The 230,686-nt window shown below is 50.0% G+C and carries 196 protein-coding genes, 1 other RNA gene and 1 pseudogene (2 of these 198 cut by a window edge); 107 read left to right on the plus strand and 91 right to left on the minus strand.

Translation table 11 applies throughout. The features are described 5' to 3' along the window. Positions 1-467 carry the 5' portion of a phosphoglycerate dehydrogenase gene (serA, locus tag ACJJIC_RS04640; protein ID WP_444887428.1) on the minus strand. It extends 781 nt beyond the left edge of the window, so 467 of the gene's 1,248 nt are visible here — the first part of the coding sequence; the start codon lies at positions 465-467; the stop codon falls past the left edge of the window. A gap of 150 nt (positions 468-617) precedes the next feature. On the opposite strand from serA, the gene ACJJIC_RS04645 reads away from it, so the two are divergent. The 6 genes from ACJJIC_RS04645 (at position 618) to ACJJIC_RS04670 (ending at position 5,427) form a co-directional block, all read left to right on the plus strand. Further along, the gene (locus ACJJIC_RS04645; protein ID WP_445356531.1) at positions 618-1,280 is read left to right on the plus strand and encodes a fumarylacetoacetate hydrolase family protein; all 663 of its coding nucleotides are present in this window, start codon (positions 618-620) and stop codon (positions 1,278-1,280) included. A 140-nt stretch (positions 1,281-1,420) separates the two neighbouring features. Then, positions 1,421-2,929, plus strand: coding sequence for an aldehyde dehydrogenase (locus ACJJIC_RS04650; protein WP_444910703.1), 1,509 nt, complete (start codon positions 1,421-1,423; stop codon positions 2,927-2,929). Positions 2,930-3,168: 239 nt separating this feature from the next. Beyond that, on the plus strand, positions 3,169-3,567 hold the full coding sequence (locus tag ACJJIC_RS04655) for a biotin/lipoyl attachment domain-containing protein (protein ID WP_252083642.1): 399 nt from the start codon (positions 3,169-3,171) through the stop codon (positions 3,565-3,567). A gap of 69 nt (positions 3,568-3,636) precedes the next feature. Next, positions 3,637-3,951 carry a putative signal transducing protein gene (locus tag ACJJIC_RS04660; RefSeq protein ID WP_252083641.1) on the plus strand — a complete coding sequence of 105 codons (315 nt, stop codon included), beginning with the start codon at positions 3,637-3,639 and terminating at the stop codon, positions 3,949-3,951. A gap of 164 nt (positions 3,952-4,115) precedes the next feature. Next, on the plus strand, positions 4,116-4,502 hold the full coding sequence (locus ACJJIC_RS04665) for a SpoIIAA family protein (RefSeq protein ID WP_444899614.1): 387 nt from the start codon (positions 4,116-4,118) through the stop codon (positions 4,500-4,502). Positions 4,503-4,665: 163 nt separating this feature from the next. Then, the gene (locus tag ACJJIC_RS04670; RefSeq protein WP_444887426.1) at positions 4,666-5,427 is read left to right on the plus strand and encodes a TerC family protein; all 762 of its coding nucleotides are present in this window, start codon (positions 4,666-4,668) and stop codon (positions 5,425-5,427) included. 78 nt (positions 5,428-5,505) lie between these two features. Here ACJJIC_RS04670 and ACJJIC_RS04675 read toward each other — a convergent pair whose 3' ends face one another. Together ACJJIC_RS04675 and ACJJIC_RS04680 are read right to left on the minus strand one after the other, a co-directional pair. Then, positions 5,506-5,961, minus strand: a complete 456-nt coding sequence (locus ACJJIC_RS04675) for a phosphate-starvation-inducible PsiE family protein (RefSeq protein ID WP_444883029.1) — start codon at positions 5,959-5,961, stop codon at positions 5,506-5,508. Positions 5,962-6,037: 76 nt separating this feature from the next. Continuing rightward, the gene (locus tag ACJJIC_RS04680; RefSeq protein WP_252083637.1) at positions 6,038-6,634 is read right to left on the minus strand and encodes an esterase/lipase family protein; all 597 of its coding nucleotides are present in this window, start codon (positions 6,632-6,634) and stop codon (positions 6,038-6,040) included. 268 nt (positions 6,635-6,902) lie between these two features. Between ACJJIC_RS04680 and ACJJIC_RS04685 the strand changes: the two genes are divergently transcribed. Continuing rightward, positions 6,903-7,850, plus strand: a complete 948-nt coding sequence (locus ACJJIC_RS04685; protein WP_444899615.1) for a DUF5996 family protein — start codon at positions 6,903-6,905, stop codon at positions 7,848-7,850. A 250-nt stretch (positions 7,851-8,100) separates the two neighbouring features. Here ACJJIC_RS04685 and ACJJIC_RS04690 read toward each other — a convergent pair whose 3' ends face one another. From ACJJIC_RS04690 to ACJJIC_RS04715, 6 genes are all read right to left on the minus strand, one after another. Then, positions 8,101-8,928: a DUF5694 domain-containing protein gene (locus tag ACJJIC_RS04690; RefSeq protein WP_444910700.1), complete on the minus strand. Its 828-nt coding sequence runs from the start codon at positions 8,926-8,928 to the stop codon at positions 8,101-8,103. A 204-nt stretch (positions 8,929-9,132) separates the two neighbouring features. Continuing rightward, complete coding sequence (locus tag ACJJIC_RS04695) at positions 9,133-9,594, minus strand: YccF domain-containing protein (protein ID WP_444910699.1); 462 nt, start codon at positions 9,592-9,594, stop codon at positions 9,133-9,135. Between the two features lie 288 nt (positions 9,595-9,882). Continuing rightward, positions 9,883-10,401, minus strand: coding sequence for a nuclear transport factor 2 family protein (locus ACJJIC_RS04700; RefSeq protein WP_444910698.1), 519 nt, complete (start codon positions 10,399-10,401; stop codon positions 9,883-9,885). Positions 10,402-10,733: 332 nt separating this feature from the next. After that, positions 10,734-10,964: a hexameric tyrosine-coordinated heme protein gene (locus tag ACJJIC_RS04705; protein ID WP_152455425.1), complete on the minus strand. Its 231-nt coding sequence runs from the start codon at positions 10,962-10,964 to the stop codon at positions 10,734-10,736. A gap of 96 nt (positions 10,965-11,060) precedes the next feature. Then, positions 11,061-11,438 carry a PH domain-containing protein gene (locus ACJJIC_RS04710; protein ID WP_444910697.1) on the minus strand — a complete coding sequence of 126 codons (378 nt, stop codon included), beginning with the start codon at positions 11,436-11,438 and terminating at the stop codon, positions 11,061-11,063. A 165-nt stretch (positions 11,439-11,603) separates the two neighbouring features. Further along, positions 11,604-12,524 carry a LysR family transcriptional regulator gene (locus ACJJIC_RS04715; RefSeq protein WP_252083631.1) on the minus strand — a complete coding sequence of 307 codons (921 nt, stop codon included), beginning with the start codon at positions 12,522-12,524 and terminating at the stop codon, positions 11,604-11,606. A 206-nt stretch (positions 12,525-12,730) separates the two neighbouring features. Here ACJJIC_RS04715 and ACJJIC_RS04720 point away from each other — a divergent pair, with 206 nt between their 5' ends. From ACJJIC_RS04720 to ACJJIC_RS04730, 3 genes are all read left to right on the plus strand, one after another. After that, positions 12,731-14,176 (plus strand): NAD-dependent succinate-semialdehyde dehydrogenase, encoded by a 1,446-nt coding sequence (locus ACJJIC_RS04720; RefSeq protein WP_445356532.1) that lies wholly within the window; start codon positions 12,731-12,733, stop codon positions 14,174-14,176. Between the two features lie 130 nt (positions 14,177-14,306). Beyond that, positions 14,307-15,620: an omega-aminotransferase AptA gene (gene aptA / locus ACJJIC_RS04725; RefSeq protein ID WP_444887420.1), complete on the plus strand. Its 1,314-nt coding sequence runs from the start codon at positions 14,307-14,309 to the stop codon at positions 15,618-15,620. 339 nt (positions 15,621-15,959) lie between these two features. Continuing rightward, positions 15,960-16,541: an HdeD family acid-resistance protein gene (locus tag ACJJIC_RS04730; protein ID WP_445356533.1), complete on the plus strand. Its 582-nt coding sequence runs from the start codon at positions 15,960-15,962 to the stop codon at positions 16,539-16,541. A 129-nt stretch (positions 16,542-16,670) separates the two neighbouring features. Here the strand turns inward: ACJJIC_RS04730 and ACJJIC_RS04735 are convergent, their stop codons facing one another. Together ACJJIC_RS04735 and ACJJIC_RS04740 are read right to left on the minus strand one after the other, a co-directional pair. Next, complete coding sequence (locus tag ACJJIC_RS04735) at positions 16,671-19,406, minus strand: M1 family metallopeptidase (RefSeq protein ID WP_445356534.1); 2,736 nt, start codon at positions 19,404-19,406, stop codon at positions 16,671-16,673. A 142-nt stretch (positions 19,407-19,548) separates the two neighbouring features. Continuing rightward, positions 19,549-21,099 carry a CocE/NonD family hydrolase gene (locus tag ACJJIC_RS04740; RefSeq protein WP_445356535.1) on the minus strand — a complete coding sequence of 517 codons (1,551 nt, stop codon included), beginning with the start codon at positions 21,097-21,099 and terminating at the stop codon, positions 19,549-19,551. A gap of 327 nt (positions 21,100-21,426) precedes the next feature. Between ACJJIC_RS04740 and ACJJIC_RS04745 the strand changes: the two genes are divergently transcribed. Next, positions 21,427-22,929, plus strand: coding sequence for a hypothetical protein (locus ACJJIC_RS04745; RefSeq protein WP_445356536.1), 1,503 nt, complete (start codon positions 21,427-21,429; stop codon positions 22,927-22,929). 395 nt (positions 22,930-23,324) lie between these two features. Further along, on the plus strand, positions 23,325-25,490 hold the full coding sequence (locus tag ACJJIC_RS04750) for an MltF family protein (RefSeq protein WP_444887417.1): 2,166 nt from the start codon (positions 23,325-23,327) through the stop codon (positions 25,488-25,490). A gap of 17 nt (positions 25,491-25,507) precedes the next feature. Here the strand turns inward: ACJJIC_RS04750 and ACJJIC_RS04755 are convergent, their stop codons facing one another. The 8 genes from ACJJIC_RS04755 to ACJJIC_RS04790 all read right to left on the minus strand — a co-directional run bounded on the left by ACJJIC_RS04755 (position 25,508) and on the right by ACJJIC_RS04790 (position 35,062). Beyond that, a complete protein-coding gene (locus ACJJIC_RS04755; RefSeq protein ID WP_444887416.1) occupies positions 25,508-25,882 on the minus strand; it encodes a RidA family protein in 375 nt (124 codons plus the stop codon). A gap of 40 nt (positions 25,883-25,922) precedes the next feature. Beyond that, positions 25,923-26,975, minus strand: a complete 1,053-nt coding sequence (locus ACJJIC_RS04760; protein ID WP_444887415.1) for a Kelch repeat-containing protein — start codon at positions 26,973-26,975, stop codon at positions 25,923-25,925. A gap of 39 nt (positions 26,976-27,014) precedes the next feature. Then, a complete protein-coding gene (locus ACJJIC_RS04765) occupies positions 27,015-27,482 on the minus strand; it encodes a GNAT family N-acetyltransferase (RefSeq protein ID WP_252083613.1) in 468 nt (155 codons plus the stop codon). Positions 27,483-27,704: 222 nt separating this feature from the next. Then, positions 27,705-30,398, minus strand: coding sequence for an aminopeptidase N (gene pepN / locus ACJJIC_RS04770; RefSeq protein ID WP_445356537.1), 2,694 nt, complete (start codon positions 30,396-30,398; stop codon positions 27,705-27,707). A gap of 264 nt (positions 30,399-30,662) precedes the next feature. Next, positions 30,663-32,003 (minus strand): omega-aminotransferase AptA, encoded by a 1,341-nt coding sequence (gene aptA, locus ACJJIC_RS04775; protein WP_444887413.1) that lies wholly within the window; start codon positions 32,001-32,003, stop codon positions 30,663-30,665. A 335-nt stretch (positions 32,004-32,338) separates the two neighbouring features. Then, positions 32,339-32,902, minus strand: a complete 564-nt coding sequence (locus tag ACJJIC_RS04780) for a phosphoribosyltransferase (RefSeq protein WP_252083610.1) — start codon at positions 32,900-32,902, stop codon at positions 32,339-32,341. Between the two features lie 11 nt (positions 32,903-32,913). Then, positions 32,914-34,275 (minus strand): NCS2 family permease, encoded by a 1,362-nt coding sequence (locus ACJJIC_RS04785; RefSeq protein ID WP_444910690.1) that lies wholly within the window; start codon positions 34,273-34,275, stop codon positions 32,914-32,916. A gap of 1 nt (position 34,276) precedes the next feature. Continuing rightward, on the minus strand, positions 34,277-35,062 hold the full coding sequence (locus ACJJIC_RS04790; RefSeq protein WP_444887412.1) for an outer membrane protein OmpK: 786 nt from the start codon (positions 35,060-35,062) through the stop codon (positions 34,277-34,279). A gap of 927 nt (positions 35,063-35,989) precedes the next feature. Between ACJJIC_RS04790 and ACJJIC_RS04795 the strand changes: the two genes are divergently transcribed. Further along, the gene (locus ACJJIC_RS04795) at positions 35,990-36,406 is read left to right on the plus strand and encodes a VOC family protein (protein WP_226642070.1); all 417 of its coding nucleotides are present in this window, start codon (positions 35,990-35,992) and stop codon (positions 36,404-36,406) included. 242 nt (positions 36,407-36,648) lie between these two features. Here ACJJIC_RS04795 and ACJJIC_RS04800 read toward each other — a convergent pair whose 3' ends face one another. The 5 genes from ACJJIC_RS04800 to ACJJIC_RS04820 form a co-directional block, all read right to left on the minus strand. Then, entirely contained in the window at positions 36,649-38,184 is a 1,536-nt protein-coding gene (locus ACJJIC_RS04800) for a cryptochrome/photolyase family protein (RefSeq protein WP_444910689.1), read from the minus strand. 429 nt (positions 38,185-38,613) lie between these two features. Further along, the gene (locus tag ACJJIC_RS04805; RefSeq protein ID WP_445356538.1) at positions 38,614-39,807 is read right to left on the minus strand and encodes a CaiB/BaiF CoA transferase family protein; all 1,194 of its coding nucleotides are present in this window, start codon (positions 39,805-39,807) and stop codon (positions 38,614-38,616) included. 242 nt (positions 39,808-40,049) lie between these two features. After that, a complete protein-coding gene (locus ACJJIC_RS04810; RefSeq protein ID WP_444883005.1) occupies positions 40,050-41,198 on the minus strand; it encodes an acyl-CoA dehydrogenase family protein in 1,149 nt (382 codons plus the stop codon). Positions 41,199-41,339: 141 nt separating this feature from the next. After that, positions 41,340-43,496 (minus strand): 3-hydroxyacyl-CoA dehydrogenase NAD-binding domain-containing protein, encoded by a 2,157-nt coding sequence (locus tag ACJJIC_RS04815; protein ID WP_445356539.1) that lies wholly within the window; start codon positions 43,494-43,496, stop codon positions 41,340-41,342. 9 nt (positions 43,497-43,505) lie between these two features. Continuing rightward, on the minus strand, positions 43,506-44,714 hold the full coding sequence (locus ACJJIC_RS04820) for an acetyl-CoA C-acetyltransferase (RefSeq protein WP_444889201.1): 1,209 nt from the start codon (positions 44,712-44,714) through the stop codon (positions 43,506-43,508). Between the two features lie 377 nt (positions 44,715-45,091). On the opposite strand from ACJJIC_RS04820, the gene ACJJIC_RS04825 reads away from it, so the two are divergent. Next, positions 45,092-46,333: an OmpA family protein gene (locus tag ACJJIC_RS04825; protein WP_444883002.1), complete on the plus strand. Its 1,242-nt coding sequence runs from the start codon at positions 45,092-45,094 to the stop codon at positions 46,331-46,333. A gap of 107 nt (positions 46,334-46,440) precedes the next feature. Here the strand turns inward: ACJJIC_RS04825 and ACJJIC_RS04830 are convergent, their stop codons facing one another. After that, a complete protein-coding gene (locus ACJJIC_RS04830; RefSeq protein WP_444887405.1) occupies positions 46,441-47,475 on the minus strand; it encodes an AraC family transcriptional regulator in 1,035 nt (344 codons plus the stop codon). Positions 47,476-47,927: 452 nt separating this feature from the next. Between ACJJIC_RS04830 and ACJJIC_RS04835 the strand changes: the two genes are divergently transcribed. Further along, positions 47,928-48,242 carry a helix-turn-helix domain-containing protein gene (locus tag ACJJIC_RS04835; protein WP_444883000.1) on the plus strand — a complete coding sequence of 105 codons (315 nt, stop codon included), beginning with the start codon at positions 47,928-47,930 and terminating at the stop codon, positions 48,240-48,242. A 178-nt stretch (positions 48,243-48,420) separates the two neighbouring features. Here ACJJIC_RS04835 and ACJJIC_RS04840 read toward each other — a convergent pair whose 3' ends face one another. From ACJJIC_RS04840 to rpiA, 3 genes are all read right to left on the minus strand, one after another. Then, positions 48,421-48,801 carry a DUF4168 domain-containing protein gene (locus ACJJIC_RS04840; protein ID WP_252083599.1) on the minus strand — a complete coding sequence of 127 codons (381 nt, stop codon included), beginning with the start codon at positions 48,799-48,801 and terminating at the stop codon, positions 48,421-48,423. 212 nt (positions 48,802-49,013) lie between these two features. Further along, on the minus strand, positions 49,014-49,637 hold the full coding sequence (locus tag ACJJIC_RS04845; protein WP_444899631.1) for a transglycosylase SLT domain-containing protein: 624 nt from the start codon (positions 49,635-49,637) through the stop codon (positions 49,014-49,016). Positions 49,638-49,649: 12 nt separating this feature from the next. Beyond that, positions 49,650-50,324, minus strand: a complete 675-nt coding sequence (gene rpiA / locus ACJJIC_RS04850) for a ribose-5-phosphate isomerase RpiA (RefSeq protein WP_252083597.1) — start codon at positions 50,322-50,324, stop codon at positions 49,650-49,652. Between the two features lie 216 nt (positions 50,325-50,540). Here rpiA and ilvA point away from each other — a divergent pair, with 216 nt between their 5' ends. Then, on the plus strand, positions 50,541-52,055 hold the full coding sequence (ilvA, locus tag ACJJIC_RS04855) for a threonine ammonia-lyase, biosynthetic (RefSeq protein WP_252083596.1): 1,515 nt from the start codon (positions 50,541-50,543) through the stop codon (positions 52,053-52,055). Positions 52,056-52,300: 245 nt separating this feature from the next. After that, a complete protein-coding gene (locus tag ACJJIC_RS04860; RefSeq protein WP_252083595.1) occupies positions 52,301-52,438 on the plus strand; it encodes a hypothetical protein in 138 nt (45 codons plus the stop codon). 168 nt (positions 52,439-52,606) lie between these two features. On the opposite strand, the gene ACJJIC_RS04865 is transcribed toward ACJJIC_RS04860, so the two are convergent. The 4 genes from ACJJIC_RS04865 to ACJJIC_RS04880 all read right to left on the minus strand — a co-directional run bounded on the left by ACJJIC_RS04865 (position 52,607) and on the right by ACJJIC_RS04880 (position 53,999). Beyond that, positions 52,607-53,185 (minus strand): 5-formyltetrahydrofolate cyclo-ligase, encoded by a 579-nt coding sequence (locus ACJJIC_RS04865; protein WP_444882996.1) that lies wholly within the window; start codon positions 53,183-53,185, stop codon positions 52,607-52,609. A 28-nt stretch (positions 53,186-53,213) separates the two neighbouring features. After that, a non-coding RNA gene (gene ssrS / locus ACJJIC_RS04870) (6S RNA) lies at positions 53,214-53,394 on the minus strand. 72 nt (positions 53,395-53,466) lie between these two features. Beyond that, positions 53,467-53,796 carry a cell division protein ZapA gene (locus ACJJIC_RS04875; protein WP_252083593.1) on the minus strand — a complete coding sequence of 110 codons (330 nt, stop codon included), beginning with the start codon at positions 53,794-53,796 and terminating at the stop codon, positions 53,467-53,469. Beyond that, the gene (locus tag ACJJIC_RS04880) at positions 53,796-53,999 is read right to left on the minus strand and encodes a TIGR02449 family protein (RefSeq protein WP_152455364.1); all 204 of its coding nucleotides are present in this window, start codon (positions 53,997-53,999) and stop codon (positions 53,796-53,798) included. Before ACJJIC_RS04880 ends, ACJJIC_RS04875 begins: the two co-directional genes overlap by 1 nt. A gap of 120 nt (positions 54,000-54,119) precedes the next feature. On the opposite strand from ACJJIC_RS04880, the gene ACJJIC_RS04885 reads away from it, so the two are divergent. The 9 genes from ACJJIC_RS04885 to gcvH all read left to right on the plus strand — a co-directional run bounded on the left by ACJJIC_RS04885 (position 54,120) and on the right by gcvH (position 65,449). After that, on the plus strand, positions 54,120-54,761 hold the full coding sequence (locus ACJJIC_RS04885) for a UPF0149 family protein (protein ID WP_444882995.1): 642 nt from the start codon (positions 54,120-54,122) through the stop codon (positions 54,759-54,761). Beyond that, entirely contained in the window at positions 54,761-56,116 is a 1,356-nt protein-coding gene (locus ACJJIC_RS04890) for an aminopeptidase P N-terminal domain-containing protein (RefSeq protein WP_445356540.1), read from the plus strand. The genes ACJJIC_RS04885 and ACJJIC_RS04890 overlap by 1 nt, the downstream gene beginning before the upstream one ends. A 66-nt stretch (positions 56,117-56,182) precedes the next feature. Beyond that, the gene (locus ACJJIC_RS04895) at positions 56,183-57,424 is read left to right on the plus strand and encodes an FAD-dependent monooxygenase (protein ID WP_445356541.1); all 1,242 of its coding nucleotides are present in this window, start codon (positions 56,183-56,185) and stop codon (positions 57,422-57,424) included. 80 nt (positions 57,425-57,504) lie between these two features. Further along, positions 57,505-58,743 carry a UbiH/UbiF/VisC/COQ6 family ubiquinone biosynthesis hydroxylase gene (locus tag ACJJIC_RS04900; RefSeq protein ID WP_445356542.1) on the plus strand — a complete coding sequence of 413 codons (1,239 nt, stop codon included), beginning with the start codon at positions 57,505-57,507 and terminating at the stop codon, positions 58,741-58,743. A gap of 136 nt (positions 58,744-58,879) precedes the next feature. Beyond that, positions 58,880-59,845: a rhomboid family intramembrane serine protease gene (locus ACJJIC_RS04905; RefSeq protein ID WP_445356543.1), complete on the plus strand. Its 966-nt coding sequence runs from the start codon at positions 58,880-58,882 to the stop codon at positions 59,843-59,845. A gap of 428 nt (positions 59,846-60,273) precedes the next feature. Continuing rightward, complete coding sequence (locus ACJJIC_RS04910) at positions 60,274-62,325, plus strand: alpha/beta hydrolase family protein (RefSeq protein WP_445356544.1); 2,052 nt, start codon at positions 60,274-60,276, stop codon at positions 62,323-62,325. Between the two features lie 254 nt (positions 62,326-62,579). Further along, complete coding sequence (locus ACJJIC_RS04915; RefSeq protein ID WP_252083587.1) at positions 62,580-63,704, plus strand: CNNM domain-containing protein; 1,125 nt, start codon at positions 62,580-62,582, stop codon at positions 63,702-63,704. A 202-nt stretch (positions 63,705-63,906) separates the two neighbouring features. Next, positions 63,907-64,995 (plus strand): glycine cleavage system aminomethyltransferase GcvT, encoded by a 1,089-nt coding sequence (gene gcvT / locus ACJJIC_RS04920; RefSeq protein ID WP_252083586.1) that lies wholly within the window; start codon positions 63,907-63,909, stop codon positions 64,993-64,995. A 67-nt stretch (positions 64,996-65,062) separates the two neighbouring features. Next, the gene (gene gcvH / locus ACJJIC_RS04925; protein ID WP_252083585.1) at positions 65,063-65,449 is read left to right on the plus strand and encodes a glycine cleavage system protein GcvH; all 387 of its coding nucleotides are present in this window, start codon (positions 65,063-65,065) and stop codon (positions 65,447-65,449) included. Between the two features lie 66 nt (positions 65,450-65,515). Here gcvH and ptsP read toward each other — a convergent pair whose 3' ends face one another. Both ptsP and ACJJIC_RS04935 read right to left on the minus strand, forming a co-directional pair. Next, positions 65,516-67,780 (minus strand): phosphoenolpyruvate--protein phosphotransferase, encoded by a 2,265-nt coding sequence (gene ptsP / locus ACJJIC_RS04930; RefSeq protein WP_444882988.1) that lies wholly within the window; start codon positions 67,778-67,780, stop codon positions 65,516-65,518. Positions 67,781-67,868: 88 nt separating this feature from the next. Beyond that, complete coding sequence (locus tag ACJJIC_RS04935; protein ID WP_252086035.1) at positions 67,869-68,375, minus strand: RNA pyrophosphohydrolase; 507 nt, start codon at positions 68,373-68,375, stop codon at positions 67,869-67,871. Positions 68,376-68,714: 339 nt separating this feature from the next. On the opposite strand from ACJJIC_RS04935, the gene ACJJIC_RS04940 reads away from it, so the two are divergent. Then, entirely contained in the window at positions 68,715-69,380 is a 666-nt protein-coding gene (locus ACJJIC_RS04940) for a histidinol-phosphatase (RefSeq protein ID WP_445356545.1), read from the plus strand. Positions 69,381-69,438: 58 nt separating this feature from the next. Continuing rightward, the gene (locus ACJJIC_RS04945) at positions 69,439-70,620 is read left to right on the plus strand and encodes an imelysin family protein (protein ID WP_445356546.1); all 1,182 of its coding nucleotides are present in this window, start codon (positions 69,439-69,441) and stop codon (positions 70,618-70,620) included. A gap of 54 nt (positions 70,621-70,674) precedes the next feature. Here ACJJIC_RS04945 and mepK read toward each other — a convergent pair whose 3' ends face one another. The 5 genes from mepK to ACJJIC_RS04970 form a co-directional block, all read right to left on the minus strand. Further along, the gene (gene mepK, locus ACJJIC_RS04950) at positions 70,675-71,208 is read right to left on the minus strand and encodes a peptidoglycan L,D-endopeptidase MepK (RefSeq protein WP_252083581.1); all 534 of its coding nucleotides are present in this window, start codon (positions 71,206-71,208) and stop codon (positions 70,675-70,677) included. 319 nt (positions 71,209-71,527) lie between these two features. Further along, complete coding sequence (locus tag ACJJIC_RS04955; RefSeq protein WP_445356547.1) at positions 71,528-72,688, minus strand: L,D-transpeptidase family protein; 1,161 nt, start codon at positions 72,686-72,688, stop codon at positions 71,528-71,530. A gap of 27 nt (positions 72,689-72,715) precedes the next feature. After that, positions 72,716-73,954 (minus strand): L,D-transpeptidase family protein, encoded by a 1,239-nt coding sequence (locus ACJJIC_RS04960; RefSeq protein ID WP_445356548.1) that lies wholly within the window; start codon positions 73,952-73,954, stop codon positions 72,716-72,718. 183 nt (positions 73,955-74,137) lie between these two features. Beyond that, on the minus strand, positions 74,138-76,093 hold the full coding sequence (locus ACJJIC_RS04965) for a L,D-transpeptidase family protein (RefSeq protein ID WP_444887395.1): 1,956 nt from the start codon (positions 76,091-76,093) through the stop codon (positions 74,138-74,140). Between the two features lie 447 nt (positions 76,094-76,540). Next, positions 76,541-77,377, minus strand: coding sequence for an NRDE family protein (locus ACJJIC_RS04970; protein ID WP_445356549.1), 837 nt, complete (start codon positions 77,375-77,377; stop codon positions 76,541-76,543). A 95-nt stretch (positions 77,378-77,472) separates the two neighbouring features. Here ACJJIC_RS04970 and lgt point away from each other — a divergent pair, with 95 nt between their 5' ends. From lgt to ACJJIC_RS05020, 10 genes are all read left to right on the plus strand, one after another. Continuing rightward, positions 77,473-78,321 (plus strand): prolipoprotein diacylglyceryl transferase, encoded by an 849-nt coding sequence (gene lgt / locus ACJJIC_RS04975; RefSeq protein ID WP_252083576.1) that lies wholly within the window; start codon positions 77,473-77,475, stop codon positions 78,319-78,321. A 6-nt stretch (positions 78,322-78,327) separates the two neighbouring features. Then, on the plus strand, positions 78,328-79,161 hold the full coding sequence (locus tag ACJJIC_RS04980; RefSeq protein ID WP_444882983.1) for a thymidylate synthase: 834 nt from the start codon (positions 78,328-78,330) through the stop codon (positions 79,159-79,161). Positions 79,162-79,175: 14 nt separating this feature from the next. Beyond that, complete coding sequence (locus tag ACJJIC_RS04985; protein ID WP_444899642.1) at positions 79,176-79,685, plus strand: dihydrofolate reductase; 510 nt, start codon at positions 79,176-79,178, stop codon at positions 79,683-79,685. A 287-nt stretch (positions 79,686-79,972) separates the two neighbouring features. Beyond that, entirely contained in the window at positions 79,973-80,755 is a 783-nt protein-coding gene (locus ACJJIC_RS04990) for a DUF3450 domain-containing protein (RefSeq protein WP_252083573.1), read from the plus strand. Next, a complete protein-coding gene (locus ACJJIC_RS04995; RefSeq protein ID WP_444882981.1) occupies positions 80,752-82,122 on the plus strand; it encodes a MotA/TolQ/ExbB proton channel family protein in 1,371 nt (456 codons plus the stop codon). The genes ACJJIC_RS04990 and ACJJIC_RS04995 overlap by 4 nt, the downstream gene beginning before the upstream one ends. Positions 82,123-82,136: 14 nt before the next feature. Further along, positions 82,137-82,664, plus strand: coding sequence for a MotA/TolQ/ExbB proton channel family protein (locus tag ACJJIC_RS05000; RefSeq protein WP_152455321.1), 528 nt, complete (start codon positions 82,137-82,139; stop codon positions 82,662-82,664). A 116-nt stretch (positions 82,665-82,780) separates the two neighbouring features. Further along, positions 82,781-83,182: an ExbD/TolR family protein gene (locus tag ACJJIC_RS05005; RefSeq protein ID WP_444887391.1), complete on the plus strand. Its 402-nt coding sequence runs from the start codon at positions 82,781-82,783 to the stop codon at positions 83,180-83,182. Positions 83,183-83,187: 5 nt separating this feature from the next. Further along, positions 83,188-83,805 carry an energy transducer TonB gene (locus ACJJIC_RS05010; protein WP_444910674.1) on the plus strand — a complete coding sequence of 206 codons (618 nt, stop codon included), beginning with the start codon at positions 83,188-83,190 and terminating at the stop codon, positions 83,803-83,805. A gap of 12 nt (positions 83,806-83,817) precedes the next feature. After that, the gene (locus ACJJIC_RS05015) at positions 83,818-85,170 is read left to right on the plus strand and encodes a tetratricopeptide repeat protein (RefSeq protein ID WP_444910673.1); all 1,353 of its coding nucleotides are present in this window, start codon (positions 83,818-83,820) and stop codon (positions 85,168-85,170) included. Positions 85,171-85,401: 231 nt separating this feature from the next. Continuing rightward, positions 85,402-86,052 (plus strand): TonB family protein, encoded by a 651-nt coding sequence (locus tag ACJJIC_RS05020; protein ID WP_444910672.1) that lies wholly within the window; start codon positions 85,402-85,404, stop codon positions 86,050-86,052. Between the two features lie 44 nt (positions 86,053-86,096). Here the strand turns inward: ACJJIC_RS05020 and ilvD are convergent, their stop codons facing one another. The 7 genes from ilvD to ACJJIC_RS05055 all read right to left on the minus strand — a co-directional run bounded on the left by ilvD (position 86,097) and on the right by ACJJIC_RS05055 (position 95,532). Next, a complete protein-coding gene (ilvD, locus tag ACJJIC_RS05025) occupies positions 86,097-87,932 on the minus strand; it encodes a dihydroxy-acid dehydratase (protein ID WP_444910671.1) in 1,836 nt (611 codons plus the stop codon). A gap of 126 nt (positions 87,933-88,058) precedes the next feature. Further along, the gene (gene argA / locus ACJJIC_RS05030; RefSeq protein ID WP_444899645.1) at positions 88,059-89,381 is read right to left on the minus strand and encodes an amino-acid N-acetyltransferase; all 1,323 of its coding nucleotides are present in this window, start codon (positions 89,379-89,381) and stop codon (positions 88,059-88,061) included. Between the two features lie 82 nt (positions 89,382-89,463). Beyond that, positions 89,464-90,627, minus strand: coding sequence for an acetylornithine deacetylase (gene argE / locus ACJJIC_RS05035; RefSeq protein ID WP_445356550.1), 1,164 nt, complete (start codon positions 90,625-90,627; stop codon positions 89,464-89,466). Then, the gene (locus ACJJIC_RS05040; RefSeq protein WP_445356551.1) at positions 90,605-91,483 is read right to left on the minus strand and encodes a carboxylate/amino acid/amine transporter; all 879 of its coding nucleotides are present in this window, start codon (positions 91,481-91,483) and stop codon (positions 90,605-90,607) included. Before ACJJIC_RS05040 ends, argE begins: the two co-directional genes overlap by 23 nt. Positions 91,484-91,659: 176 nt before the next feature. After that, positions 91,660-93,360 (minus strand): thiamine pyrophosphate-binding protein, encoded by a 1,701-nt coding sequence (locus ACJJIC_RS05045; protein ID WP_445356552.1) that lies wholly within the window; start codon positions 93,358-93,360, stop codon positions 91,660-91,662. 209 nt (positions 93,361-93,569) lie between these two features. Continuing rightward, a complete protein-coding gene (locus ACJJIC_RS05050; RefSeq protein ID WP_252083562.1) occupies positions 93,570-94,844 on the minus strand; it encodes an inorganic phosphate transporter in 1,275 nt (424 codons plus the stop codon). A 10-nt stretch (positions 94,845-94,854) separates the two neighbouring features. Then, complete coding sequence (locus tag ACJJIC_RS05055; RefSeq protein ID WP_252083561.1) at positions 94,855-95,532, minus strand: TIGR00153 family protein; 678 nt, start codon at positions 95,530-95,532, stop codon at positions 94,855-94,857. Positions 95,533-95,676: 144 nt separating this feature from the next. Here ACJJIC_RS05055 and tfpB point away from each other — a divergent pair, with 144 nt between their 5' ends. The 4 genes from tfpB to ACJJIC_RS05075 all read left to right on the plus strand — a co-directional run bounded on the left by tfpB (position 95,677) and on the right by ACJJIC_RS05075 (position 103,057). Then, positions 95,677-97,452, plus strand: a complete 1,776-nt coding sequence (gene tfpB / locus ACJJIC_RS05060) for a type IV pilus assembly ATPase TfpB (RefSeq protein WP_444887383.1) — start codon at positions 95,677-95,679, stop codon at positions 97,450-97,452. Positions 97,453-97,551: 99 nt separating this feature from the next. Then, a complete protein-coding gene (gene glnE, locus ACJJIC_RS05065; RefSeq protein WP_445356553.1) occupies positions 97,552-100,395 on the plus strand; it encodes a bifunctional [glutamate--ammonia ligase]-adenylyl-L-tyrosine phosphorylase/[glutamate--ammonia-ligase] adenylyltransferase in 2,844 nt (947 codons plus the stop codon). A 59-nt stretch (positions 100,396-100,454) separates the two neighbouring features. Beyond that, complete coding sequence (locus ACJJIC_RS05070; protein ID WP_444899651.1) at positions 100,455-101,417, plus strand: branched-chain amino acid transaminase; 963 nt, start codon at positions 100,455-100,457, stop codon at positions 101,415-101,417. A 266-nt stretch (positions 101,418-101,683) separates the two neighbouring features. After that, entirely contained in the window at positions 101,684-103,057 is a 1,374-nt protein-coding gene (locus ACJJIC_RS05075) for an O-antigen ligase family protein (RefSeq protein WP_445356554.1), read from the plus strand. A 47-nt stretch (positions 103,058-103,104) separates the two neighbouring features. Here the strand turns inward: ACJJIC_RS05075 and ACJJIC_RS05080 are convergent, their stop codons facing one another. Continuing rightward, positions 103,105-104,436: a UDP-glucose dehydrogenase family protein gene (locus tag ACJJIC_RS05080; RefSeq protein ID WP_444910667.1), complete on the minus strand. Its 1,332-nt coding sequence runs from the start codon at positions 104,434-104,436 to the stop codon at positions 103,105-103,107. A gap of 178 nt (positions 104,437-104,614) precedes the next feature. Here ACJJIC_RS05080 and ACJJIC_RS05085 point away from each other — a divergent pair, with 178 nt between their 5' ends. Continuing rightward, positions 104,615-105,505: an ELM1/GtrOC1 family putative glycosyltransferase gene (locus ACJJIC_RS05085; protein WP_445356555.1), complete on the plus strand. Its 891-nt coding sequence runs from the start codon at positions 104,615-104,617 to the stop codon at positions 105,503-105,505. On the opposite strand, the gene ACJJIC_RS05090 is transcribed toward ACJJIC_RS05085, so the two are convergent. Beyond that, on the minus strand, positions 105,502-106,167 hold the full coding sequence (locus ACJJIC_RS05090) for a YrbL family protein (protein ID WP_252083554.1): 666 nt from the start codon (positions 106,165-106,167) through the stop codon (positions 105,502-105,504). The genes ACJJIC_RS05085 and ACJJIC_RS05090 overlap by 4 nt on opposite strands. Continuing rightward, the gene (locus ACJJIC_RS05095) at positions 106,164-107,282 is read right to left on the minus strand and encodes a glycosyltransferase family 4 protein (protein WP_445357879.1); all 1,119 of its coding nucleotides are present in this window, start codon (positions 107,280-107,282) and stop codon (positions 106,164-106,166) included. The genes ACJJIC_RS05090 and ACJJIC_RS05095 overlap by 4 nt, the downstream gene beginning before the upstream one ends. 174 nt (positions 107,283-107,456) lie before the next feature. Between ACJJIC_RS05095 and waaA the strand changes: the two genes are divergently transcribed. Next, positions 107,457-108,755 (plus strand): lipid IV(A) 3-deoxy-D-manno-octulosonic acid transferase, encoded by a 1,299-nt coding sequence (gene waaA, locus ACJJIC_RS05100; protein WP_444910977.1) that lies wholly within the window; start codon positions 107,457-107,459, stop codon positions 108,753-108,755. Positions 108,756-108,801: 46 nt separating this feature from the next. Here waaA and ACJJIC_RS05105 read toward each other — a convergent pair whose 3' ends face one another. Beyond that, positions 108,802-110,334 carry a TolC family outer membrane protein gene (locus tag ACJJIC_RS05105; protein ID WP_444910665.1) on the minus strand — a complete coding sequence of 511 codons (1,533 nt, stop codon included), beginning with the start codon at positions 110,332-110,334 and terminating at the stop codon, positions 108,802-108,804. Positions 110,335-110,689: 355 nt separating this feature from the next. Between ACJJIC_RS05105 and ACJJIC_RS05110 the strand changes: the two genes are divergently transcribed. Genes ACJJIC_RS05110 through ACJJIC_RS05125 form a run of 4 tightly spaced genes read left to right on the plus strand, consistent with a single transcriptional unit; the run spans position 110,690 to position 114,964 of the window. After that, complete coding sequence (locus ACJJIC_RS05110; protein WP_444899656.1) at positions 110,690-111,340, plus strand: paraquat-inducible protein A; 651 nt, start codon at positions 110,690-110,692, stop codon at positions 111,338-111,340. After that, complete coding sequence (locus tag ACJJIC_RS05115; RefSeq protein ID WP_445356556.1) at positions 111,337-112,017, plus strand: paraquat-inducible protein A; 681 nt, start codon at positions 111,337-111,339, stop codon at positions 112,015-112,017. The genes ACJJIC_RS05110 and ACJJIC_RS05115 overlap by 4 nt, the downstream gene beginning before the upstream one ends. Next, positions 112,010-114,394 (plus strand): PqiB family protein, encoded by a 2,385-nt coding sequence (locus ACJJIC_RS05120; protein WP_444882965.1) that lies wholly within the window; start codon positions 112,010-112,012, stop codon positions 114,392-114,394. Before ACJJIC_RS05115 ends, ACJJIC_RS05120 begins: the two co-directional genes overlap by 8 nt. A gap of 21 nt (positions 114,395-114,415) precedes the next feature. Then, the gene (locus ACJJIC_RS05125) at positions 114,416-114,964 is read left to right on the plus strand and encodes a DUF4136 domain-containing protein (protein ID WP_252083548.1); all 549 of its coding nucleotides are present in this window, start codon (positions 114,416-114,418) and stop codon (positions 114,962-114,964) included. A 187-nt stretch (positions 114,965-115,151) separates the two neighbouring features. Here ACJJIC_RS05125 and ACJJIC_RS05130 read toward each other — a convergent pair whose 3' ends face one another. Next, positions 115,152-116,207, minus strand: coding sequence for a glycosyltransferase (locus ACJJIC_RS05130; protein WP_444910664.1), 1,056 nt, complete (start codon positions 116,205-116,207; stop codon positions 115,152-115,154). A gap of 38 nt (positions 116,208-116,245) precedes the next feature. Further along, positions 116,246-117,286 (minus strand): glycosyltransferase family protein, encoded by a 1,041-nt coding sequence (locus tag ACJJIC_RS05135; protein ID WP_444910663.1) that lies wholly within the window; start codon positions 117,284-117,286, stop codon positions 116,246-116,248. A gap of 116 nt (positions 117,287-117,402) precedes the next feature. Between ACJJIC_RS05135 and ACJJIC_RS05140 the strand changes: the two genes are divergently transcribed. From ACJJIC_RS05140 to ACJJIC_RS05185, 10 genes are all read left to right on the plus strand, one after another. After that, positions 117,403-118,101, plus strand: coding sequence for an NUDIX domain-containing protein (locus ACJJIC_RS05140; protein WP_444882961.1), 699 nt, complete (start codon positions 117,403-117,405; stop codon positions 118,099-118,101). 85 nt (positions 118,102-118,186) lie between these two features. Then, the gene (locus ACJJIC_RS05145; protein WP_444910662.1) at positions 118,187-118,708 is read left to right on the plus strand and encodes a DUF1249 domain-containing protein; all 522 of its coding nucleotides are present in this window, start codon (positions 118,187-118,189) and stop codon (positions 118,706-118,708) included. A gap of 41 nt (positions 118,709-118,749) precedes the next feature. Continuing rightward, positions 118,750-119,574 (plus strand): phosphodiesterase, encoded by an 825-nt coding sequence (locus ACJJIC_RS05150; RefSeq protein WP_252083544.1) that lies wholly within the window; start codon positions 118,750-118,752, stop codon positions 119,572-119,574. A gap of 438 nt (positions 119,575-120,012) precedes the next feature. Continuing rightward, complete coding sequence (locus ACJJIC_RS05155; RefSeq protein ID WP_444889227.1) at positions 120,013-120,663, plus strand: hypothetical protein; 651 nt, start codon at positions 120,013-120,015, stop codon at positions 120,661-120,663. A gap of 73 nt (positions 120,664-120,736) precedes the next feature. Further along, a complete protein-coding gene (locus ACJJIC_RS05160; RefSeq protein WP_252083542.1) occupies positions 120,737-121,360 on the plus strand; it encodes a YqiA/YcfP family alpha/beta fold hydrolase in 624 nt (207 codons plus the stop codon). Between the two features lie 12 nt (positions 121,361-121,372). Next, a complete protein-coding gene (gene parE / locus ACJJIC_RS05165; protein WP_286036993.1) occupies positions 121,373-123,259 on the plus strand; it encodes a DNA topoisomerase IV subunit B in 1,887 nt (628 codons plus the stop codon). 83 nt (positions 123,260-123,342) lie between these two features. Continuing rightward, the gene (locus tag ACJJIC_RS05170; protein ID WP_252083528.1) at positions 123,343-124,113 is read left to right on the plus strand and encodes a hypothetical protein; all 771 of its coding nucleotides are present in this window, start codon (positions 123,343-123,345) and stop codon (positions 124,111-124,113) included. A 529-nt stretch (positions 124,114-124,642) separates the two neighbouring features. Continuing rightward, positions 124,643-125,131, plus strand: coding sequence for a hypothetical protein (locus ACJJIC_RS05175; protein ID WP_445356557.1), 489 nt, complete (start codon positions 124,643-124,645; stop codon positions 125,129-125,131). Next, a complete protein-coding gene (locus tag ACJJIC_RS05180; protein WP_444910661.1) occupies positions 125,128-125,502 on the plus strand; it encodes an FAD-binding oxidoreductase in 375 nt (124 codons plus the stop codon). The genes ACJJIC_RS05175 and ACJJIC_RS05180 overlap by 4 nt, the downstream gene beginning before the upstream one ends. Before the next feature lie 125 nt (positions 125,503-125,627). Then, entirely contained in the window at positions 125,628-126,101 is a 474-nt protein-coding gene (locus ACJJIC_RS05185; RefSeq protein ID WP_444889230.1) for a hypothetical protein, read from the plus strand. Positions 126,102-126,147: 46 nt separating this feature from the next. On the opposite strand, the gene ACJJIC_RS05190 is transcribed toward ACJJIC_RS05185, so the two are convergent. Then, positions 126,148-127,065, minus strand: a complete 918-nt coding sequence (locus tag ACJJIC_RS05190; RefSeq protein WP_444889231.1) for a LysR family transcriptional regulator — start codon at positions 127,063-127,065, stop codon at positions 126,148-126,150. A gap of 121 nt (positions 127,066-127,186) precedes the next feature. On the opposite strand from ACJJIC_RS05190, the gene ACJJIC_RS05195 reads away from it, so the two are divergent. After that, positions 127,187-127,909 carry an SDR family oxidoreductase gene (locus ACJJIC_RS05195; protein ID WP_252083523.1) on the plus strand — a complete coding sequence of 241 codons (723 nt, stop codon included), beginning with the start codon at positions 127,187-127,189 and terminating at the stop codon, positions 127,907-127,909. A 35-nt stretch (positions 127,910-127,944) separates the two neighbouring features. On the opposite strand, the gene mmsB is transcribed toward ACJJIC_RS05195, so the two are convergent. Beyond that, positions 127,945-128,844 (minus strand): 3-hydroxyisobutyrate dehydrogenase, encoded by a 900-nt coding sequence (gene mmsB / locus ACJJIC_RS05200; RefSeq protein ID WP_252083522.1) that lies wholly within the window; start codon positions 128,842-128,844, stop codon positions 127,945-127,947. 39 nt (positions 128,845-128,883) lie between these two features. Continuing rightward, a complete protein-coding gene (locus ACJJIC_RS05205; protein ID WP_444910660.1) occupies positions 128,884-130,395 on the minus strand; it encodes a CoA-acylating methylmalonate-semialdehyde dehydrogenase in 1,512 nt (503 codons plus the stop codon). 299 nt (positions 130,396-130,694) lie between these two features. Between ACJJIC_RS05205 and ACJJIC_RS05210 the strand changes: the two genes are divergently transcribed. Further along, entirely contained in the window at positions 130,695-131,750 is a 1,056-nt protein-coding gene (locus ACJJIC_RS05210; protein ID WP_444910659.1) for a hypothetical protein, read from the plus strand. A gap of 95 nt (positions 131,751-131,845) precedes the next feature. Here ACJJIC_RS05210 and ACJJIC_RS05215 read toward each other — a convergent pair whose 3' ends face one another. Both ACJJIC_RS05215 and ACJJIC_RS05220 read right to left on the minus strand, forming a co-directional pair. Next, complete coding sequence (locus ACJJIC_RS05215; protein WP_444910658.1) at positions 131,846-132,850, minus strand: alpha/beta hydrolase; 1,005 nt, start codon at positions 132,848-132,850, stop codon at positions 131,846-131,848. A 384-nt stretch (positions 132,851-133,234) separates the two neighbouring features. Continuing rightward, complete coding sequence (locus tag ACJJIC_RS05220) at positions 133,235-133,837, minus strand: GNAT family N-acetyltransferase (protein ID WP_444882947.1); 603 nt, start codon at positions 133,835-133,837, stop codon at positions 133,235-133,237. A 446-nt stretch (positions 133,838-134,283) separates the two neighbouring features. Here ACJJIC_RS05220 and ACJJIC_RS05225 point away from each other — a divergent pair, with 446 nt between their 5' ends. Then, positions 134,284-135,750, plus strand: coding sequence for a DEAD/DEAH box helicase (locus tag ACJJIC_RS05225; RefSeq protein ID WP_444910657.1), 1,467 nt, complete (start codon positions 134,284-134,286; stop codon positions 135,748-135,750). Positions 135,751-136,079: 329 nt separating this feature from the next. Continuing rightward, a complete protein-coding gene (locus ACJJIC_RS05230) occupies positions 136,080-138,980 on the plus strand; it encodes a PKD domain-containing protein (RefSeq protein WP_444910656.1) in 2,901 nt (966 codons plus the stop codon). Positions 138,981-139,021: 41 nt separating this feature from the next. Here the strand turns inward: ACJJIC_RS05230 and ACJJIC_RS05235 are convergent, their stop codons facing one another. Further along, complete coding sequence (locus tag ACJJIC_RS05235) at positions 139,022-140,323, minus strand: amidohydrolase (protein WP_444887357.1); 1,302 nt, start codon at positions 140,321-140,323, stop codon at positions 139,022-139,024. A gap of 836 nt (positions 140,324-141,159) precedes the next feature. Here ACJJIC_RS05235 and ACJJIC_RS05240 point away from each other — a divergent pair. The 3 genes from ACJJIC_RS05240 to ACJJIC_RS05250 are packed head-to-tail and all read left to right on the plus strand — an operon-like array spanning position 141,160 to position 145,509. Further along, a complete protein-coding gene (locus ACJJIC_RS05240) occupies positions 141,160-143,517 on the plus strand; it encodes an efflux RND transporter permease subunit (RefSeq protein ID WP_444910655.1) in 2,358 nt (785 codons plus the stop codon). Beyond that, complete coding sequence (locus ACJJIC_RS05245) at positions 143,498-144,313, plus strand: outer membrane lipoprotein-sorting protein (protein WP_444887356.1); 816 nt, start codon at positions 143,498-143,500, stop codon at positions 144,311-144,313. Before ACJJIC_RS05240 ends, ACJJIC_RS05245 begins: the two co-directional genes overlap by 20 nt. A gap of 11 nt (positions 144,314-144,324) precedes the next feature. Further along, the gene (locus tag ACJJIC_RS05250) at positions 144,325-145,509 is read left to right on the plus strand and encodes a hypothetical protein (protein ID WP_444889241.1); all 1,185 of its coding nucleotides are present in this window, start codon (positions 144,325-144,327) and stop codon (positions 145,507-145,509) included. 69 nt (positions 145,510-145,578) lie between these two features. On the opposite strand, the gene ACJJIC_RS05255 is transcribed toward ACJJIC_RS05250, so the two are convergent. Then, positions 145,579-146,172, minus strand: a complete 594-nt coding sequence (locus ACJJIC_RS05255; protein WP_445356558.1) for a TetR/AcrR family transcriptional regulator — start codon at positions 146,170-146,172, stop codon at positions 145,579-145,581. A 340-nt stretch (positions 146,173-146,512) separates the two neighbouring features. Here ACJJIC_RS05255 and ACJJIC_RS05260 point away from each other — a divergent pair, with 340 nt between their 5' ends. The 6 genes from ACJJIC_RS05260 to ACJJIC_RS05285 all read left to right on the plus strand — a co-directional run bounded on the left by ACJJIC_RS05260 (position 146,513) and on the right by ACJJIC_RS05285 (position 153,903). Further along, positions 146,513-146,809 carry a hypothetical protein gene (locus tag ACJJIC_RS05260; RefSeq protein WP_445356559.1) on the plus strand — a complete coding sequence of 99 codons (297 nt, stop codon included), beginning with the start codon at positions 146,513-146,515 and terminating at the stop codon, positions 146,807-146,809. 60 nt (positions 146,810-146,869) lie between these two features. Continuing rightward, on the plus strand, positions 146,870-147,181 hold the full coding sequence (locus ACJJIC_RS05265; RefSeq protein ID WP_444910653.1) for a cupin domain-containing protein: 312 nt from the start codon (positions 146,870-146,872) through the stop codon (positions 147,179-147,181). Between the two features lie 412 nt (positions 147,182-147,593). Further along, positions 147,594-147,902, plus strand: a complete 309-nt coding sequence (locus tag ACJJIC_RS05270; RefSeq protein ID WP_444887351.1) for a DUF1272 domain-containing protein — start codon at positions 147,594-147,596, stop codon at positions 147,900-147,902. Between the two features lie 228 nt (positions 147,903-148,130). Continuing rightward, complete coding sequence (glk, locus tag ACJJIC_RS05275) at positions 148,131-149,093, plus strand: glucokinase (protein ID WP_252083507.1); 963 nt, start codon at positions 148,131-148,133, stop codon at positions 149,091-149,093. A 314-nt stretch (positions 149,094-149,407) separates the two neighbouring features. After that, a complete protein-coding gene (locus ACJJIC_RS05280) occupies positions 149,408-152,248 on the plus strand; it encodes a TonB-dependent receptor (protein WP_444910652.1) in 2,841 nt (946 codons plus the stop codon). A 134-nt stretch (positions 152,249-152,382) separates the two neighbouring features. Continuing rightward, the gene (locus ACJJIC_RS05285) at positions 152,383-153,903 is read left to right on the plus strand and encodes a tryptophan halogenase family protein (protein WP_444910651.1); all 1,521 of its coding nucleotides are present in this window, start codon (positions 152,383-152,385) and stop codon (positions 153,901-153,903) included. A gap of 151 nt (positions 153,904-154,054) precedes the next feature. On the opposite strand, the gene ACJJIC_RS05290 is transcribed toward ACJJIC_RS05285, so the two are convergent. The 5 genes from ACJJIC_RS05290 to ACJJIC_RS05310 form a co-directional block, all read right to left on the minus strand. Next, entirely contained in the window at positions 154,055-154,354 is a 300-nt protein-coding gene (locus ACJJIC_RS05290) for a hypothetical protein (RefSeq protein ID WP_444910650.1), read from the minus strand. A gap of 55 nt (positions 154,355-154,409) precedes the next feature. After that, positions 154,410-156,344: a VCBS domain-containing protein gene (locus ACJJIC_RS05295; RefSeq protein ID WP_445356560.1), complete on the minus strand. Its 1,935-nt coding sequence runs from the start codon at positions 156,342-156,344 to the stop codon at positions 154,410-154,412. A 323-nt stretch (positions 156,345-156,667) separates the two neighbouring features. After that, positions 156,668-158,851: a hypothetical protein gene (locus tag ACJJIC_RS05300; protein ID WP_444910648.1), complete on the minus strand. Its 2,184-nt coding sequence runs from the start codon at positions 158,849-158,851 to the stop codon at positions 156,668-156,670. A 3-nt stretch (positions 158,852-158,854) separates the two neighbouring features. Continuing rightward, the gene (locus ACJJIC_RS05305; RefSeq protein WP_444910647.1) at positions 158,855-160,852 is read right to left on the minus strand and encodes a DUF3857 domain-containing transglutaminase family protein; all 1,998 of its coding nucleotides are present in this window, start codon (positions 160,850-160,852) and stop codon (positions 158,855-158,857) included. 323 nt (positions 160,853-161,175) lie between these two features. Then, positions 161,176-162,030 (minus strand): DUF3014 domain-containing protein, encoded by an 855-nt coding sequence (locus tag ACJJIC_RS05310; protein WP_444882929.1) that lies wholly within the window; start codon positions 162,028-162,030, stop codon positions 161,176-161,178. Positions 162,031-162,310: 280 nt separating this feature from the next. Between ACJJIC_RS05310 and ACJJIC_RS05315 the strand changes: the two genes are divergently transcribed. Further along, complete coding sequence (locus ACJJIC_RS05315) at positions 162,311-163,957, plus strand: alpha-amylase family glycosyl hydrolase (RefSeq protein ID WP_444910646.1); 1,647 nt, start codon at positions 162,311-162,313, stop codon at positions 163,955-163,957. Positions 163,958-164,036: 79 nt separating this feature from the next. Here ACJJIC_RS05315 and ACJJIC_RS05320 read toward each other — a convergent pair whose 3' ends face one another. Next, on the minus strand, positions 164,037-164,879 hold the full coding sequence (locus tag ACJJIC_RS05320) for a universal stress protein (protein WP_252083498.1): 843 nt from the start codon (positions 164,877-164,879) through the stop codon (positions 164,037-164,039). A 315-nt stretch (positions 164,880-165,194) separates the two neighbouring features. Here ACJJIC_RS05320 and ACJJIC_RS05325 point away from each other — a divergent pair, with 315 nt between their 5' ends. The 8 genes from ACJJIC_RS05325 to ACJJIC_RS05360 all read left to right on the plus strand — a co-directional run bounded on the left by ACJJIC_RS05325 (position 165,195) and on the right by ACJJIC_RS05360 (position 172,229). After that, entirely contained in the window at positions 165,195-165,917 is a 723-nt protein-coding gene (locus ACJJIC_RS05325) for a thermostable hemolysin (RefSeq protein ID WP_444882927.1), read from the plus strand. Then, positions 165,908-167,386, plus strand: a complete 1,479-nt coding sequence (locus tag ACJJIC_RS05330; protein ID WP_445356561.1) for an AMP-binding protein — start codon at positions 165,908-165,910, stop codon at positions 167,384-167,386. The genes ACJJIC_RS05325 and ACJJIC_RS05330 overlap by 10 nt, the downstream gene beginning before the upstream one ends. Beyond that, on the plus strand, positions 167,383-168,054 hold the full coding sequence (locus tag ACJJIC_RS05335; RefSeq protein WP_444910644.1) for an iron-containing redox enzyme family protein: 672 nt from the start codon (positions 167,383-167,385) through the stop codon (positions 168,052-168,054). Before ACJJIC_RS05330 ends, ACJJIC_RS05335 begins: the two co-directional genes overlap by 4 nt. A gap of 1 nt (position 168,055) precedes the next feature. Next, a complete protein-coding gene (locus tag ACJJIC_RS05340) occupies positions 168,056-168,901 on the plus strand; it encodes an SDR family oxidoreductase (RefSeq protein WP_444910643.1) in 846 nt (281 codons plus the stop codon). A 147-nt stretch (positions 168,902-169,048) separates the two neighbouring features. Continuing rightward, positions 169,049-169,717, plus strand: a complete 669-nt coding sequence (locus tag ACJJIC_RS05345) for a response regulator (RefSeq protein ID WP_444910642.1) — start codon at positions 169,049-169,051, stop codon at positions 169,715-169,717. Further along, positions 169,714-171,057, plus strand: a complete 1,344-nt coding sequence (locus ACJJIC_RS05350) for an ATP-binding protein (protein ID WP_444910641.1) — start codon at positions 169,714-169,716, stop codon at positions 171,055-171,057. Before ACJJIC_RS05345 ends, ACJJIC_RS05350 begins: the two co-directional genes overlap by 4 nt. Then, positions 171,050-171,436, plus strand: a complete 387-nt coding sequence (locus ACJJIC_RS05355) for a cupredoxin domain-containing protein (protein WP_444910640.1) — start codon at positions 171,050-171,052, stop codon at positions 171,434-171,436. Before ACJJIC_RS05350 ends, ACJJIC_RS05355 begins: the two co-directional genes overlap by 8 nt. Before the next feature lie 10 nt (positions 171,437-171,446). Next, positions 171,447-172,229 carry an FTR1 family protein gene (locus ACJJIC_RS05360; protein ID WP_444910639.1) on the plus strand — a complete coding sequence of 261 codons (783 nt, stop codon included), beginning with the start codon at positions 171,447-171,449 and terminating at the stop codon, positions 172,227-172,229. Between the two features lie 718 nt (positions 172,230-172,947). On the opposite strand, the gene ACJJIC_RS05365 is transcribed toward ACJJIC_RS05360, so the two are convergent. The 6 genes from ACJJIC_RS05365 to ACJJIC_RS05390 all read right to left on the minus strand — a co-directional run bounded on the left by ACJJIC_RS05365 (position 172,948) and on the right by ACJJIC_RS05390 (position 176,308). Next, entirely contained in the window at positions 172,948-173,397 is a 450-nt protein-coding gene (locus ACJJIC_RS05365; protein ID WP_444910638.1) for a GNAT family N-acetyltransferase, read from the minus strand. 444 nt (positions 173,398-173,841) lie between these two features. Further along, positions 173,842-174,150 carry a hypothetical protein gene (locus ACJJIC_RS05370; protein ID WP_252083487.1) on the minus strand — a complete coding sequence of 103 codons (309 nt, stop codon included), beginning with the start codon at positions 174,148-174,150 and terminating at the stop codon, positions 173,842-173,844. Between the two features lie 95 nt (positions 174,151-174,245). Continuing rightward, on the minus strand, positions 174,246-174,632 hold the full coding sequence (locus ACJJIC_RS05375; RefSeq protein WP_444910637.1) for a Rid family hydrolase: 387 nt from the start codon (positions 174,630-174,632) through the stop codon (positions 174,246-174,248). 75 nt (positions 174,633-174,707) lie between these two features. Further along, positions 174,708-175,007: a hypothetical protein gene (locus ACJJIC_RS05380; protein ID WP_444910636.1), complete on the minus strand. Its 300-nt coding sequence runs from the start codon at positions 175,005-175,007 to the stop codon at positions 174,708-174,710. Positions 175,008-175,089: 82 nt separating this feature from the next. Continuing rightward, positions 175,090-175,608 (minus strand): hypothetical protein, encoded by a 519-nt coding sequence (locus tag ACJJIC_RS05385; RefSeq protein ID WP_445356562.1) that lies wholly within the window; start codon positions 175,606-175,608, stop codon positions 175,090-175,092. Between the two features lie 460 nt (positions 175,609-176,068). Continuing rightward, on the minus strand, positions 176,069-176,308 hold the full coding sequence (locus ACJJIC_RS05390) for a hypothetical protein (RefSeq protein WP_445356563.1): 240 nt from the start codon (positions 176,306-176,308) through the stop codon (positions 176,069-176,071). A gap of 495 nt (positions 176,309-176,803) precedes the next feature. On the opposite strand from ACJJIC_RS05390, the pseudogene ACJJIC_RS05395 reads away from it, so the two are divergent. Then, positions 176,804-177,115, plus strand: a pseudogene (locus ACJJIC_RS05395) (transposase); the annotation flags it as partial. A gap of 98 nt (positions 177,116-177,213) precedes the next feature. Here the strand turns inward: ACJJIC_RS05395 and ACJJIC_RS05400 are convergent. Then, positions 177,214-178,734, minus strand: a complete 1,521-nt coding sequence (locus ACJJIC_RS05400) for a hypothetical protein (protein WP_445356564.1) — start codon at positions 178,732-178,734, stop codon at positions 177,214-177,216. 51 nt (positions 178,735-178,785) lie between these two features. Beyond that, positions 178,786-180,336, minus strand: coding sequence for a hypothetical protein (locus ACJJIC_RS05405; protein WP_445356565.1), 1,551 nt, complete (start codon positions 180,334-180,336; stop codon positions 178,786-178,788). A 1,476-nt stretch (positions 180,337-181,812) separates the two neighbouring features. Between ACJJIC_RS05405 and ACJJIC_RS05410 the strand changes: the two genes are divergently transcribed. Then, entirely contained in the window at positions 181,813-184,359 is a 2,547-nt protein-coding gene (locus ACJJIC_RS05410; protein WP_445356566.1) for an alpha amylase C-terminal domain-containing protein, read from the plus strand. Between the two features lie 73 nt (positions 184,360-184,432). Here ACJJIC_RS05410 and ACJJIC_RS05415 read toward each other — a convergent pair whose 3' ends face one another. Then, positions 184,433-186,334 (minus strand): alpha-amylase family protein, encoded by a 1,902-nt coding sequence (locus tag ACJJIC_RS05415; protein WP_445356567.1) that lies wholly within the window; start codon positions 186,332-186,334, stop codon positions 184,433-184,435. 51 nt (positions 186,335-186,385) lie between these two features. After that, positions 186,386-188,827, minus strand: a complete 2,442-nt coding sequence (locus ACJJIC_RS05420) for a glycoside hydrolase family 31 protein (protein WP_445356568.1) — start codon at positions 188,825-188,827, stop codon at positions 186,386-186,388. Positions 188,828-189,012: 185 nt separating this feature from the next. Between ACJJIC_RS05420 and ACJJIC_RS05425 the strand changes: the two genes are divergently transcribed. Both ACJJIC_RS05425 and ACJJIC_RS05430 read left to right on the plus strand, forming a co-directional pair. Beyond that, a complete protein-coding gene (locus ACJJIC_RS05425) occupies positions 189,013-190,518 on the plus strand; it encodes an MFS transporter (RefSeq protein ID WP_444910628.1) in 1,506 nt (501 codons plus the stop codon). Positions 190,519-190,695: 177 nt separating this feature from the next. Beyond that, entirely contained in the window at positions 190,696-192,102 is a 1,407-nt protein-coding gene (locus tag ACJJIC_RS05430; protein WP_445356569.1) for an alanine/glycine:cation symporter family protein, read from the plus strand. A gap of 84 nt (positions 192,103-192,186) precedes the next feature. Here ACJJIC_RS05430 and ACJJIC_RS05435 read toward each other — a convergent pair whose 3' ends face one another. Together ACJJIC_RS05435 and ACJJIC_RS05440 are read right to left on the minus strand one after the other, a co-directional pair. Continuing rightward, the gene (locus ACJJIC_RS05435) at positions 192,187-192,594 is read right to left on the minus strand and encodes a L,D-transpeptidase family protein (protein WP_252083479.1); all 408 of its coding nucleotides are present in this window, start codon (positions 192,592-192,594) and stop codon (positions 192,187-192,189) included. Continuing rightward, complete coding sequence (locus ACJJIC_RS05440) at positions 192,591-192,830, minus strand: hypothetical protein (protein WP_444910626.1); 240 nt, start codon at positions 192,828-192,830, stop codon at positions 192,591-192,593. Before ACJJIC_RS05440 ends, ACJJIC_RS05435 begins: the two co-directional genes overlap by 4 nt. A gap of 627 nt (positions 192,831-193,457) precedes the next feature. On the opposite strand from ACJJIC_RS05440, the gene ACJJIC_RS05445 reads away from it, so the two are divergent. The 3 genes from ACJJIC_RS05445 to ACJJIC_RS05455 all read left to right on the plus strand — a co-directional run bounded on the left by ACJJIC_RS05445 (position 193,458) and on the right by ACJJIC_RS05455 (position 194,831). Beyond that, complete coding sequence (locus tag ACJJIC_RS05445) at positions 193,458-193,793, plus strand: gamma-glutamylcyclotransferase family protein (protein WP_444910625.1); 336 nt, start codon at positions 193,458-193,460, stop codon at positions 193,791-193,793. A 135-nt stretch (positions 193,794-193,928) separates the two neighbouring features. After that, on the plus strand, positions 193,929-194,465 hold the full coding sequence (locus tag ACJJIC_RS05450) for a hypothetical protein (RefSeq protein ID WP_444910624.1): 537 nt from the start codon (positions 193,929-193,931) through the stop codon (positions 194,463-194,465). 51 nt (positions 194,466-194,516) lie between these two features. Further along, positions 194,517-194,831 (plus strand): hypothetical protein, encoded by a 315-nt coding sequence (locus ACJJIC_RS05455; protein WP_444910623.1) that lies wholly within the window; start codon positions 194,517-194,519, stop codon positions 194,829-194,831. A gap of 65 nt (positions 194,832-194,896) precedes the next feature. Here the strand turns inward: ACJJIC_RS05455 and ACJJIC_RS05460 are convergent, their stop codons facing one another. After that, positions 194,897-195,562 (minus strand): outer membrane beta-barrel protein, encoded by a 666-nt coding sequence (locus ACJJIC_RS05460; protein WP_444910622.1) that lies wholly within the window; start codon positions 195,560-195,562, stop codon positions 194,897-194,899. Between the two features lie 296 nt (positions 195,563-195,858). On the opposite strand from ACJJIC_RS05460, the gene ACJJIC_RS05465 reads away from it, so the two are divergent. Continuing rightward, a complete protein-coding gene (locus tag ACJJIC_RS05465; protein ID WP_444910621.1) occupies positions 195,859-197,310 on the plus strand; it encodes an aryl-sulfate sulfotransferase in 1,452 nt (483 codons plus the stop codon). 204 nt (positions 197,311-197,514) lie between these two features. Here the strand turns inward: ACJJIC_RS05465 and ACJJIC_RS05470 are convergent, their stop codons facing one another. The 3 genes from ACJJIC_RS05470 to ACJJIC_RS05480 form a co-directional block, all read right to left on the minus strand. Next, on the minus strand, positions 197,515-197,811 hold the full coding sequence (locus ACJJIC_RS05470) for a putative quinol monooxygenase (protein WP_444910620.1): 297 nt from the start codon (positions 197,809-197,811) through the stop codon (positions 197,515-197,517). Positions 197,812-197,831: 20 nt separating this feature from the next. Beyond that, the gene (locus tag ACJJIC_RS05475) at positions 197,832-198,284 is read right to left on the minus strand and encodes a DMT family transporter (RefSeq protein WP_252083467.1); all 453 of its coding nucleotides are present in this window, start codon (positions 198,282-198,284) and stop codon (positions 197,832-197,834) included. A gap of 144 nt (positions 198,285-198,428) precedes the next feature. Then, positions 198,429-199,103, minus strand: a complete 675-nt coding sequence (locus ACJJIC_RS05480) for a type 1 glutamine amidotransferase domain-containing protein (RefSeq protein ID WP_444910619.1) — start codon at positions 199,101-199,103, stop codon at positions 198,429-198,431. A gap of 114 nt (positions 199,104-199,217) precedes the next feature. Between ACJJIC_RS05480 and ACJJIC_RS05485 the strand changes: the two genes are divergently transcribed. Both ACJJIC_RS05485 and ACJJIC_RS05490 read left to right on the plus strand, forming a co-directional pair. Then, positions 199,218-200,099 carry a LysR family transcriptional regulator gene (locus tag ACJJIC_RS05485; protein ID WP_252083465.1) on the plus strand — a complete coding sequence of 294 codons (882 nt, stop codon included), beginning with the start codon at positions 199,218-199,220 and terminating at the stop codon, positions 200,097-200,099. A gap of 2 nt (positions 200,100-200,101) precedes the next feature. Further along, positions 200,102-200,419: a cupin domain-containing protein gene (locus ACJJIC_RS05490; RefSeq protein ID WP_252083464.1), complete on the plus strand. Its 318-nt coding sequence runs from the start codon at positions 200,102-200,104 to the stop codon at positions 200,417-200,419. 54 nt (positions 200,420-200,473) lie between these two features. Here ACJJIC_RS05490 and ACJJIC_RS05495 read toward each other — a convergent pair whose 3' ends face one another. Then, entirely contained in the window at positions 200,474-201,334 is an 861-nt protein-coding gene (locus ACJJIC_RS05495; RefSeq protein WP_444887317.1) for a LysR family transcriptional regulator, read from the minus strand. Between the two features lie 179 nt (positions 201,335-201,513). Between ACJJIC_RS05495 and ACJJIC_RS05500 the strand changes: the two genes are divergently transcribed. From ACJJIC_RS05500 to ACJJIC_RS05515, 4 genes are all read left to right on the plus strand, one after another. Continuing rightward, entirely contained in the window at positions 201,514-202,935 is a 1,422-nt protein-coding gene (locus tag ACJJIC_RS05500; protein ID WP_444910618.1) for an aromatic amino acid ammonia-lyase, read from the plus strand. Then, entirely contained in the window at positions 202,932-203,792 is an 861-nt protein-coding gene (locus ACJJIC_RS05505) for a TauD/TfdA dioxygenase family protein (RefSeq protein ID WP_444910617.1), read from the plus strand. The genes ACJJIC_RS05500 and ACJJIC_RS05505 overlap by 4 nt, the downstream gene beginning before the upstream one ends. A 16-nt stretch (positions 203,793-203,808) precedes the next feature. Beyond that, positions 203,809-205,131, plus strand: coding sequence for a phenylacetate--CoA ligase family protein (locus ACJJIC_RS05510; protein WP_445356570.1), 1,323 nt, complete (start codon positions 203,809-203,811; stop codon positions 205,129-205,131). Positions 205,132-205,315: 184 nt separating this feature from the next. Further along, the gene (locus ACJJIC_RS05515; protein WP_444910615.1) at positions 205,316-206,140 is read left to right on the plus strand and encodes an alpha/beta hydrolase; all 825 of its coding nucleotides are present in this window, start codon (positions 205,316-205,318) and stop codon (positions 206,138-206,140) included. Between the two features lie 65 nt (positions 206,141-206,205). Here ACJJIC_RS05515 and ACJJIC_RS05520 read toward each other — a convergent pair whose 3' ends face one another. The 3 genes from ACJJIC_RS05520 to ACJJIC_RS05530 all read right to left on the minus strand — a co-directional run bounded on the left by ACJJIC_RS05520 (position 206,206) and on the right by ACJJIC_RS05530 (position 210,712). Next, the gene (locus ACJJIC_RS05520) at positions 206,206-207,081 is read right to left on the minus strand and encodes a polyphosphate kinase 2 family protein (protein WP_444889277.1); all 876 of its coding nucleotides are present in this window, start codon (positions 207,079-207,081) and stop codon (positions 206,206-206,208) included. Positions 207,082-207,130: 49 nt separating this feature from the next. Further along, positions 207,131-209,668, minus strand: a complete 2,538-nt coding sequence (locus tag ACJJIC_RS05525; protein WP_445356571.1) for a plasma-membrane proton-efflux P-type ATPase — start codon at positions 209,666-209,668, stop codon at positions 207,131-207,133. 177 nt (positions 209,669-209,845) lie between these two features. Beyond that, positions 209,846-210,712: a LysR family transcriptional regulator gene (locus ACJJIC_RS05530; RefSeq protein WP_444910613.1), complete on the minus strand. Its 867-nt coding sequence runs from the start codon at positions 210,710-210,712 to the stop codon at positions 209,846-209,848. A gap of 102 nt (positions 210,713-210,814) precedes the next feature. Between ACJJIC_RS05530 and ACJJIC_RS05535 the strand changes: the two genes are divergently transcribed. Continuing rightward, positions 210,815-211,402 carry an FMN-dependent NADH-azoreductase gene (locus tag ACJJIC_RS05535; RefSeq protein ID WP_444910612.1) on the plus strand — a complete coding sequence of 196 codons (588 nt, stop codon included), beginning with the start codon at positions 210,815-210,817 and terminating at the stop codon, positions 211,400-211,402. Between the two features lie 217 nt (positions 211,403-211,619). Here ACJJIC_RS05535 and ACJJIC_RS05540 read toward each other — a convergent pair whose 3' ends face one another. Further along, positions 211,620-213,257 carry an alpha-amylase family glycosyl hydrolase gene (locus ACJJIC_RS05540; RefSeq protein ID WP_444910611.1) on the minus strand — a complete coding sequence of 546 codons (1,638 nt, stop codon included), beginning with the start codon at positions 213,255-213,257 and terminating at the stop codon, positions 211,620-211,622. A gap of 234 nt (positions 213,258-213,491) precedes the next feature. Next, complete coding sequence (gene malT, locus ACJJIC_RS05545) at positions 213,492-216,206, minus strand: HTH-type transcriptional regulator MalT (protein ID WP_445356572.1); 2,715 nt, start codon at positions 216,204-216,206, stop codon at positions 213,492-213,494. Positions 216,207-216,691: 485 nt separating this feature from the next. Between malT and ACJJIC_RS05550 the strand changes: the two genes are divergently transcribed. The 9 genes from ACJJIC_RS05550 (at position 216,692) to ACJJIC_RS05590 (ending at position 223,531) form a co-directional block, all read left to right on the plus strand. Then, positions 216,692-217,585 carry a hypothetical protein gene (locus ACJJIC_RS05550; protein WP_445356573.1) on the plus strand — a complete coding sequence of 298 codons (894 nt, stop codon included), beginning with the start codon at positions 216,692-216,694 and terminating at the stop codon, positions 217,583-217,585. A gap of 62 nt (positions 217,586-217,647) precedes the next feature. Then, positions 217,648-218,298 carry an MBL fold metallo-hydrolase gene (locus tag ACJJIC_RS05555; RefSeq protein WP_445356574.1) on the plus strand — a complete coding sequence of 217 codons (651 nt, stop codon included), beginning with the start codon at positions 217,648-217,650 and terminating at the stop codon, positions 218,296-218,298. A gap of 44 nt (positions 218,299-218,342) precedes the next feature. Beyond that, on the plus strand, positions 218,343-218,954 hold the full coding sequence (locus ACJJIC_RS05560) for a DUF2799 domain-containing protein (RefSeq protein ID WP_445356575.1): 612 nt from the start codon (positions 218,343-218,345) through the stop codon (positions 218,952-218,954). Positions 218,955-219,031: 77 nt separating this feature from the next. Continuing rightward, positions 219,032-219,463 (plus strand): hotdog fold thioesterase, encoded by a 432-nt coding sequence (locus tag ACJJIC_RS05565; RefSeq protein WP_152455066.1) that lies wholly within the window; start codon positions 219,032-219,034, stop codon positions 219,461-219,463. A gap of 30 nt (positions 219,464-219,493) precedes the next feature. Beyond that, complete coding sequence (locus ACJJIC_RS05570; protein ID WP_444882887.1) at positions 219,494-220,201, plus strand: M48 family metallopeptidase; 708 nt, start codon at positions 219,494-219,496, stop codon at positions 220,199-220,201. 55 nt (positions 220,202-220,256) lie between these two features. Beyond that, complete coding sequence (gene rlmD, locus ACJJIC_RS05575; RefSeq protein WP_445356576.1) at positions 220,257-221,621, plus strand: 23S rRNA (uracil(1939)-C(5))-methyltransferase RlmD; 1,365 nt, start codon at positions 220,257-220,259, stop codon at positions 221,619-221,621. 72 nt (positions 221,622-221,693) lie between these two features. After that, a complete protein-coding gene (locus ACJJIC_RS05580) occupies positions 221,694-222,149 on the plus strand; it encodes a DUF2750 domain-containing protein (protein WP_444910605.1) in 456 nt (151 codons plus the stop codon). Positions 222,150-222,203: 54 nt separating this feature from the next. Continuing rightward, positions 222,204-222,587, plus strand: coding sequence for a VOC family protein (locus ACJJIC_RS05585; RefSeq protein WP_444887301.1), 384 nt, complete (start codon positions 222,204-222,206; stop codon positions 222,585-222,587). Positions 222,588-222,601: 14 nt separating this feature from the next. Beyond that, positions 222,602-223,531, plus strand: coding sequence for an SDR family oxidoreductase (locus ACJJIC_RS05590; protein WP_444882884.1), 930 nt, complete (start codon positions 222,602-222,604; stop codon positions 223,529-223,531). 105 nt (positions 223,532-223,636) lie between these two features. On the opposite strand, the gene mnmH is transcribed toward ACJJIC_RS05590, so the two are convergent. After that, positions 223,637-224,725, minus strand: a complete 1,089-nt coding sequence (gene mnmH, locus ACJJIC_RS05595) for a tRNA 2-selenouridine(34) synthase MnmH (RefSeq protein WP_444887299.1) — start codon at positions 224,723-224,725, stop codon at positions 223,637-223,639. Positions 224,726-225,465: 740 nt separating this feature from the next. On the opposite strand from mnmH, the gene ACJJIC_RS05600 reads away from it, so the two are divergent. After that, positions 225,466-227,316: an SLC13 family permease gene (locus tag ACJJIC_RS05600; protein WP_444903251.1), complete on the plus strand. Its 1,851-nt coding sequence runs from the start codon at positions 225,466-225,468 to the stop codon at positions 227,314-227,316. A 2-nt stretch (positions 227,317-227,318) separates the two neighbouring features. Here ACJJIC_RS05600 and ACJJIC_RS05605 read toward each other — a convergent pair whose 3' ends face one another. Next, a complete protein-coding gene (locus ACJJIC_RS05605; RefSeq protein WP_252083444.1) occupies positions 227,319-227,765 on the minus strand; it encodes a CBS domain-containing protein in 447 nt (148 codons plus the stop codon). Positions 227,766-228,310: 545 nt separating this feature from the next. Between ACJJIC_RS05605 and ACJJIC_RS05610 the strand changes: the two genes are divergently transcribed. Both ACJJIC_RS05610 and ACJJIC_RS05615 read left to right on the plus strand, forming a co-directional pair. Then, positions 228,311-228,790: a DNA binding protein gene (locus ACJJIC_RS05610; RefSeq protein WP_252083443.1), complete on the plus strand. Its 480-nt coding sequence runs from the start codon at positions 228,311-228,313 to the stop codon at positions 228,788-228,790. Between the two features lie 179 nt (positions 228,791-228,969). Further along, positions 228,970-229,551, plus strand: a complete 582-nt coding sequence (locus ACJJIC_RS05615; protein ID WP_444889293.1) for a SixA phosphatase family protein — start codon at positions 228,970-228,972, stop codon at positions 229,549-229,551. A gap of 19 nt (positions 229,552-229,570) precedes the next feature. Here ACJJIC_RS05615 and cobB read toward each other — a convergent pair whose 3' ends face one another. Continuing rightward, entirely contained in the window at positions 229,571-230,275 is a 705-nt protein-coding gene (cobB, locus tag ACJJIC_RS05620; protein ID WP_445356577.1) for a Sir2 family NAD+-dependent deacetylase, read from the minus strand. Between the two features lie 204 nt (positions 230,276-230,479). Continuing rightward, positions 230,480-230,686 carry the end of an NAD(P)/FAD-dependent oxidoreductase gene (locus tag ACJJIC_RS05625; protein ID WP_444889295.1) on the minus strand. The gene runs 1,101 nt beyond the window's last position, so 207 of the gene's 1,308 nt are visible here — the last part of the coding sequence; the start codon falls outside the window, past its right edge; it ends in the stop codon at positions 230,480-230,482.

The raw sequence follows: 230,686 nt of genomic DNA on the forward strand, positions 1-230,686 counted from the left end.
CGGGCTTCGAAGGAGCCCACTGCGGATTTGAGCCAGCCACCGCGATGGCACACGGCATTTTTCTCTGGGATACCGCGCAGCATGAAGATGGTCTCGGCGATAATCAGCTCCGCCACGCTGCGGGTATTGGAATAAGGCGCGTTAAATACGGCAACACCGAGCTCAGTGGCCGCTTGCAGGTCCACTTGGTTGGTTCCGATACAGAAACAGCCAACGGCAACCAGTTTTGGGGCATTTTCTAGCACCTTGCGGGTCAGCTGGGTGCGGGAGCGAATACCGATAAAATGGGCATCCGCGATCTTCTCGATCAACTGATCTTCGGGCAGGGAAGTTTTTAGAAACTCTACGTTGGTGTAGCCACGGGAGGCCAACAGATCAATAGCCGACTGGTGTACACCTTCCAGCAGCAGGATGCGAATCTTGTCTTTTTGCAGGGACTTTCTTTGATCGGAATTGTGCGGAGCCATAAACTATCTCTTCACTGAGTGCGGGTAACGCGATGTAAAAAGTGCTTTGCCACTTCTAAGAGGTGCCGAAGTCAGGCGAAGGCGCGATCATAGCACATGCTGGTTATATCGCTTTATTCGAAATTCCTATCCTAACTATCTTATTTATTTATGTACCAACACCAATTTACCTGTGGCAGTGAAGTTCCTTACAAGCTGGGCAAGATTATCTGTGTGGGGCGCAACTATGCCGACCACGCCGCCGAGTTGAATAATCCGGTACCTGAGGAGCCGTTGCTGTTTATCAAACCGGCTACTGCGGCAGTAGAAATGGCCAAACCTATTCACCTGCCCACGGGACGTGGCAGCTGTCACTTCGAGGGTGAGTTGGCACTGCTGATCGGTAAGAAATTGACCGACGCCAATGCGACAGAAGTTCCCCCGGCAATTGCTGGGCTGGGTCTCTCGCTGGATCTCACTTTGCGTGATTTACAGGCACAACTGAAGCAAGCCGGGCACCCCTGGGAAAAGGCCAAGGGCTTTGATAATTCCTGCCCCCTTTCTTCTTTCGTCAAATTGGACTGGTTGCCGGATTGGGACAAGCTTAGTTATTCGCTGTGGCTAAACGGCGAGCAACGTCAGTGTGGTAAAACTGAGCATATGCTCACCCCGATACTCGATTTGGTGGCCTATATCAGCAGTTACTTTACTCTTGAACCCGGCGACGTGGTGTTGACTGGCACCCCAGCGGGCGTCGGTGAGCTGCATCACGGCGACAAGCTGATGATGCAGTTACAGGATGATTGGTTACAGGTGGAGACTGAGGTCGTGTAATTCTACTTAGGGGCCTGCCTCTTAGGGCCCCTTAATGTACTTGCCAAGCCACAATAAGCCGGATGCCAGCAACCCCTTTGATTTGTGATCACATTTTCGATATAACCTGAAAAAACTAATAGTCTCAGACGAGGTGTGCCATGAAAGAAGAAAATAATATCCCGCAAAACCTGCAGGAGTGGCAGGCTCTGGCGGCCTCACTCAAGATTGAAGGCCGAGCCTTTATCAATGGCGAGTATGTAGATGCTCTATCTGGGGAAACTCGTGCCACCTATAACCCCGCCAATGGTGAAGAGTTGGCGCAGATCGCCAGCTGCGGTCCACAGGATGCCGATCTGGCAGTCAATGTGGCACGCGAGACTTTTGAGTCCGGTGTCTGGTCGAAAATGCCGCCGATGCAGCGCAAAAAAATTCTGGTGCGATTTGCCGAAGCGATCGAAGAACACTTAGTGGAAATTGCCCTGTTGGAGAGCCTGGATGCGGGTAAGCCCATTGGCGATACCATGGCCGTGGATGTTCCCGGGGCAGCCACCACTATTCGTTGGAGTGGTGAGGCCATCGACAAGATCTACGATGAAGTTGCTCCTACAGGCCCGGGTGAGCTTGGTCTGGTAACCCGCATGCCGCTGGGGGTGGTGGCGGCAATCGTGCCCTGGAATTTCCCATTGTCCACCACCGCTTGGAAGTTGGGGCCGGCGTTGGCCACTGGCAATAGTGTGATTCTGAAGCCGGCCTCCAATACCCCGCTGACAGCGATTAAATTGGCTGGTTTGGCCAAGAAAGCAGGTCTGCCCGATGGCGTACTGAATGTATTACCGGGACCAGGTAGTAGCTTGGGTAAGGCGCTGGGCCTGCATATGGATATCGACTGCCTCACCTTCACCGGTTCCACCGAAGTAGGCAAGACCCTCACCGAGTATTCCGGTCAGTCAAACTTGAAGCGTACTTTCCTGGAGTTGGGTGGAAAGAGCCCGAATATTGTCTTTGCTGATGCCGACTTGGATAAGGCCGCCGATGCAGCAGCACTGGCCATTTTCTATAACCAGGGGGAAACTTGTACTGCGGGTTCACGCCTGCTGGTAGAAAAGAGCATCGCCGATGAGTTTATTCAAAAGGTAAGCAAGGCTGCTGAGCGCTTTAAGCCCGGCCACCCACAAGATCCCAATACCGCAATGGGTGCGCTGATCGATCGCAGTCAGTTCGATACGGTTGAATTCTATGTGGCCAAGGGCCTGGAGCAGGGCGCGCAACTGGTATGTGGTGGTCAGCCGGTGGATGAGGTGGCCGGTGGCTACTATTACGAGCCTACCGTATTTCGCAATGTGACTGGCGAAATGACCATCGCCCGCGAAGAGATTTTCGGCCCGGTACTGTCGGTGATCGAATTTGAAACAGAGGAGGAGGCGCTCGCCATAGCCAATGATTCCATCTACGGGCTGGCGGCGGGTATCTGGACCAACAACTTGGGCCGCGCCCATCGTATGGCCCGCGATATCTATGCGGGCTCTGTGTGGGTCAATAACTACTTTGGCGGGGATATCACTGTCCCATTTGGTGGCTTTAAACAGTCGGGCAACGGCCGGGATAAGTCCCTGCACGCCTTGGATAAGTACTGTGAATTAAAATCCACCTGGATAGATCTCAGCTAGATTCACTCTTCCTGCATCTTAGTAGCATAAATTTACAAAAGGGCCACAAATAGTGGCTCTTTCTTTGCCTCGCTAGTTTATTTATCACTCCTTTTATTTTCCTGTCACCTAGCTATTCAATCTGGCGTGAATTATTTAGTCAGCTATACCTAAGTTATCGCCTTTTAAAAATGCCTTCGGCGACATGGCCCATAAACTGGGCTGGAGTCTGTGGAAAAACCAGCTTGAGGAGAATTGGCTTGAGAAAAATCTGCCTGTTTGTCGTTATCCTGGCTGTCAGCGGAATAACACCTCTACGGGCAGCGGAGGCCCCCAGGTTTGGAGAAATTGCGGGGCTAGTCAGTGTGGAGCGAATATATGCCCAGGCAATGCGCACCACACAGGTCCACAGTTTGATTGGCAATTGGATGGAAGTATTTGTCCGGCATGGCGATGCGGTGGAAAAGGGGCAACTTTTGGCGGTTTACAAAAGTACTAGGGGGAGGGCTGTGTTGGAATATATTGCCAGTCGTTCCGGGCGGGTACTTATTAATAGCCGGGCAGCACTGAATACCGTAGAAAGTGTTCTGGAAATCATCACGGTCCCCCATGAAGAATATTGTCGACATGTAGATTGCACAGCTGCGACAGAGGAATAGAGCTGATCTATTGGGTTCATCTACTGGTTGTGGGTATTCTGGGGGTTCTGGAGCAGGGCCTCTTACCTCATGAAACTCATTTATACCCATGAAAACCGCCTCCTGGTGGAGCTGGTTAAAAGTCGCCTGGAAGTTGCCGGTATAGCGGTCAAACTGAAAAATGAATTTGCCCAGGGTGCATCTGGAGAGCTGGCCCCGAACCAAGCTTGGGCGGAACTTTGGTTGGAGCGAGACCGAGATTATGAGCGGGCCTGTCAGCTATTACAGGATGCCGAAGCTGAACAGAGAGGCTGGACCTGCCCCAGCTGTGGTGAAGAGAACGGGGCGGCCTTTGACTATTGTTGGCAATGCGGAAAATCACGGCCGGTAGCCTGTGAAGAATAGCTATTTTCATGTGTCCAAATTGTATTCCTTCAAGCAGAAGTAATGTTCTTAGCCTGATAAAAATAAAGCATTAATTTTTGGCGCAACGACTTCTAAGTGTTTATTTAGAGTGTGTATTGAAAGCTAACTTATCCTGTGTAGAAAACGTCAGTTAAGGGTGACCTATGAGCGATCAACCTCACGGTGTTTCTATCGGTTTGGAGCAACAAGGCAATCACTTCTTTTTGACTCTGCGAGCTCGCGGAAAACTGACGCATGAGGATTACCAGACCATGGTACCCATGCTCAACTCTGCTATTGCCGGTGTAGAAAACCCCAAGATTGATTGTCTAATGGATGCCAAGGAGTTACAGGGTTGGGAGCCGCGCGCTGCTTGGGACGATTTAAAGTTAGGGTTATCTCATGGCCGTGAGTTTAATCGGATTGCGGTAATCTCTGAGAAGCGCTGGATGAAAATAGCTAGTAAAGTGGGGAGCTGGTTTATCAGCGGTGAGTATAAGGTATTTGATTCTGAAGATAAGGCCATGATCTGGTTGCGTCAAGGCGAATAGAGTAGCTTAATATGGCCTACTCCCTGACACTCTCTTCTGAACACTGAGTTAGTAGAGAAGTCAGGTGACTACAAAAGATAAAGTTTGGCGCTGACTGTGCCATATTGGCCTCCCCTAGTTACGGGAAGAACATTTCAGAATAATTAATGGATAAGGAATTTTTATGTTCGAGTGGATAGCCAGCCCGGAAGCCTGGGTTGCTCTGGCTACATTGGCAGCGCTGGAAATAGTTCTGGGTATCGATAATATTATTTTTATTTCTATTCTCGTTGGGCGCCTTCCGCCCCATCAGCGCGAACCGGCTCGTTTTATTGGCCTGACCCTTGCTATGGTAATGCGCTTAGCATTATTGTTTTCCATCGTCTGGATTATGGGGCTGGTAGAGCCGCTGTTTAGTATTTTTTCAATGGAGATATCTGGTCGCGATATCATTTTAGTGGGAGGCGGCTTGTTCCTGATCGCTAAAGCCACACATGAAATACACAACAGCTTGGAGGGTGCTGAGACTGATTCGGCCTCACTGGGGACCGCCGGCTTTGGCATGGTGCTTCTGCAAATTGCCATTCTCGACATCGTATTTTCACTCGATTCTGTGATTACTGCCGTAGGTCTGGTGGATGAAATCTCCATTATGGCTGTCGCCATTGTTCTTGCGGTAATGGTTATGCTGGTAGCCGCTAAACCAATAGGTGACTTCGTCGATCGTCATCCCACGGTTAAAATTCTCGCGCTGGCGTTTTTGATTATGGTTGGACTTACCCTGGTGGTAGAAGGTTTTGATGTGCATGTACCCAAGGGGTATATCTATTTTGCCATGGCATTCTCGATGGCAGTGGAGATGCTTAATTTGCGCCTACGTAGTAAGAAAGAGCGCAAAACAAAGCCGGTGCGGTTACATCATGCATTACGTGAGAGTGATAACTAGTATATAAATCCAGTCTTAATTGGGCGAATGGTGAATCAGCACTTCGCCCAATTTAAAGTGACTAATATACTGTAAAAATTAGTAATTACTTCTTTTGTTTTTCAGTATTAGGTAGGTTAATCCTAGTGCTAGAGTTGCAGCTGCCAGCCCGATTAATTCTCCCGCACTGACTTTATCCAGATCCAGAATTATAAACTTACGCGCAAGCGCCAGTATAGCAATTAAGACTACAACGGTAGTTTGAATAATACTCTGCTGCTTGGTTACCACATATTGCAGGGTGTGGCTGAACTCCAGTGCAATCAGTAAGGTAATAATCTCACCGAAAATAGTCTGGAATACTTTGTGATCAAGAGGATCTTTCATGCCGATCAATAGCATGGAGTATACAGAATAGGCAAGACGACTAATGGCGATAATAACAATTACAATAATGATAAAGGTGAGAAGTAGTGCAATAAAGCTTTCGAATTTACGGTAATAATTCTGGATGGCACTTTCTGGCTTGGCGGTCTCTTTATCTGAATTACTCATAGTTAATTGCCTGTGAAAGTAGGCTAGGCATATTAAGCATTTAGAATTTCTTAATGAGGCTATTCATAAAATATATTTACTCCATACCTGTTATGACTTCATTTTTCATCAATGAAATAACTTTAGTACTCATTGGCATTAATCTGTGTAAGATAACCGGAACCTCATAAGATACACCAATTCCCAGCTGGGCACTGCTGTGTGGCATTATGGTGATGTCGTATTTAGTCCAAATTGAGACAGGTTGGGTTTGTTCCAAGAGGTGTATTGACTTGTTTAAAGATTTTAAGAAGTCACTACCCACGCGTAGCTGTTTCCCTCCTTTATATGGCAGAAAATTTGCCCAATAGCTACCATGGTGTGGAGAGGCAATAGAGATAAATTTATGCACCTTATCAATACCGCTCATGGCTTGTAGGTAATAGCGCGCGACAATTCCCCCCATGCTAAATCCTATCAACGTACAAGTCTCCTCTCCCTTAAGTATATTCTCCATCTTTGCCATTAATTGAGCGGATAAATGCTCCATACCGTGCCAACCTGAGTTGTAACGCAAGTGAATGTAATGTGTGTTATAGCCTGCTTCAGAAAGTATACGTTGCATTTTTAACAGAGAGGTACCCCGGTCAAAAATCCCGGGGACTAATAGAACAGTATGGCTTTTGCGGCTCATGCGTGACAGGTATTCAGTTGTTTAGAGTTGGTATGTTTGGGGTAACGCGATTAACTTATTAGTTTCTCGACTGAAGAGTGTAGTTTGCAAGTCAAAGGCGTGGGAATTTGCTTGGTGACACTAATAATGTATTTGTAAGTTATGTTGGCATGTAGAGAATCATTTGGTGTCGATAATGTTACTGTTGTGGATTTTTCCGAATGCTGCTTATTTTTTTGCTGAGGCAGTAGCCTTTTATTTTATTTGTTGTGAGTGATCGGAGTGAAATATGAAGATGCCTTCAAATCGTTCTAAGAATTCAGATTGGCCTGAACTTCACTTTCAAGATTGGTCAGACACAGTGGCCACATTACATCTGTGGACACAGATCATTGGTAAGATTCGCTTGGTTCAGACACCTTGGACAAATCACTCCTGGCATGTGCCTTTTTATATATCAGCAAGGGGATTGAATACCTCTCTGATCCCCTATGATGGAAGAGCTTTTTCTATTGAATTTGATCTTCTTGAGCATCAACTTTCAATATTGGTCAGTGATGGTGGCAGGCGTATCATACCGTTAACGCCAATGTGCGTTGCCGATTTCTATATGGCGGTTATAAATGTAATGAGGGATCTTGGTCTTTCAGTTGAAATCTATACCACACCTAGTGAGATTGCCAATGGTATCCCCTTTGAAGAGGATAGGAATCATTGTCATTATGACTCAAGGTTTGCAACCCGTTTTTGGCAGGCGCTAGTGCAAATAGATAGAGTTTTTAAAGAGTTTCGTTCCCGTTTTATAGGGAAATGCAGTCCTGTACATTTTTTCTGGGGAAGTTTTGATTTAGCGGTTACACGTTTCTCTGGCAGAGAGGCACCTCTGCATCCTGGAGGCGTTCCAAATTTCCCTGACTGGGCTGCTCAAGAGGCATACTCTCATGAAGTCAGTAGTGCTGGGTTTTGGCCCGGCGGAGGAGGTTATAAAGATGCTGCATTTTATTCTTATACGTATCCTGCATCTGATAAATTTTCGGGTCAAGAGGTTAGTCCGGATTCTGCGTTTTATTCAAAGGAGCTGTCTGAATTTATCCTTCCTTATGATGAGGTGAGGAAGTCTACTGCACCAGATGAAACATTATTGGCTTTTCTGCAGAGTACCTATGAAGCTGCAGCGAGCACTGGAGGGTGGGATCGGAGTGCTCTAGAGAAAGAATTTATTCCAAAAGCTAGATAGAAATATTGATAGCAAAATCATAGGTATGATTATTAAGGTGGATGTAATCTTGTTTTTGTATGGTAATTCCTGAGCTGAAAATAAACTATCTTACACGTAGTTAGGGAGGGAAAACTAAAGTTAAAATTTCTTGTGTGTTTATTTTTTGCTAAGCTTGGATATCGCACTATATGTAGTGTGATATCCAAGGGTATGGATTGGAATGAGTATTACTCTCAATTGTTAGTGATAAATAAGCCAGGTAGGAATTCTAGAGGTAATTATTGATATCCCACGCCCGGCGACTTTTGTCAACCTCTAGAAGGGTCTTTAGGATAGCAGTATGACCTGAGCCACCGATAGCAATTACTTTAGTTCCTGGCTGGGCTTTGGCCTGTATATTAGCGTACATACGAAAATTACGGTGCCACCAGCTTGCTGCTGCATCGGCCCCAATAAAACCTTTACCTGCACCTATATCATTTTCCATAATATAGAGATTCATATTATCTTGATCTTCCTTTGAGCTATTATGGAATTGCAGTAATTGACCTAAAGATAAAGTGCTGTGCCTGAGAGACGTATCCTTGCCGATTTTCTCTATGAGTTTGTCATGAGTTCTTTTTCTCTCCGGTGTTTCTTTGGTCATATAATCTCTTAGTTCAGCACCTTTCCAATGAACATTTCTTTCGTCATAACAAAGTACCTTGTCCAGTCCCGCTTTTTCCGCTATACGAAATCCCAGTTGTTGATTCTCATTTACGCTGAGGTCATGGTTGCCATTTTTATAAGAATTGAACTTGCGATTTATTGTTTTTTGATATGTCGGCGGGCATTCAATTAATACATGGGTGGGCCCCTCATCTGCAAGCTTGTTAGTAAGTTGCTCCAAATAGCGCTGGTTATTGGGGGTCAGTACGTTGATTACCTCTGACTTTACTGAATCCAATCCAGGATTATGAAAATGAAAAACACCAAATAGCATTACTTGGGCTGCTGGTGTGTCCTGCTCTGGTATTATGGGATTTTCAGCGGCGTAGCCAATAGAGTTGACAGCTAAAGCAAATGTACCAGCTAAAATTAAGGTAAGTTTTCTCATTGTTATACTCCCTGTGTTCATTAAAATGAGTGACGATTGTTATGTCACTCACTGTAAGACGCTGTAGAATCACAGGGAGATGCAGTATCAATAAATTTATTGTCTGCTATTTAAATAAAGCTATCTGGTACTAATGGCTTAAAGGTTCATTGATCACCTTGTCTCATTGAAACCATTTATCAGAAAGGCCTTACTCTTAAATGGCTAGATGTTTCCTCTCATTCTTGAAACTATCGTCTCAGCATTTTTCATCCTTGCAGCTTGGGCTACTTCTGTCACTACAATCGTTTTTCCAATTGGTGATAAGGATATACCTGCAAGCTTTAAGTGTTGAATGGCGAAAGGGATACCAATGATGGTTACAAAGCAGGCAATAGCATGTACCAAATGACCAATCGCCAGCCAAATTCCGGCAAATAGGAACCAGATGATATTGCCGATCAAGCCAAGTCCACTGGTCCCAATATCTTCGTTTAGGGTCAGCTCCTTGCGTGAAATAGCCTCACGTCCAAAGGGAAAGAATGAGAACATGCCCATTACAAAGCAGGCCCTACCCCAGGGAATACCGATAATGCTGACAAAGGCGATTAGTGCAAAAAACCACCAGCAAAGTCCCATAAAGACTCCGCCAAGAATAAACCATAAGAAATTGCCCAGGGTTCGCACACTTACTTCCTCGAGAGTTATTGTGGGGACTTAATGCAGTTGCTGTTCAGGTACCAGGGCTAAAACCTTGCCAGGCGGCACCCAGAAAGGCGATATCTTTCCCCTTTTGATATGCCCATACCACTCTGACGCGGTAGAGAGCTTCTATAGATGCATTAGGGCAAAAATTTGAATGAAGCACAATGGCTGGCATAGAGTGGTCAATCTCACCGGCTGGCGAAAGAGAGGTGAGCGCACTAGAAGAAAGCCCAATACTGCTAAGGATTACCGTTTATTAGCTTTTATACTTTATGGGATGAGCTCGTTAGCTTGGGCATTGGCATTCAGTAGCCGCTCGCATTGACTCTTGCCAATAATTGGCAGTTGGTTATCCAAAAATCCCATTTGTTTAAGTACAGTGGCTTGATCCCAATAGATATGTTCTGAGCTGATCTTATCGCCGTCAAAGTCAATTACTGCAACATGGGGAACAGACAGTTTCCTTCCCGTGGCTTCGATACCTGGAGCGAACCAATCCATACGCAGGGAGTGTGTCAAATGCAGGATAAACTCATCGATAACTCTGTGTTTTCCTACTGTGCGAGTCAGTAGCTCCAGGCTAACATCGGCCGGCATCTGCGGTATAAAAATATCCCTATAGAAGTTCCTCAGGGGTTCCTTTCCGGTTGCACCTGTGTTTACCGGGACGTGAATTAAAACAGGGTTGTCGGTCATAGTGGCGATAGCAGCATCAGCATCCTTTAGCTCAAACTCGGCTGCTGTATGGGTTTCCCAGACCGTAACAAGTCGTTCTTCTTGCTCACTCATGTCTATTACCACTCCATATTCCAAAAGGAGATAGGTACCAATGGCAATGTGATCCGCTCAATTGAGCCTTACCTTTATCGATATCTATACCAATGTCTAGATCAAGGTTTCTCTGCCACGGGCATCCAAAAGAAAGAATAGTTGCAATATAGATTGAAGAATTGGGGATGCTGGTGTTTCTTGATGTTTATAGTGAATTCTGTTGAATATCAGCCAGGGGACTGGTTTTATTTAGGTAAAGCTTGACTGGATATTTATGGTGAGGAAAGGGGAGAGGCGCTTTACAGAACTTTTAGCTAATTTTCAAATTCAATGTAAAGCGCTGAAATCTCTTAACCGCGCCAGTAGTTATTGGCGGCCGCTACTGTCTGAAAGTTGATGGCAACTACCTGGGATGAGGCGATCAAGCTATCTGCGTTTTCCTCGTAGGAAGCTCTCAACTTGCCTCTGACCTCATCCGAAGGTTGGGTGTATTTCACTCCCATTCTGGATAGTTTCATGGCCAATTCAAACCCTTGCTGTGCATTCTCGGTAATCAAACTTTCTAACCACATGTGTGACATGAACTTCCCTCTCTTGTGTATAAAATCTGTGGTGGCATAAATATACCGACTTAACATTAAAATTGAAGGCCTAAATTGTGACGTCCTTCAATATTGTTAAGCCAGTACATACATACTGATATATTGATTAAATTGGATAAGATCAAAAGACCCTTTGATTTCAAATTTGACCTTTCCCACCTCGCTGAGATACACCACGATTTCACAGTCCAGGTCAAAGGTGCCAGAGCTTTCTACAGAAAACGCCTGTATTTTACTGTAGGGCAGTGATGTGTAGTCGACCTTGGAGCCGGTAATTCCCTGGACGTTGGCTGCGATAATTCTTTTGTTGGTAAAAACCACCTGATCGCGAATGGTTTTGAACCCTGCGAAGATAGATTCACCTTCAATTAAAAATTTATTGAAATCATCTCTAGCCTCGGAGATATCAATAGGCTTCAGTTTGAATATGGGTGAACTTTCAAAGTCGATCATAAAGCTTCCATGTGATTCATTTTGACACGCAGTTATTGTATATATGCTGCATTTTTATAACAGTGCAAACCTTTGGGTTTATTGCCAGTCATTAATGGCTTATAGGTCTTTCGTCTGGGCAGCAGTAACCTAGACCAATTTAGGCTACTGTGGCTTTGCCGATAGTTAGTTTTTAATTACTAAAGCCCGCAAAAATAGCTGCACAGCCGGGTGGTCTGCTGCATTTTTTTTAAAAGTTGCAGCATTCTGAATGCGGTAGTGAAAACGCTCGGCCAATAGCGGCTTCAGCTTGCCGCACGCCACATATTTTTGTGCGAGATAATCCGGTAGAAAGCCCACAAAACAGCCGGATAGAATCATCGCTAGCCTTGCGGCCATATGGTTAGCGGTGGAACGGTTGGGAAATAATCGGTAAAGGTGAGCCGCGCCAGAGAGCACGGCATGACTGGGGGCTGCCAGTTCCTGCTGGGTAAGTAATTCCTCGCTGACCTGATCCGCTTGGGCACATGGGTGTTGGGCGCCACAGTAGAGTGTGGATTGGTGGTGGAATAGCGGCTGGTATTCCAAGCCTGGTCGACGTGTGTGCAAGGGGTTAATCCCCACATCGGCGCGGCCGGCGAGTATCTCCAGCTCCAGTTCCTGGGGTGCGGCAAGTTGTACCTCCAGGTGTAGCTGGGGGGCCTGTTGGCGAAGGTGGGCAATGGTTGCCGGCAAATCCAGTTGTGGTATCTCCAGCACATCGTCTGGCATCACCAGACGCAGATTTCCGGTGAGGTGAGACTGAATGGCATTCACCTGGCTTTTAAAGGCCTCCAGATGGCCATCCAATTCGAGGATGGCCTCGAAGAGTGACTCCCCCTCAGGTGTCAGTTTGAAGTCGGCACGACCGCGGGAGCGCAGGCACAATTGCATACCCAGGCGGGCTTCCAGGTCGGAAATATGTACGCTAATGGTGGAGCGGCCGATATTGAGCGCCACCTCTGCAGGCGCCAGGCCACCGGCGCGCACCACTTCACGGAAAACTCGTAACAGGCGAAGGTCTATATCGCTGAGGCGCCCGCCCAAGGCGCTTTTTGTCTTGCCCATCTGCCGATTTATCCCGTGTTATTTGAGTTAGTTTGCCGTAGCTTAGGCACTGCCCGCGGAGTGGGGATTGGAGTGGACAAGCCACTTCACCCTTAAGTTTGATAAATATAAACTTTAGTTCGAAAAATACTACTATTCTCCCTGGGCTGCTGCGGCCAGAATCGCCGCAATACCATTAATAACAGTAAATTATCAGGAGTTTTCCGGTGGAACTGGCGAATCCAAACCTGTTGAAGTCTCAGAACTATATCGATGGAGAGTGGCGGGATGCTGCGGGCACCGCAGAGGTGCGCGATCCGGCCAATGGCGAAGTACTGGGCTTAGTGGCCGATGGTTCAGCGGAGGATGCAGAGGCGGCGGTAGCAGCTGCGAGCGCCGCCTTCCCGGAGTGGAGCCGACGCACCGCCGGTGAACGTGCTGCCATCCTCAAGCGCTGGTACCAGCTGATTATGGATAACAGCGATGATTTAGCGCGTCTCCTCACTTTCGAGCAGGGCAAGCCGCTGGCGGAGGCCAAAGGGGAAATAATTTATGGCGCCTCTTTTATCGAGTGGTTTGCTGAAGAGTGTCGCCGAGCCTACGGCCAGACGATCCCCACACACAATCCGGCGATGCGCCTGAGCACCATCCGCCAGCCGGTGGGTGTGGTGACCTGCATCACCCCCTGGAACTTCCCCAACGCCATGATTACCCGCAAGGCGGCACCGGCGCTGGCAGCCGGCTGTACTGTGGTGATCAAGCCGGCACTAGAGACTCCACTGTCCGCATTGGCGTTGTGCCAGCTGGCAGAGGAGGCGGGTCTTCCCAAGGGCACCATCAATGTGGTGACCGGCAGCGATTCACCGGGCATCGGCAAGGTACTGACCCAGGACCCGCGCGTGGCTAAATTTACCTTCACCGGCTCCACCGCCGTGGGCAAGCTGCTGATGGCGCAGTGCGCCAGTACCGTGAAGAAGATGTCCATGGAACTAGGCGGCAATGCGCCCTTTATCGTATTCGACGATGCGGATATGGAGACGGCGGTGCAGGCCTGCGTGGCGACCAAATTCCGCAACGCCGGCCAGGTGTGTGTGGCCACCAATCGCATTTATGTGCACGAGTCGGTACACGATGAGTTTGTGGAAAAGCTGCGTGCCGAAGTGGCCGCACTGAAAATCGGCCATGGCTCTGAAGATGGTGTCAGCATGGGGCCGATGATTTATCGCCGCGCGGTGGATCGGGTACAGGACCTGGTACAGGGTGCGGTAGAAGCCGGGGCGAAAATTGAGATTGGCGGTGAGCAGCTGCCCAATGGAGAAAACTATTTCGCGCCCACCCTGCTGACCGGTGTCACAGATGCTATGCGGGTGGCTCAGGAGGAGAACTTTGGTCCCATCGCCGCAGTACAGAAGTTTACCGATGAAGCCGATGTGATCCGCCGTGCCAACGATACCCCTTACGGTTTGGCTGCCTATGTGATGAGCGAGAACATTCGCCGCGCGAACCGTGTGGTGGAAGCGCTGGATTACGGCATGATCGCCTGTAACACTGGGGTTTTCTCCACTACCGTAGCGCCTTTTGGCGGCAACAAAGAATCCGGTATCGGCCGCGAGGGCGGTGTCGAAGGCATGGCCGAATTCTACGAAACCAAATACTGCTGCTTCGGCGCCTGATTTTTAGTTTCGAACGGCAGTGCCGTGCGCTTGTCTGAAATTGCACAAGCGCCTGAAAAAATTCGTGGGAGTCGCTGGCTCCCCAACGTAAATATTTTGAAGTTTCAGGGAACTTGCGGAGATATAGTTTATGTCTGAAATGCCAACCAACGCTTTCTGGATGCCCTTTACCCCCAACCGCACCTTTAAATCTGCCCCGCGGATTGTTGAGCGCGCCGAGGGTATCTACCTCACCGAAAAAGGTGGTCGCCAGATTATTGATGCCACCGCCGGTCTCTGGTGCAGTAATGCCGGTCACGGCCGCACAGAAATTGCCGAAGCTATTTATCACCAGGCGAAAACCCTGGACTACAGCTCCATCTTCAATTTTGGTCACGAGTTGGGCTTTGAATACTCCGAGCGCTTGGTGAAGCACACTCCCGATGGCCTGGATCATGTATTTTTCGGTAACTCCGGTTCCGAGGCCGTAGAGACCGCGCTGAAAATTGCTCTGCAATACCAGCGTGCGCGTGGCAAGGGCACTCGCACCATGTTTATCGGTCGCGAAAAGGGCTACCACGGGGTGAATTTCGGCGGTATTTCCGTGGGCGGTATCGCTCCCAATTACCAGGGCTTTGGCCAGCCGGTGAAAGCGAACCATATGCGTCACACTCTGGATATTGAGCGCAACGCCTTTAGTCGCGGTTTGCCGGAGCATGGTATAGAGCTGGCGGAAGACCTGGAGCGCCTAGTGGCTTTCCACGGTGCGGATCAAATTGCTGCGGTCATTGTCGAGCCGTTTGCTGGTGCCGGTGGTGTAGTACTGCCACCCAAAGGTTACCTGAAGCGCCTGCGCGAGATCTGTGACAAGCACGATCTGCTGCTGATTTTCGATGAGGTGATTTCCGGTTGGGGCCGCACCGGTTCCGCTTTTGCTTCTATCGAGTTCGATGTGACTCCGGATATGATCACCTCCGCAAAAGGTATTACCAATGCGGCGGTGCCTTTGAGTGCGGTGTTTGTAAAAGACGAAATTCATAACACTGTTATGAATGCAGCCGCCGAAGGTATGGTGGAATTTTTCCACGGTTACACCTATTCCGCACATCCAGTGGCCTGCGCTGCGGGTATGGCGACTCTGGATATTTACGAGCGTGAAGGTCTGCTCACGCGCGCGTCTGGTGAAATCGGGCAGCACTGGGAAAATGCCCTGCACAGCTTGGCGGATATGGACAATGTGATCGATGTGCGTAACTACGGTCTGGTTGGTGCTATCGAGCTACGTGCCCCTGAAAACCTTAAAGGTAAGTTCGGAGGCAAGGCTTCCCTTAAGGCCTGGGAATCTGGGGTAATGGCGCGTGGTATCGGCGATGCCCTGTGTATGTCCCCACCGCTGATTATCGAAAAACACGAGATCGATGCGATTGTGGATAAACTGCGCGGTGTGATCGGCGAGTTGGCCTGACCCATACCCTCCGCTGGCAGCCTTAGGGCTGCCGGTTGTCTCCTTTTCCGCTCCTTTTTTCTCCCGCTAAAACCCATCCATGCTAAGCACCCGCTCTCTAACTATTCGCTTGCCTGATTTTTCCGTTCACAAGATTTCTGCGCCTGCTTGTCGTTAAGGGCTACACTGAAATTAGCGGCCTGCGGCGCGATCATAGTCTTTGCAGAGTCGACTATTTGGTCGCGGCCGTGGGCCGCCGCTCTCTTATTTTTGCTGGTTCCAGGGAAAATATGTTCGGCTCTGCAAGGCTTCACAGCCTGGCGCTTCACTCAATGCTGATCTGTAACCCGGGGACTGCTTATGTCCACTGATACTTCTCCTATCCCCGCCGGCCCCATATTGAAGGTGCTCTCCGCCAACTGGTGGTTACTGCTGTTGCGCGGTGTTATCGCGGTAATCTTCGGTGTGCTGACATTTATCTGGCCGGGGTTGTCACTACTCACCCTGGTATTGCTCTTTGGTATCTATGCCCTGCTCGATGGTATTTTTTCTTTGGTGGCGGCAGTTATGGGGCGGCATGCGAGCACTCCTCTTTGGTGGCTGATTGTGTCTGGCCTGATCAGCCTGGCTGCGGGTATTGTGACTTTTATGTTTCCCCAGGTAACCGCTTTGGTACTGGTGATTTTTATCGGTGCTTGGGCATTGGTGCGGGGAATATTTGAAATTGTTGGAGCGATCCGACTGCGCAAGGAAATCGACAACGAGTGGTTGTTGATTGCGATCGGTGTGCTCTCAGTAATTTTTGGCCTGGCAATTTTGGTCAGCCCTGGAGCCGGAGCCCTGGCACTGGTATGGGTAATCGGGGCCTATGCCATTATCTTTGGCCTGCCCATGATCTGGCTGGCATTCCGCCTGCGCAAGCACAGCAAAAGCGAGAACTAAAAAAAAGCTATCGAAGGGTATCGGTGCAATATTCGGGTGTCTGCACCGGTTATTGGTTGGAAGGCTTAGCGTGTACAGGGTGGGGAAATCTCCTCACCCTGTACGGGATAAATAACAAAAAATAGCGGTTTATTTATTTGCCAGCTCTACCGATTTTGGTAGAGCCTCCATCAGCGACTGGCCTTTTTCCTGCAATGCCATACACAACTGAATACGCTCTTCAGTCTGCGCCAGGCTGCGCTGGTAGCCGGGCGTCAGCTTGCCGTGCTGGGCGAATAGCTGCTGCAATTCATCCAATTGTTTTTTATCGCAGAAGGCATTGGCAAATGCGGGTGTATGGCGGCGGATCTGCGCGGGGATTTTATCCACAACCTGAACAAAGTTATTGCGCAGCCAAGCCCAGTGTTGCTCCTGCACCAGCGGCTGCGCCAGGGCGTAGCGAATCAGTGCAAAAGACTCCCGCGGACCCATCTGTTCGCTGAGTGCTAACTTCTGGATAGTCTCTATTTGCTTGGGGCTATTACTGCTGCCGATGGCGTTGGCACTGGCGTTTTCAAAGCGCGGATCATCCAGCTCGGTGCGCACTTGAATCAGGTGTGTGAGGAAGTCCTCTCCGGCATCCTGGATAGCCACGGTCAGGGCGGCTTCGTACAGGTCGGAGTTCAATGCCTGGGGATCGCGCTCGGTGTTAAAGCCGGTAAAGGCTGTAGCCTTTTCCATTAACTGTTTGCGGGTATCCGGGTCTTCTGCTACCAGTGCCATAAAACCGAGCAGGGCGCTGTGCAGCATTTGCTGGTCGGCATCTTCGCTGCTCGCGCTGTTGCTCAATAGTGGCAGATACAGGTTCTGGGCAAAGTTTAGGAAAGCCAAGCGCTCGGCATCGTCGAGATAATTATCGCGGTACTTACGCAGGTAGCGCAGAGGCATGGTAATTACCTGGCGCTTGTCTGCTTTCGCTGACTGGCGCACAACGTCGAGCAAGCGGGGAGCAGGTAGCTTACCGGCTTCGAAGGCAGCGAAGGCGCTGTCGATAATTGAAAGTTGCTCCGTAGGGGCGAACTGGGTGAAGTGCTCGGTAAGGGCCTGCCACTGGGGCTCGGGCAGGTTCCAGCGGTAGTAGCCGCTGCCCTGTGCGTTGGGCATTACCCAGCTGGGGCAGCTGCCTGCAGCGAGTTCCAGGGTCTCTTCTTTACCGGTCAGTATCTGACACTGCTGGGTGCCGCTGTCGCTGCTAAAGCAGAAGGGGATACTCCACTGTTGTGCGGTTGTAGCAATAGGTGAGCCAAGGGGTTTGTAGCGGCTCTGGGTGACATGCAGTTTGGCTTGGGCCGGATTGCTGCAGTCCAGGGCCAGCTCCAGTTGCGGTACACCTTTTTGTTCGACAAAACTACGGAAAGTCTCTGTCAGTTCCGGGGTATTGGTTTCCTTCCCGATCACTTTGTAGAAAGAAGGGGAGTCTGCCTCACCACCGTTAAAAGCTTCCAGATAGCGGCCCAGGGCCGGACGGAATTTCTCCGCGCCGAAGTAGTTATCCACCATATTGATAACGCCCAGGCTCTTGGAATAGGTGATGGAGTCGTAGGCGTTGCGGATATTGTTGTTGTCGCTAACAGGCTCGCGAATGGCGCGGGTGCTGGCAAGGGAGTCCAACTGCATAGCGCCGATTGCGTAGGTGGCGGCGTTCAGGTCGTGGCCGCCCTCGGGTTCCATAATACGCAGGGCCAGTGGTTCGCCCCAGGTGGCGAAGCCCTCTTTTAGCCATAGGTCGTCCCACCAGGGGGGAGTCACCTGATTGCCAAACCACATATGCGCGATTTCATGGGCGTGTACCTCTACCAGAGCCAGGCGTGCGCCGGGAGCGGGGTTATCGCCCACCAGAATGCGTTGCTCGCGATAAGTGATGGCTGCAGACAACTCGGTGGCGCCACTGGGCCACTGGGGCGCGGCGATAATATCGAGCTTTTTAAAGGGGTAGGGGCGCTGCAGTTGATTCTCGAAGGTCTCCACCATTTTGGGGGTGATATCGAGGATGTAATTCATATCGCCACCGCGGCCCTGACGCGCAAAACCGCGCAGGGGGATAGGGTTCTTGCGGTACTTACTCGGTGGAATAGCTGCGCGCTCAACCACATCGAAGGGACCTACCGAGAGGGACAGCAGATAAGTGGACATAGGGGGAGTGGTGGCAAAAGTCACTTTCTCCATGCCGCCCGGCACAGTCTCGCGTTTTAATTCCGGCCCATTACTGATAGCGGCGTAGCCCTCGGGCACAGTGAGGCTGATGGAGAAGGGCGCCTTTAGGCCGGGTTCGTCGAAACCGGGCAGATATTTGCGCGCCTGGATGGACTCAGACTTGGCCAGGGCATAGGCATTGCCCTGCTCTTCCACTTTAAACAGGCCGGCCAGATTGCGATCAAAGTCCGCGGCATAATCCAGCTGCAGGGTGAAGCTGCCGGCCGGCAGTTGCTCGGAGAATTCAACCGTGGCGACGCCGCTGTCGAGGACCTCGCGGTAGCTGGCTTGCACCTCACGCCCGTCTGCCAGTTGCGCAGTGGCTTTGGTTACCGACAGGTTCTTGCCGTGCAACCAGATATGGTTGCCGGCCTGGTCCAGCTGAATGTCGATAGCGACACGGCCACTGAAAGTATCTTTGCGAGGATCGAGAGTCAGGTCCAGGTGGTAGGCGCTGGGCTTTACCCCTTGGGGAAGCTTGCCCTCAGGGGCTTCTCTGATGTCCAGGGCTGTCATTTGAGCGCTGGATTCCTGGTCGATTTTCTGCGGGGCCTTTTCCGCCGGGTTACACCCGGCGACTGTTACTGATAACAGCGCCGCGCTCAGCAGGGCGAGCGGTATCTTCTTGTTCATAGAGCGATGGGGTACTTGGCCAAAAAAAGGCCATTGTACCGCTTTGGTGGAAAATTACGTGGGGCTGTGGGCGTTGAGATAGATCCAGGGGGAATGCCATGCCCGGCGATCAAGCACCGGGCATGGTGATGGCTGTAAAAGTTTACAGGTGTGGGACAGTTAAACTGGAAACCTTGCTGCTGCTATAGGGCACAGTGATGGTGTAGTTGGTGTCTTGTGGCTTCTTGTAAATAGGGCCTTGAGTATCAATAGCCATAACTACTCGGTGACCGGCAGGCACATCGTAGCTGGTGGTGAACAGTTCAACCTCCACTTTTTGCTTCTTACCTGGCTGATCAGTGCGCACAGTAATTGGTGCGTGGGTGATCAGGCGGCCAAGGCCAAAGAAATTGACATCGTAGAGGTGTACATTCATTTGGACCTCGCTCTTACTGGGCTCGATCCACATCTCTAACTTTGGTGCGCCGCGGACTTTCAGGGTCTCAGACTGCCTTGGTGACTTGTATTCGATGGCATAGTAACCGTTGATTGCCATCATAGGTGCGTACACCGGAATGCCGAAACCTTCTAAGGCATCGGAAACCAATGGGATACCGGTACCAGCAAAGGTATCCCAGCCCCCGTGGAATTCATTACTCCAGCTCCAGCCATCATATTTACCGCTCTCCATACTGCCGCTATTGAACATGGTAAAGCGCGGTTGTAGATACCAGGTGGTGCTCTCTTGGGTTACTGGGTAGTCCTCATAGTGCTCCAGCTTGTTGCTGATACGCACGGTCATGTCCACTTTAGGTTCGCGGTTGATTCCGTTGTCTTTGCCCTTCAGGTGGTGATCGAACCAGCGGAAGCTGGTAGACCAAATGTGTCCATCGTTGCCAGAGAGTGTCTCGGTAATGGCGTGGGTACCAGGGTTTAGCATCAGTTTCTTGGGCCCCTCAAGTAGGGAGAAGAAGTCTGTCATGCTGTTTGGCTTGAAAAGATAATCGGCAAAGTTATTTGATACTAGTACTGCTGTACCATTTTCATTTAGTTGATCGACATAGCTTATTGCCGAGCGTTTGGCGCCGAACTCTATAACTTGCTCCATGTTCTGGCCGCTGCGCAGGTCATCCCAGACTTGCTCAAGTTCAGCTTCTTTATCGAAGGCGGTAGTGACAAGTAAGCTACCCCAGACCAAGTTAACGGTTTCATTGGGGTAAAGCGCTTCAACTACATCGGCCCAGCCGGACAGCGCAGCAACCGCATCAATACGGGAGTCTTGCGCGGCGCTTAGTAGGGAAATACCGCCACCATAAGAAATACCAGCCATTCCCAGTTTGCCCACGGAGTAATTGGATTCGAGCCAATCAATCAGCACACCCACATCGGCAATGCTGTTCTCTCCGGCCACGTCCACCAGTCCACCGGAGTGGCCAAAGCCACGGGTGGAGTAGCTTAAAACCAGGTATCCATTTTCAGCCAGCTCCTTGGCCTGGAAGTGGTATTGGCGTTTTTCCAAGCCCCAGCTGTTGGTGAAGATCACGGTAGGGTAGCCCTCCGCTGGTGCCGGGGTTTCCGGCACAAACAGGTTGGCATCGAGTACCGTTCCGTCGAAAGAGGTAATATCCAGGTCGGAAATATATTCAGGGGCCGACCAGGCATGCGCTGACATCATAGCGCCGCCAAGCAGCGCCAGTAGTGGTGTAGTTTTCATTTTTTTCTCTCGTCAAAGTAAATTATTTTTATTTTTTGACCATGATTAATACATTGGTCAGAAGCGCAATATATAGAACCCGGCCGCGTATTTGTATGCTGTTTGATTAAAAAATGAGACGCTTGTCTCGTAGTTTGTCGCTGCCCCCATTAGGTTTTTATATCGACTTTTTTAAATTCACTTTGTCCAGGTGGTCACATAAAAATCGCCTAAAAAGTTCATTTCTTATTCATATTGATCTTTTTTTGATCAATAAAAACCGGTAATGTGTGCTTCTACGATTTGGCCACGGAGGGCTTCGGCAACAATGACTCGGTGGCCTGAACTATGGTTTCTCGCTCAGCTGTTTTCTTAGTACTTTTTTTCGTTTTCTCACTGTCTGCCAATGCTGCATCCCGCTACCTCGGCGAGGAGATCTGGTATCAGGTAGACAGTAAAAACTTTCGGGTTATTACCGATGGCGACCCCAAAGCGGTAAAAACCCTGGTGGCCGATCTGGAGCGCTATCGCGCCGTGGCCATAGAGCTGTTGGAGGTAGACCCTAGCGTCCCTAAGCTCACAATTTATGCAGCCGGGGACCGCAAAACCTATGCGGGTCTGGTTGGGGCTGAGTTGGCGGAGATGACCAACGGCCTGTTTGATACCTCCGCCGAGGGCAGTTATGCCCTGGTGAACCTGGATGGCCGCAGTGTAAAAAAACAGCTTAAGGCCCGTGAATTTCTCTTTCACGAATATACCCATTTCCTTAGCTATAACGGCAATACCACGCATTTCCCCTACTGGTATAGCGAGGGCTTTGCCGAATTTATGGCGACTATGTCCTTCCCTAAAAAGGGGCGTTATGAACTGGGCGAAATTCCCCAGGAGCGCGCTCAGACTCTGATGTATGCCGGCTTGATGCCGCTCGACCGGCTGCTGCGTGCAACGGTGTACGATACCGACCCCGAGGAGAAAGCCGATATCTATGCCAGCGGTTGGTTGCTGTCCCACTGGTTAATGATGGAGGGCGATAAGGCGGAAGAATTTAAGCAGTTTGTCAAAGACTACAACGATGGTGCAGATCCGGTGAAATCACTGGAGAAAGCCCTGGGAATGTCGGTAAAAGAGCTTGAAAAAGTGTATGTAGCCGCATTTGACTCAGGGGAATATGAGGTGGTCAGTGGTGATATCCCTGCTGATTTTAAAGAGGTGACACCTCGAGTGAAGCGCCTGCAAAAGCGGGAAGCAGTAAATGTACTGGCGAACTTTATTGCCCAGTCTGGTTACAACCTACAAGCCCTCGACGATCTGATTACCTATTCCTACCACACAGGCATCTACAGCACTGAGCTGGCTGCCATTAAGGCGAGTGCGGATCTGCGTATAGGGAATTTTCCGCAGGCCAGTCATTTGCTTGCCAGTGTGCCAAAAAAGGATCGCCGGCAACCCTGGTACCTGAGTGCCCACGCCTGGCTGACGGTGAATCAACAGGCCACGGTGCCCAACGATGCCCGCGATTTACGCAGCCTGAAAAAGGCCCGTGAAGAGTTCGACTACCTGGTGAATAAAGAGCCTCAGAATGCTTCTCACTGGTTTGGTCTGGCCATGGCTATGGAAATGTTGAGTTATCCCCGTGAGGAATATCTATCCAAGCTTGAAGAAGCTTATAAGCGCGCACCGCGGGAGCTCCATATTGCTCAGTGGCTGGCAGAAGAACTCTATCAACAGAAAAATGCGGAATACTTTGCCCGGGTGGCAAAGCCGCTGATGTTCGAACTCCCGGATGAGGAGGAGAACCGACAAATAAAAATGAGATTGGCGGAGCTACAGGGCAAGCCTAAATCCAGCTAATAACAATAAGATGCTCACAGAATAATAGAGGGGCTGTCACTTGATGTAAGAGACAACCCATAGTCGCCAACGTATATTTGCCCGGCAATTTGGTTTGCCGGGTTTTTTTTATTGAGGCTGCGGAAAACTGGTACGATTTGGCTTATTGTTACTGATGTTGGGTTTCTTCCTGATAAAGGGGGAGTACTACTTAACTACTAACATTATAACGATGACGCCTTACCCGGTGCTTTTTAACTATTGAAAGACATCGAACAGAAGTCAGAATTTGTTTTTAAATACCTATAGACGCCGACGCCTTGCGGCGAGAGTAATACTCTACGCCGCACTAATTCGCTAATTAGTCCAAAAGTGGATAGATAACAATAACAATTTCGCTGAAATAAGGTTGAACTGTGCATAAAAAAATAGTCGCGATAACTTTTCTGATCGTCGCTCTTATGTGTTCAGTAAGCTGTGAAAAGCGCTCTTCTCAACAAGTAGAATCACAGCAGGTTGAACCCCAACAGGTCGTCGCTGAACCCACTAAAGAACCTGAAATTGTTTTTGCGAACTACCCGGAACTCGGAGACCTACCCGCCTTACAGGAACGAGGCATCTTGCGCTTACTTGCCACCCGAGGCCCTGAAGAGGATGCCCTGCCGCGTTCTGGCTTGCCGCAGGGAGAGTGGCGGGAGCTTGCAGAGAAATTTGCCTACAGCCGCAACCTAAGGCCCCAGTGGGTTTATGTAGATAACTTTTCCGGTTTGGTCCCCGCTTTGGCAGAAGGCCGAGGTGATGTGATCGCCACTAATTTTTCCCGCACGGCCAAAAGACGCTCGCAGGTGGCGTTCACACGGCCGCTACAAACGGTGAATGAACTAGTAATTACACTTCGCGATTTGAATAGCCCGCTACAGGAGGTAGCCGTACGCCGTGGCAGTGCCTATGCCGAAACCTTGAGTGAAGATACAGATCAGGCCTATAAGGTCACGCTCCTGGATGGTGCGGTGGCAAACAGCGCATTGTTAGATGCTGTTGTCGCAGGTAAGTATCAGGCAACCGTGATGGACAGTAATTTGGCCGATGCGCTTTTGCCCGATTATCCGCAGCTCGCTGCCAGTGATCAGCTGGAATCCAGCAGAGATATTGCCTGGGCAGTGCGTCTCAATGCCATAGAGCTACGACGTGAGCTCAATGAATTCCTGACTGCAGAACTGGTATTGGCCGGGCAAAACTCCAATAAAATGATGCGGGATTGGGAGGGTATTTTAGCGGATGGCACTCTGCGAGTACTGACCCGTAATCATCCAGCTTCTTACTTTATTTGGCGTGGGGAATTGATGGGGTTCGACTATGACCTGCTGAAAAAATTTGCTCGTGACCATAAGCTTCGCCTCAGTATGGTTGTGCCCGATGCGGATATGGATTTAGCAGATGCCCTGCAGGCAGGTATGGGCGATATGATCGCCTCGTCACTGACGATTACCGAGATGCGCCGTAAGCAGGGGCTCGTTTTTACGCGCCCCTACCTTGAGGTGACTGAACAGCTGATTGCTCCAAGCAAAGATATCTCCCTGCAAGGAGATGTGCCTTTAGAGCAAATGCTGTCGGGAAAGATGGTGGCTGTAAACCCGCAAACCAGCTACCGTGAGAGTCTCTCAGAGATGGTGGTATTGCAGCAGGAGCAGGGAATCGCCCCACTTCAGATATCTGAGCAGCTAGGTGCAACAACCGAATATTTAATCGATGCCGTTGCTCAGGGGTTATTTCCCTATACGATTGCAGATTCTCATCTGGTTGCGATCGAGAGCACTTATCGCGATGATTTTAGGGTGGTGGCTGAATTGCCCAGTGTCAGAGAAATAGCCTGGGCTGTGCGTGCAGATCAAAGCCAACTGCTGGGAAAATTAAATAACTTTTTAAATAAACACGATCGCGATTTGTTTTTTAATGTTACTTACAATAAGTACTTTAAAGAGAAAAAGCGTATTCTTCGCCATCAGGAAAATCGCCTGCGCAGTAGTAGTGGTTCACTTTCACCCTACGATCCTATAGTCCATAAATATACGGATAAAACGGATCGTGACTGGCGCATGGTGGTTGCTCAGATGTACCAAGAAAGCCAGTTCAATCCCCGCGCCCGTTCCTTTGCCGGGGCTCAAGGTCTGATGCAGGTGCTCCCGCGTACTGCTCGCCAATTAGGGGTTGATAATCTTTATGAGCCTGAGAATGGCATCCGTGCGGGAGTCTCCTATCTAGATTGGCTGGATCAACGCTTCCCACAGATGCTTTCGCAGGAGCAAAAAATATACTTTACTTTGGCTGCTTATAATGCCGGCCATGGCCATGTACGTGATGCTATAGCCCTTGCCCAGCGCATGGAATTAGATCCCAATCAATGGTTTGGCCATGTAGAACAGGCCATGCTGTTGTTATCCAAGCCTGAATACTATCGTCAGAGTCGCTTTGGCTATGTACGGGGTCGGGAGCCGGTTAAGTATGTGCGGGAGATACGGGATAGATATATAGGCTATCTCGGTGTAGAGCGTAATGGGCCTCCTCGGGGAGGCGAATGGTGATTCTAGCCTTGATGGCCTTATACCATAGCCGCTATTGCCTCAATCTCTAGTTTTAGGTCAGGGTGAATCAGATTAGAAACTTCTACTAGTGAACAGGCTGGCAAGTTTCCGTCATAAAACTGAAATAACGCTTTGCGCAGGTTACTGGTCTGTTCGATGTCCTTTATGAAGATTGTTAACTTAATGAGATCAGACTTGTTCCGCCCCTCGTATTCCAGGATATTATCTATCTGAGAGAGTACCTCTTGGGCTTGATCTAAAAATTCTTTTTTCTGAGAAGTGGTTCCCTGTGCGGTCAAGCCCGAAATGTAGAGCGTATTTTCATGGATAACAGAATGTACATAAGGGCCTTTTTGTGACGGTAGAAAGGGATATTCTCTTTTTTTAAGCATAATTAATCCAAGCTTATACGGAAAATTACAAATCTAGGGGTTATGGTTTCCAGTTCATTTTTATAGTCGACGCTAAGGTCTCTTGTGGACCAACTTTAGCGGCTCCGCCAATAATATAAATGGCATCGTTAATTGTAACAGCACCGTGTCCATGGCGAGCCATAGGGAGAGAGATTTCTTTTCTCCACTGATCACTAATTGGGTTGTATGACCAGATCGAGTTAAATGCAGAGCCTGTTTTCCAGTAACCGTTGGGGCCAAAGGCTTCTCCACCGGTAACTATTATCTTTCCCTTTAATGGTGTGGCAGTTAGCCCGGCAAGTGATTGGGGTAGCGGTCGTATTTTATTCCACTTGTCCAAGCTGGGATCATAGACTTCCGCGTAGGAGAGATTCCTAGCCTTATTATTTCCATTGCTAGCTTGGCGCCCACCAATAGCATAGATTCTATTGTTTAATGCCGCACCTGCTGCGGAATTTCGGCTGATAGTCGCCGGAGCTGCAGTTTCCCAGTTGGCATTGTCTATCAATATATAATGATTTTTCGTATCGCTATTTTTAAGTTGGTCGTTAGGTGTTTTTCCACCGATAACATGGATGCCTTTTGATGTGTTGGCATAGATGCTTTCGGCCATGGGAGCGGGCAAGCGGGGCCCAGAGGTCCAGATATCTTCACTGTTGGACAGCTTATAAACAGTAGCCTTGGCCTGCCAAGCATTGTTTTTTACTCCATTGAAACCTCCAATGCCATAAAGATATTTGGAGTTTGCAGCCATACCTAGATGGTGTATAGCTTCTGGAAGTGGTGGACCATCTCGCCAAGTTTTGGTTTGGGGTGAGAATATATAGGTGCGATCTGTAGGTGCTAGACCATAAAACATGGAATTAGATGATGGAATAAAACCACCTGAAATATAGATTTCTTCAAAGAATACAGAGGGGTATATTTCCTGAACGGCTGTTTTTAAGTCTGGTAGTTTAATGAATCGTAGTTTATGGGAAGATTGCCCTGTTCCAGCTTTCCCCTCCATTCCACCTAGTATAAATGGTGCCGCTCCGATAATTTTTAAAAAATCTCTTCTAAAGTAAGGCATATGTTTGTATCTTCCCTTAAATTAAATGGTAAAGCTTGCTTACAGCCTAAGTTTTTTTGTAAAAAATAGACTGTGTGGATCCTCTCTATAGTTGGAAAATGGCCCGCAGGATTTAAAGCCATTTTGATAGTAAAGTGCTATTGCTGGAGCAAAATTTAACCTGTTACCAGTTTCAAGCTTTACCTCACTGTAACCTCGTCTTCTGGCTTCATTTATTATCTCCTGTAATACAGCTTTAGCGACACCTTTGCGTAGGAAAGATTGGCTGGTTTTCATTGACTTGATTTCTCCCAGAGTAGAGGAGACTTCCTTGAGGGCGCCACAGCCTGCTAGAACGCCATTGATCTTTGCGCTCCAGAAGGTGATTTTGGGATCAACTAACTCTTCTGGTTTGAGGGCGTGCACACTTTCAGGGGGGGAGTGCTGTTGCATTTCTTTTAGGTGCTGCGCCAATAACTCTACGACGGTACCATCTGATAGATCGTCTTTTTGAACCGCTATATACATAGAGATGCCTTTGTTATTTTAAGTATAGATACCATTGATGTTTAATTTATGCAGGGCTAAATTATGTTGGGTAGTAATTGTTTTCATTGTTTTATAGGCATTTATCCATTGGAAGGCGAGTTCAATAAATAAGGGCCCAGAGGCCCTTAAATATTCTTATAGTATTGATTCTTTTATTTTTTTGTGCGCTCTACAGGGCATCTATAAAAATAGAATCCAATGTTATCCTTTATTCTTGATGAGTAAAGCTTGCCCCATTTTGATGCATCGTTCACTGGTGTAGAGATGATTTTTTAATGCTTTAACCAGTGTGGGCTTAAATTGAGGGTTTTCTTCAAGAGTGGTGCTTATTTTTTGAGCGCCCTTATCTGAGCACATTAGGGGAAAAATATTGGTATAGCTACTGATTAGCTCTGAGGAATCCTCATTATTAATTTGCTCCAGTGCGTAAAGGATTTTTTCGCTGTTATTATTAAATAGGGAGATTTGTTCATCTTTAAATAGAGAATAAGAGGCCTTGCGCAGTTCACTCAACTTGAAGTTATCCCTGTGCTGAATTAAGTTTTCTAACCATTTTTGTTTGATTTCTGGTAAAGGTCTTACTACTTCGGCAGCAATGGCATTCAGTTTTGATCTGTCTGAGCTATCTTTGCTTAGTTCACGGGCAATAGCTTGTTCATAATCAGAATATAAATAGCGATTTTGCAGGTGAATTAAATCCCAGCGCATATCCGGATCTAAGATCAGTCCTTTAACTGAGAGTTCACCCATCAGTAATAGTTTGGCATTGTTGAGCGCACTGTTCGAATGAGCTATTTCGGTAAATAGCTCAAACCAAGTCTTTTGTTGATCGCTGCCTGCAGGTGCCTGCTGTAGCCGCTCCCACACAAAATCCTCCATAGTTTTTAGAATTTTACTACGGCGCTGTTGATCAATAGGAACTTGGTTTAGATAACTATGGACATAATTTAAATAGCGCGCATTGAGTCGAATAGCACTGATATCTTGTTCGACGACACCATTATTAATAACAAAACTGATGTATTCATCAAGGGGGAGCTTTGCATCATAGGCGCTGTCGAATAGGCTTTGCCACAGCATAAGACGGGTGAAAGGATTTTCAATGGCATGGAGGTATTGAGCCATATTTTTCAGTGTGATTGAGTCAAGAGTTACCTTGGCAAAAGCCCAATCTTCCTCGTTAGGATAGAGAATTTGAGGGCAGGATAACCCTTTAGCACTCTCTACTTTGGTTAATGCGTCGCTGTACCTTACCGACAGGGTGGCATAGCGTTTCATAATCCCCTCATCCATACGATAGAAACCGAGCTGAGTGCGTTGTTCGCGTAGCGTCGGGTAATCATCTGGAGCTGTCTGTGTCAGACTAAGGTCGGTAATCCGATCATTTTCACATTCGAAACTTGCTTCAATAGTGTTAAGACCGGCTTGATAAAGCCATTGTTGTTGCCATTCCTCCAGATTGATGCTGGTGGCCTTGCCCAGATGATTAATAAAATCATCAAGTGTAGAATTTTTGTAAGAAAACTCTTTCAGGTAACTGCTAACGCCTTGACGAAATTTTTCTTTACCGAGGAAATAGGGTAATTGTTTGAGTATAGAGCCCCCTTTACCGTAGGTAATACCATCAAAATTGCTAAAAGCTTCTTCGGTATTTTTTACTGGTAGCTGGATGGCATGAGTAGTGGGCCTTTGATCGGAGTAATAAGCCCACTGTTTAGTACCAAGATAAAAATTTTCCCAGGCATTGGAAAATTCACTGTTCTCTGCTAAAGATAGGTTGGCCATATAAGTGGCAAAACTTTCATTTAGCCAAAGATCGTCCCACCAGTTCATGGTCACTAGATTGCCAAACCACTGATGTGCCAATTCGTGCGCAATAACATTGGCCAAGCGCATACGCTGGGCCTGGGTTTTTTCTCCACGAGATACGTAGGCATCATTAAAAGTGACTGCTCCCACATTTTCCATGGCACCCGCATTGAAGTCGGGTACCAGGATCTGATCATACTTATTAAAGGGGTAATCTATTCCAAAATAGGGTTGGAAAAATGCAAAGGACTGCTTAGTGAAGGTAAACCAGTCTTCGGTTTTAACATATTGTGCCAGGCTCTGACGGGCCATCAGGCGTAGAGGGATACCTTTGGCGTTATCCTCCCAAATATGGTAGGGCCCAGCGTGTAATGAGAATATGTAGGATGAGAACTTTGGAGTTTGTGGAAAAAACCAATGCTTTATTTCACCCTCGTGCTCTACTCTATGTTCCCGCTCCGCACTGATTACTATCCACTCTTTTGGCGCTGTGACATCTAGTGTATATCGAGCTTTAAGGTTCGGTTGGTCAAAATGTGGGAAAAGGCGATTGGCGTCATAGGGTTGAAAATCAGTGTATAAATAGACTCTACCATCTATAGCGTCTTTAAATCGGTATAGACCCGACCCATTATTTGAATAAGGATGTCGATAATTTATTGTAATTGTATGCTTCTTATTGGGCAGCTGTGTATTATCAATACGAATAAAATGTCCATTGTAACTGAAAGGAGTCTTTTGGTTATCCACCTGTACAGTTTCAACAGTACCTCCAGAGAAATCGACAGTTAGAGGCTGTTGTAAGGGTTTGTTGAATTCAATTTCAGTTACAACTGTGCCGGAAAAACTTTCTCCGTTGCGATCAAGATGAATACTCAGTTGGTAATCTACCTCTGCAATTTGCTGTTTTCTCAGCTTTGCATATTTCTCAGATAGCCCCGCGATCTCCGCTCTTGTTACAGGTTTTGTTGTAGAAGTTTGTGCGGCTTCTGTACTACCTGGCTTTTGCTCACAGGCAGCGAACATGATACTGCACAAGAGAGTGGTAATAAGTCTTAATCTTTTAATCTTGGTTTGATTGATCATGGTGGTCTCACCGATCGGTTAGTTGTTATTGCTATGATTCTATATTGGTCCGCAATTTATGCACCGAGAATCTTACTATTGGTGCTATACAATAAATAGATGAAATGGCCCAAATAAAAAGCGGTTAAAGTGGGTTAGTCTTCAAAATTATATCCCATGTAGATTCGGGATTATTTTATTAGCAGGGCTTGAGCGTTAAGGGGTTGTTCTTATGGGGTGAATTGCTGTTTAGCAAGGGGGGAAGCCGCTAACAGAATAAAAACGCTATTGACCGTTAGCAACTTCAAGAACAGACTCAGCGAGGGCGTTTACCAGTCCATCAATCTCTTCACGGCGTGTAATAAATGGCATGCCCAATTGAATGGTGTCTCCGCTATAGCGAACATAAAAGCCTTTCTCCCACATCTTTAAGGCAATGCGGAATGGGTGTAATAAGGGCTCCCCTGGGGCTCTCTCAATCGTTAGCGCGGCGGCTAGGCCACAGTTGCGGATATCGTAAACCAGAGGCAAGTTGCTCAGCTGATGTATATATTCTTCCAGAAGATAGGCAAGCTCTGCTGAGTGCTTGAAAAGGTTATCTCTCTCTAGAAGATCCAAGGTCGCAAGTGCTGCTGCACAGGCTACTGGGTGCGCTGAATAAGTGTATCCATGGGGCAGCTCCAACTGGTAGTCGGCTCCTCCTTGCTGCATAAACGTCTCATAGATCGTTTGCTGCACCACCGTGGCTCCCATGGGGATGACTCCGTTGGTGAGTTGCTTGGCGATATTGATAATATCTGGAACTATGCCAAAAAGCTCTGCACCTGTAGCAGTGCCCAGTCTGCCAAATGCGGTGATTACTTCGTCGAAAATCAGTAGGATTTGGTGTTGCTCGCAAATATCTCTAAGTCGCTGTAGGTAGCCTTCTGGTGGGGGTAAAATACCGGCAGAGCCAGCCATTGGCTCAACGATGACAGCGGCAATATTGCTAGCATCGTGTAGCTCAATAATTTCTAATAGTGATTCGGCAAGGTGTGCCCCATTTTCAGGCTGTCCGCGACTAAAGCGATTTTCCGGCAGTAGTGTATGGGGAAGGTGAGCGGTGGAGAGCGCCGGACCATAGATGGCTCGGTTGGCTCCGATGCCGCCGACACTAACTCCACCAAAATTCACTCCGTGATATCCCTTACTTCGACCAATCAGTTTGGTCTTGCTGGCCAGTCCTCTTTTGCGCCAATAGGCACGGGCAATCTTCAGCGAGGTCTCCACTGCTTCAGAGCCGGAATTGGTGAAAAATACCCGATTGAGGCCCTCCGGCATTAAGCGAGTGATTCGTTCCGCCAACTTGAAGGAGCCGGGGTGGCCAAACTGAAAGGAGGGGGCGAAGTCTAGAGTCTCCAACTGCTGGTTAATGGCTTTGGCGATTTCTTTTCGATTATGACCCGCGCCACAGGTCCACAGGCCTGAAAGGCCATCGAATATCTGGCGACCATCAGCACTGGTGAAATAGCACCCATCAGCGGCTGTAATCATTCGTGGGTCTCGTTTGAACTGCCGGTTACCGGTGTAGGGCATCCAGTGTGCATCGAGTTGTGTTTGGCTGAGCCCTGCAAGTTTGTCGTTCATTTTTATTTTCCGACAATTGGGACAGTTATCTTAGACAATCTTTAAATAGTTCGTTGTTACCACTTGAAGCCCTAAAGATACATTGTGAATTTATTCAAGGCCCTCTTAATTCTGGACCAACTTTTCTATTTAATAAATTGCCTAAAACTAACTTTAGTTGCATAAGTGGGGGCTTTTGAGAAAGGTTTGAAGTATGGGGCTTGATTGTAGCTTTTCGGTTCTAGCGTAGTTATTAGACCGGAAGAGGTGGAGAGAGAGGAGTCGTAAGGATACTGACAACTCAACGATAAAGAAGGGGAAGTACCGGGGACCTGAGTCCCCGGTAACAAAGAGGATCAGACTGCGGTAGCAATCCGGTCAACGTAAGGGGCGAGTTCGGGCTTGTTCTCCAGGATTTCTTCCCGGGTGAGGCCGTCGATCTCATGAGGGAATACCAGCCACTCTTCAGTCTTGTGGATAAAGTAATCCGGCTCGCGCTTCGCTTTGTTGTTTTTCGGCTTGTAGTAAGGCGTTGCAATACGAATCTCTGGCGTGTTCTTTTTACAGGCTGCGCGCAGGTCTTCAATTGTTTGTTCAATACTCAGGCCGGAATCGTGCACATCGTCAACGATCAGCAGGGAGTCGTGGGACTCAAGGCGCTTAATCAGGTAGTTCAGACCATGCACTCGGACTTTCTTGTCGCGCTCGCCGATACCGAGGTAGGAGGAAGTTCGGATTGCGATATGGTCCGCATCCACACCCATCACATGAAGCAATTCTTGTACCGCGATACCTACCGGAGCGCCGCCACGCCATACACCAACGATGTAATTAGGGCGGAAGCCGCTCTGATAGATTTGTTCGGCAAGCGCGTAGGAATCAATCAGCAGTTGCTGTGCGCTGATAAAATGCTTTTTCATCTGTGTACCCCTCAGAAAAAGGCGAACTTGGCAATAAAGAGAGCCGCTAACACGTAGACACTGATGCTGACGTCTTTACTGCGCCCGCTCAGTGTTTTGATGACTGCGTAGGCAATAAAGCCCAGAGCAATACCGTGAGCGATAGAGAATGATAACGGCATCATTACTGCCGCAATCACCGCCGGAGCGGCTTCGGTGATGTCATCCCAGTCGATGGAAGACAAACCGGAGGTCATCAGGACGCCGACATACAGCAGAGCCCCGGCAGTCGCATAAGCGGGAATCATCCCGATCAGCGGGGAAAAGAAGGTGGCCAGCAAGAACAGACCAGCGCAGACCACTGCAGTCAGACCGGTGCGTCCGCCTGCGGTAATACCCGCGGTGCTCTCAACGTAACAAGTAGTGGTGGACGAACCCAGAACAGAACCGACTACAGAAGCGGAGCTGTCTGCCATCAGGGCTTTGCCCATGCCCGGCAACTTACCGTTTTCATCGAGAAGCTTGGCGCGGTCGGAGACACTCAGCAGAGTGCCGGCAGTATCGAACAGGTCTACGAACAGAAAGGCGAAGATTACACTGATCATACCCACTTCAAATGCCCCGGCGATATCCAGTTCGAGGTAGGTGGGCGCCAGGCTCGGTGGTGCGGAGACCAGGCCGGTGAACTCTACTTTACCAATAGCCAGTGCAATAACGGTAACTGCGAGAATGCCAATCATTACCGAGCCGAGCATACGGCGGTAGGACAAAGCCACAATAATAAAGAAGCCCAGAGCAGCCAGCATAGCTTCAACAGACTTAAGGTCCCCCAGGGTCACCAGGGTGGCGGGGCTGGCAACCACGATCCCTGAGCTCTTCAGGGCGATAATCGCCAGGAACAGTCCAATACCGGCTGCCAGGGACTGCCTCAGGGAGGTGGGAATACTGTCGATTATCCATTCCCGCAACTTAAAGATACTAAGCAGTAGGAACACTACTCCTGATATAAACACTGCACCCAGGGCAACCTGCCAGCTATAGCCCATTTCGCCCACCACTACATAGGCGAAGAAGGCGTTGAGGCCCATTCCCGGCGCCAGTGCGATGGGGTAGTTGGCGTACAGCCCCATGATTAGACAGCCGATCGCAGCAGCAAGACAGGTCGCCATAAACACGGCGCCCTTATCCATACCAGCCGCCGCCAGGATGTTGGGGTTTACAAAAATGATGTAAGCCATAGTCAGGAAAGTGGTTACACCGGCAATCACTTCCCGGCGAACATTTGTCTGACGCTCAGACAGCTTGAACAGCTTTTCCAATAAAGAGGCGTCGCTGCCCGCCTGGGGAATACCAGACCCTGGGGTCGCTGATGTTTGGATATCAGAGGGTTTCATATCAGAAGTGGTACTTTACTAGCAGGTTAACATTGCGCTCGTTGGAGTCGGTATTAAAGGTTCCATCTTTGAACCCAAATTTGTCATTCCAATGCACGTATTCAATACCGGCATACAGGGCTTTCGGCTCACCCCAATTGGCGCCAACGTCCCACTTGAGCTGGGAGGTAAAGTTCATACTTGGGTGTGTATTTTCTGCGGCGCTGGTCCAATCGATAAAACCGTCGTATACGAAGCTGGAGTCTCCCAGGGTAAATGGCATGGCCCAAACCAGGGTCAGCTGCTCGTTGCTGGCCTTGTCATCGTTATCGCGGCGGTAGGCGTTTACTTGGACAAAAGAAAAACCCGGAACTGCAAGGTCGAAACCGAGACCTGTCAGAACGTTGGTGAAATGCGGGCCTGTGGCTGTGAGGTGATCGGGGTCATCCATATTGCCCAGCTCTACAGTGGTTGCCACTAATACGTCGGTTACCGGCCCCCAAGCCAGTTCACGATCGCTGAGCTTCCCCAGGCTCAGACGAGGAGAAATTTCTGAATAGAGCTCCTTTGAACCATCTTCTGAATGCAGATAGTCGGCAAAGATAAACAGGTCTCCCCAGCTGTGGCCACTGGCGTGTTCAAAGGTCACTACAGAGCGCTCGGAATCATCGGTGGTCAGGCTGTAGTTCATTTCATAGTCGCGGCCATACAACAGGCTGAGGCTGTTATCGCTCCAAGTCATTTCTGCTTGGGCAGCTACAGACAACAGGCCGGAGGCCAGTAGTAGCAGGGGCTTGGTTGGTTTCATTGTATTACCTCTGTTACAGCGACAGGCGGAAACCGCACTGGCGGCCGACATTTGGGTCGGCAGTTGGTTAAAAAATAGTCGCGGAATATACCCGAGTTTACCGAGTGTTTTCCAGTATTTTTTTTCAGCAATAGCCTCTAGGTGAGTAGCCTTAAAGCAATGAAGTACTAATAAATTTTTAAAAACAAAAACTAAATACCTTTTAGCGGTTGGGTAAGCCTACAACCGGGAAAAAGGCCTATTGAAGGGCTGGCCTGATTTTTGGTTACGTTGAACCGATACTTTTAATAAGGAAAGGTTGTGGACCAATACTTGCTGCCTGCAAATAGGGCGCCAGGCGGTACAGGGAGCACTAATAAGGTGCAAGAGTTTGTAAGGCAAAGCGTTGTGGAAAGACCTGGAGGGAACTGTATTAAGCGGAGCTGAGTACACCTTGTGCACGGGTCATCCTACTAGCATGCACCATTAAGGTGCATCGTGAAGATTCTATGTAAGGCTTTCTTTTAATAGTGAGCCTTGATGTAGGAGTGACTTGTCAGTAACTTCGTTATTAATCAGAGGCAGTTCTTCCCAGCAACACATGTGTTAAAGTACTGCGCTCAATTAGGAGGATATTTCAAGGCTTGCCGGTTAGTAGTGACCTGATTACGCCTTCTGTTGTTTTTTTGAGCACTAGGTGGGAGAGACTCACGAACCGCCCTATAAATAGGTGCAATATGTGTCTCTCGGGGCTCTGGCAGCTGCTTTGTTATCCGGATGTCATCTGGGAAGCCCTTGATCGGCCCTGGTGGCGTAAATAATAAATTGGGGTCGCTATACCCCGTATGTACCAATTGGTTGCTTGAGAAATCTATCCCCCAGGGTGTTGGCTTGTGATTATATGTCAATCAGCGGGATGAAGAAGAGCGGCCGGGAGTGGGAGGTTTTATGAAATCCAATTGCTTGCACCTTGCAATCCCCGCAGGGGATCTTGAGGTAGCCAAGAAATTTTACTGTGGCGTTTTTGGCTGTAAAACTGGAAACAGCGAAGAAGGGCGCTGGGTAGATATCGATTTCTGGGGCAATGAGCTTACTTTGCATCAGAGTGAAGAGAAGCTGCCGAACGTACGCCATAAGGTTGATATGGGAGCGGTAGCTGTTCCCCATTTCGGTATTCACCTGCCGGATGATGAATTCCAAGCCCTGAAAGCTCGTATCGAAGCTGCTGGCCTGGAGTACTTGGATAAGCCATATCGTCGCTTCGTTGGCAGTGAGTACGAACAGGAAACCTTCTTTATCGAAGATCCGAACGGTAATGTGCTGGAAATGAAAACTATGGTGAATCCAGAGCTGATGTTTAAATAGTGTTATGGATCACAGCTAGCACACATTGAGTTAGCCCGAGGTACCATACGTATGGTCTTTTGTATTGTATCTTGGGTTAATTTAAATTTTTTACCTCCTATTATTTTTTTCCTTTCTTTCCCTGCCTTTATTGTTTAGTTGTTTTTGAAAACCATCTCATAAGTGAAAGTACTGCCTGAAGTGTTGATGGTTGCGAGGTTATTTTATTTTAGCTTTTTGGCTGGAGCAGAAGAGAGGATTTTCTAATTGCAGCTTAAAGAATTTATGAAGCTATTGGCTTGAGCTTGGATATCTTTTTTTTCCTTCGTTTTCAATTTATCTAAGAGGCTGAGCATCATAGACATTCTTGGATTTTTCTTAAAATATTTGCGCTTTTCTAAGAGAAAATTCCAATAAAGACTATTGAAGGGACATGCATCTTCACCAACTCTCTTCTTTACATTGTATCGGCAGTTATCACAATAGTTGCTCATTTTATTGATATATGAGCCACTGCTTATATAAGGCTTTGTTGCGACCAGTCCGCCATCGGCATATTGACTCATACCGCGAGTGTTCGGTAACTCTACCCACTGAATAGCATCGATATATATCCCTAAATACCATGCATCTACTTGGTCTGGGTCGGTTTGTGTTAAAAGAGCAAAGTTACCAGTTATCATTAAACGCTGAATGTGGTGGGCATAGGCATGCTCAAGGCTGTTTTTGATAGCGCTTTTAAGGCAGTACATATCCGTTTGCGCTGTCCAATAGAAATTGGGCAGCGAATTATGATTTTGTAGTTTGTTGATCTTCGTATAGTTTGGCATCTCTTGCCAATAAATACCGCGCATATACTCCCGCCAGCCAAGAATTTGCCGGACAAACCCTTCTATTTGATTCATATGAATTTCCTTCTTGTTGGAATTCCAATGATTAATAGTGCGATTGATAACTTCACTGGGGGATAGTAATTTGCAGTTAAGAGAAAAACTCAGGCGGCTATGAAAAAGGTAGGCCTCGTTGGGGTCCATCGCATCCTGGTAATCGCCGAAGTGTGGTAAAAGATATTTACAAAAATGGTTAAGGACTTTGAGGCTATCTTCTCTACTTGTTGGCCAGGTAAAATGCTTGGCGTTAATAGAACCAATGGTTTTTATTTTTGCGGCTTGGATACGTTTAAGTGTTTTTTCCACATTCTTTCGAAATAGGTATTGTCGGGGAATTTGAGGGTCTTCACTCCATTTTTTTCTATTACCTTTATCAAAATTCCACTGGTTTCCTTCAGGATCCCCCTTTTTATCGACAAGTATATTGTTTTCCCTGCGCATATGGCGATAGAAGCTTTCCATTAAGAGAGTTTTTTTTCCCTTAAAGAAATCCTTCAAGTAGTTTCTGGTGGTTAGAAAATGTTCTGTGTCATAGGCCTTATACTCTATCTGCAATTCTTGAACTATTGTATTTAGTTGCTCTTCAAGGCGATACTCATCAGGTAGTTGATATTCAAATCTCTGAATATCTAGCTGAGCAACTATTTGTCGAATATTTTCTTTAAGATTTTGTCGATTTTCTTTGCAGTCAATCTGATAGTAAATGACTTGATGACCATGTGATTTCAGCCACTCGGCAAACGTTTGCATGGATTCAAAAAAGGCAACCACTTTTTGAATATGATGAATGGCGTAATCTGTCTCCTGTCGTATCTCGGCAATATGGTAGAAAATATCTGAACTGCTTGATTTATACCAAGAGTGCTTATGGTTGAGCTGGTCGCCGAGTATTAATCGTAGCGTTTTCAAAAGGAAAGCCTTTTTGGAATACAGTTTTTGTCAAAAGGTTATATTTGGTTAAGAGTAAAGCTATTTGTATGCTTTTCAGGTCTCATAACTTCTAAAGTTTAGTAGTTCATCGCAGATTGAAGTTACGCTTTTACGCCAAAGTCATTTATTTTATGATTATAGTGTACTGTATGTGTTCACTGTTTAGGATTGTTATAGTTGCTTTATTTTGCCTATTGATTGACGCTATTTAAGTGAGAAATAGCATAGGGGGCATAAACCCTAAGAGTCCTTAAAGTTGACTGCTACCATTTACAATTGATCAAAACCTCAAGATCTCCGAAGGATGTAAATACGACTTGAATTGTAGGCTTAGCGGTTCTTCAGTGAATACCTTTCACAGCGGCGATTCTGGATCAAGTTATTCCTCTGGCAGTTTTTTGAGTTGGTCTAAACGATAATTTTTTGAGCAATTAGTCGGTCAATGTCCTCAGTGTTAAACCCTAGTGAACTCAGTAGGGATCGGCTATCGGCACCCAGTTTGGAGCCTGCTTGGTGTTGTATATTTTTCTTTCCATTAAACTTGAAGGGCGTGTTGATCTGTAGGAGAGGGCTGTCACTTTTGGTCTTTGCGTTTACAACCATTTGCCGCTCTTTGAACAATTTACTTTCTGTTGCTTCACTAAAGTTGAGAACAGGCTCAACGCAGGCGTCGAGATCAGAGAAAATATTAATCCATTCACTCAGCTTACGTTGTTGTATAACCTCGGAGATATCTTGTTTCAAGCTCTCTTGCTGATCGCTCTCTAGTACCCGAACCATCCAATCCGGATGCCCAATTCCTTGAAAGAAAGCTTCGGCAAACTGAGGTTCAAGGCTACCAACGGATAGATAGCGGTCATCGGCTGTACGGTAATAATCATAGTAACTTCCACCGTTAAGCAGTTCCATTTCCACCTTAGGATCTCCACCATTTGCGAGAGCACTGGCTCCGCTTATGGCATTCAAAGCATAGGCACAGTCGGTCATACTGATATCGATATAGCTGCCGCTGCTTGTTTGTTGGCGGTGATACACGGCGGCAAGAATTGCCATGGCTGCATGGTGGGATCCACCGGCAATATCGGCAACTTGCATACCACTCAGACTGGGTCCGCTGGTCTGCCGACCGGAATAGCTGGCGAGCCCTGAGAGTGCAAGATAATTGATATCATGCCCAGCACGCATTTTAAGAGGGCCATCTTGTCCGTATCCGGTGATTGAACAATAGATAATATCTGTGCGTATATCACTGAGGTCTTCATAGCCAAAACCAAGCTTATCCATGACTCCTGGGCGGAATTGTTCAATGACAATGTCGTATTCAGAAAGTAGTTTTTCAATAATTTTCTTTGCTTCATGGCTTTTTAAATCTAAAGCCAAAGATTTTTTGTTGCGATTAATTGTTGCATGAGCTGCGGAAACGGGATCTTCACTGTCGATCATAGGAGGAAGCCCCCTAAGCATATCCGGACGATTCGGCGATTCTATACGTAGAACCTCCGCACCCATGTCCGCTAATAACATAGTGGCGTATGGACCTGGAAGCAGGGTGGTGAAATCGAGTATACGTAGGCCTTGCAGGGAGGTGATAGATTTATTCATTGCTTATTTTATATATTATTGTTTGGAAGTTTACGTAAAGAAATTTTCAGAAATTAAACATGCAATTAATCTTTTATATGACAAGTATGAACGAATTTTGTGGAAGAGTTTTATTTATTAGTTGATGGCAAATAGAGATTGGTGTAGATGAAATCGTAAATTGGATCGGCGATTAATTGTTCTCTTATTAATACAGTGGCAGGTTGAACCCGGCGGTAGTGTAGGCCGCCGGGTTATTGCGCTTAGTTGTCACGGAGAATTTCACGGGAAATAATGAGTTTCATGATTTCATTCGTTCCTGCATAAATACGTTGTACCCTGGCGTCAGCCCAGGAGCGGGCAATAGGATACTCCCACATATAGCCGAATCCACCATGGAGCTGAACGCACTCATCCAGCATCTTACATTGGAAGTCGGTAGCGAGTAATTTGGCTTTTGCTGCAGTGGCTACATCAAGCTTTTTCTCGTAATGGAGTTCCAGGCAACGATCCACAAAGACTCTGAGGGCAGAGAGTTCACTGTCCAGTTCCGCCAGTTTGAACTGTGTATTTTGAAACGCGGCTATAGGTTTTCCAAAGGCTTTGCGGTCTCGTACATAGTCAATAGTCCACCCTAATGCTGCTTCCGCATTGGCAATGGCAAAAATAGCTACACTGAGTCTTTCCTGTGGTAATTCCTGCATTAGGTAGACAAAACCTTGGCCTTCAGCTCCCAGTAAATTCTCCTGGGGTACTCTGACATCATCAAAGAAAAGCTCGGAGGTATCCTGAGCCTTCATGCCAATTTTTTCCAGATTATTGCCTCTTTTGAATCCTTCCGATTTGGCATCAACCAATAATAGGCTTACTCCGGAAGCCCCTTCACTGGGGTCTGTTTTTGCAACAACGATAACCAGATCGGCGTGCTGGCCATTGGTTATAAATGTCTTGGAACCATTGAGTAGATAGTGATCGCCACGCTTGATTGCGGTTGTTTTTACTCCTTGCAGATCGGAACCCGCGCCGGGCTCTGTCATGGCGATGGCCGTTACAATTTCACCGCTGATACATTTAGGTAAGTACTCCTTTTTTTGCTCTTCACTGCCGTAATTAATAATGTAGGGCACGGCAATATTGGAGTGCAGCCCCCAGCCGATGCCAGAAAGACCTGCACGGGCGATTTCCTCATCGATAATAGAGTTATAGCCGTAGTCCAGTCCAAGGCCGCCGTAGGATTCGGAGATTTGAGGGCAGAGAAAGCCCATTTCACCGGCCTTATTCCAAAGAGCACGATCGACCTGCCCATCTTTCTCCCACTGACTGTGAAAGGGGATGGCCTCGTTTTCGAGGAACTTTCGCACGGTATCGCGAAAATGCTCGTGGTCTTCGTTGTAAACGGTTCTCGGTATCATTCTGAACTCCAACATTCGTTTTTATTATCTGGAATTGTAGACTCTTCGCATTTGTGCAATTGCGGGACTGCCCGGCCGTGGCAGCCCCGTTAATTCTGCTGAATCTTCTCGCTCATCGGCGACTTCGTAGTCTTTATGTGACTAATGGGTATCCTTCAACTCCTCTCTGGACTCGGCGAGTGCTATTAATGTTTCCGGGGGAGAAAATCTGTCCCCGTAGGTTTCGGCAAGTTTTTGGGCGCGCTGTACAAAAGCTTCAACGCCATATTGGTTAATATATTGCAGGGCTCCGCCGGTCCAGGGAGGAAAACCAATACCAAAAATTGAGCCGATATTGGCCTCTCGCACGCTGCGTAGCACTTTTTCTTCGTAGCAGCGCAGTGTCTCTATGGCCATGATAAATAACAGGCGCTCCTTGATATCCTCAACAGGGGGTTGTTTGGCCGCTGGAAACTCCTGCTGCAGGCCTTGCCAAAGGTGTTTCTTACCCCCTTCTGGATAGCTGTAAAAACCGCCACCCGCCAACTTGCCGGCGCGGCCAAGTTCCAGCATATGATCAATTACAGATTCTGCAGGATGTGTGGGGACACTTTTACCCTCCTTCTGCAGGTCATTAATTGTCTGTTGGCGAATCTTTCCCATTAAGGTGAGAGAGACCTCATCACTCACAGCTAGAGGCCCTACTGGGAATCCGGCCAGGGATGCGGCATTTTCAATCGTGGCGGGATTTATTCCTTCGCCAAGCATGCCAATTCCCTCATTGGTAAAGCAGCCAAAGACCCGAGAGGTGAAGAAGCCTCGGCTATCGTTAACAACAATCGGCGTCTTGCCGATTTGTAAAACGAAGGCGAAAGCCTGGGCCAAAGTCTCTTCACTGGTTTGCTTACCACAGATGATTTCCACCAGCGGCATTTTGTCTGCCGGGGAGAAAAAATGCAGGCCGATAAAGTTATCTGGCCGAGCAGAGGCCTGAGCCAGGCCGGTAATTGGTAGTGTGGAGGTGTTGGAGGCGAAGACAGCACTGCTATCCAGTTGGGCTTCTGCCTCGCGGGTAACTTCGGCTTTTAACTCTCGGTCCTCGAACACTGCTTCAATGATCAACTCACAACCGCTCAAGTCGGCGGCATTATCTGTTGGGTGAATATGAGACAGGATAGTCTGTACGTGTGCCTCGTCTGTTCGGCCGCGCTTCAGACGTTTTTGCAGTGCCTTTTCTGCATAGTTTTTACCTTTTAAGGCTGCCTCGGTGGAAATGTCTTTCAGCACCACCTCAATGCCCTTGCTGGCACAGGCATAGGCAATGCCGGCACCCATCATACCGGCCCCGAGTATGCCGATCTTTTTGATGGCTGTGGTTTTCGATTCGCGTGCGGCTGGTGGGAGAGAGGTGCCGGCCTTCAGCGCGTTAAGAGCAAACCAGAAGGTGCCGATCATATTTTTTGCTACTTGACCGCAAGTGAGGTCGACAAAGTAACGCGATTCGATACGCGTGGCAGTGTCGAAATCCACTTGGGCGCCCTCGATAACCGTCGCCAGTATCGCTTCAGGAGCGGGCATACAGCCGTGGGTTTTCTTTTCCAGCATGGCGGGGGCAATCATCAGCAGCTGGGCATTTTTAGGATTTTTGGCGTCACCGCCGGGCATACGGTAACCGGGTTGATCCCAGGGCTGTAGGCTCGGTTGTTCACTGTTGCTGAGGATATGGTCCCGAGCCTTATTGAGCAGCTCTCCGGTATTTTGGGCTGTCTCATGGATTAAACCACTTGCCAATGCTTGCTTGGCTTTTACCTGCTTACCTTCCAGCAGGAAGGGCAGTGCATTTTGAATACCTAGCAAGCGGGGCATACGTACACAGCCTCCACCACCAGGCAGCAGCCCAAGGGTGACTTCCGGTAGCCCTATTTTTACTGAGTTCTCTTCTAAGGCGATCCTATGATGGCAGCTGAGGGCAATTTCCCAGCCGCCGCCGAGAGCGGCACCATTGATTGCCGCTACAACAGGTTTGCCCTGAGTTTCTAGCCAGCGCAAGTTTGCCTTAAGGGCCTCACAAGAGTTAAAAAACTCCTGAGCCTCACTTGTCTTTGCGGCATAGAGGGACTTGAGATCTCCACCGGCGAAAAATGTTTTTTTAGTGGAGCGAACAATAATCCCCGCATAGTCCCACTGTTTTATCTCCTCCACCGCGGCCTGTAGTGAGTCTGTAAAATCTCGATCCATTACATTGGCGGAGGCATTGGGGTTGTCCATAATCAGGTGGACAATGTTATCGCTGTCTCTTTCCAAGCGTATAGATTTCATATTTTCCCCCTAGACCCTTTCGATAATAGTTGCCACGCCCATACCGCCACCTACACATAGGGTGACCAAGCCATAGCGCAACTGACGTTGCTCTAATTCATCAAGCACGGTGCCAATTAACATGGCACCAGTGGCGCCGAGAGGATGACCCATAGCGATAGCGCCACCGTTTACATTGATCTTCTGCGGGTCGATATCCAATTCATGTTGGAAGCGCAGTACTACTGCAGCGAAGGCTTCGTTGACTTCGTACAGGTCTATGTCATGGGCGCTTAGGCCCGCAGCCCTGAGGGCTTTGCGAGCGGAGGGAGCGGGTCCAGTCAGCATGATGGTGGGCTCGGTGCCGACTACTGCGGCGGAGACGATACGTGCCCGGGGTGTCAGGCCCAGGTCTTTTCCGGCCTGCTCACTGCCGATAAGAATGGCGGCGGCGCCGTCCACAATGCCTGAGGAGTTTCCTGCGGTATGTACGTGTTCGATAGCTTCCACCTGGGGGTAGCGGGAAATCGCTACGCTATCGAAGCAGAGGTCGCCCATGGCGGTAAAAGATGGGGAGAGATTGGCAAGCCCCTCCATGGAGGTTTCTGGGCGCACCAACTGATCGCGATCGAGAAGTAACAGGCCGTTCTGGTCCCGCACGGGGATTACGGATTTGTTGAAGGCACCACGTTGCCAGGCACTTGCAGCCTTGCGCTGGGATTGCAGAGCAAAGTTATCCACATCTTCCCTGGAAAAGCCCCCCAGCGTGGCAATTAGGTCGGCTCCGATGCCCTGGGGCGCGAAGCCTGTTTCTATGGCGGTTTGTGGGTCCATAGCCCAGGCACCGCCGTCACTGCCCATGGGCACCCGCGACATAGACTCAACGCCACCGGCCACTACAAGCTGTTCCCAGCCAGAGCGGACCTTGGCGGCGGCTAAATTAACAGCTTCGGCACCGGAGGCACAAAAACGGTTTAAGGTGACGCCGCCAATATCCCAGTCCCAACCGGCACCGAGTGTGGCGACCTTGGCGATGTCAGCGCCCTGCTCACCGACAGGTGTTACGCACCCCATTACCACATCATCGACCCTGGTCGTATCCAGTTGGCTGCGCTGTTGCAATTCGCGCAGCAGGTTGGAGAGCAGGGTGATGGGTTTGACTTCGTGCAGCGCGCCGCTGGGTTTTCCTTTGCCACGCGGGGTGCGGATCGCATCGTAGATATAGGCTTCACTGGGCACGGTTATGGCCTCTTTATTTTTGATTGTGGGTACAACCATAGTTGTGTGGGGTTTCGGCGCAATGATGAAAGACGCCAGGGGGGGTGACGTGGTTGTCAGCTCAGGTAATTAATGCAGCGAATTTTTTTACTTTACTTATTCCAAATCAAACTAACTCGATGAGTGGTGTGCCGTACACTCAAATAAGGCGCTTTATTTTTTATTTTCGGCCAGCGAATAGCAGCCGATTAGATTGTATTTAAGCCGCAATAGCCCCACCGAAAAATTTAGTTGTGGGTTTTGGCTCACAGGAAAAAGCCTTTATCTGGGTTGATTCACCATCAACACCATTTAAAGAGTGGCTTTAGCTTGCGGTTGTCTGGCAGTGAGGATTGACTATGGCAGAGAATCTACTGGAACTGGCGGCGAGCCAACTGGGCACCTCGGGTATCGGTACCCTGGCATCTGCACTAAACCTTCCGGCAGAGAAAGGTCAGTCAGCACTGGATACTGGAATTGCATTTGTTCTTGCAGGCATGCTGAATAAAGCCAGTAGTAAAACTGGTATGGCTTACTTGTTCAATATGGTTACGGACACTGAAGTTGCGGATCTCCCCAGTGTTTTGCAGCAGTTTGCAGATAAGGCAAAGTTGGAAGCCTCACTGCCAGTCGGTGATGCCATGCTGCAAAAAGTATTTGGTACCCGGGTCGAAGAAGTGAGCAAAGTAGCCACTACAGAACTGCCGGGTAATGAAGGTGGCCACCTATTAAAGTTGGTGCTGCCACTGGTGATGGCCCTGCTAGGCGCTCAGGTAAAAGCCAACAAAATGGACGTCTCTGACTTGGCTTCATTTTTAATTGGTCAGAGAGAGTTTTTACGCAACAAGGTCCCTGATGCACTCCTGGATGCTCTTGATGTAAAAGGGTTTGATAATCTGGGGGCCGCCCTGGTTACCCATGGCCATGCCAAGCCTCAGGAACCTCGGGAACAAGCCCTGCATGGCCATGTGGAAAAGAAAAAGCCCGTAAGTTTTAGCAGCTGGTTTTTTCCGTTATTAGTGGTACTAATTGCCCTCTATGCCTTAAATATGTGCATGGACAAGGGTAGGCAGGAGGAAGCGGCAGGCCAACCTTTTGAGACTCCACAGGAGCAAGCCTTTATGGAGGCGCCTTCACAGCCTGCTGGCGATACTCCTCCCAATGAAAATAGCGCCCAGGCTCAGTTGGGTCCGGATAAATTCTCTAGTAACTTGCGGGATTACTTGAAGAGCTTTGATCGGGACCCGAACCAGGAATTTATTCTGCGAGTGAAGTTTGAAAAAGGCACGGCAAAAATTCTTGATCCCCAGTCCGCAGATATTGATGCACTTGCACAAATTATGCAGGAAAACCCACAGCTTACGGTTGCTATTGAAGGGCATGTACAAGGGGAGGGCAATGAAATTAAAGAGCAGGAAATTTCGCAAGAGAGAGCGGATGTTGTGCGGGAGCTGTTGCTGCAAAAGGGGATTGCGGCTAATCGTATGACGGCCACCGGTATGGGATCCGCTAAACCTGTGCAGGAAAGTGAGACAGGGCAAACAACACCGCAGCCGATGAACAATGAGCGTATTAGTGTACGAGTGGTTAATACCGAATAGATATTTTCACAATCTTGGCAAGCAAATAGCCCTACATTTCTGTGGGGCTATTTATTTTGTGAAGCGATAAAAAACGCCCATTAATGTTGGAAATTTAATACTGGCAATCAGCTGCGAAATTTCTCGCGGTAGGCGCCGGGGGCGAGGCCAGTCCATTTTTTAAATGCGCGATTGAAAGCACTGGGTTCAGAAAAGCCGAGTCGTTCGGCGATTTCTGCCACTGCGGTTTCCTGCTGTTTTAGCTGGTACACGGCCATATCACGGCGTACAGAGTCTTTGATGTCTTGCCAGCTGTTGCCCTCGTCTTTTAGGCGCCGGCGCAGCGTTTGTGGGGAGGTGAACAGGCGTGCAGCCACATCGTCGAGGGAGAGATTCTCAATACTGTTCTGTTGTTGCAGCATACGGCGTATACGACCGGTAAAGCTGTGGTCAGATTTATATTGGGTGAGCAGGCACTCCGGTGCTCTGGATAAAAAGTCTGCCAGTTGCTGCTCATCCCGCACCAGCGGCATTTGTAAATAGCGGGTATTAAAAACCAGGCAGGTTTCAGCCTGGTTGAAGTAATGCCGGCACGGGAACATATCGCAGTAGTCCTCATTGTAATCCGGTGGTGGGAAGGCCAATAACACCCGTTCGAGCAAAATGGTGCGATCGATCAGCCAACTGAAAAAGCGCAGCCAGATAACGGCAATGGACTCTACGAAAATCTGATTAGGCAACTGTTTTTCGTTGCTGTGATGAATGATCAGCCTGGCCTCTTCGCCATCCTCTACCAGCTTGATATGCAGGTCGTCGCTGACCATGCTGATAAAGCGTGCTGAGCGCAATAGAGCTCGCCGCAGGTTGGGGCAGCTGATGCAGGCGTGGCCCATCATGGCAAAAGTACCCGGTAGCCAGGGGCGGGCTAAAAACCCGCCTGACTCATCATTCAATAAATCCCACTCAAGGCGCAGTAGACTGGCCATCTGCTCACGGCCGATGCGGCTGTCGGAATCTTCAAGATGGGCGGGATCTATCCCGCTGTCCCGCAGCAACTGTTGGCAATCCAGCCCCGCTGCCTGGGCGCCCACCAGCTGGGCGCGAACTACTGCGGCGAGGATACCTGGGTCCGCATCGCGGAGTTTGGGAGTCTCGCTTTCCACTGTCTCAGCCCTCAACGTGATCTTGTTTGCTGGGTGTAATTTTTACGTGCAAGCAGAGATTATGCGCAAAGCGAGCGTGAAAGTCAGGTTTATCCCCAGCGGGTGTAAGAAAAGGGCAACTCAGGCGAGCTGCACGGTAAAGGAGCGCTAATGAAAACTGTAGCTATTGCAGCTTTTTCCACGAAGTTAGACGTATGTTCATTGATTTATCGCCACCACTTATCAGATAGAGTGTAAGTGGTCGTAGCAATATCACTTTTCTTCGCTCTTTGCGTGAGGAGCAAGTCCTCCAGTATTTGGCTATGTTTTTCTCCAGGCGTAGGGAGTATAAATGGTCCAACAAACCCAATGATCAGCTTTTGGATAAAGTGTCTCGTAGGGTGGCTATAAATTAGACTGAAAAGTCAGATAAGATAAGAATAATCTAAACATGCCAATGAGGGAGTGGCCCGATGCCGTCAGCATCCGTCGAAAGCCAGCTGAATCCGACTATTTGTCGGCGTATGTTGATCGCCTATCTGATTGAACAGATTCCCCGCCCCAACAATCCAGCCCTGGAAGAGGCTACCGGGTGGCCGCGACGCACGGTTCAGGACATTATTGCCAAGGGGTTACCAGGCCACGGCACACAGGTGGAGTTTATTCAGGAGGGGGTGCGCCATAATGATGGCTATTACCGGCTTCACGACTGGGGCTCATTCGACCGCAATTGGGTAAAAAGCAACTTATCGGTGATCTGTCGGGTGCTGGGAGTCAGCATCGAATAGCCTTTTCTTCGCGGATACTCACCAATAAAGCATCTTATTTATTCTGAAAACCGGCTGACCGGAATTAGCACAAACACGTATGCACAATTGAAAAGTTACGCCGACCAGTGGCCGGCGACGAAATCCAATTATTTGTTAATTGAGCAGATTGGCGGTGCAGTGAGATATTGTGTCGGAATTACTGCGGTTTTTGGTTATGTCCCTGTTGCAGTATTTTATTGACCTTTTCCAGTAGGGCAGGATTAGATTTAATACTGCTGGCAATTTCCTGATATTTACTCTTTGATAACCCTGCCTTTTCAATAGCTGCGACCATCTTGCCCTGCGCTTCCTTGTTGAGGGCTTCAGCCTCTTTGATATCTGCAGCGGCCTTGAGCTTGGGGGCATACTCCCGGCTCAACATCACGATTGAGCGATAGGCATCGGCAAACTGCTTGAGCTGAGGTTCACTGAAGGAGACTTTTGGGGCCTCGGCCTGTGAAGTTGCTGTCTGGGCGGTCGCAAAGGGCACTGTGAGCAACAAGGCGAAAAGAGCGAGATATTTAAAAGGGAATTTCATTGGGCACTCCTGAAAGTTGGGGGGCGCTTTTGCTTCTACAGAGCAATACCCAGTCACACTGCTCAAATGCCTGGGTGTTGCTGCGGAATCCATCGGTAATTGAAAGCGTTGGCAATCAACTCTGAGACATTAGTTTCAGGGTAGTCAGTTTCAGAGCGGCTGTGGCGCCATTCCCCGCCACCGCAGCAATTTTTATCGGCGGTGGCTCAGGGCTAAAACAGGCCGAGGAACTTCCTGCGTTTTGGCAGAGACTGCTCACAGCTGTTGAGTTGTTGCTGGTAGCGCTGCGCTTTTGCCGAAACCTTGTGGGAAACCTTCTTGAGCCAGGCTTTATTTTTAAAACTACGCCGATTAAAGCCGCCGTGCCCCTCGTGGTAAGCCAGGTAGAGGTGGTAAGCGTCGCGAGTGCGGATTTGGCAGCGGCGCGCACTGGTATTGTTATACCAGCCAACAAAATCGATGGCGTCGCCAAAATCATCTCGATCGGCGCCATAGTTAAAGCTGGAACGTTGATATCCGCGCCAGGTGTTGCCGAGTGCCTGGGCGTAGCCATAGGCATCTGAGGGCCGAGGACCGGGAATAAAGCCGAGGATCTTGGTGCGCGGGGGGCGCGCATCATGCACAAAGCGCGACTCTTGGTGCAGAATGGCCATCATAACGGCCACAGGTGATCCCCATTTCTCCTCGGCAGCCTTGGCTTCCCGGTACCAGCTCTTCTTCTCACGAAAAATAGAGCAGATATTATCGAGGTTGCTCGGCGGGCTTGTGGCACAGCCCGCGCTCAGTGTCACGGCACCCAACAGTGCCGCCAGCAGTTTCTTATTCTTGTTTTCCATAATGTCTCTAGATTATCCAGCGGTGATGGTTTTCACTCCAGAGCTGGTGCCGAGCAGTAGTACATCCGCTGGGCGCTTGGCAAAGATTCCGTTAGTGACAACGCCGGTGATATTGTTGATTGCGTCTTCCAGGTCCTTGGGTTGCTCGATCTTCAAGTTATACACATCCAAGATGGCATTGCCATTATCGGTAATCACACCCTGGCGATAGACAGGGTCTCCTCCCAGCTTTACCAGCTCGCGGGCTACCAGCGAACGGGCCATGGGAATGACTTCCACCGGCAGGGGAAAATCGCCCAAAGTCTCTACCCACTTACTGTCATCGGCAATACAAACAAATTCCTCAGCGCAGGCGGCGACAATTTTCTCGCGGGTCAGGGCCGCACCGCCGCCTTTGATCAGCTCCAGGGCGGGGTTAGTCTCATCGGCACCATCCACATAAAACTGCATGCCATCTACGCTATTCAGTTCATAGACCGGGATACCGTGGGCCTTGAGTCTCTGTGCGGAGGCTTCAGAGCTGGCGACGGTGCCGTCAAATTGGCCTTTGATCTCTGCCAGGTAGTCGATAAAGAAATTGGCTGTGGAGCCGGTGCCGACGCCGACGATGGAATCGGCCTCCAGGCGCGGGGAGATATAGTCGATGGCGGCGCGAGCAGTAGCCTGCTTCAGTTCATCCTGGGTCATACGCTGGATAGTTTCCTGTGCAATTATTTCTGCTTTATCTATTTCTTTCGATAAAAAAAAGCGCAATAAATCTAAAAAAATGGTAATTATGCTGATCAAGGCTTAGACTGGCCTGCCGGTGTTGCGCTTGCGGCGGCTCCATGACCGCCCACTCCTGCTACTACGCTTGCCTGAGTCGCGCACAGAAATTAACCGCAACGGCAGTTGATACACGCCATGCCCAAGTCCTATATCAAGCGCATTTTAGACGCGCGCATTTACGATGTCGCCATTGAGACGCCTTTGGAGCCAATGCGCCAGTTGTCCCACCGTCTGGGCAACCGAATTTTGCTCAAGCGGGAAGACCTGCAGCCGGTTTTTTCCTTCAAGATTCGCGGCGCCTATAACAAGTTACTGCAACTGCCCCCGGAGCAACGTGCGCGTGGAGTAATTGCCGCCTCTGCGGGTAATCATGCCCAGGGGTTGGCAATGGGTGCCGCACAATTGGGGGTGCGCGCGACTATTGTGATGCCAAAGACCACCCCGCAAATTAAGGTCAGTGCCGTTCGTATGCGCGGTGCTGAGGTGGTGCTGTACGGGGATACTTTTGATGAGGCGGCCAGCCGAGCCCGCCAGCTGGTGAATGAACGCGACTTGGTATTTGTACATCCTTATGACGATCCGGATGTAATCGCCGGACAGGGCACCGTAGCCATGGAGTTATTGCGCCAGCATTCGGGTAATCTCGAGGCGGTTTTTATCCCGGTAGGCGGCGGCGGGCTTGCTGCGGGCATGGCGGCTTACATTAAATATGTGAGGCCGGAGACCCGTGTCTATGCCGTGGAGCCAGAGGAGGCGGCTTGTCTTAAAGCGGCCCTGAAGAGTGGTGAGCGTGTCCGCTTGCCGCAGGTAGGGTTGTTTGCCGATGGCGTTGCGGTGGCACAAATTGGCGAGGAGACCTTCCGTGTGTTACGCGAAACAGTGGATGACGTGATCACGGTGAGTACCGATGAAATTTGCGCGGCGATCAAGGATATTTTTGAAGACACTCGCTCAATTGCCGAACCGGCCGGGGCAGTAGGCTTGGCCGGCTTAAAAAAATATGCAGAGCAGAGTGGTGGCCGCAATGTGGCTCTGGCGACGGTGTGTAGTGGCGCCAATATTAATTTTGACCGGCTGCGTTATATCAGTGAGCGCACAGAAATTGGTGAGAAACGCGAGGCGGTGCTGGCCGTGCGTATTGAAGAGCGACCGGGCAGCTACCTGCGCTTTTGTCGCGATCTTGGGGACCGTGCTATCACCGAGTTTAATTACCGTTATGCAGGCGATGGTGAGGCGCATATTTTTGTCGGCTTGCAGGTTTCTGCCGGCAGCGACCGCAGCCAGTTGGTAGAAGAGTTGGAGCGCAAAGGTTATAGCGTGACAGATCTCACCGATAATGAAATGGCCAAACTACATATCCGCCATTTAGTTGGTGGGAGAGTTCCGGGCTTGTGTCACGAGGTGGTCTACCGTTTTGAGTTTCCGGAGCGCCCCGGTGCGCTGCGGAAATTTCTCGAGCAATTAGCGGGCCGTTGGAATATCACTCTGTTTCACTACCGCAATCACGGTGCCGCTTACGGCCGGGTTCTGGCGGGTATGCAGGTTGAGCCCTCTGAGCGCGAGGAGTTATTGGATCTGTTGGAGCAACTGCAGTTTCCCTTTTGGGATGAAACTGAAAATCCCGCTTACAGCTTCTTTCTGGGTAGCTGATCCCAATTTGGGGGCATGGCGAGAAAGGTATCTCTTCACTTTCTTTTTGAGTAGACCAGGGTTTAAGTTTTGTCGAACCCCCTTGAGCAAAAATGCGACAAAAAACGCAGAAATTATTCAATAAACGGTTACTATTCCGACGATTGTTCAGTATCTTCTTTTGTCGTGGAACTTTTGCTATGGCTTAGGTCATAAGCGGGGTGAAACGCATATAACAAAAAAATTGATCGTACAGGATGGTCCCAATGAAAGCCGATGCGCTGACAATCGCCGTGGTTGTCTTTGTCGCGGGCGTTCTGCTGAGTACTAGTGGTTTGACCGAGGTATTTGCCTCGGAAAAAGAACCGCCAGCTGCTCTGCAAGAGGGAGTGGTTACCCGTTAGGCTGATGCCGGGGGGGCGCTCTGCCCAAGCACAACAAAAAAGGCCGGATACCTATGGTGTCCGGCCTTTTTTGTTGTGCTTTTGCGCCTAGCTAGTTTTTTATAGGCCGTTGAGTGCTCAAAAACTTTGGCATTATGTGATGTTTGTCAGAGAGTTGTTGCTCACGAATTACCGGCAACGATAGATACGCTTCTCTGTCACCACCATATCGAGAGGAATATCCCAGTTATCCGTTGGCAGCTGATCCACACATTGCAATTGGTGGGCGGCGCCAATTAGCAGTGGTCCACTACCGGGCAGCAATTGTTTGTGTTCAAAGGTACGATCATAAAAACCCGCGCCCATCCCCAGACGGGCGCCATTGGGATCGAAAGCCACCAGTGGTACCAGCACTAGGTCTAATATGCCTGCGGCCCGGCTGGGGCTTCGCACTGGCTCAGGAATATCGAAACGGTTTCGAAAAGGTAGCGGGCTGCCATTCCACTGCTTGAAGCCCAGGTGTGGGTGTGGTTCCACCGGTAGTATTGGCAGGTAGAAGCGCTTCTTCGGAAAGCGTTGTAATAGAGGGCGAACATCTAACTCACCATCCATTGGCCAGTAAATACCAATATGGAGGGCGCGCTTCATCTGCGGAATTCGGTTCAGCAAAGTGATGGCAGAGCGGCCATGCAGACGCTGTTGGTAGGCACTAAGCTGCCTCCGCCCCGCGCGCATACGCCGTCGCAGCTGCGTTTTATTTTCGCTCATGAATTGGGGGAGTAATAGAAAAAGAAATGGAAACCCCGAGTGTGCGGCTGTAGACGGAGCCTTGAACCGTAAGGTTCAAGGTGGCAGTCTCCGGGGTACATAAGGCTTTCCGCTACATGGCGGACCTGCACACCAGCACCCGCTGGAAACCACCAGGGTAAGATTATCGGCTCAAGGACATAGTCTGCTGGCCAACACCCCAGGGTATGTACTAATTATAACTTGTTGAAAGGGGGGCTGTTAACCGCAAATTGGGATGTTTTGTGGCACTGCTGGCAAAGTTATGACTGGGCCTCGCTTTCTGGGTCGGTATCCCCCAGGGCGTTTTGCATCTTATTTTGAAGCCGTTCCAGGATTTCTTTCTGTAGGGGAATACTGCTTAATTCCGCTTTCGCTTGGATAAGTTCGTGGGCAATATTGAGCGCGGCCATCACGGCAATACGCTCTACGCCAATAACGGTGCCGGTGGTTCGGATTCGAGACATGCGCTCATTAAGTAATTGAGCGGAAGCCTGTAGTCCCGCACGCTCGCCGTCGGCACAGGCAACGCGGTACTCTTTGCCGAGAATGGAAACGGTGACGGTTTCAGAAGTTAATGCAGAGTCTGCCATCAGGATTCTTGCGTAAGCCCTTTGAGACGATTAATCATGGCTTCAACCCGCGAACGGGCGGCCTCATTATTTTTAATTAAGCGCTGGCGTTCGCGCAGCCAGTCGGCTTCCTGCCGGCGCAGTTCACGATTGTCATTTGCCAGCTGTTGGCAGCGGGCGATCAGTGAATCCACGGTGCTTTCTAACGCTTGCAGCTTATCCATATTTCCTGCGTTTGAGGTCTACGTCTGAGTTCGCAACACGACAGACTGCGAGGGATTCCGCTACTATATTGCCGGCGAAATGGTGGGTCAATCGCTCCACCTGCGTGGACAATCACAAAATTGTCCTTAGAACCCCGATTCTCATGCCTGCTGCTGCCACCGCAGCGCATCGAATCCATCCCGATTAAGAAAAACTGTGCGGTAATCATGACTTCAGAAAACAACCGATTTGAGCAGCTCGCCAATGCCATTCTCTCCGCGGGTGGTCAGGTGGACCCGAGTGAGTTACACGGCTTTACCTGTGGCGTGTTGGCTGCTGGCGCCGAACCGGATAAAAAACGCTGGCAAAAAGAACTGGCGGAGTTGCTCGACCTTGAGGCGGTACCCGCAGATCTGGATCGGGACTTATTGCAATTGGCGGAGGAAAGCCGCAAGCAGCTGGGTGGATCGGATTTCTCTTTTCAGCTGCTCCTCTGCGACGATGAAGATATTGTCAGCCGCACTCTGGCCCTGGGGCACTGGTGTGAGGGTTTTTTACACGGGTTTGGCATAGGTGGAGCAGAAGTAAAGATGCAGCCCACCAGTGAAGAGGCGCTCAAAGATATTGGAGCTATCTCCCAAGTGGATGCCGATCACGTTGAAGAGAGTGAAGAAGCTGAACAGCAATTAATTGAGTTGCAGGAGTATGTGCGGGTTGCGGTGCTCAACATATTTACCGAAGTGCGCGGCAGCCACTCCGGCAGCGGCCCCACCGTCCACTGATGAGCGGCAGCGAAAGCGCAAAAGATCCGCTGATTAGCGGGGCGGAATATGCCCTGCGACGCGCCCGGCTTATGGCGGGGTTAGCCCCGGATAGCCTGGCGATCATCTCATCGGCTGGGGAACAGCTGCGCTCCCGCGATACCTACTTTCCTTTTCGACAGGACAGCGACTTTCTCTACTTAACCGGATTCGATGAGCCGGAATCATTACTGGTGCTTCTACCTGGCCGCAATCAGGGAGACACCCTGCTGTTTTGTCGCGAGCGCGATAAAGAAAAGGAACTTTGGGATGGGCCACGTCTGGGACCAGAACGCGCAGTAGCTCAATTTGGTCTTTCGGATGCTTTTCCCATCGGCGACCTCGACGATATTCTGCCCGGATTAATGGAAGGGCGAGAGCGTATTTACTTCCCTATGGGGCGCTATGCCCATTTGGATCGACGGCTGCGCGCTTATCTACTGGCGATACAGGAGGCGCCCTCCAGCAAGGGAGCGCCGGAAATGCTTGACCTGGATTATCAGTTGCGCGAGCTGCGTCTGCTCAAGAGCGAACGGGAATTGGATTTGATGGCCCGTGCAGGGGAAATTAGCGCTGCTGCACATCACTGCGCCATGGTGCGCTGCCAGCCGGGACTTTACGAATACCAGTTGGAGGCGGCTCTCTTACATAGCTTTATGGATGCTGGTGCCCGGGAAACTGCCTACCCGACAATAGTCGGCAGCGGTCGCAATGCCCTGATTATGCACTATTGCAGCAATAAGGCACGGATGCGCGATGGTGACTTGGTATTGGTCGATGCGGGTTGTGAATACCGGGGGTACGTCGCCGATATTACCCGAACCTATCCGGTCAATGGCCGTTTTAGTGATGCGCAAAAAGCAGTGTATGAAATTGTCCTGGCGGCGCAGGCGGCAGCAATGGAGCAGGTTTGTGTCGGCAACCACTGGGATCAGCCTCATGGTGCCAGTGTTGAGGTAATCACACGCGGCTTGCTGGACTTGGGGCTGTTGCAAGGAGACTTTCGTGAACTGATCGATTCGGGTGCCTATCAGCGTTTTTATATGCACCGTGTTGGGCACTGGTTGGGTATGGATGTCCACGATGTGGGCGACTATCGGGTACAGGGCGTTTGGCGGCAGTTGGAAGCGGGCATGGTGATGACTATAGAGCCCGGTATTTATATTCCGGCAAACGATGATCGCATACCTCTGGAATTTCGCGGTATGGGGATTCGTATTGAAGACGATGTCGCGCTCACTGCCGAAGGTGTGAGGGTTTTGTCTGAGGGTGCTCCAAAAGCCGTGGCAGACATTGAGTACACCATGCGCCATGGGCGGGATTTACTGACCCGCTAATTTAATTTGAGATTTTATTATTCAGTGGGCAGAGCTATTCAGACCACTGGGTAAGGAGAGGTTTCCATGAGTGAGCCGCTAGAGCGGGTAGATGTGGCCATTGTTGGTGGTGGTATGGCCGGTGCCAGTCTGGCACTGATGCTGGCACATTTCTGTCCTCACCTCAGCGTCCAGTTATTGGAGCAGAGGTCTCTGCCCAATGCCTCAGCTAGTGTGCAATTGCCCAGCTTTGATACCCGCGCCACAGCGATTGCTGCCGGCAGTCTGCAGCTGTTTGAGCAGCTGGGTCTTTGGCCGGCACTGCGGGAGTACAGTGCTCCAATCAAATGTATCCAGGTGAGTGATCGCGGCCATGCCTTTGGCGCGGCCCTCTCTGCAGGCGCACAGAAGCAGGCCAGTTTTGCTGGAATGCTGGGAGCCGTCATCGAAAATGCGGCGCTGGGGCCCATCCTGCACAATGCTCTAAATGACACTGCGGTCAGGCTTATCTCCCCAGCTCGGGTAACTTCGGTGCGCATGAATAATGAGGGCGCTAACTTGCGCTGGACAGCCGTGGATGGCGGTTCGGAACAGGTATTGAAATGTGACCTGTTGGTTGTTGCTGACGGTGTCGATTCACCGCTGTGCAAGCAGCTGGGCATGGAAATTGACACAGTAAAGTACCAACAGAGGGCGTTGGTCACTACTGTTGCTCTACAACGGGACCACAATGGCGTTGCCTATGAGCGCTTCACTGCATCCGGCCCCATGGCGTTATTGCCTCTACCTCGTCGTGAGGGAGTACACCGCGCCGCTGTGGTTTGGGCCTGTGCCGAAGAGGAGGCCGATGTAGTTTGTGCGTTGCCAGAGCAGCAGCGCTTGCAACGCTTGCAACAGCAATTTGGGTGGCGAGCCGGTCGGTTTATCAGAGCTGGGGCCCTACAAGGGTATCCCCTCAGTCTTTCTCTGGCTCGTGAGCAGTGGCGTCGCAATCTGGTTTTGTTGGGTAATTGTGCCCACTTTTTGCACCCTGTGGCGGGTCAGGGATTTAACCTGACCCTGCGCGATTGTTATGCCCTGGCCCAGTCACTGGTGCGGTCGCAAGTGCACAGTGGCGCAGTGGGGCAGCTGGAGTGGCTGGCGGCCTATGGGGAAAACCGAAGGCTCGACCAGCAGTTAACCGTAGGTTTCAGTGACCGAATCCCGGCATTGTTTTCCTCGGCTAACCCTTTCCAACAAGTAGTACGCCAACTGGGGATGCTTGGCCTTACACTGGTACCGCCACTGCGGCAGCAGTTTGCCGGGCAGGCGGCAGGATTTGGGCTTTAACCCCAAGCCAAAATGGCGGGGTTTCAAGCGTTGCACCGCGATGGGCGTTAAATTTGGCACAACAGTGGAATTGGCTAGATATGAATAGACACCGTTTGGACTTTGCCATTGTCGGCGCGGGAATGGTGGGTATGGCTCAGGCAGCACTGCTCGCTGTGCGCCACCCAAATATGCGCTTGGCGCTGTTGGAGGCTTCTCCAGAGACCACTGTGCAGCAATCCGATAGCTACGAGCCGCGGGTTGTGGCGCTTACCCAGGCGTCACGTGAGTTGCTCGAAGAGGTTGGAGCCTGGGAGGATATCTCCGCGCAACGGGCCTGCCCCTACGTGGAGATGCGCGTTTGGGATGCTGATGGCACTGGCTCGGTGCGCTTTAACAGCCGCGATGTGCAATTGCCCAATCTGGGGCATATCGTCGAGAACAATATTATCGTCGCCGCTTTATGCGCGCGGCTAGAGGCCCTGCCCAATGTTGAGCTGGTTAACAGCTTCCGCTTGGAGAGCTGGTGGCGCGACTGTGGACTCTGGCATTTACAGCCGCGGGGCGAGCAGTCTGATGATGGGGTCGAAGGTTTGCGCGAGCAGGCTGAGATAGTGCAAACACGCCTGCTGATCGGCGCTGATGGGGCTCGTTCCAAGGTACGTGATTTATTGCGCATCCGCTGCCAGGAAACCGATTACCACCAGACCGCTCTGGTCTGTGTAGCCCGCTGTGAGAAGTCCCACCGACACACCGCCTGGCAACGCTTCATGCAAAGCGGCCCCTTGGCCTTCTTGCCGATGGCCGGCCTCGGAGACGACAACCACTGTGCCGTGGTTTGGTCGGCGGATGATTCTCTCGCGCGTGAATTACTGATGCTGGATGATCAGGCGTTTGCCCTCAATCTTGAAAAGGCCATTGAGAGCCGCCTCGGTAAAGTGGAATCCGTCAGTGAGCGTTTCTCTTTCCCCCTGCGCGCGCGCCATGCAGAGCGCTACCACGGACCCGGTGCGGTGCTGGTTGGGGATGCCGCTCACAGTATTCACCCACTTGCGGGGCAGGGGGTTAACCTGGGCTTCCAGGACGTACGCGTACTCACCGATGAAATAGATCGCGCTTTGTCACGCGGCCTGGAGCCGGCACATACCTCGGTATTGGCGCGCTATGAACGCCGCCGCCGTGGAGATAATGCCTCGACATTAAAGGCCATGAGCGCCTTTAAATCCCTGTTTGGTGCTGGAGATTTGCACTGGCGCTGGCTGCGTAATACCGGCTTGAGTATGGTGGACGCCAGTCCCATGCTAAAGAAGCGTATTATCTTGCGGGCTATGGCGGTTTAAATCGGACCTGTCTTAAATTACCCATCGGCCAGACCAAAGCTGGCCGATGGGTATATCAATAAAACCGTTAGAGCAGCCTGCCTGCCAGCTGATAATTTACCTCCGTAGCACAAGCCGGAATTAAGGGTTTCCCGAATTGAGTCAGTGGATTTTTGTTTACAGTTTCCCCCTCTCCAAGGATCTTGGTGCGCTGGCGCGGTTTATCCAGCGCCACCAGTTACCTTTGCGTATCACCGAGGAAAAAAATCAGCAGTTACTACTCTGCCCGGATGCTGGTTTGGCAGAAATGCTTAAGCCTCTACTGCAGCGTTGGGATTCTGGTGAGCTGGATCTCGATCAGGTACAAATGCAGAGGGCAGAGGAGCGAGAGTCTGGCAGTGAAGGGGTGCAAACCTCTGCGGCTGCAACTGACAGCCAGCTTGGAAATACAGGAGATAATCCCGGTAAAAAACACAGTGATGCGGTCTCTGTCCTGCCAAGTTTTCCGTTGGACAGGACTCCACTCAGTCTTTTATTAATTGCGCTGTGTTTTTTCGGCTGGTTTTTACAGGTTAATAATTTATCCAGTGGCTTATTAATTTACCCCGATCCAAATACTGCGGACTCTTTTTCACAATCCTCACTGGCCTGGCATTTAGAGCGGGGGCAGTGGTGGAGAATATTCACACCAGCAGTTGTGCACTTCTCCCTGCCCCATGCACTGTTTAATGCCCTGGGGATCTGGATTCTGGGCAGGCCAATAGAGGCCCGTGGTGGCAGTATTTTATTTGTTGTATTGGTGCTGCTCGGCGCCGCCGCCTCCAATCTGGCCCAGTATTTTTGGCAGCCTGGGATTCTTTTTGGCGGTATGTCTGGCGTCGTTTATGCCTTGGTCGGTTTCGCCTTGGTTTTACAGCGTTTTCAGCCTCTGTGGCGGGATATACCTGCAGGAATTCTCACTGTAGCCCTGGTGTGGCTGCTATTGTGCGCTCTGGGTGTTGTGACTCTATTAACTGGCGTTGGGGTAGCTAACGCCGCTCATATCGGTGGGTTACTCAGTGGCTTAATAATTGCTCTTGTGTACAGCGCATTAGGAGGTCCGCGAAGATTTGCCACCGCGTAGATAGTTTAAATATAGCGAGATGATAAGCCATTATCGCGTAGTGCGATCTCTTATGGTTATCGAAATGTCTTATTGGGATCGTTAATGTTTATCTGAATTCAGGCTCAGGATGGAAAAATTAACAAAAAGTACCCAATCTTTGTTCCAATGAATTGGTCTGATTCAGCCTTTATTTCCTTATTGATTGAGACGAGCTGAGTGGCCTGAGAGCTGGTCGGAATAGTGGGCCAGTGGATAATTGCGTACTCTATCTTCCCCAGGGTGCGTTTGACATAAAAGGCATAAAATATCTCTCTGCATTGTTACTCAGCATTAGGCATGGACTGTTAATGTTGAGATTAAGAGTCGGTATTTTCTCTCTCGCCGCCTTGCCCTAAGCGTTCCCCATATACCTCCGAAAATATCAATAAATCCAGGAAGGAACTCTTATGAGATGTATTTTCGTACTGATATCCTCGCTTTTACTAACAATGGCTGCTGGAGCTGAAGAGGCTCAGCGCTTGTCAGCCGAAGTGCTTTGGAAAATAAAGCGCGTGGGAACTCCAGTGATTTCTCCCTCTGGTGAACAGGTAGTAGCCCCTGTGACAACTTTTGATCTTGAACAGGATAAGGGGGAAACCCGCTTGTGGTTGCTCTCTACTGATGGTGATATCCAGAGGCCATTAACGGCTGTTGGGCTCAGTGTTTCGGAGCCGGTATTTTCCCCAGATGGTAAACATTTGGCTTTTATTGGCAAACGAAGTGATGACGATATCAAGCAAATTTTGATATTGCCTATGGCTGCTCCCGGAGAGGCGGTGCGTTTGAGTGAGGTACCGACTGGTGTCTCATCGATAAAGTGGGTGGGGGACCACCTTTATTTTATCTCGCGTATTTGGCCGGATAAAGCGCCGGAAGAAATGGCTGACCGAGTTAAGGAAGAAAAAGAGAAAAAGGTGTCTGCCTATGTCTGGAATGCATTGCCTTTTTCTTTTTGGGATAGCTGGATAGATGAGCAGCGGCAGGCACATGTATTCAGAATCCCAGCCAAAGGCGGTGCGGTAGAAAATCTGACTTTGAGGACGGGTTTAAAGCTTCCCAACTGGATCCAGGGGGCAGAAAGTTATGACGTATCGCCCGACGAGTCACACTTCGCTATTGTGGCCGATTCCAAGAAAAGTGGTACTCGCCCAGACTTCGATGTGTTCCTGCTGGCGCCTGGTTCCCCTAAAGCCAGAAATTTGACCTTGGCCAATGAGGCGCCAGACTTCAATCCAAAGTTTTCACCGGATGGCCGTTTGTTAGCCTTTAATCGCCAGCTTATATCGGGTTTTTATGGTGATACGCGCCGCCTGGTGGTACACAGGTTGCGCTCTAGGCAGAACACTGTTTTACATGAGGAATGGGATAGATCCACGGATGGTATGGTTTGGGCACCCAGTGGGGGTGGTCTCTATGCCGCAGTCGACGACCAGGGCACTCGGCGAATTTACTATCTGCCCGTCGGCAATGGCGACCCAAGAGTAATCACCGATTCGACCGACTTTAGTAATTTGTCTGTTGCCAGTGATGGCACTCTGGTAGGTATTAACCAAAGCTTTCTCTATCCGCCAAGGGTGGTCAGTATTGATGCAAGAAATGGGGGAGTGGAGCGGCTGGATAGCTTTAATGATGATTTATTTGCCAATATCGATCTGGGAACTTACGAGTCGGTGACATTTACCGGAGCGGAAGGCGCCGATATACAGATGTGGGTGCATTATCCACCGGGCTTTGATCGTAATCAGAAGTATCCATTAATGCTGTTACTCCACGGTGGTCCACACAATGCCGTCACCGATACCTTTCATTTTCGCTGGAATGCGCAAACCTTTGCCTCTTGGGGCTATGTTACCGCCTGGTTTAATTTCCATGGCTCCTCCGGGTTTGGTCAGGCATTTGCAGATTCCATCAATCCAGACTGGCTCAGTCGGCCGTATACCGACACTATCGCTGCAGCCGATTGGTTTAAATCGCAGAGTTGGATAGACAAGGATCAATTAGTGGCAGCGGGAGGCAGTTACGGTGGCTATTTGGCGAGTATTCTGTTGGGTCGCGAACATCCATTTAATGCCCTGGTAATTCATGCTCCGGTGTATAACCTCTACTCCATGCTGGCAGCAGATTTTTCGGTACACGGGATTCGCTTTGGCGAATATTGGCAGAGCCCGGAGATTTACCCCCCAATTTCACCGCATACTTATGCGGCTCAATTCAAGACACCGAGCTTGGTCATTCACGGTCAAAACGACCTGAGAGTGCCGGTTGGCCAATCCTTCGAGTTGTTTCGTACTTTGCAAGAGCGCGGTGTTGAATCGCGCCTGATTTACTATCCCGATGAAAACCATTGGGTACTAAAACCGAATAATTCGTTGCACTGGTACGGACAGGTGCGCGAGTGGGTTGAGCGCTTTGCCGCACCTAATAGAGGCACCGAAGCCTCTGCCAGTGTAACGAAGTAAAGCTCGCTGGGAACTGGAGAGAGTTGGCTTGTCTCTCCACTTGGTTTGTCCTGGAGCCTCTGTCGGTAACGGCATGAGGCTCCAGGTATACGCAATAAGTCCTGGATAAAACGCTTTTCTGGCCAATGCCTTACTCTCAAGGGAAGATTGGCCGGTTAAATTCATTTTTATTGCGGCTTTGATGCTTTCTGGGCTTGTTGTGTCACGGACAGTGCGCAAGAATTCAGCTCTAATTCTGCTGTAACCAGGGATATATGTTTCTCTTAATTACCTATATTTTTATCGCTCTCGGCTTTTCCTTTTTGTGCTCGATTGCCGAGTCGGTCATTCTCAGCGTCACCACGCCCTATGTGAGACTTCTTGAGAGGGAAGGGCACAAAGCGGGGCCTCTGTTGCGCAAGCTGAAAGGGGATATCAATGCGCCCCTGGCCGCGATCCTTACCCTGAACACTATTGCCCATACTGCTGGTGCCGCTGGTGCTGGTGCCCAGGCTGCAGCGGTTTTTGGCAACCAGTATCTGGGTATTGCCTCCGCAATCCTCACCTTGTTGATTCTGGTGTTCTCCGAAATTATCCCTAAAACCCTAGGGGCGGTTTACTGGCGTCAGCTGGCTCCATTTACTGCCTACGCGTTGCGCGGACTGGTGTGGTTGCTCTACCCCTTTGTGAAAATGTCCGAGTGGCTCACACGGGGCTTATCGCACGGACCCACCCTTACGGGCTTCAGCCGCGATGAGTTTGCGATTATGGCGGAGATCGGGGAGGCCGAGGGCCAGCTGGAGCAGCGTGAGTCCAGTATTCTGCGCAACCTGTTTTTTACCCTGCGCGACCATTCTGTACGCGAGGTGATGACGCCGCGCACTGTGGTATTTTCCCTGCCCGAGGACGCCACTCTGGCTGAGGTCTACGAGGAGGTGGAAAGGGGGCGCTTCTCCCGTATCCCGGTATATGAAAACCGGGATCAGGACTGTGTGGTGGGGTTTGTACTTAAACAGGAACTACTGCTCGCCTATGCCAAGGGGGAGGGCGAACGCAAATTGTCCGAGTTCCGCCGCGAAATGTTGATGCTGCCGGAAACCGCCACTATATATCAGGCCTTCCAGAAAATGCTGTCACGCCGGGTGCAGATCAGTGCGGTATTGGATGAATACGGCAGCTTGGAAGGGGTGGTTACCCTGGAAGATCTTCTCGAGACTCTGCTCGGTGAAGAGATTGTCGATGAAGCGGATAAAACTCCGGATCGCCAGGAGCTGGCCAAGCGCTTGTGGCGCTGGCGCTCAAAGAGACACGGTCTCAAGGTGGATGAATCTGCGCAGCAGGAGCAGGATACTGAGGAGGCTGGTGAAGGTCGTGATGGCCGAGAGGGGCGGGATAGCTAATTTCTACATCTGATAGCTTGTGCTTTCCCTGACGGTGGCCCCGGCGGAATCTTTGACGGTCTCCAGCGGGCTCTACAGGTTTTGATTCCGATGGCTGCTAGGCTTCTGTGCAGATATGTCGCAGGCCATTGCCTGCTGGCAAGGTCTGTACCCAAGCCGCTAGAATACGCCGCTTCGGAACCTGACGGACTGAGATTTTAAAATGGGAAACAGAACGCCTCTGTATGACACACATGTCGCTATGGGCGGCAAAATAGTGGATTTCGGTGGATGGGATATGCCGCTGCACTACGGTTCGCAGCTGGATGAGCACAACAAGGTGCGCACCGATGCGGGAATGTTTGATGTCTCCCACATGACCGTGGTCGATGTCGATGGCGCTGACGCCCGCGACTACTTGCGCTACCTGCTGGCCAACGATGTGGCCAAGCTCGATGGCAATCCCGGCAAGGCACTTTACACCGGCATGCTGAATGAGAAGGGCGGCGTGATTGACGACCTGATCGTCTACCTGCGCGACCCCGGTTATCGCGTGGTGGTAAACTGCGCAACCCGCGAAAAAGACCTGGCTTGGATGAACAAGCAGGCGGAATCTTTTGAGGTCACTCTCACTGAGAGGCCTCAGCTGGCGATGATCGCCATCCAGGGCCCTAACGCTCTCAGCAAGACGAAAGAAGTCCTGGGTATCGACTGGACTGCGGCGATTGATGCGCTGAAAGTGTTCCAGAGCGTGGCCCGCGGCGAGTGGTTTGTGGCGCGTACCGGCTATACCGGTGAAGATGGCCTGGAAATCATGCTGCCCGGCGAAGATGCCAGTGGTTTCTGGCGTGCTTTGGCCGAGGCTGGCGTTGCCCCCTGTGGCTTGGGTGCGCGGGATACTCTGCGCCTCGAAGCGGGTATGAACCTGTATGGCCATGAAATGGATGAGGAAACCTCTCCACTGATCGCCAATATGTCCTGGACCGTCGCCTGGGCGCCGGAGAGCCGCAATTTTATCGGCCGCGCAGTGCTGGAAGAGGAAAAGGCTAAGGGCATCGAACACAAGCTGGTCGGGCTGGTTCTCGAGGAACGCGGTGTTCTGCGTGGGGGCCAGTATGTGATGGTGGACGGTAGCGAAGAGCGCGGTATCATCACCAGCGGAACCTTCTCGCCGACCCTGGGTTACTCCATCGCCCTGGCGCGGGTACCGGCCAGCGTCGGCGATACCGCCGAAGTGGAAATCCGCAAGAAACTGCAGCCGGTCAAGGTGGTTAAGCCCTGCTTTGTGCGCAACGGCAAATCGGTTATTTAAGCGCCGCACCACAGGTGTCAGCGCCATTCAGACAATATATACAGATGCTTAATCAAGGGATCACAGCATGAGCGAAATCCGCAATGAATTAAAATACCTCTCCAGCCACGAGTGGGCGCGATTGGAAGAGGATGGCACAGTTACTATCGGCATCAGTGACCATGCCCAGGACGCTCTGGGTGATGTGGTATATGTTGAAACCCCCGAAGTGGGCAGCACTCTGGCTGCCGGCGACGAGGCCGGTGTAGTTGAGTCTGTTAAGGCCGCTAGCGATATCTACTCCCCGGTATCCGGTGAGGTCGTAGAGGTGAATGAAACTCTGGAAGAGTCCCCGGAGACCGTGAACTCCTCTCCTTACGATGACGGTTGGTTTTTCCGTATCAAGCCCAGCGATGTGAAAGAGCTGGACAATATGCTGGATGCCGATACCTATCGCTCGGAGTCTGAGGACTAATTCCTCACGCTCACTGAGTGCAAAAACCGCTGCTATTGGCAGCGGTTTTTTGTTTATAGATGGTGTTTATTCGGTACTTGCTGGGTGAAGGATGCCTTTCAGACCTATTTTATGTAGGAATGCGCCGACGGTGTGCTCGATTTCCTCAGCACAATCCATTTGGATCACTTGTTGCAGTAGTAACTTGGTATCTGCTTGGCGTACCGCGCGCAGAGTTGCCTTTACTCGCGGTAGATTGGTGGCGTTCATCGACAGCATGTCGTAGCCCATGGCTACCAGCAATAGGGCGCCCCCGGGTTCTCCTGCTAATTCTCCGCAGATGCCGACTCTGGTGCCCTCAGCGTGCGCGGTGCTGACAATCTCTTGCAGAGCACGCAACACTGCGGGGTGTAGGGCGTGGTAGATATTGGCTACGCGACTATTATTGCGATCCACAGCCAGTAAGTACTGAGTCAGATCATTGCTGCCCACAGAGATGAAATCAGCGCGCTCGGCTAATTCGCGAATCTGATAGATCGCCGAGGGCACCTCCACCATGACCCCGAGCGGCGGCATCTCAATTTCATAATCTTCTTCCAGAAGTTCCCGGTAGGCTCGTTCGATCAGTTTGCGTGCGGCTTCGAGTTCATTGAGCCCACTGATCATGGGCAGCATGATACGCAGGTTGTTGAGCCCTTGGCTGGCCTTCATCATGGCGCGCACCTGCGCCAGGAAAATTTCCGGGTGGTCGAGGGTTACGCGAATGCCGCGCCACCCCAGGAATGGGTTGGTTTCTTCAATGGGAAAGTAGGCCAGTGCTTTGTCGCCGCCTACATCGAGGGTGCGCATGGTTACCGGCATGGGGGCAAAGGCTTCGAGTTGTTCCCGGTAGATTTCCCGCTGTTCCTCCTCGGAGGGAAAGCGGTCGCGCAGAAGGAAGGGGACCTCGGTGCGGAACAGGCCGACACCCTCGGCCCCGCGTTCTAGGGAGCGAGTGACATCAGCCATCAGGCCGGTGTTGACCAGCAAGTGAACCCGGTGTCCATCGGCAGTTTCAGCAGGTAGTTCTGCCAGGTGATCCAGACTGTGGGCGAGCTGTTGCTCTTCGGCGACGATCTCGTCGTAACGGCGTTTGAGCTCTACGCCAGGATGAATGTGCAGGTCGCCGCGGTAGCCATCCACCACCATATCCACATCGTCGATAGTTTCATAGGGCAGGTCTTGCACGCCCATAATCGCCGGCAGCCCCATAGCGCGGGCAATGATGGCCATATGGCTGTTGGAGGAGCCTTTTACGGAAACAGCACCGATCAGCTTCTCCCGCGGCACTTCGGCCAGCACCGCGGCAGTGAGCTCTTCTCCAACCAGAATGGTGTTGTCTGGATAATCGCGCTCGCTCTGCTGTTGCTGGTGTAAATGGGTGAGAACACGGGCTCCCAGGTCTCGCACGTCGGCGGCGCGGTCGCGGAAATAGGAGTCGGACATGGCCTCAAAACGGCGTACGTGTTCGAGCATGACTTCGGCCCAGGCCCTGGGGGCGCTCAGCTGCTGTTGAATACGATCGCAAACCTCTACGGCGAGTGAGTCGTCGTCGAGCATACTGATATAGGCATCGAAAAGTGCGCGTTCTTCGCGGTTGAGTTCGTCTTTGAGGCGCTCACCCACTTCGCGAATCTCCTCTCTGGCGGAGGTGAGCGCTTGCCGGAACAAAATCAACTCCTCTTCGATGTCCAGGCACAGGGAGTAGGGCACGGTGGCCAAGTTGGCCCTGGGGGTGACGATATGGGCACGACCTATGGCGACACCTGGCGAGGCGGGAATACCGGAGAAGTGGGTTTCCTGGCGCTGCCGGCGGATGGTAGCCAACATGCCAGTGGCTTCGGCGTGGGCAATCACCCCGGCAAGCTGGGCAGAGAGGGTGACGAGAAAAGCTTCTTCACCTTCATCGAAGCGTCGCTGCTCTTCCTGCTGGACAACTAGGACACCGAGCACTGCGCGGTGGTGGATGATCGGTGTGCCCAGGAAAGCGCTAAATCGCTCCTCACCGGTCGAGGGAAAATATTGGTAGGCGGGATGTGCCTCGGCCTTTTCTAGATTGATGGGCTCTTCGCGGGTGACCACATTACCAACCAGGCCCTCATCGGGTGCTAATTGCACCTGGCCCACGGCACTTGGTAGCAGGCCATCGGTGGCCATCAGGACATAGTTGCCGGTTTCTTTGTCGCGAAGGTAAACAGAGCAGACACGGGTGTGCATCACTTCGCGCACTCGCCGCACAATGATTTCAAGCACCGCCGGCAGGTCCCTGGCGGAGTTAACTTCCTGAACGATACTGCGCAAAGATCCGAGCAATGGCCTTTCCTCGCCAGTCAACGGAGAATGAATTAGGCCCAGGAGAGCCTGGGCTTGGTGGTGCTGGAGCGCAGCTGATGCTGCGGAATTACTCGCCCCGCTCGCGCAACCAGCGCCTTTCCAGCTGAATTTGTTGTGGGGCCAGTTCGGCCAGCGCGCGCCGATAAACCTCGCGCTTGAAGGTCACCACTTTACTGAGTGGGTGCCAGTAGCTCACCCAGCGCCAGTGGTCAAATTCGGGCTTATAGCCGTTGTCGAAGCTGATGCAAGACTCTTCGGCTTCTAACTTCAGTAAGAACCACTTTTGTTTCTGGCCAATGCACAGGGGTTCAGAGCGCCGGCGGATCAGGCGCTGTGGCAGGCGATAGCGCAGCCAGCCGCGGGTGCAGGTGATAAGACTGACCTGATCGCGTGTAAGCCCTACTTCTTCGTATAGCTCCCTATATAGTGCCTGTTCGGGAGTTTCGCCCGGATTTATACCGCCCTGGGGAAATTGCCAGGCGTCCTTGCCACCTACCCGCCGAGCCCACAGTGCCTGACCGCGGGCATTCAGCACAATGATACCGACATTGGGGCGAAAGCCCTCTGAGTCTATATTGCTGCTGTTGTCGCCACCCTGTCCCCGGTTGCGATTGTTGCTACTGGGGTTGTCGCTGCGATTTGACTGCTTGGCAGGCTTACGGCGGTTTCTTCGCCCGGCAGGTGCCGGTTTGCCGTCGCCCAAAATACCGTCCTCAATACTTTTGTGTGCGGCCGTGCGCTGCACTTACTTGTCCCGCATTGTTCCACAGAGGTGGGTTTACAGCAATTCAGTGACGCAGTCCGTGTGATAGGGGCGAGTGCGCGGTAAAATCGACCGCCACTCTAGTGGTGGTTGCTTTACCCTGGCGGTGAAATAGCCTTTGCGAATCTATAGTTTACGGGGGAGTTGGCGATGCACTTGGCAATTTTTGATCTCGACAACACGCTGATCGGCGGAGACAGCGATCACGCCTGGGGTGAGTTTCTGGTGGAGCGCGAGCATGTGGATAGCGAACGCTATCGTTTGAGCAACGATCGCTTCTATCAGGACTACCAGCGGGGTGAGTTGGATATTTTTGCCTACCTGGAGTTTGCCTTGGAGCCGCTGTCACAAATTTCTCGGGGTCAACTGGAGAATCTGCAAAGTGAATTTATGCAGGAGGTGATCAGCGAGCTGTGGCTACCGGCAGCGCAAGAGCTAATCGGTGAACATCGTCGCAAGGGACACCACATCATGATTATTACCGCCACTAACCGCTTTGTGGTGGAGCCGATTTCCGCCCGCCTGGGGGTGGATACCCTGTTGGCGACTGAGCCTGAAGAGCACGAGGGCCACTTCACCGGCCGTGTCGTGGGAGAGCCCTGCTATCAGGCTGGCAAGGTGTTGCGCCTGCGCCAATGGCTGGCGCAAAACCCTGAATACGCGGGTAGGGAGAAATGGTTCTACAGCGATTCCATCAACGATTTGCCTCTGCTCACGGAAGTGGAGCATCCGGTGGCGGTCGACCCAGATGCCCAACTGCGAGCAGAGGCGCAAGTGCGTGGATGGCCAATTATCAGCTTGCGCGATCAGGGCTAAATGGCGATTTTGGCCAAGAGAAAAGTGCGACCTTGGAAAACATGAAAAGAGGAAGTGAGTGAACGGATATTGCCTTCGGTCTCTGGCCACAGCCCTATTGCTGGGAGTACTGGTTATCGTAGTTGGCTGCGAACAGCGAACCTCTCAGCCTTTAAAGGAACAGAAGCGTGCCCCAGAGGCCCAACAGGTTGATGAAAAGGTGGCCTCGGATCTCTCGCTGGCAATCTGGCAGGCGGGACAGGCTCAGGTATTGCACGCTCATGCCTCCGTGGAAACGTTGCGGAGAGCTGTCGATGCCTTGCTTGCCAAGCCCGATGAGGAGCAATTGGAGGAGGCCAGGCTCGCCTGGCTGGATGCGCACCGCGAGTTCGCAGCAACTTTGCCCTATATCCAACTGGCTTTTTCGCCCTCGGACCTGCGCAGTCAAGGGCGCAAGCTCTTATTGGCACTCGATAGCTGGCCCGCCCAGCCAGGTTATCTGGATACTGTGCCGGGTTATTCCGATAGCGGCATCGTCAACGACACCGCTATCGAACTGACTTTGACAAACCTACGCAAACAACATCGCCTCACTGCACACGAAGAGGCGAGCACCGGCTTTCACGCACTTGAGGTGATGCTCTGGGGCCCCACAAGTGAGCGCATGGCGGAAGACTTTGTGGCAGTTAGCGAAGGGGAGAGGCCGGAGGCTCTGGCGGCCAATCGTCGCCGTGAACTAACCAGCCTGATTGCCAAGGGGATTGAAGAAGATATGGCCGGGCTAGCACGTCGCTGGCCCACTTCGGCCAATAACCTATCCCGAGAGTACCTAGCCCTAGGACCGGTAGCGCGATTGCAGCAGATTCGCGCGGCACATACCCAGGTGATTGATGAGCAGCTTTTGCGCCGTCTCCCCGAGGGCTCGGAGAGTGATGTAGAAAGTGGCCGCGCGGCAGACTCGAAGCAGGCGCTACTGGCAATTATGGCGACCTTGCAGTCTAACTGGATCCCCTCCGGAGGTGGTGGTCTGGCCGAGGTACTTCTTGACCGTCATCAGGTCAATGCTTTGGAGGAGGCCTTTTCAGATTTTGAGGCCCTATTGTTAAAGATGGAGGATCCATTCGAGTTGGCAGAGCTTGGGCAGCTGGCCAAAGCGCGCAAGTTGCTGGAGCGGATGGCAGGTTTGATGACTGGTACCACAGAGGTGCCAGTATCAGAGAAGGATGTGATGCCGGTGTCTTTACCGGCCGTTGAGGGCTAAAGGAAATAAAAAACCCCGGCAATAGCCGGGGTTTTTTGTGAGATGCCTATAAGCTTACCAGCGACGTACAGGGCCTGTATCCACGTGCACGAAGTTACTCTTCGGGTAATAGCCGACACCACCTGCCTTTAGGTTCAGCGCCGCCTGCCTCAGTTTTGACAGGGGTACACCGGGCATGCGGATATCCAAGGCCATACCGCGGGTATGGTAGCTGCGCTTGGCCACGCCCCGACCCGCAGCGCGTAACTTCGCATTGGTCTTGGGCGAACGGTACCCGGAGATAATCTCGATGGTACCGGTGTAATTGAACTTTTCCTTCAGCTTATACACGATATCAAATAGTTTCGGGTCCATGCGGGTCACTTCGTTAGCTCGGTGGTCCCGCAGCAGCTTATTGAACTGTTTCAAACCACCGTTGCTGTAGTTTCCGTTGCTCCAGTAGGCGGCCTCCAGCTTCTCCCCTGTGTGCAGGTTGCGCATCTTCAGGGTGCGGGAGCTACCTACTTTCGCGAAAGTCGGTCCGGCGCTGACCGCCGCCGCAGTTGCGCAGGTCACTGCCAGGAATCGACGTCTGGATGGATTCTTCATAATTCCGCCTCGTCGTTAAATCTCTTCGGTGTGCCCTTGATTGAGCGCATCCGGGTACGGCGGAAAATGTACAAAAAATAACCATTTGTTACAAATTGTGACCTGCTAATTAGGAAATATTTGAAGGCTTTCGTTGGTAAATTTTTTTACGGATGCTACTCCCATTGCGTTCTCGTAGCTGCTGGCGGGAGAATTAGCATTAGAAACAGGAGACAGCGTTGTCATTCAGTGGGCATGCTTAAAAAATCATTTTTTTTGCGACTATTCAGTTTTTTCCTAAAGCAGGGGCACTTTTTTGGGGGGCGCCTGGGGCATTGACCTATTTATCCCTGTGATAAATATCCCGGCGGAATTGAGGGCGCCCTTCGGCGTCTATCCAAGCTGTCATATAAACGATAAAGAGTTTAGGGGCGGGTTTGATGGCTACTTTTAGAGGTTCGTCCCCGGTTGCGGCCTCGGCGATGCGGGTCCTGTCCCACCCCTGGGTTTCTAGCAGGTTATAGGCCAATTCCTCGGGTTGATGCAGGCGCACACAGCCGTGACTAAAAGCTCTATGGTGCTCTGTGAACAGGCTTTGCGCCTGGGTGTCGTGTAGGAATATGGCCTGCTTATTGGGAATAACGAACTTCACTTTACCTAGGGTGTTATCTGGCCCGCTGACCTGGCGCATGGTGGCGTGGCCACCTGCGGCCCTCTGCAAGCTTTCATCGGTGATCGGGGAAGTTTTGCCACCGCGATACTGGATGACCCGATAACCGCGGCGGTGCATGGCTGCAGGGTTGTGCCGTGCTTTGGGGAGTAACTCTGTGATGAGGATACTGCGCGGCACTGTCCAGGTGGGGTTGAATACCACACTGGTAATGCGGGTGTGTAAATTGGGTGTGCGGCTGCTGTTCTTGCCCACCACGGTTTTCATATCCAGCTTGATACGTCCATCTTCCACCAATTGCAGGCGGTAGTTGGGCACATTTACCAGCACATAGCGCCCTTCTTTCTGAGAGGGGAGCTTGTCCCAGCGCTGTGCATTTCTAACCATCTGTTCTGCTCTCTCGATGGGGGAAACCGACAGGGCCGTGAGGGTTTCTCCCTCGGCAACACCACTTGGCACCAAGCCGTGGCGGCGCTGGAAGCGCTCAAGTGCCGACTGCAATGCGCTGTCGAAACGCATAGGGTCCTTCTGTGGAGATGATACCGGGCCGGGTTGTCCACGATAATCGCCGTATAGTTCGAGCAGTTTTCGCAATTGCAGCACCCGCTCGTTCTTATCTCCGGCTTGCAGGGGGCCACCCTGGGGTATAGGGCGCCAATGTTTGGCTAGGTTTCTGTAATGCAGGGCTTCGCTGCGCAGTTGGTCTCCCATAAGGGCAATATCCAGAGCTGCAGCACCCTTGGAAGACTGGCCGCCGCTTATTGAGGCGGCCGAGGCAATGGCCACTGTCAGGAGAGCAGCTAACCCTAGATGGCGGGGATACCAAGCCATAGTGAACTCCCACCAGATTGATGATACTCAGCCACGATTGGCTCCTTTTCCGGCTTTGTCCCGTTGATAGATATCCGGGCGGAACTGCAGCTGGCCGTTTTCATCCACCCAGGCAGTCCAGTAGGCGATATATACCGGTAAAGGGTTTTTCAGCGCTACGCCATGGGTACGACCGCTCATCAGCGCTCGCTCAATGCGGGCGTTGTTCCAGCGATTTTGTTGGGCGAGCATCATGCGAGCAAATTTCAGGGGTTTTTCCAGGCGTATACAGCCGTGGCTGAAAGCGCGTTGAGATTTCTTGAACAGGTGCTTGCTGTTGGTATCGTGCAGGTAAATGGCGTGACGGTTAGGTATCACAAATTTGACCCGTCCCAGCGCATTTCCCGGTCCTCCTTTTTGCTGCAGGGTTACCTGGCCCCGGCGCACTGCAGCGACATTTCCACGAGTGAAAGGTACCGCCCGGCCGCGATGATTGATTAAGCGGTAGCCCTTGGCACTCAGCGTCGAGCTGCCCTTTGGCAGAAGCTCCCGTAAGGCGATATTGGGGGGGACTCGCCAAACTGGATTGAATTCCAGGCGTGTCATGCGCGTGGACAACTGTGGGGTCTTGTGCTTGGGCTTGCCCACCACCACTTTCATACGGAATTGCTCGCGCTCGTCGTCGATCAAGCGCAAGTTGAACTCGGGAACATTAACGACGATATAACGGGGCCCTAAATCCTTTGGGAGGTTTTCCCAGCGTTTAATATTGGCTGCCAGAATCCGAACCAGCTTATCCGGGTTAGTGTTGAGGCGACTGCGGGTGCGCTCATCCACCAGGGCATCCCCTTTTAGGCCGTGGCGGCGCTGGAATCGGCGCACAGCCTCTTGGAGGGGCTTGTCGTAGACGTCACCTGTAAGTGTTTCTTTGGAGCCTTTGCTGGGAAAATCCCTGGGGCGGAAATCGCCGTATAGCATTAACAAGCTGCGCAACTGAGCTACTCTCGGTCCCCGGCTTCCCGGAGTAATTGGCTGTCCGCCATCCAGGGGTTGCCAATGATCCCCCTCGGCCAGTGTCTGGTAGCGAGCCAGCTCCTCACTGAGGAGAGTGTACTGTCTGCCATAGGGGGAAAAGGGATCTCTCCCTGGCACAGGCAGATCAAGGTCTGCTCCTGCGCTCGCCAAGGACGGGGAGCTATCAATCCCCAGCACAAGGGCCAATATAAAAGCCATGGTGCCACTGTGGATTGATTTGCTCTGCAAGGAGGAGAGATAGCCAGCACCCATAAGTCACCCCAGTAAGCGAAATCGGATCAGAGAGACTGATCACCCTGCTCACATTGGTAACTTGTGACTCTTGAGCCCTAAATAATTTTGAGGAATGGATCGGGGCTATGCGCCGAGGAAAAAGACTATGGGGGGTTATTATTGGAGGCTAAGGGGCGGCCCCGAAGGCCGCCCCATACTTGCTCAAAATTGATTGTCGCTCAAGCCATCCTTGCGATAGATATCGGGGCGAAAATTCAGCCGGCCCTTTCCGTCCACCCAGGCAGTCCAGTAGGTGATATAGACCTTAACCAAGCGGACTAAGTCGACCTCGGTGGTTTTCTCTCCGACAGTGAGCTGGTCGATGCGCCACTGGTCCCAGTCCCCCTGAGGGCGCAGAAGAGCCTCAGCCAGGTGGCGGGGTTTTTCCAGGCGGATACAGCCGTGGCTGTAATCCCTGTCTGTGAGAGAGAAGAGAGTGCGGGCGCGAGTATCGTGCAGGTAAATATCGTGTTTATTGGGAATTTCGAATTTCACTCGCCCCAAAATATTTTCCTCTCCACCCATCTGGCGCATAAGGAAAGACCCAGCACCGGCGGCTGACAAGTTACTAGCGGTCAGCGGCAGGTGTTCCCCTCTGCCATTGACGACTCGGTAACCCATGTTCTCCATGCCCGCAGGATTCTTGCGTGCCTTGGGCAGAATTTCATTCACCAGGATACTGCGTGGCACTGTCCAGGTGGGGTTGAATACCACCTTGCTGACCCGGGTGGTGATCTCGGGAGTAGCGTGTTTCTTCTTGCCCACGACCACATTCATGGCCAGTTTTACCCGGTTGTTCTCCACATACTGGAGGCGGTACGCGGGTATATTCACCTGGATAAAGCGATCCCCAAGGCTGGCGGGAAGCTCTTCCCTGCGCAGGATATTCATCTCAACAATTTTTGCTCGCGCTGAGGGGGATAAGTTGAGTCGCTTGCGTGTGCCGCGGCCCACAATTCCGTCAGGCTTAAGGCCGTGGCGCTTCTGGAAGCGCAATAGCGCTTCATGCAGGCCCCGGTCAAAGCGGTTGGGGTCTCCTCCACCATAGCTATAGCGGCTCTGATAGTCCCCGTAGAGGGTGAGCAATTCTCTCAGGCGGGCCACATGGGGGTGGCGAGCACCCATCGTCATCACCGGCCCCGGAGGTATCGGGCGCCAGCGGCCACTGTCGGAGATTCTGCGCAGGCGTTCCAGCTCGTTTCGCAGGGCATAGACGTCGCTACCGTAAGGCGTGTTTTCTTCGAAATAGGGCCCCTCACTGTTTTCTGAGCGAGCTGCCCTGGTTCTTTCCTGGGGATGACTATTGCGGCCCTGATTGTAGTAAACCCTGCTGCCGCCCCTGGTCGCTCCAGAGGAACCACTGTCACTGGATGTGTTGTAGCGCGTGCGATAGCGACGAGTGTCGGAAGGCCTTGAAGAGCTGCGTTCGTTGTCAGTGTTGTAGTCGCGGGAGTAATAGCGACTGCGTGGTTTACTGCCGATCATGCGCGCCCGATCATAGCCGCGAAAGTACTTGCGTCCGCTGGGCTCGTTGGATGCCTGCTGTGGGGCATTGCCGAAGGCGACCATGCGAAATCCTTGGTGCTCCCGCAGAACCGGTGTAATTCCTCGGCGCGGACGGCTCTTGGGGGTGATTCTGTCGAGCTGGGTATCCTGTGCGTAAGAGACGAAGGCGTCTGTCAGCAGAATATCCAGTACAGCGGCCATTTGCAGGCGCTGGGGAGTGTCCCGCAAGGTGCGGTCGAAGTACCCCAGGTGGTAACGATAATCCACCATGCTGCTTGGATTGCCAGAGCTGGCAGCTGTTAGCTGCTTGAGGAGATCGTTGGCGCTGTCACTCAGGTTGTAATTATCAAACCACAGTAGACGATAATTAGTACGCTGGTAAATCCTGCGCACTGCCGCCGGGTTGAAAATGGGATCTTGGGCCGGCCATGCGTCAGGGTTTTCCTCCAGCCAGTGCACCAAATGTGGGCGTACTGCACTCTCCGGCAATACTGGCACCGTTTTCTGGTTAGCGGAAAAGGCGTAATAGAGGATGGAGACACAGAGACTGCCTAGCACCAGCAGGGGCAGTAGTGATTTGCGTTTGCGCTGCTCTGGGTTGAAGTAAGACATGGTACCTCAGCGATACTGCAGGGGCCCGGTGTTGTCTTGTGGATAATGCCGGACGCCAGATCGTTCATACCTTCCGAACCTATGGCGAGCCCATCCAGAGACTGTTAGGTGTCTAGCGTTGACTCGCACTTGTCATGCGTCCCGCGCGACGTCCTCTAATGTAAGACCACAATTGGCGTCACGCTTGCGCGAAACTCAACCAATCTCAGCCTGTGAAACTAAGTATGGCAATAAATGCGGAATTTGCTTGGCGTTTCTTTCCTCTGAGGATATGAGGCTTGGTAATCTGTGATGAAGGCACGCAAATCTTAGCCCTTACCGCGATATGGTTCTGTTATTGACAGAAATTTGTCTGCTATGGCTTCGGGGCTTGGGCGATTAGATACGGCCAATTTTTTCAATAACCCCTAAAAACCCTACAGATTTCAGGGGCTTGGGATAAAGGATTCAGGGGATGGAAAAGTGGCGAATGGGCCCATACGGATTGCCCTGGGAAAAGCTCTGTTCCCATAACTGGGTCTGGCCATCCCGGTGAACTGCTATGAGGGTGCTGGCACGAGTGCCATAGCCTTGCTGAGTGTCGCTTAAATCTTGCCCATCTGGCAGTTGATTCTTTCTCTGGGATATCTGCACAAATATTGGCGACAGGGCGCGCTCCATTGACAAACTCACGCCGGTATCTGGCAGCTCCGCATCTGCAGCAGAGGCCCTGTCCTGCAGAAGGTTGAGGGCCGGTTCAATAAAGTTCTCCCGGCCAATGGCGCCTTCAATTTGCCGTGTAATTTGTGCCAGCCCCGCCTTGCCCTTTTCCACCTTGGGCCAGGGAGCATCGGGTGCGCCATTGGAGATACCGTGTACTCCGGCAGAGAAAGCGAAGGGCTTATGCCTATTGCCCGCGCAGTAGAGGGGGGGAGCTTTATCCAGTGCGAATAGCAGCGCATTAAAGCCCCGATAGTGCTGTCCTTCGAGTTCCCCTGCGAACTGCTCGGGGGAATCATCGCCGGTTAGGAATTTATAAGGAATTTCCCCGCGAGATAGGACATTTTCGGGCTCTGCCCTTCCGGGCTCGCGGATATTGGTCACTGCGGCCACCCGCCGCGCAGAGATCCCTGCCCAGGTTCCGCCAGCCTGCAGGTCGCGCCCAGCGACTATTTGTCTCCCCTCTGGCCCATTCTTCCAGGGTTCGGCGGGGGCACTCTTCCTGACGTAAAATTCATCTCTATTAGCGATAAGTAGCAGCGGGTAGTCGGGATGGCAACGGTAGGCAAACAACAGTAGACACATAGTGTTTTCCTGAAGATGGGCTTTTAGCGCGCCTCTTTCGCTGGGGGGCGCTTTGCGACCATAATACGCTCTTCGCCAACAATCTCGATTCCCCCATGCTGACTTATCCAGAAATCAATCCGGTGGCCATTGCTATAGGCCCTTTAAAAGTACATTGGTACGGGCTGATGTACCTGTTCGGTTTCGTTGCTGCCTGGTGGTTGGCACTGCGGCGTAGCACTCGGCCCTGGTCTCCAGTTATTAAATCGGAAGTGGAGGACTTGATTCTCTACTGCGCTATCGGTGTGGTGGTCGGTGGGCGCCTCGGCTACATGTTCTTCTACAACTTGCCGCAGTTGATGGAGAATCCGCTCTCTCTGTTCAAAGTCTGGGAAGGGGGCATGAGTTTCCATGGTGGTCTGGTTGGCGTAATGTTAGCCACCGTCATTTATGCCCGAAAAATTGGCTCAACTTTCCCCGCGCTGATTGATTTTGTCGCCCCACTGGTACCTATCGGCCTGGGATTGGGGCGTCTGGGTAACTTTATCGGTCAGGAGCTCTGGGGCCGCCCAACAGAAGGGCCCTGGGGAATGGTCTTTCCCAAGGACCCGGAGCTGTTGGCCAGGCATCCGTCGCAGTTATACCAGGCCTTCCTGGAAGGGCTAGTGCTCTTCGCGGTGCTCTGGTGGTTCTCCAGCAAGCCGCGCCCGCGCCTCGCCGTTGGCGGTATGTTTGTGTTGCTCTACGGTATTTTCCGTTTCCTGGTGGAATTTGTCAGGGAGCCAGATGGTCATATCGGCTTCGACTTGTTCGGCTGGATGACTCGCGGCCAGCTTTTGAGTCTGCCGATGATTATTGCCGGTATCGCTCTATTGGTCTGGAGCTATCGTACCCAGCCGCTGCCCGAAGGGCGAGGCAAGGGTGGAAACAAAGAAAACCGTTCTCAAGTAAATGGCGGAGCCTAGTTAGAAATGAAGCAGTACCTCGATCTAATGCGCCATGTGCGCGAAAACGGCACAGTAAAAGGGGATCGTACCGGCACCGGGACCCTGAGCGTATTTGGCCACCAGATGCGCTTTAACTTGGCAGAGGGTTTCCCCTTAATCACTACAAAGAAGTGTCATTTGCGCTCCATCATTCACGAGCTGCTGTGGTTTTTGCAGGGAGACACCAACATTCGCTACCTGCAGGAAAACAAGGTGCGAATCTGGGATGAATGGGCTACCGAAGATGGGGATTTGGGGCCAGTTTACGGCCACCAGTGGCGCTCTTGGCCCACGCCTGATGGTCGTAAAATTGACCAGGTGGAAGAGCTGGTGCAGCAGTTGAAAACCCGTCCAGATTCCCGCCGTCTGATAATCAGTGCCTGGAATCCGGCGGACCTGCCCGATGAGGGCGTCTCCCCGGCAGAAAATGCCCGTGAAGGGCGCATGGCGCTCGCCCCTTGCCACGCCTTGTTCCAGTTTTATGTGGCGGATGGCAAGTTATCCTGCCAGTTGTACCAGCGCAGTGCGGATATCTTCCTTGGTGTGCCTTTCAATATTGCCTCCTACAGCTTGCTAACGTTGATGCTGGCTCAAGTGTGTAATCTTGAGCCAGGTGAGTTTATTCATACTTTTGGCGATGCCCACCTCTACTCCAATCATCTGGAGCAGGTTGATCTGCAGCTGCAACGGGAACCACACCCCCTACCGACAATGCACCTCAATCCGGATGTCAAAGACCTGTTCGCCTTCCGTTTCGAGGATTTCGATCTGCAGGATTACCAGGCGTATCCACATATTCCGGCTCCAGTTGCGGTTTGAATAGGAGAGACACTGTGGATACCCCGATTGCCTTAATCGCGGCTGTGGCCCGTAACGGTGCCATTGGCAGAGATAACGAGTTGCCCTGGCGTCTTTCTGGCGACCTGCAGTTCTTCAAGCGCACTACTATGGGCAAGCCTGTGGTGATGGGACGTAAGACCTTTGAGTCGATTGGCCGCCCGCTACCTGGACGTGTCAATATCGTGATTACCCGCAACCCTGATTGGCAGGCCGACGGTGTTGAGGTGGCAAGCACCTTGGAAGCCGCACTGGAACTTGGCGATAAGCACGCACAGGAAGCAGGGGCCAGCGAGCTGATGGTGATCGGCGGGGCACAGATTTATTGCCTCAGTATGCCCTATGCCGCGCGGCTCTATGTTACCGAAGTAGATGCTGAAGTGGCGGGAGATGCATTTTTTCCTGAAGTTAATGACTCATGGGTCGAAGTTGCACGAGAGTGTTACCCTGCTTGCGACAAGAATGAGTATAACTACGCATTAGTTCAGTACGACAGATTTAAATAAAAACAATTTGATTAAAAGTTGATCAATCTGTTAAATTCTGCGACAGCCAACACAGGGAAAAGCGCCGTCAATGTGTGCAAGCGACCCGGTCTTGTTACCCGGTTGTTACTTTGCTACCCACGCGGGCCGATGCTGGCAATCGGCATTTGAATAATCAAATCGGCTGTTTACAATGTGCGGCTCTTAGCTGTCTTCTAACCAATGTTTTTAAAACAAAAGGACACCGCGTTGTGGCAGCTATCTCATCGCGACCATGTTGTGAAATATTGAACCCACTGGGGGGTCTAATGAAAACCAAGCGATTCATGGCTGTGGCGCTGACCACTGCGCTGTCTGCCGGCGCGCTCTACGGCAGCGTAGCCACTGCGGATACTCTCGATAACGTACTCGCCGTCGGCCAGCAGAAAACCACTGCGGCCCAGGCATCGCAAAAACGCATCGACAAGATTGCCGAAGAAACCAGCAGCCTGCTGCAGGACTTCAAGGTGGTCAATAAAGAAATCGATGGTCTGCGAGTGTACAACCGTCAGCTGGAAAAGCAGCTGGCCAACCAGCTCGAAGTGATCAATGAGCTGGACGAGTCCATTGCCAACGTTACTGTAATCGAACGTCAGATCCAGCCGCTGATTTTGCGTATGCTGGACGGCCTGGAGCAGTTCATCGAACTGGACGCACCGTTCAAGCTGGACGAGCGTATGGCCAACCTCGAAGGCGTTAAGAACAATATGGATCGTTCCGATATTACTGTTGCGGAGAAATTCCGCCAGGTACTGGAGCTGTACAATTTCGAAGCGGAATACGCGCGTAAGATCGACACTTACGGCGATACCCTGAACGTAAATGGCCAAGAGCGCCAGGTGAACGTGCTGCAGATCGGCCGTATCGCCCTGCTGGCTCAGACCACCGACTCCTCGATCTCCCTCGCCTATGACAAAGGCCAGAAAGCCTGGGTTGAGATCGATGCTGGCGAATACCGCCGCGCTCTCATGAACGGTCTGAAAATCGCCAAGAAGCAGGCCACTATCGATATCATGACTATGCCGATCGCGGCTCCGGAGGCAGCGCAATGAAATCCTCTATCGCCAAACGCGTACTAGTTGCAGCAGCGGCTGGCCTGATCAGCTTCTCTGCTGTCGCCCAGGAAAAAGCAGCTTCTCTCGATGACCTGCTGAAAATGGTTCAACAATCCAAGGTTGCTGAATCCAAAGAGCACAAGCAGCGTGAAGCTGAGTTCCGTCGCCAAAAGGCCAATCAGCAATCTTTGCTGAAAAAGGCTAAAGACACTCGCACTGCAGAAGAAAAGCGCTCTGCTGAACTGGAAAAGAAATACCAGGAGCAGGAAGTTGCTGTAGATCAGAAACGCCAGCAATTGGACGAGCGCCTGGGCTCCCTGAAAGAGCTGTTCGGCCATATGTCTTCTACTGCGGCAGATCTGCGTGCGAATATCGGTTCCTCCCTGGTTTCCGCCCAGTACCCCAACCGTACCGAATTTATCGACGGTCTGCTGGCCAAGATGAACAGCGCTACCAAGCTGCCGACAATCGAGGAAATCGAGCGCCTGTGGTTTGAGGTTCAGCGCGAAACCGTGGAATCCGGCAAAGTAGTTAAGTTCAACGCTACCGTGATCAAGCCCAATGGTGAGCAGGTTCAGCAGGAAGTTGTCCGTGTTGGTAACTTCAACCTGGTTTCCAGCGGCAAATACCTGGAAATGAACGACGCCTACCAGCTGGCCGAGCTGATTCGCCAGCCAGATGCCAGCTTCCAGAAGATGGCGGAAGGTTTACAGGCCTCTACCGCAGGCTTCAGTGCTTTTGGTATCGACCCGACTGGTCCTACCGGCGGCTCCTACCTGAAAGCCATGATCAACAGCCCCGATATTGTTGAGCGTTGGCACCAGGGTGACATCGTTGGCTATATCATCACTGCCGTTGGTGTATTCGCCATGCTGTTGGCTATCTTCCGCCTGATCGTACTGACTGGCGTGAGCGCCAAGGTAAGTGCTCAGCTGCGCTCTTCTACCCCGAACACCAATAACCCGCTGGGTCGTGTATTGGCTGTTGCGGAAGAGAACAAAGGTGTCGACGGTGAAACTCTCGAGCTGAAGATGGAAGAGGCGGTCCTGAAAGAGCGTCCGGCCATCGAGTCCGGCCTCAACCTGCTGAAGATTATTGCCATGGTAGCTCCGCTGCTGGGTCTGTTGGGTACCGTTACCGGTATGATCGTAACCTTCCAGGCAATTACCATTTTTGGTGCTGGTGACCCCCGCGCAATGGCTGGTGGTATTTCCTCTGCCTTGATCACCACCGTTCTCGGTCTGTGTGTGGCTATCCCCACTGTACTGATGCACACCATTGTTAATGCTCGTGCTAAGCGCGTCCTGCATATTCTTGAAGAGCAGAGCGCTGGTATCGTGGCGGAAAACGCCGAGCGTAAATAAGAGGAGGCGGCAACATGCACGCATTAATCGACGCATGGGCCGCCGTCAACGCCTTTATGGCGTCGGGCGGGCCAGTACTGTTCCTGATCGCCGGCCTGACCTTCTTTATGTGGACGCTGATTTTTGAACGTGTTTTCTACTTTAACAAAGCGTTAAAGAGTGACGTTCAGGGTGCGGTAGACCAGTGGGAAGAGCGCAGTGAGCGCAAATCCTGGGCCTCCCACCAGATCCGCTACGCGATGATCTCCCGGGTTTCCGAGAAGATTCAGGACAATATGGACATGATCCAGGCCTGTGTTGCCCTAGCACCCCTGTTCGGGTTGCTGGGCACGGTTTGGGGCATGATCAACGTGTTCGATGTTCTCGCAATTACCGGTGGCGGTGACGCTAAGCAGATGGCCAGTGGTGTATCCATGGCAACTATCCCGACGATGGCGGGTATGGTTGCGGCCCTCTCCGGAGTATTCGCCAACACCTACCTCGCCCGTAAGGCCGAGCGTGAGACCCAGTTGTTGGAAGATCATCTGACCATGGATCACTAAGCACACATCAGCGAATAGGCCAGCTTATTTGCTGTGAAGGTTTAGCCAAGCCAGAAATTTTCGCCAGGGGCGCTCCCTGAGGGCCCCTGACGAGAAAGTTCGCTAAGAGAGTTGCTATGAGCAAAAGACAAAATACGGCAGAAGAAGAAGCCGGCGCTATTGACCTCACGCCCATGCTGGACGTGGTGTTCATCATGCTGATCTTCTTTATCGTCACTGCGACCTTTATTAAGGAACCGGGTGCTGATGTTGTTAAGCCGGAAGCGACAACCGCAGAACTCAAAGCCACCTCTATTCTGGTAGCGATCAACAATAGTGATGAGATCTGGATTGCCAAAGAGAAAGTTGATGAGCGCCAGGTAAGAATTGTCCTGGAGCGCCTCTACTCGGAAAACCCGAAGGGGTGGTTGGTGATTCAGCCCGATAAGGAAGCGAGTATTGAAAAGATCGCCCTGATTGCGGAAGCAGCCAGGAAGATTGGTATCAAGAAAGTTTCGGTCGCGACAGAAAAGAGTTAACAGCTATGAATCCGGTAAGACTTCTTGGGGCAGGTACGCTGGCAGTAGCCACAACCTTTGGCCTCATCTTCACCATGCATCAGCTGATTCAGGCAAATATGGGCGCTCCAGAGGAAAAGGAGCAGTTCAAAGTTGCCGATGTGGTGATGCCTGAGCAGAAGATTGAAACACAATACGACACGACCAAGCCGGTGAAACCGGAGGATCCTGAAACTCCGCCGCCGGAAATGCCTGAGCCGGAGTTTGAGGAGCCGGACATTGATGGCGGTATCAGTATCTCTGCGCCCAAGGCGTCTGGCGGTGTCAAGCTGTCTGGGTTTAGCTTTGGTGAGGGTGATTACCTACCTATCGTTAAGGTTCAGCCCCAGTATCCGCGCCGTGCCCTGCAGCGGGGCCTGGAAGGCTATGTAATCGTTGAGTATACGGTGACCACCAATGGTTCTGTGCGCGATCCAATTGTGATCGAAGCCTTTACTCTGAATGGTAAGCCCACCTCTGTTTTTAACAGGGCCGCACTCAAGTCCGCGCTGAAATATAAATACAAGCCACGAGTAGTGGATGGCAAGCCGACAGAAGTCCCGAATGTGCGGACTAAGATCAGCTTTAATATGGCTAAGGACTAAGGAGGAAGCACTATGAAGTTGACAAGCATTAGCAAAAGTTTGTCCAAGTTCGCGCTGCGCACTTCAGTAGCGATGCCCTTGATCCTGGCACCAGCGATCAGTGTCACCGTGCTCGAAGCAGCGGGTGTTTCTGCACCTTTCGCCTCTGCCCAGGCGCAGGAGCAAAAAAAGCCTAGCCAGCAGAAGAGCCGCAAAGTTCCAGCTATGCGCGAAGTCGCGTATAAAAAGTTGGAAAAAGCCCAAGAAGCTGCTGATGCAGAAGACTGGGCGGCTGCTTTGGCTGCGTTGCAAGAGATGGATGCGAGCAAGAAACGGTACAATGGCTATGAGATAGCTCAGATGTACAATTTCTTTGGTGTGGTTTACTACAGTACCGAACGCTACAAAGAGGCGATTCCCTACTTTAAGAAAGTGCTGAATCAGGGTGAAAAAAACCTGCCAGTCGCTCTTGAAGTGGGTACCTTATTTACCCTTGCGCAGCTCTACTTCGTTACCGAGGACTACAAACAGGCGATTAATTACCTGAACAAATGGTTTAAGGTTTCCGATCGCATTACTGCTGAGTCTTACGCATTGCGTGCTCAGGCTTATAACCAGGTTGGCAATCAGAGCAAGGCACTCGCGGATATCAATGTTTCGGTATCCATGTATGAGAAAGAAGGTAAAGTGCCCAAGGAAGGTTGGTACGGTCTCCAGCAATACATCTATTTCGAACGCAATGACTACCAGAAAGTAGCCGGTGTGGTGGAAAAGTTGGTTCAGCACTATCCCAAGCCCGTGTACTACAAGACACTGGCGGCCATGTACGGCGAACTGAAGCGTGAAAAAGACCAGCTGCATATGATGGAAGCCGCTTATCTGGCAGGGGCGCTGGAGAAGGATCGGGACCTGTTGAACATGGGGTATCTCTTTATGGGGCACGAAATGCCTTATAAAGGTGCCAAGGTGATTGCCAAAGGCATCCAAGAGAAGAAGATCCCTCGCACTGCTAAGAACTTGGAAACGCTTGCTCAGGCTTACCAGATGGCCCAGGAGTTGCAAAAAGCGATTCCCCAGCTGGAAGCTGCAGCTCAATTGTCTGATAAGGGTGAAATCTACTCGCGCCTGGCAGGGATCTACCTGGACCTGGATCAGAATGAGAAAGCCATATCTATGGGCAAAAAGGCCCTGCAGAAGGGCAAAATCAAGCGTGTTGATACCCTACATATCGTAATGGGTATGGCGAATGCCAACCTGAAGCGCTATGACGCGGCAATAAAGAGCCTCAAAGAAGCCTCGAAGGATGAGCGTTCTCAAAAGTTTGCTAAACAGTGGATGGAGTTTGTAAAGGGCGAGCAGGAGAGGGAAAAGCAATTAGCAATTTAACTGCTTAATTACTTTTTACTTTTCAATCCTCTAGAAGCCGTGCAGAAATGTGCGGCTTTTTTTATGCCTTTGTTTCCTCTTTCAATAATATTAAATGTCGCTATAACCTGTATTTACGAACTATTTGCATTTTTTTGTGAATTGGCTAATGATTAAAGTCAGCTGATCAGCTTTTTCCATTTCGGCACTTGGATGCCTTTTACGCACCCTAATAACAATAGGAGAGGTGTTATGGATAGAGCTTGCACGCCATTTTCCAGCCCCGATTTTTTCCCTACCCATTTGCTTACTGGTTATGCCAAAGGCTTGGCTTACGCAGCCCTGATTACTCTCGGTTTGATTTTTGCAATGAGTCAGTTGATCTCCACTAATTTCGTGGAGCCGGTGGCCAAGCCGCTACCGACAATTCAACCTATAGATATGACCGACAAGAAAGTGGTTACCCAGCAGGAGTATCAGGCTCCACCGAGCCCTCAGGATATTCCTCCACCGCTTGAGCGTACTGAGACGATTAGAAAAGTGGAGACTATAAATACCGTCCCAACGATTACTCCTCCGGTTACTGAAACTGGTAATAATCCAGCTATCGTATCGAGAGAGCCTGTGCCTGTTTATAAGGCTACACCGCGTTATCCGAGCACGGCTATACGCAGAGGTATAGAAGGTTATGTAGTTGTGGAGTTTACGATAAGCAAAACCGGTGCGGTGCGCGATGTGCGTGTTGTTGCTGGCTATGACAGCGCCGGCAATCCAACCAATGTATTTAATCGTTCGGCACAGGCTGCGGCAGAGCGGTTTAAATATCAGCCACAAGTGGAAGATGGCCACCCCGTCGAGCGGTATGGTGTTCGCAATCGGATCACCTATAAACTTGCACAATAAAAAAACGGCCCGTTTGGGCCGCTTTTTAATTTCTGTATATCTGCTTAATCAATTTCCCTTACCGCACCGCGATCGGCGCTGGTGGCGAGTAATGCATAAGCTTTTAGGGCCTTGCTGACTTTTCGGGGGCGCTCTTTTTGGGGTTTCCAGCCCTGCTGGCCGAGCCCTTCCATTTCCTGGCGGCGATTCTCAAGCTCCTCTTCACTGAGGGCAATCTCAATTTTGCGCGCTGGTATATCGATTCGGATTGAATCGCCATCCTGTACCAGCGCGATATTCCCTCCAGATGCAGCCTCTGGAGAAACGTGGCCTATAGAGAGGCCAGAGGTGCCCCCGGAAAAACGTCCATCGGTAATCAAGGCACAGTGTTCCCCAAGTCCCTTGGATTTTAGGTAGCTGGTGGGGTATAGCATTTCCTGCATACCGGGCCCGCCTTTAGGGCCCTCATAGCGAACAATTATCGCTTGGCCTTTCTGTACTTTACCTTCGAGAATATGGGCAACCGCCTCCTCCTGGCTCTCGACAACATGGGCCGGGCCCTCAAATTGCCACAGTATCTCGTCCACACCGGAGGTTTTTACTACACAGCCATTAGGGGCCAGGTTGCCGAATAAAACTGCCAGCCCGCCCTCAGCAGAATAAGCATGCTCGGCTGAGCGAATGCACCCTTGCTGACGATCGGCATCCAGAGTTGGCCAGCGGCAGGCCTGGCTAAATGCGGTCTGTGTGGGAATACCTGCGGGACCAGCTCGGTAGAAGTCATGCACCGATTGCTGATCGGTGCGAGAAATATCCCATTGCCTTAATGCATCGGCCAGTGAACCGCCGTAGGCGGTGGGCAGGGAGGCATCAATTAAACCAGCAGATTCCAATTCGCCGAGAATCGCCATTACCCCACCGGCTCGGTGGACGTCCTCCACATGGTACTTCTCTGTGTTAGGTGCGACTTTGCACAGTTGCGGCACCTCGCGTGAGAGTCGATCGATATCCTGTAAGTTGAAGTCGATATCGCCCTCCTCGGCTGCGGCGAGTAGATGCAATATCGTGTTGGTCGAGCCACCCATGGCGATATCCAGAGCCATCGCATTCATAAAGGCTGCGCGGTTGGCGATATTGCGAGGCAGGGCGCTCTCGTCATTTTCTTCGTAGTAACGCTTGGTCAGCGAGACGATTTCTCGTCCGGCGCGCAGGAACAATTCTTTGCGGTCAGCATGGGTGGCCAACAGGGTGCCGTTGCCTGGCAGTGAGAGGCCCAACGCCTCAGTCAGACAGTTCATGGAGTTGGCGGTGAACATGCCGGAGCAGGAACCGCAGGTTGGACAGGCAGAGCGCTCGTACTCCGCAACCTCTTCGTCAGAGGCTGTATCTGTGGCGGCGATCACCATGGCATCCACCAGATCGAGCTTGTGGTCGGCCAGTTTGGTCTTGCCAGCCTCCATTGGTCCGCCGGATACAAAAATAACCGGTATATTCAGGCGCAGGGCAGCCATCAGCATGCCCGGAGTGATCTTGTCACAGTTGGATATACATACCAGGGCATCAGCGCAGTGGGCGTTGACCATGTATTCCACCGAGTCGGCGATAATCTCACGGCTGGGCAGGCTGTAGAGCATGCCATCGTGGCCCATGGCGATACCATCGTCTACGGCGATGGTATTGAATTCCTTGGCGACACCGCCGGCTCGCTCGATCTCCCTTGCCACCAGCTGCCCCATATCTTTGAGGTGTACGTGCCCGGGTACAAACTGAGTGAATGAATTGGCGATGGCGATAATCGGCTTGTGGAAATCCGCATCGGTCATACCTGTGGCACGCCACAGGGCACGGGCGCCGGCCATATTGCGTCCGGCGGTGGAGGTACGGGAACGATATCTGGGCATGGTACAAGCATCCGGCTGTGTAAATTAGAGCGTCAGCTTAGCAAAAAAAGCCTATATCTGGGATGTTTTCGCGCAGTGCGGATCCACTGCGCTATTTACTAGGATAGGTATTGCGATAGGAGAGAGTTAAGACGTACCGTCCTGGCCGAGCTGTTTGCGCAGAATGCGTGAATTGCGCTGGATGTTGTACAGGGATTTACGTGAGGCTGGCAGATCACTCACCCCGACCTGATCAAACCCCTGTTCGATAAACCAGTGTTCGGTTTGGGTGGTGAGCACATAGAGCTCGCGGATATTGACCGCTCGGGCTTGGCGTTCGAGGTGGCGCATCAGCTTGGCGCCGCGCCCACCGCCACGAAAATCTGGGTGGCTTGCCACGCAGGCAATCTCTGCGGCAGAAGTATCGTCGCTGTCGTCTCCAATAGGGTAGAGTGCGGCACAGGCTACGGGTGTACCATCGACCTCCACCAGGGTGAAATGATCTATCTCGGCTTCGAGCTTTTCCCGTGAGCGTCTTACCAAAACGCCCTGCTTCTCCAGTGGGCGAATCAGACCGAGAATCCCCCCTACATCGGTGATTCGCGCCCGGCGTACCACTTCATAACTATCCCGGTAGATCATGGTACCGGCGCCCTCACGTCGAAAGAGCTCCTGGATCAGTGAACCATTCTGGCAGTAACTGAGCAGGTGGACCCGGGCTATACCTGAATTGCAGGCCTGAATGGCACACTGCAGGGTTTTGCTCTGTATTCGGGTGGCGGCTTGCTCGGCCTGCACAATACTGAGCTCGTTGATCGGATTACCATCAAGCATCAATTGCGCCGGCTCGCGGAACAGCACCAGTTTCTCGGCTCGCAGGACTCTAGCGGCCTCTGCGGCTAGGTCCAGGTAATTAATATTGAACAGTTCGCCGGTCAAAGAGGTCCCCAGGGGGGATAGTAGCACCAGTGCGCCCTGGTCTAGTGCCTGTTCAATAGTGTTGACTTCCATGCGCCTCACTGTGCCGGTCCAGCCCAGGTCGACACCATCCAGAACGCCGCATGGGCGTGCAGTAACCAGATTTCCAGAGATTACTTTCAGCGCTGAGCGCGCCATGGGGGAGTCGGGGAGCCCCTGGGAAAAGGCCGCTTCGATATCGAAGCGCAATCTGCCCACTGCGGCTTTTATCACTTCCAAGCTTTCCCGGTCGGTAACGCGCTTGTTGCCGTGAAAACGGCCCTCAATGCCGCGCTCTTGCAGGGCGCGGTTGACTTGTGCACGGCAGCCATGCACCACTACCAGGCGGACTCCAAGGCTGGCGAGCAGCGCCAGATCGTGGACCAGGTTACGAAAGTTGCTGTGTTCGAGCCCGTCGCCGGGAATGCCGACTACCAGAGTGCGACCGCGCAGGTCATTGATATAGGGCGCCGCATGGCGGAACCAGTTGAGGGAGGCGTTCTCGTCGGTCACTAATACCTTTCCGTCTGTCGATATATTTGCTTGTGTAAGGGGCGGATAAAAATTTAACTGAAGCCAGGCCGGCCTGAATGGTTTAGAGGCAGAAGCGTCCGATCAGGTTGCGCAATATTTTTACCATCGGCTCTATACGATCGAGCTCCAGGTATTCATCCGGTTGGTGAGCCTGATCTATATCACCGGCGCCAAGCACGATAGTGTCAATATTCATGCTCTTCAAGTAGGGGGCTTCAGTGCCGAAGGCGACACTCTGGGCGCTGTAACCGGTGAGCTTTTCTGCAACCTTGACCAACTCAGAATTAGGATCCTGTTCGAAGGGTTCGGTACCGGGAAACAGAGAAACCATATCGAGATGAATTCTACTGTTGTCGATACATGCCTGCAGCCTTGTATTTAACTCACGGCGCAATTCCTGCAGTGACATACCGGGTAGTGGGCGTACGTCAAACTGTAACTCCGCATGGCCGCAAATTCGGTTGGGGTTGTCACCACCATGGATACAGCCAAGGTTGAGGGTGGGTACGGGGACGACAAATCCGGGGTTATTGTACTTTTCCTGCCACTCCCCGCGCAGACGTAATAACTCCCCAATAACCAAGTGCATGGCCTCCAGGGCGTTGGCACCGAGGCTAGGATTGGAGGAGTGCCCCGATTGTCCCGTGATACGCACGGCCTCCATCATCACACCTTTGTGCATGCGAACCGGGCGCAAGCCAGTCGGCTCGCCAATTACCGCGTAGCGTCCTTGCGGTCGCCCTGCTTTGACCAATTCTCTGGCGCCGGTCATTGAGGTCTCTTCATCGGCGGTGGCGAGAATGGTCAGGGGCTGGCGCAGAGGTTTATCGATAACGCTGCGGGCGGCTTCGATGGCCAGTGGGAAAAAGCTTTTCATATCACTGGTCCCCAAGCCATAGAGGCGATTGTCGCGCTCCTGCAGGCTGAACGGGTCTGAATGCCAGCGCCCATCGTCGAAGGGAACCGTGTCGGTGTGTCCGGAAAGGATCAGGCCGCCTTCAGCGCCCTCATGTGCGCCAAGGGTGGCAATCAAGTTGGCTTTATTCGTGCTGTCTGGCAGGGGCATCAATTCCACTGTGAACCCTAGGGTATCGAGCCAGTCTGCGAGTTTCTCCACCACCGGGCGGTTGCCCATGTCCAGCGCTGGATCGGTGGCACTGACACTGGGGCAGGCGATTAATTGTCGAAGCTGGGTCTTTAACTCAGGTACTGCGATAGGCGCCATGGGAATTGTCCCCTATTTTGTTGCGTCGCTCGTTGAGGATAACCGCCAGGGCGATTGCGCATCCACCCAGAGCGAGTCTGGGAATATCCGCATCGCGGTTCCAGATTAACAGGTTTACCAGTAGGCCGGCGGGTACCAGGGCATTGTTCATAGCTGCGAGAGTCGCCGCGGAGACTAGGGTGGCGCCCTTATTCCAGAGGAAATAACCGAGGCCGGAGGCCACAAGGCCGAGCCACAACAATACTCCCCATTGGGTTAGGGTTTGTGGATACCTGGGCTCGCCCAAAAAAGCCCATGCGCATACCGTAATGACTGCTGCACCTAGAAAAAACCAGCCAAATGTCTGCCTGGGCGGGAGAGATTGATCCCGCTGCATAAATTGCTTGTAAGCAACCTGGCCGACGGCAAAACACAGGTTGGCCCCCTGAACCACGGCAAAGCCTAACCAGTAATCGCCACTGGGGGAGTCCCAGCGGATAATGGCCGCCCCGCAGACTGCCAGAAGTGCGATGGCCAAATTCCACACTGATAGGCGTCGCTCAATCAGATCATAAAGCAGTGCAATGTATAGAGGGGTAAATATGGTAAACAGCAGTACCTCAGGCACACTCAGCAGCAGGAATGACTGATAGTAAAAAAGGTACATGGCCCCCAGCTGTACGGCACCAATGGTCATTAGAACAATGGCGTCGCGAGCACTAGAGCGTCGCCACTGTAACAGGGGCAGAAATACCAGAGCGGCCAATAAAACCCGAGTCATCGCCGAGAAATAACTGTCGACCTGACCGGCGAGGTAAACTCCGATCAGGCTGAAAGAAAAGGCCCAGAGCAGGGTGACAAGGATCAATAAAGGCATGGGAATGCTTTCTCGGGAACGGATGATATGCGGCAAATAGCTAGTGGCTGGTGAGTATTGCGCGGGCGAAGAATAAATGGAAGTGGTTGCCACTTACTGCGATGAGTAGCGTTCAATGAAGCTTGCTCAATCGAAAATGAGGGGCAAAAACATTGCCCTCACCGTTTGGAGTGCTGTCATATACTACGATGCGCCCGGCTGTTATTGCGGGCAACTTGGTTGCCCCAACGCAGTAGGTTTACATTGCAGTCGTTGCGGTCGATCAGCACTTCGATCAGGCACAGGCCACTACGCTTCTTGGCCTCAGTGATTGCCTGATTCAGCTCGCCCTGGGTGGTGACCCTACACCCCCAGGCGTTGCCTTCCCCTGCACTAAAAGTCTCGATCAGCTTGGCGTAATCCCAATTCTTAATCGTGTTATAGGGGCCATCGTGGATCTCCACCTCAATGGTATAACCACCATTGTTGATCAGGAAAATAATTGGGCTAACCCCGTAGCGAATCATGGTGGATATTTCCTGGGCAGTGAGCTGGAAGGAGCCGTCGCCAATGCAGGAGATCAGGCGCCCTTTGCTCATCCCAAGGGCGTAGCCGAGGCTGGCTCCCACAGACCAGCCGATGCTTCCATATTGCATCTGAATCTCAAACTGTGCTCCCTCGGGCAATGAAAGCTCCATACCGTTAAACCAGGAGTCCCCAGTCTCCACCAGCAAGGTACTTTTGCGATCGAGCAGCTTCTGTATTCGTGCGAACAGTTGTCTACTGGTGAGTGGTGTGTCGGGTTTACCGGGTTTGGGGATATGTTTAGGGCTGCTCACCCTGTGGTAGGCCTTCAAGGCCCCATCGTTTGCACTTAGTTGTCCTACAAGGGCATTTAGCAGATCCCTCATATGCACATTGCTGTAGCAGGTGTCCCCCAGTTGAACAGAAGTAGGTTGCACCAGGATGGCTTTATCACCCTGAAAGCACAGCTGATGGCCGGTTGTTGTGTAATCGGTAAACAGGGGACCGGCAAATAATAGAGCATCTGCTGTATCCACAATCTCACTGCATCCAGGGGTGCTCACAGGGCCCCAATAGATACCCATAAAGCTCTCAAGGGTCTCGGGAAGTAGACCCTTGGCATCGGGCATAGAGGCGAGACCATATTTACAGCTATGGGCCAGATCGCACAGGGCTTTTTGCGCACTGGCTGCACGCACCCTGCTGCCAGCAATTAAAACTGGGCGCTCGGCACCATTTAAGAAATCGACGATATGCTTCACAGCGGCGGCGAGGGAGTCGGGATCGCTGGTAGGGCGTCGGGCAAAGCCGCGCGGAATTGGCGCCGAGGTTGGGGCATTGGCGACATTGGCGGCGACCTCTATATACACTGGTTTGCGCCGCAACATGGCGGTATCCAGTGCGCGATCTATAGCGGCCGGTGCCAGTTTGGGGTGGTGGATGATTACGGTCTCGGCGGTGACGTAAGAGTACATCTCGCGCTGGTAGCTGTAGTTCACTTCGCCCAGAGTGTGGTGCAGGTACTCCCACTCGGCTTCCGAATTGGTATTTGGGCCCCCGGAAATGGCAATCAGAGGGAGATCCTCGGCATAGGCCCCTGCGACTGCGTTGATCATGCTGAGCCCGCCAACAGAAAATGTGACCACGGCTGCGGCGGGTCCCTGGGTTGCCCGAGCGTAGCCGTCAGCGGCATAACCTGCATTCAGCTCATTGCAGCAACTGATCATCTTCAGGTCTGGCTCCAGCAGTAGCTGGTCGAGCAATACCAGATTGTAATCGCCAGGCAGGGCAAAATAGTGGCGGATACCCACATCCTTCAAGCGCTGTGCCAGGTAGGTGCCAACAGTCCAATGTGTAGTGTCACGTGTCGTCATGTGGCGATATTCATTCTCAGCCGGTGATCGCTACTCGGCAGGCGGGACGGTTTCGGATAGATCTGGGACAGCTTAGTTCAGTTTCTGAGAGGGTGATGAGGGGGCGATGAGGGGGGGCTCTGGCCAGGTAGCAGAACAAGAGCGGTTCGCTTGAAATAAAAAAGGGAAGCTGAGCTTCCCTTTTTTTGATGGATATTGCGCAGCCGCAATTAGCCAAACAATCCCTTGAAGAAGTAGAAGAACAGGATTGCAATTCCAGCGCCAGCGGGCAGGGTAACTACCCAGGAAGCGGCGATGGTGGTAATCATACGCAGGTTCAGCGCACCGATGCCACGGGCTAGGCCAACACCCAGTACCGCGCCCACCAGGGTATGGGTGGTGGAGATGGGCAGGCCGGTGCCGGAGGCCATAACCACGGTAGCAGCGGCGCCGAGTTCTGCAGCAAAGCCGCGGCTGGGCGTTAGCTCGGTAATTTTACGGCCAATCGTCGCCATTACTTTAAAGCCATAGGTGGCGAGGCCCACCACAATACCCAGGCCCCCAAGCAACAGAATCCATGAAGGCATGGTAGCCTTGGCGGTTACTGCACCCACTTGGATGGTATTGACTACCGCCGCCAGTGGACCAACGGCATTGGCCACGTCGTTAGAACCATGGGCGAAGGCCATGGCACAGGCGGTGAAAATCATCAGGATAGCGAAGACACGCTCCACATTGGCAAAGCGGTTTTCTGCTTCGATGGAGGTGTCACGCTTGATACGCTTGAGCATGGTGACGCCAACGCCTGCGACCAACAGACCTACAATCGCGGCAATACCGGCGTCCTGCAGGAAACTGAGCTTGATATCTGCGTCTTTGAGAACGTGCTTCAGACCCTTGGTCAGGGTCACCATAGCGATCATCCAGCCCACGGCGAACATATAAAAAGGAATGTAGCGCTTGGCGTTGGCAAATGGATCCTCGGTATCGAGGATCAGGCGTTGCACGCTGCGGAACAGCAGGAAGGAAATAGTACCTGCCAGCAGCGGGGAGACTACCCAGCTCGCTACAATGCTACCCACCTTGCCCCAAGCCACCGCATCGGGGGAGATACCCACTGCGGAAAAACCGACAATAGCGCCGACAATGGAGTGGGTGGTGGATACCGGCCAGCCTAGGATACTGGCCACCAGTAGCCAGGTGCCGGCGGCGAGCAGGGCGGACAACATGCCGTAGACGAGCAGTTCGGGCTGCGAGGCAAAGATTTCAGAATCGATAATGCCTTTGCGGATTGTGGCGGTTACCTCACCACCGGCTAAATAGGCGCCCGCAAACTCGAAAATCATGGCGATGACAATCGCCTGTTTGATAGTCAGTGCTCGCGAGCCGACTGAAGTGCCCATGGCGTTGGCGACATCGTTGGCACCAACACCCCAGGCCATAAAAAAGCCCGCGACACAGGCCAATATCAACAGAATATGGCCATATTGACTAAGAATTTCCACGTTGAACCCCCTAACGTGCCAACAACAACTGCAAACGGTTACCCACGCTGTGGGCACGATCGGCCAGTTCGCCGATCCATTCAATCACTCGGTAGAGGAACATCACATCCACCGGCGGTAGGTCTTTTTCAATAGTGAACAGGGAGGCGCGAATTTCGACTTCCAATTTATCCGACTTACGCTCCAGTTCATCCAGCTCTTCGGTCATACGCTTGGCGATGGTCACCTCGCGCCCGGCAAAGCCGCTCTCCAGCAACTCATCCAGTTCATTGATCGCGCGCAGGGCCTGGGCGGAAGTGGCCACGGCGCTCTCTACAAAAGTGGTCATCAGAGACTGTAGACTCTCAGGGATCTGCATTTTTCTACCGACCGCCAGCCCGGCAATATCCTGCGCTGTGTTGGCCACTTCGTCTTGGGCGTGCAGCAGCTCCAGCAGGTCGGAGCGGGAGACAGGCATAAACAGGCTGTCTGGCAGGTGCAGACGCAGGTCTCTCTTGATGTCATCGGCGCGATTCTCTGCTGCAGAGATACGCAATTGAATCTGCTCCGCTTCTTTCAGGTCGCCTTTGATGAGGGCGTCGAAGAAGGGGATCAGGTCGGCTGAAGCCTCGTGGGCCGTAGCCATATGCTTCTCGATCGGCTTGATCGGTGAGCGGCCAAACAAATTGGCAATATTCGACAGGGCCATGGTTAGCTCCATTGCTCAGGGTGCGAAACGGCGGCATGGTACCCCAATCGGAGCCACTTCGGTATTAGTGCGTTAACGATGCACTGTCGGCTTTGATTGATAGGGCTACAATGCGTCGTCATATGAGAATAAGGGGGCATGCCGATGACAGAGAGTAGAGCGGCGGACAGGTTGCTGGATTTGCGTGGATTACTGGAGGACCTCGTTGCCCAGGGCTACGTGAGCAGGCTGGATGCGAACCGTATTGTGGGCACGCCGCGCACTGCGGAGCAGGCACAGATGCATCCTCTCAGCTATATCGCCAGTTGCGATCTGGCCAGCCAGAAGAGCCCAGGCACTTTACTGGGCGACGAGCTACTCAGTGCCTGGCTGGCGGAGTGTGCGGACCACCCCCTCTATCATATCGACCCGCTCAAAGTGAATGTGAGCGCGGTAACCGAGGTAATGAGTTTCCAGTTCGCCAAGCGTCACCAGATTTTGTGTGTCGAGGCTGGTGCAGAAGAGTTAACTGTTGCCACGGCCCAACCCTTCACCCACGGCTGGGAGGAGCAGCTGGAACATACTAGTGGGCGTCGGGTGCGGCGGGTGGTGGCAGATCCTGCAGATATCAAGCGTTACTGTGTGGAGTTTTACTCCCTGGCGAATTCCATTTCCGGCGCCAGTGGACTGCAGGGTACCTCTGCAGCGAATAATTTTGAGCAGCTGCTGGAGTTGGGCAGCCTTAAAGACCCGGAGGCCAATGACCAGCATATTGTCAATATCGTCGACTGGTTGTTACAGCACGCTTTCGATCAGCGCGCCAGTGATATTCACATCGAGCCGCGGCGTCAGGTGGGGCGTATTCGTTTTCGTATCGATGGGGTACTTCATCCGATCCATGAACTGCCCGATCAGGTCAATGCGGCGGTAACCAGTCGTCTAAAAATCCTTGGACGAATGAATGTGGCGGAGAAGCGCAAACCCCAGGACGGCCGCATAAAAACCAAGCGGCCCGATGGCAGTGAGGTGGAACTGCGCCTCTCCACTCTGCCTACCGCCTTTGGCGAGAAGTTGGTGATGCGTATATTCGATCCCGAGGTACTGGCGCGCTCCTATAGTGACCTGGGGCTCGCCGGCACTGATTTGGCCCGCTGGCAGACGATGCTGGCGCGGCCCAACGGCATTGTGCTGGTTACGGGCCCTACCGGCTCGGGTAAGACCACTACCCTATATACCGGCCTCAAGCAGCTCGCCACCAGTGCAGTGAATGTCTCCACCGTGGAAGATCCTATCGAGATGGTGGAGGAGAGTTTTAATCAGACTCAGGTCCACCATTCTATCGGCTTCGATTTTGCCGCGGGCATCCGTACCCTGATGCGCCAGGATCCGGATATCATCATGGTGGGGGAGATTCGCGATCTGGAAACCGCGCAGATGGCGGTACAGGCAGCGCTCACCGGCCATTTGGTGATCTCCACTCTACACACCAACGATGCTCCCACGGCGGTTACTCGTCTGTTGGATTTGGGATTGCCTCACTACCTGCTTAAGTCCACCATCCTCGGTGTTATGGCCCAGCGCCTGGTGCGGACTCTCTGTCCTTCGTGCAAACGCGAAGACACCATCAATGAGGCGGATTGGCATTCCCTGGTTCGCCCCTGGAAAGCGCCTCTACCGGAAAAAGTGTATGCCCCCGAGGGCTGCCTGGAATGTCGTAACACTGGCTACAAGGGCCGCCAGGGGATCTATGAAATCCTACCGTTTAGCGAAGCGGTGCAGACCATCGTCACCCCCGATTGCGACCTACAACAGCTGCGTCGCCAGGCTATGCGCGAGGGTATGAACAGTCTGCGTCTGTCGGGGGCCAAGAAAGTGGCCGCTGGCCTGACTACGGTGGCGGAAGTATTGCGTGTGGCACCGCCGCCGGATATCGCTTTTTAATTGGGCCCAACTTTCCCAAGGTAGTTTGAGTTTAAAAATTGTGGGGCGGGAGTGCTGCCCCTGCAGAATTCCACATTTGGAAATAAGGATCGATTTCCCATGATTGATAGCGCCATCTGCCCCGAACCCCTGCGCCCGCAACTGCAGAGTCAGTGGCGAGACTGGCGCGAGGCGGCGGGCCCGGCATTGGCGGCTGAGGCAGAGGCGTTGCTACAAGATAAAGCGCTTAGGTTGACACTGGCACGTAGTTTTATCGGTTCTGAATTCTTTTATCGACAGTGCTGCCGCCAACCGGATTTCCTCTTGGAACTACTGCAACAGGATGATCTGGGCCTGCAATTGCCTTGCTTTGATAGCGATGAAACTTTAGATCTGGCCCTGCGGCAGCTGCGCAACCGAGCGACCGCCGAGGTTATTTTCCGCGATTTTGCCGGTCAGTGGGATATTCCCAAAGCCTGTCTGCGTCTCAGCGAGCTGGCAGAGCTCGCTATTAGCACGGCTTTGCAGTGGCACCACCGCCAGTTGGCACAGCGTTATGGTGAGCCCCGGGATAAAAGTGGGAGGGCGCAGTCTTTGGTGGTGCTGGGTATGGGTAAGCTGGGCGCGCGCGAGCTAAATCTCTCCTCGGATATCGATCTGATCTTCGCCTATCCCGACCCTGGGCATACCGATGGCGATCAATGTGTGGAAAACCAGAAGTTTTTCCAGCGCTTGGGCCAGCGTCTGATTAAATCCCTGGATGCCATCACGGCGGAGGGCTTCGTGTTTCGCGTGGATATGCGCTTGCGCCCTTACGGTGACAGCGGTCCATTGGTGAGCCATTTTGCCGCTCTGGAAGATTATTATCAGACCCAGGGGCGCGAGTGGGAGCGTTACGCCATGGTCAAGGCGCGTACGGTGGCCGGCGATCAAAGCGTTGCCGCCGAGTTAATGGAGCTGTTGCGGCCATTCACTTATCGTCGCTATATTGATTTCAGTGCTATTGATGCCTTGCGCGAGATGAAAGCGCTGATACAGCGACAGGTACGCGCCCGTGGGTTGATTGACAATATCAAGCTGGGGCGCGGAGGTATTCGCGAACTGGAGTTTATCGTGCAGGCTTTCCAGTTGATCCGCGGTGGACGTGTGCCGGCGTTGCGAGAGCGCAATTTGTTAACAATCCTGCCTTTGCTGGAAGCTGACGGCCATGTGGAACCTGGTGTCGCCGATGAGTTGGGCAACTGCTACCTGCTGCTGCGTCGGGTGGAGCACGCCTTGCAGGCTTATAAGGACCAGCAGACCCAAGCGCTGCCGCAGGACCCAGCAGAACGCGAGCGGCTCGCATTCGCCCTTGGCCGCGACAACTGGGATCAGTTGTCCAGGGAGTTGGCTGGCGTTCGCAATGTGGTGGAGCGAGAGTTCGACACGGTTATTGCACCGCCGGAGGAGATTGCCGAGCCTCATGTGGCGGAAGAGTGGCAGGGATTGTGGAGTAGCTGTGGCGATGAGAGTAGTGAAGAGATCAATCTGCAGACTCTGGAGAATGCAGGTTTTAGCCCGGCGCCGGAGGCTCTGGAGGTGCTGCGGGATCTCAATCACTCTCCAATGGTAGTGGCACTGCCTGCATCTTCGCGTGAGCGCCTGGATCACTTTATGCCCTTGTTGCTGGCCGCAGCCAGTTTGCAGGAAAGGCCGCTGTTGGTGCTCGGTCGGGTACTCCCTCTGGTGCGCTCAGTGTTGCGCCGCAGTGCTTACCTGGTGCTCATCAATGAGAACCCCCCGGTACTCAGCCAGCTGGTACAACTGTGCAGTGCCAGCCCACGAATCGCCGAGCAGCTGGCGCGTCACCCCATCCTGTTGGATGAACTACTGGATTCTCGCCGCCTGCTGGCACCGGCCACGGCTGAAGATATTGCCGATGAGCTTCGCCGCGAACTGCTGCGTGTCGATCCAGCAGATCTGGAGCTGCAGATGGAAACACTGCGCTATTTTAAGCAGAGCCAGAGTCTGCGTATTGCCGCTCAAGAGGTCAGCGGGGCATTACCACTGATGAAGGTAAGCGACTCTCTCACCTGGCTGGCGGAAGGCATATTGCAGCAGTCACTCAGCCTAGCCTGGGCGCAAATGGTGGATAAATATGGACAGCCGGCCGGCGCCACAGCTGAAGATATGCACTTTGCCATTGTCGCCTACGGTAAGCTTGGGGGGCTGGAATTATCCCACGGCTCCGATTTGGATATTGTTTTTGTGCACGATGCGGACCCCCAGCTTGCTACCGACGGCGCAACCAGTATCGACAATTTGCGCTTCTATACCCGCCTTGCGCAGCGCCTGATTCATATCCTGCAAACCCGTACCCTGAGCGGACCGCTGTATGAGGTGGATACCCGTTTGCGCCCTTCGGGCAATTCGGGCCTGTTGGTCACCTCAATGAAAGCCTTTGAAAAATACCAGCGCGAGAGCGCCTGGACCTGGGAGCATCAAGCGTTGGTGCGCGCCCGCCCGGTTGCGGGTAGCGAACAGCTCTGCAAGGACTTTGAGGCCCTGCGCCTGAAATTGCTTTGCGAGCAAAGAAATGAGGGGAAATTGCGCGAGGAAGTGGTTGGGATGCGCGATAAAATGCGCTCTCACCTGGATAAAAGCAATGATCAAAATTTCGACCTCAAGCACGGCCCGGGCGGTATTGTCGATATTGAATTTTTGGTTCAATATGCTGCTCTGGCCTGGGCGCAAACTGCGCCCTCGATCGTGCGATATACCGATAACATTCGCATTCTCGAAAGTCTGAATGACGCGGGCCTGATGCCGGCCAAACAGGTCGAGCATCTGATCGACGCCTACAAAGCCTACCGATCTGAAGGTCATCGCCTGGCACTACAACAACTGCCAGGGACAGTGAGCGATGACCGTTTCACAGCGGAAAGAAAGACCGTTCTAACAAACTGGCAGCAATTACTCGGTTAAAACCGGCTTGGTCCTGCTGCCCGATTAAACTGTTTTTCAGGATTAGTGGGAGTTGCCCTATGTCTTTTGCCGACCGTGATGGCGTTATCTGGTTTGACGGTGAGTTGGTTCCCTGGCGCGATGCGCGCGTGCACGTCCTAACCCATACCCTGCACTACGGCATGGGTGTTTTTGAGGGGGTGCGCGCTTATGAGACCGATCGCGGAGCCAGTATCTTTCGCCTGCAGGATCATACCCGTCGTTTATTTCGCTCCGCGAAGATCATGAATATCCCTATGCCCTATGAAGCGGATGAGCTGAATGAGGCTCAGCGTCTTGTAGTCAGGGAAAATAATCTCCAGCACGCCTATTTGCGCCCAATGGTATTTTACGGCTCTGAGGGGATGGGGTTGCGTGCAGAGGGCCTTAGTACCCACGTAATCGTCGCCTCCTGGGAGTGGCCCAGCTATATGAGCCCAGAGGCATTGGAGCGTGGCATCAAGGTCAATACGTCCTCTTATACTCGTCACCACGTCAACATCAGCATGTGCAAGGCGAAGGCCAACGGTAATTACATCAACTCAATGCTGGCCCTGCAGGAGGCGATTCGCAACGGTTGCGAAGAGGCGTTATTGCTCGATCCAGAGGGCTATGTGGCCGAGGGCAGTGGGGAAAACTTTTTCATCGTCAGGGATGGGATTATTTATACCCCGGAGCTGACCTCCTGCTTGGATGGCATTACCCGGGATACGGTGATTGAGTTGGCTAGGGAGTGCGGTTACCGGTTGGTGGAGAAGCGTATTACACGCGATGAGGTTTATATCGCCGATGAGGCCTTTTTTACGGGTACCGCCGCAGAGGTGCTGCCTATCAGTATGCTCGATGGCCGCTCCATCGGCAGTGGTCGCCGCGGCCCAATCACCGGTCGTTTGCAGGGACTTTATTTTGATGTAGTGCATGGTCGCAGTACTGCGCACCGGGGTTGGCTGAGTGATGTAGATGACACCGGCCTTCATGACACAAGCCATATTGCTGTCGCCTAGCCCACCAGATTTGGGCTAAGTCCAGATCCTCCCAACTTCAGGTGGAGGGCACTTTAGAGTGCCCTCCCTGATCACTCTCCAGGGGAAAGTAGTACCCTGCTTGTTGTTCTCGTAGAATGTTCAAGTAAATTATCCCTTTGTACTCAATGGGTGTCTGCCCATTACAGACTTGGTGTGAATCGAAAGCGTTGCATAGCGAATTCAATCTTTGCCCTTGTTTAATAGAGTGCTGGTTAATAAGTCATTAAGGACTGTGGGAGTTATTGGTGTTACCAATTAAAAACTTTGCGAAGGATTGGAAAGGCATTTTTGCTCAATTTTGGCAGCGCAATGAGCTGATCGATATATCTACAAACTTGCAAATGCTAGGAGGTGCTCTGCTGCTTTTATATGCAGCACTATTTCCTTTGGGGAGCGATTTTGCAGATACCGCTAAAACTCTATTTATTATTCTTACTTTTTGGGTACTTTTTACCCGCGGAAGAAACTGGCTCAACTCACCAGTCGGATGGTTCTTCGCTGCTGCTTTATTAGTTCAGATGTTGTCCTGGACTGGTATGTTGATGGCATACCCAGAATGGGCTGAGTCTTCCCCGAAATTTCACCGCCTGGGGCAGTGGTTTGTATTCGCTGCCATAGCCTGCTGGTTGGGCGGCAGTACTCGCAATACTTTAATTCTCTGGTTGACGGCACTACTAGCTCTCCTTTTGGCTCCCTGGGTAGCGGGAGGGGGATTTGCTGAGTGGTTAGATGGGGCTAGGGGACAGCGAGTCGAATTTGGTTTCCATAATGCCCAGCATACCGCCATTCTTTTTGGTGTTGCACTGTTGGGCCTAGCCGTTTTCTCTCGTCGCTTATTTAGATATTCAGGACTGTTATCCATATCGAGCTTAGCCTGGGCCGTTGCTGTTGGTATATGTGCTCTGGCTGTGCTTTATTCACAGACTCGTGCGATTTGGTTTGCTTTAGCGGTATCTCTATTCACTCTCTTAATCGTTTGTGTGGTTATAGTTCTTCGCAAGCAGGGTAAGGGAGTTTGGTTGCGCCTAATAGCTTGGGGGACGGTTATCGGTGTGGTCATGATCGCCCTTTGGGTGAAAGTTGGGGATGTGGTGAGCAAGCGCCTCGGGCTTGAGAGGAACACCATTGATGCTTTACTTTCAGGAAATCTTGAGTCGATACCTTATTCTAGTATCGGTGTCAGGATCCATAGCTGGCACTCTGCGATGAATTGGATAGCTGAGCGCCCATTGCTTGGCTGGGGCGGTAAAGGTCGACGTCTCGTTATTCAAAATCTGCAAGGTATGCCATCGGAGTTCAAAAATACTATTGGGCATCTACACAATAGTTATCTTGATTTACTGGTGAACTATGGAGTTCTGGGCGCGTTGGTATGGGGAGTCCTCAATTGCTGGGTATTCATATTGGCTTATAAAAGCTGGCGCAGGGGTGTTTTACCTGGCGACTTCTTCTTATTTTATATCGGTTTTATGATTCTCTGGCTGATTGCGAATTGCTTTGAATCCTATCTTTTTTACTCCAGTGGCCATTTTATTTTTGGCATAGTGGTTGCTGGTATTGCAACCCATATTTTTCGCTGCAGGAGTGAATTTAGGTCTGAACCTGGCCGGAACCTCTAAGAGAGAACCTGAGGGGCTAAGCCCCTCAATGTCTTCTTGTAGGGCACTTATACTTTCGGGCGTCCCACACAATAATAGTCCATGCCACTCTCGGCCATGTGCTGGGGTTCATAGAGGTTACGGCCATCAAAAATAACCGGACTATTTAACGCATTGGTAACAGTCTTAGCATCAATGGCCTTAAATTGCTGCCACTCGGTAGCGATAATCAGGGCATCTGCCCCAGATAACGCAACTTCTTTAGTGCCACAGAGTTGCATGTCTTCGCGCACACCGTATATCCGTTGGCACTCCTCCATTGCCTGAGGATCAAAGGCTTGAACCTTTGCCCCGAGCTGCCAGAGCTGCTCCATCAAGATACGGCTGGGCGCTTCGCGCATATCGTCGGTATTGGGTTTAAAGGCAAGCCCCCATAATGCAAAGGTTTTTCCTCTAAGGTCCTCGCCAAAATGCTCGGTAATTTTTTGTAGCAGGTAGCTTTTCTGGGTTTGGTTACGCTCCTCCACAGCATTCAAAATACCCGGGAGTACCCCCATTTGAGTTGCTGTAGAAATCAATGCTTTCACATCTTTGGGAAAGCATGAACCACCGTAACCGATACCGGCGTAGATAAACTGGTAGCCAATGCGGGGGTCAGAGCCAATACCCTGGCGTACCTGCTCGATGTCTGCGCCCACATGATCGGCGATTTGTGCCATCTCATTCATAAAACTGATTTTGGTGGCCAGCATGCAGTTAGCTGCGTATTTGGCCAGCTCCGCACTGCGAACATCCATGGTGATGATCTTTTCATGGTTTCGGTTGAATGGCGCATAGAGCTGGCGCAGTGCATTCTCTGCGGTGGTGCTGCGAGTACCAATAATGATGCGATCTGGTCGCATGCAATCGCTCACTGCAGAACCTTCTTTAAGGAACTCTGGGTTTGATACGACTTCGAAGGGAATATCTTCGGCATTACGTGCAGCCAGCCGATCGGCAATGGCTTTGCCCACTAAGTCTGCAGTGCCAACGGGAACCGTAGACTTATTGACGATCACCTTGGTGTCGCTCATATAAGTGGCGATAGATTCGGCCACTGCCAGCACATGGCGAAGGTCGGCTGAGCCGTCCTCGTCAGGAGGGGTTCCAACGGCGATAAAGATGACTTCCCCGTGCTCAACGCCCTGTGACGCATCAGTGCTGAAATTCAGCGTTCTATTTTTTAAGTTGCGCTCAATCAGCGGGGATAGACCGGGTTCATAGATGGGAATGATCCCTTTTTTCAGATCCTCGACTTTCTTCTCATCGATATCAATGCACAAAATATTATGGCCAACTTCAGCCAAAACTGCGGCCTGAACCAAGCCGACGTAACCGCTGCCAAATACCGTTACATTCATGAGTATCCAATTTCCTGTCACTGGAGGGGCTGTGCCGCCCAAAAATATGCGCGCTAGTGTACCAGATATTTGCCCCTAGGCCTTGGGGCACAATCGGCATATCCCGTGCCCTCATATTCGCCGACAAGTGGGCAATAAGCTATGCTTGCGGCCTTTTATAGGTAGGGGTTCATTGGCTTTGCAGCTGAAGATATGGCGTTTTCTCGATGGTAACCGGGCGCATGAGAAACAGAGTGCGGCACTGGTTTGTGGCCTGGGTAAAAGTTTTGCTGGGCAGGTACAGAATTTTGATATCCCTGCAGAGTTGAGCGCTTCGCGCATATTCCTGGGATGGGCACAACAACTCGATCAGCTGCCTAAACCGGATTTCCTAATTGGAACCGGCCGCAAGAGCCGTATGCCGATGTTGGCCGCGCGCCGCCGTTACGGTGGTCGCGCAGTGTCGATAAATCGTCCGCAGCTACCTTTTGGCTGGTTTGATTTTGCGATTGTGCCGGAGCACGATCGGCCACCACCTCTGGAGAACATTATCCTAAGCCAGGGTGCCCTAACGGAGCCTCTACCCGATATTGGTCCTCAGGCTGGGAAGGGATTAATTTTGCTCGGTGGACCGAGTAAACACTACTCCTGGGATCTTCAGGCTATCCGGGCACAGATAGAGCCATTGATAAGACAACCCCTTGATTGGCAGATTTCCAATAGCCGCCGAACGCCAGGTGGTACATTGGAAGCCTTGTCCGAGGGCAATGCCTGCTTTATCGATTGGCGCTCATGTCCTCCCGGTTGGATTCAGGAGCAGATGGCCACGACTGAGCAGATTTGGGTGAGCGAAGATAGTGTTTCCATGCTGTTTGAGTCCTTACAGAGCCGCGCGAGGGTGGGGGTAATTCGGGTTCCCGGCCGGGATAAGTCCAATAAGGTCCGAGCTGCGGTACAGAGGTTGATCGATCAGGGGGTCGTCAGTGAACACTTGGAAGAAGTGTTAGCGCAGCCGCCTCGCCAGCCTCTGGATCAGTACCTTTTATGTGCCAGGGCACTATTGCGCCGCTGTGGACTATTGGCCAATTAGCCTTTCAGGCCGCGGGCTTCAAACTTTCGCCAGGGTATCTTCTTATCGGAGACTTCCCACTCCACGCGCAACCACATACGTTGGATACGGCGGTGGATATAACGCCTGGCAAAGAAACTGGAAAATTTCGGTAGTGGCAGGAACGAGGCGCAGCCCAAGCCATCGATAAGGTAAATCTGCAAACGCCCGTTTTCTCGGCGTAAGACTAGGTTGTGCGCGATCAGGTTTTTGGTCAGTACGCCGTATTCCAAGAGCCAGCTGGCAAACTCTTGTAGTGCTATACGCACCTCTTCATCCAGGCCGTGTTTGTTTAAATATTGGCGTAGGGTAGGTGCCGGAGTTCCGCTCTCATCTAAGATCATATCGGTCACTGCGGCGGGGCCGAGACTGGTTTGCTGGATTCCATACCAGCGGGGTAGGTGCTGCCACAGTCCGGCGCTATCCCGTTGAAGGGCACTTTGGCTATAGCCCTCCTGCTCACGCAAGTTATCGTCAAAGCTATCCAGGCCGCGTCCACGCTTATACCAGGGGGCCCTATCCAATAGTATTTGAGTGCGTCCAGGGCGCATCACTTTGACGCACAAGTGAGGCTCCTGGGGATGCTGATAGCAAAAGCGATTGCCTCCACTGGCGAAGGGTTCACGATTGTTCAAATCTATCATGGCGCCATATTTCTCTTATTGTTGTTAAGCATAGTGCGATAGATTTCCATGGTGTGGGCGGCTTGTCGCTCTAAGGTAAAGGCTTCTGTGAGCTGGGGTCTTTGTTGAGGAGTGTCTAGTATCTCCAGGGTCTTCTTGAGGAGCATTTGCCTGTCCCCTTTATTGACCAGACCCTGTGGGAAGCAGGCCTGCAGGGATTCCGCCGGGCCGCCGATATCATAACCAATAATCGGTGTGCCTATTGCGGCGGCCTCGATAACGGTGCGGCCAAATGGCTCCGGGCGTTGTGAGAGATTGAAAACCAAATTGGACTGCTTGTACCAGTAGCGAATATCAGAGCGATGCCCAACAAAGCTGACACGATCCTCTATCCCCAGATTTCGTACTTTTTCTTTTAGTTCTTCTTCGTAATGGGCTTTATTCGCTTCGCTGCCACCGAGGATTACTCCATGAATATGGGGGTCTAAGGGGGCGAGTTTAGCAATTAGCTCAATAAAATCTTCCTGACCTTTCCAGCGGGTCAAGCGTCCCGGCAATAACAACCAGCGTTTCCCTTGGAGCTGTGGAAACTCCAGACAAGTCCGCTCCATCCAGTCAGCTGGGAGACAAATTTGGGGGTGAAACTCTTTGGTATCGACCCCGCGATAGACAATCTGAGGGGGCCTCTGTAGGTCATTAGGGTAGTTCTCCAGCAGGTAATCGTTTACGCACTGTGAGATAGCGATAACCTGCTCGGTTTTTGCCATGATCGCACTGTAGCGGTTGGTCGAGTAGAGCCCGTGCGCTGTGCTCAGCAGCCGGGGACGTTTGTCCACGGGCATTTTTTTCCAGGCCAGGTAAGTAAGCCAGGCGGGTACCCGGGAGCGAACGTGCAAGATATCTGCATTTAATTTCTGCAGCAGATTACGCAAAGGGCGCACTTGTAGCAGGCTGGTGAGGGACTTTTTATGGATTGGCAGGGTGATATGCTGTGAGCCTTCACGCTGTAGCTGCTCCACCATACGGCCGCCACTGGAAATGACAATGGATTCATGGCCGGCATGGACCAGTGCACGGGCAAAATCCAGGGTTCCCCGCTCAACTCCGCCCGAGTTTAAGGCGGGCAGTAGTTGCACAACTTTCAAGTGACCAGCTCCGAGTTACCAAGAAGAAAATGTTCTGCCAATGATATGATGGCCAGGTTTTGGCTTCCTGGCAGGGAACTCATTATATGCAGTGAAGCCTGACCCAGTACAGCTGGCGGTACGTCTTGCCAGTATTTGTTTTCTCCCCGTGAAGCACTTTTGTCGATGCGAGTTCTGTATAACGTTATTTTTCGAGCGGCGATGCCACTTATTTTGCTGCGTCTGTGGTGGCGCGGTCGCAGCCAGCCTGAGTATCGGCTGCGCCTTGCTGAGCGCCTGGGAAAAGTGCCGAAGCGTCTTAGTTCTGCGCCTTTACTCTGGGTGCACTCAGTGTCCGTGGGGGAAACGTTGGCGGCGATACCGGTGATTACCCAGCTGGCGGCTCGCTACCCTCAGTGGCAGTGGCTGGTGACGACGAGCACCCCCACAGGTTCTGAGCGGGTGACTGAGGCGCTGCGCCCTATTCTTGGCGGCCGTTTACTGCATTACTACCTGCCTTACGACCTACCTGAGTGTCTGACGCCATTCCTGCAGGCTTTGCGTCCGAATATGCTTGTCATTGTGGAAACTGAGTTGTGGCCGAATCTCCTGCACTTTTGCAGAAAGCGCAATATACCGACGCTGCTGGCCAACGCTCGGCTCAGCGAGAAATCTGCGCGCGGCTATGGAAAGTTTCCAAGATTTACCCAATCGATGTTGGCAAATCTGGATAAGGTCGTCGCTCAGTATGATGTGGATGCTCAACGCTTTGTTAAGTTGGGCTTGCCGGCACCGCGGGTGCTGGCCAGTGGCAATATCAAGTTCGATCTGGATATCGGTTTAGGACTGGTTAGTGAGGCCCAGGCCCTGGCTCACCAGTGGCGTGGGCCTGAGGGGCGCAAGGTGTGGCTGGCTGCCAGTACCCATACCGGTGAGGATGAAATTATTCTGGATGCCTATCGGGCATTGCTAAAGACCAGTGAAAATTTACTGCTGGTGTTGGTTCCCCGGCACCCACAGCGCTTTGCAAGTGTTGCAAGGCTCTGTCAGGAAAGGGGCTTCCAGGTGGTTAGGCGCAGTGAAGGCCGGGTGCCATCTGTCTGTGATCAAATACTCCTGGGGGATACGATGGGAGAGCTGCTGAGCTTCTTTGGAGCGAGTGATATGGCCTTTGTGGGTGGCAGCCTGGTTCCTGTGGGTGGGCACAACATGATTGAGCCGGCAGCCTGGGGGATACCGGTGGTATGCGGGCCTTTCCTGCATAACTTTTCCACCGTTGCCCAATTGCTAAAAGATGCTGGCGGCATGGTGATTGTCAAAGATGCAGCGAGCATAGCTGAGCAGCTGGGTCTTTGGTTGAAAAATGATCGCCAACGTATGGCTGCAGGGCAGAATGCCAGAGTGGTGGCGCAGGAAAATAGTGGTGCTTTGCGACGTCTGCTGGATGAAATTGAGATTCTGATGCCTGATTTGGAAGATCAGTGAGTGGCTCAGAGTCCACTCACTGGTAGAAGTATTACTGATAAAGTGCTTACTTAGAAGGAGCTGGAGTGCCGGGAGGACTGGACTCGCCCACACGGAACACATTGTGTGCCGGATTCAGCATACTATCCAACTCCTGAAGATCTTTTGGTGACAATAGCCCCGCCACCTGTTTGAGATTCAGGGTGTTGATGATGTAGTCGTAGAGGGCGTTGGCATAGTCCGTCTGAGACTGAAACAGGGTACGCTGGGCCAGCAGTACATCGACGATATTACGCGTGCCTACCTCGTAACCTGCCTGGGTGGCATCCAGTGCACTCTTGGCAGAGACCACCGCCTGTTGCCGCGCCGCCACACGGGAGACATCGGTTACTACCGCACGGTGCAGGGTGCGGGTCGACTGAATAGTGTTGCGTTCGGTCAGATTGCGCAGATCCTGGGCCTGGAAGGACAAGTTGCGCGCCTCGCGGCGATTGGCGCTAATCAGGCCGCCGGTATAGATGGGAATATCCAAGGTAATTGCTACGGTAGTATCGCGGTTGTCTAAATCGCGAGGAAATGTCGTACTTCGGTTTCGGGTTCGAAATTCTCCATCAAAAATTGCCCTCCTGGTTTGGTCACCTTCCGAGGTGAATTTATTGTATGAGACTGAACCGGTAAGTGTAGGCAGGTGCTCACTGGCAGCCGAGCGGGCGCTGTAGCGAGCTGCCTCGGCATTCAATCGCGCAGCTTTGAGGTCGAAATTATTGGCCAGGGCAAAGTCGACCCAGTCGGCACGATCCGCCGGGACCGGCGGCGCCACCTGGAAACTCTCTATTAACGGAGCAACCTCATCGTGATAGCCGCCAGTTAATACAGAGAGGGCGTCAAAGGAAGAGAGTAAGTTATCCTGTTCCGTTAAGCGGCGGGCAACCGAGCTATCGAAAGCCGCTTGGGAATCATAAACGTCGGTGATTGCCGTCAGCCCCACCTCGAAGCGCTGCTGGGTCTGTTCCAGCTGCTTGGCCAGAGCCTTTTCCTCAGAGACGGCCGCTTCCAGCACATCATAGGCGCGTAATACATCGAAGTAGGCAGTCGCTACGCGGATCATCATATCCTGCTGGTTGGCGCTGTACTCTGCTGTGGCCCGTTCAGTTAGTTTCTTACCTTGCTGATAGCCAAACCAAGCGGGGGCATCAAATATCGCTTGGCTCAGGGTGGCATTGTAAATCCTATCGTCAAAGGTGCCTGTGTCTTTTTGAAGAAAATCAATGAGTTCAACATTCTCAACGTCATCTACATCGTCATTAACGGGTTCTGCTTGACCTGATTGATAATACTCGTGATTTCTCGCCGCCTGGATTTGAGCGTTCACCTGCGGTAACAAAGGTGCACGCAGCTGGTTTTTTGCCTCTATTCCAGCATGGTAGGCGGCGCGGTCTGCAGCCAGCTGGGGATCGTTATCCAGCGCCTGCATATAAATATCCCACAGGGTGTCGGCCTGGGCCTGCATGGCGCCGAAGCCCAGCAGGGTGGCGGCGATTAGTTTCTTCAGTGGACGCAACTGGCGGCCTTTCGGCACTTTGCGGTTACTTCTTTTCATCTGTTTCAACTTCCTGTGGCGGGTGCGGTCTTCAAGCTTCTGTCAGTTCTCTGGAGCGGCACTCGAGTTTTGGTTCTCGGTGGGTTCCCTTGGCTCGCATGGTCCGATGTTGCTGCCAGTCTCCCCAATTAGCAGTCGCGAGAGTGTACCCGCGGCCAGTCTAAGCGTCGAGGCGACGCTTTCGGCTTTTTGGTATATCTTCGTTAAACCGACGCGAATGTGCGTTTACCGGTATCTGCCTGGCAGTATCAGGGCAGCATTGAATAGGGCAATGCCCCTACATTGCAATAGACGCGCCATGGAAGTATTTGGATGCGGCAAAAATTGTGCAGAATAAGGCAAGGACCTCTGGCACATGGATCAGCTGCGCATCAAAGAGCCAATACCCTGGCAGCGTGCCTGCCACGAGTGCGACCTGTTATTGACCGGCAGTCTGGCACCGCCCGGTCAAAAGCTGGTTTGTCCCCGGTGTCGCTGCACACTGCACCGCAATAGCAATCACAGTGTCTATTACACTATTGCCCTGAGTCTCACCGGGCTGTTGTTATTTATTCCCTCTGCCAGCCTGCCATTACTCAAATTCTCAATTTTCTCTTTTGGTGCCGATAATACCCTATTGAACGGGGTTCACTCCCTCTACAAAGCAGGATTTATCTGGCTGGCGTCTCTGGTTTTGTTTTGCAGCGTGCTGGCGCCCCTGGGCAAATTTCTGTTGTTGTTATTTATTTGCTGTGGCAGTGCCTGGAGGCTTTTGGATCGAGCGGTTGCCTTTGCCGTACGCTGGTATCAACACATCAAAGAGTGGGGCATGCTGGATGTCTATATGCTGGGTATTCTGGTGGCATTAATTAAATTGAGAGACCTGGGCAAAATGGATGTGGAGCCGGGGCTCTACTGCTTTGGTGCCATGATGTTAGTGGCAAACCTCTCCTCTCTTAGTTTCGACCAAAATGCCATTTGGCAGCGAATTGCGCTGCGGCGTGTCCTGCGTGAGGCGGCCACATGAGTGCCCCGCAGAAAGCCCTCCAAAATGGAATGAGCAGCTGTTTGAGCTGTCACCAGCTGATTATTTTACCGGCCCGGGGAGGGCGTTGCCGCTGCCCTCGTTGTGGTGCGAGTGTTCATGGACGCATTGATGGCAGTTTGATGCTTACCTGGGCACTGACAATCACCGGTGCCTTGTTGTTACTTCCAGCAAATATCCTGCCGATTATGAGTGTTGTTTACCTTGGCGCCGGTGAACCCAGCACAATTATCAGCGGTGTAATGCAACTGTATAACAGCGGTATGTGGGGCATCGCTCTCATTGTCTTTGTGGCCAGTATCGCCGTGCCGGTAATGAAACTATTGGGATTGGTACTGCTCTTGGTACAGATCCAATTGCGATTGCATTTTGTGCCCTCTCAAGCGATGAAAATATATCGAGTGGTTTCCGGAATCGGGCGTTGGTCGCTGCTGGACCTGTTTATGATTTCTATTCTGGCGGCGCTGGTGGACATGGGATTTATCGCCCGAGTGGAAGCAGGGCCGGGTAGTACCGCTTTTGCCTCGGTGGTGGTGGTCACCATGATGGCGGCGCGTTCTTTCGATCCGCGCCTAATATGGGATGCCCATGATGGCGACCTGTATGCAACCGCGGTAGAGCCGGAAACGGCTCACAGGAGTGCGGCGGAGAATGGCTGACAATACGCCAGTGGATAATGACACCATAGAACCCAGCGCCTATGAAGGCCCTCAGCGGGGACAAGTGCGCAGGAGTCGCGGCCTGCCGCTTGTGTGGATATTGCCACTGGTAGCGGGTTTGATTGCCGCCTGGTTACTTTACCAGGATATGGCTGAGGGGGATGTGCACGCGAGCATCCTATTTCACTCCGGCGATGGTCTGGTGAAAGGCAAAACGGTGGTGAAATATTCCGGTGTGGATATCGGCATAGTGCAGGATGTGCGCCTGGTACCCAATGCCAAAGAATTAAATGGTGCCGACGGTGTTTTGGCTGAAGTCAGTCTTAACCGCAGTGCCGAGTACCTGTTGGTTGAAGGCACCGAGTTTTGGGTGGTGAAGCCGGAGCTCTCCATTACTGGTATCAGCGGATTGGAGACTTTGCTATCGGGTAATTACATTGCGGTGGAGTCCGGCAGTGGCAAGCGTAAGCGGGAGTTTGTCGCTCTGGATCGTCCACCGGCATTTATACGCGGCGACGGTTTACGCGTGGTACTGAAATCCCGCCGGCTCGGCTCCCTCAGCCGGGGCTCACCGGTGTACTACCGTCAGTTACGTGTGGGGCAGGTGGCCGATTACAGTCTCGACGAAAATGGTAGAGAAGTCAGTATCGAATTATTTATCCGGCGCGAGTACGGCTATTTGGTGCATCGTGGCAGTCGCTTTTGGAACAGCTCCGGGATTTCGATTGAAGGAGGGATCAGCGGTATTAGTATCAACCTGGAATCTCTCGCCGCTCTTTTTGCCGGTGGTGTCAGTTTTTACACGCCGGAATCCCAGCGCCAGTCGCCATTGGCGGTCAATGGCACAGAATTTAAGTTATATAAAAACTTCGCTGCCGCAGATGCGGGTATTGCCGTCACTTTAAATTTTGACCGAGGTGTCGATGTGACACCCGGTAGTACCAAGGTGTATTACCAGGGCATCAAAGTGGGTGAAGTCAGTCGCGCTAAAGCCAACAAGAGTATGAATGGAATGGAAGTACGTGTCCTGATGGACCCGGCGACCGATGACCTGCTCAGTGAAAATACTCGCTTCTGGTTGGCGCCGCCCACTTTTGATTTTAGCGGCGGCTTGAATGAATTAATTCAGGGTAACCGTATCGAGGTAGATCTGCGTCGGGGGAAGCGTTCTCAGCGCACTTTTTCCGCGCGGGCTTCGGCACCACAAATGGACCCTAGGGTCCCTGGACTGCATTTACGCCTCACCTCCCGCAACCCGGGCTCACTGCAGCGCGGTGCCCCCGTATATTTTCGCCGTATCGAAGTGGGCAAGGTACAGGGGATGGAATTGCGCAGAGATGGCGAAGGCGTAGAAGTGTATGTGGTGATTGAACCGCGCTATGCACACCTGGTTAGGCCAGGTGCCCGATTTTGGAATATCAGTGGATTGCGCGCTAGTGCGAGCCTGAGCAGTGGTATCAAAATACAGGCGGATTCGTTGATGTCTTTGTTGCGTGGTGGTGTTGCTTTTGGCATCCGGGGTGGGGAGTACGAAAAGGGTGGACCTGCGCAAAATGGCGATCAGTTCCCTCTGTATCGCAGTCGCGAAGCGGCGATGGAAGAGGGCATTGAAATCAGTATTAATTTACCCAGCGCTGAGGGGCTTAAGGAAGGGGCTCCGCTGCGTTACAAAGGTGTGCAAATTGGCGAAATAACCCGCTTGCGCCTCGGCAGGGATCTTGGTGAAGTTCAGGCACGAGCAAAGCTCTACCATCGCGGTGGCAATTTTGCTCGTGCCGGCACCCGTATCTGGGTGGTGTCCCCGCAAATTGGTATCAGTAAAGTCGCGCACCTGGACACACTGATTACCGGTCGTTACCTCGCCCTGGAGCCCGGCGGCGGGCCGCCGGAGACAGAGTTCTACGCCGAGCTTCAGGCCCCGAAGGAGGATCTTGCCGAAACTATGAGTCGACCCGGCCTGACGGTAATACTCGATGCAGCCAGGCGCGGTTCTCTGGTGGCCGGCAGCCCCGTTTATTATCGGCAGGTGCAAGTGGGGGAGGTTACTGGCTTTGAGCTGGGAGAGTGGGCGGACCGGGTATATATCTTTGTGCACATCGAGCCAGAGTATCGCCCGTTGGTGCGTGAGCATACGGTTTTTTGGAACGCCAGTGGTGTGGATGTGAATTTTGGGCTGAAAAGTGGTCTTAATGTTAATACCGAGTCTGCTCAGGCTCTAATTAAAGGGGGCATTGCTTTCGCCACGCCCGAGCCGCCATTTATGGGGTTCGAAGTGGAATCCGGTAGCCACTTTCCACTCTACCCACGGGCGGAACCCAAGTGGTATAAGTGGAGCCCCAAAATAGAGCTTTATAATTATTCGGAACCGGTCAAATAAATAACAAGGTAAGGAGCATTTATGCGTTATATAACCATGGGATTAATGACTCTGCTGTTCTTGGCCGGGTGCCAGGAAATGCAAGTGGAGCGGGTGAGTACGGGGGCCCAACCGGTGGCTTTTTCTACCTATAAATGGGGGGTGACGCCACTCAATGATGCGGATGCCTCAGCACAATTGGTAGAGCTAGACGAGGAGATGCGCAACTCAGTGGCGGCGCAATTACAGCAGCGCGGTTACCGAGAGGTGGCCCAGGACCAGAATGCAGACATGGTCGTGGATTATCAGGTGGCTGTGGTTGATGAATTTTTTTCCGGCGATACACGAGACCCAAGCTGGGACAAGCAGTTTGATAGCAATGCACCCCAGGATGTCGTGGAGCTGCCGCCGCTCACCGATGCTCCGCTGGTAATTATGAGTGTGGGGATTGGTCGCCCCGACGGCGCGATAATTTGGGGGGGCAGGGCCAGTGAACTCCTGACTCGCCCAGACAGTATTGAGCAGCGTCAGCGTCTGATCTCACGGGGCGTGTATGAATTGTTGAGGGATTTGCCTCAGGCCTACCAGTAAACTGAAAAATTATCGGCTCTTTATAATCCCTCCAACTAACTCCTCATCGCCGGCCGTTGGCCGGCGAAACTCCTCAAAGATCAGAAAACTACCAGTTACTATTTTTTACTGGCCTGTTTTTTTGCGGCCCGCACAGGCAGGGCTGCAAAAAATTACTTTGAAGGCAGTCTGCAATTTTTGCTAAGGGCTAGGGGCGCCCACGTTGCATCAGGGTTTCGTAGAGTTCAATATAGGAATCCACGATAAACTGCTTCGAGTAGCCATTCGCATACACTTCCGCAGCATTCTCGATCAGACTCTGGCGCAACTCTGGGTTATCCAGCACGGAGCGGATGGCTTTGGCCAAGGCATCAGCATCATCGATAGGTGTGATCAGGCCGCTATGACCATCGCTGATAACTTCCCCGGGGCCTTGGGAATTGGTGGCGACAATGGGGCATCGGTGTGCCCAGGACTCCATCACAATTGAACCCAGCCCCTCGTGCCGTGATGGGCATACGAACAAATCTGCGGTGCGCATCAGGGTAGTGACGTCGTTGCGCCAACCAAGGAAGCGCACGCGCTGGTCCAGACCGAGTTTATGGCACAGGGCTTTCAGGTTGGACTCTTCGGGACCTACGCCGGCGAGCCACAGGGTGGCATTGGGTATTTGCGCCAGAGAGTGCAGCAGGACTTCGAAGCCCTTGTTGATGTGCAGACGGCCTGCAGCGAGGATGAGGGGCTTGTCTTCCGGCGTATCGAAACTGTTGCGTGGTAGCGGTTCTACTGGAGTTTCATCGGCAAAATTGGGGATATGAAAAATCCGCTCCCTGGGAATACCACCATCAATCATATGCTGGCAAATACCCTTGCTGATACCGATCCAATAATCTGCGTGTCGGTAGTACTTCAGGTTGTAGTAGTGGCCGAGCCGGCTGACCAGTAGATAGTTTTTTGAGTTGGGAGTGATAATAGTGGCACGCCCCATCCAGGTCATAACGATGTCCGGCTGCCAGTTATTCAGTGCCTCGCGATAAACTCTGCGGCCTAGAAAATCCAGTTTGCCACCAAACTTAAAACCTTCGGTTTCAACCCCATTGTTACGCAGCGCTTGCACACGGTGATCGTGGTTGCGGATAAAGGCTTTCTCATTAATCTCAGTGCGCGGGTTCAAACCGCTCACCAGGCGCACGAAAAAATTTTCCGCACCGCCGTGCTCGGCACCGGCGAGGACCTGTGCCACTCGAATTGGTTTGCTACTCATAAATCCAACGTATTCTGTGTAATTCTTCCGGTGGCCCGTTATTTCAGCGTGCCATCCAAGTTGATATCGCGGGCCCAGGCGTAGTCGTGACTAAAGGGCTGTAGGCTGGTGGCCTCAACAATGTACTGGGCGTAAAGCTTCGAGTTCATTTCGGTGTGGAAAAATTCCCGGGCTTTAGCTGCCCAAGTACGGCGCTTGGCATCATCACCATGGAAATCGCGGATTTTTTCCAACAGGTCCTGCTCATCAGAAAAGTAAACTACGCTCTCTGGGGGCAATAGTTCGTCGAAGTGCAGCTTGTCACTGGTGAATTGCAAAATACCATTACCGGCAAGCTGGGCCATTCGCGCAGAAGAGTACCAGTAGTGGGTGTCTTGGCGATTAAAATTCAGTCCCATTTTAGTTTGCGCGAGTGCGCGATCGTAGTCTCGTCCCCATACTGGCGCTTCACCAAAGCTGCCGTAGGTTTTGAAGTTCAGTGAATCTCCCAGGGTATCCTTGAGATTTTTTACCATTTGCAAGCGCTTGGTGAAATTATTGCTGTTGCTACAAAACAGCAGATCAATAGACAGATCAGTGCGTTCGGCATTATTGAGGTTTTCGATAGAGGGTTCGACCGGGTTGGGCATATGGTAAACCCGGGCGTTAATGCCCTCAAAAATACTCAGCTCGCGACGGCCGGTGGAGACGAAGATGGCATCGGCCACTTCGGCGCGATGTTTGATACGCTCAACATTGCTGGGCACGAACAGTGGATCGTTATTGCAGTGTGCGATTAGGCAATTGGGCTGTTGTTGCTTGATCGCCTTCAGGGTGTCGTTACTGATCATGTCGCAGTGGCCGGCGATGATCAGGTCGGGCTCAAATGCTTCAATCGTTTCTAACAGGCGGCGATTGGCTTTGCTCACCCCTAGGTCGCGGATTCCGAAGGGCGCTTCGAAGGCTGCCACATCCCGGTCGCTGAACACCTGCGTATAGTGATCGTTTTTGATCAGGCCAAAAGTCAGTTTCTGTGCCCAGCTAACCCGCGTCTTACCGTAACGGCGCAGTTGCTGGTAGGCGATATTGAGCACTCTCATGGTGGTGCGGTCTCTAAAAAAATCCAGGAAGATATTACGTATGGCCGCTTGCTAGAGAGGCTGGTACGGTGGGCGCAGAGTATAACAGCTGCATCCCGGTCATATAGTGTTCGAGTATGCAGACCCCACTCGCGCAGAAGGTCAGCGAACTAATGTCAAAAATGAAGAGTCAAAAGGGGTTGTCCCCAGAGTTTTCCGCAGATTCTGTAGAAGTTGTTTCCAGGGAAACGGTTTATAAGGGATTTTTTTCCATGTTGCGGCTACGGCTGCGCCATCGCCTTTTTCGTGGTGGCTGGAGTGAAATCTTTACCCGGGAGCTGTTTGTACGCGGTCCGGCAGTAGGGGTATTGCTCTACGACCCTGAGCGAGACCTTGTTGCGCTTACCGAGCAGTTTCGTATTGGCGCCCTAGAGCGGCCGGCAGGCCCTTGGTGTCTGGAAGTGGTGGCCGGCATGGTGGAAGCCGGGGAAGACCTAAAAGATGTAGCTCGGCGTGAAGTATTGGAGGAAGCGGGGCTCAAAGTGCAGGAATTGCACTTTATCCACAGTTATATGCCCAGTGTTGGCGGGAGCTCCGAACGGCTACACCTGTACTGTGCGCTGGTGGACTTGAACTGTGCGGAAGGTTACTTTGGTTTGGAGCAGGAAAACGAAGATATCCGCTTGCGGGTGTTTTCCAGGGACTCGGTACTCGCCGCCATGGCGGGGGACTATGCTCCAGGAGAGAACCCTATCGATAATTCGGCCACCATTATTTGTATGCAGTGGCTGCAGTTGAACCGGGCAAAATTAACAAAACACAGGCCAACTGCCTGACCGTCACTTGCGTTACGCAATGTTACCTGCGTATAGAGCAAACTGAGATCTGAGTCACGGCGGCCAATGAATTGGAGTGTTGATAATGGCTCTACTGGGAGAAGCGAAGGTGCGGCAGCAAAGGAAGTTGAAAATGTCGCCAAATGGCAACGCTAGGGCGGTGTATCGAGTCGATCTACCGTCTTATCATGCCGATTGTGACGCCAACTACCTGCGCTTGAGCAAATTGTTGCCTGAGCTTTCACAAAGAGCGCTTTGGCGCTACCAGTTGCCCGGCGGCACTCTGGTGTTGAGAGTAGTGGAGCGCTCCAGATATACCACGGAGGTGTCTCTGGCGGCGGAGGTAAATCTTAACGAGTGCCAATGGCTGGAACCTCCCGACTTGACTGTACGCCTCTACCACGATGCGTGTATGGCGGAGGTGATTAAAGCCAATGGTCGCGGGCCGGTGGGTGGTAAAGGAGTGGATACCGCCTATCCCAATCCCCGTATGCAGCATGCAGATGAGAGACCCCAAGCCAATCGCTTCCTTGGTGAATGGTTGGAGTACTGTCTTGCAAATGGTCGTGCAGAATTTGAACTGGTGTTGGATGGCCAGAGATTTTAATTCTGCTGCAGAACACACGGATGTGAACACAAGGTGAGCAAGTGATTCGCGAGCACAACAAGTCGGATTCACCCCTGGGGGTGACTTCGCACCGTCTTATCCAGATCACAGATCCACATATCGGCAGCAGGCCCGATTATCAATTATTGGGTCTGGATACCGGCCACACCCTCGATGAAGTTTTGACCTCTCTCCAAAGCAGGCAGCCCCATGCCCGGGCTCTGGTCGCCACTGGCGATATCAGCGCCAATGGTTCTGAGGCATCCTACTGCCGGTTCTTAGAAAAGACCCGCATACTTTCCATGCCCTGGTACTGGCTGCCCGGCAATCACGATGTGAGTGCCCGCATGAAAAAACTGGCCCCCAATCGCTGTATCGATTTGGTCTCCTTGGGGGATTGGCGCCTGCTGCTGTTGGATACCAGTGTGACAGGGCAGATTTGTGGTGGCTTGGACAGCGCGAAACTGGAGCGCCTTCAGTTGCTCCTTTGGGAGACTCGCGATCACCCGGTGATTATTATGATGCATCACCAGCCGGTCCCTGTGGGGAGTAAGTGGATTGATGGCCATATGCTGCGCGAAGGCTGTGAGACATTTTTGCAAATAGTTGATCAAGCCCCCCAGGTAAAAGCCTTGGTTTGGGGGCATGTACACCAGCAGTTTGACAGCAACCGAGGCCATCTCGGTCTGCATGCCACTCCCTCTACTTCGGTACAGTTTACTCCCGGCAGTGGCCCCTTCGCTGTCGACGAAGAGATGCCCGGCTACCGCTGGTTTGAACTGTATAGCGATGGCTCCTACGAAACCGGTGTGGAGCGGGTGGCTATCTCCAAGTATTGTGTCGATCTCGCCTCATCCGGTTATTGATTTAAGTCAAACCGCTGCGAATTCGCAGCGGTACTTTCACTAAAGCTCTCAAGTCTTCCTCCTTGCTATTGGCTCCCCAGTAAAGAATGCAATGTTTTCGGAATAGGCAGCAAACAGGTCACTGCCTATTGGTAACAACCATTCCTATTTTGCGCGACCTGAGCACAATGTATTTTCCCCTCTCTTTTTCAGCAAAAAAACCAAATAAAACCATTCTTAACCAATCCCCTGTGTTTTTCCCCTATCCTCCCCGTACAATGAGATTACCTGTATTGAGCGGTGCTTTTTGAATATGGGAAAAGCGTGGTGAAAGGTGAGCCAATAAAGTATTCAAGTGTGGTTTCTAGAATTGCCGAGGTTTGAAGCCTAACGGTGATAGATAATGTGATTGGAGCCTCTCGCCGAATAGATATTTTTCGGAAATTCAGGAGCTTGTAAATGCAACAATTATTTTCTATACCTCTCCTCGCAATTTTATTATTGATTACGGCTTGTAGTCAGCAGTCCACTTTACAGGATCGTAGTGATGGTCTGGAAGCACGCCCCAGCCAGCTCGATGAAGTCGCGGCAGCTTTCGCCTTGGATCTCAGTGGTGCTAAGGTTTATATCGCACCGGTTCAAATTGACTACACCAAGCGATTCTCCTCCCTACCCAGGCGCCAATATCGGGAAAAAGATTACGAGCTGGACCATAGGGATCTACAGCGTTTGAATACACTGTTGGCGCAGAGCTTTAGTAATAAGCTGCTAAAACCGCGCAATGCCCAGCAAGTGTCGGAGCAGGCGGAAGCCGACTACACCCTATCCCTGTCACTGCAAGATTTTTCCCTGGCTGCACCGCTAGATCCATCTCCCTGGACTTGGCGTGTCTATACAGAGCAGAGCGCCTACGCACAGCTGGTAGGTACTTTGTACGATCGTAACGGCAGCGCAGTAATGCATTTTCGCGATCGGCGGGATATTGGTGAGAATTTCGGTTCCTCTGGGCCGGGTGGACGGCTGGAACGTTTCACCAGTGTTACCTTTTGGTCAGATATGCGTGTGGATATTCGCCGGGCTTTTGCTAGCTTGAACAGATCGCTGCTGTAATCGGTCTCTGGAAGAGCAGGAACTGTGAGGAGGCCAGCCCCATTGCTGCCGTGGGGCGCTATAATCCCCGACTATGCAAACACAAAATCTCAACGGAAGGCCACTGCTGATCTATCTGCACGGCTTTCTTTCATCGCCTCAGTCCTTTAAATGCCAGCTGATGCGGGACCGGTTGGCTGCCAATCACCCACAGATCATTTTCTGTGCGCCACAAGTCTCCCCCTATCCAGGAAGTGCTCAGCAATCATTGCTGCGCCTATTGGATGGCTTCTTTGACTCAGACAACTGCGGCCCAATAGGGTTGGTTGGTAGCTCTATGGGGGGATTCTGGTGTACCTACCTAGGCGAGCGTTACCATTTGCCAGCGGTGTTGATCAATCCGGCCGTTCGCCCATCCCGCTTTATGCCGGCCTACGTCGGCCAGGTGTTACAACCCTACAGTGGTGAGTCGCAGGAGTATCGCCTAAGCGGTGCGGACGTTGATACCATGGCGCAATTGGAAGCAGAGATACCCAGTCCACTGCTGAGCCGCTATTGGCTTTTGGCACAGCGAGGCGATGAAACCCTCGATTACCGCGATGCAGAGTCTTTCTATCAAGGGCAGCGTCAAACTGTCGAGGAGGGGGGCGATCACAGCTTTCAGGGCTTCGCGCGTTACTGCGATCCCATTGTCGAATTTCTATTTAACCAGCAGTAATTTATAACCATTATGGCCAATTATTCCGCCGAAGATATTGAGGTACTCACAGGGCTGGACCCGGTGCGAAAGCGCCCGGGCATGTACACAGATACCACCCGCCCCAACCACCTCGCCCAGGAAGTGATTGACAACAGTGTCGACGAAGCGCTTGCCGGGCACGCGAAAAAAATTGAAGTGGTATTGCACAAAGACCAATCGCTCTCGGTTAGCGATAACGGTCGCGGTATGCCGGTGGATATTCACCCGGAACAGGGGCGCCCTGGTGTTGAAGTGATTCTTTCCACCCTGCACGCTGGTGGTAAGTTCTCCAACAAAAATTACCAGTTTTCCGGTGGTCTACACGGTGTGGGTGTTTCTGTAGTAAACGCTCTTTCCAAAGTGTTGGAAGTGACCATCCAGCGGGATGGTAAGGTGCACCGAATCGGTTTCAAAGATGGGGAAAAGGCCTCGGATCTTGAGGTTGTCGGTAATTGTGCAAAGCGCACCACAGGCACCAGTGTACGCTTTCTGCCCGACCCCAAGTATTTTGATTCCGCAAAATTCTCCGTGGTGCGACTGCGTCACCTACTGCGCGCCAAGGCGGTATTGTGCCCCGGCCTGACGGTCACTTTTATTAATGAGCAGGACGGTGAATCAGACGAGTGGTACTACGAGGACGGTCTCAAAGACTACCTCGCCGCTGCCAATCAAGGCTGGGAAATCTTGCCGGTCGAGCCCTTTGTGGGTAGCTTTGCCGCTTCTACCGAAGCGGCAGACTGGGCAGTGCAATGGCTGCCGGAGGGCGGTGAGATTACCGCCGAATCCTACGTTAACCTGATCCCCACCGCCCAGGGCGGTACCCACGTGAATGGGCTGCGCGCGGGCCTTCTGGATGCCATGCGTGAGTACTGCGAGATCCGCAATTTATTACCCCGTGGTATTAAGTTGGGCCCTGAGGATATCTGGGGGCAATGCTCTTACGTACTCTCCGCCAAACTGGCAGACCCGCAGTTCTCCGGGCAGACAAAAGAACGCCTCTCCTCCCGTGAGGCCACCGCGTTTATTTCTGGCGTGGCCAAGGATGCGTTCAGCCTGTGGCTGAACCAACATACGGAAGAGGGTGATAAGCTTGCCGAGTTGTGCATTGGTAATGCACAAAAACGAATGCGCTCAGCAAAAAAAGTCGCGCGTAAGAAAGTCACTCAGGGGCCCGCGCTGCCGGGCAAGTTGGCGGACTGTTCCAGTGCCGATACCTCCCGCTCCGAACTCTTTCTGGTGGAGGGGGACTCCGCTGGTGGTTCCGCCAAGCAAGCGCGGGATCGCGAGTTCCAGGCCATCATGCCGCTGCGCGGTAAAATCCTGAATACTTGGGAAGTGGACTCCGCAGAGATTCTCGCCAGCCAGGAAGTGCACGATATTGCAGTGGCGCTGGGTGTTGATCCAGGCAGTGACAATCTGGAAGGGCTGCGCTACAACAAAATCTGTATCCTCGCCGATGCCGACTCCGATGGCCTACACATCGCCACACTACTCTGCGCTCTGTTCTTACGTCACTTCCGTCCGCTGGTAACTAACGGTCATGTCTATGTCGCCATGCCGCCACTGTTCCGCATAGACATCGGTAAAGATGTTTACTATGCGCTGGATGAATCAGAGAAGCAGGGTATCCTCGATCGTATAAGCGCAGAAAAGAAAAAGGGCAAAATACAGGTGACTCGCTTTAAAGGTCTGGGTGAAATGAACCCCATGCAGTTGCGTGAAACCACCATGGACCCCAATACCCGTCGCCTGGTGCAACTGTATATTGATGCCGGCGATGACAGCAATCAGCTTTTGGATATGCTCTTGGCTAAAAAGCGTGCCGGGGATCGCAAGCAGTGGCTGGAAAGTAAAGGGAATCTGGCTGAAGTGGGTTAAGCCCTAATTAATCGCTGATCTATTTTTCTTAGGTTGCCTTAGTTTACTAGGGCAACAATTTAAAGCGCTATGGAAGGTATTTTGTGAAATTAAGCCATTTATTTATCTTTTTTATTTTTTTCGTTTCTCCTTTAGCCGGGTTGGCAAAAGATATTCAGTCTTTACTTAATCTGGAGATAGATAGTTTTATAGCAGAACTAAAAGGCGAAGATAACTTAGCCTTATCCAAAGCTGCTAATCGTATAACAGGATCTGGATTAAGTGATGAACGTTTATTTGATGTGGCTGAACAGGTTCTCCTAGAAAAACACCAGGCGAATATGACAGTTGCTCAACGCGATGAGCAAGTGATTAGTGAAATCGTCAATTTATTACGTACACTTTCATCATCTGGAAATACAAAATATTCACCCACTATCAATAAGATAATGCGTGAAAGTGGTAATCGTGCGATTAGAAATCGAGCGAAGCATGTGCTGACCAAGTTTAGTTTTTATCAAAAGCGCAATGCATTGATGCAAAATATGGAAGGCCATGTAGCTACTAATAGCTTGCATACTACACGCTTACTAAATTTGCTCAATAGTAACGATATGATCATGCAGCGGTTTGCCGCTGAGGAAGTTGTCCGCGATGGAGCTGCTGAAACCGTAATTCAGGAGTGGTTTTATAAGGCAGTAGAAAAGGATGTTAGGCAGCCTGTAGACAAACTACATATCGATACACTTGCCTGGTACTGCAAAGCTCTAGGTACGGTTAATAAAAGTGAGTACAAGGAATTCCTGAGTTCTATCGCTGATGATAGAAATGTACACAGAAAAATTAGAAGACACGTGAAGAAAATTCTCGGCTAGGTAGCTGCAACTGAGCGAGATGCCTTTGTCATTTCGCTCACAACTCATCTTTCATTCTCCTCTCTTGTTTTTTCTGTCGGCATAGAAATATGTTTAACAAATATGCCGCGATTTTTTTAGGATGATATATTTCACCTCTTCCTTCTCGCTTTATCCTTGGTGGATACTTTTACTTACTAATTTGAACTCTCTGAAATTTAATGGCAGAGGGACTATTTTTGCTTTTATTTAAAGGTTATGTCGTTGGCTGGTTGTATATAGGGTGCTCAGGCGTATAAGTAATTGTTTCTGATTGGTGAGACCTGTTAGATGACAACAATATTAGAGTTTTGGATGCGTTAACCATCTTCTTGTTTTCTTAAAGGTCGCCAGTCTTCCAGACGCCTATAAAGAGGAAATAAACGTTCTAAGTTAGGCGATTATATACTTTTGGTCGTAGAGCGTTATCTGTTGGTATACCTGTAAAAGCTAAGAGTTGATTCTAAAGTTATTTAAATTACCGTCTTATTCGATGGGGTAGAGTCGGATTATGGTGTGGGATACATTAAGTGCTGTGGGCGAGCTTGTTGGAGCCTTCGCAGTTGTCGCGTCCTTAGTCTATCTTGCTGCTTTAATAAGAGTTCAGAATAAAGAATCCAAAATTGCTTCTATGCATGAGATATCTATTGCTCATCGAGAAGCTGTGGCGGCAATTTGTGAAGGTCCGATGGCAGATGTTTTTGCGAAGACGATGAAGGATTTTGATTCGTTATCTAGTGCTGACACTTTGAGAATCATTGGTTTTGTATATCGTTTTTTTAAAATTTGGGAGGAGGCCTATTTTCAATATAAGGCAAACAGGCTGGATTTTACTATCTGGGACTCAATGACTCGTCAATATACTGCATATTTATCGATGATTCCCTTTAAGAGGATATGGGAGTTGCGATCTGAATATGTAGCTCCTGAATTCCGTGATTATGTAAATTCTAGAAAGCCAGTAGATTTAGTTTTACCCAATGCAGTCAGTAAAAAGTGATTCCCTTGTCCGCTGTGGAGATACAGGAGTTTCATTCCGATGGTTGCAGTATCTTTCCTGATGGCACTCTTGAACAGAGTGAATTATGGCTTGATTGCTGCTATGCCCATGATCATGCCTATTGGAAGGGGGGAAGCAATTCGCAGCGGCAAGAGGCTGATCGTGACCTAGAAGTTTGTGTTGCCAAAACTGGGGAGAGGGAAGTTGCGTTGTTGATGCTGGTAGGGGTTAGAGTTGACGGGACGCTATTCTTGCCAACCTCATTCCGTTGGGGCTATGGTTGGCCCTATTTGCGGGGTTATAAAGCCTTAACAGAAGAAGAGCTGGATGCTATTGAACAGCTGCAAGGATCTTTACCTGGGTCGTTTTAGATAGTCTAATAATATTTTTATTCAATATATAAGATTAACTCTATGGTTTTTGCTCTCTCAAGGATACTGGGAGCTAATGGTGATATGATCAATAATCAGAAGGTTTCTTAAAAGGGATTTATAGCGTGGCTTATTTTCGTGGTGTTTTATGGTTCTGCATTACCCTGAATATACTGGTCTTTGCTTATCTGGCCTTCCTCTTGGGCTGGAATGTTGGGCTTCTTGAAGTTTTACTGGGAATCATTCTTGCTAATTTTCCTTTGCCTTTTATGGTTCGCTGGTGTGAGCGTATGGCCAAGGATTTAAAGGGGTACTGGATCAACTTTATTCCCTATATAAGCCCCGTATTGGTAGGGTTTGGTGGCTCAGCGGTCTATATTAATGCAGCGCTAAAAGGTGAAAAGGTATTTTGGCTTTATTTAACTGTGCCTATGGCACAGGCAACGGCTTTTTGGGTACTCCTGGCACTGGTCTTTTGTATTTACCCGTTCATTAATACTGAAAGGCAAGAAGTGGTAGAACCTGAGTATAGTAGCAGCGCTGAAAGCCCCGCAGACATTTTGAAAAAAGAGCAGGAAAGGACGGATGAAATTGCTTAGTGTTTGTAAGCATTACTGTATATAGGTTCATATCTTTTATTGTTGATTAGTCTTCTGCTGGTTCCCTTTTCAGTAGCTGTCCATACTCTTTGGAGAAGTGGTTTTTTAGCCATTGCATCAGGCTACGTACGCGAACTAATTGATGGCGCAGCGGGGGGCAAACCATAGAGAGCTGGGTGGACTCTGACCATCCAGGCAAAATTTCCTGTAATTTACCTTTTTCGATATCTGCTTGGACGTAGATGTCTGCCAGGCGAGTTACACCAAGTCCTGCCAGTGCTGCAAGGTGCATCGCCCGGCCGCTGATCAGTTTGATACCCTGTTCCACCTCAATCTTATGCCTGGTCTTACCACGCGTTAGCACCCACTGATCAACACTGCCGTAAATTAGGGGTACTTTCGAGAGGTCCATGGGCTTTAGAATTGGGCCACGCATTTTGATAAAATCCGGACTCGCAACATAGCGGGTTTTGATACTGTGCAGTTTGCGTACTACGAGGGTGGAATCTGGCAGCTGCCCCATACGTATTACTAAATCGTAACGATCCTCAATGAGATCGACACGCACACTGGAAAAATCCAGCTGTATTTGTATTTCGGGATAAGTTTTCTGGAACTTAATGACTAGGGGGGCAATGATCTCCTCGCCGATAATCCCACCCACCGCATTGATACGAATTTTCCCCTTTATTTCCTCTTTGGCATGTGTTGCCCACTCTGCGGCACTATCTAGTTGCTGTATTGCCTGCTTGCATCGCTGGTAATAGCCTTCACCGACCTCAGTAAGCCGCAGCTTACGGGTGGTACGGTGTAACAGTTGAACACCCAGGGTGGACTCTAATTCGGAGACTTGTTGGCTGAGTGTAGCTTTGGAGAAACCTGTATGATCCGCAGCAGCAGTAAAACTGCCCCGCTCAGCCACAGCAATAAAGGCGCGTATGGCTCGCCAAGAGATATTGTTCATTAATTCCAAACAATGATTTCACATTAGTTGAGTTAATAGACGTAATTCTAAATTCTATACTGCCGATACAAAAGGGTTATCCCGAAGTCTTTAATCATTGATTGCAGAAGAGAGAGTCAGTATGTCTAAGCCATTGATTGTAATAACAGGTGCCAGCTCTGGAATTGGAGCATCAATAGCTCAGCATATGTCGGATGCCGGGCATCCGTTGTTGCTATTGGCGCGTCGTCTGGAAAAATTAGAAGCGATGAATTTACCGAACACCCTCTGCAGACAGGTCGATGTCACCGATCCTGCTGCGTTATCTGCAGCAATTCAGGAGGCTGAGACTCTTTATGGGCCTGTAGATTGTTTGGTGAACAATGCCGGTAAGATGTTGCTAGGGAACATAGAGACCCAGAGTGCTGAAGAGTGGCGGGAGATGTTTGATGTCAACGTGCTCGCCTTGATGAACTCCATGCAGGCTGTTTTGGCCGATATGAAGTCTCGTGGTCGCGGTACTATCCTCAATATCAGCTCGATTGCCGGCGTGAAGACATTCATCAATCATGCTGCCTATTGCGGAACCAAGTACGCAGTGTCGGCGATTAGCGAAACCGTGCGTGAAGAGGTTGCCGCAAGCGGAGTACGTATTATGGCCCTATGCCCAGGAGCTGTGGAGACAGAGCTACTGAGTCATACCACTTCTGAAGAGATTATCAAAGCTTACGAAGAGTGGAAGGCCTCCATAGGTGGCGCCATTAATGCAGAGGACATCGCTCGTACGGCGTTGTTTATGTACAGCCAGCCCCAGAATGTGAATATCCGCGAAGTGCAAATAGCCGCTACAGGCCAGGATCGATAGATGAGTTAGATCGGGAAAGAGGGTGAACAATCTAGCTATTGGTCGGCCTCCTTCCTGAAAATTGTTTGGATACTGGAGAAATCCAGTTCTTCATTGCCCTTCAGACTGTGTAAGCCAAATAGATTTCTGGCTAGTGAGCCGAGCGGTGTGTAGCTTTTGCTATTGTCGGCGGCTTGCTGAGCAAGCCCCAGATCCTTACACATCAACCCCACTTTAAAGCCTCCACGATACTGATTGCTAGCGGGCACACTATCCATAACACCGGGATAAGGATTATAAGTTTGTAGGGACCAGTTGGCGCCCGAGCTTTTCGCCATGATTTCAGTTAGCACTTTGGGATCAAGGCCGTTATCCACCCCCAATTGGAGTGCCTCGGCGGTGCCAATCATATGAATAGCCAGCAACATATTGTTGCAGATCTTTGCCGTTTGCCCAGCTCCGGCAGGGCCTGCAAAAAAAACATTGGCCCCCATATGCTGTAGAACTGTTTTGGCTCGCTCTACATCCTCGTGCTCACCGCCACACATAAAGCTGAGAGTTGCGGCAGCTGCCCCTTTGACTCCGCCAGAAACAGGAGCCTCTATTGCATGAAGGCCTTTATTTCGTGCGGCGTTAAGTAGGCGTTTTGAGCTGCTTGCTGAAATTGTGGAGCAATCAATAATTAAGGATCTCTCTTCGATAGCTTCCAGCAGATGATCTTTTTCAATATAAAGGCTCTCTACCGCAGCACTGCTGGGTAACATACTAATAACAAAATCTGCTCCCTTCACCGCTTCTGTTGCTGATGAACATTTTTCAACTCCCTGTTCTACAGATTTCTGAAGCAACTCCTCTACTGGATCGAAACCTCTTACACGGAATCCAGCTTTGATTAAGTTAAAAGCCATTGGGGCACCCATATGCCCCAGACCAAGGAAGGCTGTGATTTTATTCATGGCAGTATCCAAAAAATTAAATTTTATTGGTATGTGCAGTTACTTTAACTGTATCGTCATATTTGCCTGTTCGGCATGTTCAATATCTGAATCGAACCAGCGGGCTGTGATGGTTTTTGTTTCGGTATAAAAACGCACGGCCTGCTTACCATAAGCGTGGAGATCCCCATAAAATGAACTGCGCCAGCCAGTAAAGCTAAAGAAAGGTAATGGAACCGGGATAGGCACATTGATTCCTACCTGGCCCACAAGAATTTCATGCTGATATTTACGTGCGGCTGCACCGCTGGCAGTGAATATGGAGGTCCCATTGCCGTAAGGGCAGTCATTCACCAGTTTTATTGCATCATCTAAGTGATCTACATTCACCAGACATAACACTGGCCCAAAAATTTCATCAGTGTAAATTGACATCTCGGTAGTAACATTGGCAAATAATGTAGGGCCAACCCAGTTACCATGGGGATATCCATCCACTGTAATTTTTGAACCATCCAGAAGGCAATCCGCCCCTTCTTTTTTGCCCGTCTCGATATAACCCAGCACACGTTCCTTTGCAGCAGGTGAAATTAAGGGGCCGTAGTCGGATTGTGGATTCTTCCAATGCCCGGGTATTATCTTTGCCATCGCATCCTGTATATCAGGAATCCAACTTTGCGCTTCACCCACTAATACCACAACCGAAATAGCCATGCATCGCTGACCGGCAGCCCCTACAGAAGAGCCGATGATATTGTTAATAGTGGCATTTTTATTTGCATCAGGCATCACTACCATGTGGTTTTTTGCCCCGGCAAAGGCCTGTACTCTTTTTAAATATTGAGTGCCTGTTTGATAGATATGGCGCCCAACTGGCACGGAACCGACAAAAGATATAGCTTTAATATCCGGATTTTTTAGTAAGAAATCTACCTGCTCGCGACCACCATGGATAACTTGTAGAACCCCTTTGGGTGCTCCTGCCTGCTCAAATAATTCAGCCAGTTTGCAAGGTGTAATGGGGTCTTGTTCAGAAGGTTTAAGAATAAAGGTATTGCCACAGGCAATCGCTAGCGGAAACATCCACAACGGTATCATTGCGGGAAAGTTGAATGGCGTAATACCGGCGCAGACGCCAATGGGTTGAATATAGGAATAGCAATCTATAGCACTGGCAACGTTTTCAACAGTTTCCCCCATTAGCAGGGTAGCAATATTGGCGGCATGCTCAACCACCTCAATGCCTCGCCAAACATCCCCCTTGGCATCTTCAAATGTTTTACCGGTTTCCTCTGCGAGAATCTCGGCCAGGGCTTCTTGGTGCTCTTTCAGGAGAGCTTGGTACTTGAGCATAATACGTGTTCTAGTAGGAACTGGGGTGTTCCGCCAAGAAATGAATGCCCGCTTGGCGGCGTTGATTGCCTGGAGTTGTTCGGCCTCAGTGGTATAGGGGGCTTGGGTTAAAACCTCACCTGTGGCGGGGTTTGTCACATCCAGCCACTCCTTGGTATTGGACTGCACCCAGTCGCCGTCAATGAATAGAGGAAGGCGTGAAGGGATGGATTTATTCATATTATTTGCCTTACCAGTAACCGGTGGGAAATTGCCAAACAGTTTAGGCGTTGCCTGAGTGAAAAAAGAGGTATTTTACGCCGCTTCTTGAGATGAAGAATATCGATGAGAGTTTTAGCTGAGGAGCTTCCAGCTTTTGTTTGCAATATTGAATTTTTGTGCGCACCTTCTCAACCTGAAAAATAGCCTGCTTGTTTTCAAGCTTTGTCCGTAATCATGCTGTTAGTATGCCCTCTCTGTAGATTTGTAGTGAATTTGTGAGGTTTTCTATTCATTTAGTTTAAGAAAGAGGGTAAACGGTGTCTTATAGAAAAATATTTCAGGTATTCGTTTTATTTCTTATGGGATCTTTCAGTTCCTTACTATCGGCAACCACTTTGGAGGATCTCCGGGCCCATACACCTACGTCAGATAAAACCTGGGCAGAACAATGGTTTTACAATATTGCTGTGCCGGATGTTGGATACTTCAAGATAAGTCTCCAAACCTATATTGCCCCTGATTTTGTTGCGCCTGCACCTAAAGCCTATATCCACTTGGCGTTTTCACCTAGAAGCGGTGTTGAGGTCAAATATGATATTTTCCGGGACGAAGTGATTTTGTCTAATCCAGATGGCTCCGATGGTTTTTATTACGAGGTTCCAGGGGTCGTTGTGGCAGATGAGGAGGGTCTTAGAGTAAGTCACTCAGACTTTAATTTTTCCATGTATTGGGCCGGGGAGCATCATCATTATTGGCATGGTTTAAACCCAGGTCAGACACCGTTCGGTATTATTCCAGAGCTGCCGGGAGTTGGAGGAAGATGGTTTCTCTATACAGTTGGGACTCCTATTGAATACAACTTTAGTGATGCAGGTCAGTCCCTAATAGGGCAGGGGTTTGCACAGCTGGATAAGGGATGGTATGACAAAGAATCCAGTGCCGGAATGATCTATTCAATGGGCCTGTCAGATGAACTTTACTATATGTTTACCGGAGCAAAACTGGGAGAGTCTAATTTCGAGATGTGGGCAGGCCGATATATTTCAGATGAGTATGATCTGATTTTTCACCCAGCATTTAATAATCTCTCCGTAAAGAGGGAGCTGGATGCTTGCGCTGGTCGTCTCAAAGTTGAGCTAAACAAAATAAAGTATAAGTTGGTTATGGAGGCGCAAGCAGATATTAATAGCTTTTATCCACTATTGTTTCCTTCGGTTATCATCTTTGGCGGTGAGCAAAGGTATATGAAATCCATGCAGGCTAATATTAACTTCTCTTTGTATAAAAAGGGAGATTTGGTTGAGTCTGTCCAGATGCCTCAGGGGCTTTTAGAATTTAGCGGCCCCTTAGCTTGTGAAGATTTCTTCAACTGAAATGTGATATTTTTCAAGGAATAGCTAATTGTCTTTTTTAGCAAGGCCGAACTAGTGAGTTTCGCCTTGCTACTTCCTATACTAGGCCAGCAGGTTTAATGGTATTGAATAGTGATATTACTTGCCTTGGGAAGCCAATCCTGTAAAGCGCTATGCTCAATTTCCCCAATAACCGCCATACTCGGGTGATTTCTATCTTTCAGGAGCACTATTTTGATATGGTCCTGATGCAGGTTTTGAAAGTGATCATAGGGTGAAATTGGGTCAGTATTGGAAGCAAATAAAAGCACGGGCACAGGAGTGTTGGTTAGTAAAGGTTCAATTTGTGTTTTCAGTAGGCTTATATTGGCTTCCTCTAGCGCCATTGACGCTCCTATTTTTATTTCTTTTTCAGAGAATGCTCTACTAAGTAGGGGAAAATTCTCTTGGGCATAATTATAAACAGACTGGTCAAATTCCAACATGGGGGCTTGTAATATTAGGCCGCTGATATCTTGTCGAGATTGAGCGATTCTCGCCGCAGTAAGGCTCCCCATGGAATTACCAAGAAGATAAATGTTTTTACTTTCTATCAGGCCTTTATGGATAAGCTCGTCAATTAGCCTGTTAATCACTTCGCTATCACCAACGCCATATTCCTTACGGCCTTCAGATTCACCATGGCCGAGTAGGTCTGGAATAACCACCTGAAATCCAAGGAGACGAAAATATAATGCTGAGTGAAGCATGAATTCTTTTGAGATTCGGAATCCATGTAAAAGAATGATGGTCCCAGAATAATGTTTGTTCAGGACTTCTTTATTTATAGATAGATTAACTTGACTGGTTTGATTGCCAGAGTCAGTTTCTATGGAGTATTTAATTTTACCCTTTTCAAGGGGGGCAGCAAAGAAATAGCTAATGCACAAGTTTCTTAGCTTGTCACAGTAGTTATTTTTATGGAATCCCCATGATTTTATCTGCTCATTTGAAACTACGTGGTCGTAAGGGAAGCTTTTTGAGCTTGCAATATAATTTCTGATGTTCACTGCGCAAGATGATATAAATAAACAAATTGATATGGTCAGAAGCAGTTTTATTGATTTCATTTTAATAGGCATAAATTGTCACTAAAATCTAGTGTTAATCAAAAAAATAAAGTGCCATGAATTACGTTTGTATCAGTAGCGGCGCACTACATGTGGTTAGGCTAAATTGATTCAACTTTTGGCAATTGCTCATTTCTCTAAAATTTATGTAAGCAAAGTTTCACTTTTTCTTTGATTGCTTTAGGAGAGTTTAAAGCTTTTCCAGCTGGCGTTGTTCCCGATCGACTTTGCCTGTAGTTAAATAGATCTATGAATATGCTGACCGGAAGGTCACCTATGGGTGAAGTTGATAAGGTAAGGGGAGGTTGTGAACTTGCAAAAGGAAATTGTTCGGCTTTTAGAGGATGGCGGCAGCCAAATAACCTTTGCTAACCGCCATGAATATTAAGAGTGTATTTAATTTAGGTTAATTCCGGCCTCCCTGGAGGCCGTATCAAAGCCGTTGGCTTGTCGGCCAGCCTGCAAATCGAGTGTATAAGTTAATAGGGTGTAGTCTTTCGGATCGGCTTTACAAATAAATCCCATCGAACGGGCAAATGTCTGCACGCGTTTATTGTCGGCGGACTCAATGGAATAAATTCGCTGCAAGCCCTGTTCTTTTGCGCAGTCGATCAGGCGCTTTAACATTAATCGACCTAGCCCCAATCCCTGCCAATCATCGCGGACCACAACTGCGCACTCGCAGGCTAGCCCGTCTGCATCTACGGCGTAATGTGCGGTAGCAACGGCCCTCTGCGCATGGTCGCTGGTGCAGAGTGCAATAAAGGCCTCATGAACTTGATGGTCGTTATCGGTGAGTAGCTCAATCAGCTTTTGGCTGGCTTTACAGCTGCCGCCGATAAAGCGGTCTCGCCGGGTTTCTGGAGATAAGTCTTCTATCAGTTCTTTCTCCAGTTGGCTATCACTGCGGCAGATGGGGCGTATTGATACCCTGCGCCCATTACCGAGAGTAATTAGTTCTATCTGGTGCTCATTACTGACATTGCTATTTTCTGACATGGCTGTGAGTATCCCGGCAGCACCTGGCTGCATCATCTTTGGTTCGCAACGGGGGTTGGATATCACAAAGATAGACGCTCAAGTTGCGAACGTGGAACTATGTTACGCTCGCTTGGCCTGGGTCCCCAACAACCCCTTTGTCTATGCCTATGAAGAGCAGTTTTAGCCGAGAGAACTATACAGTCAGTTTCATTATGTTATAGTGCTGCAGCTGATTTTTCTCAGCTGCGTCATTTGTAGGCCGGTGATCTACCGGTATCCCCCCGTGAACTTTTCTAAATTCTTCCCGGAACCCTCTACTGAATGCCGCGCGCCGGCTGGCCGGTGAATTGACGGCTGTGTGCATCGAGCCTCACTTGCTCTGGATGCCAACTCCGATTTTTCTATTTGCTCCTTCGTGGTGCGAATGTGTTTGATTGCGCCCAGGGCGCAGTTTGAGGTTATTTATGTTGTTTGAAGATCTGGGCCTTGCCCAGGAGATTGCCCGTGCCGTTGTAGAGCAGGGCTATACTGAGCCCACGCCAATCCAGGCCCAGGCCATTCCGGCGGTAATGAAGGGCAGTGATATTATGGCTGCAGCCCAGACGGGCACGGGTAAGACCGCCGGTTTTACATTGCCGCTGTTGCACCGCTTAAGCCAGGGAGAGCGTGCCAGAAAAGGGCAGGTGCGCGCATTGGTACTCACCCCAACTCGCGAGCTGGCCGCACAGGTGTTTGATAATGTGCAGAGCTATAGCCAGTACCTGCCAATGCGTCATGCGGTAGTTTTTGGTGGAGTGAAGATCAATCCCCAGATTTCCCGACTGCGAGGCGGTGCCGATATTCTAGTGGCGACCCCTGGTCGTCTATTGGACCTGCACAATCAAGGGGCAATCCGCTTTGATCGCCTGGAAGCCTTGGTCTTAGATGAAGCAGACCGCATGTTGGATATGGGCTTTATCCATGACATTAAGAGAGTGCTGAGGATCTTACCGGCCAAGCGTCAGAATCTACTCTTCTCGGCAACCTTTTCTCCTGAGATTCGCCAGCTAGCCAAAGGTCTGGTGAAGGACCCGCTGGAGATTGATGTCAGCCCGCGAAACTCCACTACCAAAACAGTACGACAGAAGCTCCACCCTGTGGATAAGGCTCGAAAAACAAAACTGTTAAGTCACCTGATTCGAGAGAATGGCTGGCATCAAGCACTGGTATTTAGCCGTACCAAACATGGGGCCAATCGGCTGGTGAAACAGCTCGAAGGAGATGGCATCCTGGCAGCGGCTATTCACGGTAATAAGAGCCAAAATGCGAGAACCCGGGCTCTGGCGGATTTTAAAGCTGGCAAGGTGCAGATCCTCGTTGCGACAGACATTGCTGCACGGGGTATCGATATCGATCAATTACCCCAGGTGGTAAATTTCGACTTGCCCAATGTTCCTGAAGATTATGTTCACCGTATCGGTCGTACAGGACGTGCGGGCGCCCAGGGGCAAGCCATGTCCCTTGTTAGTGCCGATGAAATTAAGCAGCTTCGCGATATCGAGCGCTTAATTGGTAAGCCAATTCCCCGCGAGGAAATCGAGGACTTTGAGCCAGATCATCAGTTGCCAGCCTCTGGCAACCCCAAGCGTGGCGGCCAGCAAAAACCTGGCGCCAGTAAACGCCCTGTAGGTTCCCGAAATAATGAGGGCGGACGAGATGCTCGTGGCAATAGCGATGAGCGCCGTGGTAATCGCGGAAGTGGTCGCGGTAAACCAGAAGGACGTGGAACCGTTGGTCGCAATAGCAATGCCACCGCAGGTAAAGGAAGCAATGGAAATCGCTCCGGCGGTACTGGCAGGGCTCGCAGCGCTGAATCGGGTCGCAGTGATGGCCAAAAACCACAGAGAGCTCCGAGACGCCGCCCCAGTAGAGGGCGTTCGGAAAGCGCTTAGCATTTTGAGTTGTTGGTAATAAAAAAGCGGCCTAGGCCGCTTTTTTTGTCTTTATTCGCTTTCACTTTTTTACCTTTCGTTAGAGTTATTGAGCTAAAAAATTATTTATTTCGAGTGTGTATTATGGATAGTATATTTTTTCTGTTTTTATTTTATATTGCACCGTAAGCAATAAAGATAATCTACACCTGGTTTTGGAACCAGCGTCTGCTTCTCATTGATTGTCCTTAATGTTTATTCCGAAGTTGATAACACTTCATATTCATAATCCTAGTTTGTGCTAAATTGCCCCCGCTTTTAAAGGCTAATTTACACAAGGAGATGTTGTTGTGAAGCTTAAATCACTCACAAAATATTTTGCTCTTCCCTCTGTAACATTTCTACTTACAGGTACTGTGAGTGCTGAAATTCAATTTCAGCCCACAGAATTTCACTCGTATGGATCAAAAACAGAGGCCATCGCTATTGCTGATTTAAATAATGATGGACTTGATGATGTTGTACTAACTACATCGAGTAATTTTGATCCAGAAAATGACTTTAAGCTAAAAGTGTTTCTACAGGACGAATTTGGTGGCCTGACTGAGTCTATTGATTACCCCCTTGCAGGTGGAGAGGCAAGTCTGCCTCAGTCTATTACCGTAGGTGATCTTGATCACGATGGTTTGAAAGATGTTATTGTCGGAGTTGGTGGCGGCGTAACTGAGCTATACCTGCAAGATCCTGCGAACGGTTTAGTATATGCGGAATCTTTGGATAACTCCTATTCTGAGCGAGTCGCAATTGCCGACCTTGGCAATAATAATAAAGGAATCCTTGGAGTTAGTTGGGAAGAGAATGGTGCTGTAATAACCCATAAAGTAGGGGAGCCACCTACCTTTGTGAGTACCGCTAGCGATCTAGCTATTGAAAGTCCAGGGCAGGTGGCACTGGGTGACGTGGATGGAGATGGTATAACAGATATTTCTCTAATTGCTAACGGTTCCCCCCAAAGTAGATTGGTTGTTCTAGCGCCGGATGATTCTTTGAGGTTGAATGAAATTACTAGTATTGAATTAGATGGAAATGCTGATGTCAATTATGATTTTAAAATAAAAGGAATCGCCATTGGCGACCTTAATAATGATGGCCGCAATGATATTTCAGTATCAATAGTTGGTGTGGGGCAGAATAATTCAAGAGTCGCTGTATATTACCAGGGAGAAGATAGCTTATTACAGCAACCTGAAACCCACAGTTTTGGAGGTCCTCCTGGAGAGCTTTTAATAAAAGATATTGATAATGATGGCCTTGCTGATTTAGTTGTCTTGCCAGCCAGTGGAGAGTTCTTAAGTATTTATCAGCAGCAAGATGATGGTACCTTGGCTTTGAGTGAACAAATTGCCATTCCTGGTGCAACTTATACTAGCCCCCAGAGTATGGCTAGTGGAGATATCAACGGGGATGGTATTGCGGATATCGTTGTTGCAAATCCGTTACAGGGATTGGTTATATTAAAAGGTGGTGCTGGGCATATCAACCAGCCACCCAAGGCGATCGCTGGTGAAAATCAAACTGCTGAAGGTAATTCGGCGGTATTGCTCGATGGTACTCTGTCTTCAGATTCCGACGGCAGTATTGTGGCTTACCGCTGGACACAGATTTCCGGTACTCCTGTTATCTTAGATGACTCTGGTAATGGTTTCGCTAGCTTTACCGCACCCTCCGAAATTACTGGAGTTGTACAGGAGTTAATTTTCGAGCTGGAAGTTGAGGATGACAAGGGTCTAAAGAATGCTAGCAAAGTGGTGGTTAGTGTTGGAACTAATTTGGCTCCTATAGTTTTGCTAGATCCAATAACGTCAGTTGTTTCTGGTGAAGAGGTTAAATTATCTGCAAGCAGTTCTTATGACCTTGATGGCTCAGTTATTAACTATCATTGGCGACAGTTATCAGGCTTGCCAGTTGAACTGAAAAATCTTGATGATGGAACCGTTTCATTTGTCACCCCAGTATTTTCTGGGGATAAAAAATATTGGAGGATTTTTGAGTTTGAGATTGAGGTTGAAGATAATGGTGGTTTGAAGAGTAAATCAATAGTTCCTATCTTTGTTGAAAGCATCGTTTTAGCTGCCCCTTATATAATCTCGAGTTACCAATTCGTTGACCCAGGTGAGGAAGTCTTGCTTCAAGGGTGGGTTGGGGATAATGACGGCCATATTGTAGATTATCGCTGGCGTTCACTCTCCGATATGGATATAGAATTGACAGCCCACGCCGACGGTAGCGCAAGCTTTATAGCACCCCAAATTCCTTGGGATGCAGAAATTACCCTGAAGTTTGAGCTTGAAGTCGAGGATAACGATGGCCTTACAGCCACGGGTTTATTTACTGTAATTGTTAAGCAGAATATGCCCCCAAATATTGGTGCTGGAACTATGAGAGTGGTTCAACCGAATACAAATGTGACTTTAGATGGTTCCTATTCAAATGATCCAGATGGATATATTGTGAGCCAACAATGGGAGCAAGTATCGGGTCCACCCGTTGAATTAGTAGACGATAATAATTTAATTGCCAAGTTTAAAGCTCCTGCAGAACCCGCTGTATTGTCATTTAAATTGAGTGTCACTGATGACAGAGGGGCGATAAGTCAAATGACCGTCAGCGTAGATGTTGAGTCAGCTCCCCCCAAAGTAATAAGCACTACTCAAGAAGTTGAGCCCGGTGAAAATGTCTTACTTGTTCCTGGCATTTCTTGGGATGTCCCTGGTGCGCATATTGTCGACTATCGCTGGAGTTCCCTCTCCGATAGGGGTATTGAATTGATAACTCACGCTGATGGTAGTGCGAGTTTTATAGCACCACAAAACCCGGGAAGTGAGTTTACTCTGGAGTTTGAGCTGGAGGTTGAAGATAACAATGGCCAAATAGTAACGAGTATATTTACGGTAATCGTAGAAGGAAATATTCCACCGTTTATGGTTGTTGCATATGGGGCTGTTGGCGGTGTTAAGATTAATACAATTTCGACCTTGAGCGGTGGGGCTTCAAGAGATCAGGATGGAACTATTGTGAGCCAGAAATGGGAGCAGGTATCTGGCCCTGCAGTTGAATTGATTGATGCGGACAAGCTGACTGCTTATTTTATGACACCAGCAGAGCCCGCCACTTTGTCTTTCAAATTCAGTATTACGGATGATGATGGAGCAACAACTGAAAAAACTATAACCTTAGAGGTTGAGGAGTAGATAATATTAAAAGTGAGCCCCAAGAGGGGCTCTTTGTATAATTACTGTTTTTTATAGTTTGCCATATAATCCAAAGTTAACAGGGTCAGCGCTTCAGTACCCTTACGCAAAGCATCTTCATCCACATAGAAAAGCGGTGAGTGATTGCTTGGGGCTTGGCTGGCATCCTGATCTCTTGGAGTTACCCCCAGGAAATAGAATAAGCCTGGGATTTCATTAGCGTAGTAGGAGAAATCCTCAGCTCCAGTAATTTTCGGGATTTCGATTACGTTCTTTTCGCCAACAACAGACCTCAAAATAGGCAGGGCCATTTCTGTCAGCTCTGCATTATTTATTGTTACCGGATAGCCCTCCAGAATCTCCACATCCGCGCTTGCCCCGGAGCTTTCAGCAATTAACTTAGCAGTGGTTTTTAAGCGTTTGAAAATTTCTGCACGGTTATCCATATCAAAATTACGGATGGTGCCGTTCAGATAGACACTGTCGGGAATGATATTGTTGCGGACACCACCGTCAATACGTCCGAAGGAAACGACTGCGGGCTCTTTAGTGATATCGATCTGGCGGCTGACAATGGCTTGGGTGCCCATTACGACTTGTGCAGCGGCGACAATAGGGTCCACTCCACTCCAGGGGCGTGAACCATGGGTTTGGCGGCCGTTGATAGTAATACGGAACTCATCGGCAGCGGCCATAAGCGGGCCCGAGCGATAGCCGATGACACCGGTGGGTAGTGAGGAAGTGACATGCTGGCCAAAGGCCACGTCCGGCTTGTACTTCTTGAAAATGCCCTCTTTGAGCATTAGCTCTGCGCCACCTTCTTCATTGTCCGGTGCGCCTTCCTCTGCAGGCTGGAATATAAACAAGACGTTTCCAGCCAGCTCATCGCGAAGGCCTGTCAGGACCTCGGCAGCGCCCATCAGCATGGCCACATGAGTATCGTGGCCACAGGCATGCATAACGCCAACATCTTTACCCTGGTAAGTGGTTCTGGCTTTGGAAGCGAAGGGCACATCGGTTCTCTCGGTGACTGGCAGAGCATCCATGTCCGCGCGCAAGGCAACAGTTGGCCCCGGTTTGCCGCCTCTCAAAAAGCCCACAAGGCCGGTATGGGCGATATCGGTTTCAACCTCAAGGCCCAGTGCACGTAGGTGTTTTTCAATATATTTGGCTGTTTCAAATTCGCGATTGCCCAGCTCTGGGTTCTGGTGCAGGTGGCGACGCCACTCAATTACTTTGGACTCAGTATTTTCCAGCAATTGCTGAGGCTTAGGGTCGCTTGCAAAGGTATGGGTAGCCAGCAACGATGCACCGATTGCGATGGGCAGGAGCAGTTTTTTCACAGCACAATTCCTTCATTCTCATTATCGTCGCCCGATTCTAACCCAGATTTTGCGCAACCGACTCCCTCGAGCTGGTTTGCCTTTACATATTTTGAAATTCCGTTGTTGACATGATGAACCGAACGGTTCAAGATGTTCTGCATAGATTGTGGAAAGAGCTGTAACCACAGGGCAATGAGGATGACAGGAGGTTCTCAAGATTTTCACGAGACTGGGTGATACTGATTGGTCATGGATTTGGCAAGCTGTTGTGCTCTGTTTCAGTAGGCACAATGGAATATCGAGCAATATCTGCGGGGTCCAAGATTATTGGTATTGCTGACCAATCATTTTGGACCTTAATGCGCGATTAAAGTAATGATTGGGAAAAATCAGAATGATTTAACTTGTAGAGTGCTCTATTTTTTTCTTAGAGGATAATTAACGAGTTAATTTATAGTGATAATAATAGGCAGGTTACTAATATATCTGTATGTCTTAGGCATATATAAATAATTATTCTATTTGTTGTTAGATTTACATCGACGTAAATTAGATATTTTCTTAACTCTGAAACCCTTCGGCAATCGCCTCTGTATTGGGGAGAGTAAGCTCTGCTTAATGATTGATTACTGCTAATTAAAAATAAGTGGTTCTTATAGCGTATAAAGTGATGATTTCTTATTGATGTCTCGGCCATATTTACGGTTTGGCTGATGGCATTAGTGTGCCTTTTTATCAAATTTTGTAGCTGATCATATTGGCTACTACGGGATTCTGTGGCCGTAAGTAAATACCCATTTGCTTAGGTTGTTGATTAATTATTTTCTATCAAGTTGTTTGAAGGAGCTGATTTAATGTCATCCCCCCAATTACCCTCGAATTGGGTCAGCCGTTATGCGGATTGGCTTATTCGATATCGATGGCTGGTAGCCATTGGCGCACTACTGTTAGCCTTCTTTGCGGTAAGCGGAGCAAGATTTCTGGGTTTCAACAATGATTACCGGGCATTCTTTAGTGAAGCTAATCCTCAACTACAAGCTTATGAGCAAATCCAGCGCACTTACACCAAGAATGACAATATTCTGTTTGCGGTAGTGCCTAAAGACGGAAATGCCTTTTCCAATGATGCCCTGGCAGCCGTAGAGGAGATGACGGAGAAATCCTGGTTGTTACCTTATGCGCTGCGGGTGGATTCAATTACCAACTTCCAGCACACCATTGCCGAGGAAGATGATCTCCTGGTACAGGACTTGGTGGAAAATGCCAGCAATTTAGATGCAGAAACCCTGGCCTCTATCAAGGCTGTAGCGCTGGCAGATCCCACCTTGAAGGAGCGCCTGGTAAATAGTGATGGTTCCGTTACAGGGATAAATATCACCTTCCAGCTTCCACAAAAATCCATGCATGAAACCCCTGAAGCGGCTGAAGCTGCACAGGCATTGATGGAAGAGATTGAAGAAAAATACGATGTAGAGGTCTATGCGACCGGTATTATTTTACTGAGTAATGCATTTTTTGAGGCCTCTCAGTCAGATATGAGCACCTTAGTTCCGCTCATGTACCTGGTGATTATTGCAGTTGTATTTTTGTTGGTGCGGAGCTTCAGTGCGACTTTTGCAGCGCTGTTGGTTATCGTCTTCTCCATGGCCGCAGGCATGGGTTTGGCCGGTTTTATCGGTGTTAAATTGACACCGCCATCCGCTTCTGCGCCCACCATTATTATGACTCTCGCAGTGGCGGATTCGATACATATATTGGTGAGTCTGTTTGCTGCAATGCGCCGTGGACTAAGCAAGCACGATGCAATTAAAGAGAGCTTGCAGCTCAACATGGGGCCTGTGTTCTTAACTTCGATCACTACCGCCATTGGCTTTCTGTCGATGAACTTTTCCGATGCGCCTCCCTTCCACGATCTGGGTAATATTACCGCGATGGGTGTGATGGTGGCCTTCTTCTTATCGGTTACCTTACTGCCTGCATTGATGGCGATACTGCCGGCCAAAAGTCGCGCCAGTGAATCCAAAATTGGACGCTCCATGGATACTCTGGGAGATTTTGTGATTCGCCGTCAGCGCCCGATACTACTGGCGGGAGTAATTGTCTCGTTGGGATTATTGGCAATGATTCCAAACAATGAGATTAATGATGACTTTGTTGGTTACTTTGATGAGTCTGTGGAGTTTCGAACTGATTCAGATTATATCAATGACAACCTCTCTGGTATTTACCAGCTGATTTACTCGATCGAATCCGGTGACAACAATGGTGTTAGCAATCCGGAGTTTCTTGCCAATCTGGAGCGTTTCACTGAGTGGATGCAGGCCCAGCCTGGGGTGCGCCATGTCAATACCATTGGCGATACTTTCAAGCGCTTGAACAAAAATCTGCATGCTGACGATCCTGCCTACTACAGGTTGCCTGAAGAGCAGGAATTGGCAGCCCAGTATTTGTTACTGTACGAGCTGTCTCTCCCCTATGGCTTGGATTTAAATAATCAGCTGAATGTGGCTAAGTCGTCGACGCAGATTATTGTAACTCTCGATAATCTCAAGTCGAAAGAACTCAAATCGGTAGCTGATGCCGGCAGTAATTGGCTGGAGAAAAACATTGGTGTAACTGCCTATGGCGTAGGTCCGGCGATCATGTTTGCCAATATTGCCGAGCGCAATATGGAGGGCATGTTGGTGGGCACTCTGGTTGCGCTGGTGTTAATTTCTGCACTGATTGGTATTGCCCTGCGCAGTGTCAAACTCGGTTTCTTAAGCTTAATTCCCAATTTGTTGCCGGCCGGCCTGGCATTTGGCCTCTGGGGTGCACTGGTAGCTGAAGTCAATGTGGCTGTCACTATGGTGACCGGTATGGCACTGGGTATTGTGGTAGATGATACAGTGCACTTCCTCAGTAAATACCTGCGCCAGCGCCGTGCAGGCTATAACGTGGAGGACGGACTGCGTTACGCCTTCTCTTCAGTGGGTGTAGCGATAGTTGTGACCTCAGTCATTCTGATTGCCGGATTTATGGTGTTGGCCCAGTCCTCCTTCGGTATGAATTCTTCCATGGCACTTCTGACCGCAATTTGCATTTTGATGGCCTTGCTGGCGGATTTCCTACTTCTTCCGATTCTCTTGATGAAGCTCGATGCCAAGGCATACGACCCCGCTATTACCCCTATTGAAAATAAGGAGCAAAACTATGCAACCCAGCCGCTCTAATAAACCGTTTTTGACACGGGCCCTAGCAGGTGCCCTGGCTCTGGCAGCTTTCTCTGTTTCTGCCAGTGAACTGGACCTGGCCGCAGAAAAAGGTCTGGAAATTGCCAAGGAGGCGGACCGCCGCGACTTGGGATTCGGTGATCTTAGCAACAGCCTTACAATGACCCTGCGCAATAAATATGGTGAGGAGAGTGTGCGGGCTATGCGCACTAAAACTCTGGAGCAGAAAAACGACGGTGATAAATCCCTGGTGATTTTTGACAACCCTCGGGATGTAAAGGGTACAGCATTTTTGTCCTTTACCCATAAAGTGGGCTCCGATGATCAGTGGCTCTATTTACCTGCTTTAAAGCGAGTAAAGCGTATTTCCTCCAGCAACAAGTCTGGCCCATTTATGGGTAGTGAATTCTCCTATGAAGATATCGCCTCACAGGAGGTGGAGAAGTACACCTACAAATATTTACGCAACGAGTCTTTCGATGGCCGCGATCACTTTGTTCTGGAGTTGGATCCGGTTGATCCTAAATCTGGTTATTCCATTCAACACCTTTGGGTTGATACAGAGGAGTACCGCGCATGGAGAACGGATTACTATGATCGAAAAGGGGACCTGATGAAGACCCTTACAATTTCCGACTACAACCAGTACGGCGATCAATACTGGCGAGCCAATAAAATGGAAATGGTTAATCACCAGACCGGTAAATCCACGGAGTTGTTGTATGGCGACTGGGTATTTGGCAATGGTTTTACCGATCGCGACTTCACCAAAAATAGTCTCTCCAGGGCGAAATAGGGATTGCGCCCATGGTTAACCAAAAAATACTCATTTTGTTGCCACTATTGGCGGCGCTGAGTCATACGGCTGGAGCGGATGAGTTGAGCGGTTATGCGGGCCTGGAGGCCCGCGCATTCACCGCAGCCCCTTTGGATTCAGCACAAAGTGATGCCGGTCTTTCTGCGTCTTTAAATCTCGAGTACTACCGGGATTTTGACGATGGAAACCAGCGTGTTGTGGCCAGTGTCTTTGGGCGCTGGGACAGTGAGGATAGCGATCGCAATCACGCGGATCTCGGCGAGCTTTACTGGTGGAAAGCTTACGATAGTTTCGAGCTTTACGCCGGGGTGCGCAAAGTATTTTGGGGAGTTACTGAAACCGTGCACTTGGTGGATGTGATTAACCAGGATGATGCACTGGAAAATATCGACGGTGAAGACAAGCTGGGCCAACCCATGATTAACCTCCTGATGGAGCGTGATTGGGGAACACTGGAAGTGTACGGTTTACTGGGTTTTCGCGAGCGTCAATTTGCTGGCCGGGAAGGGCGATTGCGTGCGCCGCTGCTGGTGGATGAGGATGCTGCGGTCTATCAATCTGACCGGGAGGAGAAGCATATAGATTGGGCCTTGCGTTACAGCCATGTACTTGGAGATTGGGACCTGGGCCTCAGCCATTTTTCCGGTACTAATCGGGATCCATTGTTATTGCTTACGGAAGATGGCTTGCTTGCGCCTTACTATGCACAGATCGATCAGACGGGTGTGGACATTCAAACTACCCGTGGAGATTGGTTGTGGAAGTTTGAAGCTATTTCATTTAAACCTCGCGGTGAAGATCGCCAGACAGCGGCTGTCGGTGGTTTCGAATATACATTTTATGGTATTGGCGAAACGGTCTCAGATCTTGGGGTATTAATGGAGTATCAATTTGATGATCGTACCGGACCTTGGTCTACGGCCAGTCAAAATGACATTGCGATAGGTGCGCGATACGCTCTCAATAATACTCAGGATACGGAGCTTTTATTTGCCGTAAGCACCGATTTGGATAACGGTAGTCGTTTTTCCAATCTGGAACTGACCCACCGACTTAATGATCGCTGGTTAATGGAAGCAGAAGCGCGTTTTTTCGGTAATGCCGATGAAGAAGACCCTACCTACAATTTGCGCAACGACGACTATTTTCAGTTGGAATTACGTCGCTATTTTTAAAAGTTAATTCTCACAGGAATACCCCCATTCCCACCCCAAAGAGGCAAGAAGTTTTGGGGTGGGCTTTTTTTAGGGAAGTGTATACTGGTCCAGAATTGTGGATAGCTGTTGGTAACTGTTTTTGCCTGCTGTGGTACTGCCCGTGCCTTTATTCAGGGCCACTACGCCACGGTTTACCGCCATAACCATCGCGGCGAGGGCGGCACAATCGACACCGGCCTGCAATTGGCCATCGTCAATAGCCTTTTGCATACGGGTTTCGATCCGGTTCAGCATATCATTGGTACCCTTGGCTACCAGGTCAGCGAGAAATCCTTCACTGGCACCCACCTCCATTGCTGCCATAGTAGCGATACAGCCTTCAGGAGTTTCAGAGCTCTCCATACCAGACTGAAGCATTTCCAGGAAGCCGCCCATGGCTGTGCGGAAGTTCGGGTGGTTCAAGGTATCCATAGCATCGCAGGCGTATTGGGTGTGGAAATGTTCCAGACAGCGGCCATACAACCCTTCCTTGCTTTGGAAGGTGTTGTAGATACTGGATTTATTCAGTCCCATGGCCGATTCAAGATCCGACAAGGAAGTTGCTTTGTAGCCTTTTTCCCAGAAAACGCGCATGGCCTTGTCTAGTACTTGTGACTCATCGAACTGCTTGCGCCCACTCATTTATCGTTACCAAACCTCAAAAAAATGATAGTGACATATCAATCTGGGGTGGGCAAGACGAGAGGGGGAGAGTCTCGAAATTATAGGGGTAAATAGGTTTTGGCATGAATAATCCAGCGGATTTGCCGCTCCATGAATAGGTGGTCAGCTTATTTTGTACAAAGGCCTGGTGCTGACTAATGGGCCCCTTTTAACTGGTTGCTCTTAAGTGACCAGCTCGTCTTAACCTTTGATTGTTGTTGCCCCGAGGTGGAGTCAGGGCTACCTGCTTGCGGTTCCTAAAAATAGATATTTAACCTATGATTTCGGCCGCGAATGAATAGAGAAGGAATAGGAAATTATGGGTATTTTTGATAAAGCCAAGGAACTCGGTGAAAGGGTCAATGAGTCCGTAACCGCTTTTAGCAGTGATGAAGTAATAGACAATACCGTTATCAAAGCGGTTGAGAAGCAGGAGAAGGTGAATGCCATTCTCAAAGCCAGGGGATGCAATTATCGTGTTGCGGACATCGATCTGGGGATGGGCATTCCACCAACAGTGACTTTTGGGGTGAGGCGAGTTGATGAGCTGGCAGAAAAAAAGGCTAATGAAAATGGTGTCATGACTTCACCTGCGCCTGAAGAACCCGCCTTATAGTTACCGACTCTCTCAATGACGGTTCCGGAAATTTTATAAAGCGATATTGGAATAAACATTATGAGAATAGTGCGTAGCAGAAAATTTACCGGTAGTAAGCCCTGGGAATCGCAACTTATCGCAAATATGAACGGGATTACCACTAAACTGCATTGGACTAATAAACCTTATATTTGGCATATCAATGATGGCCAGGAAGTCTTTGCTGTTCTCGATGGTCAAGTAGAAATGTTTTACAAAGTGGCAGGTAGAACCGAATCGGAACTTCTTGGACCTGGTGATATATTCCACGCTTCCGAGGGTACGGAACATGTAGCTCATCCTGTTGGTGAGGCTCGCATTCTGGTTGTGGAATCTGAGGGAAGTGTTTAGATAAATCTTTTTCTTTCTGAAAAAAACACATTTTACTAGAAATTATTCTTGATTATGTGCGACTGTGATTAACCCTTACGAAGCTGATTGCCTAGGTCGGGAAGCGAAATATTAACTGCTGTGTATTCCGTTCCGCACGTATATGACGGATTATGACGATTTATTGTCATTTTTATACCATTATTTTTGCAAAATTTGCGATAATATTGGCGGTTTTCTTTGAGCGTTCTTATTTGTCCCGGTTGGGAAAGCAGTCTGTATTTTTTGCAAAAAAAAGGGTGGTTTTTTCTTTGCCTGATATGACGAAATATGGATCACCTAAAAATTTCGGATTGGTAAATTTATCCACATAAACAGTAAGTAATGAAAACGATTGTTGTCAAAAATTTCTAACCAATAAAGGGAGTCTAGAATGCTGGAATTAAGACCGAATTGTGAGAGTTGCGATAAAGATCTCCCCCCTAATTCTGTAGAGGCGATGATCTGTACTTATGAGTGTACCTTTTGTAAGTCCTGTGTTGAGGAGATTTTGAGCAATGTCTGTCCCAATTGTGGTGGTGGATTTTGCCCTCGTCCGGTACGGCCGCAAGTGGCGAGACGCCAAGGGGTGGGGATTCAATTTCAGCCTGCATCGCAAAAGCGGGTTTTGAGTCGCTACAGTAAAGAGGAGATGCGAGATTTTGCTGCATCGCTGAAGGCGGTAGCCCCAGAGGCGCGCTAAAGTTTTGCTTAAACTTAAATAAGCTCTTTCCTGTGACCAATCAAAAGCTTGCAGTCTAATTATTGTGGTTACTCGGTATTTTACTGCAAATATGTCAGAGGCTCTCTGGGTTAACCGGTTTCTTTTTGGGTTGAATGGTCCGGTAGGAATACTTTTGGGGCTGGCAATATCTTCTCTGACACCGTAACTTATATTCCTTTTTTTTTGGGGATCTGAACAGGGATAACTATGACGAGTATCGTAGCGGATATCGGCGGCACCAACGCCCGTTTTGCGATAGCCAAGCCAATTGCAGAGGGCTATCAGCTAGAGGGGCTGAAAGTAGTGGACTGCAAACGCTTTGAAGGATTTGATGCTGCGTTGCAGCATTGGCTCGATAGCCTCGATCAACCCAGGCCAGAGAAAGTGTGTATTGCTGCTGCAGGCCCGCTGGAGAAGACTCCCTCTGGAAAGCGCGTTTATATGACCAACCTGGGCTGGAGCATTGATGCAACGGCCCTGGCCGAGGAATTTCAGTTCCCCCATCTGGAGCTGATTAATGATTTTGCCGCGCTGGCTCAGTCACTACCGCGCCTGTCCAGTAGTGATTATACCGTGCTGAGGGATGTGCCTCGTCCACAGGGTGCGCCCATGGTAGTACTGGGTCCGGGAACCGGCCTTGGCGTGGCAGGCCTAGCCGAGGCAGATGGCCGCTATCATGTGCTTGCCGGCGAGGGTGGCCATGCCAACCTGACAGTATCCACTGAACGCGAACTGCAACTGCTACAGATCCTGATGAAGAGCCGCTGTCCGGTTTTTAATGAGTGGGTTCTTTCTGGCAGCGGATTGGTGAACCTTTACCGAGCCGTGTGTGAGTTAAATGGCCGTACTCCTGAGGCACTGACACCGCCGGATGTGAGCGCCCGTGGCCTGGATAATACCGATCCTATGTGTCGTGAAACCCTGCTGGATTTCCTCAATTTCCTTGGCAGTGCCGCGGGAGATGCTGCGCTGTATATGGGGGCTCGCGGTGGTGTTTTCCTGGGAGGGGGCATCCTGCCTCGGATCGCTGAGCTACTGCCAGAAAGTGAGTTCGAACAGCGCTTCCTTAACAAGGGTCGGGTTGCACCGTGGCTGGAAGCCGTGCCGGTATATGCCTTGAATGCCGGTTACCAAGCTCTAATCGGTGCTGCGGTGCAGTTAGAAGGCTGATTTGCCTATTTTGCCCCTGAAAAGAGGAGATCAACCATTTCGGGGGCGCTACAAAAATAGTTGAGAGGATACTCAGGACCCCCTTACCCCTGGCCTCCAGGAGGTTTCACAGTGTTGAAGCTATAAATCCCTTTTTCGCCTTTCCTGTCAGGTATCTTTTACGTTAACTCTATCGCGTACAATTAAGCGGCATTGCCGCGTGACAGCAGTCACAGTTTCTCCCACCTCCTCCCCCCTCAGGGGAGGATGTTATGGATTAGGGGCCGCCCTAGGATGCAGGGTCTCAACATAACGATAAGTCCAGGGAGAAGATGATGAGTCTATCCAATAAAGGTAAAGGGGCGCTCAGACCCACTTTGCTATCTGCTGCCATCGCGGCCTCCGTGTCCACCTCGGTTGGGGCCTATGCGCAGGAGCAGGAAACACTGGAAGAAGTAACAGTTACCGGTATTCGCACCAGCGTTTTGGACTCCGTTGAAGCCAAGCGCGCCGCCGATGTGGTGGCCGATGTGGTAGATGCGGGCGCTCTGTCATCTCTTCCCGACCAATCAATCGCCGATGCCTTGGGCCGCTTGCCCGGCGTAACCACCGTGCGATCCAACGGTCAGTCCTCACAGCTAAATATCCGCGGTATGAACGGCGACTTCCTGCAGACCACCCTGAATGGTCGTGAGCAGGCCTCTACCAGTGGATATACCGAAAGTACTCGCTGGATATCTTTTGACCAGTACCCAGCTGAGCTGATTAATCAGGCCGCGGTCTACAAGACTCCGAAAGCCTCTCATATTGAAGGTGGTGTAGCGGGCTCTGTAGAGCTGAAAACAGCCAATCCTCTCGACGCCGAGAAAGAACACAACTTTAATGCCAATGTGCGTATGTCGTTTAACGACGCAGCAGACGATGTCGGTGCCGACGAATTCGGTGAGCGCGTCACGCTGTCGTACATGGGTAAATTTATGGATGACAAGGTGGGCGTCGCCCTGGGTTATTCCCACCTTGAGCAGCCGAACAACTTTACCAAAGCTCGTGCAGGTGCTGACGATCAGCTCGGATATTTCACTGGAACTACGGAAGATGAAGAGGAAGTAAATGTACCTCGAGCCTACCAATGGCAGGCTGGAACAGGTACAGATACTCGCGATGGCTATCTGGCCAGTGTTGTATTCCAGCCTACAGATAACTTCAAGGCTCAGCTTGACTATTTCAAGTCTGAATTTGAACGGATTGATACTCGCCACGGTATTACTGTTGGCAATTTAGAAAAGACCGATGGTTACACCCTTAATGGAATGGTAAATGGGGGAGTTGCAACCTCAGGCACGGCAACTGTCACCGATACAACTATTGGTCCCTGGTTTGAAGCGCGCTCTGAAGATCAATCCACCCAGGCAGACAGCGACAGTATTGGCTTGAATTTGGAGTGGAGTTTTGCTGATCAGCATACTTTAACTTTCGATTATTCATACAGCGAAGGCACCAAGACTCGCAAGGACCAGATTGTGTCCATGCATGCGTATGATTTGGGGTATGACGGTAGCGGTGAACTGGAGACTTGGCAGGAATCGGCAAATCAAAGCTTTGCTTACTCAATGAAAGGTGATGGTATACCTTCAGCTGCTTTTACTGGGGTAGATTTTACTGACCTGGATACCATGCGTCTTTCTCGATATGAAGAGTATCCTCACGAGTACACTGACGAGGTTGAAGCCTTCAAACTGGACTACCAATTTGATTTGGAATGGGGAGCGATCGCCTCTATTGAAGCTGGTCTTCGTTACTCTGAGAGAACTTTTGATTCTGACCGTGGAACCTTCCTGTATGGTAGTCGCGATGGGCAGTATAACGGTTACTGTGAAGACAACCTTTCAGAAATTGAATGTATGCCACAGGAGCTGGATGGTTTCGTAAAAGTTCAATCCGTTGAAGGTGCTCCCGATCATTTCGTTATCACTGACATGGATGGTCTTGCGTCAAGCATTTTTGGTGCTGGTAACTACCATGGTGTAAAAACTTTCAGTAATGGTAAGGATTGGACTTACATTGAGTCCGGTGCAGTAACTGAAGAAGTGTTCGCCTACTATGCGATGGCGAATATTGATACCCAATTGGGAAGTATACCCGTAACCGGTAACTTTGGAGTGCGTGTTGTCGAAACAGACGTTAAATCAAAGGGTATCCAAAAAATAGGTGATGGCCTTGGTACCGCGATCACTGATGATCTGGGTGTGACTAGCACCGACTATGGTCATGTCGAGTATGGCCCTGAATATACTGATACCTTGCCTTCATTAAATTTAAACTTTGAGTTATCAGAACAAGATTACATTCGCTTCGCTGCTGCAAAAGTTATGGGGCGCCCACCGGTTGGTCAGCTAAAGGGCGGTGCAGGTTCTTGGAACTCAGCGGGAGAGAATGATTATAATGTTTGGACCAAAGGATCTCCCTACCTCGATCCCTTCCGTGCGAATCAATTTGACTTAGCTTATGAACACTACTTTGAAGATGGTGGCGCGGTTACTGCAGCAATCTTCTGGAAAGATATCGAGAGCCTGATCGAGAAGCAGTATATTTACCTCGACAGCCAATCTGAGCGTACAGCCTTGTTTGAATCTTTAGGTATCGATGTTCCGGAAGGCTTTGAAGCTGGTGCATTTGAAACCTACGTGAATAATAATAAGGGTGGCTATATTCGCGGCATTGAGCTGGCTGGTACCAAAACCTTTGATCAGCTCCCAGGAATTCTATCTGGGCTAGGTATGACCGCTAGTTATTCTTACACAGAAAGTGAGACTGAGGTTACCGGTGGTAATCTCGCTGGCGAGACAATGCCTTTGCCAGGCCTGTCTGAGAACGTCTGGAGTACTACAGTATTTTGGGATGTTGGGAACTTCAGCAGTCATGTAAATGTGCGCTATAGAGACGAATTTACAGAAGTAATGCCAATCCCTGGTAGCTCTACAGTAGTTCCGGCTCGTGAATATACAACTGTGGATGCACAAATATCCTATGCCTTTGATAATGGTATTGATGTTGTTTTATCCGGTAATAACTTGACGAATGAAGCTGATGTGAAATCTTATGGCGTAGATGGCGTCCTCGGTGAATACACTGAGTTTGGGCGTCAGTTCTACCTCGGCTTGAATTATAGCTACTAAGTATCGCTGATTCTTTCGGTGTAAAACTGAAGGTGTGATAAGAAACCGCCCGCTGAGCTACGCTTGCCGGGCGGTTTTTTTTAAATATTAAAGGGCCCGACAATAAGTGCGGTGCCGAATTTTTGAGAGTCGCCATGAGCAATCAATGTAAAAAAATAATTATTCTTGGCGGGGGTACCGCTGGCTGGATAACCGCCAATCTGATGGCGACCCATTGGCAGAATAAAGGGTTTGAAATCACCCTGGTGGAATCACCGGATATTGGAATTATCGGTGTGGGGGAGGGATCAACTCCGCCACTAAAGGGTTTTATGGAGACTATAGGAGTTAGCGAATCGGAGTGGATGCCTGCTTGTAACGCTACTTACAAGGTCGGTATTACCTTTAGGGAGTGGTCGGTCAAACCGGGCTTTACCGAGTATGTTCATCCCTTTGTCGGCCAGCCGGACCAATTTACTATCCCGGCATTTTTTCATAATAGTTATCTGCGCAGGAAGGGGGTTGACCTGGAGGGACACCCGGACCACTTCTTTCTGGCCACAGAGATGATCCGACAAAAATTATCTCCAGTCGCACCGGAAAACTTCCCTTTTGAAATTGCCTATGGTTACCATTTTGATTCTGGTTTATTGGGCCAGTTCCTGCGGGGTGTTGCCGAAAAAAAAGGCGTTCGCTATAAGGTGGCGACAGTGGCTGGCGCCATGCTCGATGCACAGGGAAATATTGATCACCTGAAAACTACTGATGGTGAGGTTCTCAAAGCGGATCTGTATGTGGACAGTTCCGGCTTCCGTGGAAGTCTTATACAACAATCCTTGAAGGTTCCTTTTATTAGTAGCGCTGATAGTCTGTTTAACGATTCTGCGGTTGTATTTGCTACGGACCAGGAAAGGGAGTATGCACCGCACACTATTTCTACTGCGATGAAATATGGCTGGGCCTGGAAAATCCCACTGACTAATCGCAATGGCAACGGCTATGTTTATAGCTCTCGCTTTGTCGACGATGACAAGGCAGAAACGGAATTTCGTGCTCACTTGGGGTTGTTGGACAGTGATGTCGAGGCGCGTAGATTAAAGTTCAAGGTGGGACGGGTTGCCCAACACTGGGCCAAGAACTGCTTGGCGGTGGGGCTCTCTCAGGGCTTTATTGAGCCTTTGGAGGCAACGGCGTTGGATATGGTTCAGGAGACTGTTGTGCGCTTTATAGAGGCCTATAACAATGGTGATCATACAGATAAGTATAGAGATGACTTTAATAATCGTATCAGCGCTCGTTTTGATGCGGTGCGGGACTATATCGTCTGTCACTACCGTATTAGTTCGAGAACAGATACGGATTATTGGATTGCCAATGGCACTAATGAAAAGATATCTCCCTCCCTGCGTTCAATCTTGATGTCCTGGATGGCAGGCAAGAATATTACTGATGAACTACTGGATCAAAAACTGGATGTCTATTTCCCGAATGTATCCTGGAATTGCCTGTTGACCGGGAAGGGTGTTTATCCGAGCCAGGAGCAATTACGATCGGGGAATGAACTCGCACATAAGTATAAAATTGAGGAGATCAAGGATTTTAATCGCCGTTGCGCCCTTAATTTTAAATCTCATTTACAGCAGCTTCATTTATTGTCGTTGGGAGATGGTGGCTGAATTAATGGGAAGTGTAAAAAGCCCTGCAATAGGCAGGGCTAAAAATCGATAAGAAGTAAGTGCTTAGGTTTAGGATTCCACTTTCACGATCTAAAAATAATTTGCAAAAGAAACTCAAGCGCTGGTTTGCTGTTAGGGTAAGCCATCCGGATTATTCCTCTACTGCGGCTTTAAGTTTTTGTGTTTCCCGGATGTGTAGCATACGTCTTTCACCACGCTCACCGCGAATCTTTATTCGGTCTCCAGATTTCATGCCCTTGCGTTTTAATTCATCTACTTCAATAAAATAGTAGTGGCCACTTTGCTCATCTTTCAAGGCGAAGCGTCTTTCTACTTTCCCAGTCTCAAAATCTTCAGAGATGATTTCCTCCAGGGTTCCAGTTACAACCTCTTCTGCTTGAGCAAAGAAAGTGAGAGTCAACCCCGCGATCAGTGTAAAAATTCTTAACATAATATTTATCCTTTTAATAACCATTCTGATTGGAATAGATCAAGTTGCTCAGAAACTATTGTCCATAGCTTACATTAACAACAGCTGATTTACTGGAAGAGTTCTTAGATTTATATGTAATTGAGAGCCCAATTTTTGAGTCGGTAAAGCTGTCACCTGGTTGTTCAAGTACAGCAACATGGTTGGATGTTCTACCATTAAGATAATGAACGGTTACTGAACCTTCAAATTGTGATCGTGGGTTAAGTATATCGTGAGCTATGTGATAGTTGACGTAATAATGATTTCCGCCATTTTGGCTGCCAGCACTTTCTATCTTCAGCTGTTGAGGCAGAGAGCCGGATAGCTCTCCGGCTGTTAATTCAATGGCTTCTAATTCTAAATCTTGGGAGGAGGGGACAACTTGCTCAACAGTTTTGGTGTACTCAGGAAAGAGATCATACCATTTCATATACTCTCGGTGAGCACTGCCAAATAATCTTGATTGGGATCGGTTGCCCATGAGGGAGCCATCAGTACCGTATTCGCTATCACCACTGTCGTTAGTGTCTCCATCATTATTACTGTCGAGGCCTGCATGGTTGAGGCCAATATTGTGACCTAATTCATGTCCCATAACATTTTGATCAGAGAAGGAAGCGACCAGGCTCATACCACCTCCGACACTGGCGATGCCTGCACCGACAAGACCTGCTCTGTAAGATGCATTTGGGTAAATAAAAACTTGATGACGCCAGTTGCGCAGATTTAGGGGTTTGCCATTCTCATCAAAAAGATTGTCTGTTGCCCATTGATAAGCCTTATCACGCCATTCAAAGCCACCATCTGTATACTCCCCTTCTTGGCCGGCCTGTGCTCGGGCAACAGCATTTTCTATACTCAAGATTCCGCCATTTTCACTATCGGGAATGTCGAAGACGATGCAATCCAGTGAAGTTTCTTCCTTGCCTTGCTCACCGTAACAATAGTGCTGTAATGACTTATCCTTGACACGATGGCGAAGGAACTTGAGTTGTCCGAAAGAGTTTTCTCTATAAGCATTATCGAGTGAATCTACATCATTGAATACAGTGTTAGCTATATGAGTAAGATCGCCCTGGTCTGTTGCAGCCCCATCGGAGAAGTTCATTAGAATAAATACAATGCTGCTCTCTGTCGGATCTATAGTAGCTACAGTAAATGTAACCGACTGCTCTACACCATCCGTTAAGTGGAATTTGATGGTATCTTCTACTGTTTCACCTTCTTTCAAGTTATTAGTGTTGTTATTAAGAGTGTAATCCCAGCCTCCGTTATTGGAAACTTTAAATTCGCCATAATTGCCAGAGAAGGTGCCTTCGACAAATTTCGGAGTATCGCCATCGATATCCTCTATTATCATAATTCCTTGAGCGTGCTCCCTACTATCTACAACCATTTTTGCGAGAGGTGAACCTGGATCAAATGTATAGGGATCATCAGTTCCAGTTATGGATATGGTTATGGTTGTGGTTTCTTCGTTACTGCCAAAACCAACTGTGAACTTATCTGTGGCAATTTCATTAGCACTTAGTGGATCAGCAAGTTTACTATTTAGAGAGTAGTTCCAACTGCCATCTGAGGAAACTTTGAGGTTGCCATACTTTCCCTGAAGGTTTGACTCCTCAAAATTTTGATTGGCTTTAGAGCTATCACTCAACTGGCCGGAAACTGAGGTTTTTATATCTTCAGTGACAATCCCTTCACCGCCAGTGATCACCCCTGGTGCATCCTTATCACTGTCTGTGTCTGTGTCTGTGTCTGTGTCTGTGTCTGTGTCTGTGTCTGTGTCTGTGTCTGTGTCTGTGTCTGTGTCTGTGTCTGTGTCTGTATCAGTGCCTGTACTTGTATCACCACTTACAGGGTTGCCACCATTGTTACTGTCATTATCGGAGCCTCCCCCTCCCCCTCCACAGGCTGTAAGAAAAGCGGATAAACTTATGGCTGTAAGTAACTTTAATGACTCGTTCATGTCTGTCCCGATCGATTCGATTACATTTGGTATAATTCGGACCGAATTATAGGGAGGCCAGCTTATTATTCTGTGAAGTCAGATAAATATTTGAGGTTTCTACGGAAAGCTATGACACGGGTAAATTCTGGATATCCATAGTATGAATAAAACACATATTACTCCGCGAAATAAAATTTTGTTCTGAGTCTGTACTCATGCATTTAATTGAATTTATGTGCAAGAAATATGCAATGCTTCACTTGAGTGTCAATAATGTTCTAAGAGGGGAGTAAAGTGATCAAACTCTTTTTGGTCACTTATTCTAGATGTGTTTTGAGTGACTATTCTTCAGTAGATAAGAGACTTATTAACTCTGCGACTTCTATTTGGTTGCAATATTGTGATCTTTGACACTTTTGCAAAGTCGTTTTTATGGTTTTGTTGCCACTTTGTTCTGTGGCCAATTTTAAATAATGCAGGGCCATTTTAAGGTCATAATTTGTGATCTCTCCCGCACTATATGCTTTGGCCAGTTTTAGGGAGGCGCCGGTATGCCCAAGCTCGGAAGCGCTTCGGTAATGACTTAGGGCTCGTTCACTGTTGGCGGCTACGCCTAGTCCTTTCTCATACATGCGCCCCTGATTATAGAAACCATACTTAGAGTTATGTTTAGAGGCGCGCTCAAACCATGCTAGTGCTTCAGCATAATTCAGCTGATCCGTATCTTGAGAAAGATATAAAAGCCCGAGGGCATTCATTGCATCGACAGAACCTGCTTCGGCGGCTTGCGTCAGGTAAGTCTTAGCCTGCTGTAGATCTTGGCCCACTCCCTGACCATTTTGGTAGAGTAAACCAAGATTGTAGCTGGCTCTTGTGGATCCCTGGCTTGCGGCATATTGGTAGATTTTAGCTGCGCGCTGGTAATCCTGTTTAACACCCACACCTAGAGCGGAGGCATAACCTAGGTTGGTTACACAATCGAGATTGTTTACTTTTGCACAGAGGGCATACCAGCCATAGGCACGATCGTGATCGGTTCGTACAATTTTTCCTCTGGAGTTGAATAGACCCATACGTAATTGTGCAGGCAAGTGCCAACGAAGGGCTGCTGCTTCGATGTCTTTCAGCGCAGAAAGTGCATCTTGTGGTTGTTGGTAGAGACCATTTTCTTTAATTTTTCCCCTTAGATATAAGGCTGCGGGAAAGCCGGCCTCTGCGGATTGTTGTAGAAAATACATGCCTTGATGGCTTTGATTTTCGTCTGCCACTTCAAGCAGGTACTTGCCATAGTAATACTGCGCTGGAGGATAGTTTTCTTTAGCCGCCTGGCTGATCAGGTTTGTGAAAATTTTCTGTTGCCCAGGCTTATCTTTTAGGTGGGTGCCCGCCTGCTCTAGTAGTGCCGGGGCATAGCCTTGCTTTGCGGAAAGCTGCAGGTAATGTGCTGCCAAGTCAGCTCTTGGCATATCGTATTGATCAGATGCTAATAGCAAGGCCATTGCGTACTCGGCTTCGCCCCGTTGTAGGGTTTCCGCTGCGCTTGCCAATAACTGGCTGGTCAACTCCGTGTCTACTTCTATTCCCAGGCCGATGGTAGTGATATAGGCAAGCATAATTTTGCCTTCCTGCAGCCCCAGGTCTGCGGCGGCAACAAAGAGTTGTGCGCATTCATCCACTGCGAACTTTGTACTGTTACCCTCAAGGCACAAATTACCAAGGCTGATATTGGCAGTGAGCGAGCCCATGCCAATGGCTTTCAAGTAGGTTTGTTCGGCCTGCTGGAAATTCCCTTCGGCTTCTTGAACCTGGCCTACAGCGTGTAGAGCAGAGTAGTCAGAATCTGCCAGAGGTAGCAGTATATTTTTATATAGGGCATCGGAGAGACCCGCGAATGGGTATTGGATATCGAGCAAGCGATGTAGAAAACGGTTATTGTCAAAATAAATTTTTCGGACTTTTCCGTTATTGGGGTCTCGTATATTGTAAACCCGGTATAGACCACTGCGACTCGCGGCAAATTCAAAATAGCTATCGAGTATTTCAAAACCGGAAATATTGAGTAGGTCTTCGGCATCGCCCCAGCTGGCCACTTCATAAGCGCTATAGAAAGTATCACCTCTGCGCGTTGACAGTATTCCTCTGGCAATAAAATTAAAAATATTTTGGTGGTAGCTGGCGAGTTCGTCATTACCAATGGACTCATAGCACTCTGTGGCACTCAGGTGCGGCAGCAGAGAAATACTATTGAGCTGGGTAACTTCTTGCCAATTTACCTCTGCACAGCTTTTTTGGCCTGTCTCTAGCGCAGTCATTTCTGCCTGGTAACGCCCCTGCGCTTCTAGTGAATTGAGAGATTGAGGAGACTTTAGGTACTCGCTCCAATAAATGGGGTATTGCACAGATTCGGGTGCGAGTACCACTTGTCGGGTCAAGTCCTGTAAGGGATCGACCGGTGTATGTATTGTTGATTGTGAGGCACAGGAGGCCAGCAGTAATAGAGTGAGAACAAAAAGCAGCTTCTTCATGGCTTACTTCCTGATCAAAGATTTAATCAGGTTTTTCATTTCCTGGCTCTTATTGCGATTGGAAGAAGCTTCCCCTTTGGCCCAGAATTTATATTGCAGCGCTCTGTCGAGCTTATTGAACTCGGCTAAATATTCAGGCACCTCCTGTGGCTCTACATGATCGACTTTGGATTTAAAGTTGTAGACCACCTGGAGGGCACTGTTCTCCAGTTTGGCGCTGCGAGTGAAGTTGAACCAGGAATTATCGATCGTGGTTGTGCCCAATTCCTCCTGCCAGAGCAACTCCCCTTGAATATTCACCCTTGCACTCTGCTGAATATCCACGGGGTGTGTCAGGGCCAGCGGGCTCTGACGAATGGGGTGCTGAGGCTTGGATAAATAGGGTACCAAGGCGGAACCATACAGGGAAAATATCTTACGTGCGGAACTTATCTGGGCAAAGTCACCAATTTGATAGTGCTCGGATACCACTAGCTGGTTTTCCTGTAGGCTGTCTTTGTAGGTGATCTCGGGGCTGGTGTTCACTCCCGGATAATATCCGGCAATAAAATTGGTGTAGCTATTTTTGATTTGCTCTGTGTCTGCAGAGAGGAAGAACTGGCGCACCTGCTCTGCTTTACGATGAGAGAAGCGGGAGTTTACCTGGAGCTCCGCACGATTTTCTGCCGCATTGATATCGTATTGTTCTTCGATACGAGCACTTAGATTGGCAACACTTTCCGAGCTTGGGTTTACGGTTTTTAGCGCGTTAGTATGCTTTGCAATAGGGAGTGCCAATTCATAGTTGAAAAAGCCTTTGCTCTCTATATCAATCCCCTGGCCTGAAGCCGTGGCATCCACCCAGTATTCCCGGTCATTCAGTTCGATCAGGTTTATCACATGGTTAAAAGTCTCCGGGGAGGGAATATCCTTGCCGATATCCCGCCCGCGGGAGGAGGACACGAGGGCGGGATAGGATTGTACCCCCAAGTGGGCGAGCATACTGGTCAGCAGTAGGGCCTTATCTTTACAGTCCCCGTAGCGTTTCTCCAGAGTTTCCTGGGGTGTTCTGGGTTGGTGGGAATTGATACCCAGTTCAATGCCAAAATAGCGAATATCTTCCTGTACATACTCAATCGCCTTGCTGACTGCCGCCTCCAACCCCAGCTGCGCTCGCCAGTTATCCAGTTTGTTTTTTAATGACTCCGGTAGTGTGCGATCGATCTGATAAAGGTTCTGGGCCCAGTCATTAACCTGTCCCCAGTTGTCGTAGCTGGAGTATTGGAAGTAATTGAGCGGATCGTGCCAATATGGATATTCACTTTCCATCGGCACTCCGGCCACATCGCGCAGATCGATGGTATAGGTGTGATTGTCCTGCAGGTGACTTTGCTGGACAGAATATTCGCGCTTGTTAAATCGGTAATTTAGCTTCTTGTCGCTGCTAATTTTTACAAAACGACGATCTACTGCCTGGGGCCAGGAGAGGTACAAACGGCCAAAATCACTACGGGCAAAAATCGGGTTGCTGCCCTCAATGGTATAGGCGTAGCTGATAATATCACCGGGGCGAATATCTTCCAGTATATACAGCGCATTCCATTGTTCGGAGTAGAGTTTATTGGCGAGTTCCTGCTCAGACTGGAAAAGCTTGAAACCATCCTTTTGCAAGCGATTAAGGTGTTCGCCGTTTCGCTGTACACTGATATCGTGCACCTGCAGCCTTTGGAAGGCCGGATAGAAACTGAAGTTCAGCTCGGCAATTTCACTGACCCCCTGCTGATTCAGGGGTTCGACCACGATCTGAAAGTAATACTGTTGCTCTTTTCCCCTGTGACGAAGCTGGGAGTTGGATAGGTGCACCCGCACACTGCCTTGCGATGGGCGTTTTGACTCTACTGGTTCTAATATTTCCACCCACTCGGGAGTAGTACTGAATAAGAGCTCCGGGGTCGCCTGGGCGAGTGTGGTGACAAGGATTAGTGCGGCGGCCAGCAGCTGACCGGGGAAGCGATATTTCAAGGTGAGCCTCAATAGTTTTGCAATGGGCGCTAAAAAGCCCTGATTAGGATACCGAGGGCGCTAAAGCTGAAATGCAGGTAATTACCGGTTGGCCCCAGCAAACCGGTAGCTCCTCCTGAGCTTCTCAAGCGCTGCCTGTAAATCTTGGAACAGCGCCGGGCGGCGGTACTCCGTTAACCGCCAAGTGTGCCGATAAATATACCCCATGCCTGAGACAGAATATATTGAGTAAGAGGTTGGTCTGTGTGGGGGTATAAACGACGAAGTGGAAGAGTCGGTATCACCGAGCCCTTCTCTGTAAAGGCCCGGTGATCTTTGAGAGATTATTGGGACTGTTCTGGCTGCTGAACCGGCATGGCCTCCAGTTTTTGCTTCAGTTCCTTGAGTTTTTCCTTCACTCGCGCGGCATTATCCGGGCCCATGCGAATCATCAATTTTTGTACACCGGGCAGTTTTTCAAGCTTGGGATCGGCAAACTTAAAGTAGACCGATGGGCGCACCAGCTTGATAGGACCTTCAACTTCAGGGGCTGCCAGTACCTTATCGATAGCTTCAATCACCACCTGGTGAAAGGTTTTATTGCGCATGCCCAACTCGCCGTAGGCCTGCGCCAAGCGCGGATACCAGTACTGGTAAAGGCCCACTGCAGTATCGGTATCCATTGAGGCGAACAGGCGCACAGGCTTATCGTAGCGACGGTAATTGTCCGGCGACAATTGGTAGCCCTCTATCGAGGAGCCGGTAACAACAATAGGGCCGCGTATGGTTTTCAGTGGGCGGTGCTTGTGGATCAGGTTTCCTCGTGCACCGGAGTTGACCGCAGCCACCCATTTGCGAATCACCTCATCGTTTACCAACCAGCGCGACAGGGCGTTGTCTGGGGCCAGGCTCATCAGGTCGTCATAAGCGGCCTTGTCGCTCTCATTGAGTGGAGGCGGTGGTTCCCTGCTGGGCTCTTCCACCGGCGCGGGTTCCTGAGGCTCAGGCGTGGTGGCCTGTTCCTGGGGTTGCTCCAGAGTTTCTGGCTCCGGGGTGCTTTGGGGTTCTTCAATAATTTTGGTAGGGGGAACTTCTTTCTTTTTTTCCTCGCCAGTCCACAGCCAATAGGCTGCCGCGGCGACGACGATCACCACAATAATTCCGATGATCCACCCATGCCTAGACTGTTGTTCCGACATTCCCTGCCTCCTTTTGCTGCTATCAGAATGTGACCCTTTGACCACGGCAAAGCCCTTCGGTTTCTCCGTGGTGTCTGGGTTTTACCTTACTCTCCGCCGCAGCCGGTCGCAAAGGGGATTTGCTTCGCTTTTTGCCTATTGCGAAAATCCTGTGCGTCTGCTGTTTGCGAAAGTGACGAAAACAAGTACTGGCTACGCCCCCACTTGGGAGGATGTAGGAATCCCATTGCCGATTAGAGTTGGCTGGTGAAAATGTGCGCGGCGAATAAGTGAGAGAGCAATGGTTAAATTTACCAGCTTATTAATAGGTCTGTTTCTGGGAACTGTGCAGGCAGCGGCGGCCGAGGGGCCAATTGATCCCTTTTGGCGCAACGCCACCATCTATTTTATGTTGCCGGACCGCTTTTATAACGGCGATAAGGGCAATGACTTTCCCTACGGGCGCAAGGATGACGGGGCCCATCTGCGCGGATTCGCCGGTGGCGATCTGCGCGGGGTGATCGAAAAAATTGAGGCGGGCTATTTCAACGATCTGGGGGTAGATGCTATCTGGATGTCTCCGGTCATTGAGAATATCCACGGTCACAATGACGCTGACAAACGCACCTATGCCTTCCACGGCTACTGGCCCAAAGACTGGACCGCAGTGGATGCCAACTTTGGCACTGAGGTCGAGTTAGCGGAGCTGATAGAGGCCGCGCACAAGCGCGGTATTCGTGTGTTACTCGATGTAATTCTCAACCACACCGGCCCGATAACCGCAAAGGACCCGGAGTGGCCCGCTAGCTGGTTACGCAAAGGCGAGCAGTGCGACTGGTCTGATTACGCCGGCAACGTAGAGTGCGCGATCCACGCCAACCTCACCGATATCCTCACCGAGAGCGATAAGCCCGTGGCACTGCCGCCGCAGCTTGTGGATAAGTGGCAGCGCGAGGGCCGCCTGCAGCAGGAACTGAGCGAGCTGGATGCATTTTTCGCACGTACCGGCTATCCGCGCGCGCCCAAGTATTACCTGATCAAGTGGCTGACCGATTGGGTGCGGGAATACGGTGTGGATGGCTTTCGTGTGGACACGGTAAAACATGTCGAGCCCGAAGCTTGGGCAATTCTGAAAAAAGAGGCGGATCTGGCTCTGGCTGAGTGGAAAGCAAAACATCCACAGCAAAAACTCGATGATCGCGATTTCTTTATGCTGGGTGAGGTTTATCACTTTGGTGTGAATAACTATGGTCCCACCGTTGGCCGTGTTTACGATTACAGCGATCAACAAGTGGATTTTTACCAGTATGGTTTCGATAGTTTGATCAACTTCGATTTTGCCCAGGTGGCCGGCGAGCCCGCGGAGAAAATTTTCTCCAGTTATTCCAGCGCATTGAATTCTGGTGCGTTAAAGGGCTTGGGGGTGCTCAATTATCTGGGCTCTCACGACGACCACCACTCCTTCGATCGCGAGCGCCAACAGACCCGCATTGCCGCCAGTAAACTGATGCTGGCACCGGGGGCGGTGCAAATTTATTACGGTGATGAGCTGGCGCGCCCCATGACCGATGCCCGCGCTTTTGGCGATGCGGCCATGCGCAGCCCCATGAATTGGGGTGACCTGAAAAAAGCTGAAACCCGTGCACTGCTCACCCATTGGCAGAAGCTCGGTCAGTTCCGCCGAGCACACCCCGCCCTGGGCGCTGGTGTGCACAAGAAACTCGCCGATAACCCCTACACCTTTGCACGCACTTTAGCCGGGGAGCAGCCGGTGGTGGTGGCAATGGAGCTGCCCCGTGGGGAGAAACGCATTTCTGTAAAAGGTGTGTTTACCGATGGTACGGTGTTAACAGATTACTATTCCGGTGAGCATGCAAAAGTTGAGGGTGGCAGTGTGACTTTTAATACCGGTGGGGATCTGTTGCTGCTTTCAGCTAAATCAAAGTAGTCCTGGTTTTTAACCGGCCCAAGAAAGAAAAAGCCCAGCAAATGATTGCCGGGCTTTTCGCAGAAGTTTCGAACTGGATTTACACTTCCGTGTTGGTGAATTGGTTGCACACCATCACATCCACGTCCAACTGGCCGATCACCCGCTCGGCGGTATTTCCGCGCAACAGCGAGCCGGTTTCACCGAACTGGTTGAGAGTGCCCATTACCACCAGATCCGCATCAACTTCCTTAGCCACCGCTTCCACTACATCGCTGGTATAGCCCTGCTTCACATGAATGCGGTGCGTGGGTACGCCGGTTTTATCGGCGAGCTTGGCCAGTGCGCCGCGATCTGGGTAGCGCATGGAGTCCAGATAGGCATTTACCAGGTGCAGCTCGGCGCCGTAGTGGCCGGCAATATAGGTGGCGCGCTCACTGATCTGGCGGTTTAGCTGGCGCTGCTCCAGGGTCTTCGCCTGATAGTTGACGGTGGCCAGCACCACTTTGCGCTCGGCCTTGGCGCCGGGGCGAATCAGTACCACCGGGCAGCGTGCGGTTTTCAGCACTCGCCATTTGGATTCAGCGAAGGTAAAGCGGCGGCTGGATTTCTTGTGCACTGGCAGGTAGATCATTTCCGCATCGCAGCGCTTGGCCTCCTGCACAATGGCCGCCTGCCAGTCGCTGGACCAGCACACAGTAATCTCGCAGGAGAGACCGGCCTCGGAGATAGGTTCGCGGATCTGCTCGCGGAACCAGGATTCATCGCGGAATAGGTGGTCGTTCACTGCGCGGGTATCTACTGCTTCGCCATCCACCGCGACAAACACTGCCAAGCGGGGCTGGGGCTTGCGCCCGCGGGAAGTGGTCAGGGCGCGTTCCAGGGCCACATGTCTGTCATCGTTGGGGTCCACGACCACGAATACGGTGTTTTGCTGCTCCATCTTTCCTCCAGATCAATGGGTCTTTCTGGTCCCTGCCTTATGCAGTTGACTCCTGGGTCTAAGTTATCACGGAGAGGCTCTGGCGCGGGGAATTTGTCGTCTCAATACGAGGAAAAGCGCGCCAGATAGGCCTTGCTAGCGGCGCATGATGAAGTAAAGGAGAAAGTCCGTATTGAGCCAGATCAAGACCTGCCGACGGTTTGGCAAGCACTGACTGGGGGAGGGATACATGGCGAGTTTTTCCAGCGTTTCTTAAGTTTGCCTTAATTTTGTCTCCGTAGACTCTCGCCGTGACACTCCCAAAGAGGGTTTTCAATGGCGCTACAAAGACATTATCAATACCTGGACCAGAGTGCGTTGCCCAAGCGCAGGCTGCGGCGGCGCAAACTGGATTTCGATCTGACCCGTATAGGGCAGGCAGGCCACAGCCGGGTGCAGGGATTTATCGCGCAGAAGTTTGCCGATACCTATGGTGCGCAGGTGAACCAGTTTGCCCCGCTATTGTTATCCGCCTGGCAGGAGAGCGCGTTCAGTAGTGCCCTCGGGCTACGCCGCGCCGATAGCGGATCTCTATTCCTGGAACAGTATCTCGACCATCCGGTGGAACAGGAGATTGCCGCCTTCAGTGGGGGCTCGGTAAAACGCACGGAGATTGTCGAAATCGGCAATTTGATCTCTACCAGCCGCGGTGGCAGCCAGATGCTGTTCCTAATGTTGTTTGAATTATTTGCCGCCGCCGGTGTGCATTGGGCCATTTATACCGCGACTGCGGAAGTGCGTGGCCTATTGCAGAAATTAGTGGGTCGGCAGACGGTTTTATGTGAAGCAGACGGCCGGCGTTTGGGGGATAACCTGGACGAATGGGGTCGTTATTACGAGTCGGCTCCGGCGGTGACCGCCATCGATATGGTCGCCGAGCATCGCGCCCTGCTGGCAAATCCCCGCACCCGCGAGACTCTGCTGGCCTGTCGCCCTTCGGCACAGGCCATGTCGCCTGTGCTCACAACTTCGGCGGGAGGGGCCAATCTATGCAACTGATAGATCAAATTCGCCAGCAGGCGGTGAATCACCCCGAACAGCTGGCGCTGCGGGGCGAGGAGTGCACATTCAGCTATGGGCAGCTGCTGGCGGCCGCCGAGGAAATCGCCGAGGACCTGCAGGCGCGCGATATCCGCATACTGGGGCTCTACGCCGACAATGGTCCCAATTGGTTGTTGGTGGATCTGGCCTGCCAGATAGCGCAGATCACATTGGTACCGCTGCCGGTTTTCTTTTCCCAGCAGCAGCTGACACATACCCTGCGCGTGAGTGGCATGCAGGCCCTGTTGAGCGATAGCTGCGAACGCTTTACCGCGCTCGAAATGGTGGGGCAGGCGCGGGCTGAGTTGGCCGGTATGGCCCTGATCGATATCCATGCGGAAGCGACAGCGGCGCTGCCGGAACACACTGCCAAAATTACTTTTACCTCTGGCTCTACCGGCACGCCGCGCGGTGTCTGCCTGTCAGCCCGAACCCAGTTCACCACCGCCAATGTACTGGCACGGCAACTGCAGCCTCAGGGCAACCGTGTGCACCTGTGCCTGCTGCCTCTGGCCACCCTGCTGGAAAACGTGGCCGGGGCTTACAGTAGCTGGCTGCGTGGTGGTGAGGTGGTGGTGCCGACTACGGCGCGCCTGGGCCTCAGTGGCAGTTCGGGGCTGGATGTAGCCCAGCTGGCGAGCTGCATCGATGAGTATCGTCCCCACAGTGTGATCCTGCTGCCGCAAATGCTGAAAGCGCTGCTGGAACACAGTGAGCGCAACGGCTGGCAGCCGCCGAGCTCACTGCGCTTTGTCGCCGTGGGCGGCGGTAAGGTCTCGGACCGGCTGTTGTTGCAGGCGCGCAGTCTTGGCCTGCCGGTTTATGAAGGCTACGGCTTGTCCGAATGTGGCTCGGTGGTTGCGCTGAATGTACCCGGCGCCGATCGCCCAGGTAGCGTGGGGAGACCCTTGTCTCACTGTGATATCGCCATTCGCGATGGCGAGGTGATGGTGCTTGGTCCCCGTTATTTGGGGTACCTGGATAGTGCCGAGGGTGGTGAAAGCCAGTGGCTCGCCACCGGTGATTTGGGTGAGTTAGACGCACAAGGGTTTCTGTACATCACCGGACGTTGCAAGAACATCCTGATCAGCGCTTTTGGGCGCAATATCTCGCCGGAGTGGATTGAGAGCGAGGTACTGCTGGAGCCGATCGTGCAACAGTGCGTGGTGGTCGGCGACGCTCGTCCCCACTGTGCCGCCCTGATTTTTGCACGCCCCGGCAGCAGCCGTGAGCAGCTCGACAGCTGGTTGCAGGCGGTGAATCGCAAATTGCCGGATTACGCCCAGGTGCGCACCTGGACCGCACTGCCGGCGCCATTAACGTTTGCCGATGGCCTGCTCACCGCCAATGGCCGCCCGCGCCGCGATCGTATCGCCGCGCAGTTCCAAAATTCTATCGATAGCCTTTATGGAGGTATCTCCTCATGAGTTTTTACAATCTTCTTGAACAGCAAACTGCCGACGCCCGCCAGTCTCTGATGGAGGTACCTTTTATCCAGCGCGCCGCACGGGGTGAGATTGCCTTGCAGGAATATGTGGCCTTCCTCACTCAGGCCTATCACCACGTTAAGCACACGGTGCCTCTGCTGATGGCCTGTGGTAGTCGCCTGACTCAGCAACAGGAATGGTTGCGCGTAGCGGTTGCGGAATATATCGAGGAGGAAACCGGTCACCAGGAATGGGTGCTCAACGATATTGCCGCCTGTGGCGGCGATGCGGAAGCGGTGCGCAACGGCCGCCCCAACCTGAGTACCGAACTGATGGTGTCCTACGCCTATGACAATATCGCCCGCGGCAACCCTCTCAGCTTTTTCGGCATGGTGCATGTGCTTGAAGGCACCAGTACCGCCGTGGCCACTAAAGCCGCGCGCGCCATTCAGAAAACCCACGGACTGCCAAACAAAGCGTTCAGTTATCTGCTTTCTCACGGCGATCTGGATATCGGCCATGTGGATTTCTTCAAGGGGCTGATGAACCGCATCGATAATCCCGATGACCAGGCCGCGATCCTGCACTGCTCGCGGGCTATGTACCACCTGTATGGGGATATTTTCCGCGAACTGGACAACCCCTTTAACGTGCAGGAGGCCGCTTGATATGACAGCAAAAGAAACGCTCACGGTGCTGGTCACCGGCGCCAGCGGCGGAATTGGCTCGGCCATCAGTCGTCTGCTAGCCGAGCAGGGCCACCGGCTGCTACTGCAGGGGCGCAATGCCGCGCGCCTGCAGCAGGTAAAAGCGGAGCTACCTCACAGCGACCGGCACCAGGTGTTGGTAGCCGATCTGTGTGACCGGGCCGCTCGCGTCGAGCTGGTGCGCAGCTGCAACCAATTACTGGCTGGTGTGGATGTGTTGATCAACAATGCCGGTATCGCGTCCTTTTCCCTACTCAGCGATATCGGTGATGCGGAACTTAGTCAGCTGCTGCATACCAACCTGATCGCGCCCATGGCGCTGACTCGCGACCTGCTGCCAATACTGCAACGCAGCGAAGGCGCCGCGATTATTAATATCGGCTCGGCCTTTGGTCATATCGGTCATCCGGGCTTTGGGGCCTATGGTGCCAGTAAAGCGGGGCTGCACGGCTTTACCGAAACCCTGCGCCGGGAGTTGGCGGACAGTAAGGTACGTGTGCATTACCTGGCGCCCAGGGCGGTGGATACCCCTCTCAACAGTGACGCAGTCAACGACTTGAATCGGGCACTCGGTAACAAGTCCGACTCGCCACAATTTGTCGCCGCCCAATGCCTGCGTCTGCTACAGAGTAAACGTGGCCGCAGGCGTTTTATCGGCTGGCCCGAACGCCTGTTTATCAAGGTCAATGCGCTCCTCCCCTCTCTGGTAGATAGCGCGCTGGCAAAGAAACTGTCCCTGGTTCGCCAATTTGCCCGCGGGGAAACTCCGCCAACAGTACAGGATAAGACGGCTCCCAGCGCGCTCTGAGCGCGCCGGCCTTTTCATTCAACAACCAATTCAACAACCGCTCCCGCGCCACCCACTGCCCCGGCAAAGGCACTATGCTCTGGCGGTGGGTGAGGGCGTTGCACCGCGCTCTCCTTACCTGTTTTCATTGCTGAAGAGTCCAGGCCAATGCGCATCCTGCTGATCGAAGATAACCAATCCCTGGCCGAGGGGATGGTCACCGCCCTGCAGAGAGGGGGCTATGCCGTTGATCACGCGGCCCGCGGCAGTGAGGGCATTGCTCTGGCACAGGCGGCGATACCGGATGTGATTATTCTCGATCTGGGCCTGCCCGACCTGGATGGTGTGGAGGTGTTGAAACGGTTGCGGGCAAAATCGATTCGCTCGCCGGTATTGATTCTCACCGCCCGCGATGATCTCCCTTCTAAAGTGCAGGGCCTGGATGCCGGTGCCGATGACTATCTGACCAAGCCCTTTGCGGTAGACGAGCTACTGGCGCGCCTGCGTGCTCTGGAAAGGCGCGGTGGCAGCGGTCTCAGTGCGGAAATCCTGATTGGCGATGTGGCCATTAATTTATCCAGCCATACCGTGGCTAGGGCTGGGCAGGAAATAAAACTGTCGCGACGGGAATTCAGCCTACTGCGTGCCTTGGCCGAGCGCCCGGGCCATATTCTCAGTCGCGAACAGCTGGAAGATAAGCTGTACAGCTGGGGCGAGGAGGTTTCCAGCAATACTGTGGATGTGCATATCCACAATTTACGCAAAAAAATCTATCCAGAGTTTATTCTGACCATTCGCGGCGTTGGCTACAAACTGGAAGCGGCTGGCGGCGCATGAAGTCTATCCGTATTTTTCTGCTGATCGCGTTGCTCAGCATCATCATGCTGGTCAATTTTGTCTCGGCGCTGCACGGCTACCGCGATACCATGGCGGAAGCGCAGCGTCTGTTTGACCGCCAATTAAGCGCCTCCGCCAGGTTATTGGCAGATATGCCGGTGGCAACAGGGGCCGAGCGGGTGGTGGCCCAGCCCGAGGCTATGGTGATGCAGGTGTGGTCTGAGGATAAGAAATTACTGGTGCGCTCCGCCGATGCCCCGAAGCAACCCCTCAGTGAATTTGCCGTTGGCTTTAAGGAAATAAATTTCTCGGGCTATCGTTGGCGCAGTCTCGCAGAATACTTTCCCGATAATGGCCACTGGATTATCGTTGCCGAGAGATCTGACCTGCGTTACCAACTGGCAGAAAAATTGGCGATTGCCGCAGTACTACCGATACTGTTGGGCCTACCGATTGCCGGGTTGCTGATTTGGTTTGTAGTGGGGCGCGGCCTTTCCAGTTTGCGCAAACTCGCCGAAGACCTGCACAGTAAACGCGCCGAAGACCTGACACCACTGTCAGAGGGTAGCCCCCCACAGGAACTGCTCCCGGTGGTGCAATCCATTAATGCGTTACTCGCGCGCCTGCAGGCCTCTTTTGAGCGCGAGCGACGTTTTTCCGCCGATGCTGCCCACGAACTGCGCACGCCCATCGCCGCCATACAGGTACACGCGCATAATCTGGAGAGTGATTTTAAGGGGGCAGGGCAAACAGTAATGCCCCAGAGTCTGGTCAAGCTGAAAGATAGTGTTCAACGTATGGCGCACCTGGTAGAGCAAATGCTGGATTTATTCCGCACTACACCGGAACACTACCCGGCGCGCTTTGAAATACTCAATCTTCATGCCCTGGCCCGAGAGGTATTGGCAGAGGAATACCCGATCTTTGCCCAGAGAAAGCAACAGGTAGAACTGCTGGGCGGTAGGGTATTTCTGCGTGGCGACCGCTTCGCACTGACTATTCTTTTAAAAAATCTCCTGCGTAATGCGGCGAAATACACTCCTGAGGAGGGTCATGTGCAAGTGAGTACCCGGTTAATCAGAGGGGATATTCTTCTACAAGTGGAGGATTCCGGGCCGGGGATTCCAGAGAAAGAGTACCCTAGGGTTTTTGAACGGTTCTACCGAGTGGGTGGCGACCGCCATCAGAGCACTGCCCCCGGTTGCGGATTGGGCCTTTCCATTGTGCAGCATATCGCACGCCTTCACGGAGCTTCAATCGAACTCGGCCAGTCACATTTTGGCCATGGGCTTTCAATAACCGTGCGTTTTAAAAAAGCAAAGGAGAGCAAGGATGCTTAGTTGCTTACAAGGGCGAAGAAAAAACTATAACAAGCAGAAAAAGAGTGGTGCCTTGGCTGCTGGCATTTGGATCTTGGTTTCAATTTTATTGAGTGCCTGCGCTCCAGATACCAATAAACCCACTGTGAAATTAGAAATCCACAACCATCTTTTTAACCCTTCAGAACTGATAGTACCCGCTGATACGGAGATTAAACTGGTGATCTACAATCGAGATGCCTCTCCAGAAGAATTTGAGAGTTACCAGCTCAACCGAAAAAAAGTGATCATGGGCAATAGCAAGGCAGTGCTATTTATTGGCCCTTTGCCCGCGGGAGAATATCTGTTTTTTGGTGAATTCCATCCCATAACGGCTCAGGGAAAAATTATCGCACAGTAGCGAAAGGCTTATGTTGTTAACCTCTGTAATGGTAGTACTGCGGGAAGTGTTGGAAGTGGCGCTGCTGCTCAGTGTGCTATTGGCGACTACCCGAATACTGGATCTTCGCGCCCGCTGGTTTTATATCGCGCTATTACTCGGTGGATTGGCTGCAATCGTCTATGGTGAAAACCTTGCGCGAGTCTCCCAGGCAATAAATGGTACAGGCCAGGAGCTGGTGAATGCCGGAATATTAATCATAATCTATATATTATTAATAATAGTCACCACCTTATTGTTACTTAACTGGCGTAAGCAGCAATACCATTTATCCATCATACAGGGCACTATGCTACTGGCTGTCACACTCGCGATTATGCGAGAGGGGTCAGAAGTTTATGTTTACCTCACTTCCTTTTGGCTGCACCCACCACTCTTACCCTCTGTAATAATCGGTGCATTACTAGGTGCTGGTATCGGCTATAGCTTAGGTGCATTGCTTTATTATTTTTTATGTAGCCTGCCACCAAAATATACTTTGGGGATTTCCTGTATATTACTCATCATCTTGGCTGCCGGAATGATCCTACAGGCTGCGCAATTATTTATTCAAGCAAATTTACTGCCTGGGCAAGAGCCCCTTTGGGATAGCTCCCAACTATTAAGGGAGGACTCAATCCCCGGACAGCTACTCTTTGCTATAGCTGGTTACGAAGCAACACCAACCCCTCTGGAAGTAATGGTCTACGCAGGCAGTATTTTTCTTATGCTGTGCGTGCTTGGGGGTGTTTATTATAGGTGTTCCAGAGATTAGCTAGTGGGCAGATAAGTTATTCCATGTGGGTTTATTTACGCCTTTTCTTATTGGGGGAATTCTCGTAAATATTGTCTTTCATTCTTATGGCCGAATCATCCGTGTTTTCAAATAACACATATTCGCGCAATCTTGCTTTGAGACAGAGTGTATTAAATTTTGCGGCTGGTGTGTGCTTAGTGTTCATAATATAGCTTGAAATATATAGGTCTTTTAGGCCCCATTTTAATCTACACATGGGCTTCCATTTTCATGGGATTAGTCCTCTCATGAACACTATCTCTCTATTAAAGTCTATTTTTGTCTGCACAGGGAAGAGCTGTCCCCTTAGGCCAATTAAGGTGGAGGGCAATATAGGAGATACACAGAGAACAACCCACTCAGGACCAAGATCCAGCGTGATATTAGCGATATATAAAGTTAGCAAGCTTAATCCTGCTAAAACAATAAAGATAACATAGTAAGAGTTTCTCTTAATAGTTACTGTGCCATCAGTGATGATACATTTTTTGGATAAATTCATGGTCTACTAACTACTAGAATTTAAAATATGAAGTCTTCTACATAGTGGTTTTATCGTATATTTTATAAATAAAAATATGTATCTGACACTGATAGGCTAGTCAGCATACCTTAACAGTTTATAAAATCATTAAGCAGTTTAACCTGCTAAATATGAACCCTGCCGCAATCTGAAATATATATCGAAGAAGTGCCCTTAAGTGTAATGGAGCTCCATAATCGTTTCATCGAACTCATCCTGATCTACGACTTTAAATCCAAAACGCTCGAAAAAAGGTTTCATGATGTCATGTCCCTCAACATAACAAATGGATATAGAATTAAAGCCTTCAAGTTTTTTTATTTCTGCTAATACGAGTTTCACTGCTTCTGAACCGTAGCCTTGACCTTGAAAGCTGATGTCAATCAATAATTGATCTATAAAAATTTCGTTTGGTTTACCATCCTCATGATTTGGGTAATATTGGATAAAGCCAATGGGCTTGTCTCCAAGATAAACGCCTCGATTGATATAATGATCATAAAACTTGGATGCGGCAATAGCTTCTGATGGAAGAGCTACATAGTTTTCCTGCTCTTTTTTGATGTCAAGGTCAATCATATCGACCCAGTTATCTCTTGTTATTTCTCGTAAGTTAATACTCAATGATATAAATCCTTTTTATATACAATGGGAAGATTAATGTTAATGTATAGAGGTGGAACACAGAGCAGTGAGTGCCTTTGTTCTACATTATTATGGGTTTACTTGAATCACTAGCTGCCGTTCTATGGTCTAAATACTTTCTTAGGCACTTGGCTTTATTGAGAGCTTTGCTTCTCAACTCGTAGTTATCACAAGCATATACATCAATTTTTTGAACAGGTAATAAGCTTCGCGAGAATTTCCTTGGCTTTCTTTTATCAGTGAAAGATTATAGATGGTTTCAGTCTTCGATTCAGAGATACAGTCATTTGTCTCATAAAATACATATGAGGCTACTATTATAAGTGGAGCCAAACAAATTAATACAAGAGTTCCATTCCTCATTATAATTTTCACCGTTGGTGCTGCCTGAGCAGTCCTCAAGGAGCCAGTAAGAACTCCAATTTACTGCCTGCGATTATTAAGTTTTTGTGCTCGAACATTCAGTTGGTAATCTCCAACGCTAGACAGCAAGCACACAACACCGCAAATGAAGGCGAAGAAGGCTAGAATCCAAAAAAAGACAGGTTGATCTTTGACTGTTAAAAGAATTTCTTCTGGACGGAAATTTCCCTTTGTTAGGAGGAATTTTCCATCCAGCACAAGCCAAGGAATTAGCCCTAAAAATATACCTGAAGCTATCAGCAAGTTGATAATTGGCGGCTGATGAGATTGCCTAGGGGCTCCGAATTCTATTAGTGCTTTCCAGTTCATATAAAATCTTAATACAGGGATAAGGTGGCGGTTTGGGTAATATTAACGCGTCGTAAACTTGTTCAGTGACGGGTGGAGCGTACTTCAGCGAATTTTTATATCTGGCCCAATACACAATCCATTTCTGTTTCCACAAGCCACGCCAGATCTATAAAGCGACTTACCTCAACAAATGTGCAAGCAGGCTTTATTGTAGAAAATAGCTCTCCATGTGCTTTTGCTGCTTCTTCCCAGCGGGATATATCGGTAAGCATGATGCGGGTTCTGATTATACCCGTCGGTTTTCCACCTGCTTCTAGTATGGCCTTCATCGAAAGCTCCAGACAGTACTTCGTTTGAGCATACACATCACCAATGTAAGCTGTCTGGCCATCCTTGATAGGTGCCGTACCAGAAACAGAAATTAGGTTTCCAACTCGGCACGCTCTGGAAAAGCCTATCGGCTCTTCCAGATGAGAACCTGAGGAGATTAGTTTTCTCATGTTTCCCTACTTGAGTAAAACACCCACTGTAACGCAGTGAGTACAGGCCTGTAAGGTCAAAGTTACTTCTGCACATTACAAGGAACGAACAGCGAATAGTTTTCTTATCGTAACAGTATTTAACCAAACAATAACAGATGCTACTGCAAATTGACCTAGCGAGTGGAGAAAGAGTTTCGGCCAGAAATCTATTTCCTCAGTTAACAGTGGGTGCCAAACATATACAAGAGTCAAGTTTCCTGGGAATAGAAATATCTTGTACCCAGGCATACCGCCGCCCCAGACATTCCAATTTAGCGCAAATGCAATGAGCCCAATTACTAACACTAAAGCACCGCCATAAATCGCGATGGTAGTCGACTTGAATTTACTCATCGTGCATCATATCCCTTAAAGTAGAGGTATGGTTTTGTGAGCGACCTGCTACTTATGATTTTTAGACAACTACTGATCGTGATTACCCAATTACTAATATGCCAAGCTTTTCAGGGGTCACTTTACTACACCAAAGTATTAGGTGCTCCCCAGCGTACAAAATATCTTTTGGGTCGAATCTACAATTATTCAGCTTTTTGTCTGCATCATAAAATTTGGTTACGTCACTTTCTGAAAACGACACGTTTTCTATTGTTTCAGCTAGAGTTTTTGCATGCCTATGGTCGATGATTGCAGTACTTCCACCACAATATTCCGAAAGCAGCCTTGCTTCCGGTAGTGAGAGGTTAAAAATTGATTCGGCTTTTTCAGAGAGCATCGAGTCAAAATCAATCATTACCATCCCCGAGTGTTGATATGTGCTTTCTTCCTGTGCGTACTTTTTCAGGGCATCAAACCATGGAAAGACCATTTCAGTCTTATGCTTGATAAAAGGAAGAAGTGGTTTCTTGCCGATTTTATGCTCTACTGGCTTTGACTCAACCAATGGTGTATTAATTTCTAATGTATCAATAGTCCAGAAAGTAGAAATTAGGCTCACGAAGTCACCTTTTGCTCAGCGCCTCTCATAACCGACAACTGAAGCGCAATTGATCTGTTGGTTAGGTATAAATTAAAGAGCGTCTCTTTATAGGGTTAACTGTAAACACCTTGAAAGATAATACTGTTGACAGAGGTAGTAGAAGAGTCACACGAGCACCACGAATTTTACCTGTGAGGAATAATATTGCAGCCGAAATAAATAGGAGCTGCGAAATAATGGCTGTGATATAGCAGTTAAAAATTACTCGATAGTTTCTATTCCTGTTTTTGAAAGCTTTATAAATGGTAAAAATTGAAAGTACTATAAATGTCAAAATGACTGTTTGGGTAAAGGTAAATGAAGCTATAAAAACATTCTTTATTGTTGAGAAATCCATGCGTACACCTAGCCTCTACTCATAGTGTTAACGTGAGGTGTAGAATCAAACCGTACCTTTATCGGTTGCAAAATAATATTGTTATATTTTTGAGGCATCAAAGTACTCATACTGGATTATACTAATTTTTACACCCAGTTCATTTGATATTAATTTAAACTGGTGTCCCACTGTTTTAGACGGATCTTTCAAGAATAACTGTGTAACCAAAGGTTCTTGAGTCTTACCATTGGCTGCAATATGCAAAGCGATATCACGAGAAAATTTACGAAATTCATCGGTTTCAAAAGCCCAGTCATCTGAGCAAGCAAATTCGATCATTACGCCTATCCGATTATGGTGATTATAGGTTTCAATAAATTTGGCCATATCAAATACTGTGCCTCAAGTACTGGTTGGTGAAGTTGATGGTTTTTTGAAAAAAAGCGGGCTGCTTTACCGAGCTTTCTTTCTCTGATTTGCTAACCGTTGAACTTACGACAGACTACTTTTTTGCTAGCCATATTTAGGCTGGAAATGATTTTATTTTTTGTTGGAGTCCTGTTTTTTATAGTTTTTACTGCATCTTCTTCAAACTCTATTTGATTTCACTGCATATTAAAATTACCCCCTTGTTCCGAGACTGGGTCTACTTATTGTTTTTTCATGTCCATGGTAAGTGGACTCTTTGAGAACTCTCTGCAAAAGCGTATCGAAATCTAGAGTAAGCTGTCTTGAGGAGGGTCCTTAATCTGCACATACCTCCACTTAACTGGTATGGAGGTATGCGCAAAAGCCGGTTAGGCTCCGATGTGAGATAGGCAGTGCCAAGCTCACGTGAAGCATTATTGCAGGTATCACGTGGTATTTGTGCCTAAATATCAAAAGAAAGCATTATTTGGAACATTGAGACGGGAGATCGGAGCGATATTTCGAGATTTATGCCGTCAAAAGGGTATTGAGTTTTTGAAAGGGAAATCTGCGATCCAGATAATTCGGAAGTACAAGTATGTACAGAGAAATTTTACAGGAAGACACTTTTGAGCTCGGGGATACTGCGTCAGTATAGTAGGGCTGGATGAGCAGATGATCCGAGAGTGCTTCAAGGATCAAGAAGCTGAAGAGTGCCGTCAAGAGCAGATGCAGCTGGGCGGAATTGTAAACAAGCCCCCTTTGAGGGCTTTCACCATACCACCCGCTATGCGGGTGGTTGGTGCTTGTAATTTTTTATATGATAAAAATTGTATTTAATGATCTTTCCATTTTTGTATGTAAATAAAGGGAATTTTTGTGGAAGAAAAAAACCGTTTGTTTTTTGAGCCTTGTGGGTCAGCGCCAACCAAAATGGGGCTATTATTTTGTACCACACCTCCTTTTAACCATTCCCCATTTTGAGCCACATGGATATTATTAATCCATAAGTGCACCTGACCATTGCCATCATATGCACCAATGATATGATAAGCATCAGTATCATTTAAGTTCGTCACAGGATAACTAGCATAGTAATACTTTGAATTTACTCTTACTGCAAAACGTAGCACTGTTGTGGATATTCCTGGTGGATTATGTAGCTCTAAGCCAAATCCTCCATTGTCTGTTTTACTGATTAGGCTACTAGTTTCTCCATCTGGTAAATCAAGATGATCAAAATTGACAACAGTGGCGAGAAAATAACCCTCTCCTGGATTATTATCGGCATCATAAAACGTAATTGCATCTTGTTCGGATGCTCTGAAAACTACAGAAGTTCCATAACGATCTTCTCCCAAGCCAAGATACTCCACATAAGGTATACCATCGAATGGTATCGTTGAAGAGGCATTAACGCTTATATTGTAACCATCAATAGAATTTTTCTTATAAAGTAAAGTGTCTCCGTCCGCTCTCTGATTGTACCATTGAGCTAAAAGAAGCCCATTATTATCACTGATAACCTTGCGAGCCTTATCGAGATCGTAATCAACTGTCATTACATCTACATCTTCCCTCATTGCAGCAATATAAACCTCCCCAAAAATTTTGGGTATAGTATAGGTGCTAACTAATAAATTCAGGGATTTGGCATAAGAAATAAATGAGTATATGTTTTTGCTTCTATACTCAAATTCTACACCATGAAAGCCACTGTTTTTAGCTGCGAGTATTTTATCTTGTAATCCTTTTATACTATTTGCTTCTTGGTTACCGAATAGCTCGCTAAGCTTAATATACGGCCGTAGATGTGAAAATTTACCATTTAATAATTCGTTCACTCTCTTAAGGTGATGCCTTCTATCGTTGAATGCTCTAATAAAAACAGGTCTTTTAAATGAGCCATAGCCTCTAAGATCGAGAACAGAAAGTAGATTCTGAGCAATGTCACTTTCCTGAGAATTTTCTTTGATTTCAATAAATAGTATTTGATCTCCACTTTTAAGTGTTGGATCAAGGAGTACCGTATCTAGCGGGGCGCCTTTCTCATCCGTAGTATTATCATGGTCAACTCTAACTATGCCATTATGCTCGATAACATCTAATTCAATCATATCTGCACCCAAAAGTTGGGCTTCGTGAATTTTGCCAATAGTTTTTTGTGTGCTTTCGCCTGCATTAGATGATTTTATGTAACAATTGTGGCAAGAAATTGCAACTTTCTTACCATAGGGTGTGACAGCTATATTTCGATTTAGGTCCTGCCAAAAAGAATTATTATTTGCAATAGATTGAGTCGTATATATTGTAAAGAATAATAAGGTGCTAATATAAATAAATAAATGCTTATTCACAATCAATAATATTTCCATGTGTTAAATTGTAGATTTTTGGTTGGCTTATTGTTATTTGATTTCCTGATGTCCCATGCAGTTAAATATATTGGAAGCTGTGACTCCGCCTTGAATGTCGAGATCGGTAACTTCATCAATAACGATATTACCTACAGGGCAGCCCTCATTAAAAAGTTGTGCGTCGATTAGTAGTTCATTTGATTGAATATAAGAGTCCGAGAATCTGGAGACTGAGATCCCCATATTTGTATTTGTTCTTATGCCTGCTGTCGTATTATGATGAACTGATGCACTTGTTCCATAATCGGTATTGCTCCCAAACCAAGGTTTAGTTCCGACACTTAAAATTACTCCAAAATGTGAAGAGCGACTTGACCAAACTTTATTGTATGAGATATCGGTGCCAGAAAAATTAAACTTCGCATTGGAGTCAAAGTTCGATAGTTGATCAATAACAATTCCACCATATGCTGAATTCCCAGCGTTAACAATACTATTTGCATAAATAATAGATTGTTGGGTTGCGTTACCTGACCTAAACACTACGATTCCCACATCGGTTGCATCAATAATATGATTTCCCGTAACATAAGTATCTTCGCAGGCAACACGAATTCCATCGGTATAGACTCCACCTGAATAATGCTCTGCGCTGTAGGAAGTTATTAAGTTATTTAAGATACTTAAGTTTTTGCAAGGATTTAATTCTGCTGAGCCCCAAGAGGAAATATTTGCACCTCCTGATGAATTTGAAACTCTGTTGTTTGAAATTGTAATGTTGTCGCTAGTGTTTGTACCATTATAACGTCTTACGTGAATATTTAATTTCAGCCCATCTGGTGTGTAGCGATCCCATTGCCCATCAACCCAAATGCTGGATAAAGTGCTGCCAGACAAAGGGATAATCATGGCAGTGTTGCTGTTAGTATTTCTAATTAATCTTGCCATTTTAGCATAATGATCAGCGCTTGGGTTACCAATAGTAGTCAAATGAATGTTTTCTGGGATGATTATTGGCTCATTAACTAATACTACTGCACGCTCTTCAAGAAAAACAGTAGACCCTGGTAACGCATTATCCAATAATTTTTGTAGCTCCGAGCTTGTACCGCCGGAAAAATAATTATTGCGTGTTGTAGGTGGCTGGATTACAGGGTTTGTTCCCCATCCTTCCAGTACATTATTGCATAAAGTTACTGTTCTTGAATTGGACTCGGTAAATGCAACGTTGAGAGTATCCGTAACGAGTTGACTCCAAGATGTTCCGCTATTTAGATTTTTAAGGTCTCTAAGGTAGTTTCCAAGAAGTGGTTCCATACTATATACGCTACGGTGAAGAATTAGCACTTTATCTTCATAGCTATAATTTTTATTTATGAATTCATCAGAGGTCAAAAATCCATATGCAATTCCTCGCAGTCTTGGTGCGTTACAAGTATTTTCAGAAAAGTGTATGTTAATGTAATGATTCCACCCATTTGTATCTGGAGATCGACCTAGTACTTCAGAGTATAATTTTGCAATCCATTGTGTTGGTACATCAGCGATTGCGTTATTAGTAGAAAGTAATATGATAAGTAAAGCGCAGGTTTTTTTTGTCACTTATATTCCTTAGATTAATTCCATTTTCTGTTGAATGGTAAAGTATAAGCTAAATCGACAGCATAAACGACACGCGCCGGTCTATCAAAAATTCCAATTAGTCCCAGTAATTTTACACTTTTCGTAGTAGGGTATTGATGTGAAATATCGCATCATCAATATAGCTCTTTGACGGTTTGCCAATTCTCATTCCTTTCGGAAAAGAGTATGGTTTTATTCTACTGTGTGCGGATATACCAAAATACATTCATTTGGCTAGATCCTTACACTTCTTTCCACTCATCAAGTCAGACAGACACATGCCGATCTGCAGAGCAGAAGAATTTACTACGATAGGTGGCGAAAACCAGGTACAAGAAATGGCCAATAAGACTACAGTGCTATTTTTCATTTAAATATTCTTAAGAGCTTAATTTAGCCTAATTTTTTATATGGTGATCATAACGGCCACTATTATCCTGATTGCTATTTCAGAGGTGGCTTTAGATCAGTTTCTGAAAAGTAAGCTAAATCAGTAGCTTAAATTAATTGGTACTGATCTAATATTTTAGATGGTAGTCATGGTAACCACTACTCTAATAATCACGTGTTGGCTTAAGATATTGATCTCAATTATTTTTTCTTGTATCTGGCTTGATCCAGAAATAACAGCCACAAAGAGCTAAAAATCTTGGTCAAATTGATCGCTTATGTGAAAAGGATCTGAGTTATTCAGGTGCTACAGCAATGGTTATTATTAAGCAGGAAGGGCTGTCTACAAGCAGTAGGTTAGAGCCCTATACTGCTTGAGACTACAACAAACCTTGTATAACTAGGGCTATAATTACTTTGGCTATCATAAGTTGATTTCTACCAGCTTAAGTCACTTGATTTAAATGCTGGGTTTTAAGCCCTCCATCCTCACTGATTCATCATTAACTTAATAGCCGCCACCAAAAATTAATTCTGTTGTTTTTTTGAGCACCGCACTGCTTCTCATGTCACTAAGTTCAAATCCCTGCAGATAAAACTACTACGCCCCCCTGAAGGGGGATGTGTGCGTTAGTACCATTTCTTTACTCTGCAATAGGTCACACCCCAGAGAGGGTGGGCACTTGTGTCAGAGTCGCTAGGTTAGAAGCACTCTTTGAGTTAGGTATAACAACAATAACTAGGTTGATCTATTTCCTTGCCTGTCATCCTCTGGCAGTCATTTGCTCACACGGATACCAGCTTTTCGCTTGGATGTATCTGGCTGCTGAGCCTAGCCGTGATGCCTGGCAATTTGAACCTCATATTGACTGTTGTGCCCTTGGCTTCTTTTACCTTTGTTGGAAGAACCTTTCTCAGGTTCAGAGCTTGCTATTTCTCAACCGGTGACTTTGGTATTCAAATCCAGGAAATCTAGTCTCCTTGATTCGCTGTTTGTGTGATTGAGGGCTCAGATACCTGGCTTTTAAAAAATAACAGCGAAAAGATGACTAAGAGAAAGCAATAATGAACAGTCCATTTCCCCTAAAAAGGCTACTGGCCAGTACAGGCCTTGTACTTGGTACACTATCTAGTGCCCACGTTAATGCCGGTACCGCTTTTGTACATTTATTCGAGTGGAGCTGGAATGATATTGCCAGTGAGTGTGAGAACTTTCTTGGGCCTAAGGGTTTTGATGCGGTGCAAATATCTCCACCCAATGAGCATATCAGCCTGTCCACCTGGTGGGCGCGCTACCAGCCAGTGACTTATACCAACTTAACCAGTCGCAGCGGTACTGAGCTGGAACTGCAAAGCATGATCAATCGTTGTCATGCAGCAGGTGTAAAAGTCTACGCCGATGCGGTAATTAACCATACGGCGGCCTGGAATGGCGGTGGCACCGGTTGGGGAGGCACTCAGTGGACCTTGCTGGACCATCCGGAGTTTTCTGATAACGACTATCACTCCGATTGCACCATTAATAACTACAATGATGCCAATCATGTGTGGAGCTGTCGGTTGAGTGGTTTGCCAGATTTGGATACTGGCTCCAGTTATGTGCAGGGAAAACTCGCTGGTTACCTGAGTAAATTAAAAGGCATGGGAGTTGATGGCTTCCGTATTGATGCCGTCAAGCACATGTCCCCCGGTGATTTACAGGCAATTGTGAATCAAGCTGGAAACCCCTGGGTATTTTCAGAGGTTATTGGTGCTGCCGGTGAGGCCTCAGAAATCCAGCCTTACAATTATACTTTTCTAGGTCGGGTTACTGAATTTAAATATGGCACGGATGTAGCCAGCAACTTTAACGGTCAGATTAAAAATCTTGCCACTATTGGTGAAAGCTGGGGACTGCTCTCCTCCAGTGATGCCGTTCATTTTATTGATAATCACGATCGCGAGCGGGGCCATGGTGGCGGTGGGAATCTGACTTATCACGATGGAGCCAAATACAATCTGGCCAATGTCTTTATGCTCGCTCACCCCTATGGCTACCCCAAGGTAATGTCCGGGTATAACTTTACCGATACCGACATTGGCCCTCCCAGCAGTGGCCCGAATAACTGTCAAAATGGTGCCTGGGTATGCCAGCATCGCTGGGGTAATATCGCCAATATGGTAGGTTTCCGTAACTATACCAATGGCACCGCCATGAATAATTGGTGGGACAATGACAACAATCAGATTGCCTTTGGCCGTGGCAACAAAGGATTTGTGGTGATCAATAATGAGGGGGGCTCTCTGAAACAGATGCTCTACACCGGCATGCCTGCAGGGGATTATTGCAATGTGTTGGCGGGCGATAACGAGTGCAGTGGCGATGTGATTACTGTAGATAGTAGCGGCTATGCCACCTTTAATGTCGCTGCTAACTCTGCCGCGGCAATTCATGGTGGGCAATTGGCGACGCCTTGTGACGATTGTGCTGAACCTGGTTTTCCCAGCCTTTACTTTCGCGGTACCGCCAACAACTGGGGTAGTACAGCATTCGAAAAAGTGAGTGATAATACCTGGCAATTAGTTGTGAACTTTGATGGTCAGGCGGACCAGCGTTTTAAGCTGGATATTTATGGTGATTGGACAGAGAACTACGGCGATGATGGTGCCGATGGTACTTTGGATAAGACCGGTGCAGATATTTATACCTCTGTGAGCGGTAATTACCGAATCGAAGTCAACGACCAGAGCCTGAGCTACAGCCTAACTGAAGTTTCCTCACAGCAGGCACCGGTTGCGGTTGTCACTCCCTCAGCAGTTACCGTTGGGGTCAATGAAAGTATCACGTTGGATGCCAGCGCTTCTAACGATACCGATGGCAGTGTAGTGTCTTATAGCTGGAGTAGTGGTGGCAGCAACGCTAGTACTTCCCTGAGTTTTGCCAACGCTGGAACCTATGTAGAAACCGTAACGGTAACGGATAACGATGGCTTGACTGATAGTGCCACTGCGGCCATTACTGTGACTGATCCCAGCGGAGGCTATGCACAGAACTTCACGGCACTGCATTTTCGGGGAACGCCCAATAGCTGGGGCACCCAGGCCATGACTCTGATAGCAGATAATATCTGGCGTACTACGGTTGTATTTGATGGCAGTAGCAACCAGCGTTTTAAATTTGATGTAAGCACTAACTGGGATGAAAATTACGGGGACAACAATGCCGATGGTTCTCTGGAGCAGGGGGGCAATGATATTTATACCAATGTGTCTGGTACTTATCTTGTTGAAGTGAATGATAAAACACTCAGTTATACCCTGACTTGTGTGGATTGCGGCAGCCATACCTCTAATTTTGCCTCTCTACACTTTCGTGGAACGCCAAATAACTGGGGAGCTGAGGCTATGCAGTTAGTGGCGGACAACCTTTGGGAAATTTCGGTTAACTTCGATGGTCAATCCCAGCAACGTTTTAAGTTTGATGTGAGTGGCGATTGGAGTGAAAACTATGGTGATAGTGACGCTAATGGAACTTTGGAGCAGGGTGGTTCTGATATTTACACCTCCGTTACAGGGAACTATAAGGTGCAGATGAATGATCAGACCTTGATTTATAGTCTGGTAGCCCAGTGAATATTATCTAGTATTGATACAGAAAACCCGGCTTTGAACCGGGTTTTCTGTAATAAAAGACTGTATTTGCTAGTCAATTGTCAAGCTTGAAGATATGGCCTTCAAAGGGGGGAAGATTAAGTGTTATTCGCCCCTGGCCATTTTGGATAACCAGCTGTTGCTTCGCATTGCTGATCTGCCCTTCTAATGCATAGCTGCCGTCTTTCAGTTTCCACTGTTTAAGTAGCTCATTGGGGATCAGCAGTTCGAATTTGCTGGCCTCTCGATCAAAATTTGCAACGATCAAGAGTTTTTCCGTTTTATTCCAGCGCGCAAAAGAAAATTGTTTTTCCCCATAGCCGCTATCCTGTTTGCGGTTGTAGCTGTGCAAGTCCAGATAATCGCCAAGCAGGGCCGGGCTCTGTTTGGAGAAATTAAGCAGGCGCTGGTAGAAGCTGCGCAATTCTTTTTCTTCTTTTGTCAGCAGTGCAGTGTCAAAAGCGCCCTCATTGTTCCAGCGGCGCACACTGGGTACTGACCAGTAGTCGAAAATGGTGGTGCGGCTGGCTTTACCGAAGCCGGCATCTTTGTTGGCGGGTTCTCCCAACTCCTGGCCAAAGTAAACCAAAGTAGGGGCTGGAGAGAGCGCGGCAGACACCAGCATTGCAGGTTTACCTGCCTCTGGGTTGCCAGAAAATTGTGGGCTGGCAATACGCTGCTCGTCGTGGTTCTCCATAAAGCGCAACATATGAGAGGAGATATCTACCAGGCTTGCCTGCACCTCTGCGATTTTATCTGTGCTGCCCTTGTTCTCTATGACCGCACGAATAGCGTCGTAAGTGCCGACTTTATCGTAGAGGTAATCCATTTTGCCCAGATGCAGATAGTCCCGGTAGCGCTCTGGAGTATAGATTTCGGCAAGTAACAGTGCGTTGGGGTTGCGCATTTTGATGGAGGAATTCAGGTAGCTCCAGAATTCTACCGGCACCATACCGGCCATATCGTAGCGGAATCCGTCCACGCCAAAGTCCAGCCAGTAGTGGGCGATATCGCGGAATTTTTTCCAGGTATCCGGGACTTTCTTGTCTGCCCAAAACTGGGCGTGGGCCCGGTAGTCGCGCTCGGCATACTCCTGGGGTAGCTCAGAAAAGTTCTTGCTGTTATCGGGGCGAACGCCAAAATTAATTTTGACGGTTTCATACCAGTCGTGCATGGCAGGTTGTGCACTGCGCGCGCCATTACCGGTCCATTTAGCTGGACTCTCTACAAACTGCCCATCGACAAGATCATTGGCTTCGCCATTGAGTGGCTGATAACTGTCTTCTGCAACGGGCACGCGGAAGTCTTCGCCCACCACATAGTAGAAATTGTTGTTGCGGGCGTAGGTGACCTGGGTGTTGTCGCCAGCTCCAAAATCCTGCACGCCTTGGGGTTTATCGAGAGAATGATAGGCGCGGGCTACATGGTTAGGCACTATATCGATAATTACTTTCAGGCCGGCCGCGTGGCTGCGTTCCACCAGTGCGCGGAATTCCTGTAATCGCTCTGCTGGGTTATTGGCCAGGTCTGGGTTTACGCTGTAGTAATCCTTGATGGCATAGGGAGAGCCGGCGCGGCCTTTGACCACATCTGGATCATCGTTACTGATACCGTATTCCGTATAGTCGCCAACGAGCGCGTGGTGCAGGGCGCCGGTGTACCAGATATGGGTGGCGCCCAGCGCGTGGATTTCATTCAATGCTTTTGGGGTAAAGTCGGAGAACTTGCCCACACCATTCTCTTCGAGTGTGCCCCAGGGTTTGTTGGTACTGTTAGTGTTGCCAAATAAGCGCGGTAGCACTTGGTAGATAACAGCTTTTTTCTCCGCAATTTTTTCAGCGGGCTGTATTTCTTCCGGGCTGCTCTCCTGGCTGCAGCCGGCAGTGCCGAATAGAGCAGCACCTAGTAGGGAAGCCGAAAGGAGTTTGGCAATAAACAGGGAATGTAACTTCTTCATTGTTTTCTGATGACTTTAAATTTTTTTGTCAGTGAACAGCGGTTTGCTGAATTATTGATTTTTGAGCACTAAATCCAGCGGTTCTTTGTGCCAGTCAAATTTAACCAGCAGTTGCTGCTTGCGCTTGTTGTACCAGGCCCCACGGGGTGCCTGAGCAAAGTCTTTTTCACTGTCGAAAATAGGCAGGGATTCGCCGCTAATATCGAGCTGCACGGGCACTTGTTGCCAGTTGTGGATCTTTAAAGTGACCGTGCGAGATTCCGGCATACCGGTATAACCGGCTCCTTCGCGATTAAAGACGAAGGCTAAACCCTGCTGTTTGTTGTCAGCTGAGAAATGCAGTTTCTCGTATTTGCCTTTTTCAAAAGCCTGCGCAGTAGCGCCATCATCTTCATAAACATAGCGCTCGGACTTTGCTGCTGATGGGTGCGCGTAGTAGTCCAGGGTCAGGTTTTTACTGGAGTAATCACGACTGCTGTGGACATCGTCAATGGTGGGAATAATGGCGCCGGCCCGCACCAGCACAGGAATCGTTTTCAGGTTCACTTCTACCAGGGCCTGATCGCCAGAATATTGTTCATCAGTCCAGTAATCGAACCAGGTGCCGCCGGGCAGCTTTACCGCGACCTCATCCACATCCTCCTCCACGACTGGGGCAACGAGGAAATCCTGACCCCATAGGTAGGCATCCTTGTAGTCCAGTAGAGACAGATCACTTTCGTTTTCGAAAAACAGCGGACGCATCAGTGGCATGCCGGTCTGGCTGTTTTCGAAGGCGAGGGTGTAGTTGTAGGGCAGCAGGCGATAGCGCAGTTTTACATATTCGCGCAGGATATCGCGGGTGCGGCGGTCGTGGAAAACCGGTTCGGAAGCAATATGCTCCTGGGCGTGCGGGCGGTACACCGGTTGGAATACGCCGTATTGTAACCAGCGGATGTAGAGTTCGCGGTCAAATTTCTCACCGCCGGCAAAGCCACCCAGGTCTGAATGGGTGTAGCCAAAGCCCAGCAAGCCCATACTCAGAGCCAATTCCACCTGGGGCTGTAAGCCACCCCATTCCCGAGCGACGTCGCCGGTCCAGGGAATCATGCCGTAGCGCTGGGAGCTGGCAAAACCGGCGCGCATCATAATAAAGGGGCGGCGCTCTGGGTATTTTGCCGTTTGGCGTTCGTGCAGTAATTGCGCCCAGGCGTGGCCGAAGGCGTTGTGGATTTCATCGGCCATACCGATTGCGTGAACGGTATCGGAGGGGTGAACTTCCGGCTCACCCAGGTCGCCCCACCAGCCGGCTACGCCCTGTTCCAATAACCCGTCGTAAATATTCCAGAACCAGTCTCGGCCATCTTCAGAGAAGACATCGATCAGCCCGGTATTGCCGAAGTAGAAATCAAAACGCTTGGGTTCTCCGGCCAGGTTTTTGGCCAGGGCATTATTCGCCACGGCTTCCTGCCAGCGTTCGGAGGTGGAGAGGACAAAAGGCTCTGTCACCAGGATGGTATTGATGCCGCGTTTTTTAAGGTCGGCCATCATCTTTTCTGGTTCGGGAAAGGCTTCCTTGTCCCAGGCAAGATTGCCCATATGACCTTTTATATCTGGGCCAAACCAGTAGAGATCCAACACCAGGGCGTCCAGGGGGAAATCTTCTTCGGCAAACTTATCCACGGTTGCGCGGACTTCAGCTTCGCTGTGATAGCCAAAGCGGGAGGCGAAGTTACCCAGGGCCCAACGGGGTGGCAGGGGCTGTTTGCCGGTGGTGGATACATAATTTTCCAGCAACTGTGGATAAGTCTCACCGGCTACCACGATGTAAGCGGTTCGCCCGGCTACGGCTTCAAATTGCAGGATATCTTCTTCGTTTGCGCCCAGATCCAGGGTGCCGGTGGCAGAGTTGTCGAACAGCAGAATGTATTTGTTGCTGGACAGTACTGCTGGCAGGGAAAAATACATCTGGTTGGATTCGGTGGTGTATCCGTAATGGGCACGGTTATACAGTGGCAGGCGTTGACCGCGACGGTCCATCCCCATAACCCGCTCTCCGCCGCCCAGCAGTTTTTCCTCTGGCGACAGTGCGAAACGGAATCCGCGCATCGTCTCGGTGGCAAAGAAGCCACGCTCTTCACTCAGGATTTGTTCGCTACCGCGCAAGTACTCGATTCGGAAGGGAGACTTGTGGATGACTGCAGTAAGCGAGCCAGTGCGGTAAACGAGCTTGTCCCCTTTTTGCTTCAGCGTAGCCTCGGGTCGGCCGGCAGAATCGCTGGCCAACGCAAATGAGGGCAACTGCTTCAGGCCTTCGCGGCGATAGTGCACCGATAGCGCTGACGGACCAACCGGGGTGAGGGTGACCTCGCCCTCACTCGTCTGTACAGTTAGTGAGTCTTCGCTCATGGTGTGATCGTGGTAGTTGCGCTGTTCAGCGGCCAGGGATTGAGCGCTCAGGCAGAGTGTAGCTGCGAGGCACACCAGGCGCAGGAGTGGGAGTTTTAGGATCATCGCGCGGGACTTCAGTTGCTTGATTAGGATTCACTGGTTTTTGTTGGCCCGACGCGTACGCTGGGCCTGAGTTTATCCTAAAGCGCAGAATCTGGCCCGCATCCTCCCCGCTGGGGGGAGGATGGAGGTCTGTGGTGGGCGTGTCAGAATGGCAAAATAAGCATAACGAGAGATGCGGTGACCCTATGAGCCAATCAGAGCCCAATCCTATTCAACAGCCCCGTCTGCCCTTCTGGCAGGTATGGAATGTCAGTCTCGGCTTTCTCGGTGTGCAGTTTGGCTTTTCCCTGCAAAATGCCAATGCCAGCCGGATTCTTTCAGATCTGGGAGCGGACCTGCACTCTCTGTCGCTGTTCTGGATAGTGGCACCGCTCATGGGACTTATTGTGCAACCTATCGTGGGCTCGGCATCGGACCGGACCTGGAGTCGCTTCGGTCGCCGCAACCCCTTTATCCTTTTTGGTGCCATCGCCGCAGCCCTGGGGATGGCGTTTATGCCCAATGCCGGGATTGTGGTGGCGATAGTGGCCCCAATTATTTTCGGCGGCGTTATGTTGGCCCTGATGGACGCGGCCTTTAACGTGACCATGCAGCCTTTCCGCGCCCTGGTGTCCGACATGGTGCCATCAGAGCAGCGCACCCTGGGGTACTCGATACAGTCTTTGCTGATTAACATTGGCGCCATCTTCGGCTCCATGTTGCCATTCATCCTGACTAATGTGATCGGTCTGGAAAATACTGCCCGTGCGGGAGAGGTGGCGCCCTCCGTTATATGGGCTTTCTATATCGGCGCCACAGTGCTGCTGGGCAGTGTGTTGTGGACTGTGCTGCGTACCAAGGAGTATCCGCCAGAGCAGTACAATGCCTATAAAGGTCTCGACTCCGCGCAACTGGAGCGGGAACGACTGCAAAAAGCCCCACTGGCAAAGCGTTTGATCGGTTTTTTCCAACTGCTAATTAAAATGCCGCGTACTATGCGCCAGCTGGCCCTGGTGCAATTTTTCTCCTGGTTTGCCCTGTTTATTATGTGGGTTTACACCACGCCAGCAATCACTCAACATGTTTGGGGAGTGGAAGCCAAGTGGTTTGATCCCGCCTATCTGGAAAGTGTCAAAGAAATTCCCGCACATATCGCTGCCGCTAAGGGTGCTGCCGGTGACTGGGTTGGAATTATTTTTGCTGCTTACTCCCTGTTCGCAGCGATCTTCTCCATTGTCCTGGCCCGTTTGTCTCAGGTACTGGGGCGTAAGCTCACTTATTCCCTATCGCTGGCACTGGGCGGTTTGGGATACATCAGCTTCCTGTTCTTCCAGGGGGGCGATCCCACACAGGTGAATCTGTTGATTACAGAAGTTTCCGTACCCAGTGGCGCCCTGGGATTATTGCTACCGATGGTGGGTGTGGGCATTGCCTGGGCCGCTATTCTGGCGATGCCCTATGCGATCCTCTCCGACTCGCTGCCGGCGGATAAGACCGGTGTTTATATGGGGATTTTTAATTTCACTATCGCCGCACCGCAGATTGTTTCCGCCCTGGTAGCTGGCTTGATATTGAAAACAGTTTTCGAAAACCAGGCAATTTACATCATTGTTTTGGCGGGGGTGTGTATGTTGCTTGGCGCTATATCGGTGGCGCTGGTGAGGGAGAGTTCAGAACCCGAGCCCGCATTAAAGGCAACTACTACAGCTTGATAAAAAGTTGTAAAAGATTGTTAGAAAAGCCCCTGTTAGGGGCTTTTTTATTGCCGGGATTCCAGGTTTTCGCAAAGTTTTCGCATTTATGGGGCTGCAGAGTTTTATGGCGGCTTTTTGACAGTCTGGTGTGAGCGTACCTAGACTGGGCGGATCTCACCGGAAATGAATTAAATTATGTCGATATTCCCTGCTATTGATCAGGCATTAGAGGCTTTTGCCAGTTTTGTTTGGGGGCCCCCCTTATTAGTGCTACTCGTTGGTGGCGGCCTCGCGCTATTAATCTATTCTCGTGGCCGTCCCTATCGCCATCTTGGGCACAGTATTGGGCTTTTAAGTGGCCGATATGATGACCCCAATGACCCTGGCCAAGTGAATCATAGCCAAGCGCTATCCACAGCGCTTTCGGGAACCCTGGGACTTGGCAATATTTCCGGGGTTGCCATCGCAATTACGATTGGTGGGCCTGGGGCGATTTTCTGGATGTGGGTAACTGCCCTGGTGGGGGTGGCTACCAAGTTCTATACAGCGACGCTGGCGGTGATGTTTCGCGGTCGCGATGCCTCCGGGGAACTGCAAGGTGGCCCCATGTATGTTATTCGCGAGGGGTTGGGCCGACGCTGGATGCCGCTCGCGGTACTGTTTGCCGTGGCGGGACTCTGCGGTATGTTGCCGGTGTTTCAGTCCAATCAAACCACGCAGTTACTGCGCGAGTCTTTTGCTGAGCCCTTGGGTTGGGTAGCGCCCGGAGGTTCACTCACTTTTGATTTTGTTATTGGCTTATTAATTGCTGTTGCATCGGCCTACGTTATAGCCGGTCGTATCCAGCGTATCGGTAAATTCTCCGCAAGAGTAGTGCCGGGCATGGTGCTGCTTTATTTGGGCATGACCCTTGTGGTAATTGCCAGCTTCTGGGAGCAGGTACCGGCAGCATTTGCGCTAATTTTCTCTGATGCTTTCAGCGGTCAAGCTATTGCTGGAGGTACTCTGGGTTCGGTAATCACAGTAGGGGTGAGCCGGGGCGCATTTTCTAATGAGGCGGGTATAGGCACAGAGTCTTTGGCCCATGGTGCAGCGAAAACCCGTGAGCCCGTTCGAGAAGGCGTGGTTGCCATGCTGGGCCCCATTGTAGACACACTGGTTATCTGCACTTGCACTGCCCTGGTGATACTACTGACTGGCGCTTGGCAGCAGGAAGGGGATATTGCCGGCGTTACCCTGACTGCACAGGCATTTTCTCAGGTATTTGGGCAGTTTGGTCCAATTTTGCTACTGCTAATGGTCCTACCACTGGCTTTTAGCACCATCGTCACCTGCTGGTATTACGGTATGAAGTGCTATGTTTTTCTTTTTGGCTGCCGCTGGCAGGGCCTTTATACCGGGCTCTATATGATACTGATTGTATTGGGTGCGGTGGCTTCTCTGAGCGCGGTCAACAGCATTATTATTGGCATGTACGCCGTAATGGCTGTGCCCACTATGGTTTCCACATTACTGCTGGCACGGCATGTAAACCGTGCAGCGCATGCGTATTTCACCCGTATGGAAGTCGCAAAGCGGGAGGGGGCAGAGGCCTCTCAATAGCAGACGTTTTTCCAGGCAAAGAAAAAGGCGGACTTAATAGTCCGCCTTTTTTATGGTGCCTTTTCACAAGTGTCTAGATTTTACCTAAGGTACAACGGATACCTTTGTGCCGACTCTGGCGTGGCGGTAGAAAATCTTCGCCATATGCCAGGGGATGCGGATACAGCCATGGGAGGCCGGGTAACCGGGTACATAACCGGCATGCATGGTGACTGGGCCATTAATCCGCATCATGTAATCCATTGAGGCTCCGCGGAAGCGAGACCCGGCAGGCTTGCGATGGCGGCGTACATCCACATTACTGCGCAGTACTTGGCCACGAGAGCTTATATAGTGACCGTACAGGTTGGAGCGGTGGCTGTATTTCTTCTGTGAAATACGAAAGTTACCAGTAGGAGTTCGATGGCCTGGTTTCCCGGTAGAGACCGGGGACATGCCGGCGAGACGTCCTCCCTTATAGAAGTAGGCCATCTGGTCACTTAAGTCGATCACAATACGCGGTGTACCTTGTACATGGCCTTTAAACCACATATGCCGGCTATTTTGTGGTTGAGCTTGTTGGTATCTGCCATATCGAGAATATGCCCTTTGGTTCCTGCTGTATCGAGAGTAGCTCCTTTGATTCCTATTGTATCGGGAGTGTCCCCTATACTCTCTCCGGTACCTGTAATCCCTGCTATATCTGGAGTGCCGGTCATAATGCCCTCCATGCCCCTGATGAGCGACATACCTTGGGCCCTGGCGGGAATAGGGATTGGAATAATCCGCAGCATAGGCCAGGGGGGCCAATATTGCCGATCCAACAACCATTAGCGCAGCGGCGAACGAAGCGTTTTTACGTAGAGCTCCTTGTACTTTTTGTAGGGATGATTTCTGTCGTGTAGGTATAGTTTGATGGTTTTGCAGCGAAGGTCGGTTATGCATTACACACCTCTCTATTGCCAGTGGGCCGTGTAAACAACCATGGATTTAGAGCCTGACCATTGCCTGCCAGGGTGCGGTATCCCTAGCACCCAATCAGAAGCACGGCGCAGGTCAGAGATTTCCCCAAAGCAGCTCCCCGTATACTCGGCCTCAGCTGCGGGATGGGTTAGCACAGGTTTTCACCAATGCAGGTCCAAGGGATGGTAAGGTCCGTGTCTTGGGCCAGTCACATCAAAAAGGAATAAGTGAATTGCTGGTTATTAATCTCACAGACATTTGCAAGAATGGTTTGCGAAGGGATTGATAGGCGTTAGAGCTCCAATCTGAGGAATTATCTTAAAGAGATTTCTTCAGCGGGGTCTTTAGCCGATAAAGTATCAGCGGATTTGCCACATTAGTGAACTTTCATTAGCGGGATCAGGGGTTAATTTATGGAGCGTTTATTTTCCTACGGCACTCTTCAGCAAGAGAATGTACAACTGGAGACTTTTGGCCGTAAGTTACAAGGATCTGAGGATACTTTAATTGGTTACCAGCTTTCTGCAATAAGAATTATAGATCCACAGGTTGTGCAAACTAGCGGCAAGGAGTTTCACCCCATACTGAAGTACACAGGGCATTCTTCTGATACGGTTGAGGGTACAGTCTTTGAAATCTCTGCCGAAGAGCTTGCTCAGTCTGATGCCTATGAAGTGGATGCCTATCGGCGGGTTGCCGCCAAATTGAAATCTGGTAAAGAAGCCTGGATTTATACTGAGGCGAGCTAAAGTAATCATTTACTAAGAAAGTTAATCTTTTAATAGGGGGCATAGGGAGGTGTTTCACAGGGGAGAACGGCCGAGGGGATGCGGATACTGCAGATCAGACCAGGTTTTTCTCGGTTTCTCTGTGAATCAATAGATATGAAACAATATTTCGATAAAGGCAAGAAGGGCCTGGTTGACCTTTCCTGTAAAGTGCCAGCTGAAATCACCGGCAGTTTAAAAGTTTTTCAAGAAGTAGTTGCCGGACTGCCAATATTTTCTTCTGCGGAGCGCAGTGAGAATTTTGTGCAGAGATACGATGAAAAGCACTACTTTGTGATTCCCTATAAGCTCTCACAAACTGGCTTTACTCTGCACACAATGCGTTGTTTGCCTGATGATGCCCCAGAGGTAAATGATCTATCCAAACGCCGAATATTTCACTTTCCCAACTCCCATTATGAGGGGAGTTTACGTAAATTTATGGTGGAGAGCGCCGTAGAGTTATCCCTGGAAAGGGGAAATTCTGGAAAGAGTTCTCTCGAAAGACTGGCGGATGATATCGACAAACTCGATAGAAAATTGACCGTTGGTATGCTGTTAGTTGGGGGTGTTGCCGCAGTGTTTAATCCCCTGATCGGTGCCGGGCTGGCAGCCAAGGCGGTGCTGCCCGGTATGAGAGGCCTGGTCAATTAATTCGGCTTGCGCCCAGCCGGAGAAAAGCTATCGGAATTACAGAGCAAAAAAATGCTTCGTCAGGCAGAGGAAGATGTTGCCAAGCAGTTTTCCGAATCGAATACCCTCAAGGTGATCAATCCTATTCTGCAAGAATTGGAATTAGCGCTGAGAACCACTGAAGCCCAGCACGACCCATTGACCGATCCCAATTTAGCTGATGGCTCAATCCCTGAGCTAAATAGCGAACACTGGCGCGAGTTGACCGAGCGAGCGGTTTATCATGTATATAAGGATGTGTATCGAGATAAGAGACTGGCCAAAAAGGCTCAATTGGGGCCGGAGGACTTGCGCTGGTTTGAGGTATTGTTTGTGGGGATAAAGTAGCTTTAGAGTTTTTTAGAGATAAATTCAGCAGCCGATTTGGCTGCTGAAAAAAGTAAGAGCGGTCTTTAGAAATTGTAAGTCAGCGCTAGGGAGGAGAGGCTGGGCTTTTGCTCATCCATTTCGAAAATAGTGTGCTCCAGGCTTAGGCTCCAGTTGTTGTGGTTCCAACCAGCGGAAACACCATAATAGAGGTCGCTACCATCAGTAGACTCACTATTAGCTAAACTCTCATTATAAGAAATATCATCAAATACTTGAGAGAAGTCATCATTCCATTCATATTTTGCATTGAAATTTCCCTTTCTTTTTAATTCTGCATCCCATGTTTGATATCCAGCACGAATGCCAGCATAAAAATTTTTACTGACATCGGTGGAGAGGAACATGCCCAGCATTTTAGTTTGGGCGTTAAGTACGGCCTTATAGCTATAGTCGTAATAGTAAGTTCCGTTCATGTCAGGAATTACATCATTATCACTTTTCTTAGCTTCAGCCTCGCCTAAGTCTGCATAGCCGCCTTCAATGGCAAGAAAATTATTGAAGCGGTATCCCAGTGTTAAAGACCAGCCGTTAGGATCTGAGAGTTTTGTTCCGAACAGTTCCTGAGCTTCTTGTGAAGAAACATCTGTATCTACCTTTCCATAAGATGACTTAAGGTAGAAGCTGTTTTCTATTGCCATAGTATTGGATGCGGAAAGAGCGATAACGGAGCTGAGAATAAATCTTTTCAAAGGATATCCTTACATCAATATAAAAGACCACCTACCTGGATAAGTAGGCAGCGGTGAGTATTTTGTGGTGATGAATTGGCAGAGAGGTGAAGTATCAAATTCTGTAATGCATTTTTTGAAGTTTGGTAAATGCGTACCAGTTATCAATTTTGGCGCATAGTGCAGCATTAGGTGCGCTTAGTCAATAATCATCCATTACTATCGATTACAGTCTCTTGAAAAGTCAATTTCTCTGTAAACCAGGAAGCAATGGTTGCGTTAAACAGTTGTATTCATAACAAACTGTGAGACCCTCTATGAGTAAATATATTAGGTTGGCTGTTTTTCAATCAGTATTCTTACTGTTTTTAACAGGTATTGTCCCTAAGGTTTTTGCGCAGGAAGATGATGCTGTTCAATTAGTACTCAGTGCTCACCCAGAGAACCATCTAATGGTGAATGCCAGCGTGATTACTGCGGAAGCGGCGAGAGTGGCAATAAGGTTTAAATCTGCAGATACCAGCCGACGACGTACAGCTTATAGTGAGTCAGGCACAGACCACGAAGTAACTGTCGTCGGCCTGCGCGCTGATACTACCTATCGATTTACTGCGGTTGCACTTTTAGATAGTGGTGAGGTTGTTCATAGTGAAATCGTAGAGTTTAAAACAGGATCGGTGCCTGAGGGGGTCCCCGCTGTTGAGCTTTTGAATAAAACGGTTAAGTCCGAGGGGGGCATCACTATCTTCGCGCCATCAGCGGAGAGGGATAGTACTTTCTGGGGATTTGATGAAGAGGGAGAGGTTGTTTGGTATCTGCACGGTGATGTTCCATTAACTGGTGCCCCAGTAGCGAGAAACCTACAGGATGGGCGTTTACTTTTATTACTCAGTGGGGAGGCCCGAGTAATCTCCTTCTCTGGAGAGGTGTTGTCCTCTTTCGAATTGCCGAGTTATCACCACGATGTGCATTTGCTGGAGAATGGCAATCTGTTGGTGTTAACCAACGAAACTGGCCAGTTTGGTGAGCATTTTTTACAAGGAGATGCCATTTTGGAAATCGATACTGAAGGGAACACAGTTTGGCGATGGTCAGCATTTGATCACTTGGATACCAGCCGTTTCCCCGGTGCTTTGGCCAGTAGGGTTTTGGATAACGGAGCCCTTGACTGGAGCCACTCTAATGCACTGCATTATGTTCCTCAGGATTACTCCATTTTACTTTCTAGCCGCTCTCAGAGCTGGGTGGTCAGTATTGATCATCAGTCTGGTGCGGTAAATTGGATAATGGGGAGGGACTCAGATATTGAGAGCGATTTGAAGGATAAATTCTTTACACTACATACTGGTTCCTGGATGGCTTCGCAGCATGCGCCAATGTTGACAAGTAATCATGAAATTCTGATTTACGATAACAGAAATGAAGCTGAGTTGAGTGGCAATATCTACAATAGCCGTGCAGTAAAGTTTCTGCTCAATACATCGACAATGAGTGCTGAGCAAACCTGGGAATACATAGCGCCCAAGTATACTCAATCATTGGGTGACGTTGATGAGCTTGCCGGTGGAAATATATTACTATGTGCCGGTGGCCCATCGGATATCAGTACGGGGAGTGATCGCAATGCTTACTTGATAGAGGTAACATCGACTAGCCCAGCGGAAACTGCGTGGGAATTAAAAGTTTACGATAGCACGATTTATCGAGCAGAGCGTGTTAGTTGGTTGGAAATGTTGACCACCAATCCTGTTTTTAATTTTCCTCAGTAATGACACAAGCTTTTAGGGGGAGTGGTCCTTATAGTTTTTTATTTCAGTGGGAATAGATTTTTTTCACTGCTGATGAAACTTATAAATGTACTGCCCTTTTATGATTCAAGTGTCTCCTGTTACTTTCTGAATATTCTCCTTGGCCCACACTAATTTTGTTGTGGGCCTATGATTATTTACTCTGCTGGAGAAAATCGTATGTTTTTAATCGGAAGTATGCTGATATTTTTCGATTCTTGGTTCTTTAGCTAAAATTGGTTCTAACTCTTTTAATGATTCTTTTAAATGGGGCTCATCCCAGTGCCTTCTTTCACTTTCTTTTGAATCCCATACCTCTAACGTCATAAAGGTATCTGTTTCCTCACTCGAATATAAAATCTGATAACTCAAACATCCGCTCTCCTTTTCAGAGTTCGCTGCCAGTCTTGTCAGAATGCTCTTAGCTTTCTGTGTTTCTCCAAGTTTAGACTTCACTTTTGCCATTACATATAGATTGGGCATTGTCAGATCTCCAGATATATTTATGAATTGCGTTTTACCACTAGTAAGATGCCTGTAATCATTAGAATAAATCCAATAATTCGTTTGGGGTCCAGGCTGGTTTGTTGTGCACCAAAGAGGCCAAAATGGTCGATGGTGGCCATAGCAAAGAGCTGGCCGAGTAACACAAAGGATATAGTATTGCCAACGCCGTATTTTGGTGAAACCCAGGTGACGCTGAGTACGTAAAAAGCAACTAATATCCCGCCGAGATAAAGGTGCCAGGAGATATCTTTGTGAAAACCGGCTACTTGGAAACCTTCAGTTTTAAATAAGTAAATAATAGAGATGGTCAGTCCGACAAAAAACAAAATCGTCGTAGCGAGAGCCGAGCTGCCAAGCTTCACACCTAGACCGCTATTTAACGTGGCCATCACCGGGATGCCGATTCCGGCAATTAACATAAGCGACGGATAAAGAATTGAGCTAGGCACTGCTGGAACCTCACGGAAGGGGTTTTAAGGCTATAACTGCTCATGTAGATGAGTTGTGTTGGCCCACAATGGAAGCTGAAGGGTTATGGAAAGCTGGCGCAGGAACATCAGTTTGCGCCAGCATTATTGATGCGTTATTAACGGCTAGTTTATTAACTGTTTAACGATCGCTTTTCCAACAGCATGTGCACTGGCTGGGTTTTGTCCAGTAATCACACGGCCATCCTCAATGACAAATTCCTGCCAGGGTTGCACTTTGTTAAATCGAGCAGATTTTCTGCTGATAGCCTCTTCAAGCAGAAAGGGGATATCTTCAATGGTGCCAAAATCGATTTCTTCTTCTCGGGTAAATGCAGTCACAGACTTAGTTGCCAGTAAGCTTTCACCATTGCTCAAAGTGATAGGCAGCAGGCCAGCTGGTCCGTGGCACACGGCAGCAAGTACGCCGCCATTTTCATAATGCTCCGCAGATAACTTGGCAAAGTCCTCATTGCTTGCTAAGTCGGAAAGTAGACCAAACCCACCTGGATAGAACACCGCATCGTAACTAGCAGTATTCAACTGGTTTACTGGAATAGTGTTGTTGACACGGTTCTGGAAGTCTTCATCGGCCAATACCTGGCTGTTGACCTCATCTCCTTCAATATCTGTACCGTAGAGTGGTGCTTTGCCACCTTTAATAGAGGCAATATCGTAATCAATGTCATTTTCTTTAAGTACATGCACGACGTGAGTCAGCTCAGGGGAGTAGGTGCCATTAGCTTGGTCGGTTTCCCCGAGGGTTGCATGGTTGGTTACGGGAATAAGTACTTTCTTCATGAATCTCTCCTCTGTGTTAAGCATTCAGTGGGGAGGATTCTAGGTTGTCCCTGATAAGATGATAATATGAGATTTCTGTGAAATACTTTTGCTAAATAGCAATAATGGTGGGGTATGGATACATTTGACGGTGTAGTCGAATTTGTTGCTGTAGCTGAGTGCCAGGGTTTCTCTGCGGCCGCCAAGCAGCTGGGGTGCAGTACCAGCCATGTGAGCCGGCAGGTGGCTCGTTTGGAGGAGCGTCTGGGGAGTGCGCTTCTGGCTAGAACAACGCGCTTGGTCAGCCTGACTCAGGCTGGGGCTGTTTATTACCAGCGCTGTAAAGAGCTGGTTGTGGGTCTGCAACAGGCCAATGAACAGCTAAGCCTGCAGCAGTATGAGCTGAGTGGCACGTTGCGCGTGAGCTGCGCGGGTTTATTTGCTGAACAGTATGTGGCTCCAGCACTGATGAATTTCGCCTTACAACACCCTGACTTAAAGATCGACATCGATTTCAACAGCCGAATGGCCAATTTTGTAGAGGATGGTATCGACTTTGCGATCCGTTATGGCCGCCTTGAGGACTCTGGGCTGGTGGCTCGCAAGCTGGCTGGACGCCAGATGATGGCAGTTGCCAGCACGGAATATCTTGATCAATTCGGCAGGCCAATCCACCCACAGGATTTAAAGTCGCACAGTTGTATTGTTGCGAATAATGAGAACTGGATATTTGATATAGAAGGCACCGAGGAGTCTATTCGCGTTAATGGACGCTGGAGAAGTAATAATGCCCATACAGTGGTTAACGCATGTGAAAAAGGCCTAGGTATTGCCTATATGCCAAAAAGCAGTTTTAACCGCTCTATAGAGTCACAGCTATTAGAGCCCGTACTGGAGCCTTTTTGGGGGCGCGGAGCCAGTAGCTGGATTGTGTATCAGAATCGCCGCTTTTTACCAATACGAGCGAGAATGGCCATTGATTATCTAATGGATCACTTTTCTAGCTGGCAGGAGTAAATATGATAAATATTCTAGAAAACCTCCCGAAAAACACTGAGGTTGAGCACTTCCAGGACATCATAAAGAGTGATGCTATACGAATTGAAAGAATTGTTTCATACGGCCAGTCTTCACCGGAGGAAGGTTGGTATGATCAGAGTGAACACGAATGGGTGCTTGTACTGAGTGGTTATGGTGTGGTGGAGTTTGACTGCGGGGAGATATGCCAGCTGAAGTCTGGTGATTGCTTATTGATAAAGGCTGGAAGAAAGCACCGGGTGATTGAGACATCCTCTGATGAGGCGACGGTATGGTTGGCAATATTTTATCGCGAATAAACTTAAAATGAAGTTCAAAAATAATTGAATTTTGTAGTTTAAATATATCTTCTGTTAGCCAAATTTTTTATAATTTGTAAGTTTAAATTCTTTAATTAACTTCTCTGCACCTAAGCTATGGGTTATTTCCCTTCGATACACCAAGCAGATTTCATCTTTGAAGCCTGGTTGGTCTTTACTAACCCATTGAAGCTGATTTCTTCCAATTGTTTGAGCAACTCGACCAGGAATAATGCCGACCCCGACTCCCTCAAGTGTCATATTTGTGATCAGTTCGTGGCTAGAGGAAGTAATATATTGTTTATATTTATTATTTTTTTCCATGTTTTTTAGCAGCCAATCTGTTTGCATCAGCGCTGGGTCATAAATTAATACGTCCCTAGACTGTATTTTTTCAGGGTTATGCCAAAAACTTACCATATCATGACAGAGGTGCTTTATTATCAAATCAGGATGGGATACGGGATTTACCACAATGCCGATATCAATTTTCCAGCTGATCACTGATTCGACAATTTCCCGAGAAAGCGCGTGTTGGAAGCTTAATTCGATACCTGGATTTTGAGCAATAAATCCGGCTAGCCTTTCAGGCAGCATATGTAGTGAGATGGAGCTGTGACACCCGATAGTGAAGTGACCAACAGCTTCTTTGTTTTCGCGCAGCGCTGAGTACTTTACCTCATCCCAATCATCAAGTAACTGTTGAGCACTTTTTAATAGTCTTAACCCTGCACGAGACAATTGCACACCAGTTTTTTCTCGTATGATTACTTCTGTACCAAGCTGTCTTTCCAGCCTCTTGATAGCCGCGCTTAAACTCGGCTGCCGAATCCCTAATCTCTCTGCAGCTCTTGAGATATTTTTTGTTTTAGCAACTTCAATAAAATAATTGAGTTCATCAGCGTGTGGAAACATAGGTATAACTTATTTAGCCACTTAAAAAGCCAGTGTGTTTAAGTTGAGTCTACATCGACATTTATTTTGTTGCCATAGATATTGCCTATGGCAACCAGCGACGACATCTATTTTTCAAGTTTCAACTCCCATGCTAATTTCTTCGCCTTCCTAGTATTCAAATTATTTCTGGAGTCAGGGTGTCTACATCATCTCTAAGCTATCCGGCGGTAGCGAATGGTAGTGCGGTAACTTATGAAACTAATTTCAATTCAGTTTTAACTTTTCCTCTACATGCTTGGTATGAGTGGGGATACTTACATAATCCAATTACTGCGAGTGACATAGACCTTTCTAGAGTTAAGCACTCCTATGCATTACTGCAGGAACAGCTTGGAGATGATGGAAACCCTATCTACGGTTTGCACACAAGTTATGGAGAGAATGAACGCAATCGCTTAGATCCAAATCAGTGGAAAGAGACACAAGTCAATCTTCTGGAGTACTTAAGAGTTGGTGTTGGTGCGCCATTACCGAAATCGGTAGTCAGGCGTGCATTAAAGTTACAGGCTCTAAAAACAGCGCACGGCTTATCTGGTATCCATCCTTCCACTTATCAAGCGCTTCTTAAGCTGGCCAACAGTGAAACGCTTCCGAGAGTACCTCGAAAAGGGAGCCTTGGAGCCAGTGGTGATTTGATTTCCATGGCCCATGCTATTTCACCACTGTTTGAACAAGGGCCAAGAGGCCCCCGTGATGTCATTGGGCTTGTAAATACCAATGCTATGATGGCTTCCTGGGCTATTGAACATGATTATCAGCTAAGAAAGCTATTAAGAGATTGTTTCAAATCTGTGGCATTAACCTCCATGGCCATAGGGGCAGGAGATGAACACTTCTCCGAAGGGTTGAGCTACGGAGAGGTGCACGGTAGTTATGCTCGTGCTGGCCAATTACTTACCCATTTACGACGTGATTACCTGCGGTCCTCAAGAGTTATCGAGGGTGAAAAAAGCTTATTACAAGCCCGATATTCTGTTCGCTGTGCTCCCCAGATATTAGGCCACTGCCTTGATCTATTGGATTATTCAGAGGCAAAAATTCGTTCCGAAGCCACTGCTGTTGCAGATAACCCTCTAATTCTTGAATCAGGTCCATGGCATGGTGGATTGTTTTATGCGATTGGATTGGCAGCTTCTGCCGAATTTATGCAGGAAATTATCCATCGCTTAGCCGAAATGCTTGATCGACAAATATTGATTTTGATGGATCATCGCTTGAATGGAGGGCTGCCGGATAATTTAAATGTTGAATCGTTTAACCACTGTAAAGGAATTCATCAGTTATCGTCGGCTCTGTTCCAGGAAATAAAAGCTAGATCAACACCTGTGCGTCAGATGAGTTTCTCGTGTGAAGGAAACAATCAGGACTTGGTTCCCTGCGGAATGACAGCTCTCAATAATATCAGTGACCAACTGGATAGTTTAAGGGAAATTATTCGAGCAGCGACTTTTTGCTCAGCTAGGGCAGCAATAATGCGTTCAAGTGGCGATTTGCCAGAAGCATTAAAATTAGTGAATTGGCCGCAATATACAACATCTCAATTAGAGAGTATTCTATGAATTTTAACTATTTAACAGGAAATTTTGGTATTGAGATTTCCGCTAAAGAAATTTCTGAATTAGATCTGGACACTAAGCAAACATTAAAAAATTTATGGCATGAACATGAACTTTTAGTTATCCGAGATATGGACCTGGATACTCAGGCATTTGTTAGGTTCTGCAGCTTGTTTGGGGAGCTTCAGCAGAACTATTTCTTCTTTCAAGGTCACTCAGAGGGTTATCCACAAGTTGCTAAAATTATTAAAGAGCCTGGTGAAAAGAAAAATACAGGAGGAATATGGCATCACGATCAGGGCTATTACTCCAACCCGGTAAAAGGTATCGCATTGTACGGTATTGATATTCCTCCTAGGGGTGGTGATACCCTATTTACAAGTTCAACGCTTGCTTATGAGAGTCTGTCAACGGTAATGCAACAGTTAGTCGGTTCACTCAATGTGATACATACGACAGAGTTGATGCTTAAAAAACAGCCGCTGAAGAAATCAGTAGAAGGTAAAGATGGAGATGATTCAAGTATAGAACGAGCACTAAAATTGATGCCACTAGAATCTGCTATACATCCAGCAGTCTGTAAAAATTCTGTAACCGGTAAGCCTTTTCTCTACCTAAACCGAACTACCACCTCGCAATTTGAGGGAATGACATGCGATGAGAGTATGGGGCTTTTGAATTATTTATTTCAGCATATAGAAAAACCAGAATTCAATTGTCGAGTGCAATGGCGTCCTGGGACCTTGGTTATTTGGAATAATCACCAAGTCTTACACTATGCCGTCAATGATTACAATCAACGACGAGAATTACATCGTGTACATTTTTCTGCTGAAAAACCGATTAAGTATTATAAGTGATTAATTGGTGGATTTTATGAATTATTATGAGCTGCGAGCTGAATTTTTACATGTCAATAGTCAGCCTGAAATTGAAAGGCAGAGTTTAAAAGATGAACAGGTGAGGCAATTATTGCGAGAATCCTTTGAAAAATCTGATTATTATCGCAAGCTAATTATAAATAATAACATTGATATAGAGGAAATAAGAATTTGTGAAGATTTATATAAGCTACCGATTATAAGTTCGGAAGTATTCTCAACTTCTATGTCAGAAGTTAGTATGAATTATGATAATATTGTTCGCTATTGTCATACTTCAGGCAGTACCGGTGCACCGAAGCGCGTGCCTTATACACGTAAAGATATTGAGCTGGCAATAATCTCTCAGGCTCGAAGCTATTTGCTTGCAGGTGTTGAACCATTCGATAAATGTTTATGTGCAATGACTTATGGTCCTTGGCCTAGTGGGATGATCTGTCATGCTGCCAGTGAAATTTTTGGTCTCACTATTCCTGCAGATTCTTTTCTAGGAATTGATCATCAGCTACAGAGTCTACAAAAAGATAAGCTGAATTATATGGTTTGCTTACCTTCATTGTTACCGAGGCTAGAGCGTTACTGTCTGGAAAAAAACGTATTGCCCGCGTCTTTGAGTATCAGGAAAATATTCGTAGTGGGTGAATTATTTTCAGAGACTTTTCGGAGTTACTATGAGGGGGTATTCAACGCCAAGTTAATTAACATGTATGCAAATACGGAATTTGGACTAATAGCGAGTGAATGCCAATATCATAACTTACATGTCTGGGAAGATCTTTTTCATGTAGAGGTTATTGATCCAGATACAGGTAAGTTATGTGAAGATGGCGTCACTGGGGAATTAGTAATAACAGCGCTGAAACGTGAAGCTCTTCCTCTGATTCGTTATAACACACACGATTTGGCTGAAATGTATAAGGAGCCATGTGAGTGTGGCCAAACTGGAGCCTATTTGGGCCCCATCAGAGGGCGTCGCGATAATATGTTCACAATCAATGGGGGAAATATATATCCAATTGTGTTGGAAAATATTGTTACAGCCATTCCTGGACTCAGCTCCTTTTACCATTGCATTATTGATAAGATTGATGGGCACGATCAATTATCATTTAAAATTGAAGCTAAAGATAATGTTGATGATCAGGAGAAAGAGTATTTGGTGGGTGAGTTTTATAGAGAGTTGACTAGTTTTGATCTAACGCTTCGTATGATATTCCTTGGGCTTGAGTCTGCTTCAAGACTAAATATAGATATCCTGCAGCCTGGTATAATTAGTCAGAAATCAGGGAAGATTAGAAAAATTATAGATAGAAGGTGATTTCTGCATCATCAATATCTTTTCAGTTTGTTGCTTTTGTGGTTAAGTGTTCCCCCGTATAGATGTAGTATATCGAGTAAGGTTGAGGCTGGCTTAAAGTTAAACATTGTTGGTTTGATAGGTGTGAATTTGGGTAAGCCTTATTTTTTATTAATAAAAATAAAATTACATATTGGGTGAGCTCATGTTCAGATGTTGGATTTTTGCGTATTTATTTTTGATCTCCTCTTTTTCTTTGGGAGTAGAGGTTGACAAGTCACCATTGATAGTTGGCGATTCGATAAGCTTTTCATCTGCAATCTTAGATGAAAAGCGCACGTTGAATGTTTACCTACCAGAGAGTTATCAACGCGACACTAAAAGAAGTTACCCGGTAATCTATCTTTTAGATGGTTCTATGAATGAAGATTTTGTTCATATAGCTGGTTTGTTGCAATTTGGGTCCTTTTCCTGGATTAATATGCTACCGGAATCGATTCTTGTTGGAGTCGTAAATGTAGACAGGAAACGGGATTTTACATTCCCCTCGGCTAAGAAGCTGGATAGGCAAGAGTTTCCAACCTCTGGTGGTTCGGATAGTTTTATAGGTTTTCTTGATAGAGAAGTTCAGCCTCTAATTGAAAACAATTATCGTGTAAACGGGGATTCTACTTTGATTGGTCAGTCCCTTGGGGGGCTTTTGGCTACAGAAATTCTATTTAAACGTGCAGATCTCTTCGATAATTACATCATTATTAGTCCAAGCTTGTGGTGGAGCGGAGAGTCTCTTTTGAAAAAAGTTCCTAAAGATTGCTGTGATGATAAGTCGGTCTATGTAGGTGTGGGGAAAGAAGGGGAGGTCATGGAACGGCTGGCAAGAACTTTATTCAATAAGTTAGATAATAATAAAAATAATATACACTTCGGTTATTTTGAACAGCTGGATCATGGCGATACGCTGCATCTTGCTGTATATGATGCATTTGATAAAATTTTTAATACTAAATATTTAGGTGATAAAAAGGATTAATTGGGTGCAAGTAGGCAGTAGTATTATGTCCTGATTTGTTGATCAAGTGGTTTTATATATTAAGATCATTTGTTTTTTGAAGGGAGGGTATTTATTAGCCCTTCCTGTAGTTCCTTTTTGTCCAGCTGGTGATATTTCCTCTTGATTTCATTGATATCCACGCTGGGCTTGGGAAAAGTCATTTTTAAGGACTCCATTGCATCTGCCACTATGGAGGCAATCGCAAGATTCCTAAACCATTTGTGGTTTGCGGGAATGACAAACCATGGAGCATGAGAGTGGCTGCATTTTTTTAGGATATCCTCAAAAGCCTGGGTGTAGGCATCCCAGTAGCTTGCCTCCGTATAATCGCTCTCGCTGATTTTCCAGTGTTTGCTTGGGTCATCAATACGCTGTTTAAAACGTTTCAGTTGTTCATCTGCATCAATATGCAGAAAAAATTTTAATACCAGGGTGTTGTGGTCGGCTAATAATTGTTCGAAGTGGTTGATATGATCGTAGCGCTTGGACCAGATGCTCTCTGGTACCATATTATGCACCCGTTGAATTAATACATCTTCATAGTGGGATCGGTTAAAAATCGCCACATGTCCCTGTGCAGGGGTGACTTTGTGACACCTCCACAGGAAATCATGGGCGGCTTCTTCTTTAGATGGTTGCTTGAAGCTGGTTACTGTACAGCCTTGGGGATTCATTGCTCCAAGCACATGATTAATAGTGCCATCTTTACCGGAGGCATCCCGACCCTGTAGGCAGATCAATAGGGAGCGCTTGTGCTCGGCATACATAAGATATTGCTGTGCGCGAATTCTTTCATCTAATTTATCAATGACTGGCTGGGCCTCTTCGCGATTTTTATAGCAATCTTTAAAACTGGCATCGATCTTATCTAACTGTACCTTGCTGCCGGATTTTACCTGGAATGCCTCGAAGCAATTCATAGTTTTATTTCTTCATGGTAGGTTAAATGATTTGTCCATGCAGGTTGGATTAAATATCCTGCAGACGTTGATAGAGTAGCTTCTTCACCAGATCCAGAATAAACATCCACAAAATCATATAGAGCCAAACGAGCCCGATAATACGCCAGGGAATAGCAGGTACCAGCCAACCAAATCCACACATCAAAACCGTGAGCGCCTGAGTACCGACAATAGCGATAAATAACTTCATTGCGGGCAGTGGCTTTGCGAAGAAGGCAGAGCGAGATCGCACGACAAAAAGTAGTAAATGGCCGCCGGCAACAATTTGTAAAAAAATAATCGTTTGGATCTGAGACTTATCCAGGGGTATCCAGGATTGCCATTGACTGTTTTGTAGCCATTCCATACCAATCAAAAGCAGCCCCATGGTTTGTGCGATAGAAAAAATGCCGATAATGGTTGAACCCAATAATAAATCGCGCATTTCCCAATGCACCGGCTCTTTCGGCAGCAGGGTGTTGTCGTAGGCAATAGTCATAATGGGAATATCGTCAAGCAGTGCCACTAATACGATCATGACTGGGGTGAGGGGAGAAAAACCGAAGAGGATAGTGGCAAACACCACCACCACCATAATATCCAGGGTCATGGATACCCGAAAGAGCACATAATTAATAATGCGCTCAAAGATCTTGCGTGCTTCGTCAATAGCATCCACTACAGTGGAGAGGCCTGGAGCGGTGAGAATAATCGCCGCTGCGGCACGGGCCGCATCGGTGGCGCCACTAACGGCAATTCCGCAATCAGCTTGTTTTAGGGCTGGCGCATCGTTGACACCGTCTCCGGTCATTGCCACCTGGTGCCCTCTCTCTTGTAAGGCTTTTACGATTGCGTACTTATGTTCGGGGAAAACACGGCCAAAGCCATCGGCGCGTTCAACACAATCGACCACCTGCTTGGATAAGTGGTCCATATTCTCCGAGTCGGTAAAAACATCGGCGGCGGCGTAAATATTCTGCCCAATCCCCACCTGAGCAGCGATTTCTTTGCCGATAGCGACGTCGTCGCCAGTAATCATTTTTACCTGCAGCCCGTGCTCCCTGGCCCGGCTGATGGTTTGTTTGGAATCATCCCGAGGCGGATCTTCTAGAGAGAGGATGCCAAGAAAGTTCCAGCTTTTCCCATCATTGGAACTCGCCACACCCAGGGAGCGTAAACCCCGTGCGGCGAGTTCCTGCACACAGTCTGAGGCTTTCTTTTCATTATCACCACTGAGCTTGCACAATTGCATCACCGCTTGGGGCGCACCTTTGCAATAAAACAAAGAATTTCCACTGTCATCGACTACTTGGGCCTGGGCACGCTTGATTACTGGGTCGAAAGGAGTGAATTCTTTGAGCTGGTAATTATTAAGTGCTTTCTTATCTTTGAGGCCGGCAAAAATTGCCTGATCGATCGGATCACTAGAACCTTTTTCCGAGGCGAGTGCCGCGGCGAGAATTAACTGTTCCGGGCTCTTGGCGACAAATAATTTGGGGTCGTGCAGGCTTAGCTGGTTCTTGGTGAGCGTTCCGGTTTTATCGGAGCAGAGAATATCGACCCCGGCAAGCTCCTCTATAGACTCCAGTCGCGAGACTATGGCTTTTTTTCGGGATAGCGCCAGGGCACCGAGTGCGTTAGTGACAGTAATTACGGAGGGCATTGCCACGGGAATCGAGGCAATTAATAGCACCAAGACTGTGCGTAAAATATTAATAATGTCCGACCAGTGCCAGCTGGGAGCCACTACTATGTCACGGTAGAGCTGGGTACCTACCAGTAACAAAGCCAGCACCAGGCACAGCACTATCAGGAAATCGCCAATATGAGTAACGGCTTTTTGCGAATGGGAGGCGCCTTGGCCGGCACCGGCTACCAGCTTTGCGGTGCGGCCAAAAAAAGTATTACGCCCGGTGCCAATTGTAACGGCGGTCATTTCGCCGCGCTTGGCGATACTACTGGAATAGCCGATGTCTCCTATTTTTTTGCTGACCGGCAATGACTCACCCGTAAGTGCAGCCTGATCGATACTGATGGATTTGCCGTCGACAAAGCGCACATCTGCGGGTACCACCTGGCCGAGTTTGATTCGTACAATATCCCCAGGAACTACATCGGCAGCGTCAATGGTATGAAAACTACCATCGCGCAACACCTCCGCCTGCGGCGCCATGCTGGCCTTGAGCGCGGCCAGGGCATTGGAGGCCTTGTGCTCCTGCCAAAATCCCGCGACGGCGTTGTAAAGTAGTAGCGCCATAATAATGGCGAAGTCGGGCCAGTGACCAATAAGTGCCGATAGCAGGGCAGCGGCTTCGATCATCCAGGGAATGGGCCCCCAAAAAAAACGCAGAAACTTGAGCAGTGCGCTTTGTTCTTTCTCCTGGATGCTATTGGGGCCATAGCGTTGCAGACGTGTCTCGGCCTCGGCCTGGCTTAACCCCTGAGGTGAGGTGTTGAGTGCCTGGTAAATGGAGGGTAAATCGGCTTTCTGCAGGTCAACCTGGGAGCCTTTTAAGTCGGCTTTACTGGCGTTTCCGCTTTCGGATTTTGGCCCGGTTATTGGCACGGATCGATTCCGCCTGTTGAAAATAATTTCTCGTCGAATGGTCCGCCTGTTAACGACAGTTGGGGTTAAATACGGCTAATCATTATTGAATGATTGGGCGGTGTATCCATATTAATTGAACATTATAGGCTGTGATCTGATGGACACCCGTAGCTAATAATTTTCACCTTGATCAGCTTAAAGACATCCTTTTTTAAAGGTGTCCAGGCTGAAGTCCCAAAAGGCTTTAACGCGTGCTGAATTGCGCATTTGAGGATGAGAAAGTAACCAGAAATGGCTTTGGAACTCTTTAAGCTCGAATACTCTCTTTAGTTTGTAAGGTTGCACCATTTTTTGGTCCCCTTCGGGCAAAATGGCAAAACCCAGTTTTGCATTGGCTGCACCTGCCGCCGCCATTACCGAATTACAGTAAATTACTTTGCGGCTATTCTTAAATATTTTTTCACTCCAGCGACCAATCGGCAAACTCAAACCGCGATAACCAATAATATTCTGCTGCTTAATCTCATCCAGTGTCATTGGACCGCTAACCAAGTCTGGATGGGCAAAAATATGCCAGTTGATATCAAAGAGCTTCTTGGCAATGACGTTATCCGGAGCGCTAGGTGATCCACGAAAGGCAATGTCCGCCTCCCTCTTCTCCAGTGATAGGTGTTCCGCCGAGTCTATGAGTTCAAATTCAACTTTGGGGTGGTGTAAGCGAAAGGCGGCACAGAGTTTTGGGATCACCTCATAAGAGTAAGAGCCGATTGAGGTAATACGGATAATGCCTTCCATTTCCAGGTTTTTAATGCCGGTATTCAAGGCAATGGCATTGATATTCTCGGCGGCTTTTCTGGCGTGTTCTAAAGCTGCATTCCCTTCGTCTGTGAGGAAATAGCCCTGCCTGTCTGCCACGAAAAGCTGGCAGCCAAGATCTTTTTCCAAGCTCTGTAGACGCCTCCAGGCGGTGGAATGGTTTACCCCCAAGGCTTTGGCTGCACTCTGTAGGGAGCCGTGATCTGCCACGGCTATCAGGTATCGAAGATCGTTCCAGTCCATCATTTTGCATTTATGCAATTATAAATTGCATAAATTGATAATTTAGTTGCCAATTTGCAGAGATTATAGTCTCCGCATCATTGTTGTTCACTAGCTGGAGAGACTATGAGTCACAAAATTCTTGCCGTTTATGCCTCTGCCTTAGGGGACCATTCGACTTCCAGGTCACTGGCTAAGCACTGGCTGTCACGACAGGCTGCCACTGAAGTCACCGAGTTGGATTTAAGTCTTAACCCGGTTCCGCATTTGAGCGGTGAAATGGTAAGTGCTTTCTTCACCCCTGAGGAGCAGAAAAGTGCAGCCCAGAAAGCGCTAACGGAGTATTCGAACAATCTTATTGAACAGGTCAAAAATGCAGATACGGTACTGATTGCAGCACCCATGTATAACTTTGGTAGCCCATCTACCCTGAAAGCTTGGTTTGATCACTTAGCGCGGGCCGGAGTGACTTTTACGTACACAGAAAATGGACCAGAGGGTTTGATTAGAGATACCAAAGTGGTCTTGGTCACGACATCTGGGGGTTTCTATAAAGATTCTGTGATTGATTTTCATGTGCCCTACATCAAACATTTTCTCTCATTTATTGGCATTGACGATGTCACGGTCATTTATGCTGAAGGGCTGAATATGGGGGATGACCACAAAGAGACTGCCTTAACTCAGGCTAAGGTAGCTCTGGAAGCAATCTGATCTATGAGGCGCACAGCAAAGTAAAATAAAGCAAAGTAAAAAAAGCCGGCTTTGGGCCGGCGGAGAAGCAGACGTCGAAAGGATAAATGACGTTGCAGAGAGACAGAAAAACCAACTTATAGCCCTGGGAGAGATACTGCCGTTTTTCTGAAATTGGCAGCCGGTGGTTGTTGCCACCAGCTGGTAAAATTTTTTGACGGGCTGTTAAAGCCTGAAATTAATTATTGTTTCGCAATACACCGGCGCCAGCGGCGGGCAAAACCAGCGTGTTTTCTCTCAGCTCCATTGCAAACAGGCCTGGAGTAATATCCTCGGCCCCAAAAAACTCTTGTGGCAGAGCGTAGCTTTCCTCAGTGGCGCCTAGGTTCAGGGCGACTAGGTACACTTCCTTATCTGCGCGGCGCACGAACACCAATAAATCATTGCCGGTATCGAGCACTTCCTGTTGTGCGGTAGCCAGACTTTGGGGCAGTTGCCGGTGCCATTTGATCAATGCACGGAACTGGTTGAGCATAGAGTGCTGGCTGTCTTGCTGCAGGTTCACGGCTAAGTTCCGGTGACTCTGGGAAATCGGTAACCAGGGTTTCCCGCTGGTGAAGCCGGCTTGATCAGCGGTATCGGTCCAGGGCATAGGCGTGCGGCAGCCATCGCGACCTTTGAACTCGGGCCAAAGGTTAATACCGTAGGGGTCCACCAAATCCTCAAAGGCGATATCCGCTTCCGCCAGACCCAGTTCTTCCCCCTGATACAGGCATACGCTACCGCGCAGTACAAGTTGCATCAGTAGGAACAGGGGCGCGCGCTTTTGCGCTAGCTCCAGACTAAGGCCGCGGTTCCAGCGGGTGATAGAGCGCGGAACATCGTGATTGCTAATGGACCAGCAGGGCCATCCTTTTTCAATTACCGCGCGGTTCTTTTCCAGGGTTTCGCGCAGGAATTGCGCGCTGCAATCCTCGGTTAATAAATCGAAGGAATAGGCCATATGTAGGCGCTGTTCCGTGGTGTAGTCCGCCATGATCTTATGGGTATTATCGTCACCCACTTCGCCCACGGTAACGGTACCCGGGTATTGATCCATCAGCTGGCGCACACGCTGTAAAAACACCAGGTTTTCTGGCTGGGATTTGTCGTTCTTGTGCCATTGGTAATCGTAGTGATTGACCGGCGGCAGTCCTTTTTGATCCAGCTTAAGCGGGCGGGGAGGATTATCGCTGAGGGCCTGTTGATGGAAGATAAAATTCACCGCATCCAGGCGGAAACCATCCACACCGCGATCCAGCCAGAATTTCATATCCGCCAGTAACTGCGCCTGCACCTCGGGGTTGTGCACATTGAGATCTGGCTGCTCTTTGAGGAAGTTGGCCAGGTAGTATTGACGGCGGCGGGTACACCAACGCCAGGAGCCACCACCGAAAACAGATACCCAGTTATTGGGCGGGTTGCCATCGGCTTTAGGGTCCTGCCACACATACCAGTCGGCTTTGGGATTGTCGCGGCTGCAGCGGCTCTCCTCGAACCAGGGGTGCTGATCTGAGGTGTGACTCAGAATCTGATCGATAATAACTTTCAGGCCGCGGGCATGGGCGGCCTCAATTAAGCGGTCGAAGTCCTGCAGATTGCCGAAAATCGGGTCCACATCGCGATAGTCCGCCACGTCATACCCAAAATCCACCATGGGGGATTTAAAGAATGGGGATATCCAAATAGCGTCCACACCAAGGGACTTCACGTAATCCAATTTCTGGGTGATACCTGGCAGGTCGCCGATACCATCGCTGTTGGCGTCGCAGAAACTGCGGGGGTAAATCTGGTAAATAACGCTGTTGCGCCACCACTCGGTGCTGTTGCCGCTCATGGATTACTGCCTTGTCTCATTATTCGAAGGGTGGGGCGGGCCCACTCAGGAAAGGATAGGGTGAGTATGGCGAAGGGCGGAGCCGCGTTCCTCCTCCCCATAGAGGGGGGGAGGGGCTGACCGGGGGGATTTAGAGCAGGAGTAACAAGTTTCGGGAACTGCTCAAATAGAGATGTGCAGAAATCCTGCGGTGGAGTTTTGCGCACATCCCTGTGCCCCGACTCGCAGTTATTCCTATGGGCGGTCCTGCACCGAGCGCAGCATTTGTTCGGCCAGGGTAATCGCTTCCTGGCGGTCTTTGACATCCAGCTTTTGGTAAAGGCTGCGGATATGGGTTTTGATGGTACTCGGCGCCACTTTGAAGTGCCTGGCGATACGCTCGTTCGAAAGGCCTGAATGAATAGCGTTTAAAACCTGCCACTCCCTCGGAGTGAGTGGTGAGTGACGCAGAAAATCCGGTACCGCGTCGCTGGCGAGAATCTCGCGAATAATAGTGTCGTCCAGCTCAATACGAATGCCACCGTCCAACTCCGGCTGTTGCTGGGCGAGTTTAATCAGTACTTGGGCCTTGTCGGTGGATGCCTCATCCAAGCCCCGTTCCAGCGCAGCCTTGAGAATCACAATCAGGGGTTTGCCAATTTGTAGAAAGCTGGCGCGAAATCCTCTACCTGCAGCCAGCAGTAGTGCCTCGCTAATGGCCTTCACGGCCTCACCGTGCTGTTCGCGCAGCCACAACAGGTGGGACTCCAGCACACGGTTGCGCAGGCGATCGGTGACTAAATGACACTCTTCCGCGACCTGTTGCAGGCGGCTCAGCAGGCGATTGGCGTCGGACCAGCGGTGCAGTTCGATCAGTGCGCGCACATGGTTGCGGCCGTGACACTGTTCAAAGTGATTACTGGGCCTGTCTGCAACTGGCGCAGCTTGCTCCAACCAGCTGGCAATGGCTTGTTGGTTGTCCAGGGCGCGCCAGGTGCGAATACGTGCGGCATCGGCATTGGCAACCCAGTCGCGGTGGTAGCGCCCATCTGAGAGTAAGCGGTCGATGCGGGTCAGCCACTCCAGCGACTCCTCTTTTTCTCCGCGCGCCTGGGCTAGTTTCAGGAGCAGCGTGTATTCCGGTAGTAGCCAGTGTTCACCCACCTTGCGGTTGATCTGCATTCCCCGCCGGGCCGAGTGCTCGGCGCTCTCCAAATCCCCCTTTTCCCACTGCAGCTGTCCGAGCAGGCGGCAGACAAACTCGGCGATGGGCAGGGTGGAGAGGTGGTGTTTCTGCACCAGGTTGGACACCTTTTTCTGCAGTGAGGCAGATTTTTGTAGAAGCCCCTGGGCGAAGGCGATCTCACTCTGTTGGCAGATGGCCCAGGCGGCGCTGGGAATATCTCCCTCGGCGATGGCCAGGGCCTCCACCTCCAACATATGGGTCGCGGCGGGCTCTAATGCGCCCAGGCAAAAACTGGTCTCACCGGTGACAAGCAGTGCCGAAATCCGCTCGCCTAGTTGGTTGGGTTGTAAAAGCCCCAGGGCCTCTTCGGCATACTCTTTGGCCTGTAGGGTCTGGCCGCGAGCGATGGCCACCTGGGCGCGCATGGTGGCGAAAGCCCCTTCAAACTGACGCCATTGCTGTGGGTCCTGCCGCTGCAGCCAGCTCTCGGCGGTGGCGAGCATTTTCTCGCACTGGTCGTATTCAAAATTCTCCCGCGCCATTTTTGCCGAGAGCAGGGTGAAGCGCGCACTCTGCTGCAACGCCTCACTGCCGAGCCATTCCAGGCAATCACGCAACAAGCGCGACTGCCCGCCGCGCAGCAGTATTTCTCCCTGGCTATCGAGCAGCTGACACAGGCGCTCGCGGTCACTGCCAGCGAGGGCATGGCGCAGGGCTTCCACCGGCTGTTCCATTTCCTGCCAGGAATCACAAGCGAGAGCGTGCAGGTGCAACAGCTGCTCCCGATTGGTGAGCTGGCGCTGCAGGAAGCGGGCGAATACCGGGTGGAAGCGGAACCACTGGCGGCTGGAGTCCTGTGCCTGTAGGAAGAGTCCGCGCCGCGCCGCCTCTTCCAGCAGTTGTTGGCCATCGCTGCGGCCACTCAGGCGTTCCGCCAGCTGGGCATTGACACGGGTGAGGATCGAAGTGCGAGCGAGTAACTCGCGCAGCTCTGGCTCCAGCCTTTCCAGCACTTCTTCGGCCAGATAGTCGAGGATATGGCTGTGGCCCTGCTCCAGTTCCGTCAGGTAGCGGTCTACTTCTTGGCGATCGCGCACCGACAGGGCGAACAGTTGTACCGCTGGTGGCCAACCCTCGCTCAGGTGGTGCAGTTGAGCGGCGCGGTCGCCATCGAGATTAAATGGCAAGCGCTGCTTCAGCAGACGTGCGATCTCTTCGGTATTCAGGGCCAGTTGATCGCTGCCCAGCTCTAATAGGCGGCCTTGTACGCGCAGGGTGGCCAGCCCCAAGGGCGGCTGGCTGCGGCTGGTGAGAAGGACCCCGACGCCTGGTGGTGCGTGGCGCAACAGGAAGCGAGTGACGCTGTGCACCGCCTGGTTGTCGATATGGTGGTAGTCGTCGAGCACTATGCGCAGTTCGCTGGGCAAGCTGCGCAGTTCACCCAGCAGATGACTGATGACAGTTGTTGGATCCGGACTTTGTGGCGCCGCCAATAAGCGACAGGTTTGCGGTACGCCTTTGCCGGTAGCGCGATGCACGCTTTCTACCAGATAACGACAAAACTGGCTCGGTTCATTGTCGCTGGGATCAAGGGTATACCAGGCCATTGGATTTTCCTGCGCCGAGGCCCAGGAAGTGACCAGCGTGGTTTTACCGTAGCCCGCCGGTGCCGTCACAAGCAGCAGCTGGTCGCTGTGGCTGTCGTCGAGCAGTGCCAGTAAGCGCGGGCGCACCAGGGTATGCTCGGGGCAGTCCGGCAGGCTGTATTTGGAAGTTAAAAGCATCGCTGCGGGCAGGATTGTTTTAAATGTCTGATTTTTATACAGGGATATTATGCACTAGCGGAGCGCTTTTGTGACAGATTTGCGCTGAGGATAGGACGACTTGCTGGATTCTCTTTGGCTAATACTAGAAGAAGCTTTGCTTATGACGGTATATTGATTGGCGGATCCAATCAGTCTTACCGATCCAGCCCAAAGAGACAAAACAATCAGAAAAAGACCCTGCGGCCAGTTTTTGGCTTGCGGTGTCCGGTGTCAGGAACACATCCCTGTGTTCACCGAGACCGGCGTAGAGCTACCCGACAGCGTTATCTGCTTTCCCGGCTGACATTCGTTGCCGTAATACACGAACGTTTGTACGCAGTGGGGGATTCTTGGATCACTGGATTATGAAAAAACAGAGTTATTTCCGAAAAAATTTGGTGAATAACTGATGCCGTCAGGGAGGTAGGTGCGGCTTCGACAGCAATAATAAAAAAGAGGGAGTTATGGCCGATATTGTGGTTTTGGCAGCGCCGGCTGTGGATGCCGCACACAGGAACTGTGTAAAGCACTTGTTTTCCATGCTCAGGGAAAACCTGGGTGACGACTGGGCGCGCCTTCATTGCGATACTTTTCCTACTGTGGAAGCACTGCCTGGTAATACCCAGCGAGTATTTGAAGATATGCGCAAGTGCGAGGTGGATAGTCTGCGCGCGCGCAAATTCCTGCTCAACACCCTGGCTGAGAACTCGGCACAATTGGGGGATATCCATAGCCGTAGTGGTCTCTACGAGAGGACCCAGACAGCCATTTATCAAACTCTACAAAAGGCTGCAGCCGCCGCTGGCGATTGCGCTCCGGTGTTGCTTATCAGTCATTCGGCCAGCTGTATTAGCTTGTCCAACTATTTGTGGGATGCCCAGCGGCCCAGCGTTAACCACGGTGTCTGGCGCGATGGCGGGCCAGCCGAGGTGCGCAAGGGCTCCGCGCGGGAGCGCTTTTTGCGCCTGAAAACGCTCAGCCATTGGTATACCCTCGGGGCCGGCACGCCGCTGTGGTTTGGGGCCAAGCAGCGGGATCAGATCCAGGCGGTGGCTACGACCTCTCGCGGGTATCAATTCCGCTGGAAAAATTTCTACCATCCGGATGACCTGCTCGGCTGGCCTCTTAAGCCTCTCAGCCCCAGTTACAACCAAGCGGTATTTCGGGATTACGCGACAAGGCCACTGTCCGATCCAGACAATGCCCTGGCCGGTTCGCAGCTACTGCCACCGGAGGATTACTGGCGCAATGAATTGGTGTGGGAGCAGCTCGGCAAGGACCTGAGCACTCTTCTGCAAAACACCAAGCCGAAGGCAGACGCATCCGCACAGCGATCTCGGCGGGCAGTCGCGGTATAATCGCGGCACTAGCTACTACTCCCGAATCTAGCCACTACTCCCGAATAAGGATGGGTTTTACCATGTCGCTGCAATTTCAAACGGTCCCGGTCACTCCTTTTCAGCAGAATTGCACTCTGCTCTGGTGCGAAGATAGCAAGCGTGCCGCAGTGGTGGATCCGGGTGGCGACCTCGACAAAATTCTGGCGGCGGCGCAAGAGCGCGGGCTCAACATTGAGAAAATCCTGCTTACCCACGGTCATCTGGATCACGTGGGTGGTACTGCGGCGCTCTCTAAACAATTGCAGTTGCCGGTTGAGGGCCCCCATGAGGACGATGGTTTCTGGATCGAGCAGCTGCCCGTGCAGGCGCAGATGTTCGGTTTTCCCTCAGTGGAGGTGTTCACCCCCGATCGCTGGTTGCAGCAGGGCGATACCGTGACTGTCGGCGACCAGGAGTTGGAGGTGCATCACTGCCCTGGCCATACCCCGGGACATGTGATCTTTTTCCATTGTCCGAGCAAGTTGGCACTGGTGGGCGATGTGCTGTTTGCTGGTTCTATTGGCCGCACCGATTTCCCCCAGGGGGATCACGATACTTTGATTCGTTCGATCACCGAGCGCCTGTGGCCACTGGGTGACGATGTACGTTTTGTTCCGGGTCACGGTCCTATGTCCACTTTTGGTCAGGAGCGTCAGACCAATCCGTTCGTCGCCGATAAACGTTTCGGCTGATAGGTGGTACCGGCAAAACAATAATCTATCGGGAGCCCCTTCCCATGCCTATAAAGCTGAGTGTTTTCCTGTTGACACTGGCCACTGCTATTAGTGGTTGCGCTGTTATTTCCGAGGCGGATTGCCGCAGTGGGCTCTGGTATGAGCGAGGCCTACATGACGGCGCCCGCGGGCGCTCCCAGGCGCTGGTGTACGATATCGCCAAGGAATGCCAAAGTTACGAAATCTATGTGGACAGCGAGGCTTGGTTGCAGGGCCACGAAGAGGGCGTGGAACAATTTTGTACCGCTGAAAATGGCTACGCTCAGGGACGTCAGGGGCGAAAATATGAGGGCGTATGCACTGGGCCCACCGCGGATATTTTTTTAAAGAGTTATCAGCGTGGCCTCGCCCACTATCGCGTAGCACAAGAGTATCGCGATTTATTGTGGCGTCGGGATAATTTAGAACGTGAGCTTTACTCCCTACATCAGGCCCTTAGGCACAGTGATAGCGACAAGCAGAGGCGTGCGCTTTACTTCCAGCACAGCCGACTCAAATGGGAGTTGCGCATGTTGGATTTAGAACTGCACCGCTATGGCCTTTTCGGCCCAGACTATTTCACGCCGGGTTTTTATCCGCGCGGCTTTTTTTCATCCGGTTTTTTTTACTGGTGAATTTAGTGGGCTGATATGGCAAGTCAATTCAGTCATTTCCCCCGACCCCAGTTTGGATTTTCAAGAGAGTTATTCCCATGGCAATTTGGCACGTTACTCCCACCCTGGAAGAGATTAACCGGGGCACCGCCCAGTGTATGCCCGGTTATCTGGGCCTGGAGATTACCGCAATCGGTGAGGATTACCTGGAGGGCAAGCTGCCGGTGGATCATCGCACTCGCCAGCCGTTCGGTATTCTACATGGCGGTGCCAATGTGGTGTTGGCGGAAACCCTGGGATCTATCGGTGCCAACCTGCTGGTGGATACCAGTAAGTTTTACTGCGTTGGCCAGGAGATTAATGCCAATCATCTGCGTCCTGTGCCTGAGGGTGAAGTTACTGGCCGGGCCAAGCCGGTACATATCGGGCGCACCAGCCAGGTGTGGGAAATTCTGATTTACGCCCCCAATGGCAAACTGAGTTGTATCTCCCGAATTACCATGGCAGTTGTGGCTCATGCCGCTGGGTAAACTTAACCGGGTTTTATTGAGGCGGTTTTTATGAGTGAAGTGCGGGAATATTTTTTTGAAGATATTCCCTACCGCTTGGTGCGCTCGGCAAGGCGCAAGCGCCTGGGTCTGGTATTGGCTCAATCCGGCGTGGAAGTTCGTATTCCTCAGCGCTGCGCTGCCCGCCACGGCCATCAGTTTTTGCAGGAAAATATCCAGTGGGTACGCGCCCAATTGCTCGCTGCCAACCAGCGTGCGGCACAGGTGCCACAATATCGGTTTGAGTTTGGTGAGCACTTTCCTTGGCTGGGTAAAATGCGCCCCTTGGAGCGCGCGTCTAATCGAGGTGGTGCGGCAATCACCGAAGAGGCCATTCATCTCTATACCTTATCGCCAACCCCCACAGCGCAGCAATTACAGGGGGCCCTACAGCGTCTCTACCAGCGCGAGGCGTTGGCCCTGTTAACAGAAAAGTCCCAGCGCTTGGCCGAACAACTGGACTTGCAGTTTTCCACACTGCGAATTCGGCGCACCAAGAGTAAGTGGGGGCACTGCAGTATTCGTGGAGACCTGCAATACAACTGGTTGGTATGCCTGGCACCGGAACCGGTGGTGGATTATCTGGTGGCCCATGAGGTCAGCCATTTGCGTCACCATAATCACGGCCGCGATTTTTGGCTGCTGGTACAGAGTGTTTGCCCTCGCTATAAGGAGCTGCGCCGCTGGTTGCGCGATAATGGCCACCGCCTCACGGTATAGACTTTACCGACAGGTCCCATTGATTTCAGATGTTTTGAATATTCAGTAATTTCCTATGAGCAGAAAACCGCGTTTTATCACTCCGCGTAAGACGGTAAAAAAATCTTTGCCCACCCAGGCAGAAGCCTGTGTGGAAAAATTTAGCCACGATATGCGCGGTCTTGCCCGTGTGGGTAAAAAAACAGTATTTATCGATAACGCCCTGCCTGGTGAAGAAGTGCGTTTTCGTTATAGCACTCATCGGGCTCGCTTCGATGAAGGTGTTACCAGTGAGATAATTCAGGCTTCGCCACTGCGCTGTGAACCGCGCTGCCCCCATGTGTCCCTGTGCGGGGGCTGCTCCCTGCAACACCTGCAGGTCGATGCGCAGATTGTCGAAAAACAAAAAATCTTGTTGGATCAGCTGGCTCGTTTTGGTGGTATTGAACCCGAGGAAATTTTGCCTCCTCTGCTGGCCGAACCTTACGGCTATCGACGCAAGGCACGTATCGGTATTCGCCAGGTGAAATCGGCAAAAGGTAAAAAACTCGTTTTTGGTTTTCGCAAAAAGCGCAGCAACGATTTGACCGATATCGATGAGTGCCATGTTTTGCACCCTTCTATCGCTCAACATATTCCTGCGTTAAAGCTACTGGTGGCGGAGAGCGAGGGGCGTGCGCACTTTTCCCAGTTGGAAGTGGCGGTCGGTGATGATGTGGCGGCCTTAGTGTTACGACACCTGCAGCCTTTATCGGAAGGGGATCGACAGCGCTGGCAAGACTTCGCTAAATCATCAGGTATATACATGTATATACAACCTGATGATGCGGCTTCGATTCAGCCTCTGTGGCCACAGAATAACGAGAATTACCTCAGTTATCGTCTGTCGGAATTTGACCTGAGCCTGCACTTCCAGCCGATGGATTTTTTCCAGGTGAATTTCGAGGTCAACCGACAGATGGTGAGTCGTGCTGTGCAGTTATTGGACCCGCAACCCGGCGAGAGGGTGTTGGATCTTTTCTGCGGACTGGGAAATTTCACCCTGCCATTGGCACGCCGCGCCGGGGAGGTTATCGGTATCGAGGGCGTTGGCGCTCTCACCCAAAGAGGCAAGGAAAATGCCGCACTTAACGGACTGAACAACGTGCGCTTTCACACTGCCGATCTGAATGAGGAAATGGTGAAAAAGGCCTGGGCCAGCGGCGGCTTCGATAAAATTTTGTTGGACCCTCCGCGCGATGGCGCCTTGCAGGCGGTGCGTGGTATCGCCCGTTTCAAGGCGCAGAAAGTTGTTTACGTGTCCTGTAACCCGGCGACTCTGGCGCGGGACGCCGGGGAATTGGTTCAGCTGGGTTACCGTCTTAAGCAGGCCTGTGTCATGGATATGTTTCCGCAAACGTCCCATGTGGAATCTATGGCGGTATTTGAGCTGGATTCCTAAAGCCATTTATTCAATTTTATTCCGTCCCTGTATGTCATTTAAAAAGTCCTGGGGGACGGAAGTAAAGCAGTTTTGCCTGATGCCAGAGCCGTGGTCTTTGCGTTGGTGCGGGGGGCAAACTGGCGTAAACTGCTGGCAAACTTATTAAGCGAAGATGTTATGCAAAGCGAACCCTTAACTGATGATTTTGAAGAAAACTGCGCACGTTTTTTGCCAGAGGCAGCCGAACAGGGCTGCGTCTGGGCGCTGCAGGGGGAAGAGGGCTTTGCGTTGTGCGAATCCGAAAAACGCCCACAGACCGAAGTGATGCCCTTCTGGTCCCAGCGGGAATTTGCCCAGGCACACTGTGAGGGCGATTGGGCGGAATATCAGGCGGTAGCTATCGACCTGGAAGAATTTATGGATGACTGGCTCACCGGTATGCACGAGGATGTACTGCTGGTGGGGCTGAACTGGAACAATGAGCTGGAAGGTGTGGAGCTGGAACCCATCGACCTGCTGGAGCAATTGGAGCAGGAGCTGCAATAAGCTGCGCCATAGTGCCCCACCCAGCGGATAAAAATTAAACAACGGGGTGTCTTAATGGAGCAGTTTCTCGGCCTGCGTACAGTAATTTACGGTGTAACAGATATTGCAGAGGCCCGTGCCTGGTATGCGCAGCTGCTGCAGAAAGAACCCTATTTCGATAGCGATTGCTATGTGGGTTTTCATCTCGGCCATTGTGAACTGGGCCTGAATCCGGATGCGCGCAGCGCGATCAGCCGCGCGGATGGGGTGATCGCCTACTGGGCGGTTGCGGATATGGCCGCACAGGTCGAGCGTCTTGGAGCCATGGGTGCGCGACAACACAGCGATGTGGTGGATGTTGGCGAGGGCGTACTGATGGCGAGTTTTCTCGATCCTTACGGCAATATTATTGGCCTGATTGAGCAATCCCAGGCCGTGTCGGAGGATTCGAACCAGTAAACGGAGCAGTCCCCGTGAACAAACCACCAGTTTCCAGTTTTCGAAAATCTCCTGATAGCTTTGCCGCAGAGAGCCTTGCGCAAATTGGCCGTGGCTATGTGGCGCCAGACAGAGTCGCTCTGATTACGGGATGTTCCAGTGGTATTGGTCGCGAGCTGGCCTTGGCCTTACATCGCCGCGGTACTATTGTTATCGCTACCGCGCGACGCCCGGAAAGCCTGCAGGAACTGGCGGACCTGGGCATCGCTACCGAAGCTTTGGATGTTAATAGCCAGGCAGATATTAACCGGGTGCTACACGCTCTCAAGGCCGCCTACGGTCGCCTGGATATATTGATCAACAACGCCGGTTACGGGCAGATGGGCCCGCTGATGGAGCTGGATACCCGCTCCCTGGAAAATCAATTTCGCACCAATGTATTTGCACCGCTGGCACTGGCGCGCGCTAGTGTGCCGTTGATGCGCTCGTGCAAGAGTGCTGTAATTTGTAATATCGGTTCCGTATCCGGTGTTTTGGCTACCCCTTTCTCTGGGGCCTACTGCGCTTCCAAAGCGGCCCTGCACACACTCTCGGAAGTCTTGCGCCTGGAACTGAAACCTTTTGGCATTCGCGTAATGACAGTGCAACCTGGGGCTATTGCCTCAGAGTTCGGTCGCCACGCGGAAGTATCACTGCGCGGTCTCTTGCCTCCGGATTCAATGTATAAGCGCCAGGAGGAGGTGGTGCGCGCCCGCGCTCAGGAGTCACAACAGAACGCCACTTTGGCTAGTTCCCTGGCGCGCAAGTTGGTACGTGAACTTCTACGCAAACGGCCGCGCACACTGGTGCGTATCGGCAATCGCAGCCGCCTGTTGCCCTGGCTTGCGCGCTGGTTACCGCATAAATTGCGGGACTGGATTTTATTGCGCCGTTTCAAGTTAAACCGTTTGGCGCACAAGGTATAAGTGAGGCTTAGGACTGCCTCCCCGGTGTTTTTCATTTGAGTAATTAATTACTTTTCTGCTCAATGCATTACTGGAAATTATCCACTTAAAATTTTTAGCTATTAACTAACAGTCGCGCCTGTGATTCAGCCAGTCCTTCACTTCTGAAAAACTACCGCGAAATAGGATAGGGCTGTCACGCTTTTCCATCAGGTGGTTGTAACCACCATCGTAATATTCTCGCAATAAACACATCACCAGTGGAATATAGGCCTCACTGTTCCCACTCTGTTGTAATTCTCGATTTGCATCCATAAGTTGTGCATCCAATATTTGATGGCGTAATCCACCGAGGCGCTTGCGGATTTTACTCAGGTTGTTGCGCAGTTCTTCTCCCAATGTCGCTGCGGAGGAATTGTCAGCAGTTTTAAAGCGCGGCAGGGCCTCGCACACATAATCTTGCACAATACGCCGGGCTCGTTGCTCCAGCGGTTCCTCCACCAGGACTCTGGGAGCGCTTTTCATGGCATTTTGTAATACTGGGGGCAGGGCACAGCGGCCAATAAGCCGGCTTTCATCCTCGATAAAAACTGGTCCGGTAGCTTGCGACAGCTTGAGTAAATCGATACCCACTTGGTTTTCAAAATCAATTTGAGAAGGCTGATCACAACCCGTACGGCCAAAGCTGGAGCCGCGGTGCCTGGCAATTCCCTCCAGGTCGAGTGCTCGTTCTGCACCCTGAATTAACTCTGTCTTACCACTGCCGGTGTGACCGGCAATAACGATCAGCGGCAGCTCTTGGCTCAGGCCTTCCAGCTTGCTGAGCAGATAGGTGCGCATAGCCTTGTAGCCACCATCAACTAGTGGATAATCAATTCCCACATCTCGCAATAATTTCTGTGTAGTGCGCGAGCGCAGGCCGCCACGAAAACAGTAAAGGTAACCCTGGGGGTGGCGATGAATAAATGTACTCCAAGCGTTGAGTCTATGCTCTACGACTTTATCCGTGGCTAGTTGCCATCCCAAATCAATAGCGGCCTGTTGCCCCTGCTGTTTGTACTCTGTACCAATTAACTCCCGTTGTTGGTCGTCTAATAACGGGTAGTTTTCTGCATGGGGAAATGCTCCGCGCTGAAACTCCACCGGTGCTCGTACATCCATCAGCGGAATATCGTGTAGGAATAGATCACGGTAATTCGTAGTATTTTTGCGCAAGGAGGGTCTCCAATATTGCTGTGGAGAGCTTCACTCATTAATGAGGGCTGACCACTCTGAGGCTCTTATAGAGTTAATCAAAGAAACTTTGGTCGATTGTAAGGCTTTTGCTTGTTTGTGCGCCAATCCGCTTTAGCGGCTAACCGAATAAAATGGCTCCAGGGTATGTCACCACCAATAATTTAGGAGCTAGTAGAGCATTAGTCGCGAATACTTGTGGGTAATTAGCTGAAGGTGTATGTAACGCTTTGGGTTAAGTTAGGGCAGGGCCCTTTAAGCTCAATTAATAAATAAGAAGAAAAGATATGGTTAATAATAGGGTGAGAATTTCAATAGGGGGCAATTATCTAGAATTTGGTATCCGTTATGGTTTGGATGTCATAATTTTTGGTGAAATTTAACGCCACTAAAATACCTGATCAAAAAATATCTCCGGATATTCCAATATTTTTATCTAATTTTATACTTTGCTCTATTAGCATAAGTCCAGTTAAAATTTTCCCTTAATCGTAATAAGAAATATAGATTTCCTATTAGCCCATAAAACTATTGGAAGATCGCTCTCGACTTCCATTGAAACCGAGCCATTGAACTTGGTTGGCGCAAATTATGCCTCTAAACGATCAGTAAAGAGTGGTCTTCCGGCGCCTTTATTTCCGTCAATACCTTATCCTTGTATACCCTGAATGAGTTGCCCCGTGGAATTCTTCACGAGTGCTTCATTCAGGAAATACGTATTTATGACCCTAGATCAGTTGCTTATTCTAATCATTATCGCGATTACTATAGCGCTGTTTATCTGGGGGCCTTGGCGCCACGATATGGTGGCGCTCTCTTCCCTGCTCGCTTGTGTGTTTTTTGGATTAATTCCCCCTGAAAAAGCATTTGCTGGATTTGGTCATCCGGCAGTGGTCACTGTGGCCTGCGTGCTGATCCTCAGTCGTGGCCTGCAGAATACCGGAGCTATGGGAGCCCTGGCCCAGCGGGTAGTGCCTCGAAGCGGCAATATCACAGTATCAATGTTACTCCTGACTGGGCTCGGTGCTCTTCTATCAGGGTTTATGAACAATGTGGGGGCTTTGGCGCTGTTGATGCCGGTAGCGGCGGATATGGCGGAAAAACAGGGCCTGGCTCCGGGTAAGGTGCTAATGCCCTTGTCTTTCGCCACGATACTCGGTGGCATGACCACCCTGATTGGCACGCCGCCAAACCTGGTGGTCTCCGGTTTCCGCGACAGCGCCGGGGCCGGCAGTTACGGCATGTTCGATTTCACCCCGGTGGGCTTGGCAGTGACCCTGGTTGGCCTGCTCTTTATCGGCCTGCTTGGCTGGCGCCTGGTGCCAGGTCGCGGCCAAGCGGGTGCGTCCAGTTTCGATACCGGGACTTACCTTACTGAGGCACTGGTTGGGGAAAAGAGTGCGGCAGTGGGTAAGAGCCTGGGTGAAATTGGCAAGGTACTGGGGGCTGAGGATGCACAGGTAGTCGGGTTGGTGCAAAGCGATGCTCGGGTAGCGGCAGTAGCGCCCTGGCAGCGGGTGCAAAGCGGGGACATTCTGGTAATCGAGGCAGAGCCCGCATCCTTAGCAGCGAGTCTTACCAGGCTTGGACTCACCATGGTTGGTGGGGCTGAGACAGAAAAAGACAAGAAAGTGGTTGTACAGCTGGGAGGGGCAAAGCCGCTGCAGGACGAGGATTCTCGGGATAAGAGTAAGGAAAAGAGCGGCCCCACCGGTGAGGAAATGCAGTTGCGCGAATTGGTTGTAATGCCCAATTCTATTTTGGTGGGGCGCTCGACTCAGTTTTTACACCTTTCGACCAACTACCAGATTAATCTGCTGGCCCTCTCCCGGCGGGGGCGCCGATCGGTGAAGCGCCTGCGTTCTACGCCGTTGCAGGCGGGCGATGCCCTGCTGATGATGGGTCCGGATAATCATCTCAATAGGTTTGCCCGGGAACAGGGCTGCGTGCCTCTGGCTCAGCGGGATATCGGCATGCCGAACAAGGAGAAGGCAGTCATTGCCCTGCTTGCTATGGCATTGGGAGTTGCGGGTGCAGCCTTTGGCCTGGTCCCCGCAGCGGTCTCATTTGCTACCTGCGTGCTGGCTTTTATGGCACTCAAGGTTGTGCCGCTGCGAAACATTTACGAGGCCTTGGATGGTTCTGTGATTGTTTTGTTGGGCACATTGATTGCCGTGGCAGAGGTGATGGAAAGTACAGGGGCGGCGGACTTGGTGGCACAGGTGCTGCTGGATAGTTTGGCTCAGGGTAGTTCGGTATTGGCTCTGGTGTTGATATTGATCGTTACCATGACATTGTCGGACTTTATGAACAATGTGGCTACTGCGGCGGTGATGTGTTCAATTGCCATTAGTACCGCTGAACAACTGGCGGTGAATCCGGACAGCTTTCTAATGGCTGTGGCCATCGGCTCATCCTGCGCTTTTCTAACCCCGGTGGGCCACCAGAACAATACCTTGATTCTGGGGCCGGGGGGGTTCGATTTTGGAGATTATTGGCGCATGGGGCTGCCCCTGGAGATACTGGTGGTGCTTGTAAGTATCCCCATGTTGCTGTGGGTATGGCCGCTCTAAGCTCAGGCGATGGAGTCGTCCACAGGCTGCGCTAATTCCGCAAGATAGTTGCTACAAAAGCGCAGTATATCGGTCACTGTGACGATACCCACCAGTTCTCCTTCGCGCATGACCAGCACCGAGCCGATACCCGTATCGGCCATAGCCATTAGGATTTTATCCAACGGATCATGGATATCGGCAATAAAGGGCCGGCGCGCGCACAGGTCGTGGACATAGAGTTGTTGCTCTTCCAGTCGGTGTCCGGGGGCGTTGGCCCTTTCGATATCTCCCTTGGAGATGACCGTTTCCAGATCGCCGGCACGGGTTACTGGCAGATGGCGCACCTTGTGCTCTTCCATTAGCGCAAGGGCATCCTCAACGGTTGCATCAATATCGATGTGATAGGGAAACGGCGTCATCAGAGCCGCTAAAGTGGGCATGTGATGAATATTATGGGTATTGGACATAGCGAGCGTCAGGTATCCAATGGTTTTTGGCAATGAGCGCTATAACAAAAGTCAGCGCAATAATTTGCAATTGGCGACTGCGGTTACAATATAGCCAAAATAGGGATGTTTGAATATCCTTTTGTTCAGGCGAATATCCACGCCTTTGTTACATTTTGTTAGCAATAACCGTGAAGATTCCTATTATATTCAAATGATAGAGCGTAAACGGTTGATATTTGTTGGCGAAAGATTATTATTCGCGACCTCAGCCGAGAAATATAATCAGTGTTTCGGTTTCAATACCGGAAAAGGCTGAAGTCGGCTAGCTTTTAATAATGCATTTGCCGAATATATCTAGCGCTGGAGTCGACCGGTGCAAGGGTATCTCGTTTTTCATTCGGCTAATTCGTAATATGCCGAATATAACATCACTTAACCGCCAGTAATCGGCTAGTGGTGCTGTTAACAATTTTGATATTTCGAATAACCGGACTCGACTCTGTGTCGGCCTCCGCCACAGTGTTTTCTCTGTATTTTTAATAACCGTCGTTGAGGTTTATTGAATGTTCCAGGAATACGAACAACTCGAACAGCAAATTGCCGAGCATCAGGCAAGAATCGAAGAACTGCAGGAGCAAATGGCTCAGGCAGAACGCAAAAAAGATGGCGTTATCGCGTTTGATAAGGCACTGGTTAATCTGGCTGCCGAATATCAGATGGAAGAAGAGGAATTCTTCGTTGCACGTGGCCGCCAGGTCGTTGAGTGGCTGGTAGACCAGCTGAATGATGAAGACGCTCCTGATTACGTACAGACTCTTAAGTCTCGCGTTGCCCGTCACCTGAAAAAAGAGGGTGATAGCCCCCGTCGCGGCCGCCGTGCTGCAGCTACTGCGAGCAAGTCTGCAGAGCCCAAGCTGGAAACCGGTCACTACCGCAATCCGTATACTGGTGCCACTGTAGAGAAGAAAAAGCGCAACCCTAAAGCGCTGAGCCAGTGGATCGATGAATACGGTCTGGAAACCGTTAAAGAGTGGAAGATCTAATTCCTTTCAGGTTTCCTATCCAGCACCGGTAATACTGGTGCTGGATAATCTCCACCAGGGAATTCTTTACATTTCTTAAAAATTTAAACGCATTCTCCTGTATTTCATCGAATATGGGTTTACTACCCCTATATCCTTTGCATAACCTCCAACCACTATTGGATTGAGAGTATCTTCTTGTGTTTACCCGAATTACCAGTCTGCTAATCATTGGCTTTATAAGTTCGCCTTGGGTCAACACTTGGGCGGAAAGCGCGACATCAAATACCAATAGCCAGACCAATAGCCAGGTTATTTATTTGGTGCGCCATGGGGAAAAAGAGCTGGGGCCTAATGCTGGCAAAGATCCACAACTAGCAAAAGCTGGCAAGGCCCGTGCCGAGCAGTTGGCGCGGATACTCAAAGGTGTGGAAATTGATGCGGTATACAGCACCGATTTTACTCGCACCAGGGAAACTGCCCGTCCATTGGCTGAACAGCGAGGTTTGCCGGTACAAAGCTATGATTACCGTAAATTAAAAGAGTTTGCGGTGGATTTGGACCAGGCCGGCGATCGAATCTTGGTCGTTGGGCATAGCAATACTACGCCGGAAATGGTGGCTCTTCTCGGAGGGGAACAAGGTGCTCCAATTAGAGAATCCGATGAATACGATCGCCTCTATATTGTTATTCGTGATCGAGGCCAGGTAACCACTCTGTTACAACGCTACGGTAAGGACAGCAGACAACATCACGTAGCTGAACTTTCGCAAACGCAGTAGCCGCTTAGTTGTGTATACGCTAGTCGAGCAGCTCGCGCACAAAATCTCTAACAATCGCCGAGGCCGGTCCGTAGCGGTGCTCGGTGAAAGCATCACCCACACTGCTGGGTTCTAAATTTAATTCCACACTGTGTGCTCCCGCCAGGTTGGCACATTCTACAAATCCGGCAGCCGGATAGACATTGCCGGAGGTGCCAATACTGATAAACAGGTCGCACTGGCTCAGGGCTTCGTAAATCGCCTCCATCTGCAGCGGCATTTCCCCAAACCACACCACATGAGGGCGCAAGGTACCTGGTAGTCCACAACAGTCGCAGTGATCGCTAACCAACAGATCCTCCCGCAGGGAAAACAGCTGGCCGCTGCTGCTGCAGCGCGCTTTGAGCAGTTCGCCATGCATATGGATCAGATGATGGCTGCCGGCGCGCTCATGGAGGTCATCGATATTTTGGGTAACCAACAAAAACTCCCCGGTGAACTCTTTTTCCAGTTCGGCTAAAGCCTGATGAGCTGCGTTGGGTACTACATCTCCAGATATTAGATGTTGACGACGTTCGTTATAAAAACGCTGTACCAGTTGGGGATTGCGCTCAAAAGCTTCGGGGGTAGCGACATCTTCGATACGTTGGTTTTCCCATAGGCCGTCGGCCCCGCGAAAAGTACGGATACCAGATTCTGCGGAGACACCGGCGCCGGTCAGCACCACGATACGTTGATATTGCATAGGAAATAATTTCGCCAAGCTGCTGTGATTAGGGCATAAAAATATATTGGACAGTTTACGGGGATCAATATTTTATCGAAAGCCTGAAAGCTTTAGTTATGTAGAGCAAGAAAAATATTACGGTTGATAGGCATAAATCAGATGGCCAAGTTAAAGCGGCCAAGATTGACCGCTTAATTTATTGAGGTAACTTTTTTGGTTTCCTCAGTGTAATTTAAGACGAGGGCTCACCGCGCGGTTGGCCTGTCCAATGAGATAAAGCAACATCGCCTTTGGCCAGCCGTGGATTGCCGCCAGGTGCATGCGATAGAGTGAGCGGTAGGCAAAACCTGCAATACGCCCTTCTACGGTGAGACTGCCTTTTACCAGGGTGCCCATCAAATTTCCTACCGCAGTGTATTTACTCAGTGA

Source organism: Microbulbifer mixtoriginis (SeqCode) (genome assembly GCF_052468275.1).

What these genes read in the sequence shown, in the direction of transcription:
- ACJJIC_RS05610 (WP_252083443.1), top strand. Translation starts at nt 228,311, where the DNA reads ATGTTCCAGGAATACGAACAACTCGAACAGCAAATTGCCGAGCATCAG.
- ACJJIC_RS04875 (WP_252083593.1), bottom strand. Translation starts at nt 53,796, where the DNA reads ATGGCAGACTCTGCATTAACTTCTGAAACCGTCACCGTTTCCATTCTC.
- ACJJIC_RS05375 (WP_444910637.1), bottom strand. Translation starts at nt 174,632, where the DNA reads ATGAGAAAACTAATCTCCTCAGGTTCTCATCTGGAAGAGCCGATAGGC.
- ACJJIC_RS04650 (WP_444910703.1), top strand. Translation starts at nt 1,421, where the DNA reads ATGAAAGAAGAAAATAATATCCCGCAAAACCTGCAGGAGTGGCAGGCT.
- ACJJIC_RS05440 (WP_444910626.1), bottom strand. Translation starts at nt 192,830, where the DNA reads ATGTCGCTCATCAGGGGCATGGAGGGCATTATGACCGGCACTCCAGAT.
- ACJJIC_RS05560 (WP_445356575.1), top strand. Translation starts at nt 218,343, where the DNA reads ATGCCTATAAAGCTGAGTGTTTTCCTGTTGACACTGGCCACTGCTATT.
- ACJJIC_RS05540 (WP_444910611.1), bottom strand. Translation starts at nt 213,257, where the DNA reads ATGAGCGGCAACAGCACCGAGTGGTGGCGCAACAGCGTTATTTACCAG.
- ACJJIC_RS04795 (WP_226642070.1), top strand. Translation starts at nt 35,990, where the DNA reads ATGAAATCCAATTGCTTGCACCTTGCAATCCCCGCAGGGGATCTTGAG.
- ACJJIC_RS04980 (WP_444882983.1), top strand. Translation starts at nt 78,328, where the DNA reads ATGAAGCAGTACCTCGATCTAATGCGCCATGTGCGCGAAAACGGCACA.
- ACJJIC_RS05245 (WP_444887356.1), top strand. Translation starts at nt 143,498, where the DNA reads ATGCAACCCAGCCGCTCTAATAAACCGTTTTTGACACGGGCCCTAGCA.
- ACJJIC_RS05450 (WP_444910624.1), top strand. Translation starts at nt 193,929, where the DNA reads ATGAAACAATATTTCGATAAAGGCAAGAAGGGCCTGGTTGACCTTTCC.
- ACJJIC_RS05255 (WP_445356558.1), bottom strand. Translation starts at nt 146,172, where the DNA reads ATGAGTGGGCGCAAGCAGTTCGATGAGTCACAAGTACTAGACAAGGCC.
- ACJJIC_RS04915 (WP_252083587.1), top strand. Translation starts at nt 62,580, where the DNA reads ATGTTTCTCTTAATTACCTATATTTTTATCGCTCTCGGCTTTTCCTTT.
- ACJJIC_RS05295 (WP_445356560.1), bottom strand. Translation starts at nt 156,344, where the DNA reads ATGAACGAGTCATTAAAGTTACTTACAGCCATAAGTTTATCCGCTTTT.
- ACJJIC_RS04690 (WP_444910700.1), bottom strand. Translation starts at nt 8,928, where the DNA reads ATGAGAAAACTTACCTTAATTTTAGCTGGTACATTTGCTTTAGCTGTC.
- ACJJIC_RS05105 (WP_444910665.1), bottom strand. Translation starts at nt 110,334, where the DNA reads ATGAAAAGAAGTAACCGCAAAGTGCCGAAAGGCCGCCAGTTGCGTCCA.
- ACJJIC_RS05070 (WP_444899651.1), top strand. Translation starts at nt 100,455, where the DNA reads ATGTCTTTTGCCGACCGTGATGGCGTTATCTGGTTTGACGGTGAGTTG.
- ACJJIC_RS04685 (WP_444899615.1), top strand. Translation starts at nt 6,903, where the DNA reads ATGAAGATGCCTTCAAATCGTTCTAAGAATTCAGATTGGCCTGAACTT.
- ACJJIC_RS05390 (WP_445356563.1), bottom strand. Translation starts at nt 176,308, where the DNA reads ATGATCGAATTTGCTTGCTCAGATGACTGGGCTTTTGAAACCGATGAA.
- ACJJIC_RS05420 (WP_445356568.1), bottom strand. Translation starts at nt 188,827, where the DNA reads ATGATCCTAAAACTCCCACTCCTGCGCCTGGTGTGCCTCGCAGCTACA.
- ACJJIC_RS04895 (WP_445356541.1), top strand. Translation starts at nt 56,183, where the DNA reads ATGAGTGAGCCGCTAGAGCGGGTAGATGTGGCCATTGTTGGTGGTGGT.
- pepN (WP_445356537.1), bottom strand. Translation starts at nt 30,398, where the DNA reads ATGATCAATCAAACCAAGATTAAAAGATTAAGACTTATTACCACTCTC.
- ACJJIC_RS05090 (WP_252083554.1), bottom strand. Translation starts at nt 106,167, where the DNA reads ATGATAGATTTGAACAATCGTGAACCCTTCGCCAGTGGAGGCAATCGC.
- ACJJIC_RS04825 (WP_444883002.1), top strand. Translation starts at nt 45,092, where the DNA reads ATGGCAGAGAATCTACTGGAACTGGCGGCGAGCCAACTGGGCACCTCG.
- ACJJIC_RS04735 (WP_445356534.1), bottom strand. Translation starts at nt 19,406, where the DNA reads ATGAACAAGAAGATACCGCTCGCCCTGCTGAGCGCGGCGCTGTTATCA.
- waaA (WP_444910977.1), top strand. Translation starts at nt 107,457, where the DNA reads ATGCGAGTTCTGTATAACGTTATTTTTCGAGCGGCGATGCCACTTATT.
- ACJJIC_RS05145 (WP_444910662.1), top strand. Translation starts at nt 118,187, where the DNA reads ATGGCTCTACTGGGAGAAGCGAAGGTGCGGCAGCAAAGGAAGTTGAAA.
- ACJJIC_RS05430 (WP_445356569.1), top strand. Translation starts at nt 190,696, where the DNA reads ATGTCGATATTCCCTGCTATTGATCAGGCATTAGAGGCTTTTGCCAGT.
- ACJJIC_RS05360 (WP_444910639.1), top strand. Translation starts at nt 171,447, where the DNA reads ATGTTGTTAACCTCTGTAATGGTAGTACTGCGGGAAGTGTTGGAAGTG.
- ACJJIC_RS04790 (WP_444887412.1), bottom strand. Translation starts at nt 35,062, where the DNA reads ATGAAACCAACCAAGCCCCTGCTACTACTGGCCTCCGGCCTGTTGTCT.
- ACJJIC_RS04900 (WP_445356542.1), top strand. Translation starts at nt 57,505, where the DNA reads ATGAATAGACACCGTTTGGACTTTGCCATTGTCGGCGCGGGAATGGTG.
- parE (WP_286036993.1), top strand. Translation starts at nt 121,373, where the DNA reads ATGGCCAATTATTCCGCCGAAGATATTGAGGTACTCACAGGGCTGGAC.
- ACJJIC_RS04765 (WP_252083613.1), bottom strand. Translation starts at nt 27,482, where the DNA reads ATGTATATAGCGGTTCAAAAAGACGATCTATCAGATGGTACCGTCGTA.
- ACJJIC_RS04760 (WP_444887415.1), bottom strand. Translation starts at nt 26,975, where the DNA reads ATGCCTTACTTTAGAAGAGATTTTTTAAAAATTATCGGAGCGGCACCA.
- ACJJIC_RS04965 (WP_444887395.1), bottom strand. Translation starts at nt 76,093, where the DNA reads ATGTCTTACTTCAACCCAGAGCAGCGCAAACGCAAATCACTACTGCCC.
- rpiA (WP_252083597.1), bottom strand. Translation starts at nt 50,324, where the DNA reads ATGACCCAGGATGAACTGAAGCAGGCTACTGCTCGCGCCGCCATCGAC.
- ACJJIC_RS04960 (WP_445356548.1), bottom strand. Translation starts at nt 73,954, where the DNA reads ATGGGTGCTGGCTATCTCTCCTCCTTGCAGAGCAAATCAATCCACAGT.
- ACJJIC_RS04740 (WP_445356535.1), bottom strand. Translation starts at nt 21,099, where the DNA reads ATGAAAACTACACCACTACTGGCGCTGCTTGGCGGCGCTATGATGTCA.
- malT (WP_445356572.1), bottom strand. Translation starts at nt 216,206, where the DNA reads ATGCTTTTAACTTCCAAATACAGCCTGCCGGACTGCCCCGAGCATACC.
- ACJJIC_RS05535 (WP_444910612.1), top strand. Translation starts at nt 210,815, where the DNA reads ATGAGTCACAAAATTCTTGCCGTTTATGCCTCTGCCTTAGGGGACCAT.
- aptA (WP_444887420.1), top strand. Translation starts at nt 14,307, where the DNA reads ATGTCTGAAATGCCAACCAACGCTTTCTGGATGCCCTTTACCCCCAAC.
- ACJJIC_RS04710 (WP_444910697.1), bottom strand. Translation starts at nt 11,438, where the DNA reads ATGATCGACTTTGAAAGTTCACCCATATTCAAACTGAAGCCTATTGAT.
- rlmD (WP_445356576.1), top strand. Translation starts at nt 220,257, where the DNA reads ATGAGCAGAAAACCGCGTTTTATCACTCCGCGTAAGACGGTAAAAAAA.
- ACJJIC_RS05005 (WP_444887391.1), top strand. Translation starts at nt 82,781, where the DNA reads ATGAGCAAAAGACAAAATACGGCAGAAGAAGAAGCCGGCGCTATTGAC.
- ACJJIC_RS05190 (WP_444889231.1), bottom strand. Translation starts at nt 127,065, where the DNA reads ATGAACAATATCTCTTGGCGAGCCATACGCGCCTTTATTGCTGTGGCT.
- glk (WP_252083507.1), top strand. Translation starts at nt 148,131, where the DNA reads ATGACGAGTATCGTAGCGGATATCGGCGGCACCAACGCCCGTTTTGCG.
- ACJJIC_RS05510 (WP_445356570.1), top strand. Translation starts at nt 203,809, where the DNA reads ATGAATTATTATGAGCTGCGAGCTGAATTTTTACATGTCAATAGTCAG.
- ACJJIC_RS05300 (WP_444910648.1), bottom strand. Translation starts at nt 158,851, where the DNA reads ATGAAGAAGCTGCTTTTTGTTCTCACTCTATTACTGCTGGCCTCCTGT.
- mepK (WP_252083581.1), bottom strand. Translation starts at nt 71,208, where the DNA reads ATGAAGAATCCATCCAGACGTCGATTCCTGGCAGTGACCTGCGCAACT.
- ACJJIC_RS05215 (WP_444910658.1), bottom strand. Translation starts at nt 132,850, where the DNA reads ATGCCTATTAAAATGAAATCAATAAAACTGCTTCTGACCATATCAATT.
- ACJJIC_RS04955 (WP_445356547.1), bottom strand. Translation starts at nt 72,688, where the DNA reads ATGGCTTGGTATCCCCGCCATCTAGGGTTAGCTGCTCTCCTGACAGTG.
- ACJJIC_RS05605 (WP_252083444.1), bottom strand. Translation starts at nt 227,765, where the DNA reads ATGTCCAATACCCATAATATTCATCACATGCCCACTTTAGCGGCTCTG.
- ACJJIC_RS04845 (WP_444899631.1), bottom strand. Translation starts at nt 49,637, where the DNA reads ATGGAAAACAAGAATAAGAAACTGCTGGCGGCACTGTTGGGTGCCGTG.
- gcvT (WP_252083586.1), top strand. Translation starts at nt 63,907, where the DNA reads ATGGGAAACAGAACGCCTCTGTATGACACACATGTCGCTATGGGCGGC.
- ACJJIC_RS04840 (WP_252083599.1), bottom strand. Translation starts at nt 48,801, where the DNA reads ATGAAATTCCCTTTTAAATATCTCGCTCTTTTCGCCTTGTTGCTCACA.
- ACJJIC_RS05250 (WP_444889241.1), top strand. Translation starts at nt 144,325, where the DNA reads ATGGTTAACCAAAAAATACTCATTTTGTTGCCACTATTGGCGGCGCTG.
- ACJJIC_RS05015 (WP_444910673.1), top strand. Translation starts at nt 83,818, where the DNA reads ATGAAGTTGACAAGCATTAGCAAAAGTTTGTCCAAGTTCGCGCTGCGC.
- ACJJIC_RS05260 (WP_445356559.1), top strand. Translation starts at nt 146,513, where the DNA reads ATGGGTATTTTTGATAAAGCCAAGGAACTCGGTGAAAGGGTCAATGAG.
- ACJJIC_RS04745 (WP_445356536.1), top strand. Translation starts at nt 21,427, where the DNA reads ATGGTTTCTCGCTCAGCTGTTTTCTTAGTACTTTTTTTCGTTTTCTCA.
- ACJJIC_RS05020 (WP_444910672.1), top strand. Translation starts at nt 85,402, where the DNA reads ATGGATAGAGCTTGCACGCCATTTTCCAGCCCCGATTTTTTCCCTACC.
- ACJJIC_RS05555 (WP_445356574.1), top strand. Translation starts at nt 217,648, where the DNA reads ATGTCGCTGCAATTTCAAACGGTCCCGGTCACTCCTTTTCAGCAGAAT.
- ACJJIC_RS04865 (WP_444882996.1), bottom strand. Translation starts at nt 53,185, where the DNA reads ATGAGCGAAAATAAAACGCAGCTGCGACGGCGTATGCGCGCGGGGCGG.
- ACJJIC_RS05350 (WP_444910641.1), top strand. Translation starts at nt 169,714, where the DNA reads ATGAAGTCTATCCGTATTTTTCTGCTGATCGCGTTGCTCAGCATCATC.
- ACJJIC_RS05355 (WP_444910640.1), top strand. Translation starts at nt 171,050, where the DNA reads ATGCTTAGTTGCTTACAAGGGCGAAGAAAAAACTATAACAAGCAGAAA.
- ilvA (WP_252083596.1), top strand. Translation starts at nt 50,541, where the DNA reads ATGCCCAAGTCCTATATCAAGCGCATTTTAGACGCGCGCATTTACGAT.
- gcvH (WP_252083585.1), top strand. Translation starts at nt 65,063, where the DNA reads ATGAGCGAAATCCGCAATGAATTAAAATACCTCTCCAGCCACGAGTGG.
- ACJJIC_RS05515 (WP_444910615.1), top strand. Translation starts at nt 205,316, where the DNA reads ATGTTCAGATGTTGGATTTTTGCGTATTTATTTTTGATCTCCTCTTTT.
- ACJJIC_RS04815 (WP_445356539.1), bottom strand. Translation starts at nt 43,496, where the DNA reads ATGAAATCTATACGCTTGGAAAGAGACAGCGATAACATTGTCCACCTG.
- ACJJIC_RS05445 (WP_444910625.1), top strand. Translation starts at nt 193,458, where the DNA reads ATGGAGCGTTTATTTTCCTACGGCACTCTTCAGCAAGAGAATGTACAA.
- ACJJIC_RS04715 (WP_252083631.1), bottom strand. Translation starts at nt 12,524, where the DNA reads ATGGGCAAGACAAAAAGCGCCTTGGGCGGGCGCCTCAGCGATATAGAC.
- ACJJIC_RS04730 (WP_445356533.1), top strand. Translation starts at nt 15,960, where the DNA reads ATGTCCACTGATACTTCTCCTATCCCCGCCGGCCCCATATTGAAGGTG.
- ACJJIC_RS05470 (WP_444910620.1), bottom strand. Translation starts at nt 197,811, where the DNA reads ATGCCCAATCTATATGTAATGGCAAAAGTGAAGTCTAAACTTGGAGAA.
- ACJJIC_RS05045 (WP_445356552.1), bottom strand. Translation starts at nt 93,360, where the DNA reads ATGACGACACGTGACACTACACATTGGACTGTTGGCACCTACCTGGCA.
- ACJJIC_RS05120 (WP_444882965.1), top strand. Translation starts at nt 112,010, where the DNA reads ATGGCTGACAATACGCCAGTGGATAATGACACCATAGAACCCAGCGCC.
- ACJJIC_RS05080 (WP_444910667.1), bottom strand. Translation starts at nt 104,436, where the DNA reads ATGAATGTAACGGTATTTGGCAGCGGTTACGTCGGCTTGGTTCAGGCC.
- ACJJIC_RS05320 (WP_252083498.1), bottom strand. Translation starts at nt 164,879, where the DNA reads ATGGAGCAGCAAAACACCGTATTCGTGGTCGTGGACCCCAACGATGAC.
- ACJJIC_RS05110 (WP_444899656.1), top strand. Translation starts at nt 110,690, where the DNA reads ATGGATCAGCTGCGCATCAAAGAGCCAATACCCTGGCAGCGTGCCTGC.
- ACJJIC_RS05505 (WP_444910617.1), top strand. Translation starts at nt 202,932, where the DNA reads ATGAATTTTAACTATTTAACAGGAAATTTTGGTATTGAGATTTCCGCT.
- ACJJIC_RS04810 (WP_444883005.1), bottom strand. Translation starts at nt 41,198, where the DNA reads ATGATACCGAGAACCGTTTACAACGAAGACCACGAGCATTTTCGCGAT.
- ACJJIC_RS05585 (WP_444887301.1), top strand. Translation starts at nt 222,204, where the DNA reads ATGGAGCAGTTTCTCGGCCTGCGTACAGTAATTTACGGTGTAACAGAT.
- ACJJIC_RS05140 (WP_444882961.1), top strand. Translation starts at nt 117,403, where the DNA reads ATGCAGACCCCACTCGCGCAGAAGGTCAGCGAACTAATGTCAAAAATG.
- ACJJIC_RS04890 (WP_445356540.1), top strand. Translation starts at nt 54,761, where the DNA reads ATGAGCGGCAGCGAAAGCGCAAAAGATCCGCTGATTAGCGGGGCGGAA.
- ACJJIC_RS04660 (WP_252083641.1), top strand. Translation starts at nt 3,637, where the DNA reads ATGAAACTCATTTATACCCATGAAAACCGCCTCCTGGTGGAGCTGGTT.
- ACJJIC_RS05010 (WP_444910674.1), top strand. Translation starts at nt 83,188, where the DNA reads ATGAATCCGGTAAGACTTCTTGGGGCAGGTACGCTGGCAGTAGCCACA.
- ACJJIC_RS05425 (WP_444910628.1), top strand. Translation starts at nt 189,013, where the DNA reads ATGAGCCAATCAGAGCCCAATCCTATTCAACAGCCCCGTCTGCCCTTC.
- ACJJIC_RS05000 (WP_152455321.1), top strand. Translation starts at nt 82,137, where the DNA reads ATGCACGCATTAATCGACGCATGGGCCGCCGTCAACGCCTTTATGGCG.
- ACJJIC_RS05225 (WP_444910657.1), top strand. Translation starts at nt 134,284, where the DNA reads ATGTTGTTTGAAGATCTGGGCCTTGCCCAGGAGATTGCCCGTGCCGTT.
- ACJJIC_RS05040 (WP_445356551.1), bottom strand. Translation starts at nt 91,483, where the DNA reads ATGCCTTTATTGATCCTTGTCACCCTGCTCTGGGCCTTTTCTTTCAGC.
- ACJJIC_RS05310 (WP_444882929.1), bottom strand. Translation starts at nt 162,030, where the DNA reads ATGTCGGAACAACAGTCTAGGCATGGGTGGATCATCGGAATTATTGTG.
- ACJJIC_RS05265 (WP_444910653.1), top strand. Translation starts at nt 146,870, where the DNA reads ATGAGAATAGTGCGTAGCAGAAAATTTACCGGTAGTAAGCCCTGGGAA.
- cobB (WP_445356577.1), bottom strand. Translation starts at nt 230,275, where the DNA reads ATGCAATATCAACGTATCGTGGTGCTGACCGGCGCCGGTGTCTCCGCA.
- ACJJIC_RS05160 (WP_252083542.1), top strand. Translation starts at nt 120,737, where the DNA reads ATGCAAACACAAAATCTCAACGGAAGGCCACTGCTGATCTATCTGCAC.
- ACJJIC_RS04785 (WP_444910690.1), bottom strand. Translation starts at nt 34,275, where the DNA reads ATGAAACCCTCTGATATCCAAACATCAGCGACCCCAGGGTCTGGTATT.
- aptA (WP_444887413.1), bottom strand. Translation starts at nt 32,003, where the DNA reads ATGAACGACAAACTTGCAGGGCTCAGCCAAACACAACTCGATGCACAC.
- ACJJIC_RS05370 (WP_252083487.1), bottom strand. Translation starts at nt 174,150, where the DNA reads ATGAACTGGAAAGCACTAATAGAATTCGGAGCCCCTAGGCAATCTCAT.
- ilvD (WP_444910671.1), bottom strand. Translation starts at nt 87,932, where the DNA reads ATGCCCAGATATCGTTCCCGTACCTCCACCGCCGGACGCAATATGGCC.
- ACJJIC_RS05485 (WP_252083465.1), top strand. Translation starts at nt 199,218, where the DNA reads ATGGATACATTTGACGGTGTAGTCGAATTTGTTGCTGTAGCTGAGTGC.
- ACJJIC_RS05135 (WP_444910663.1), bottom strand. Translation starts at nt 117,286, where the DNA reads ATGAGAGTGCTCAATATCGCCTACCAGCAACTGCGCCGTTACGGTAAG.
- ACJJIC_RS05455 (WP_444910623.1), top strand. Translation starts at nt 194,517, where the DNA reads ATGCTTCGTCAGGCAGAGGAAGATGTTGCCAAGCAGTTTTCCGAATCG.
- ACJJIC_RS04665 (WP_444899614.1), top strand. Translation starts at nt 4,116, where the DNA reads ATGAGCGATCAACCTCACGGTGTTTCTATCGGTTTGGAGCAACAAGGC.
- ACJJIC_RS04940 (WP_445356545.1), top strand. Translation starts at nt 68,715, where the DNA reads ATGCACTTGGCAATTTTTGATCTCGACAACACGCTGATCGGCGGAGAC.
- ACJJIC_RS05240 (WP_444910655.1), top strand. Translation starts at nt 141,160, where the DNA reads ATGTCATCCCCCCAATTACCCTCGAATTGGGTCAGCCGTTATGCGGAT.
- ACJJIC_RS04880 (WP_152455364.1), bottom strand. Translation starts at nt 53,999, where the DNA reads ATGGATAAGCTGCAAGCGTTAGAAAGCACCGTGGATTCACTGATCGCC.
- ACJJIC_RS05115 (WP_445356556.1), top strand. Translation starts at nt 111,337, where the DNA reads ATGAGTGCCCCGCAGAAAGCCCTCCAAAATGGAATGAGCAGCTGTTTG.
- ACJJIC_RS05345 (WP_444910642.1), top strand. Translation starts at nt 169,049, where the DNA reads ATGCGCATCCTGCTGATCGAAGATAACCAATCCCTGGCCGAGGGGATG.
- ACJJIC_RS04995 (WP_444882981.1), top strand. Translation starts at nt 80,752, where the DNA reads ATGAAATCCTCTATCGCCAAACGCGTACTAGTTGCAGCAGCGGCTGGC.
- ACJJIC_RS05290 (WP_444910650.1), bottom strand. Translation starts at nt 154,354, where the DNA reads ATGTTAAGAATTTTTACACTGATCGCGGGGTTGACTCTCACTTTCTTT.
- ACJJIC_RS05495 (WP_444887317.1), bottom strand. Translation starts at nt 201,334, where the DNA reads ATGTTTCCACACGCTGATGAACTCAATTATTTTATTGAAGTTGCTAAA.
- ACJJIC_RS04860 (WP_252083595.1), top strand. Translation starts at nt 52,301, where the DNA reads ATGAAAGCCGATGCGCTGACAATCGCCGTGGTTGTCTTTGTCGCGGGC.
- ACJJIC_RS05465 (WP_444910621.1), top strand. Translation starts at nt 195,859, where the DNA reads ATGAGTAAATATATTAGGTTGGCTGTTTTTCAATCAGTATTCTTACTG.
- ACJJIC_RS04910 (WP_445356544.1), top strand. Translation starts at nt 60,274, where the DNA reads ATGAGATGTATTTTCGTACTGATATCCTCGCTTTTACTAACAATGGCT.
- ACJJIC_RS04670 (WP_444887426.1), top strand. Translation starts at nt 4,666, where the DNA reads ATGTTCGAGTGGATAGCCAGCCCGGAAGCCTGGGTTGCTCTGGCTACA.
- ACJJIC_RS05335 (WP_444910644.1), top strand. Translation starts at nt 167,383, where the DNA reads ATGAGTTTTTACAATCTTCTTGAACAGCAAACTGCCGACGCCCGCCAG.
- ACJJIC_RS05550 (WP_445356573.1), top strand. Translation starts at nt 216,692, where the DNA reads ATGGCCGATATTGTGGTTTTGGCAGCGCCGGCTGTGGATGCCGCACAC.
- tfpB (WP_444887383.1), top strand. Translation starts at nt 95,677, where the DNA reads ATGACAGAGAGTAGAGCGGCGGACAGGTTGCTGGATTTGCGTGGATTA.
- ACJJIC_RS05410 (WP_445356566.1), top strand. Translation starts at nt 181,813, where the DNA reads ATGAACAGTCCATTTCCCCTAAAAAGGCTACTGGCCAGTACAGGCCTT.
- ACJJIC_RS05330 (WP_445356561.1), top strand. Translation starts at nt 165,908, where the DNA reads ATGCAACTGATAGATCAAATTCGCCAGCAGGCGGTGAATCACCCCGAA.
- ACJJIC_RS04990 (WP_252083573.1), top strand. Translation starts at nt 79,973, where the DNA reads ATGAAAACCAAGCGATTCATGGCTGTGGCGCTGACCACTGCGCTGTCT.
- glnE (WP_445356553.1), top strand. Translation starts at nt 97,552, where the DNA reads ATGATTGATAGCGCCATCTGCCCCGAACCCCTGCGCCCGCAACTGCAG.
- ACJJIC_RS05520 (WP_444889277.1), bottom strand. Translation starts at nt 207,081, where the DNA reads ATGAATTGCTTCGAGGCATTCCAGGTAAAATCCGGCAGCAAGGTACAG.
- ACJJIC_RS05490 (WP_252083464.1), top strand. Translation starts at nt 200,102, where the DNA reads ATGATAAATATTCTAGAAAACCTCCCGAAAAACACTGAGGTTGAGCAC.
- ACJJIC_RS05530 (WP_444910613.1), bottom strand. Translation starts at nt 210,712, where the DNA reads ATGATGGACTGGAACGATCTTCGATACCTGATAGCCGTGGCAGATCAC.
- ACJJIC_RS05155 (WP_444889227.1), top strand. Translation starts at nt 120,013, where the DNA reads ATGCAACAATTATTTTCTATACCTCTCCTCGCAATTTTATTATTGATT.
- mmsB (WP_252083522.1), bottom strand. Translation starts at nt 128,844, where the DNA reads ATGAATAAAATCACAGCCTTCCTTGGTCTGGGGCATATGGGTGCCCCA.
- ACJJIC_RS04805 (WP_445356538.1), bottom strand. Translation starts at nt 39,807, where the DNA reads ATGAATAAATCTATCACCTCCCTGCAAGGCCTACGTATACTCGATTTC.
- ACJJIC_RS04755 (WP_444887416.1), bottom strand. Translation starts at nt 25,882, where the DNA reads ATGCTTAAAAAAAGAGAATATCCCTTTCTACCGTCACAAAAAGGCCCT.
- ACJJIC_RS04675 (WP_444883029.1), bottom strand. Translation starts at nt 5,961, where the DNA reads ATGAGTAATTCAGATAAAGAGACCGCCAAGCCAGAAAGTGCCATCCAG.
- lgt (WP_252083576.1), top strand. Translation starts at nt 77,473, where the DNA reads ATGCTGACTTATCCAGAAATCAATCCGGTGGCCATTGCTATAGGCCCT.
- ACJJIC_RS04680 (WP_252083637.1), bottom strand. Translation starts at nt 6,634, where the DNA reads ATGAGCCGCAAAAGCCATACTGTTCTATTAGTCCCCGGGATTTTTGAC.
- ACJJIC_RS05280 (WP_444910652.1), top strand. Translation starts at nt 149,408, where the DNA reads ATGAGTCTATCCAATAAAGGTAAAGGGGCGCTCAGACCCACTTTGCTA.
- ACJJIC_RS05055 (WP_252083561.1), bottom strand. Translation starts at nt 95,532, where the DNA reads ATGGCCCTGTCGAATATTGCCAATTTGTTTGGCCGCTCACCGATCAAG.
- ACJJIC_RS04700 (WP_444910698.1), bottom strand. Translation starts at nt 10,401, where the DNA reads ATGAGTGAGCAAGAAGAACGACTTGTTACGGTCTGGGAAACCCATACA.
- ACJJIC_RS05315 (WP_444910646.1), top strand. Translation starts at nt 162,311, where the DNA reads ATGGTTAAATTTACCAGCTTATTAATAGGTCTGTTTCTGGGAACTGTG.
- ACJJIC_RS05570 (WP_444882887.1), top strand. Translation starts at nt 219,494, where the DNA reads ATGAGTGAAGTGCGGGAATATTTTTTTGAAGATATTCCCTACCGCTTG.
- ACJJIC_RS04835 (WP_444883000.1), top strand. Translation starts at nt 47,928, where the DNA reads ATGCCGTCAGCATCCGTCGAAAGCCAGCTGAATCCGACTATTTGTCGG.
- ACJJIC_RS05130 (WP_444910664.1), bottom strand. Translation starts at nt 116,207, where the DNA reads ATGAGTAGCAAACCAATTCGAGTGGCACAGGTCCTCGCCGGTGCCGAG.
- ACJJIC_RS05415 (WP_445356567.1), bottom strand. Translation starts at nt 186,334, where the DNA reads ATGAAGAAGTTACATTCCCTGTTTATTGCCAAACTCCTTTCGGCTTCC.
- ACJJIC_RS05285 (WP_444910651.1), top strand. Translation starts at nt 152,383, where the DNA reads ATGAGCAATCAATGTAAAAAAATAATTATTCTTGGCGGGGGTACCGCT.
- ACJJIC_RS05175 (WP_445356557.1), top strand. Translation starts at nt 124,643, where the DNA reads ATGGTGTGGGATACATTAAGTGCTGTGGGCGAGCTTGTTGGAGCCTTC.
- ACJJIC_RS04645 (WP_445356531.1), top strand. Translation starts at nt 618, where the DNA reads ATGTACCAACACCAATTTACCTGTGGCAGTGAAGTTCCTTACAAGCTG.
- ACJJIC_RS04780 (WP_252083610.1), bottom strand. Translation starts at nt 32,902, where the DNA reads ATGAAAAAGCATTTTATCAGCGCACAGCAACTGCTGATTGATTCCTAC.
- ACJJIC_RS05195 (WP_252083523.1), top strand. Translation starts at nt 127,187, where the DNA reads ATGTCTAAGCCATTGATTGTAATAACAGGTGCCAGCTCTGGAATTGGA.
- ACJJIC_RS05205 (WP_444910660.1), bottom strand. Translation starts at nt 130,395, where the DNA reads ATGAATAAATCCATCCCTTCACGCCTTCCTCTATTCATTGACGGCGAC.
- ACJJIC_RS05325 (WP_444882927.1), top strand. Translation starts at nt 165,195, where the DNA reads ATGGCGCTACAAAGACATTATCAATACCTGGACCAGAGTGCGTTGCCC.
- ACJJIC_RS05480 (WP_444910619.1), bottom strand. Translation starts at nt 199,103, where the DNA reads ATGAAGAAAGTACTTATTCCCGTAACCAACCATGCAACCCTCGGGGAA.
- ACJJIC_RS04705 (WP_152455425.1), bottom strand. Translation starts at nt 10,964, where the DNA reads ATGTCACACATGTGGTTAGAAAGTTTGATTACCGAGAATGCACAGCAA.
- ACJJIC_RS05600 (WP_444903251.1), top strand. Translation starts at nt 225,466, where the DNA reads ATGACCCTAGATCAGTTGCTTATTCTAATCATTATCGCGATTACTATA.
- ACJJIC_RS05270 (WP_444887351.1), top strand. Translation starts at nt 147,594, where the DNA reads ATGCTGGAATTAAGACCGAATTGTGAGAGTTGCGATAAAGATCTCCCC.
- ACJJIC_RS04970 (WP_445356549.1), bottom strand. Translation starts at nt 77,377, where the DNA reads ATGTGTCTACTGTTGTTTGCCTACCGTTGCCATCCCGACTACCCGCTG.
- ACJJIC_RS05565 (WP_152455066.1), top strand. Translation starts at nt 219,032, where the DNA reads ATGGCAATTTGGCACGTTACTCCCACCCTGGAAGAGATTAACCGGGGC.
- argE (WP_445356550.1), bottom strand. Translation starts at nt 90,627, where the DNA reads ATGGCGCCTATCGCAGTACCTGAGTTAAAGACCCAGCTTCGACAATTA.
- ACJJIC_RS05340 (WP_444910643.1), top strand. Translation starts at nt 168,056, where the DNA reads ATGACAGCAAAAGAAACGCTCACGGTGCTGGTCACCGGCGCCAGCGGC.
- ACJJIC_RS05220 (WP_444882947.1), bottom strand. Translation starts at nt 133,837, where the DNA reads ATGTCAGAAAATAGCAATGTCAGTAATGAGCACCAGATAGAACTAATT.
- ACJJIC_RS05125 (WP_252083548.1), top strand. Translation starts at nt 114,416, where the DNA reads ATGCGTTATATAACCATGGGATTAATGACTCTGCTGTTCTTGGCCGGG.
- ACJJIC_RS05380 (WP_444910636.1), bottom strand. Translation starts at nt 175,007, where the DNA reads ATGAGTAAATTCAAGTCGACTACCATCGCGATTTATGGCGGTGCTTTA.